The sequence below is a fragment of the Roseateles agri genome (assembly GCF_034043675.1).
In the GTDB taxonomy this organism is placed as follows: domain Bacteria; phylum Pseudomonadota; class Gammaproteobacteria; order Burkholderiales; family Burkholderiaceae_C; genus KK5.
In genome coordinates, this window is sequence record NZ_JAXCLA010000009.1 from 109,403 (window position 1) to 334,156 (window position 224,754).

The window sequence follows — 224,754 nt, forward strand, 5'->3', positions numbered from 1 at the left end:
AGCGCGGTGGCGAGCCAGCTCTTGCCGGCGTTGCTGGTGGTGCCGAGCACCATGACGGCTTTGCCGGTCATCACAGCGCCTCCTTCAACGCGTCTTGCGATTCCGGCGGCAAGGCGGCGATGCGGACCCAACCGGCGAGTCCAAACGAGGCGGCGTCGCGCAGCTTGATGCCCTGTTCCCGCAACGCGGCCATGTCCAGCGGCGCCGGCGGCTTGGCGAGCCAGAAGGGCGTGCAGCCCTTGTCGAGCTGGCGCCAGTTGAAGCCCGCCAGCAGCGCGCGCTGCGACGCGGCCCAGTCGCGCAGCTGTGCGCGGCTTTCGGCCAGCCAGGTCTGCGTGGCCTGATCGTGCCAGTGCGCCAGCATCGCCTCGCCTTCGGCGGCGAGCACCCAGCTCGGCGCCAGCGACAGCATCCGCGACCAGGCCTCGTCCTGCGCCGGCGCCAGCAGGTAGGCGGCGCGTATGCCCGTCAGGCCCAGGGCCTTGTTCGGGCAGTGGAGCTGCCAGCAGCCATCCGGCACGCGGGTGGGCTCGCCGCTCAGGCGCAGCGGCTCGTAGGCGCAGTCCACGACGATGATCGATCCGGCCGCGCGCCCCGCCAGCTCGGCCAATGCCTCGCTGCCCAGGCAGGTGCCGGTCGGGTTGCGCGGTTCGCAGACCCAGACCAGTGCGGGCTGCTGTGGCTGCAGCTCCTGTGCGTTGGCATAGCTGCGGACCTCGAGGCCCAGCGCGGCGGCGGCCAGTGCGTAGTCGCCGAAGCCCGGCTGCGGCACCCACACCTCACGCAGGCCCTTCAGTTGCGCGGCGAGGGTCAGCCGGCGGATCGCCTCGGCGCCGCCGGAGGCGGGCAGGATCTGTTCGGGATCGGCGCCGTGCGCGATGGCCAGTGTGCGGCGCAGTGCGCGGTACTGCGGATCGGGATAGCGGCGGCGGTCAGCCTCCTGCACGGCTTGCCACAGCGCCGGCGGCGGGCCCAGCGGGTTCGCGTTGGTGGAGAAGTCGTGCGCGATCGGCGGGCCGCCATCGGGGCCGCCGTGGATCGCGAGCAGCGTCGTCTTCATCGATGGACTCCCACGGCCAGCAGGGCGAGCGCGATCGTACTGACGATCAGCGCCTGCGTCGTGCAGGCGATCGCGTCGGCGATGTCGTCGGCGCGTGGCGCGCGGCCCGTCGCGTTCAAGTTGTAGATACCGGGCTTGCCGAGCTTCAGGCCCAGGCGCAAGGCCATCGCTGCCATCGGCCAGCCACTGTTGGGCGAGGGCGTGCGGGTCGCTTCGCGGGCCAGCCCGCGCCGCCAGCCGATCATCGCCACGGCGGTGATGCGGGCGGGGATCCAGGACAGGACGTCGTCGGCCCGTGCCGCCCACTTGCCGCTCCACTCGCGGTGGTCTCGGTAGCCCCACATCGCATCGGCCGTGTTGGCGAAGCGGTAGACCGCGGCGCCGGGCAGGCCCAGTAGCGCGAACCAGAACAGCGGGGCGACGACCGAGTCGTTGAGGTTCTCGGCCAGGGTCTCGATCGCGGCCTCGCGGACCTCGGTCGCATCGAGCGCCGTGGTGTCGCGGCTCACCAAACGGGACAGGCGCTGACGCCCAAGTTCGACGGATTGCTGCAAGGCCGCTTCCACGGCCTGCACCTCGTCGCGCAGCATGCGCCAGGCCAGCAGCGGCTTCAGCGCCAGGCCCAGCAGCAGCGCGGGCAGCACCCACTGCAGGGCCAGCGCCAGGCCGCCGACCAGCGCCGCGCCGAGCAGCCAGACCAGCGCGCCGCCGATGAAGGCCGCGGCAGGTGACAGCGCGTGCAGATGCCGGCCGACGGTGCCCAGGTAGCGGCCCATGCCGACAACGGGATGCAACCAGGCCGGCGGTTCGCCGAACAGGCGGTCGACCGCCAGCGCGAAGAGCATCGCCAGCGGCAGCATGGCAGCGTTCATGCCTGCGGCAGGGCCAGCCACTGGCCCTCGACCTTCAGCAGCCGAAGTCGCTGCTCGAAGACCTGCTGCAGCGCGTCGCGCGTTGACTCGTCTTCAGGGCTGCCCTGATGCACGACGCGGCCGGCAGCCATCACGACGAGTTCGTCGGCCTGCAGCGCCACGTTCAGCTCGTGCAGCACGCTGACGACGGTGCGGCCGGCGGCGACCAGCGTGCGGACGATCGCCAACCAGTCGGCCTGGTGCGGCGGGTCCAGGTGCGCCAGCGGTTCATCCATCATCAGGAGCGGCGCCTGCACGGCCAGTGCGCGCGCCAGCAGCACGCGCTGGCGCTCGCCGCCGGAGAGCGTGCCGAGCCGGCGCTCGCGCCAGTCCCAGCTCTGGGTCTGCTGCATCGCGGCCTGCACGGCGGCATGGTCGGCACTGCTCGGCGCGGCCAGCCAGGCCTGGTGTGGCAGGCGGCCGAGCATGACGACGTCGAAGGCGGTCAGGTCTTCGCCGCCGGATTCGTTCTGGCCCAGCCAGGCGAGCGCGCGGGCACGCTGCTTCGTCGGCCAGTCGTGCAGCGGGCGCGCGTCCAGCAAGACCTGACCCTCGAAAGGAATCAGGCCGCAAAGCGCCCGCAGCAGCGTCGACTTGCCGGCACCGTTCGGGCCGACGACGGCGGTCCAGCGACCGGCAGGCAACTCCAGCGCGATGTCGCGCAGGATCTCGTGGCCCTGCAGGCTCACTCGATGCAGCGAGCAGCTGAGAGCGCTCATGCAGCGCCCCTCCGTTGTCGGCGATTCATCAGCACCAGCAGGTAGGCGCCGCCGAGGATGGAGGTAACGATGCCCACCGGCAGCTCCTGCGGTGCGAACAGCCAGCGCGCGAGGATGTCGGCCGCCAGCAGCAGCACGCCGCCGGTGCAGGCGGAGAGGCCCAGCAGCCGGCCGTGCGTCGTCGGGCACAGGTTGCGCACCAGATGCGGCGCGACCAAGCCGACGAAGGCGATCATGCCGGCCTGGGCGACGGCGGTGCCGGTGGCCAGGGCGAAGGCCGCGATCAGCACGATGCGCATCAGGCCCAGGCGCACGCCCAGCGACTGCGCGGTGGATTCGCCGAGGGTCAGTGCGTCGAGCGCGCGGCTGCCCGCCATCGCGATGGCCAGGCTGGCGACCAGCGCCGCACCCATCAGCGTGACGCCGGGCCAGCCGAGCAGGCCGGTCGAGCCGAGCAGGAAGGCCTGCATCTCGCGCATGATGTCGGCCTTCATCAGCATCAGCAGGTTGGTGCCGGCGGTGAGCACCACGCCGACGACGACGCCGGCCAGCAGCAGCCGCAGCGTGTGCTCGGCGCCGCGCGCGAGCATCAAGGTCAGTAGCACACCCGCCAGGCAGCCGACGAAGGCCGCGCCGGACAAGCCCAGCTTGTGCATGCCGATCGAGATACCGATCGCACTGCCGAACACGGTCAGCGACAGCGCAACGCCCAGGCCCGCGCCGGCGGCGCCGCCGAGCAGGTAGGGATCGGCCAGCGGGTTGCGGAACAGGCCCTGCGCGATCGCGCCGGCCAGGCCCAGCAACGCGCCGGCCGCCCAGGCGCCCAGCGAGCGCGGCAGGCGGATGTCCCAGACGATCTGGCGACCGATCTCGTCCGCCGGCCAGCCGATGCCGGTGCTGCCGACCGTGATGCCCAGCAGCAGCAGCGCCGCCGACAGGGCCAGCAGGATGGCCAGCAGCGGGGCAGGGCGTGTCATCGGGCCTTGCTCGCGGTATCTCTCAAGCAACGAGCCATGATCTGCGCCGCTTCCGCCAGGCGCGGGCCGGGGCGCACGAGCACGTCGCCTTCTTCGCGGGTGAAGACGCAGATGCGCTTGTCGCGCACGGCGGAGATGCGGTTCCAGCCGGGCCGGTCGACGACGCCGCCGGCATCGCGCTGGCCCATCATGATGACCTGCGGGTCCGCTTGGACGACGAACTCCGGATTGATCTTCGGGAACGGGCCCATGCTGGCCGGGATGATGTTGCGCGCGCCCAGGCGGCTCAGCAACTCGCCCATGAAGGACGACTCGCCGGCGGCGTAGGGGCCGCTGGCCACCTCGTAGTAGACGCGCGCGCCCTTGGCTAAAGCCGGCAGGCTCTGCGCGGCGGCGCCGACACCGGCCTCGATGCGGTGCCAGACCCGCCCGGCATCGGGCACTGCCAGCAGGGTGCCCAGCTTGCCGAGCACGCGCTCGACGTCGCGGTAGGACTTGCTGTCCATCACGACGACGGCGAGCCCCAGCGACTGCAGCCGCTCGGCTACGCGCGAGGACGGCGCGACCAGCACGACGTCGGGCTTCAGCGCGACGATCATCTCGACGTTGGTGTCGTCCATGCCGCCGAGCTTGGGCAGCGCGTCCACCGAGGCCGGGAAGTTGGAATAGCGGTCGACGCCGACCAGCTTCGCGCAGGCACCCAGCTCGCAGACCGACTCGGTCAGCGAGGGCACCATGCTGACGATGCGCCGCGGCGGCGCGGACCACTGGCTGGTGCGGCCGAGGTCGTCCTTCAGCTCGTAGGCCTGGGCGCCGGCGGCGAGCGTCGTCAGCAGCAGGGAAAGAAGCAGTCTTTTCATGGTGTGGGGATGACGGTGCGGCTCCAGGGCTGGCCGGCCACCATCAGCGTGAGTGTCCTGCAACGGCTGGCCACGGCCTGGTTCAGCCGGCCCAGTTCGTCGACGAAGAAGCGCGCTTCGCGGCTCATCGGCGACACGCCCCAGCCGACCTCGTTGGAGATCATGATCAACGGCGAGGGCAGGTCCGGCATCAGGTCCAGCAGGGCCTGGCGCTCGCGCTGCCAGGCGTGCAGGTCGGACGGGCCTTCCAGCGGCATCAGCCAGTTGGTGAGCCACAAGGTCAGGCAATCGACCAGCAGCAGGCGGCCGGGCTGGGCCTCGGCGCGCAGCACCTCGGCCAGCGCCAGCGGCGCCTCGACGGTGCGGAAGGCGGCGGGGCGCATCGCGCGGTGATGCGCGATGCGCTCGGCCATCTCCTGGTCGCCGGCCTGCGCGGTGGCGATTACGCAGACCTCCTGGCCTGAGGCCAGGGCCAGCCGCTCGGCTTGCCCCGACTTGCCGCTGCGCTGGCCGCCGACGATCAGGTGATGGCCGATCCTCACAGCGTCGGCGTGTAGCGCAGGCCGATGAAGACCGTGCGCGGCGCCGAGGCGTAGCCGGTGGCGGTCGAGTAGGGCTTGTCGGCGGCGTTGTCGACGTTCAGCTGCAGGCTCAGGTCGCGACGGATCTTGTACGCGGCTTCCAGGTTCAGCAGCGCATAGCCGCCCAGGGCCTGCTTGTTGGCCGCATCGTTGTAGCGCTGGCCGGAGAACTGCACGTTGCCGCCGAAGGTCCAGTCGGCCAGGGTCGTGTCGGCGCGCAGGGTGCCGAAGGTCTTGGCGCGGCGCTGCAGGATCAGGCCGGTGGCCGTGTTCTTCGGCGCCTGCAGGTCCAGCGTGGCGCCGAGGTTCACGATGCCCAGCTTGGTGCCGGCGGCAAGGCTCAGGCCCTGCAGCCGCGCCTGCGCGACGTTCTGGTAGCAGCCGAAGGTGCTTTGGCAGGTGCCGGCCGCGCCGAAGACGATCAGGTCGTTGACGCGGTTGCGGTAGGCGGTGGCGGAGAACTCGTTGTCGCCGACGTTGTACTTCAGTCCGATCTCGACGTTATGGCCGCGTTCGGCATTCAGCGGCTGGACGCCGGGGAGGCTCAGGTCGGGGCCGTAGACGGTGCCGATCTGGTACAGCGTGGGCGCACGGAACGAGTTGCCGGCCGAGGCCACCACACGCAGGCCCGGCGCGAACTCGTAGCCGGCCATCAGGGTGCCGGTGTTGACGCCGCCGAACTGGCTGTCGTCGTCGCGGCGCGCAAAGGCCTGGACGTTCAGCGGGCCGGTGTGCAGCAGGTAGCCCAGCGCCAGCGCGTTCTCGTGCCGCTTGCCGACGCCGGCGGTGACGAGGCCGGTGTTGTCGAGCAGGTCTTCGCGCCGCTCCGCGAGGACGGTGACTTGCTGGCCGGCGGCGAGCATGTAGGAACCGTTCAGCGAGACGGTGCGCACGCGGGTGTCGGTGACGTAGGCGTCCGGCTTGGTCTCGTAGTGCTCCTTCGACTCGCCGACGCTCAGCTGCGTCTGCAGCGCGGGCAGCCATTGCGCCTTCCAGCTGAGGCCGGTGGCGCGGGTGTCCTGGATGCTGTGGTCGTCGGCATCGGGCGTGAAGGTGGAGTCGTCGTACTGGCCGTCGACATGGCTCTTCAGCGCGGTGAGTTCGACGCGGTGCTGTGCGTTCAGCTGTGCGCCCAGGCGCAGGCTGCCGCTGTGGCTGCGCCAACCGTCGCGGTCGGGCAGATAGGAGAAGGTGTTGGCCGGGGTCGTGGCGTTGAAGCCGTCGCTGCGTTCGCCGGCCAGCGAGACGGCGTAGTCGAACATGCCGTTGCCACCGCTGATGCTGGCGTCGGCGCGGCGCGTGCCGAGGTTGCCGGCGCCGATGCCGAGGTCCAGCTGTGTCTTACCGGCCACGCCCTTGCGGGTGAAGATCTGCACAACGCCGCCGACGGCGTCGGAGCCGTAGATGGCGCTGGCCGGGCCCTTGAGGATTTCGATGTGGTCGATCTGGCTCAGCGGGATGCCGTTCCAGCTGGCGCCGCCGGTCGATTGCGAGTCGACCCGCACGCCGTCGATCAGCACGACCGTGTGGCGCGTCTCGGCACCGCGGATGAACAGCGAGGTCGTCGATGCGGGCGTGCCGTTGCGCGTCATCTCGACGGCGCCGGTGTTGCGCAGCAGGTCGGCCACGCCGCCGAAGCCTTGGCTCTCGATCTGCTCGCGGGTGATGACGGTCAGGTCGGCGATCACCTCGCTGAGCTTCTGCGGCTCGCGGGTGGCGGTGACGACGACGGGATCGATCTGCTCGGCCGCGTGGACGGAGACGACGGACGAGGAAAGCGCGGCCAGGGCGGCCAGCGCAAGACGGGTGTTGCGATGAGTCATGGATAGGGTCGCGAGGGACCGATGGATACAAGCCCAGGCGTTCAGCTCACCCGCTGAGCGCCTGTCGTTCGATGCGTGCTGACAAGCGCGCCGCATCACCTTGTTGGCCGGTATCCGGGCTGGTGGAGGCGACCCTTGAGTCCTTCCCAGTGCAGCGAAGCACCAGTGGAGCGAGTACAAGAGTTGGAGCCGAAAGGAGGCTCCGTCCACTTACCGTTGCGGGGACAGCTCAGGTTGGGCGCGCCTCGGCGAGGTCCACCTTCCTGATTCCCGTTTAACTGCATCGGCCTTGGGGGCCGGCGCGAGCACCAACAGCGCGGGATTCTAGCCGGCGGTGACCTTCGGTTTGTGCGGGCGCTTGAGCTTGGGCCGCTTGGTGACCAGCGGCTGTGGTGCGCTGGCGGGCTGCACGGGCGCCGCGGCGGGGCTCATGCGGCCGGCAGCGGCGGTGCGGCGGCGTTGCTCGGCTTCCTGCTTCAGGCGGTCCTTCTGCAGCGCATCGGCCTGCTTCGCGTCACGGGCGGCGAGCTGGCGTGCGGCCTGCTCGTCGGCGGCGCTCGGCTGGTCGTAGGCGACCTGCTCGGCCGTGGCCTTCGGGTTGGCGGGACAGGGCGCGTCGCGCAGCTCGCGACCGTCCTTGCCGCAGCGGTACACAGTGGCGCTGCGGGATTCGGTCTGCGCGGCTGCGTCGAGGCTGAGCGTTAGGGCCGCTAGGGCAAGAGTCATCAGGACGAACGAGGGCGCAGACCGGTACTTCATGATTCGGCTTCCTTCGAGGCGGGGATGGCTTCGGGCTTGGGTTCCGGCTTCGGCGGCTTCGGGCGCGGCGGCTTGGCGTGGATCTTCGTCATCGCCTTGTCGAGCTGGCCGGACAGCATCTGCGGCACCGCGTCCATCGACTTCTGGATGCAGTCCTCGATCAGTTGCCGCTCGGCGATCGGCGGGCGGCGCAGCACGTAGCCGGAGACTTCGGCCTTGATGCCGGGGTGACCGATGCCCAGGCGCAGGCGCCAGAAGTTGGCGCTGCCGAGCTGGGCCTGCATGTCCTTCAGTCCGTTGTGGCCGCCGTTGCCGCCGCCCTGCTTGAACTTCATCTGGCCGGGCTCGATGTCGAGCTCGTCGTGGATCGCCAGGATCTCCTCCGGCGCGATCTTGAAGAAGCGCGCCAGCGCGGCGACCGACTTGCCGCTGAGGTTCATGTAGGTCATCGGCTGCAGCAGCCAGATCGGGCCGTCGGTGCCCGGCGCGTTGTTGACCCTCGCGACGAGGCCGAAGTAGCTGCTCTCGGGCCGGGGCTGCACGTTCAGGCCGCGGGCCAGCGCGTCGATCCACCAGAAGCCGGCGTTGTGGCGGGTCTGCTCGTATTCATGGCCCGGATTGCCGAGGCCGACAAAGAGTCGAATCATGGGGCGGGATTATCGGCGGGCGCCGGAAAGCAAAAGGCCCCGCAGAGCGGGGCCTTCGCAGCAGGAAGCTGGGGGGAAGAATTACTTCTTGCCCTTCTTCTTGCCCTTGCCGTCGTCGGCGGCCGGAGCGGCGGCGACGATGACTTCTTCAGCGACCGGCGGAACGGCCGTGGCGATGGCCGGGTTCGGCTTGCCGTGCACGATGGCCTTGACGCCGGCGGGCAGCTTCAGGTCATTGACGTGCAGCGAGTGACCCAGGGTCAGGCCGCTCAGGTCGACTTCGATGAACTCGGGCAGTTGCTGGGCCAAGCAGCTGATCAGCAGCTCGGTGATCACGTGGTTGACCGTGCACTTGTCGGTCTTGACGGCCGGCGATTCGGCTTCGCCGATGAAGTGCAGAGGGATCTTCTTGGTGATCTTCGTGGTGCTGTCCACGCGCTGGAAGTCGCAGTGCAGCACTTGCTGCTTGTACGGGTGCATCTGGAAGTCACGCAGCAGCACTTGCGACTTGGCGCCGTTCAGTTCCATCTCGAGGATGGTGCTGTGGAAGGCTTCCTTCTTCATGGCGTGGAACAGCGCGTTGTGATCCAGCTCGATCATGGTCGGCTCGCCGGCGCCGTAGACGATGCCCGGAACCTTGCCCGAGATACGCAGGCGGCGGCTCGCTCCGGTCCCCTGCAGCTTGCGCTCGAAAGCGGTGAATTGCATAGTTAACTCCAAAAGTTGCCGGCTCATCCCCATGACGGGCCGGTTTGCAGGGCCCGCGACCAGGCTCCTGCGTTTGTCGCGCTCAGGACAACGTCAGAAGTTGTTGTTCTGCTCGCTAAACAAAGAGGTGACCGATTCGCCGTCCGAGATGCGGCGGATCGTTTCGGCAAAGAGGAAGGCAACCGACAGCTGGCGGATCTTGCCGCAGGCCTTGGCCGCTTCGTTCAAGGGAATGGTGTTGCTGATGACGACTTCGTCGAGCGCCGACTTCGAGATGCGCTCGATCGCCGGGCCCGACAGGATCGGGTGGGTGCAATAGGCGAACACGCTTTTGGCGCCGCGGTCTTTCAGCACCTCGGCGGCCTTCACCAGCGTGCCGGCCGTGTCGATCATGTCGTCCATGATCACGCAGTTGCGGCCGTCGATCTCGCCGATCACGTGCATCACTTCGGAGACGTTGGCGGCCGGGCGGCGCTTGTCGATGATGGCCAGGTCGCAGCCGAGCTGCTTGGCCAGCGCGCGGGCACGCACAACGCCGCCGACGTCGGGGCTGACGACCACCAGGTTCGAGTAGTTGCGGGCCTTCAGGTCGGACAGCAGGACCGGGCTGGCGTAGATGTTGTCGACCGGAATGTCGAAGAAGCCCTGGATCTGATCGGCGTGCAGGTCCATCGTCAGCACGCGCTCGACGCCGACGGTTTCCAGCAGGTTGGCGACGACCTTGGCCGAGATCGGCACGCGCGTCGAACGCGGGCGGCGGTCCTGGCGGGCATAGCCGAAGTAGGGGATCACGGCGGTGATGCGGCGTGCGCTGGCGCGCTTCATCGCATCGACCATGATCAGCAGTTCCATCAGGTTTTCGTTCGTCGGCGCGCAAGTGGGCTGGACGATGAAGACGTCGCGGGCGCGCACGTTCTGCTGGATCTCGACGGTGACTTCACCATCGGAGAAACGACCGACGACGGCCTTGCCCAGCTCGAGACCGAGATGGGAAGCGATTTCCTGGGAGAGGACCGGGTTTGCGTTGCCGGTGAAGAGGACGGTATTGAGCAGCACGGGCCATCCTTTTGAGAGAGGACCCGAGGCCACTGCCCGCGTGTCCCGGTCTTACGAAACAGAGCCTGCGCGGCGGCAGGCTCTCAGAACGTTTGGCAGGGGAGGAAGGACTCGAACCCTCGCATGTCGGAATCAAAATCCGATGCCTTGACCAACTTGGCGACTCCCCTACACAGGACACAGCAGAGCTGCTGCACCCTATCAACTTGTCTCAGTCTCTTGCCCAGCCCTTCAAGGGGTGATGCTCCAGACTGCGGCACATCCTTCCAATCCATCCTGCAGGAAACTCGCCCTGCAACATTGTCGCCGTGGATTGATCGACTGTGCCTTTTTCAGTACTTTCTTCCTTGCTCGCAACGTTCGCAAACACCGCGCTACCTGATCCCGTCATCCGGCTGTTGCCGAACTTCGCTTCCAGTATCGCCAGCGCTTGAACCACTTCAGGGCTTGCTGCTTCTGCCGCTTTCTGCAGATCATTTCTGCCGAAGCCGCTTAGGAAGCGTTCTATTTCCCTCGTTTTGTTCTCGCTGCCGTTGTGTGCAGGAAAGCCCGCTACTATAGCCACGGAATCGGACCTTGCCAAGAGAGGCGAGGAAAAAATTTCCTTGGTGGCGATGCTGGCGGCCGGTTTGATCACGGCGAAACGCTGGGCCGGCAATTCGATCGGATGCAGGATTTCGCCGATGCCTTCGACAAACGCGTGCGTTCCGCCCAGGAAGAAAGGCACGTCAGCACCGAGACTCAAACCCAGTTCTTTTAATTTTTGTAAAGACAGGTTCAGACCCCACAGCCGGTTCAGCGCGAGCAGGGTGGAGGCCGCGTCGGACGAGCCGCCGCCCATGCCGGCGCCGGCGGGCAGGCGCTTCTCGATGTGGATGTCGGCACCCAAGGTGCAGCCGCTGGCGGCTTGCAGCGCGCGAGCGGCGCGCAGGCACAGGTCGTCCGGCGGCAGGCCGGCGCCTTCGCTGTCGTGGCGGGCCAGTTGACCGTCGGTGCGGCGCTCGAAGTGCAGCGTGTCCGCCCAGTCGATCAAGGCGAAGATCGATTGCAGCAGGTGATAGCCGTCGGGTCGCTTGCCGACGACGTGCAGGAACAGGTTGAGCTTGGCCGGGGCGGGGACGTCGTAGATCGCGTGCATGCAGTGCTTAGGTTTTATCGATGCGGGCCTTCAGCGTCACCGCCGGTTCCGCCTTCCGTGTGGCGACGATCAGGCCCTCGCCGAAGTGCGACAGGTCGATCTGCCAGCCGAGCTGCTCGAAGCCCGTGCCCTGCGCCGTGTGCGCCGCCTGCGACCAGGGCTTGCCCTGCAGCCAGTCGAACAGCGCGGCCACAGGAATCGCTTCGCCGAGCATCTCGCGCGTCAGCGCATCGAGATCGTCGAAGCGGCGCTCGTCCTCGGGCGTCTGCAGTCGCACGTCGCCATCGCGCCAGACGGCACGAGCGACCAGGCTGCCCAGCGGGGTCGATAGTTCGAGTTGCCCGGCCGTGGGCTGGCCGCTCAGCTCGAAGGCGCCGTTGCCGCCGCTGGCCTTGCCGCCGGCCACGCCGGCCACCTGGACGCTGAGCCGGCCGCTCAGGTGCAGGTCGCCTTCGCTCGCCTCACGCTGCTGATGCTTCAGGCTGGCGCAACCGGCCAGCATCGCGCAGGCCATCAACAGCGATGCATGCTGCCTCATCACAGCTTGGCCTTCAGGCGGTTCAGCGTTTCCAGCAGAGCTTCGTTCTTCGGCTCGCGCTTGGCGCCTTCCTGCCAGACACGGCGCGCCTCGTCCTGCTCGCCGGCGATCCACAGCACCTCGCCGAGGTGGGCGGCAATCTCGGTGTCAGGTCTTGCCTGGTAGGCCTCGCGCAGCAGGCGCAGCGCCTCGGTGCGGTTGCCGAGCTTGAACTCGACCCAGCCCATGCTGTCGATGAAGAAGGGCTCCTTCGGCGCGTAGCTGAGCGCCTTGGCGATCAGGCCGCGCGATTCCTCCAGCCGTACGCCGCGATCGGCGAGCGAGTAGCCCAGCGCGTTGTAGGCATTGGCGTAGTCGGGCTTCAGTGCGATCACGCGCTTCAGCAGCGTCTCCATCTCGTCGACGTTGTTGAGCTTCTCGGCCATCATCGACTGCTCGTAAAGCAGATCCACGTCCTCGGAGAAGCGCTCGTTCGCGCGCTTGAGCACGTCGTGCGCGGCCTGCCAGAGCCTGGCCTCGCGCAGCAGCTGTGCCTCGGCGAGCATCTTCGCGCGGGCATCGGCATCGCTGTCGCCGGCCTGCGGCTGCAGCAGCTTGCGGCCCTGGTCCAGCTTGTCCTGCCGCGCCAGCAGCGAGGCGCGCCGGTAGAGTGTCTCGATCTTGCGATCGGGGCGGTCGATCTTCTGCAGCCAAGCCTCGGCCGCCTTCACGTCGCCGCGCATCTCGGCCGCCTGCGACAGCATCAGCCAGGCCTGCTGGCGCGCTTCGGCAATCATCAGGCCGTTGTCGGTATCGGTCGCGGGAACGTCGGCAAGACGCTTCAGGTATTCGGTCAGCGCGGTTTCGGCGGCCGCGGCATGGCGCAGGTCGAGCTCCATGGCGCCGAGCGCGAACCAGGCGGACACCGTGTCGGGCGCCGCCTCGATGACGGCGCGGAACTCCCGCGCCGCATCTTCCGGCCGCTGTGCGCGGGCCAGTGCGCGGCCGTAGGCCAGGCGCAGCGCGTTGTTGGTGGGCTGGGCCTTCAGCCGGGCGGTAACCAGTGCCTCCGCCTCGGGCTGGCTGGGCATCAGGTCCAGCGCGAGTTGCATCGTGTCTTCGAGCTGCGGGGAGCTTTCGGCCAGCTCGCGGGCGAGCTTCAGTGCGGTGGCCGTATCACCGGCTGCCTGCGCGAGCCGGGCCTGCGCGACCAGCGCCATGTCGTGCGTCTGCGGATCCTTGGCGGAGGATTGCAGGACGGGCTCCAGCGCCTGGTAGACCTTCAGTGGCTCGGTGGCGCGCTGGAAGGTGCGCGGCAGCACGGCGAGCACCATCGGGCGCTGCTCGGCCGGCGTCAGCTGCAGCAGTTCGCGCAGCGGATCGGCGACCTCGCTCGGGCGGTTCAGCAGCGCCAGCAACTGCACGACCATCTGGTGTGCCGCGAGCGACGTGGGAATCGCGTTGGCCCAAGCCTTGGCCGCGCCCAGCGCCTGCTCGCCCGCGCGTGCCTGCAGCGCGATGTTGACGACGCGCTTGAAGAGTTCCTCGTCCTGCGTGCGCCGCGCGGCGTCCAGCAGCACCTGGTAAGCGACGCCGGCCTGGCCGGTGCTCAGCTCCATCTCGCCGACCAGCAACTGGTAGAACAGCGGCGCGTCCATCACGGAGTTCGTGGGTTCGTCCTCCTGCGGTGCACTGGCAGCCGGCGAGCTTGGCACAGCGGCCGAAGGCGCCGTGGCAGCCCAGGCAGGAAGGCCGCCGAACAGGCTGGCGACGAGCAGCGCCGCCGGTGCTAAGGCCGGTAATGAAGGCTTGCTGCGACGGTACGTTGCGGGCATGAATGCTCCTGGAAGACGGACAAACATTCTGCCCCGATATCATCTTGGGATGCCTGAACTCCCTGAAGTCGAAGTCACCCGCCGCAGCTTTGCCGATGCGATCGAAGGGGCCACGGTGCTGCAGGCGCGCCTGGGAAAACCACTGCGCTGGCCGCTGGGCCTCGCAACCGAAAGCCTGGCCGGCGCACGCGTCGGCGCGGCCACCCGAAGAGGTAAATATTTGTGGCTCCCCGTGTCACGGGCGAATGGATCTTCGGGCGGCTTGCTGATGCACCTGGGCATGTCAGGCTCGCTGGGTTTCACGGCGGATGCGCCCGAGCCGGGGCTGCACGACCACTTCGACCTGCTGACCGATCGCGGCCTGCTGCGCCTGCATGATCCGCGGCGCTTCGGCGCCGTCGTCTGGTCCGATTCGCTGGCGCACGATCCGGCGGCCAAGCTGCTGGCGGGCCTGGGCCTGGAGCCCTTCGATCCGCGCTTCGACGGCGCCCACCTGCATGCCGGGCTCAGCGGTCGGCGCGTTGCCGTCAAGCTGGCGCTGCTCGCGGGCGACATCGTCGTCGGTGCCGGCAACATCTACGCCTGCGAGGCCCTGTTCCTCGCCGGCATCGACCCGCGGCTGCAGGCCGCCAAGCTGAGCCGGCCACGGGCCGCGAAGCTCGCGCATGCGGTAAGCAGCGTGCTGGCACGCGCGTTGGAGGCCGGCGGCACCACCTTGCGCGATTTCCGCGATGCGCACGGCGTGGCCGGCAGCTTCCAGATGCAGGCGCAGGTCTATGGCCGCGAAGGCGAGCCCTGCTTCACCTGCGGCACGAAGATCCGCCGCATCACGCAGGGTCAGCGCTCGACCTTTTTCTGCCCCTCATGCCAAAAGAAGTAAAGCCTCAGGTCGAGGCATCGCTGCCGCTCGAATTCGGCCCGCTGCTGGTCGTCTGGCAGCGCAGCCATGGCCGCAATGCGCTGCCCTGGCAAAACACGCGGGACCCGTACCGCGTCTGGCTGTCGGAAATCATGCTGCAGCAGACGCAGGTGACGACGGTGCTGGGCTACTACTCGCGCTTCCTCGAACGCTTCCCGACCGTCGTCGACCTCGCCGCCGCGAGCCTCGACGAGGTGCTGGCGATGTGGCAAGGCCTGGGCTACTACAGCCGCGCGCGCAACCTGCATGCCTGCGCGCGGGCCGTGGCCGAGCGGTACCGGGGCGAATTCCCGCGCAGCGCGGCCGAACTGGAGACACTGCCCGGCATCGGCCGTTCCACCGCTGCCGCGATCGCGGCCTTCTGCTTCGGCGAACGCGTCGCGATCCTCGACGGCAACGTGAAGCGCGTGCTGACGCGGCTGCTGGCTTTCGGTGGCGACATGGCCAGCAGCGCCGAGGAGAAGAAGCTCTGGGCACTCGCCACCGCGCTGCTGCCCGACAAGGGCATCGAGGCCTACACGCAGGGCCTGATGGACCTGGGCGCCACGGTCTGCACCGCCCGCTCGCCGCAGTGCCTGCTGTGCCCCGTGTCCGACCTGTGCCGGGGCAGGGCGCAGGGCGATCCCACCGTGTTCCCGGTCAAGACGAAGAAGCTCAAGCGCAGTCGGCGCGAGAACTGGTGGCTGTGGCTGGAGCGCGAAGGCCGCGTGCTGCTGCAGCAGCGGCCGCAGACCGGCGTGTGGGCGGGGCTGTGGAGCCTGCCGATGTACGAGGACGAATCCGCGCTGATGAGTGCAGCCGGCACGCTCGGCGCCGAGCTGGAGACGATGCCGCGGATCGAGCATGCGCTGACCCATTTCGACTGGGTGCTGCACACGCGCCGCGCCGAACTCGCCGCTTTGCCGGCGGGCGCTCCCGATGGAGAATGGGTGGCTCGCGAGCGCCTGGCCGAATACGCCTTGCCGGCTCCGCTGAAGAAACTGATTACTTGAGCGTCATCACGATGAAACCAGCCGTCAAGAGTGCCGTCGAATCCGCCCTGGTCGCCCTGCTCGCGGCCGGTTGCTGCCTGTGGTTCCTGATCTCCGCGGCCAACCTGGAAGATCCGCCGGCGGCGCGCATGGCCTTCCTGGGCATCGGCCTGGGCTGCTCCATCGTGGCCCACTGGACCTTCATGGGCGTGGTGCTGAAGCGCAGCGGTCGCGGGCTGTTCCCGTGGATGCTGGCGATCGTGCTGATGGGGCCGGTGGGCACGGCCGCGCTGCTGGCGCTGCTGGCCTCCGAAGACAACCAGCAGACGGCGGCCTGAAGCTCGCCGATCAGTGGCCGCTCAGTGGCTGATGCGGGCGTCCAGCTCGCGGTGCCGGATCAGCACCTGGCCGTGGTGGCCGAACTGCGCGGCCAGCATCTCCACCAGATAGACCGAGCGGTGCTGACCGCCGGTGCAGCCGATGGCGACGGTCAGGTAACTGCGCTGGTCGGCCGCGAAGTTCGGCAGCCAGCGCTGCAGGAAGCCGGCGATCTGGCCCATCATCAGGCCCACCTCGGGCTGCGCGGCCAGGTAGGCGGCCACCGGTCCGTCGCGGCCGGTGAGTGGACGCAATTCGCGGTCGTAATAAGGGTTCGGCAGAACGCGCACGTCGAAGACGAAATCCGCATCGCTGGGCACGCCGTGCTTGTAGGCGAAGGATTCGAACACCAGCGTCAGCGAATCGCCGCGCACGACCACCAGGTCGCGCACCCAGGCGCGCAGCTGGGCCGGGCGCAGCTGGCTGGTGTCGAGCACGGTGGAGTCCTCGCGCACATTGGCCAGCATCTCGCGTTCCAGCGCGATCGCATCGTGCAGCGCGCGGTGCGCTTCCTCGCCATTGCCCAGCGAATCCTGGCGCAGCGGGTGAGGGCGTCGCGTTTCGGAGAAGCGGCGCATCAGCGCCTCGTCGTCGGCGTCGAGGAAGATCGAACGGACGTTGACGCCGTCGGCGCGCAGCTGCTTGATCAGCGGCGCCAGCAGCGGCAGCGAGCCGGCGCTGCGCACGTCCACCGCGATCGCCACGCGGCGGCTGCCCCGTTCGCGCTCCAGCCGCAGGAAGTCCATCAGCAGGTCGGCGGGCAGGTTGTCCACGCAGAAGAAGCCGGCATCCTCCAGCGCGTGCATGGCCAGTGACTTGCCGCCGCCGGCCATGCCGGTCACAAGAACGACCTCGCTCTGCGGCGGGCGCGGTGCTGCGTCCGTACTCGTCGTCATGATTTCGCCTTCTTCGCGGGTGGGTTGACGGCGGAGAGATCGAGCATCTCCTGCGCATGAGCCAGGCTGGTGGACGAGAGCCGCTCGCCGCCCAGCATGCGGGCGATCTCGGCGACGCGGGTCTCGCCGCTGACGGGGCGCACCTCGCTGCTGGTCTGCCCGGCGCGCAGGGCCTTGGCGACGACCAGATGTTGGTCGGCGCAGGCGGCAACCTGCGGCAGGTGGGTGACGGCGAGCACCTGACGCTCGCGCCCCAGTTGCTTCATCAGGCGGCCGACCGTCTCGGCCACCGCGCCGCCGACGCCGGCGTCGATCTCGTCGAAGATCAAGGTGCCGGCGCCGCCCTGCTGGTCGAGCTGGCAGGTCGTCACCGCGATCGCCAGCGCGATGCGCGAGAGCTCGCCGCCCGAGGCGACCTTGGCCAGTGGCCGCGGCGTGCTGCCCGCGTGTCCGGCCACGAGGAACTCCGCCGACTCCAGGCCGAAGCTCTGCGGCTGCTCCTGCGGCAAGAGGCTGACGGCGAAGGCGCCGCCGGCCATGCCCAACTGCTGCATCGCCTGCGTGACCGCCGCGGCCAGCTTCGGCGCGGCCTGCGTGCGAGCGGAGCTGACGCGCTTGGCCTCCTTCTGGAAGGCTTGCGCGGCGAGGGCCAGGTCTTGCTCCAGCGCGGCCACATCGGTCGCGGCATCGAGCGATTGAAGCTCGCCGCGCCACTGCGCCAGCAGCACCGGCAGCTCGGCCGGTTGGCGCCGGTAGCGGCGCGACAGCGTCATCCAGGCGGAGACGCGGTCGTCCAGCTCCTGCATGCGCTGGGGGTCCAGCTCGGTGCCGTTCAGGTAGGCGGTCAGCGCGTGCGTGGCGTCGTGCAGCTGCGCCTGGACGCTGCGCAGCGTCTCGGCCACCGGCTGCAGCTCGGCGTCGAAGTCCAGTACCTTCTCGAGCTGGTCGAGCGCGGCGGCGGCCTGCGATTCGGCGCTGGGCTCGGCCTCGGACAAGGCATCAAGCGCGATGCGCGCCGCCTCCAGCAGCGACTGGCCGTGCGAGAGGCGCTGGTGCTCGGCGTTCAGCTCGTCCCATTCGTCGTCGCCGGGCGCCAGGCGCTCCAGCTCGCCGATCTGCCAGGCCAGGCGCTCGCGTTCGCTCTGCAGTTCGCCCAGCCGTGTCTGCGCGGCGGCGAGCTTCTCGCTGGCCTGCTTCCAGCGGGCGTAGCTCTGCGACAGCGCGGCCGTGTCGAGGCCGGCGTAGGCATCGAGCAGCTCGCGCACCGAGGCCGGGCGCGTCAGGCCCTGCCAAGCGTGCTGGCCGTGGATGTCCAGCAGGCTGTCGGCGGTTTCGCGCAACTGCGCCACGGTGGCCGGCGCGCCATTGATCCAGGCGCGGCTCTTGCCTTGCGCGTCGATCGCGCGGCGCAGCAGCAGGGTGTCGGAGTCACCGCCATCGAAGCCGGCCTCATCGAGCCACGCCACCAGCGCGGGTGGCGTGTCGAACTCGGCCGTGATGTCGGCGCGCGCCGCGCCCTCGCGCACCACGCCGGCATCGCCACGGCTGCCCAGCGCGAGCTGCAGCGCATCGATCAGGATCGACTTGCCGGCGCCGGTCTCGCCGGTCAGCACGGCGAAGCCCGGGCCGAAGTCCAGCTCCAGCTCGGGGACGATGACGAAGTCTTTCAAATTCAATCGCCGCAGCATTCAGCTCACTCCCTCGTACCAGCGCAGCTTGCGGCGCAGCGTGGCGTAGTAACTCCATCCCTCCGGGTGCAAGAAGCACACTCGGTGCGCCGAGCGGCGCACGGTGATCAGGTCACCATGCAGCAGGCTGGCGAGGCTCTGCATGTCGAAATTGACGCTGGCATCGCGCCCGGCCACGATCTCCAGCCGCACCTCGCCGAGGTCGGGCAGCACGATCGGCCGGTTGGACAGCGTGTGCGAGGCGATCGGCACCAGCAGCCAGCCGGCGATGCTCGGGTGCAGGATTGGGCCGCCGGCCGAGAGCGCGTAGGCGGTCGAGCCGGTCGGCGAGGCGACGATCACGCCGTCCGCCCGCAGATTCGCCATGAACTCGCCGGCCACGTCCACGCGCAGTTCGACCATGCCGGCGGTGGCGCCGCGGCTGACGACGACGTCGTTCATCGCCAGTCCCTCGAAGATGTTCTCGCCGTCGCGCCAGACGGCGCCCTCCAGCATCGCGCGGTGCTCCACCTCGTAGTTGCCGGCCAGGATCGGCGCCAGCGCGTCGCGGAAATGCTCGATCGAGATGTCGGTGACGAAGCCCAGGCGGCCCTGGTTGATGCCCACCAGCGGCGTGCCGTAGCGCGCCATCTCGCGCGCGAAGCCCAGCATCGTGCCGTCGCCGCCGACCACGATGGCCACGTCGCACTGGCTGCCGAGTTCGTCGGTGGTCAGCGCCTCGAAGCCGGTCATGCCGGTGTTCAGCGCCGTCTCGCGCTCCAGCGAAACCTCCAGGCCCAGGCCCATCACGAAGTCGGCGATTTCATCCAGAATCGGGCGGATCCCCTGAGCCTGGTGCTTGCCGACGATTGCCACATGTTGAAAGCGCTTGGCCATGCGAAGAATTACACCACAGCGATATGGCGGCTCCGGGTGGGGCTGGGCCGCCAACTACAATGAAAACCATGCTGGACGAGCGCTCCAAATCACTGCTGAAGACCCTGGTCGAACGCTATATCGCGGACGGCCAGCCGGTGGGGTCGCGCACGCTCTCCAAAGCCTCGGGCCTTGAGCTGAGCCCGGCCACCATCCGCAACGTGATGGCCGACCTGGAAGAGCTGGGCCTGATCGCCAGCCCCCACACCAGCGCCGGCCGCATCCCCACCGCGCGCGGCTACCGCCTCTTCGTCGACACGATGCTGACGGCCAAGCCGGGCAGCATCGTCGGCGCCGATGCACGGCCGCTGGAAACGTCGACGCTTCAGCCCGACCAGCCACAGCGCGTGATCGCCAGCGCCGCGCACCTGCTGTCCAACCTGTCGAGCTTCGTCGGCGTCGTCACCGCGCCGCGCAAGCCCAGCGTCTTCCACCACATCGAGTTCCTGCGCCTGGGCGACCGGCGCGTGCTGGTCATCATGGTGGCGCCCGACGGCGACGTGCAGAACCGCGTGATCTTCACCGCCAAGGATTTCAGCCAGAGCGAACTTGCCGAGGCCAGCAACCGGCTCAATGCCAGCTACGCCGGCCTGACGCTGGAAGCGGTGCGCGAACGGCTGAAGAGCGAGGTCGACGTGCTGCGCAGCGAGATCGCCACGCTGATGAACGCGGCCGTGCAGGCCGGCACCGAGGCGATGGTCGACGAGCAGGACCGCGTCGTCATCTCCGGCGAACGCAACCTGCTGACCGTGCAGGACTTCAGCAACGACATGGGCAGCCTGCGCCGCCTCTTCGACATGTTCGAGCAGAAGACGCAGCTGATGCGCCTGCTCGACGTCTCCAGCCGCGCCGAGGGCGTGCGCATCTACATCGGCGGCGAGAGCCAGGTCGTGCCCTTCGAGGAACTGTCCGTCGTCTCCGCCCCCTACGAGGTCGACGGCCAGATCGTCGGCACCCTCGGCGTCATCGGCCCCACCCGCATGGCCTACGACCGCATGATCCAGATCGTTGACATCACGTCGAGGATGGTGAGCCAGGCGCTGTCGGGACAGAAGTAGCCGGGTCGCCCCGGCGATAGCGGCTATAGAATCGCCGCCTTCCTCCCCGGGGGCCGTTAGCTCAGTTGGTTAGAGCAGAGGACTCATAATCCTTTGGTCGCAGGTTCAAGCCCTGCACGGCCTACCATTTTTCTCCTATGAAGACCGTATCGCGGCGGCTTTGACTGCCTGAATGTTCGCAGTCATGGCCCCCAGGTGGCCCCCTCAAGATCCCGCTTAGTCCCGGGTGCTACGCTTGGGGTCATGGCCAACAAGAAATCCGAGGCGGCGCCTCTCGCGACCCTCGCGATGCCCGCCAATTCGATCGCGCAGGAGCTGGGCATCCGCACCGGCGAACTCTTGCTGACTCCGGCGCAGGTCGCGGAGATGCTTCAGACCAACACCGATCAGCTCTCGACGATGCGGGAGGTGGGCGATGGCCCTCCGTTCACCAAGCTCGGCGACGGGAAGAAGGCTCCGGTCCGCTATCACCTGGGCAAGCTGCGAGATTGGATCGAGGGGCATACGTTCCAGAACACGTCGATGCTCAACGTGTCGCGTTTCCATTCCCTCGCTGACTTTTTGGGCAAGGGGACGATCATGGACAGCTATGCCGCGGCGATCGACGCCGACGGCGACGCCTTCGAGTTCTGGGAGTCCGTGGACAGCCAGCGGGACATCGTCGAGGTCCGCTGGATGCGCATGCACGACATGCTAGAGGCCTTCCGCATGCAAGCCAATCGCCGGTTCGCGGAAGCCGAGGCCAAAGAGATTGGCGAGAAGGGGCCGCGCGGCTACACGGAGACGATCTGAGCCATGGACGCGCCCGAAGGCTCGCCTAAATAGGGCCGCCTGGCTTGTCCCACGTCGTCCGCTTGGCTGCGCCTCGCGTCTTGGCGGTTCTTACGGCTGCGCCAACCTCGATGCTTTCGCCGAGCGAGGTCGCGCGTGACGCTGCGTCAGCGAGGCGCGTGGAGAACTCCCGAAGATTGAGCTGCTCGATGTCGTCGTTGAGCCGGCCCGTCGCGATGGCTTCGGCCATGTCCAAGGGGCGGCCGTCGGCTTGAATGCAGAAGGGCCAAGTCTCGGCGACTGAAGCCTGAGACAGCCAGGAGCGAAAGCCGCGCAGCGCAGGATCCGCCGACAGCGGAGCTCCGCGTTTCAAAAAGCTCCTGTCCACCGTGGCATATCGCCGCCCCAGGTAGTCCACAACGTCGCTGGCGACGTAATGGACTTCGCGCTCATCGCTATGCGCGGGGATGTAGGGCAGGGACATCGGATGCGTCGGGTCGATCTGATCGGCTTGGCCTGCGGCTTTCAACGCGCGCTGCTTGCGCCGATCGGCCTCCATCGTCTTAGGCTCTCGATTGATGATGATGCCGGTCTGCTTGGTCGTGAGGATGAGCCTCTTCTGCGCTGAACGCGTTAGCGACGCCAACTCGCGAGCGAGAGCCGTCTGCTCATTGCTCGGCGGGTCGATCCGCTTGCCCCGAGCGGCTCTTGGGACAGCCTTTGATTTGGACTTGGTGGTCGACTCTGCCATCGCTCCCTCGGTCTCGCGCGTCATGTCCGAACGAATGCATTTGAACCGATTTTCTCAGTGGGGCTCGACGCCACGCGGCTCGGCGTGGCGAGGCGCCGACGCCCTGGCGCGCTCTCATGCGCTCTTATGCGCTCCGCCGATTCCAGGACGGTTTTGAAAGGGCTCTCGATCTCAGACTTCCGGTCATGGCGCGGCATTTCGCGGCGCCTTCATCCCTCAAGGAGCCTGCCATGAAAAGGAGTTCGAGCTACAAGTCCCAGTTGAAGTCGGACAAGAAGAACAAGCGATCGAAGCGGAGAATGCGACCGGAGGCGAACGAGCCAGGTCGTTGGGTCGAGTTCAGCCAAGAGCAATGGATCAACATGGTCATCCGAGCCGTGGGAATCGACGACCTCGATTCGCTGCTTCTTCTCTCGACGGAGGAGCGCTGGTCGGTTCTGGACATCGCTTTGAGCATTTCGGCGGACGAGGGGGCGACGATGGCCGAAAACCAGCCGCTGACGCTGTTTGCGATCTGCATGGGCGCGACCCGCTGCGCCGAGGCTTTGGCTGAGATGGCGGGCCGCGCCAACAACTTGATCACCGTGAGCAGGGCCATGAAGCAGGCCTGCCTTTTCCACGAAGCGCCTGAGAGCGACAAGGCGTTGTGTCGGGCCGCGATTTCAGCCCTCATGGTTGGAGCGACGCGCGGCCTGGAGGGCCCCGTCCCGGGCTTCTATCTCTGGCTCGATCCGACATGTCCGGAGGCCATGCGCCATGCCATGGCTGTCGTCGAGCATCGCCCCTGCGAGGCGGTCGGAGCCCCCGAATTCCGTCGCAAGCACGTCGAGAGCAAGCGAAGGATCATCGGAGCCATCGCGCGAGGCGACGCGGCTGCGGCAGAGTTACAAGTCGGCTTCATGGCTTCGAACCTGATCAATGTCAGGGGCGAGGTGAATTGGGCTGACGACGCGAGCATGTATCTGGAAGCGGCGTTGTATTGCGGGCGTTTTGAACTTGCGAGCAAGCTCTATCCGACTCTTCGCGAACTTTGTTCCAACGACGACGAGGCCGAAGCGATGTTCGGCAGTTTTCTGGGCTCGGCCGAATCGACCGCGCGCGCGGGCTGCGCAGGGGACAAGGCCGGCTTCGAACTGGCGGTGGAGGCGTGCGTGGCGTTGGAAGTCCTTTACTGCGGCAACTTGGATCGAGCTGCCGACTTCATGGGCGAGGTGGCTTCGAAGCTCGGCGCATCAAGGGCTGCGTTCGAGAAGGGTGTCGGTCGAGGGATCGCGGCGATCGAGCGGCATCTGATCGCGGCGGCTCTGGAGGCCGGCGAGGCGATCGACCGAGTGTCATCCGCGCTTCGCATTTGAAGCCGAGGTAGAGCTCCGGATGCGGTCTTGCGCAGCGAATAGCTTTGCCCTAAGCGCGGCGAGAAGCTCGCGCGCCATTTCAGCGCCGCATGCGTGGTGCTCCTCCAAATCGCGCGCGCAACTAAGCAGCAGGACGAGGGCCTCGGCGCGCGCGAGGACTTGCGATGCGTCATCGAGAAGCTCCCAAGCGGGGTGGATCTCGGCCGCGCTGGCTCGATGACGGATGGCTCTCATTGCTGATTCTCCTTCACGGACTTGCACGGCTCAGCCACCTCGAATGCTCAGCCGCAGGAGGGGCGGTGAATCCAACCGGGGGGGGCGGCAATCGTGCATCGCCCTCCGACGGGACCTACTCCTAAGACGATTCAGGCGGCCCAATCCTCAGCAGGGTTTTCCAGGAGGGCAAGCGCGCGGCATGCGCAAAGCGAGCGCTGCGATCCGAGCCATGTCGCGTCGTCGCCTTGTTTTGCTCAGTGTTTGCCGCGGCGCCTGCGCATGTGCTCGCTTAGCTGCTCGATCACCCTCACAAGCATTTCGCGGTCGGCGGGTTGGAGCCCCGCCAAGCGCTGGGCAATCGCCGCGCCGAGATCGGCCCCGCGGTTGCTGGAATCCAAGAGGAAAGCGTCCACGCGGCAATCGTAGAGATCCGCAAACTCGTAGAGCCGCTCGAGCGTCGGCAGCGCCACACCCCGCTCCATCCTAGAAACGGCTTCGTTGCCGATGCCCAGATTCTCGGCGACATACTCTTGCGTCAGCCCAGCATTCGCTCTGGCGCTCGCAATGCGGCTGCCGATGCGAGACGCCAGGCGCTTCTTGGCGTCCGTATCCATGCGTGGCTCCTTCAACCCAAATGGTCGGCGCTAGGCTTTTCAAGCGGAAGGGCGCGAAAGGTTGTATATCAACCTAAAAGGTTGAAAATACAGGTCTTGATGGAAATGGACTGGGACATTTGGCGTGGGGAGCTGAACTCGCGCGGTTCTTGTCCGGTTTCGGTTGGCTTTCTCGTCACCGTTACGGACAGGGAATATTCCCAAGTCTCGGGATATTCCCAATCGCTTTGGCGCGCCTATTCAACGGCGACGAAATCCGGTCTCGGAAGATGGGCGGTATTCGCGCATCAAGGACAACGAGGCAGGGCGGATGTCGGATCAGGGGCTGGCATATCACACGGTCGTCTCGGCCATGCGTGATCGCTCTCGGAGCGACCCGCGGGCCCGCTTCGCCATGGCCATCAAGTCGTCGGTAGCGGGGCACAGCCCGCACGCCGAATACCGGCGGGAATCCTCGAAGCGGAGGGCGCAGGGGTGGCGCGAGGAGACCGTCTCCCGCGCCGTGTTCGACTGGCTCCATACCGACCTCAATCCCGCCGTCCAGTCCATCCGCGCGGCGCGCTCGCAAGAGGCGGTCATCGAGCTCTACAACGTCTACAACCAGTCCGTGCCCCTGGGCGTTCGCACGTCGGTCGACGCCGGGGCGATTCGACGCTCGCTGGTGAGCGCTGCGAAGGACGACGAGCTGTGCGCGGCGGGCTCGCTGGCTGTTCTTGGATGGATCAAGAGCGATGCCGCCAGCAAGCTTGCGAGGCCGGCGGCCTCGTGGATGCTCTCGGGATGGAGCTCCGCCGTCTACCTGGGGGCGGAAAGGCAGGCCGGGGCGGAGGCGGCCCAAGCCCTCGAACAGGAGGGCGACATGGATCTTCGGTCGCTGGCGGCTCGGCTGGGCGCGAGCCCTCGGACGCTCCAACGACAGATCGCCGAGGAGGGGCTGACCGTGACGGAGCTGCGCCGCTCCTGTCGGCAGACAGTGGCCCTGCGGTTGATGCAGGCCGGCGGCAACAGCTTGGGCCAGATTGCGTCCCTCGCCGGCTTCGCCGACCAGGCCCACATGGCCCGGGGGTTCAAAGCGTCGTGCGGCCTGACGCCCGGACAGATCGCCAAACTGATCGCCGTCTGAGCTTAGGCAAGACCGGACCCCAAGTTTTCCCGCGCCGGGATGGCGCGCGGATTCAAGACATCGACACCACTTCGCGCGGACCATGCGCTTGAGGGGATCGCTCGCTCGTCGACTGAATGTATAAAGTTGACTGTCAACCTTTTGAGTTGTGTTGACGTTTTCGCCGGGCGCGCCGATTCGGCGCCTTGGGTCCAAAGAGCGCATACGCGTCGGCACGTCGGCGGCGGATGGGGCGGCGCGCGTCGAAGAAATGACAAGGAGAGGGCGAATGTCTGTTTTGGCGATAGTTGCAGCGGTGTTGTTCAACATCATTTGGTTCATGGCCTTCGCGGTGAGCGCGGGCAACGCTCTGGATCGAGGGAGCTTCATTGGGTGTTTGTTCTATCTCGCGCTGGCGTGCCTGCCCATGTATCTCGGCCGTCGATGGTCGAAGGGGAAGAAGGCCAAGCAGGCCGCGTTGGGAAAGGAGTTGCTCGCGCAGATCGGCGCGACCGAGCAGACGGGGCATTCATTCGTCGCCGGCAAAAGCGGCATCGCGATCTCTCCGGCGACGCAAAAGCTGGTTCTGCTGCAAGGCGCGCTGCGAAAGGTCTACCCGTTCGCCGATGTGCGCGAATGGGAGAGCTCCAATCAGCGATCGGGTCACGCGATCGGGGGCAATGTCCTGGCCACGACGGCCCTGAACATCGGAGCGGCGCAGGCGGCGATCAATGGAAGCGGCTTCTTCGTGAAGGTGCGCGACATCGACCATCCCACCTGGCGGGTGGAGATGTTTTTGTCCAAGGATCAGGCGCGCTGGATGGAGATCCTGCGGCAGGCGATCAACGGGGATTGAGCCATGGCTGACGCGACCGCTGCGCCTCCGGCCCCACCATTCGATGGGCTCTATGCGTTCGTGCGGACTCACCTGCTCGTCGTGAACAACGTCATTGCAGCGTCCTGCTTTGCCGTGGGAGCCTTGGACTTCTTAGCCCCGAAGTTGTGGCTGCTGCCTCGAATCATCTACTCAGCAACAGCGACCCTCGCGTTGGCGATGCTCATCGCGGCGCTGATGCCGGGACTCGCGTCAAGGATCCAAGCTCGCTTCTTCGGCCCTGCCCCGAGCCATGTCCCGCTCTGGCGCAGAGGCGTATGGCAGTTCGGATTCGCGCTGCTGTGCGTCGTGTCCATCGTTGGCTTCGCGTCCGTCGCCAAAGCCAGCGCCGGCGGGCTGGCCGCCAGCCAGTTCCCAGCCGTGCGCGACTTGCAAGCTGAGCTGCTGTCTATCCGCTCAGGCATTGCTGATGTCAGTTCCGGCGTGGGCCAAGCCAACGCGAAGCTCGATGTCTTGGTCGGCGCCGAGAGCGATCCGAGACGGGCGCTCGCGTCGCGCGGCTACTCGATCAGCCACAACGGGCTCAAGGAAGCTCTCGGCCAAGGCGACGAGCAGGCCGTGGCTTGGTTCGCCCAAATCAAAGTCCCGATCCGCGACGAGGGCGTGATGGGGCATCTGGTCGGCGACCAGCCGTGGAACCCTCGGATCGCAGCCCTGCTGGACCCCGCGATGTTCAGCGACCCGGCCGCTTGCGTTCCTCAGTGGATCTATTACGTCAGCGAGCCCGTTGACGAGCGACTGCGAGCCTACGCGCGGCTTTGCGGCAAGGACAAGCTCAGCGGCCTGCGGGCGGAACTGAACTACTACATCCCCCGATCGCAGCCGGACAAGCGAGAAAAGCTGCAACGCATGTTGGCCGTCCTGGCCTCCATGCGATGACGGCCTGGCTGATATCAGCCGCCACCCGAAGAAAAGGAGAGGACGATGAACATTCGAGGACGACTCATGAAGCGGACCGCGCTGGCGGCCCTTCTGCCCATTGCCCTGGCGGCGTGCTCCGGCGCGCTGTCGGAGGGGCAGATCAAGGAGGCCTTGCAGGCCGACCAGAAGCGAGCGCAAGAGCGGGCGGAGGAGACGGCCCGAGCCGTCGGCGGCGGCATGGCCGGCGACATGGTTCGGCAGGCCTCCGCCCAGTCGCAAGTCGAGATCGTCTCGGTCCACAAGGTCGGCTGCAAGGAGGACGGCGAGAAGGCCTATCGGTGCGATGTGGAGATCGAGGCGAGCCGGGGCGGCAAGACGGCGAAGGCTCCGCCGATGTCGATCCGATTCGTCAAGGGCAGCGACGGCTGGGTGGCCCAGCAATGAGCTCGCTGCTTGTCGTCGCCGGCTTGGCCGGAGCAGCTTGGGCCATCCGCCGAATCTGGCGGATGCCAGCGAAAAGCCTTCGGGCTGCTGATATCGAGGCGTTGGCCTGGGAGCAGGCCTGCGAGCCGTCTTCCAACGGCGGCGGCTCGGGGCTGCAAATCACTCTGCCGACCCTCGGCGAGTCGTCGCGCCGAGCTAGTCCGGTGCTGGCTGCCGTGAACTAGGAGCCTCGCATGCAAACCATCACCCACAAAGGCATCATCCGCGAGGCGCGACGATCCGATGCTGCTCTGCCGATGCCCTTTTCGCGAGCGACCTACTATGAAGGCGTGACGTTCGAAGGGGGCTGGCATCCCCTCGTTGGCCACTTCTTCGCCACGCCCGCCATCGGGCGGGCTTTAGAGAAGGCTATCGAGGCCCGCTCGCCGGTCGAGCTCGTGATCGCCGAGCACCACATCCCCAATGTGGGCCGTCCCATCGTCTCGTTGCGCGTGGATGGCAAGGCCTATGCGATGCGACCCGTGAAGTGGCCTGGCATCGTGCGCTGGCTGATCTTCAACGCGGTCGTCCTGATCCTATGGATCTTCGGCATCTTGTTTCTCCCTATCATCGGCGGCGTATGGCTGATCATCTTGGCCATAAACATTCAGGGGCATCTCCGAGCGCTCAGGAAGTCGCTCGCTACCCTGAACAAATACCTCAGGTCGCTCAAAGGCTCAGTCGAGTTCGTTTGACCTGCGAGAGCGAGCGCGACCGCCTGAGATCGGGCCTCCAGCTGCATAGGTTTTGGGACACACCCGACGCACTGGAAGTGTTCAACACCGTTGAACGACCGTTGCCGCGGGCTGTTCAACGTGGGTTCAACGCCTCGGTTGCTCAGATACTGATTGCCAACATCGAGTTCCCGCCGATCGAGCCCGATGGGCCGATCTCTCGGAAGTCGAGACTCCACTCGCCGTCGGCGCCGCGCTGGCAGCCGATGTAGAAGTCGGCGAGGATCGTCTTCGCGTGCGTCTCGGAAGAGCAGGCCAGGCGGTCGATCCGGACCAGGGCGGCTGGCATGCGGGCGAGGCCTTCTGCCGCGGCGGGTTGCGAGGCGACCCGCTCGACTAAGACATCCATGTCCACCCGGTCCGTCCCTCGGCGAGCCACCGCTTGCCAAGTGGCTCGCGCGAGCAGGTATCGGCATGCGGGCTCGTCGGCGGTCGATCGCCTAAGCCACTCCGATATCGGCATCGGCTCACCGTCATCCCCATCGCTGGAGGCGGCGCCGGCGATGAGCGCGAGCAGCTCGCGCGCGTCATGCAGCTCTATCTTGATATCGGCCAACGCCTCCCGCGCCATTCCAAAGCCGCGATCCATGTCGTCGGCGACCCCGGCGAGGCTCCCGGCGAGGTCGCGGCCTTGGGCCGATATCGCGTCGAGCTTCTGGTGGGTCGAGCTCGCTTCGTTGGATTCCGAGGCGACGATATCGATGCAATGGTCGAGGATTTGGGTGGGCGTGGCGTTCGACCCCAAAGCCTTGGCGATGGCGCCGAGCTTGCGCTTGCGCTCGCCCGATAGCCGCACCGCGGCGATCGGCTTGTCCCAACCTCCCGAGGCCTTCGCGCTCATTGGCGAGCCTCGCGTCGTCGCGATATCGCTCGAAGCGCGCGGCCGATGAGTCCGGCTTGGCGGTAGCCGATATCGATCTTGGCCGGCGCGGTCGCCTGCTCTTCCTGGGCGTAGTCAAGAGTCGTCCCCTTCGCCCGGCTGCGCTTCATGCGGACGGCCAACGCCTCGATGGCCCGAGCGCGGGTCTTGGGCGCAACGTCCTGCTCGCGGTGCGACTCGGGATCGATGAGGCCCAGCTTGGACGCATCGACGTAGATCGTGGTGGCAAATCGCGACCGGCTCGCCGCCACATACGTCCACTCACGGTCCGCCATCGCCGGATTGGCCAACGCATGGGCGGAGTCGACCGTCTTGCCTTGCAGCGAGTGATTGGTTCGCGCGTAGGAGTGGTCGAAGCGGCCGAAGCTGGCCGGGATCGCGACCTCGACCTGGCCGAGCTCGTTGGGATCGTCCAGCCGAACCATGAGCGCTGCATCTGGCGAGGTTGTCACGATGGACGATATCGTCGCCGTCACGCCGTTGGCGACGCCGAGCTGGCGGTCGTTCATGGTGAATACGATCCGGTCCCCCGGCGCGAAGCGTCGGGCCGAGGTGGTCGCGTCGCGATGGGTGATCTCGATATCGAGGCCCAGCGCATCCTTCACCGCGCCGATATCGATCAGGCGCTTCCGCGCCATGTCGTTGAGTTCTGCGACTTCCGCCCGCGTCGCCCCGATGATGGCCTTGCGCTCGATCGGCGTTTTGTCGGCCGCCCATCCCGCCATGAGCTCGTCGACCGCCTGCTGATGCCCTCGCAGGAGTTTGAGCCGCCCGCGGCTCTCCATCTTCTCCAAGGCCTCCTGCGCCTTGCCGGTGGCGAAGGCTTCAACAACCGAGCGCATCCATTCATGGTCGAAGCGCGCCTTCCAGCGCTCGAAGGCGACTGATAGCTTGGCATCCCCTGCGCAGAGGTCCGAGAGCGCTTGGGCGCGAGCCTCTTCGGGCAGAGCCTTCAAGAGCGCCTGTCGCTCCGTCGTGAGCTCCCGCTCGCTGCCGGCAAGCCTCGGCCGCAGCCATTCCAACAGCGGCTCGAAGTCGGTTCGCTGGCGCTGAATGTTCGAGATCTCCGCCTTGCCGTGCTCGCGCGAGAGCGAGGCGAAGATGCCGCCGGCCTCGATGGGTTGGAGTTGCTTAGGGTCGCCCACGCAGACGAGCTTCCCGCCCGCCTTGCCGATCGCTTCTTGAAGCAGACCGAACTCGCGCGACCCCACCATGCCGGCCTCGTCCAAGAAGAGGATCGTCCGCGTTCCAAGCTTCACTCGGCCCGACGCGACGGAGATGAGCAGGCTTGCGATCGTCCGCGACTTGATGCCAGTCTCGCGTGAAAGGTTCTGCGCCGCTGCGGCCGACTGGCAGCAGCCCAAGGTCTCGAAGCCCGAGCGCTTGTAGGCCTTGGCGACCGCGCGAAGCATCGTGGTTTTGCCGGTGCCAGCCCAGCCTTCGACGAAGGCGTGGTCGCCGGTGCCGCTGCCGATGTGAAGTGCCGCCTCGCGCTGCTGACCGAGCGCGACCGGCACGCCGAGCTTCGAGCGAAGGTCGGCCTCCAGCTCATCGAACTCCCGGTTGATGTTTCGGCGGCTCAGCGCGTGGCTCGCGTTCGCCTTTCCGCTCTCGATCCGCAAACTGACCTCTCGCTCCATCTCCAAGGTGGCTTTGGAGGTGAACACTTCGATGAGCTGCTCGGTGCGGCCGAGCGCGACGACATCGGGATGCTTCATGAATGCGGCGAGCTCGTCCAGGCAGCGGCTCGCGCTCCAGCGGCCCATGCCGGCCTCGCAGATGAGCGTCAACGCTTCGTTGGCGGTCGCGCAGGACTGGGAGGTCATCAGCTCATTGAGCAATGCTTTGTGGTCGAGTTGGATCTCCGGCGACGGCGACGGCTTTCCGGTCCGAAGCCTCGCCACCGTCTCGGGCGTGATGCCGACCGCTTCCGCCTTCGCCTCGAACAAGCTCAGCAGCTCGGGCAGCGGCGGCTCCTTCTTCGCGCCGCGGGTCTCCAATGCGGCGATGTCGCGGGCGGATGGGCCATCGGCCCCGTCGAGTCCGCTGGCTTTCAACCGATCGCCGATCTCGCGGCTGCGCGTGGACAGGGCCTCGCGTTGCTCCTCGGAGATGCCGGCGACCTCGAAATAGGGGCCGGCGGCGGCCACGTCGAATCCCATCCTCGAGAGCCGCCAAGCGAGCTCCGTTCGAAACAGGATGCCCGTCGGCATCTTGCGTTCGAACTGAGGCCGCTGTTCCAAGGCGCTCCATTCGTCGACGCCCATACGCTTGCCGACATTGAAGAGGAAGGCGTGGATGTGGAGTTGCGGATCCAAGGCGCGGCTGGCGAAGTGGGTGTAGCAACTGGCGATCGCCGCCTCGGCGATCTGCTTGATCTTGCCGCCCGCGCCGTGGCGGGTGACGGTCGCGGCTTCCGCGTAGTCGAGCGCGGCGGTGGCGGCCTCGCGCAGGCATTCGAGCAGTTCCGTTCGGGTTGCCGCGTCGGCTCCGGCGAAGAGCGCAGAGAAGTCTTTGGGCGCGGAGAATGTGAGGTCGAGCCCCATCGAGTGGCGCTCTCCGGCGCCTTTGACCAGCGCCTTCCCAGTGATGGGATGGAAGCCCTGGGCCAGCCGCTCGACTTGCTCGGCTTCCGCGATCGCATCAAGCCCAAGCAGGGCGGGGCCCTTGCAGGCCCAGAAGGGCTTTGGCGCGCCGTCCTGCTGCGGACCGCGGGCGTATTCATCGAACTCGGCTCGGCGCTCATCGCGAGGCTCCGCGGCCGGCCCCAAATAGGCGAGGTAGCCGCCTTGGCCCGGTTTCCCGGCGCGAGATGTCGACGGCCCGATCTTGGCGATGGACAGCATGGCTCACTCCCCGCGCAGGCTCGTGAAGAGCTCGTCGAATTCGCTGGCCAGGATGGCGGTTCCAGGCGCGTCGCCAGACTGCGGACCAGTCGCTCGCGCCGCGGCGATGCAGGCGTCGAGATGCCGGCGAAAAAACGCCGAGCGGCTGAGGCCCGCAGCTCCGCAGAACGCATCGAGCACTTCTGCCTGGCCCTTGTCCAGGCGGATGAGGATTCGGTCGCGCTTGCGCTTCTCGCGCTCGTAGGTGGCTTGGCTGGACTTTCTCTTGTGGGCCTTTCGATCTTCCATGGGCATCTTCGGGGTGGACATGCCTAGGTAGGCGGACCGCGGGGCGATATCGTTCGCCGGCCAGACGAATGGCGCGACGCATCCGCGCGCTCATCCGAGAGAAGTGGTCGTCAACCGTTGCTTGTCCTGAACGCCTAGCTGACAGGACGCCCGATGCGCGGCTTTGAAGTCGACTTAGGCGACTTGGATAATTGATCCATGGCCAACGACTTCCTCCCGCGCGTCCGTATTCCTGAAGGGTTGACCAGCGCTGATCTGGTTGCGGCGCAAGCGTTAAAGCCCGTTATGGAGGCGGCTGTCGCCGATTTGAAGGGCTGGTGGCCGCGCGAGCCCGGCCAAGAGAAGTCTGTCATCTTCCTCGCGCCAGGGTCTTCTATATTGAGCGGAACGTCTCCGCTTGATGCGTCCAAATCTCGTTTGAATATTTGGCAATTGGAGTTCGGCGTCGAAGCTCTCAAGAGCGGAGCAGGCTCATGGCTCACGAACAAGGCTGGCTGGAGCCCATGCGAGGCGATCTCGTTTATCCTGGCTCATGAGACCTACCACTTGGGCGAGCCGGCGCGAATGAAGGCATGCGGAGTCCGTAGCGCGCAATTGGGATCGCCCTTCGCGCGCGGGCTGAATCCCTTGATGGCAAAGGCATGGGTGGACGCGGTCCACACACTTTCCGTCGAATACCCGAACTCTTTGGGGTTGCAGCCCTTGGCAAAAAAGGCTGCTGACTTGGTGTTGGAACTCGGCGCCGACGTGAGGGCTCTGAATTTCGCAAAGGCCAAAGGCCTGCGCTGGCCGACGGTCAAGACAGATCTTTTCAACATCCGCTCTGCCGACCATCAAGCGGATCCCACCAATGCCTATGACATCGCGCAGGAGCTTCAAAGCCTGATGTCCATGCCGAGCTTTCCCACTGAGTTGGAGGCTCTGCCGATCATTTGGGAGAAGGCGCTCGCCGCGCTCTCCGGCATCAGCCATGGCAAGGAGGTCGCCGAAGCGATCAAAACGGCTTCATCGTCATTGCAGATCAAACCGAAGAGCGTTTTCTCATCGCTGTTCAAGAAGCATTGACGCGAACCTCCCGGGCCTCTTGCCAGTTGCCTGAAAAGCGGAGCCAAAGCTTCCCCTGCAAGGCCGATGCTTGGAGATGTTGACTCAGGGGAAGCGCGAATCGTCGGCCGCTGTTTCGTTCCACTCCAACGATCCAATCGGCGCTCTCGCCACGGAGATGGAGGTCGACATCTCGCCCGTCCGAGCATTCGCCGGCTTCTGCGACGATGATTTGGCCGTCGGCTCTTCTAACCGCATAGATCGCCGGCCACTCTTCATGGGCTTCTCGCGGACAATCTGACGTGGGCTCAAACTCGGCGTCGATGTCCGCGCAGCTTGCCGAGGACAGGTGATCCCAGTTCCATCCGCCGCTCCCGCGCTCTGGCGCATCGATGAACAATTGGCCGAAAGCCACGCCTGAATCTGCCCGCTGCCAAAGGACGATGGTTTTTGTTTGAGCGTCGTCAGGGATTCTGAGTTTCCAGATGCCCTCCGGGCGTCGCAAATAAATCCAGGCGCTATCGCTTCCCCACGCGAAACTCATGTGTCCCGGCAAGCCGTCGATACGCGCTCCCCATTGGCCGGGGTCGGTGTCGTTGCTCCATTCGGCCGAGATTTCCGCTGCATGAGCAATCTCGTCATGGAAGGCGAGCGCCTTGCCAAACAGCCTCGTCCAGTGTCCCGTTGCTCCGCTCTTCGCCATACCTCCTCCCCGTTCGAATGATTTCTCTCACGGGTTGAAGGCGATCTCAAGCCCGCAGGGGCCGCGAGTCGATATCGCTCGCGGCCCCGACGAAAGGCGGCCGAGGCCGCCTCTCTCACGCGATGGGCCGGTGCTCCGAGTTCGGCCTATAGGCGCTCGCCAACTCGCTGTCCCTGAGGTTGGCATAGAGGTCCAACATCTCAGGGGAGTTGTGCCCGACTATCTTCATGACCTTGTAGATGTCAGGCGTTTTGGCGACCATCCGCGAGATCGCTTCGTGCCTGAGATCATGAAAGCGGAAGTCGACCAGCCCGGCCTGTCTGCTGTATCTGCGGAACAGAGCCGATATAGTCTCGGGATCTCCCAGCGTATGGAACACGCGCGGGTCCTGGGGATCCCGCAGCGCGGTCAGTTGCGCCATGCGTGTCACCGCTCCCGGAGACAGCGGAACGCGCCGCTCCTTCGCCGTCTTCTCTCGCGTCTCGGGTATGACCCACACGCTGTCGCCGCCATTGGCCGAGATCTCGTCCCAGCGCATCCCGACCAATTCTTGCAGCCTGGCGCCGGTCTCCAGCGCCATGCCCAACAGCAGCTCCCAGTGCGGCCGGGACGGGCCCTCAATGCTCGCCAGCCGAGCCTCCAACACGGATTGCTCCTCGGGCGCGAGGCGACGCTTGCGTTTTCCTTCCCAATTGCGAGGGAACATCGCCTTGGTGGTGAATGGAATCTTCGGCGGCTCGGCTTCGAGCTCCTCGGCCTGCCACTCGATCGCTTGCCGCAAGACCGCGAACTGCCGGACGATCGTGGCGTAGGCGTAGGGGCTGCCACGGTAGGTCTTGCGCGCCCGCATGCCGTCCACATAGCCTTTGACCCAAGCCTTCTTGATGTCTCGGATGGTGGCCTGCTTCACTTGCAGCAGCATCGCGGGGACAGCGACCTTGTGGCGGTCGCGCGCCAAGGGGCATTCGACGAAGCCGAGCAAGACCTCGCGGATCGGCATCTCCAGCAGCTTTCGCTGCCGGTTCTCCGGCGACATGGCGGCCAGCGCGAGCATGTCCTGCCTCCGCTTGCGCTCGACCGACTCCCGATGAGCGTTCACGTCGTTGGCGATGGATTCGAGCCAAGCGCGCGCCTCGGGCTCGTTGTCGAATGATTTGACGAAGGCTTTCCCGCCTTGGATGCGCAGGATCGCTTGGTATGCGATCGCGCCGCCCTTGTTTTGTCGTTGGGCGATGCTGCCGTTGTTCTTTCTAGCTCCCATGGTTTTCTCCTTGTTGTTGGATGTTTTGGTTTTCTTGATTTCGCCGGTGAGGGCTGATCTCGCCTTTAGGCGGCTGGGTCGGGTTGTTTTCTCTCTCGTTCGTCGGGCGCGGCGCTGAATGAATCAGCGGGGAGTCTTGTTTTTCAGCGCGAAGGCGCGCTAGAATCGAACAAGAGATTCCCTAGCGTTCATGCGGGGTTGCGAGCGTCGCCTCTCTTGGCTCACCGAAGCGCGGTGAAGGCCCGAGGCACCAAATCGGTAATCGAACCGATATCGCGAAAATCTTCTCTCTAGCCGCTTTTGAACTTTTCAGTCTGCGAACGATTGAAACGAGTCAACTGTTGCGCAGAGGGGTTTGATTCAATAGCGTCCTCAATAAGAATTCGCGCGCTCATTTGATCTGGTCAATGGTTGTTATTCATCTGTCCAGATCGCCGCGGTTTCCCTTTCCCCTCCTTTTCTACTCATTCCGGACCTGCATGGTCCTGTTTCGTTTCGTCCATCCGCCGAGGTCGCGCGCGCCGTTTCGCTCAGCGCTGCGGGAGATTTGCGGCGGACAGACAATCGATATCAAAGGTCTTCAGGTCACGCCAGAGAGCAAAGCGCTCGGCCGACGAGCGGCGACGAAGTCGGCGGTCAGGCCCGCCTTTGTTTGAGGCGGGAGGCGACCATGAGCAACAGGCGAATCGTGGAATCAGGTGGCCGAAGCAGGGGGGATGCGCGAGCGCGCCTCAAGGAGCTGGGCGTGGAGGCTTTGGTGATTGGCGTCCCAGCCATCGCCAAGCTGATCGGATCGGCGCCCTCGACCCTGTATGGACACATCAAGCGCAAGACCTTCTTTCTGCCGGTGCGTGAGCTGCACGGATCTCCCGTGGTGATGGTCGAAGATCTCTTGGACTGGATGTGCTGTTCCCAGCGATCGACGCGCTCTGAGGATCGCGAGGTCGATCCGGCGGCCGATTTCGCTGACGAAATGTCCGCGCGCCGGCGCGGTGAGATCGTGGAGCGCGCCAAGCGGGCCGCCTCCGCGCGCAAAGACGATGGGCCGGCATGAGCCAGCCCATCTCATTCGGATTTCAATCGCTCATTCGGGAAGCGGCCCCGCCCGTCCTTTCACGATGCCGCGAATTTCAAGCTCTCCTGGGGAGGACGGCCGAAGGGGCGGATACGTTGGATCGCTGGATTCAAGTCGAGGTCCGCTCGCATCGACCCTCAGGCGTTTGACCACCTCCCCGTGATCGGGCAGGTAGGCGACGACGACGTCTCCATCTTTCGCCTCGATGCCTCGCACGAAGAGGATCGAGTCGCCATCGAGGATGCCGCTGGGCGCCATCGAATTCCCGCGCACTCGCGCAAATGTGGCTTCTCGCCAATTCTGGCGGCCGAACAGATCGGCGCTGTCCACCGGGCGCGAAGCGTCGCCGTCTTGCGCCCCGAGGCCGCGGCCAGCCGACACGCGCGTGTCGATGAAGGTCGCTCGATGAAAGTCGATCGCCACATGATCGATATCGGATGTAGAAGGTTCAGCGCTTCGATCTTGATCGACCTTTTCCAGAAAAACCTGGCATCGCAGTTCGGCGACCGACGCGGATATTTTGGCCAGTTGCTTGTCTGGGTCGTGCCCGCGGGCGCAGAGGTGCGCCCTCAGCTCTTCCTCGGTCATCGTCGCCAGTTCTTCATCGCCGATCTCCGGCAGATCCGAACCAAGCGCGCCGTGTTCAATGTTTGTCTTCATGATGTTTTCCTTTTCATTGTTGTCTTACCCGGTTCACCACTTCATGTCCCGCCCGGCTCGGCGGAATGCCCGTTGGGCTCGCTGGCTTGCGGCGCTCATGGTTTTGGCGTCGAGGCCGAGTTCGTCGCCAAGCTCCGAGAGGCTCTTCCCTTCTAGATAGCCATCCGCGGCCTTCTTCGCAACAGCGTCTTTTGCCAAAACGAGTGACGTCCTGATTTGCAGCTCGACGAGGATGCGCATCCGCTCGCGACGCAATGCTTCGTCCTCCGCGGACGGCGCCGACATTGCCCGGTCGATTTCCGCCGCGAGTGGGCTCGGCCCATCTTCGCCGCGCTCCTTCCAGTCCATGACGCTGTCGAGGGGCAGGTTCGAGTTGTTCCCCGAGCCCCATTCCGAGCTGACGACGCTCTGTCCTGCGTTGACAACGAACGTCGTGAATTCGACGCCCACTGGCCAACTGCGCTTGCCTTTGAGCATCCGGTGAAGGACTTCGTGGAACAGGTCGGCCGGCGAGTCGTAGTTCGAGCCTTTGGAATGTCTCTCTAGCCGGGCCAAGATCAGCAGGCGTTGTTGATTGGTCAGTTGCGCGTATGCGTCGAGGGCGTCCTGCGCTGTGTGATATTTCGTCCATTTCATTGATGTCGTCTCCCTAGGTTTTCGTCTTTCGTAGTAGGTGGTTGAGCGGTCTCGCATAACTAAGTGCTCGGGAAGCGACGAAACCGTCAGATCGCGTCATCTCCCGTTTGCTAAGGCGCTCGACTTCGTCAATTCCACGCACAAAGGGACGTGCCCTGACCAACGGCGATTGCAGCGCCGCTCGCTCCGCCGTCGCGCCGGTCGTCGGAGCAATGACGACATCCGCTTTCCCAACCGCCTTTTCCAGAACCACTGCGGGGAGGGTTGGATGGACGACAAGACGAACTACGAATGGGGAAGAGGACAGCCGCTGGCGCCGTCGGTCAAGCGGATCGATCCGATCGGATGGGTCGTCGGCAGCAGCGCAGCAGGTTTGGTGTTTGCGCTTGCTGGCCTAGCGCTGGTTTGGCGGCCGATCCTTGGCTTCGATGCTCCGCCCGGCGCGCTGAGCGATCACCTGGGCTTCTGGGTCAAGTGGTTGATCCATCTTCTTCCTGGCAAGTTCTTCGGCGGCGACGTTCGCCTCTACCTCAGAGCGCTGGATTCTTTCGACGACTCGCAGCGGATGGCTTTCGCCGTCCGGTGCGGCTTTGGCCTGTCCTGCTTCCTATTGCCTTGGGCGCTGTTCGCCGACAGCTACCTGAGGCCCCGCGATCAACTGATCCACATGCGGGGATCCAATCGGCTGACCGGCGATGAAGCAAGGCGCGCGCTAAACGTCAGCCTGCGCGGACGCGTGAAGCGGCGTCCCGATCATGAGGTCGCGCCGGACATTCCATATCCCGCGGATCTTTGGACGCGGCACATGCTCATCGTCGGCGGCACGGGGTCGGGCAAGTCGACCGTGATGAAGCCGCTGATCTCCAAGGTGATCGCCGCCCAGGAACCGATGCTTCTCTTCGACCCGAAGGGCGATTTCACCGAGTCCTTCAAGCAGCCCGCGATCCTCGCGCCATGGGATGCGAGATCTCTCGCGTGGGACATCGCGCGCGACATGAGAAATCCGGCGGACATGCGCCGCTTCGCCGCCGCCATCATTCGCGAGAGCCACGATCCGATGTGGTCCAACGCGTCGCGTCAAGTGCTGGTGGGGCTGATGATCTACCTGCGCAAGACCCGCGGCGAGGAGTGGGGATGGATGGAGCTGCGCGATCTGATCACTCAGCCGCAGCCTCGCCTGCACACGATCATGGAGAGGTGGCATCCCGAGGCCGCGCGCGCGGTCGAGAAGGCGTCCGTCACCTCCGCCGGCATCTTGATCAACCTGTCCTCGTTCTGCTCCGCGATCGTGGATTTGGCAGAGGCTTGGGGGCATCTCCCGCGATCCCGTCGAGTCAGCTTCGTCGACTGGGTATCCGGCCGCTCCAAGTTCAAGCAAATCATCCTTCAGGGCCATGCGGCATATGGCGAGCTGACCAAGAGCTACGTCGAGAGCATCGTCGGCGTGGTCTCGGCCCTGGTGAACAGCGTCGAGATGGGCGACGACCCTAATCGCAAGCTTTGGTTCATCGCCGACGAGCTGCCGCAGATGGGCAAGATTCCAATGCGTTCACTCTTCGAGGTCGGCCGCTCCCGTGGCGTGCGCTGCGTGATCGCCTGTCAAGACTTCGCCCAACTCGAAGAGATCCACGGCGCGCAGATGGTCAAGGCTATGGTGGGCATGTGCGGCACGCTGGTTGTCGGCCAGATGATGCAAGGCGAGACAGCTGATCAGCTCTGCAAAGCATTCGGCTCGCGCGAGGTTGAGCGGGCCAACCTGTCGTCGTCGTTTGGGCCCGGCGGCGTCGGGGCCAATCGCTCGACAACGCTCTCCTACAGCCGCGACGACGTGCCGCTCTACAAACCCTCAGAGCTCTCCTCGCGGCTGGGGCTGACCCATGATGGATCCGCCACGCGGCTGATCCTCTTCACAGGCGGCGACGCCTACGAGCTTGACTGGCCGATCCAGCGTTTGCCCAAGCGACGGGCGCGCTTTGCGCCGGCAGACTGGACGATTGTCGGCAAAGCTCTGCCGCGCGAGGCCGACCGACCAGCGTCGCCTGCTACTGCCGACCCGGACGCGGCGGAGTCCGTGCCGAAGGGCGAGGGCGCGAGGCCGCCCTCCGGCCCGCGCAACCCTGCGTTGGAGGTCGACCTGGCCGAGGTCTTCGGCCCTCCGCGCGCGTCGATCGTGGTGGAGGCGTTCATAGGGGATAGCGGTCGTTCCCAAGGCGCATCGACGGACCTTTCGGGTGAGCTGGCGGAGCCGATCGCCGAAGCCGCGGCAGGCCAAGCGATGGAATCGCTCGGCGCTGCGCCAGTCGCCGTGCTCGGCGAGGCTTCGGCGGCGTTGGATGCGATGCGAGATTCAAGCCCCGCTCCCATGCAACACGTCCGCGTGGAGCAGGCCCCGACACCGACCAAGCGCAACGCCCCGCCACCTGTCGGGCAGCCCGCGGCGCGCGAGCAATGATCGTCGCTGTCCCGCCTTGCTTCTCAACGGCCGGCATATCGCCGGCCCTCAGCGAGGAGATGGACGATGGGTGCGGATGCGAATGATCTGGATGGCAAGGGTGGCTCGGAACAGGCGCCCGGAAATAGCGAGCGACGCGATGTAGCTGGGGGCGACGCGAGCATGGGCGGCGCCCCGGCTCCTGCTGACGACGAAGAGTTGCCCATCCTCGACGACTGGCTCACGCCTGACGAGATCGATTCGACCGGCGATCTAGGCAACGACGAAGACGATCTTGATCACGATGCAGCGCGCTGGGACGCAGTTGCCGCCTCGCCAGGCATCGCCGTTTTGCTCGCGGGGATTCAATCGAGCCTTCGTGGGCTGGCTGCGTTCGCCCGCGAGAGCACGCGGCATAGCCTCGACGAGCCAACCTCCGATGCCGAATGGCGGCGCCTTGGGAATGCGGCGTTGGGCTTGATGCCGATCGACGAGCCGGGTCAAGCGTATCGGCTCGACAGCGCCTCAGCAGATTCGCTCAATGCTGCCGGCGAGAACTCCGGCCGAGGCGGCTTCGGATCCTCGCTTGATGCCGGCTTAGCGTGGGCTGAGCGGCTGTTGTGGTGGGCCGCCATGGATGAGCGTCGCCAGCGAGCGCGGCAGAACCACGCCAATTCGGCCGACGTGTCGGCCAACGATCCACACAACAACCAAAAGTGATTCGCGTCCGCGCGGACTGACCGAGCAGGGAAGCGCTGCGCTCGCGCGGCGGCGGCGCCGACGGCCAGTCGCCATAGAAGAAGAAAGAACAAAAAAAGGGAGGGGCCATGGATGCCACCAAAGGACACCGAGACATTCATCAGGTTCGCCAAGCGAAGCTCGATGTCAAAAACGAGGTCGCCAAGCAGTTGATCGAAGCGATGGAGTCAGGCAACACGCCATGGCAGCGGCCATGGAAGTCCCAGTCATTGATGCCCATCAATGGAGCGACCCAGAGCGGGTATCGCGGAGTGAACCGGATCCTGCTGGCCTTGCAAAACCGCAGCTCGAACATCTGGCTCACATTCAACCAAGCCAACGACGCCGGCTACAAAGTTCGCAAGGGCGAGAAGGGCACGCCCATTGTCAAGGTCGTGGAGCTCGATCGCGGCGAGCGCAATGGACGCGAGCGAGGCGAGGACGCATCGTCATCGGTGGACGGGCAGGGCGACGGCAAGGAAGCCCGCAAGGCATTCATCCTGCGGCGCTACTTCGTCTTTAATGCCGAGCAAATCGAAGGCTTCCCAATCCCCGTGGAGGAGCCGGGCCTGCTGGCCCACGAGTCGGTCGAGCAGGTCTCGAATGTCGTGGAGGCGATGAAGGAGCAGACGGGCCTCATGGTGATTCACGGCGGCAACAACGCGTGTTATGTCCCCTCACTGCATGAGGTGCGACTGCCACCAAAGAGGGCCTTCGATGGTCTATACGACTACTGGGTGACAGCCCTGCATGAGTGCGCGCACGCGTCGATGAATGAGCGTTGCATGAACAGGACAGAAGCCATCTCGAAACGTTGGGGCGACGAAGCTTATGCGATGGAAGAGCTGCGCGCCGAGATCGCGTCTTGCCTGCTCGCCCACACCACGGGCCTCGCCCGCGGCCAAGGCGCGTCTAGCGGCGGCCCAGCAGACCCATACGCGCACCACCGCGAGCAGCACGCGGCCTACCTGCGCTCGTGGGTGAAGGTCATCAAGAACGACCCGATGGCGATCTTATCGGCAGCCAAAGACGCTGACCGCATCTGCGAATACATACTCGGCCTTGCCATGAAGCGCGAGGCCATGGCTCCTCATCGGGAATGGGTCGCGGCATACGAGCGCTAAGTGTTGTCAATGCACGCCAGCGTCTTGGCGTTCCGCGACTCTCTTGGTTCGAACCTTTTTGCCAATTTCGACAACCATGAGGCCGTTGAAAAGCGATGCACGCATGTTTATGTGGGCGACCTATGGGCACGCAAATCAACATGAAAATTTTCGCGTGATTGCCAGAGCCTTTTCATTACGGGATGAGAAAACCAGTTTCGGACTTGTGCTGTGCCTGAATTTTAAGGACATATGTAACACCTTTGCCGCTTTGAGAAGGCGGAAACGGCTCGCCTTTTACACAAGTGACCTGGGTGTGAGGGAGTTGTGCGATTGATTGCAAACTGAATGTCCCTGGAAGAATGACATCGTAGATGCCGGAAGTCGGGACAGTATCATGTGGCTTGTAGGCGATAGCGGCCAGCCTGTTCGCGATTCCCTGAGTTGATTCGGTCATGAGTTTCTCCTTTTGGTTTTAATGCCGAGGTATTTTGTTAACGGTTCTCGCCGCCGCAGGATTTCAATTTAATAAGGTAGGCTTCCCTGGCTTCCTTCTCTTTTGCTGTGATCTCTTGTTCTAAGTCTCGGACGATGCCAGCTGTGCCTAAGGATAAATACCACTTGGCGAAGGCCTTTTCTTCATCCGTTTTTGCCCCATTTAATCCTGATTTAATTTCCAGAATGCGTTGAGCCCGCTGGGGGACCGAATCCCGTTCTGCGGCGAGCTTGGCTCGCTGCTGCTGATATTCGGTATCGACTGCGTGCATGCACGACAATTTTTGATCGCTGCACCCTGCAAGGATTGATAGTGCGAGGAAGGTGATAATCGGGAAAATAGTATTCATGGGGATTGACCTCCAACTAACCAACAAAGATATGTTCGCGAAATCGCTGCCTCAACACCGGCCATCGGATCCCTTGAGGTGCTTGTAAACCTCTTTTGATTATCAAAAAGATGACCGTGGTATGCTCTTTCCGAGATGGGCGCGGCACTTGCTACGCGCGCGGGCCGGTGGCCCGGGAAAGGGCCCTTGGCAGAACCTCTGGATGCTTCGCAGGCGCAGCGTGAACGGCTAGCGTTCCTGGAGCTGCGCGCGTTCTTCACAGGGGAGCTGAGGCGATCGGACATCGAGGCGCGCTTCGGCATCAAGCCTGCGGCCTCATCGCGCGACCTGGCGATGTATCGCTCGCTCGCGCCGGACAACCTTGAATACGACGCTGTGGGCCGGTGCTACCGACCCTCGCCGTCTTTCTCCCCGGTGTTCGAGTTCAACCCAGACCGCGTGCTCGCATGGCTGCTGCAAGGCTTTGGCGATGGGCTGGAGCTGGGCTTGAAGCAAGCGGCGCCATGCGAAGGTCCGGGACAGCTCACGCGGCCCGACATGCAGGTGCTCGGTTCGATCACTCGCAGCATGTGTGCCAAGCGCGCTGCGCGGATCAGCTACCTGTCGCTGTCGTCGGGCTCGAAGCGTCGCGAGATCGTGCCGGTGGCATTGGCTGACAACGGTCTGCGGTGGCATGTGCGGGCGTTCGACCGCGAGCGGGGGCGCTTCGGCGACTTCGTGCTGACGCGGATCTTGAAGGTGCAGGAGATCGAGGGAGAGCCCGAGGAGCGAGAGCTTTTGGGAGCTGATGAGCAGTGGGCCAGGATCGTCGATATGGAGCTCGCGCCGCATCCCGGCATCGAACATTCCAGGGCGATCGAGGCCGACTACGGAATGAACGGCGGGGTGTTGCGCATCAAAGCGCGCGCCGCGTTGGCCGGCTACGTGCTGCGGCGATGGAACGTGGATGCGAGCCCGGATCATCGGCTCGATCCCGCGACCCATCACCTATGGCTTCGCAACTCGCCGACGCTCTACGGCGTGGAGAGCGCGGCTTTGGCGCCCGGCGTCGCAAGTGGACAGATTGGCGGCGCGATTTAACGCGCGAAACTACACACAATAAGAAAGGTTAGAAATGCTTGGAAAGCGACTTCGGGAGGGGTTTCGGGGAGCGTATCTCCGAAGCAGAAGCGCATGAACATCACCGAGATTGAACACTCGCTTCGCGAGCTGGTCGAAGAGGCGTTCGACCCGGCGGAGTTCCCGTTTTCCTTCTTGACGGCCTATGACGCTCCCAAGGCCACGGTCACCAAACTCAGGCAAGCCAGCCCGGTGAACCTGTTGGGGCAGATCGAAGTCCACTTGAAGAAGAAGCTCTTCTTCCGGTCGGCTGAGCCGGGGCAAGCTGGGGTAACCATCGAGGCTATGGCCGCGCAGTTCGACGGCAAGAAGGATGCGCCTCGCTTCCTGATGGCCACCGATGGAAGCGAACTGCTCGCGCGGGATGCCAAGACCGGCGCGCTGCTCGACATCGAGCACGGCGCGCTCAATGACTCGTTCGACTTTTTCCTGCCGTTGGCCGGCATCGAGCGGTATGAAGGCATCGCGGAGAGCGAGGCCGACATCAAGGCCACGGGGCGACTGGCCAAGCTGTATGACGCGATCCTCGAATCCAATCCCGATTGGCGCGACCCGGCCCGAGCCCACAGCCTGAACCTGTTCATGACGCGGCTGCTCTTCTGCTTCTTTGCGGAAGGCACGTCGATCTTCGACCCGCGCCAGTTCACGCAGGCGGCGATGAATTTCTCGCGGGAGGACGGGTCGGACTTTGCCGCCACGCTGTCGCTGATCTTCCGCGCGTTGTCCTTGGACCGGGACCAGCGAGGCGATGATCTCCCTGACTTCGCCAAGCGGTTCCCCTACGTCAACGGCGGATTGTTTCGCGAGGATGCTCCGATCCCGGCCTTTTCGCGGCGCGCGCGTCGGCTGCTCAAGAGCTGCGGCGAGCTGAAATGGGCGGCGATCAACCCGGACATCTTCGGGTCGATGATCCAGGCCATCGTCGAGCCGGGGATGCGCGGCGACATGGGCATGCACTACACCTCGGTGCCCAACATCATGAAGGCGCTGCAGCCGCTTTTCCTGCTGTCGCTGGAAGAGGATTTCGACGCCTCGCGAGACAGCGAAGCCAAGCTCACCCGTCTGCTTGTTCGGCTCACTCGCATCCGCGTGTTCGACCCCGCCTGCGGCTCCGGCAATTTTTTGATCATTGCCTACCGAGAGCTTCGGAAGCTTGAGGCCCGCATCTTCACCCGGCTGCGCGAGCTCCGAAGCTCCGCCATCCCGATGACCGGGATTCATCTGAATCAGTTCTTTGGCATTGAGCTTGCGGACTTCGCGGCCGAAACCGCCAAGCTCTCGCTCTGGATCGCCGAATACCAGATGAACGAGCAGGTCAAGGAGCAGTTCGGCGTCGCGCCGCCAGCCCTGCCGCTGCGCGACAGCGGCAACATCGTCCATGACAACGCCCTGCGGACCAATTGGCTGGACGTTTGCCCGTTCCGCGAGGGCGTGGAAACCTACGTCGTTGGCAATCCTCCTTACCTGGGCAGCTCCAACCAGGACGAGGATCAGAAGGCGGACATGGACAGGGTCTTCGCGTCGCTGACGAAGACCTACAAGAACCTGGACTATGTCGCCGCCTGGTATGTCAAAGCGGCGGCCTACGCCCAGACCGTCCCTGCGCAGTGCGCGTTCGTCGCCACCAATTCGATTTGCCAGGGTGAGCAGGTTGCGATGCTTTGGCCTCTCGTTTATCGAGCGGGCATGGAGATCGGCTTCGCCCACCAGGCTTTCAAGTGGCGCAACAACGCCTCGCATGTGGCCGGGGTGACTTGCGTGATCGTGGGCATTCGCCTGCGCGGCGCAGCCAAGAAGGTGCTTTATTCGGCTGAGCTTGCGCGAGTGGTGCGCAACATCAGCCCGTATCTGATCGAGATGGACGACACCATCGTCGGAAAGGAAGCCAAACCCATCAACGGCTTGCCGAAGATGGATTGGGGAAACAAGCCTACGGACGACGGCAACCTGATCCTTTCTCCGGAAGAAAAGAGCCACCTGCTTGCGGATTATCCGCAAGCTGCCGTCTTCGTGCGGCGGTATTACGGCACCCAGGAGTTCATCAAGGGCGTCGAACGCTACTGCCTTTGGATCCTCGACGAGCAGCGTGAGGCGGCCGAGGCGATCCCGCCGATCAAAGCTCGCATCGACGCCGTCGCCACGTTTCGACTGGCAAGCGACGCCGAGAGCACGCGCGAGCATGCGGCCTGGCCTCACCGTTTTCGCCAGATCCAGGACTACGGGTCCGATGCCGTGCTGGTCCCGATCCACTTCTCGGAGGATCGGGACTACTTCACCATCGGCTTCGCCGACGGCGAGACGTCGGTGATCAGCAACGCGTGCTACGCCATCTATCGGGCGGACGCCTACGTCATGGCGCTGCTGTCGACGAGGCTGCACGCGGTGTGGGTCTCCACCGTGTGCGGCGGGTTGGAGACTCGGATCCGCTACTCCAACACCATGGGATACCACACGTTTCCCATCCCGACGCTGTCCGACGAGCAGAAGCAGGAGCTGGAGGATCACGCCTGGGCAATCATTGCCGCTCGTGAGAACTATCCGGACAAAACGATCGGTGAGCTCTACGACCCCGAGGACATGCCGGCGGATCTCCTGTTGGCGCATCGCGAGCTCGATGCCACGTTGGAGCGCATCTGCATAGGCCGCTCGTTCCGCAATGACACGGAGAGGCTGGAATACCTGTTCAAGCAATACGTCTCGATGAAGAGAAAAAGCCGGCCTGTCGCAAAGGCCCGACCAGCAAAGGGAACACGATGACCGATTTCGTCAAACTCACATACGCCCAATCTGGGGCGAGCCAGTCCGTCAACGGGGTGGGCATGCGCGCGATGCAGGCGCGCGCGTTCGATGAGCGCGGGTCGCAATATCTGCTGGTCAAGGCGCCGCCAGCGTCCGGCAAGTCGCGAGCCCTGATGTTTATCGCGCTCGATAAGCTCGCCAACCAGGGCATCCGCAAGGCGATCGTCGCGGTGCCGGAGCGCTCCATCGGTTCGTCCTTCCGTTCGACGCCGTTGTCCCAAGACGGCTTCTTCGCGGACTGGGTCGTCGAACCGCAATGGAATCTGACCTCCGCTGGCGGCGCGCAGAAGACCAAGGCCTTCGCCGAGTTCATGGACAGCCAGGCCAAGACCCTGGTCTGCACACACGCGACATTGCGTTTCGCGTTCGAGCATCTCGGAGCGCAGGCGTTCGACAACTGCCTGCTCGCAATCGACGAGTTCCATCATGCTTCGGCCGACGAGGACAGCCGCTTGGGCGAGCTGGTGCGATCTCTCGTCGAGCGCGACAAGGCGCACATCGTCGCCATGACCGGCAGCTACTTCCGTGGCGATGCCACGCCAGTTCTGCGCCCCGAGGACGAGGCCCGCTTCAATCGCGTGACCTACACCTACTACGAGCAGCTCAACGGCTACAAGGATTTGAAGACTCTGGGCATCGGCTACCACTTCTATCGCGGACGCTATATCGACGCGATCAACGAAGTGCTTGATCCGACGAAGAAGACGATCATCCACATCCCCAGCGTCCGCTCCGCCGAAGCCACCAGCGAGGGCAAGTATGGCGAGGTCGATCGCATCCTCGATCACCTCGGTCGCGTCCTCGGCCGCGATGCCGCGACGGGCTTCTATCGGATCGAGCGCGCCGACGGGACGCAGCTTGTCGTCGCCGATCTCGTCGACGACAGCGCGGATCGCGAACGCGTGATGGCCTCGCTGCGCGAGATCAAGGGTCGAGATGATGTGGACATCATCATCGCCTTGGGCATGGCCAAAGAGGGCTTCGATTGGATCTGGTGCGAGCACGCATTGACCGTGGGCTACCGCGGCTCGCTGACCGAGATCATCCAGATCATCGGGCGCGCCACGCGCGACGCTCCGGGCAAGTCTCACGCCCAGTTCACGAACTTGATCGCCGAGCCTGACGCCGCCGAGGAGCGCGTGGCCGACGCGGTCAACAACATGCTCAAAGCCATCGCCTGTTCGCTGCTGATGGAGCAGGTTTTGGCGCCGAACTTCAAGTTCAGGGCCAAGGACGACAGCGACGAGATCGACGGGTCGCGTCGCGAGACGAACATCATCTTCGACAAGGATGGCTCGGCCTCCGTCGCCATCCTCGGATTCAAAGAGCCTTCGACCGAGCGCAGCCGCCAGATCATCGAGACGGACCTCGCTGACCTGACCGCGGCGATCTTCCAGGATGATTCGGTGCTTCGCGCGTCGCTTAGCCCCGACGAATACGCCCCCGAGGTCATCAACCAGGTCTACATCCCGCGAGTCATCCAGACCAAGTATCCGGATCTCAGCGATGAGGAAGTCGAAGAGGTTCGCCAAGCCGTCGTGGCCAATGGGGTGTTCAAGAGCCCGGAGGTCGAGCTGAATCCGGGCGACCTGGATCCGGACGCCAAGGGCGGCTCGAAGTTCGTGAAGATGGCGGAGAAGCTGATCAACATCGACGAACTGAGCATCGATCTGATCGACAGCATCAACCCGTTTCAGCGGGCCTACGAGATCCTCTCCAAGGCCGTCACCGCCGATGTGCTGCGCACCATCCACGGGGCGATCGCCACCACGAAGATCGCAATGTCCGAGGAGGAGGCCGTGGCGCTTTTCCCGCGCATCAAGGCCTTCACTAGCGAGCGTGGGCACGAGCCAAGCCTCACCTCTGCCAATCCGCTGGAGCGCCGCATGGCCGAAGCCTTGGCATGGATCCGCGAGGCCAAGCGCAAGCGCATGGCCGCAGCTGGAGAGTGACGACCATGGCGACCAAGAAGACGCTCGACGAGTTGCTGGCCGAGGAGGCGGGGTCGGAGCTGCTCAACGTCAAGCCGAAACAGGTCAAATCCGCCGACGCCTTCGCCAGAGCTCGCGGCCAATTCGAGGAGATCAATGTCTTTGTCGATCGCAACGGCTTTGCGCCGGGACACGGGCCGGCCGGGCACAAGCTCGGCGTCATGGAGCGCTCGTATCAGGCCCGACTGCGCGCCTACGCTGAAAACCCTGAGTTGGTGGCGGAGCTCGCCAGCATGGATCGACATGGGCTCCTGACGACGGCGCCGAAGCCTGATCCAACCAGCCTCGATGAGATCTTCGCCGAGGGGGATCCGCTGCTGGACGATCCTAACGAAGGCATCTTCGACCTGCGCCATGCGCGCGGCGCGCTTGCGCGTCCGGACATGGTTGCTGAACGCGAACCGTGTCGCGACTTCGAGAAGTTCAAGCCGTTGTTCGACAAGGTGGCCGCTGAACTGGCCTCTGGCGTTCGCCGCACCATGCGATTCGCCAACGAGCAGGAGATCGAAGCCGGCGGCTTCTTCATCCTCAATGGCGTGATGGTCTACGTCGCGGAAGTGCGCGACCCGCACATTCGCAATGGCAAGCGGAACGCGAGGCTTCGGCTGATCTTCGACAACGGAACGGAGAGCCAGAACCTGCTTCGTTCGATGTCCGCGGTCCTCTACAAGGATCCGAATGGACGGCGCATTTCAGATCCCAATGCTGGGCCGCTTTTCGGTTTTCAGCCCACGGTGGAGATCCAGTCGCCGCAGGCGCAGGACCGCGTCACTGGCCTGATCTATGTGGTCAAGAGCCTTTCGAAGTCGCCGGACATCGCTCGCTTGGATGGCAACCTATTCAAGATCGGGTTCACCACCGGAGCGCTGGAGTCGCGGCTCAAAGGCGTCGAGGACGACCCAACCTTCCTGATGGCGCCGGTCAAGCCAGTGATGTCCTATCAGGCGATCAACTTGAACGCGAACGCCTTCGAGCGCCTGGTCCATCACTTCTTCGGTGAAGCTCGACTGGACATCGAGATCAAGGACCGATTCGGCAAGACCATCAAACCACGCGAATGGTTTTTGCTGCCGCTGCCGGTCATTGAACAGGCGATCCCGCTGATGGTGGACGGCTCGATCCTGCGTTACCGCTACGACCACCGCTCCTGCGCCATTGTCGAGGCAGCGAAAAAATCATAGGACGCCGCGATGCCGAACATCCGATCCCTTGATATGAAGCTCGTGGACGACCTGTTCGACATGGGTGGCGGCTATGTCCTCGACTTCTCGGACCGGACCATGGCGTCCTTCTTCGCCGAGGAGCTTAATGTCGACATCGACGATCCGACGTATCGGGAGCAGGGCACATCGAAGGCTAAACGCCTGCGCTGCTACCTGAACAAGGTGGACCTGGCCACCTCGGTCAAAACGCTCAAGGCCTTGTGGGACTACCGCGAGATGACCCGCAAGGATCGGGGCAGGGCGGAATGGGTCAACAACGCCGAAGGGCGCTTCCTCTCGCTGCTCAATCGCATGCAGGGCGAGCCCGACCAGCCGGCCCCGCAAGCTGAGCCGCCCAAGCCCGCGTTCGATCGACCGAAGATCCTCGCGTTGAAGCAGAAGCTCATCGAGCTGTCGGCCTTGGAGCCGCAGCCGCGTGGCTACGCTTTCGAGGCTTGGCTCACCAACGCCTTCAACACGTTTGGCCTCGCGGCGCGCGAGCCATTCCGCCTGCGCGGCGAGCAGATCGACGGAAGCTTCCAGCTGCAGGGTGAAACCTACCTCGTCGAGGCCAAATGGCACGCTGCCCAGACGCCTGCGGCCGATCTGCATGCATTCCACGGCAAAGTCGAGCAGAAGGCGGCGTGGGCCCGCGGGCTCTTCATCAGCAACAGTGGTTTCACGCCTGACGGCCTGGTCGCATTCGGCAAGGCCAAACGCGTCATCTGCATGGACGGACTCGACTTGTTCGAGACGCTCGATCGCGAGCTGCCGCTCGACCAGGTGATCGGCCGCAAGGCGCGCCGAGCCGCGGAGACGGGCCTGCCGTTCGAGCGGGTGCGCGACATCTTTGGACACTAAGCTTTAAGGAGGAAGCATGAGCAACTGGCGCGTTATCAAGGCACGAGACGATGAGGGCAACCACTGCATCTACTTGCAGCAAGGCTCCGACAAGAGCACCCGGGAGCTCTTCGAGTTCGTCGAGCCCGACGTGATGGTTTCTCTGCCCCAGCAATACGCTGCGTATTTGGAAGACGCCGAAGCAGAGGTTGAAAGTCGCAACGCGGACGAGGACGACGGTCAGTGACAGGCTGAGCGGTAAGACGCAAAGGGGAGACGATGGCCAAGCCAAAGACAAAGCCGAAGGCTGATGATTCGACTGGATCGCTGTTCGAGGAGAACTACCTCGTCCGCACGCTTGGGCGCATCGCCCAAGACCCCGAGGTCGCGCTCACGGAGCTCGTCGCCAACGCATGGGATGCCGGCGCATCGCTCGTGGACCTGACGATCCCGCCGACCAGCGAGCTGGTTCTCACGGTCGAGGATGACGGCCACGGCATGAGCGCCGCGCAGTTCAAGGGCCGGTGGATGAAGCTCGGTTACGACCGAATCAAGCATCAAAGCGCGATGGTGGAGTTCCCGCCGGAGCGCGCGGGATGGCGTCGCAAGGCATACGGCCGCAACGGGGTGGGCAGACACGGTCTGCTCTGCTTCGCCGACCAGTATTCGGTGGAGACCTGGCGCGACGGAAAGGGCGCGAGCTTCGACATCGGCACCAACAGCGAGGAGAACCCTTTCAAGATCGAGAAGGAGGGCTCCTTCATCAGGGCGGGCCATGGAACCAAGGTCTCCGTCATCGTGCAGCGGCACTTGCCTGATGCCGACGCCATCCGCGCAATCCTGGCGGGACGATTCGTCCACGATCCTCAGTTCGTCGTCCGGGTCAACGGGGAGTCGGTCGCCTTGGCCAACCTGACGGGCCTGATTGAGAAGCAAGACCTGCATATCGAAGGGTGCCCGCCGGCCGAGGCCTTCGTCGTCGACACGACGCGCACGGCCAAATACACGCTCTACCAGGGCATCGCCTTTTGGGTGAATGGGCGTTTGGTGGGGGTCCCGAGCTGGGTGGTCGGAGCCGAAGCAGTGATCGATGGCCGCGCGCGCTTCGCCAAGCGCTTTTCGATCGTCATCAAGGCCGCCGACGGCTGGCTGCCGGAGGTCGAGCAGGACTGGGTCCGCTTCAAGAGCAGCAAGAAGGTGGATGCGCTCTTCGAGGCCGCGCGCGACTACGCAAAGAAGGTCTTCGCGCAGCTCTCGGCGACCATGGTCGAGGAGAACTCGGAAGAGGCTCTCATCAAGAACCGCGAGGACTTCAAGGAGCTGGCCCCCTTGGGCCGAGCCGATGTCGCCAACTTCGCCCGCGAGCTCGTGAAAGCCACGCCGACCGTCTCGCAAGAAGTTCTCTCGGCCGCCGTGCAAGCGGTCATCAACTTGGAGAAGGCCCGAGGCGGCGCGGCGCTGCTTGAAAAGCTCACAAAGCTCGACGAGTCGGACATCGAGGGGCTCGACCGGCTGCTGAGCCAGTGGACCGTGCGCGACGCGCTGTCGGTGCTCGACGAGATCGACCAGCGCCTGGCGGTGATCATCGCCATCGAGAAGCTCAGCGGCGACGAATCGGCTGACGAGCTGCACACCCTGCACCCGCTGGTGACGCAGGCCCGTTGGCTTTTCGGCCCCGAGTTCGACAGCAGCGAATATGCCTCCAACGTGAGCTTGAAGACCGCCGCGGAGAAGGTCTTCCAGAAGCGCCTCTCCAACGAGGCCTTCGTCAACGCTAAACAGCGCCCCGACATCGTGACGCTGGCCAACGCAACATGCTCGATCGTCGGCACAGAGGGGTTCGATACGGTTGACCCCACGCTCACTCGCATCCAAAACGTCTTGATCATCGAGTTGAAGAAAGGCCGATCGGCCATCGGCCGCGACGAGATGAACCAGGCGGACGGCTACGTCCAAGACTTTCTCGAAAGCGGCGCGCTGGATGGCACGCCGATGTTCCGCGCGTTCGTTGTCGGCCATGAGATCGCGCCGAAGACCGTGCGCGAGAAGGATCTGATGGAGGACAAGGTTTTGCGGGGCAGGGTGCAGGCGGTCACCTATGGCCAGCTCACGCGCTCGGCCCATCAGAGGCTCTTCCGTCTGAAAGAGCGGATTCCGGCTCGATATGAAGATGTGTCGGGGGCGGACTTGTCCGCCAAGGTCATGCAAACAGCCTCTCAGACCAATCTTGGCCTAACGTCATCGGCCAAAGCTTAACGACGAATCGGCGCGTTCCTCGATGGCCGGTTTGGAGCGGCGTCGGTGGGGCGATATAGTCGCTTCCGAACGCAAGTTCCCCGCTTTTCCTCCCTGAGCGGGACCGTCGACGGCGATGGTTTCCCGTCCGCCCGCTGCGAAAGCCGGGCGGACGTTTCTTTTGCGACCGCGCGGCCAACGGGGCTGACGCTCCCCTGCTTAGGGCGTCGCTCCAATGCTGGCCATGAGGGCTTCGTATTGCGCTTGGTCGGCCGTCTGGATCTTGGCGATGACGTGGGCTGCGATCTTCTGGATTTCAGGGATGTCGATGGGCGCCATCCCCCGCTCGAAGCTCTCCTCCAAGTGGGAGAGTTCGTTGCCGAGGCGGCTGGCGATCTTTCCGGCCATCTCATCGCCGGCAAAGAATTTCGCCACGCGATCGCCCATGGCATCGCGCCCCGTGCCGTGGGGATATTTGAAATACAAGTAGGCCTCCAAGAACTTGCGCAGGTTGTTCCCGAAGCTGAAGAAGTGATCGTGATCGCCGCCTTGCGGCGCCGCCAGCGAGCACTTGTGGATCTGGTGGAAGAGGTAGTTGAACTCGGTGACGTATTTTTTCAGGTAGGCCGGCATCAGCGAGAGCCGGCTCGCCGTCTCTCCGTGACGCTCGATGATGAAGTGCTGTTTATCTGAGCCAGTGAGACGTTTGAGGTATTTCAAAAAGTCGAGGTTGTGCGTCGACACGAAGAGCTGCTTGTATTTGTAGCCGTCGGTCCCATCGCTTTTCTTGAACGGCGCGCACAGAAGTTGCTCGATCAGCCCGTAGACGAAGAAGACGTGGTTGCTGTCGAGGCTGGAGATCGGATCGTCGATGTAGACGATCAGCTCTTTGCCCCCGGTGCCCAGCGCGTCGAGCCGGGCCATGAAGTAGCAGAAGGCGATCAAGCTGCCTTCTCCTTCGCTCAGGTTGAAGGCAGGCCGTTCGCCCCGCATGATTTGAAATTTGACGCCGGAGGCGCCGGCATCGTCGACCGCTTCGAGCCTGACGCCGCCATGCCCGAAATAGTGGTTGAGGAGCGCGTTTACGCGTTCTGCGCCTTTTCGCTCGTCCTTCTGTTGGGCTTCGAGCTGCTTGATCTCCTGCTCGATCTTGCGCTCAGCCTCGCGCGAGGTTTCAGCGGCCGTTTTGGCGTCGCCGCTTTTCTCTCGTAGCGACTCGATGTTCGCTTGCTTGGCAGGCAGATCAAGCGTGGCTAGAAATTCTGCGACTTTGCTCTGTCGCAGGGAAACTCGCGCTGCTTCCTTGTCCTTGTTGAGCGTGCTCGAGCGACGGTTGCTCGCCGCCACTGCCTCATTCAAAGCCTGGACGGCGGCATCGGCGGATGCCGGATCGAAGTCGAACAGCGGGAGGCGGCCGATGCGGAACAATGAAGCGCGACGGTTCGCCAACGCGCTGGCTAGTTTGGCGACGTCCGACTGGTAGGTTTCCGCAGCCTTGGCGAGCAGCGCCTTGGCTTTGTCGAATGCGGCCCTCTCGGACGCGTAGAGCTGGCCGCTCTCAATGCTCGGCATGACGCTGATGCTCTTCTCCTCCTCGCGCACCTTCGCGAGACAGGAATCGATCTCATGCGCCAGGGTCTCAGAGGCTTGATTGAAGTGTTCCGAAAGCGTCTGCCAGAGGTCGCTGGGCAGTGTCTGCCGACAGAATGCGCAGCCGTCCCGCTTGCCCTGATGATGTCCGATGCCCTCGCGCACCCATACTTCCAGCGAGGCGTCCTCCAGCAAGTCTTTGAGCGGCTTGGTCGGCTCTATCGGGCGCGTGATGAGCGGACTGGCCTCCTCGAAAAGACTATGGAGCTTTGAGCGGAAGGCCGCGGTTTCCCGAACCTCGGGCAGCGCCTCCTCTTTGAGCAGCGTGACAAACGTCGTTCGGTCCGCTTCGGTCAGGACGCCAATCTTCTTTGCGACGACTTGGGCAATATCCGCTTTGATGCTCTCAATGTTGTAGCCGGCATGCCCAAAGGCGCGGTCTTTCTTGATCACATCATTGGCCTGCCGGCGCATCGCCTCGTCCAGGGCGTCCTTCGCATCGCTGGCGCGTTTGGTCGCCTTGGCGTGCTTGTCGGCCGCCTGGGAGGCCTCATATCTCGCGCCGCGCTTCTCGTCCACGCTGCCCAAACTCTGGCGAAGCGTCGCGATGCGTTCGGCGAGCGCGTTGTTCTCGCCGCCGACGATGGCGAAAGTTCGAACGTCTCCATCGCGCTGATCGGTTAGGAAGCTCAGATGCTCAGCGACAAAATCTTTGTTGTAGACCCGAATGTCGTAGGGCTGGCCAGCGATCTGCTGGTGGCTCAGCTCCCCATGCTCGCCGCGCACGGAGAAGTTCGCTCCTTCGTGCTTCCAAGGGATCTGGCCTGTCTCCAGGCTTCGGAACACGCGCGAGAGCGTCGTCTTGCCGGAGTAGTTCCGGCCATAGATGATGTTGAGTTTCTTGAAGTTTTGGACAGCGTTTCCTGGCCCGTCCTTCATGACGGCCTTCCACTGGAAGCCGCCGAAGCTTCCGAACTGGCCGATGTCTATTTGATGGATCACATCCGTTCCTCCCGACCATCTTTGCGGCCGCTTTTCCAAATATCTCCGCGATGCAACGTGGCGCGCATGGGGTTAACGCGAATGGGGCGATCGCGCGCTATGGACGGGAGCGCCGACCTCACCGATCTGTCGAGGCGTTCCGGTATCGCCGGTGATTGCCGTTTGTCTAACGTTGCGCAGGCCGGCGTCGCGGTTTGGCCTTATTGGCCTCGAAGTCCAAAAAGCGCTGATAGGCGTCGGCGTCGACCATGATCTTCTTGGCGACAGCCACGCCTACCTTCTCCAGAATCACGTTCTCCAAGGCCTCGTAGTGCGGCCGGAGCTGCTCGACCTTGTCCATGTAGTGCTTTGCCGTGACGTTGTCGTCGACGCTATGGTTCATCGCGAGCTTGACGAAGATCTGCTCGGCTCCCACGCCCGCCGATGACGACAGCAGATTGGAGAAGGTGCGCCGCAGATCGTGGGTCGAGAACGGAACGCCCGCCTCGTCGGCGACCTCTCGCATGGCGTTGACCGGCTCTTTGATGTGCGTCTTCTCCTTGGTCTTGGTGCCGGCCTTGGTCGCGGCGAACACCCAGTCGCTGCCTGGGCTCCACGCGTCGCGCAGCCTTTGCAGGCGCCGCAGGATCGACTCGGCCAACGGCGCGAGCGGGAAGTTGTGTTCTCGGCGCGCCTTGGTGATGTCCGCGGCGAATCGGACGGTCTTGGCCTCGAAATCGATGTCGTCCCAACGCAGTTGCAGCGTCTCGGTCCGTCGCCCGCCCCAAAGCAGAACCAGAGCCTGGTAATCCGCCAGGATCGCCGAGGCGCGGTTCTTCGCATTCGCATGACCCTTAGCGCGCTGGCTTTCGAGCGCGCTCCACCAGCGACGCAACGAGTCCTTGTCGGTGACGAGCGTGCGCTGGCGCGCGCGCGGCTTGTGCCAGTTGTTCTCCAACGCGGCGGAGAAGATGTTCGAGTCGGATGCGAGCCGCTTGTGGCGGATCGCATATTGCGTTGCGGAGCGCAGGTTTCGGAAGATCAGGTTGGCCGTCGTCTTCCCGCCGTTCTTCGCCCGCGGGCTCTTGGCCGCGGCGGCTCCGGCCCGCTTGAACGCGGCCAGGGCTTCGACCTCGCTGAGCGTTGCGATCGGCGTCGACCACAGCGGATCGGTCTTCATCCAGTTCTCGACCCGCTTGAAGTCGCGCATCGTGTTCGCGGAGAAAGGCTTCGCGTCGCGCGGCTGCTTCCGATACTCCGTCCACATCTCGCCGACGGTGAAGCGGGTGGCGAGCCATTCCTTGTTGGTCGCCGCCTTGCGGGCTTCCCGCTCCAAGGTCGGGTGCTTGCCCTGCTCGAAGGCGCCGATGGCGATCTTGGCCTCTTTGCGCGCGCGTTCGAGCGTCATTTCCGGGAACCGGCCGAGGACATGCCGGAAAGACTGACCTCGCAGCTTGCGGCGCACAATCCAAGTCTTGCTGCCGGGAGAGAGCCGCAGCGCGAGGCCCGGCTGCTCGGCGTCGTAGACCGTGAAGTCGCCGGACTCGGGGCAGGCCAAGGCCGCGACGAATGTCTTGGTCAGCTTTTCGGCGCGGGTTTCCGCGCGCTCGGTCTTCATGGTCGCCATGGGTTCTCCGTCCGATGCGGAGCAGCTTAGCGCGCCTGGGGGCCATGGCCCCCGCATGGCCCCGGCAGAGTCGGGAAAGATCCCCTTTTATCCCGTATCGACTGAATCGACGGCGGTGAATAACAGATCAAGAAACCCAGCATTCATGCGGGTTGCAGCCCGATTGAGCTCCCAAAGGAATTTTTGGGAGGCTCTCTCTGGAGGCCTCATAATCCTTTGGTCACAGGTTCAAGTCCTGTACGGCCGACCACCCCATACACGCAACGCACGACGCGCTGGCCGTCACAGCATCCTCTCGAAGGCCTTCGCCGCCTTGTCCAGCTTCTGGAACGCGCTCAGCACGCCGTCCAAGGGCAGGCCCTGGTTCGCGGCGTGGATGTCGAGTTCGTTCGAGGTCTTGAACAGCTTGTCCGCCACTTGATCGCGTATGCGTGAATCGCCCACGCTGGCGATCTGTTCGTTCAGATGTTCTCCCGGTTCACCTTCGGGCCGGTAGCTCTCGATCTCGAGTCGCAATGATTTCAGCAGGGCGCTGGCCGCCCCGAACTTGCTGGCCCTGATGTCCTTGATCGCCTGCTGCAGCTGTTCCAGCGGTGTCGTCCCGCCGCCGTCCTCGGTCGTCGCGTAGTCCTTCAGCGTCGGCGCGAGTTCCTCGATGCTGCGCAGCAACTCGTCGACATCGGTGCCCACCGTGTGCATGAGCAGGAAGGGCTGGACCGCGCTCGAGAACTCGCTGGCCAACTGTTGGATCGCCAGGGCCGCCTCTTCATGGTTGCGATTGGTGAAGCTGCCGTCGAGCGCGTACTGCCGTAGCCGCTCGGCCAACTGGATCATCGGAAACTGCTCGCCCGCGATTTCGTCGAACAGCGGGAGGACGGCGTGCGGGTCCCTGCCGTTCTGCCTCGACCGGGATACTGCTTCACCCACCAGCCTGTCGATGTTGCGCAGTGGCACCAGCGCACCTTGCTTCCACTCGTCGACGCTGACGGGCAAGGCGTAGCGCACCATGCCGTCGGACGTCAGACCGTAGCCTTCGCTGGCGGCCTGGCGGCGCAGGTCTTCCAAGAACTCCGGCTCCTGGCCACGGAAGAATTCGTCCACCCTTTCCTTGTAGGACGGGCTATCCATCGTCATCATCTGCCTGACTTCCGCTCGTGCAGCTTCGGGGCTGCCGTCGACGGCCTGCTGAATGCTGGCAAAGGTGCGCAGCGCAGCCGCGAAGTCCTGGCTCTTGTTCTCCTCGCGCAGCTTCTCGAACATCGTATGCAGCAGCCCGACCCTGGGCTTGCCGCTGCCGAATACCTGTTCCTCCATCGATTCCAGAGCCTTGCTGTCCGGAACAGTCTTGCGCCAGCGCTCTGCCAGTTCCTGTTTTCTGGCCAATTCCTTCTGCTCTTGTTCCTTGGGGCTCAGGGTTCGCGGCATCAATGTGCCGTCGAACGCCAGGTCCTTGTCGAGTTCGTCGAGCAGGGCGTTGGCCGCCTGCCAGTCGTGCTTGCGTGCGAACACTGCCGCTTCGCTGAGCTTGAGCTTGGCGCCCCCGGCGCCCGGCATTCCCGCGGCCAGGCCATCCTTGATGCGGGGCATCATCTCGTTGACCCGTTCGGTGAACTGCTTGCTCTCCTTGCTGGGCTCGCCGGTGCCGGATTCTGGTTTGACGGTCGTCGTCGATGGCAGCGGGGGCGCCGGGGGCACGGTGCCAGTACCCGCGAGCAGCTTGGCCACTGCGTCCAGCCCCTGCAGCGCCGCGGCGTAGTGACCTTCCTTGGCCTTGCCCTGCGCGAATCCGAAGAGAGCCTTGAGCTTGGCGACGTCGCCGGTCTCTCCGTGCAGCGCGCTGTTCAGCCTCGGCGCCAGTTCGCGCAGGTGCTCCAGGTACTGCGCCTTCTCGGGCGATTCCTGCGTCTCTTCTTCTTCGCCGCTTTCGTCGCCTTCGATCTGCGGGTCGTCGCCATCGTCGTCCACGTCGTGCGGATCGCTGCCGCGCACGCGCACCTTGAAGCGCACGTCGGTCTGCTTTTGCAGCGCTGCCTTGATGCCCTTGGCGAGGTTCGCCACCTTGGCTTCGAGCACGAAGGTGTGTGCGTTGGCCTCCCAGACGCATTCGCCGCTCATGTACTTGATGCCGCCGGCGTTGCCCAGCGCCTCGCCCAGCAGCTTCTTCTGCGCCGGGCCGATCGTGCGGCGCGCGACGAGCACGGCCACTTCCTTGCCGGCCGCGGCCACCATCACTGGCAGGGCGCCACCGTCCTGGCCCTTGGCGACCTGGCGCAGCAGCGGCAGCATCTTGGCGCCGAGCGCGGCGGGGCCGTCATCGTCTTCGCCATCCTTGGCCGTCTTCTTGGCCTCGAACTCCGACAGCTTGCGCTGCTTGTCGATCGCCTTGCCGGCCTCGCCGAGATAGTCGGCCAGCTCCTTGTCGCCCTTGTGGGCCTTGAGCAGCAGGTCCGATTGCTTCTCGATCTCCGCCAGCGCGCTCAGCTGTGCGTCCGGCGCCTTGGCCCGCTCCAGATCGGCCAGGCCCTTGACGAAGGCACCGTCCTTGAAACCGCGCCCCTTGGCGAAGCGCTTCCATTCCAGTTCGGTGAGGTGCTTGTCGCTCATGGCTGTCCCTGTTTTGTGGGTCGCCAGTTTTCCATGAGCGGGTAGGCCTAGCCTAGATAGAAACCCTCGATGGCCCGGATGCTGCCTGTTGGCATCGGCATCGACGATCCGGCTCGCTGGCTAGAAAGCCACACCCGCATACAGCAGCACGTTCATGTACGGCGTGCACTCGCCGGTCCGCACCATCGCGCGCGCGCCTTTGCACAGCCGCTTGAGTTCCTCATGCGGCACGACGCCCGGCGTCAGCGGCTGCAGCGACCCGCACCAGGCGGGCAGGGCGGCAGCATCGGGCACACAGGCCTCCGTCGCAATCAACGCACGCTCGACCTGCAGCTCGCTCAGCACCGCCTGAAGCACGTCGGCGAAGCCCGGCACGCCGCGCGACACGGCGAGGTCGATGCGCAGCGGCCCGTCGGGGATGGGCAGGCCGGCGTCGCCGATCACGAGCAGGTCGCCGTGGCCCATGCTGGCGATCACGCGGGAGAGTTCGGCGTGGAGCAGCGGTGTTCGTTTCATAGGTTCAGGGCCGCCGGGGCGGCCGGCAGCAGGGCTTCCACTTCTTCAGTCGTCGGGATCGATGCCTGGGCGCCCAGCCGTGTCACGCACAGTGCCGCGGCGCGTACGCCGCGTGCTGCGGCTTCGGGCGTGCCGAGGCCCCGAGCAAGCGCGACGACCAACGCGCCGGTGAAGGTGTCGCCGGCGGCCGTGGTGTCCACCACCGCCACCTTCAGTGCGGGCTGGAAAACGCAGGCCTCGCGTTCCACCGTCACCACGCCGCGTGCGCCCAAGGTGATGAGAACGCGGCCCGTGCCGCGCGCGAGCAGGGCGCGGCCGGCGGCCAGCGCTTCTTCGGGCGTTGTCACCGGCATGCCGGCGTAGTCGGCGGCCTCGATTTCGTTGAGCACCAGGGTGTCCAGCTGCGGCCACAGATCATCGGGCAGCGGCTGCATCGGCGAGGGGTTGAGCAAGACCTTGCAGCCCGCGCGGCGTGCGGCGGCCACCGCCTGCAGCACCAGCGGCAGCGGCGATTCGAGCTGGGTGACGAGGTAGTCGGCGCCTTGCAGCGGCGCGGCCAGCGCCTCATCGTCGAACGCCAGCTCCGCATTGGCGCCGGGCAACACGACGATGCGGTTCTGGCCGGAGTCCTCCAGCATCACCAGCGCCTTGCCAGTCGGCTGCTGCGGGTCTTGCTGCAGCGCCGCCAGGTCGATGCCGTCGCGCTGCAGCGCCTCGCGCAAGGCCTGACCCTCGGCATCGCGGCCGATGCGGGCCAGCAGGCGCACATGGCCGCCCTGGCGCGCGCAGGCCACGGCCTGGTTGCCGCCCTTGCCGCCTGGCGTCTGGCTCAGCGAATGGCCGAGCAGCGTCTCTCCGCCGGCCGGCGCGCGCGGCACGCGCAGCAGCAGGTCCATGTTCAGGCTGCCCAGCACGACGAGGGTCGGCGGCGTGTTCGTCGTCATTGCCGGTCTCCGCGGTACGGGGCGCTGGAGGCACGCACCCGCAGCTCCGGCTGCAGCACCACCTTGCGCGGCTCCTGCCGGCGGCCTTCGATGCGCTCCAGCAGCATGTCCACGGCGAGGTTGGCGATGCGCAGCTTGGGCTGGGCCACGGTGCTCAGCGGTGGGCAACTGAAGCGGGCCGGTTCGATGTCGTCGAAGCCGACCAGCGAGAGTTCGTCCGGCACGGCGACGCCGCACTCGTAGGCGGCGCACAGCGCGCCGATGGCCATCAGGTCATTCGCCGCGAAGACGGCGCTGGGCCGCGACGACTGGCGCAGAATCGCGTGCATCGCCGCGTAGCCGCCTTCGCTGGTGAAGTCGCCCGGGTGCAGCAGCTCGGGGCTGGCCGACAGGCCCAGGCCCGCCATGCCGATGCGCCAGCCTTCGGTCCGCTGCTGGGCCGTGGCCACGCCGGCCGGCCCGCCGATGCAGGCGATGCGGCGGTGGCCCAGCGCCGCCAGGTGCTGGACCGCGGCGACGGCGCCCTGCATGTGCGCCGTCTCGACCAGGTCGCAGGGCAGGGTGTCGATCTCGCGGTCCACCATCACCGTGGGTACGCGCAGGCCCTTCAGCAGATCGGGCAGCGCCGGATCCTCGCCAGAGGACACCACGATCAGCCCGTCGATGCGCCGCTCGGCCAGCACCTGCAGCACGGCACCCTGACGGCGCGGCTCGTCGTCGGTGTTGCACAGCAGCAGGTTGTAGCCGGCGCCGAAGCAGCGATCCTCGATACCGCGCACGATCTCGGCGAAGTAGGGGTTGGAGCTGTTGGGGATCAGCATGCCCAGCGTGTTCGTGGCGCTGCGCTGCAGGCTGCGGGCCACCGCGCTCGGCACGTAGCCCAGCTCGCGGATGGCCTGCTCCACGCGCTCGCGACCCTCGTCGCTGACGAAGCGGGTCTTGTTCACCACGTGCGAGACGGTGGTGACCGATACGCCCGCGTGGCGGGCGACGTCCTTGATCGTGGCGATGGCCTCAGCCCCTGTTCGCGCGCCGCTGGCGCAAGGTGTCGACGATGACGGCCACGACGATCACGCAGCCGGTGATGATGCGCTTGCTCGGCTCGCTGGCGCCGACCTGCGACAGGCCCGCTTCCAGCACCGCGATGATCAGCACGCCGATGAAGGTGTTGACGACCGAGCCACGCCCGCCCATCAGGCTGGTGCCGCCGATCACGACAGCGGCGATCACGCGCAGCTCGATGCCCTGGCCCGCGTTGGGGTCGGCCGCTTCCAGTCGCGCGGCCTGCATCAGCCCGCCGAGGCCGGCCAGCAGGCCCGTCATCGCGAACACGATGATGCGCACGGGCCGCGGGTCCACGCCGGCCAGGCGCATCGCCTCCTCGTTGGTGCCGATGCCCACGACGCTGCGGCCAAACACCGTGCGCGTCAGCACCAGCTGGCCGGCGATGACGAGCGCCAGCGCCAGCACGAAGGCCACCGAGACGCCGCCCAGTAGCGGCGTCGCCAGCGCGCCGATGCGGTCGCCGACGTACTGCGTGCGCGAGCCGGTGACCACATAGGCCGCGCCGCGCACGACCTCCAGCATGCCCAGCGAGACGATGAACGAGGGCAGCCGCCACGCGACCGACACCGTGCCGAGCACGGTGCCGCACAGGCCGCCGGCGGCCAGGCCCAGCAGCGCGCCGGCCAGCGGGCTCCAGCCCCACTGCAGCACGGCCAGCGCCGACAGCGCCGCGCTGAGCGCCAGCACCGAGCCGACCGACAGGTCGATGCCTGCGATGATCAGCACGAAGGTCATGCCGATCGCCATCACCGCCAGCGCCGGGATCTCGTTGACGACGGCGACGAAGGTGTCGGCCGAGAAGAAGTATTCGCTCAGCACGCTGAACAGCGCCACCATGCCGATCAGCACAGCCGCCAGGCCGATGTAGGTGCCGAACTGCGATTGCAGCCCGCCGCGGGGCGAAGCATTGGGAGTGGCGCTCATGCCGAAACTCTCTCTTGTTGTTGCTCGCCGGCGCCGCTGAACGCGGCCTCCAGCAGCGATTGTTCGGTCCAGTCGCCGCGCTCGAAGATGCGCACCAGCCGCCCGCCGCTCATCACGCCGATGCGGTCGCACAGGGCGGTCAGCTCGCGCAGGTCGCTGGAGACCACCAGCAGCGCGCGGCCTTCCGCGGCCATGCGGTCCAGTTCGGCATAGAGATCGGCGCGGGCGCCGACGTCGACGCCGCGCGTGGGCTCATCCAGCAGCAGCACCTCGCAGTTGCGATGCAGCCAGCGTGCGAACACGACCTTCTGCTGGTTGCCGCCGGACAGCGCCGCCACCGGCTGCTCTTCGCTGCTGCAGCGCACGCGCAGTTTTTGCACGAGGCCGCGCACCCGCTCGCGTTCGAGCGCCGGCTGCAGCCAGCCGCCGCGCGCCACGGCGCCGAGATCGCTGAGCGTCGTGTTGACGCGGATCGATTGGGGCAACAGCAGGCCCTCGGACTTGCGGTCCTCGCTGACCAGGCCGATGCCGCGGCGCACGGCCGTGATCGGGTCGGTCCAGCGCGGCTGGGCCTGGCCCTCTTTGTCCAGCAGCTCGACGCTGCCCTTGTCGGCGCGGTCGGCGCCGTAGATCAGACGCAGCAATTCGGTGCGGCCCGATCCGACCAGGCCGGCGATGCCAAGCACCTCGCCCGCGTGCAGGTCCAGGCTGACGTCCCGCACGACCTGGGCTCGGGAGAGATTGCGCACCCGCAGCTTCACCGGCCCGGCCGGGCGGCGCTCGCGCTCCTGGCCGTCGTCCAGCGCGCGGCCGATCATGCGCTGCACCAGCTCCGGTTCGGTGACGCCGGCCATCGGCCGATCGTCCACCAGGCGGCCGTCGCGCAGCACGGCGACGCGATCGCAGATCCGGCGCAGCTCTTCCAGCCGGTGCGACACATAGATCAGCGCCACGCCGGCCGCGGCAAGCTGCGCGACCTGCTCGAACAGGCGCTCGGACTCGCGCGCCGTCAGCATCGCGGTCGGCTCGTCGAGGATCAGCACCCGCGTGTCGTCCTGCAGATTGCGGGCGATCTCCACCATCTGCTGGTGGCCGATGCCCAGCCGCGACACCGGCAGGTCGGGGTCGATGTCGGTGAGGCCGATACGAGCGAGCTGCTGTTCGGCCAGCGCGCGCAGCCGGTCGCGCTGCACCCAGCCGGCGCGGTTCGGCAGTCGGCCCAGCAGCAGGTTCTCCGCCACCGTCAGCGTGGGCACGAGGCCCAGCTCCTGCATCACCATGCGCACGCCCTGGGCCTCGGCCTCGCGGCGCGAGCGGGGCGCGAAGGGCTGGCCGGCCAATTGCATCTGCCCGCGAGTCGGCGACACGAGGCCGCAGATGATCTTGGACAGCGTGCTCTTGCCGGCGCCGTTCTCGCCCGTCAGCGCCAGCACCTGGCCCGGCTGCAACTGCAGGTCCACGCCGTCGAGCACCGTCGCGGCGTAGTCCTTGCCGATGCCCTGCAGCGTCAGCACGGGTTGGCTCATTGGCTTACTTCGAGTCGCGGGTGACCAGCACCACGTCGGTCTTGACTTCCGCCGGCATGCCGCTCTGCGGGGTCTTGGCCGACAGCGCCTTCAGCGCGGTCTCGATGCCGAACACGGCCTGCTTGGCGGCGAACTGGTCGGCCGTCGCGAGCACGCGGCCGTCCTTCAGCATCGGCTTGATCGCGCTGATGTTGTCGTAGCCCACGACCTGCACCTTGCCGGTCTTGCCCGCCGCCTTGACGGCTGCCACGGCACCCAGGGCCATCGAGTCATTGCCGGCCAGCAGGGCCTTCAGGTCCGGGTGCTCGCGCAGCATGCTGGAAGCGACTTGGTTGCCCTTGTCGATCTCCCACTGGCCCGACTGCACGCCGACGACGGTGACACCCGCCGCCTTCATCGCGTCCTGGAAGCCCAGCGTGCGCTGCTGCGCGTTGACGGTCGTGGACACGCCTTCGATGATGCCGACCTTGTCGCCGGCCTTCAGCGTCTTGGCCAGCGCATCGCCCACCAGCTTGGCGCCGGCGCGGTTGTCGGGGCCGACGAAGGGCACCTGCAGGTTCTTTTCCTTCAGCGCTGCGTCATCGAGTTTGTTGTCGATGTTGACGATCAGCACGCCCTTGTCGGCGGCAGCCTTCAGCGCCGGCACCAGCGCCTTGGAATCCGCCGGCGCGATCACCAGCGCGTCGACCTTCTGCGCCACCATCTGCTCGACGATGCGGATCTGCGCGGCGGAGTCCGTCTCGTCCTTGATGCCGCTGGCGACCAGCGTGTATTCCTTGGCGTGCTGCTTCTGGTGGGCCTTGGCGCCTTCTTCCATCGTCAGGAAGAACTCGTTGGCCAGCGACTTCATCACCAGCGCGACTTTCGGCGGGTTTTGTGCCCAGACGGGCGACGCGATCAGGATGCCGGCCAGGCTCAGGGCGCCGGCCACGGTGCGACGGGTATGCATGCTTGTCTCCTGTTGTGGGTATGGAACGGAGCGGAGTGTAAGCACGTAAAAACGTTTGCGCAAACGTTTGCCTCATGGATTTACATCGGATTTACCCGAACAGCGCGGGCCGCATAGCATGTGGGTCGTCCGAAACCCGAAACCCGAAACCCGAAACCCGAAACCCGAAACCCGAAACCCGAAACCCAAAACCCGAAACCCGAAACGCCTTCGCCATGACCGACCTCGCCCAAGACATCGCCCGCATCGCCGTGCAGGAACAGCGCCTGCGCTTCGCCGCCTTCAACGAGGACACCGCCTGGCAGCTCGGCAGCGCGCTGCGCGAGCTGGCGCGCTCACGCGGCGTGGCCGTGTCGGTGGAGATCCGCCTGGCCCGCGAGACGGTGTTCTTCCAGGCCATGCCCGGCACCTCTGCGTCCAATGCCGACTGGGCGCGCCGCAAGCGCAACACGGTGGAGCTGCTGGGCCGCAGCTCCTACGGTGTCGGCCGCGAGCATGCGCGTGACGGCAATTCGCTGGAGGCCTCGATGGGCCTGCCGACGCGGGACTACGCCAACCACGGCGGGGCGTTCCCGATCACCCTGGCGGACGGCTCGCGCATCGGCGTCGTCACCGTGTCGGGCCTGCCGCAGCGGGACGATCACGCGATGGTCGTCGAGGTGCTGGCCGCGCTGTGCGGCGTGCCGCTGGACGAAGTTCGTTTCTGACGCGCAGGATCGTCAGGCCGGGTGGGTCGGGTCGACCCACTTGACCTCTTCGGGTGGCTCGGCCGGTTCGATGTCCAGGTTCACGGCCACCGCCTCGCCGTCGCTGCGCACCAGCACGCATTCCAGCGTCTCGGTGGGGCTGGCGTTGATCTCCTGGTGCGGCACGAAGGGCGGCACATAGATGAAGTCGCCCGGCCCGGCCTCGGCGGTGAACTCAAGGTGCTCGCCCCAGCGCATGCGCGCGCGGCCCTTGACGATGTAGATCACGCTTTCCAGCGGCCCGTGGTGATGGGCGCCGGTCTTCGCGTTGGCGTGGATGTGCACGGTGCCGGCCCACAGCTTCTGCGCGCCGACGCGGGCGAAGTTGATCGCGGCCTTGCGGTCCATGCCGGGCGTCTGCGCGGTGTTCGCATCCAGGTTGTCGCCGGGGACGACGCGCACGCCGTCATGTTTCCAGGCCGCGTCGCCGTGTTCTTTTGCATCGCTCATGCTCAGGGTTCTCCTGCTCGCTCGATACGGAGTTGTAGCGCAATCCGGCCGGACAATGTCGGCACCATGCATGCCAAGGTGCTCCGTTACTTCGCCGAGGTCGTCCGAACGGGCTCGATCCGCAAGGCCGCCGAGCAGCTGCATGTCGTGCCGACGGCGGTCAGCCGGCAGATCCTCAATCTCGAAGAGGAGCTGGGCGCGCCGCTGTTCGAGCGGGTGCGGGGAACCTTGCGGCTGACGCCCGTCGGCGAACTGGTGCTGGAGCACGCGCGCAGCACGCTGCGCGAGTTCGAGGCCGTGCGCGAGCGCATCGCGGCCGTGCAGGGGCTGAGCCAGGGCGAGGTGACCTTGGCGACGACCTCGGGCCTCGCCTCGTCCTTCCTGCCCGGCGTGGCCCAGAGCTTCCGCGCCGAGCATCCGGGCATCCGGCTGAAGCTGCTGGATTCGCCCATCGTCGACATGCTCAAGAACGTGGCCGACGGCGACTGCGACGTGGCGCTGGCCTACGACGTGCCGGACAGCGCCGGCTTCCAGGTGCTGTTCACCAGCGAATGGCCGATCGGCGTCATCGTGCCGCCGGGCCATCCGCTGACGGGCCAGGCCACGGCGCTGCTGTCCGACTGCATCGGCTACCCGCTGATCCTGCCGGCGCCGCAGCTTTCCTTGCGCCCCTTGCTGGATGGCGCCTTCGCCCGCAGCGATATCCGCGTCGTGCCGGTCGTCGAAGCCACCTCCACCTCGCTGATCCGCCAGCTGGTGCTGCGCGGCAGCGGCATCACGCTGCTGAACCGGCTCGACATGGACGAGGAGCGCCGCCGCGGGCAGCTGATCTTCGTGCCGCTGCGCGACGCGCATCCGAGGCCGCAGACGCTGCGCCTGATCTGCCGCCCCGGCCGGCCGGCGAACCTCGCCGCGGACCTGCTGGTGCGGCATCTCGTGCGTGGGCTTCAGCAGTTGCTGACTGCGGGCTAACCCGCGCAAGCGTCCACTTTTTCAGCACGCCCGGCGCGAAATTCGCTGCTCGCCTTGCCCCGGCCCTGCGTCCTAGACTGCGGCCGCCTGTCGTTGTTCCCAGCGATCCGGGCGCCGACAAGCCAGCCAGACAAAGGATTCACGCCGATGAGTTCCCCCAGCTCCACTTCCGTCGACGGCTACACCAACAGCCACCTGCTCGACCAGCCGCTCCCGCCGGTGCGCTGCGCCGCCCTGGGCCTGCAGCACGTGCTCGTCATGTACGCCGGCACGGTGGCCGTGCCGCTGATCGTGGGCGGTGCCCTGGGCCTGTCCAAGGCCGACATCGCCTTCCTGATCAATGCCGACCTGCTCGCCGCCGGCCTTGCGACGCTGATCCAGGCCCTGGGCCTGTTCGGTTTCGGCATCCGCATGCCGGTGATGATGGGCGTCACCTTCGCCTCGGTCGGACCGATGATCGCCATCGGTACCGACCCGTCGCTGGGCCTCACCGCCATCTACGGCGCCACCATCGTCTCCGGCCTGTTCGGCATGGCGATGGCGCCGCTGATGGGGCGCGTGCTGGGCGTTTTCCCGCCGCTGGTCACTGGCACGGTGATCACGCTGATCGGCGTCTCGCTGATGGGCGTGGCGATCAACTGGGCCGGTGGCGGACAACCGTCGCACACCGAGATGGTGAACGGCGTGCAGCATGCCGTCTCCAACCCCGGTTACGGCGATCCCGGCAAGCTGGCCATCGCCGGCCTGGTGCTGCTGGTGGTGATCGCGATCAGCCGCTACGGCCGCGGGCTGGTCGGCAATATCGCGGTGCTGCTGGGCATCGTCGTCGGCGTGATCGTGTCGCTGGCGCTGGGACTCATGCACTTCGACGGCCTGGCGGAAACACCGTGGATCGCCGTCACCACGCCCTTCCACTTCGGCATGCCGCGCTTCGAGCTTTCGGCCGTGATCTCGATGTGCATCGTGATGATGATCACTCTGGTCGAGTCCACCGGCATGTTCCTGGCGCTGGGTGCCATCACCGGCCGCCAGGTCACGCCGGAACTGCTGACGCGCGGCCTGCGCGCGGACGGCCTGGGCACCGTGATCGGCGGTGTGTTCAACACCTTCCCGTACACCAGCTTCTCGCAGAACGTGGGCCTGGTGACGGTGACCGGCGTGCGCTCGCGCTACGTGGCCGCCGCCGGCGGGCTCATCCTGATCCTGCTGGCCCTGTTCCCCAAGCTGGCCCACATCGTCGGCAGCGTGCCCAGCTTCGTGCTGGGCGGCGCCGGCATCGTCATGTTCGGCATGGTGGCGGCCACCGGCGTGCGCATCCTCGGCAGCATCGATTTCGCGCAGAACCGGCACGGGCTCTTCGTCATCGCGATCTCGATCGGGCTCGGCCTGATCCCGACGCTGTCCCCCTCGCTGTTCCAGCATCTGCCGGCGTGGCTGCACCCGATCACCCACAGCGGCATCGTGCTGGGCACCTTGTCCGCCGTGATCCTGAACCTGTTCTACAACGGTGTCGCTTCCGCCGAGCGCTCGATGCGCCTGGCTGCGTCCACCGCTCATTCGGCCGAGTGACTACCAGCCCATGAGCCAACTGCTGATCCTCCGCCACGCCGAAGTGCTCGTCACGATGGACGCGGCGCGCCGCGAGATCGCCGATGGTGCGGTCGTCATCGACGGGCCGGCGATCCGCTGGGCCGGCGCGTCAGCCGACCTGCCGCCGAAGTTGCTCGCTGCCGCCGGCGAGGTCATCGACCTGCACGGGCACGTGCTGATGCCGGGCCTCGTCAACACGCACCACCACATGTACCAGAGCCTCACCCGCGTGGTGCCGGCGGCGCAGGATGCGGAGCTGTTTGATTGGCTCACCAACCTCTACCTGCTGTGGGCGCGGCTGACGCCGGAGATGATCCGCGTCTCCACGCAGACGGCGATGGCCGAGCTGATGCTCTCGGGCTGCACGACCAGCAGCGACCACCTCTACCTGTTCCCCAACGGCAGCCGGCTCGACGATTCGATCGAGGCCGCGTCCACGATGGGCATGCGCTTCCACGCCGCGCGCGGCAGCATGAGCGTGGGCCGCAGCGCCGGCGGCCTGCCGCCCGACGAGGTGGTGGAAGACGATGCATCGATCCTGCGCGACAGCGAGCGCCTGATCGACCGCTGGCACAACCCCGGCCGCTTCGCGATGCAGCGCGTGGTGCTGGCACCGTGCTCGCCGTTCTCGGTCTCGCGCGAGCTGATGCGCGACTCGGCCGTGCTGGCGCGCGAGAAGGGCGTGTCGCTGCACACCCACCTGGCCGAGAACGACAAGGATATCGCTTACTCCCGCGAGAAGTTCGGCATGACGCCGGCCGAGTACGCCCAGGAGCTCGGCTGGGTCGGCCCCGATGTCTGGCATGCCCACTGCGTGAAGCTCGATGAAGCCGGCATCGCGCTGTTCGGCCGCACCGGCACCGGCGTGGCCCACTGCCCCTGCAGCAATATGCGCCTGGCCTCGGGCATCGCCCCGATCGGCGCGATGCGCCGCGCCGGCGTGCCCGTCGGCCTGGGCGTGGACGGCAGCGCCAGCAACGACGGCGCCCACATGCTGGGCGAGGCACGGCAGGCGATGCTGCTGGCCCGCGTCGGCCACGGCCCCGCCGCCATGACGGCGCGCGAGGCGCTGGAGATCGCCACGCTGGGCGGCGCCAAGGTGCTGGGCCGCGACGACATCGGGGCCATCGCGCCCAATATGGCCGCCGACCTCGTTGCCTTCGACCTGCGCGGCGTCGGCCACGCAGGCGCCTGGCACGACCCGGTCGCCGCGCTGGTGTTCTGCCAGCCGGCCTCGGTGAGCCTCTCCGTCATCAACGGCCGGGTGCGGGTGAAGGGCGGCGAGCTGGTGGACGTGGAACTGGCGCCGCTGCTGCAGGATCACCGCCGGCTGGCGCGCACGCTGTTCGAGGCGGCGCGGCATCCGCACACGGCGGGCGCTTAAACCTCCGCGAGCACGCCGAACAGCCGGGCCATCACGCCCTCGAAGCACAGCCGGCCGTCGACGGCGGTCAGGCAGATGCATTCGCTGCCTTCCTGCACCGCCGGCTGGTGGCGGATCTCGCCGTCGGCGAGGTCGAAGTCGCCGGGGCCGAACAGCGCGCGCCCGTCGTGGAAGCGGCCGTAGAGCACCTGCGTCATCTCCACGCCGCGATGGCCGTGCGGCGACAGATAGCGACCCGCCCCCATGCGCAGCAGGAAGACGTTGGCGCGCGGGCTCTCGGGCACCGTGACGCGGCTCCAGCGCATGCCCGGCGCGATCCAGCGCCAGCGCGTGGCGCTGCAATGGGCCAGCGCGGCCGGCCATTCCACGCCGGGCGGCAGCGGCGGCGGGGCGAAGCGGCGAGCCGGCGCGGGCGGCGTGCCGGCTTCGATGCGAGCCAGCGTACGGGCCAGCGCATCGTCGGACATCGCGGCGGGCTCCAGCGCGTCCAGCACCAGGCCGCCCAATGCGTCGAGTTCGCGCCGGCGCTCGCGGCAGTGCTCGCACAGCTCCAGGTGGCTGGCGAGCACCAGGCTCGTGCCGGCCTCCATGTGGCCGCTGGCATGGGCCAGCAGCATGGCGTCGTCGGGATGGTGGCGGATCGTATTCATCATCATTCCAGCAGGCGGCGCAATTGCGCGACCGCCACGCGAATGCGCGACTTCACGGTGCCGAGCGGGATGCCCAGCTCGGCCGCGATGCGCGTATGCGGTGCTTCGTCGTAGTAGGAGAGGTTCAGGAGTTGGCGATGCTGCGGCGACAGCAGCGCGAAGGCGCGGCGCAAGCGCTGGTGCTGCTGCTGGGCATGCAGCCGGTCATCGGCGGTGGGCTGCGTGAGGTCTGCCAGCTCGAAGCCCGGCGCGGCCGCGTCGAGCGACTCCGCCTCGCCCAGGCCCTGCCGGCGGCGCATCGCGTCCACGCGCAGGTGGCGGGCGATCGTGAAGATCCAGGTCGATGCCGCGGCCCGGGCCGGATCGAACAGTGCCGCCTTGCGCCAGACGGCGGCCAGCGCCTCCTGCGACAGCTCGTCCGCCTGGGCCTCGGGGCAGCCGGCCAGCATCAGGTAGCGCTTGACCCGCGGCGCGAAGTGGGCGAACAGCCGCGCGAAGGCCTGGAGGTCCTGCTGCTGTGCCAGCGCGCACAGGGTGGCGCTCCAGTCTTCGTCGACGTTGCCGACCGGCGGAACGATGGCCAATGCGGGCGTTCGCTTGCCCGGCAAGGGAGGTTCCGAAGCGGCCATGTGCGTGTCCATCGGCGTGTCTTACGCAATCAGGCGCCTGGCGGATCATCACGACGCCAAACATTCATGCACCGACACCCGGCAGCTGCACATCGAACAGCCGCTCCACCAGCCAGGCCAGCGCCAGCACCGCCACCGCCAGTGACCCGGCGCCCAGCACCCAGCATCGGTAGCCGCGCCAGCGCCGCGCCGCCCAGGCGGCCGGCACCAGCACCGCCACGATCGCCAACTGCCCGGCCTCGACGCCGAGGTTGAACAGCAGCAGCGGCATGGCCAGCTCGGCGCGGCTCAGGCCCAGGTCCCGCAGCGGCCCGGCGAAGCCGAAGCCGTGCACCAGGCCGAAGGCGAAGGTCAGGCGCCAGCGCGTCTCCACCATCACCGGCCAGATGTTGTTCAGCGCGGCCAGCAGCACGCTCAGCGCGATCAGGCTCTCGATCCAGCGCGAGGGCGGGTTGACGAGGTCGAAGGCCGCCAGGCCCAAGGTGATCGAGTGCGCGACGGTGAAGGCGGTGACCACGCCCAGCACATTCATCAGCGCCGGCCGCCAGGCTTGCGCCGGCAGCCAGACCTTGCCTTCGCGCCGGAGCACGGCGGGTAACAGCAGTGCGGTCAGGAACAGCACGTGGTCCAGCCCGACCCAGATGTGATGGACGCCGGCCTCGAAGATGCCCAGCCAGGCCCGCGATGCCTCGCCCGGCGCGGGGCTGAGGCTCAGCGCCACCGGCGGGCCGCCCGGCGCGATCACCTGCGGGTGCGCCGCCGCGCTCTGCTGCTGCAGCAGGATGCCGCGATGCGTCGGGTCGGTGGTGGCGAACAGGGTGTAGTCGAGTTCGGCCCTGGTGGGTGTGCCGGCGCATTGCCAGCGGCGCACGACGACGGCGTAGCGGCCGTCGCTGTGGTGCTCGATCTGTAGCGGCGCGGAGGCGATCGGCGTGCAGGCGGCGCCGTGCTCGTCGTGGACCATGAGCTGCATGCCGCGCTCGGCCATCGCCTCGATGTCGGCGCTGCGGCTGCGGATCTCGCCCCAGCGCAGCTGGCCGTCGTCGTCGGCATCGAGCACCAGCTCGCGGTCCAGGTCGCGCAGCGCGATGTCGGCGCGCAGGCTCAGTTCGTGGCCGTGGACCTGCAGCCGCAGGTAGGCGTCGCTGGCCTTGTGGGCAGATGCGCCGAGGCTGCTCAGCATCAGCAGCGCAGTGGCGAGATGGCGAAGATGCTGCATCACAGGCCGCTCATCCGTTGGTCCTGCATGCGCTGCGCGCGCACGAAGGCGTGCACCGGCGCGGCCGCATCGAGCTGGCCGGCCGCTTTGGCGGCGCGCAGCAGCAGCAACGCATCGGCGGGTTCCTTCTGCTGCTCCCAGTTCAGGCGGGCCTGGGCCAGGGCCTCGCGGGCATCGCCGCGCACGTCCAGCGCGAAGCGGGCGCGCTCGCGGCCGTGGCTGGTGTCGCCGCGCAGCGCGGCGGCGTCGAAGCGCTGCTGCATCTCGGTCGCGGCATCGCTGGCATCGCGCGTGCCGCTGCGCTTCAGCGCGATGGCCAGGCGCAGCAGCAGGTTGTCGGGCAGGGCCTCCAGGGAAGCGGGCTGGCCTTCGCGGACGACCGCGGCCGCCGCGTCGGGTCGGCCGGCGGCAAGCAGCCAGTCGGCGTAGGCGGCGCGGGCGTAGAGGTCGCCGTCGGACAGCTGCAGCGCCTGCGCGAAGAGCGTGCCTGCGTCCGGCGCGGCCTGGCGCTCAGCCAGCTCGGCGCGCAGCAGGGCGACCCAGGCGCGCGGCGCATTGGGTTGATGCTCGATGGCGTCGAGCCGCTGCGCGGCCTCGCCGGCCTTGCCCTGCAGGCTGTCCAGCTCGGCCAGGCAGGCGGCGCCGTGCGGCAGCGACAGCGGCGGTGCTGCCAGGCGCTGGCAGCCGGCACGCGCCTCGTCCCAGCGGCCGCGCACCTGCAGCACGCCGGCGCGCGTGAGCTCGGCCTGCGCGCGCAGGGCGGCCGGCAGGTCGGGCGTGGCCAGCAGCGCATCGAGTTCGGCGATGGCGGGGTCGAAATCATGCCGGGCCTGCAGCACCACGGCCTTTAGCAGCCGTGCCTGCGGCGGCGGTGCCGGCTCGTTCCACCAGGGCTGCAGCCAGGCCTGCGCGCTGCCGAGATCGCGCGGATCGCCGTAGCGCCGGTTGCGCTCGAGCGCCGCGCGCGCGGCCGGCAGGGCCAGCTCCAGGTTCTTCGGTTGCTGCGCCAGCATGCGCTGGACGGAGCGCTGGCGCGCGCGCTCGGCGGCCGAGCCCGCGCGCAGCGGCAACTGCTCGACGACTTCATCGTCGCGCTGAGGCGTGTAGGGCGCCGCGGCTGCGAGACCGGCGGCGCCCAGTATCAGCAGCAGCCCCGCCGCGAGCGCACGCGCGGCAGGGGCATGCTTCATCAAGGCACCGACACCGGCTCGTCGGTCTCGCTGCTCGGCGGCGTGCCCACCTTGTCCGCCGACAAAGGTTCCGCCGTCTCGCTGCTCGACTGGGAGGTCGTGAGCGTGAACTGCGTGTAGGCGGTGGAGGAGGCCAGTGCGCTGTCCGGCACCTCGGCCGCGGTGGACCCGCCGCCGGGCATGTCGGTGGAGTCGCTGCCGCCGCCGAAGCAGCCGGCCAGCAGGGCCGCCGCGGCGATCGGCGCGAGCGCGAAGGCCAGCTTCGGATCGAGGCCTGGGGTCGATAGCGTCTTCATGACTGGGCCTCCTTCACTGCTGCGTACCGCCGGTCGGCGTGTACAGGTACGGGAAGCCCGGCAGCAGCGGCACCACGGCCTGGTCCACGCCATCGTGCAGCTTCAGCGAGGTGGCGCCCAGCGGCACGGCCGAGGGCTTGCAGGCGGTGCCGAAGCCCAGCGCATCGGTGTCGCCGTTGGCCACGCACAGCCCGCCCATCATCGCCACCAGCGACACGTCGACCACGTCGTCCTTGGGCCGACGGCCATTCGGGAAGCCCGCGTTGTCGTTGCCTGCGGCCAGGATGTTGCCGACGATGCCCAGGCGGTTCTGCTGCGCGAAGGGCACGGCCGCGATCGCCGTGTTGAGTCGCAGCTCCTCGGACGCGACGACGTTGGCCGGCTGGTTCACGCCCTTGATGCCGGTCAGGAAGGTCACGACCAGATCGTTGCGCGGCAGGTTGGTCGGCGCGATGCCGGGCAGGTTGAGCACCGTGGAGATCAGCGCCGGCAAGGTCGGGTTGGACACGTAGGTGGCGAACTGCGCGTCGTCCTTGGGCTTGGACGAATTGAAGCGGTCCTTGTCGGGCAGGCCGATGACCACCTCGTTGACCAGCGGCATGCCCAGGCGCGAGACCTGCACCCAGGCGCCGCCAGCCTTGTCGGGCGTCTGGTGACCGGCCTTGGGCGCCGGATCGACGATGCGGGCCTGGCGCAGGCTGGCCGTGGTCCAGCCGCCGATGACGGTCTCGGTGCCCGCGGTGAGGCAGCTCTTGTGCACCTCCAGCGCCAGGGTGGTGACGTTCTTGTCGTCCAGCTGGTTGGGCACGGCATTGATCAGGCTCGGGTCGGTGATCACCGACACCGGCGCGTTCACCAGGTCGAAGATCACGCCCAGGTTCACCGCGAACGGATCCTTGCGCTGGCCCACGAACACCTTGCCCGGCTGGCTGCAGCCGGGAATGTTGACGGTGTAGATGTGCTTGGCCGCGTAGGCGGCGTAGTCGGCGATCGTCTTCTTGCCGATGTTGTCCACCGGCTTGTCGAAGGTGGCGGCGCCGCCGCTGGCGTTGGTGACCGAGCCGCGCGTGCCGCTGCGCCGGTCGCCGCGCACGACGTCCAGCGTGAAGCTCTCGTTGAGGTTCAGCGTGGCGGCCTTCGGGTCGGACACCGTGCCGGACTGGATCAACGGGATCGCGACCTGCTTGTCGCCGATCGTCAGCGCCGTACCCTTCAAGGTGTTCTTGAAGCGGAACTGGAAGGTGATGTCTTCCTTCGCGTCACCGTTGTTGTCCACATGGATCTCGTACAGCGCGTTCGGATCCATCGAGAAGTAGTTGGGGCCGCCGTACGGGTCCTGCAGCGGCTGGTAGTTGGCGATCAGCGTGACGTAGTCCGTGCGCCCGGACTCGTAGCTCATGAACATGTAGAAATCGGAGGCGTCCACCTTGGGCACCGTCGTGATGAAGGGCGCCTCGCGGTGACTGGATGCATGCGCGAAACCGGCCAAGAGCAGCGCGGCTGCCATCAGCCCGACGCGCGGACGCGTCGCGGGGAAGTTTGGGGTCATGGGGTTCTCCTGCGTTGGATTCTGGGAACCGGGCAGGCCGAAGGCCCGTCCGCCAGTTCATACGCGGGGGCCATGGCGGCGGATTGCAAATCCCTAGCGTGGATAGGGTCGAACCCCCGTAGCGCCCGCCGGGCGGCCCGTGTGAGGATCGCGCACCCCGTTTTCTCGTGATGAGGAGTCCTGCATCGTGATCCGTCCGCTCTCCAGAGTCTTTGCCGCCGCCCTGTTGTACCTGGGCCTGTCCGCGCCTGTCCTGTCCCAGGCCGCGCAGGTGAGCATCAGCGCCAGCCCCACGCCGACGCAGGTCGGGCAGAACTTCGGCGTGGACGTGCGGATCGACGATGTCCAGGATCTCTACGGCTTCCAGTTCAGCCTGGGCTTCGACCCGGCCGTGCTGCGCGTCGCCGGCAGCAGCGAGGGCGACTTCCTGTCGTCAGCCGGCTCGACCGTCAGCGATCCCGGCACCATCGACAACGACGCCGGCGTGCTGTCCTACGCGTACTCGGTGCTGGTCGGTCCCATCCCCGGCGCCAGCGGCAGCGGTGTGCTGCTGCACGTCGACTTCACCGCGCTGGCCGCAGGCACGACGGCGCTCACCTTCGGCGACGTCCTGTTCCTCGACTCGCAGCTGGCGGACATTGCCGTCACGGTCGTGCCGGGCAGCGTCGCGGTGACGGCCGTGCCGGAGCCGGCATCGGTCGGGCTGCTACTGGCCGGCCTCGGCCTGGTGGCCGCTTGTCGCCGCAGCCAGTCGCGCGGCGCCGCCTGACCACAGAGATGTAGGTTGGAGTGAACGCAGTGAACTCCAACGCTCCAACGGCGGCGTGTTGGAGTGCGCTTCGCTTACTCCAACCTACGAGGCGGCGGGGGCCGGCCAGTCGCGCGGTGCGGCCTGATCGCACTTGCGGCAGGGCAAGACCTGACCCTTTGTGGCCTCCCGGCCGGTCTCGGTGATGACCCAGGGCCGGTTCTGCCAGGGCGGGTCGTGTCGCACGTGCTGGTTGTGGCCGCAGGCCAGCTCGGCCACCCAGTGCCCGTCGTCGTCCGTGTGGAAGCCGACGATGGGCTGGTCCATCAGCTGGCGGACGAAAGACCCTGCCAGCCGCCGCCCAGCGCACGGATCAGCTGCACGCTGGCGCGGCGCTGGCGCGTGGCCAGGTCGGCCGCGCTGCGCTGGCTCTGCAGCGTGGCGGTCTGCGAGGTGACCACTTCCAGGTAGCTGGCGGCGCCTTCGCGGTAGCGGTTGGTCGCCAAGGTCAGTGCGCGCTGCGAGGCGGCCAGGGCGGCGGCCTCGGCTTCGGCGGCGGCGCCGTAGTGCTGAAGCAGCGCGAGCTGGTCTTCGACCTGCTGGAAGGCGCCGATCACCACGCCGCGGTAGCGCGCGCCGTTTTCGTCCAGCACGGCCTGCGTGCGGGCGATCTCGGCCTTCTTGCGGCCGCCGTCGAACAAGGTGCCAGCGAGAGTCGGGCCGACGGCCCAGAACACGTTGGGCGCGGAGATGAAGTGGCTGATGTCGCTGCTCTGGTAGCCGCCGAGCACGCTCAGCACCAGCGAGGGAAACACGGCCGCCTTCGCGACGCCGACGCTGGCGTTGGCTGCGGCCACGCGGCGCTCGGCGGCGGCGATGTCGGCGCGGCGTTCCAGCAAGGTGGAGGGCAGGCCGGCCGGCACGTCGGGCAGGGCGATGTCGATCACCTTCGGCGCCAGGCTGAAGTTGGATGCCGGCTCGCCGACCAGCGCGGCGACCGCGTGCTCCATCAGCGCCCGCTGCGCCTGCGACTGCCGCAGCTGCGAGCGTGCGGCCTCCACCTGCGCCTGCGCGCGGGCCTCGTCCAGGCCCGACGAGATGCCGGCCTGGAAGCGGTTCTGGATCAGGCTCAGCGCCTTGCTGTAGGCCTCGACGGCCTCGGCCAGCAGCGCGCCGTCGCGGTCCAGGCCGCGCAGCGCGATGTAGTTGTCGGCCAGCTGCGCCTGCAGGCTCAGCCGGGCCGAGGCCAGGTCGGCGCGGGCCGCGTCATCGGCGGCCACGCCGGCAGCCACCTGCTGGCGCACGCGGCCCCAGAGGTCGATCTCGTACTCGAGGTCCAGGCCCACGGTGTTGGACGAGTAGGTGTCCGGCGAGGTCGGGCCCAGCACGCGTAGCGGGCGCAGTTCGGCCTGGCGGTCGCGCTGGATGTTCAGCGAGCCGCTCACCGTGGGGAGCTGCGCGGCGCGGATCTGGTCGGTCAGCGCCTGCGACTGCTGGTAGCGCGCCAGTGCGGCGGCCAGGTCGGGGCTGTTGGCGATGAGCTTGCCCTGCAGTGCGTCGAGGTCGGCGTCGCCGTAGAGCGTCCACCAGTCGCCGCGCGGCGCGTGGTCGGCCGGCTGGGCAGCGGTCCAGGGCGCCACGCCTTCCTTGAAGGCGGTGACGGCCGGGATGTCGGGCAGCTTGGCGGGCGGCTGCATCTGCGCGCAGCCGGCCAGCACGAGCGCGGCGAAGAGAAGCGTGTATCTCGACGCCACCTCAGCCACCTTTCGCGTTCACGCGCACGGTGTCGCCGCTGCTCACGCCGTCCGGCGGGTTCTCGATCACCTTGTCGCCGGCGGCGAGGCCAGTCGCGACTTCGATCGACGAGCCCAGGTCGCGGGCCACGGTCACGGGCTTGAGCTGCACCTTGCTGTCGGCGCCGACGGTGGCGACGCTGAGGCCGGCCTTGTTGAAGATCAGCGCGCCGGGCGGGATCGCCAGCGTGCCGGACAGGCCGGGCTGGTCCAGGCTCACCTGGGCCGAACCGCCGGGCAGCAGTTCGCCGGCCGAGTTGTCCACGGCGAGCTGCACCAGCATGCCGCCGGAGCCGGCCGAGATCGCGCGGGACGTCGTCTGCACCGTCGCCGCGTAGCTCTTGCCCGGCTGTTCGGGCACCGAGAGGCGGGCCTTGCCGCCGGTCTTGATGGCCGCCGCATAGGTCTGCGGCACGGTCACGTAGACGCGCAGCTTGCGGGTGTCGGACACGACGAACAGCTCCGTGCCCGGCGCGCCGCTGCCGACGTTGATCAGCGCGCCGACGTCGGTGTTGCGCGTGGTGACGACGCCGTCGAACGGCGCGGTGATGCGCGTGTAGGTCTTCAGCGACTGGATGCGGTCCACATTGGCCTGCGAGGCCTTGACGGCGGCGTTCTTGGCCGTCAGGTCGTTGGTTCGTTCCTCGACCTCCTGGCGCGAGACCGAATCGCTGCCCAGCAGCGACTGCCAGCGCTTGGCCGTGGTCGCGGCCTGCGAGGCATTGGCCTTGGCGCTGGCGAGTTCGGCCTGGGCCTGCAGCAGCTGCTGGTCGAGGTCGGGCGTCTCGATCTCGGCAAGCAGCTGGCCGGCCTTCACCGGCGCGCCGATGTCGACCTTCCAGCTCTTCAGGTAGCCGCTGACGCGGGCGTAGATCGGCGCGCGGGCGAAGGCCTCGATGCGGCCGGGCAGTTCCAGCGCGGTGGCGCCGCTGGAGGGCTTGGGCGCGATGACGGAGACCGTCGGCACGGCCATGTCCTGCGCGCGCTGGTCAAGCATGGCGGCGTCGGAGCGGCGCGCGATGATGCCGAAGGCGGCGATGCCGACGGCGGCCAGCGCGATGACGATGGCGCTCAGCTGCAGCTTGCGGCGCGAGAAGGTGGCCGGCTCGGCCGGCATGCTGTGCGGATCAGACGACATAACTCTCTCCGAGAACGGGGGTGGCGCCGGGCTGCTTCTTGCTGCCCTCGCGCCGATGAACGAGGCCGAACACCGCCGGCACGAACACGAGCGTGGCGATGGTGGCGAAGACGAGGCCGCCGATCACCGCGCGGCCCAGCGGGGCGTTCTGCTCGCCGCCTTCGCCCAGGCCCAGCGCCATCGGCAGCATGCCGATGATCATGGCCAGCGCGGTCATCAGCACCGGGCGGAAGCGCACGAAGCCGGCCTCCATCGCCGCCTGCGTGGCGTCGCCCAGCTCGACCAGCCGCTCGCGGGCGAAGGTGATCACCAGCACGCTGTTGGCGGTGGCCACGCCCATGCACATGATGGCGCCGGTGAGCGCCGGCACGCTCAGCGTCGTGTGCGTGGCGAACAGCATCCAGACGATGCCGGCCAGCGCGGCGGGCAGCGCGCAGACGATCACGAAGGGATCGCTCCAGGACTGGAAGTTGATGACGATCAGGAAGTAGATCAGCACGATCGCGCCGAGCAGGCCGAACAGCAGGCCCGAGAACGAGCGCTCCATCGTCTGCACCTGGCCCAGCAGCGCCACGCCGGAGCCCTTGGGCAGGTCGGCCTTGGTCTCTTCGACCACCTTGCGGATGTCCGCGGCCACCGAGCCGAGGTCGCGGTCCTGCGTGGCGGCGTTGATCTGCACCATCGGCGCGATGTCGTACTGGCTCAGCACGGCGCTGGAGTTGCTGCGGTTGAAGGTGGAGACGCCGCCCAGCACCTGGCCGGCGCCACCGATCGGCAAGTTGGCCAGGTCGGCCAGCGAGTCGAGCTTGTGCTGCGGCGTCTGCATCACGATCGAGTAGGAGATGCCGTTCACCGGGTTCAGCCAGAAGGTCGGCGAGACCTGGCTGCTGCCGGCGAGGTTGACGACCAGGTTGTTCGTCACGTCGCGCGCGGTCACGCCCACTTCCTGCGCCCGCGTGCGGTCGATGTCGACGTTGAACACCGGCGACTTGTTCGACTGCTGGATGCGCGCGTCGGCCACGCCGGGGATGCGGCGGATCTTCTTCAGCAGCAGGTTGGCGTAGGTGAAGTTCGCGTCCAGGTTGTTGCCGCGCACCTGCAGGTCGATCGGCGCCGGCGCGCCGAAGTTCAGGATCTGGCTGACGATGTCGGCCGGCGGGAACGAGAACACCGTGTCCGGGAACTCGCGCGGCAGCTTCTCGCGCAGCTCGCGCACGTAGTCGGCCGTGGGCTTGTGCTCCTTGGTCAGCGCGATCTGCACGTCGCCGTCCTGCGTGCCGATTACGCCGGTGTTGTTGTAGGTCAGGTTGATCGAGCTGGGCGGCAGGCCGATGTTGTCGACCATCGTGGCGATCTCGTCCGGCGGAATGATCCGGCGGACCGCGTCCTCGATCTTCGCGAAGCGGGCCGCGGCCTCTTCGACGCGCGTGCCCACCGGCACGCGGGCGTGCATCAGGATCTGGCCGCCGTCCACCGAGGGGAAGAAGTTGCTGCCCAGGAAGGGGATCAGGCAGGCCGACACGGCGATCACCGCGACGAAGCCGGCGATCACCGTCTTCGGATGGCCCACCGCCAGCGCCAGCAGGCCGCGGTAGCCGCCGCGGATGCGCTCGAAGCGGGCCTCGAAGGCGCGCTGGAAGCGGATCAGCGGGTTGCGGGTGGCCTCGCGCTCATGGGCGTGGACGTGCGGCTTCAGCAGGTACTTCGCCATCGTCGGCACCAGGGTGCGCGACAGCAGGAAGGAGCACAGCATCGCCAGCATCACGGCCTCGGCCATCGGCACGAACAGGAAGCGTGCCACGCCGGTCAGGAAGAACATCGGCACGAACACGATGCAGATGCACAGCAGCGAGACCAGCGCCGGCGTCACGATCTGGCGTGCGCCGTCCATGATGGAGGTCTCGACGTCCTTGCCCTGTTCCAGGTGCCAGTTGATGTTCTCGATCGTCACCGTGGCGTCGTCCACCAGGATGCCCACTGCCAGCGCCAGGCCGCCCAGGGTCATGATGTTGAGCGTTTCGCCCAGCATCGCCAGGCCGATCAGCGCGCCCATGATCGACAGCGGGATCGACACCGCGATGATCACGGTGGAGCGCCAGCTGCCGAGGAACAGCAGGATCATCAGGCTGGTCAGCGCCGCGGCGATGCAGCCTTCCACCGCCACGCCGCTGATGGCGGCGCGCACGAAGATCGACTGGTCGTTGATGGGCACGACGTTCAGCGCATCGGGCCAGGAAGACTTCATCGCAGCGATCTTGGAGCGCACGCCGTCGACGATCGCCAGCGTGGACGTGGAGCCGTTCTTCAGCACCGACATCAGCACCGAGCGGCCGCCGTCCACGTGGACGATGTTGGTCTGCGGCGCGTTGCCGTCGTGCACGTGGGCGACGTCGCGGATGTAGATCGTCGCGCCGTTGACCACCTTGATCGGCAGATTGCCGAGGTCGGCGATCACCGAGGGCGCGTTGTTGAGCTGCAGCGTGTATTCCTGGTCGCCGATCTTCTGCGTGCCGACCGGGATGATCAGGTTCTGCGCTGCCAGCGCCAGCGACACTTCCTGCGCCGACAGCCCGCGCGCCTGCAGCGCGGCCGGGTCCAGGTCGATCTGCACCTGGCGCTGCTTGCCGCCGTAGGGGAAGGGGATGGCCGCGCCGGGCACGGTGACCAGCGGCGTGCGCACCGTGTTGACGCCCAGGTCGAACAGGTTCTGCTCCGACAGGCCCTTGCCCGACAGCGCCAGCTGCAGGATGGGCACCGTGGAGGCGTTGTAGTTCAGGATCAGCGGCGGCGTGATGCCCGGCGGCATCTGCCGCACGGCCACCTGCGCGATGGCCGTGACCTGCGCGTTGGCGACCGCGACGTTGACGCCCGGCTGGAAGAAGATCTTGACGATGCCCACGCCGGCATAACTCGTTGCCTCGATGTGTTCGATGTCGTTGACGGTGGTCGTCAGCGAGCGCTGGAACAGTGTCGAGATCCGGCCGGCCATTTCCTGCGGCGGCAGGCCGGTGTACTGCCAGGCGACGGCAATGACCGGGATCTTGATGTCCGGGAAGATGTCGGTGGGCGTGCGCATGGCGGCCAGCGGGCCGATGCCCAGCAGCAGCAGTGCGACGACGATAAAGGTGTACGGGCGTTGCAGCGCAACGCGAACGATTCCGACGAGCATGCTTGCTTATCCCCTCTTGGCGGCGGGCGTGCCGCGGTCGGCTTCGCCCGGCATCAGCGTATCGAGGTTCTCCTGCACGCGTCGCAGCAGGGTCATCAGCTGCGTGCGCTCGGCCGGCTCCAGGCCGACCAGCGCCTCGGCGCGGCACTTGTCCGCGCTGCGCCAGATCTCGTCGAGCAGCGGCAGCGCGCGGTCCGGCTTCAGATAGAGACGGTGTGCGCGCCGGTCGGTGGCGTCGATGCGTTGGTCCACCAGGCCGTCAGCGGTCATCCGGGCGAGCAGGCGGCCGAGCGTCATCGGGTCGGTGCCGGTCAGCTCCGCCAGGCGGGCCTTGGAAATGCCTTCGTTGCGCTGCAGGTAGGTCAGCACGCGGCATTGCGACAAGGTCAGCGTGCTGCCGGCGGCGGCCGCATGGCGCTCGAAGTTGAGTGTGTTCAGCCGCGCCAGGTCGCGCAGCAGGAAACCGAAGTCGCGCAGCGGATCGGGCGCGGTGGATTGGGCAGCCTTGAGGTCGGCGGCGGTGGCGGCGGTCACACGAATTCCCCTCGAAAGTTCGGGCCGCTTGGCCGGCCCGTTGGTATCGACTGTTAGTGTATGAACCAGCATGCCGGCAGCAGGCTGTTACAGGCAAATAATTGTGAAGGGCACGGCGCCCGCGTGCGCGCTGCAATCAAAAAAGCACGACCGTGCCATTCTGTCGCCCGAGAGACGCCGGGCCCCCCGCTGCCGTGTTGGAATGCGCGGCAGTTACATGAACGACAGCCAATCAGGAGACCCCCGATGAGCACCACCAATCGCCAGATCCACTTGGTCTCGCGCCCGCAGGGCGAACCGACGGCCGACAACTTTAAGCTCGTGGAGTCCGCCGTATCGGCGCTGGCCCCGGGCCAGGTGCTGGTGCGCAACCACTACCTGAGCCTGGACCCGTACATGCGCGGCCGCATGAACGAGAGCAAGAGCTACGCCCAGCCGCAGCCGCTGAACGAGGTGATGATCGGCGGCACCGTGGGCGAGGTCGTCGAGTCGCGCAACGAGCACTTCAAGGTGGGCGACAAGGTCGTCGGCTACGGCGGCTGGCAGGAGTACCAGCTGGTCGACGCGACGCAGCGCGGCGTGCTGCAGAAGGTGGACACCACCCACATCCCGCTGGCCGCCTATCTCGGCGCCGTGGGCATGCCCGGCGTGACCGCCTGGTACGGCCTGGTGAAGATCATCAACCCGAAGGCCGGCGAGACGGTGGTCGTCAGCGCCGCCAGCGGTGCGGTCGGCGGCGCGGTGGGCCAGCTCGCCAAGGTGCGCGGTGCGCGCGCGGTGGGCCTGGCCGGCGGACCGGACAAGTGCCGCCAGGTGGTCGAGGAACTGGGCTTCGACGAGTGCATCGACTACAAGCAGCACCCGGACGTGAAGAGCCTGTCGGCCGCGCTGAAGGCCGCCTGCCCGAACGGCATCGACGGCTACTTCGAGAACGTCGGCGGCAAGATCCTCGACGCGGTGATGCTGCGCGCCAACGCGTTCAGCCGCATCGCCATGTGCGGCATGATCTCCGGCTACAACGGCGAGCCGATCCCGATGCAGGCGCCGCAACTGATCCTCGTCAACCGGATGAAGATCGAGGGCTTCATCGTCAGCGAGCACATGGACGTCTGGCCCGAGGCGCTGAAGGAACTCGGCACCCTGGTCGCCACCGGCAAGCTCAAGTACCGCGAGACGGTGGCCGACGGCCTCGCCGCGGCGCCCGAGGCCTTCCTCGGATTGCTGAAGGGCAAGAACTTCGGCAAGCAGCTGGTCAAGCTGATCTGATGTCGTCTCCGGCATCCTTGCGCTGGACCTGCGCCACGCTGGACGAGCTGAGCCCGCGTGCGTTGTACGAGGCGCTGGTCCTGCGCTCGCAGGTCTTCGTCGTCGAGCAGAACTGCGTGTTCCTGGACCCCGACGGCGACGACCCGCGCGAGGGCGCCTGGCACCTGCTGGGCCACGGTCCGGCGGGCGAGCTGCAGGTCTATGCGCGCCTGCTGGCGCCGGGCTGCCGCGGCCCGCACCAGCCGAACCCGCGCATCACCCGCGTGGTGAGCAGCCCGGCGCATCGCGGCACGGGCCTCGGCCCGGTGCTGATGCAGCGCGCCATCGCCGAGTGCGAATCGCGCTGGCCGGGCTTCTGCATCGACATCAACGCCCAGGCCCATCTCTTGCGCTTTTACGAGGGGCAGGGCTTCGTCGTCACCTCCGAACCGTACGACGAGGACGGCATTTCCCATATCGACATGAGGAGGCAGCCCCGATGAGCGAACTGATCCTGCACCACTACGCCGGCTCGCCGTTCTCCGAAAAAGTGCGGCTGGTGCTCGGCTTCAAGCAACTGGCCTGGCGCAGTGTGGACGTGCCGGTGATCCTGCCCAAGCCCGACGTCGTCGCGCTGACCGGCGGCTACCGGCGCACGCCCTTCCTGCAGGTCGGTGCCGACATCTATTGCGATTCGGCGCTGATGTGCGAGGTGATCGATGCCACGCAGCCGTTCCCGCCGCTGTTCGACGGTGCGGCCACCCGCGTGCTCGCGCAGTGGGCCGACACCGACCTGTTCTGGGCCATGATCGCCCACACGATGCAGCCGGCGGGCTTCGCCGCCATCATGGGCGGGCTGCCGCCGGCAGTGCTGCAGGCTTTCGCGGCGGACCGGGCGGCGATGACGGCCGGGATGAAGCGGCCGACGGCGCGAGATGCTACTGCTCAGCTAACGAGTTACTTTGACTGGCTGGAGCAGAGTCTGGCCGACGGCCGTTCCTTCTTGTGTGGGGATGCGCCGAGCGTTGCGGACTTTTCGGTGGCGCAGAGCGTCTGGTTCATCCGGCGGGCGCCGCCGGTGGCCGGCGTGCTGGAGCCGTTTGTGCGACTGGCGGCCTGGTATGGGCGGGTGGCGGCGTTTGGGCATGGGATGCGGAGCGAGATGAGCGGTGTTGATGCTCTGGCTCTGGCTGCGTCGAGTACGCCGGTGGCGGTCGAAGTCGAGGCGGACTTGGGTTTCGCTGCCGGCGACGAGATCACTGTGACGCCGACGGACTATGCGCAGGATCCGGTGGCGGGCACGCTGGTGGGCTTGTCGACGAAACGGGTCACGCTGCGTCGTGTGGATGAGCGGGCCGGTACGGTGCATGTGCACTTCCCGCGGGTGGGATATGCGGTGAAGGCGGCGGGGTGATGAGGCACTTTGCTGGCGCCACGATGCCGGGACTCGCCCCGGCGGGCGACTCACTTTCTTGGGCGCCCAAGAAAGTAAGCAAAGAAACCGCCCCTACTGCGCCGCCCTCCGCTTCGCTGCGGGTGCCCTGCGATGCTCGAAGCCCGGGGCCGCGCCAAACTCGCTGCGCTACGCTCCGCTCAGACAAACGGCGCGAAGCATGTCTACGAAGCGCGCTTCGCGCGCACCCCGGACTTCTGCGCTTCTCGGCGGTGCAGAAGGGGAACTCGATACGGCTCGCTGCGCATCGCCTCCAGGGGCGCCTCACCGAGGCGATGCGCAGCGAGCCGACCAGTCTTCGGGCCCCTTGTGCAGCCGCCGAGAAGCGCAGTGGCTTGGGACCGTGAGCGCAGCGAACCTCGTGAACTGACTTCGCGCCGTCTGTTTGAACGAAGCGTAGCGAAGTGAGTTTGGCGCGGGGCCCAAGGCGCGAGCATCGCAGGGCACCCGACCGAAGGGAGGGCGGCGGAAGCAGGGTCGCCTTTCTTTGCTTACTTTCTTTGGCGAAGCAAAGAAAGTGAGTCGCCCGCCGGGGCGAGACCCGGCACCTCACACGAAAAGCGGACATCAGCAACACCGACCAACGGAGACAAAAGATGAAGAACTACCAAGGCAAAACCGCCGTCATCACCGGCGCCGGCTCCGGCTTCGGCCTGGAAGTCGCCCGCATCGCGGCGCAGCGCGGCATGAACCTCGTGCTGTGCGACGTGCAGGCCGACGCGCTGGAGAAGGCGGCTGCCGAATTCGAGGGCAAGGTGCCGGTGCTGGCGCGCCGGGTCGACGTGGCCAAGGCCGTCGAGATGGAGGCGCTGGCGGCCGACGTGAAGCTGCGCTTCGGCGCCCCGAACTTCGTGTTCAACAACGCTGGTGTCGGCGCGGGCGGGATGGTCTGGGAGAACTCGCTGGCCGACTGGGAGTGGGTGCTGGGCGTCAACCTGATGGGCGTGGTCCATGGCGTGCGGCTGTTCACGCCGATGATGCTGGAGGCGGCCAAGGCGGATCCGGCCTTCGAAGGGCACATCGTCAACACCGCCTCGATGGCCGGGGTGCTCAATGCACCCAATATGGGCATCTACAACGTGTCCAAGCACGCGGTCGTGTCGCTCAGCGAGACGCTGTATCAAGACCTGGCCCTGGTCAGTGACCAGATCCACTGCTCGGTGCTATGCCCCTTTTTCGTGCCGACCGGCATCAGCCAGAGCCACCGCAACCGCCCGGCCGACCTGGCGGCGCAGAAACCGACCAAGAGCCAGCTGATCGGCCAGGCGATGAGCGACAAGGCGGTGTCTTCCGGCAAGGTCACCGCGACCCAGGTGGCGGGCATGGTGTTCGACGCGATGGATGCGGACCGCTTCTATGTCTTCAGCCATCCGCAGTCGCTGGCCAGCGTGCAACTGCGCATGGAGGACGTGATGCAGCAACGCAACCCGAGTTCACCGTTCGCGGCGAAGTCCGAGATCGGCGAGCAGCTGAAGGCAGCGTTGCGCGGGCTCTGATTCCCCTCGTCGACACCGCTCACATAACTGGTTAGTTCCCCCACAATGGGGGCATGGCCGTTGCGCGATCCCTCGTTGCACTTTTCTTCCGCCGCTACCGGTCGGCGCGCTGGATGCCCGGGGTGGTGCTGGGCCTGGTGCTGCTGGGCGCCACGGCCCAGGATGTAGGCCTGACCCCCGAGGAGCGCGCCTGGGTGGCCGAGCACCCGGTGGTGCGCGTGGCGAGTTCGCGCAGCTACGGGCCCTTCACCTTCGTGGACGAGACGGGCGAGCTGCGCGGCCTGTCGATCGATTACGTCGAGCGCCTGCGGGCGCTGACCGGCCTCAAGCTCGAGATGGCGCCGCCGATGGCTTTCGCCGATTCGATCAAGGCGCTGCAGGACGGCCGGCTGGACATGATGATGTCGCTGCGCGAGACGGCCGAGCGGCGCGAGTTCATGTCCTTCACGCGGCCCTACATCTCGGTGCCGGCGGTGCTGCTGCGCCGGCGTACCGACGAGAGCCGGCCGGTGCGCGAACTGGGTGAGCTTCAGCCGGGCGAGAAGGTCTCGGTCAGCCAGAACTATGCGGTCGGCCCTTTCCTGGCCGAGCGTTTTCCCGAGAATCCGCAGACCATCGAGGCCGACGACCGCAGCCTGCTGCGCCGGCTGGCCGGCGGCGAGATCAGCGCCGGCGTGGTGGACATGGCCGGCGCCACCTACCTGATGCGCACCGAGGGCATCGGCAACGTTCGCGTCGTCGCCGACGTGGGCTTCGCCTACGACATGGGCATCGGCTACCGGCGCGACTGGCCGATCCTCGGCCGCATCCTGCAGAAGGGCCTGGACCGCATCGGCCCGGAGGAGCGCCAGACGATCGCCGACCGCTGGATCGCCGTCATGCGGCCGCCCGGCACCCTGTCGCGCCGGGCCTTGGTGATCGGCAGCGCCGTGCTGGCGCTGGCCGTGGCGACGCTGACGCTGATGTTCGTCTGGAACCGCACCCTGCGGCGCCAAGTGATCGCGCACACCGAGCAATTGCGGCACGAGCTTGCCGAGCGGCGCCGCCTGCAGGATGCGGACCACGCACGTGCGCTGGCCGAGCTGGCCAACAAGTCCAAGACCGAGTTCATGTCCCAGGCCAGCCATGAGCTGCGCACCCCGCTGAACGCGGTGCTGGGCTTCTCGCAGCTGCTCAGCAGCGACCCGGCGCGGCCGATGGACGAAACGCAGCGCGAGCGCGTCTCGCGCATCCAGGACGCGGCGCGGCACCTGCTGGTGCTGATCGAGGACATGATGAGCTTCTCTCGCCTGGAGTCGGGCAGCCTGGCGGTGGAGCCGCGGCCGACCGACGCGGTGCCGGTGGTGCGCCGCTGCGTCGAGCTGGCCGAGCCGGCCGCGGCCGAGGCCGGCCTCTCGCTGAGCTTCGAGCCCCCGCCGAACCTGCCGCTGGTGATGGCCGATCCGGTGCGGCTGGAGCAGGTGATGCACAACCTGCTGTCCAACGCGGTCAAGTACAACAGCCGCGGCGGCTGGGTTCGCGTGCGCGCCTGGACGCGTGGCCCCGAACGCTTCTGCATCGAGGTCGCCGACGGCGGCCTGGGCCTCAGCGCCGAGCAGCAGGCGCAGCTGTTCCAGCCCTTCAACCGCCTGGGCCGCAGCGCGATGGAAGGCACCGGTATCGGCCTCGTGATCTGCAAACAGTTGATGGAACGCATGGGCGGCACGATCTCGGTCAGCAGCGAGGCGGGGGAGGGCAGCCGCTTCACAGTGGAACTGCGGGTGGCGCCGGCAACAGGGGAAACCTGAACCTGTCTCCCGCGACTCCGGCCGGTCGGTGAGGCAGGCCGCTGCGCTTAGGCTCCTGGATTCCCTTCTGGAGACCTCTGATGTTCATGCGCCGCTCCTTCGTTCGCTCCCTTGCACTGGCCGGCCTGGCCGCCTGCGCCGGTTCGGCCGCTCTTGCCGGTACCTTGAGCTTCGAGGGCTCGACCGTGGGCGGCCCGCTGTGGGCGCGGCCGCTGGCGGGTTCGCCACCGACCGTGGTCTCGCCCTCGCTGGCCAACAAGGTCAGCTACCAGGTGACGGCCTTCCAGGTGGACCAGAACGACAGCTTCAGCCTGATCGCCACCTCGGGCGCGCCGACCGGCTGGGACAGCTTCACCTTCCTGTACAAGGATTCCTTCGACGCCAGCCAGCCACTCAGCAACGTGATGCTGGGCAATGACCGGCTGGCGGGCGGCACGGACGCGCAATCGGGCTTCACCAATGTGAGCCTGCAGGCCGGCGTGACCTACTACTTCGTCGTTTCCGGCTACTCCAACAACCAGGCCGGCGCCTACAGCGTCGCGATCACCGCGCCGACGGGCACGGCCTTCCTGGCCTCGCCGGTGCCCGAGCCCCACCCCGTGGCAATGCTGCTCTCCGGCGCAGGCCTGCTGGGCCTGGTGGCCTTGAGGCGCCGGCGCATCGTCCGCTAGGCAGGGCGGAGCACCGCTGGTCGCCTCTGGCTACTCCTTGACCGAACCGGTCAGCCCCGACACGTAGTAGTCGACGAAGAACGAGTAGATGAAGGCGACCGGCAGCGAGCCCATCAGCGCGCCAGCCATCAGCGGGCCCCATTGGTAGAGGTTGTCCTGGATCAACTCGGTGACGACGTCGGCCAGCACCGTCTTGACCTCCGAGCTGGAGATGAGGGTCAGCGCATAGATGACTCGTTCCGCGACAGCGAGAACGCGAAGATGCCGGCCGAGATCAGGCCCGGCACGGCCAGTGGCAGCACGATGCGCGCGTTCCACGGCGAGCCGAGGAAATCGATGTAGTGATCGATCAAACCCAGCTTCAGCAGCGCCCAACTGAGGATCGAGAACTGCGCGTCGTAGATCCATCAGAAGGCAAGCGCCGAAAGGGTCGTCGGCAGAATGTAGGGCAGCAGCATGACGGCGCGGAAGAAGGTCTTCGGCGGGATTTGCGGTTCAGCAGCAGCGCCAGCCACAGGCCCAGGCCGAACCTCAGCACACTGGCGACGCTGGTGCAGACCAGCGTGTTGAACAGTGTCAGCCGCGTTACCTCGTCGCCGCACAGGAACTGGTAGTTCTCCAGCTCCACCCATTCGCCGGGCCGGCCCACCTTGGCATCGGTGAAGCCGAGCCAAGTGCCCGGCGCCAGCGGGTAGCTCAGGAACAGGTCGCTCATGGTCTTGTCTCCTGTGCATCGTCGTAGGAACTCAGGCTGCCAGGCATTGCCCGGTGTTCGCATCGAACAGATGGGCGCGCTGCAATCGGGCTGCAGATGGATCGTCGTGCCAGGCGCGAACTCGTGCCGCTCGCGGAACACTGCAGACAACTCGATGCCCTGGTGCCGGCAGGCGATGAAGGTGTCCATACCGGTGGGCTCCAGGACCCCACGCGCGCGGCGATGCCGCCGTCGCTGACCAGAATCAGGTACTCTCCGCCCCCGCCCCCGCCCCCGCCCCCGCCCCCGCCCCCGCGCCGCAGCGTGCCGGGCAAGAAGCTCATGGCTGGCGAGCCGATGAAGCCGGCGACGAACTGGTGGGCCGGCCGATCGCGCAGCTCCAGCGGCTTGCCCGCCTGCTCGACGCGGCCGTCGCGCATCACCACGATGCGGTCGCTCATCGTCATCGCCTCGATCTGGTCGTGCGCCACGTAGACCGAGGTGATGCCGAGCCGCTGGTGCAGTTCCTTGATCTCGCTGCGCATCGCCACGCGCAGCTTGGCGTCGAGGTTGGACAGCGGCTCGTCGAACAGGAAGACCTGCGGGTCGCGCACGATCGCGCGGCCCATCGCCACGCGCTGGCGCTGGCCGCCGGAGAGCTGGCGCGGATAGCGGTCCAGCAGCGCATCGAGTGCCAGGATGCCGGTGGCGTGCGCCACCTTGGCCTCGACCTGTGCCTTGTCCAGGTGTGCCAGCACCAGCGCGAAGGCCATGTTCTCGCGCACTGTCATGTGCAGACCTTTCCTAGCCGTGATCAGGGTTGTGCTTGCATGTCGACGACGGTCTGCGGCTTCCTCAAACTTGCGTAGATGAGTGCTTGGGCCGCCCGTCGATCCATCCAACAATGGCTGCGCCCGGCACAGCCCGGCGGGGAGGCGAAGATGGATATCTACAACGTGCGAGACAGTCGCAAGCTGCTGGTCAGCGTCTACAACGCGCAAGAGGCCCGCGAGGCGATCGCCGGCGGCGGCCGCATCATCGACAGCGAGGACCCGAAGACGGCGCTCGGCAACATCAGTCCGCTGAACATCATGGCGGTCAGCGACGCCGTGCTGGACAGCAAGCGCAATCTCGACGTGCAGCTGAGCACGAACATCGGGGAGGATCAGCTGCTGTTCCGGCGCACGGACGATGGACGCGCCATCGAGAAATCGAAGAGCGAAATCGCCGGCAAAGCGGCTCAAGCGGCCATCGGCGTCGCGGTGGCGATGGGCCGGCAGGTGCACCCGACTACCATCGTGAAGGTCGGGCTGGACGGCATGGGGACAGACGAACTCGGTGCGGTGCTGAGCGAGATCGTGACGACGCTGGGGCGCACCCAGTCGCTGCAGAACACGCGAGTGATGGCTGTGCTGTTCGCGCAGGATGTAGCCACGTGGGACGAACGCAAGAATCAGGACTGGGTCCGCAAGGGACTGGTCGCCTCGCGCGAGTACGTGCCGTGCGCTGCCGGTACGCCCGGCGCCATCGACCTGCTGGACTTCGCGGTCAACAAGGAAGACCCGACGGCGCGGGCGACGATGCAGACGCTGGCGCGCGATGGATACCTTGTCGGCGACTCCACGTCGAGCACGGTCATGCTGAACGGCCTGTTCAAGCAGACCGACTTCTTCACCGGCATCGCTCAAGGCGGGAAGACGGGACGGGCGATGATCAAAGCGATGGTCGACGCGGCGGCGAAGGCGGGCGCGCACGGCCTGATGATCGATACCTCGATCCTGTCCAAGTGCTCGGGCATCTGCTGCGTCGACACATCCGGATCGGATGAAATGGTCGACGTCAACGCGCTGGTCACGTTTCCGGACGGCAAGCCATTGCAAGGCATCCTGTCCCTGGACGATATCCGCTTCTTTGTCGACTACTGCCACTTCAAAGGCATCGTGGCCAACTTGGCGGGTTCGATCAGCAGCCTGCAAGCGCAGCAGCTCTGGCTGCTGGTTCCCGGGCTGAACCAGCTGTCGACGCGCGGCTCGTCCTCGGCCAATGTCAGCGATCCCTCCCTGAAGGAACAGACCTCGGGCGGCGGTTCGCGAGCGACGAACACGATCGTGCAAGCGCTGGTGCGCGGGCTGGCGCCGCCGGAACAGGGCGGCGTGCTCAACGTTCCGGCAAGCCTCATGAACAACCCGGCGGCCCGGCCCGTCCTCGACAAGCTGAAATGCCGCTTGGACGAGCTTCGTGAGGCGCGGGCGCTGCCGAAGCTCGAAGCGTTCTGGGTCGACGATGCCGGCGTACCCCGGCCCTTTTGACGAGGTTCCCCACATGAGCCTGGACAACGCCGGCGAACTGGACGAGTCGCAATCCCCCACGGCCATGACGGACACGCCGCAGCCCGCCGTGGAAGGGTTCGAACTGGCCTACCACTTCCACACGGGGCCGTGGAAACGTGTCATCGACCTGCAGGTGGCCGAAATCCAGAAGGACATGCGGCGCGCGCGCGCCGAGGGGCGGCTTGTCGTCTACCTGAGCTGCCCGATCTCTAAGCGCGGCGGCGGCCATTCACTGACGAACACCTCGGTGGCCCGCCATGTAGAACGCTGCCTGATGCAGCGCTGGGGCGAGGCGTTCTGGATCCTGAATCCGACTGCATACCAGCTGGAGTCGAAGGCCGGCATGAACAGGATGACCGAGGTCGCGAGGGCAAACGGCATCGACCTCGGCGATCTGCTGGGCCGGTCCCAGCCGACCGGCGGCGACTACATGCGGATGTGGACGCGCGTGCTGGTCGAGAACGACCCGATCGACAGCGCCCCGGTCAATACCGGCCAGTGCATCGATGCGTTCTACTTCGTCGGCCCCAGCGACGTGCAATCGTTTTTCCTGTCTCAGGGCGAGACGCTGACGGCGGGCATCGAAGCCTATTTCGCGCGCAAGTTCGCGACGGACCTCCAATTCCGCAAGGACTATTCGGTCGAGCCGCAGAAAGTGACCGGCCTGGACACCGACCCGGACGCGAAGCTGGCAGCGCAAGCGAAAGCGCAGGCCGATGCGGATGCGGAGTGGTCGCGGCGGCGGCGGGCCTTCATGCGCTACTACGGCTTGCGCGCAAGCGCGGACTTCAGCGTCGGCTCGCACGACGAATGGAACATCGTGCGCCTGCTCAACCGCAGGCGGCTGGAAGTCAGCCAGGTGACCGCGCGGGACGGCTACCTGCCGGGCGGCGACGTGGGCGAACAGATCGCCGTGTACTTCGACGGCCGGCAGGTCGATCCGTCGTCGATGATCGCACCGGCCTCGCCGGGCAATGCGCCAGACGCGGGCTGAGGTTCAGCCCAGGAACTCTGCCGGCACCGGCTGCAACTCGGTGTGCATGTCCAGGAACCAGCGGATCACGCGCTTTACGCGGGCCGGCATGCGGCGGTCGCGCAGCCGGATGATCGAGATCTGCTGGCGGGCGACCAGCGAGCCTTGCCCCGGGTTGCCGACGATCCTGAGTCGGCCCGTCTCGATGCGGTCAATCACGACGTGGCGGGGCATGATCGTCACGCCCAACTGGCCCTCGACCATCGCCATGGCGCCGCGCATGTCGTTGAACTCGCCCTGGATCTGCAGCGCCACAGCGGGGATCGCCTCGGCGCCTTGGTAGTGCGCGCGGATCCAGCAGTTCAGGCACTCGATCATGCCGGGGTAGACGATCATCGGCAGGCCCAGCAGCTCGTCGAGCGTGGCGGGCGCCGGGCCGGCGGGCTCCCGCGTCGATTCCACGAGCACGTATTCCTCGAAGCAGAACGGGTAGTTCTGGATCGCCGGCATGTCGATGTCGTGGTTGACGAAGCCGAAGTCGATGTGTCCTTGCTGCAGTTCGCGTGCGACCTCGGCGCTGGAGCGCAGCTCGATGCGCAGCAGGATGTCCGGATGCTCGCGCCGGCGCTCCAGCAGCCAGCCGAAATGCGGCGCGTGGATGCAGCTCTCCGGCATCGCATAGCTGACCTCGCCGCGCAGCGATTCGAACTCCTCATTCAGCTTCTCGAGGAATCGGCTGGCGTGGTCCATGTATGCATGCGCGTACTGCGCGAGCAACTGGCCCGATGGCGTCAGCATCACGCGCGAACCGGCGCGCACGAACAGCTGCGTGTTCAACCGTTCTTCCAGTTTGGCGATTTGCTGGCTGACGGCGCCCTGCGTCAGCGCCGCAAGCTCGGCCGCTGCCGAGAAGCTCTGAGCGTTGACGACGGCCAGGAATGACCGGAATAACCGGGGATCCAGCCGTTCGAAGTCACTTGCTGTCCAGCCCATTGCATCAAGCTCCCGCTGTGGAGGATCCGGAACCTTGTCCGGATGATGCAGCAGCGGGCCATGCGCGACAACGGGCTGAATACCTATCGACAGTTGCGCCGCGCCGTCTGGCAGGTTTGGCGGTAGAGGACTCGTTAGCATGACGATGCGAAGACCTCAGTGCTCATTCGTACGCTCTTCGCGCTGCGCGGGCGCCTCTCATTGCTGCATGTACTCCGCGCTGCCGATCCAGCGGACGAGCTGCATCAGCGAGGGCGCGCGCGTCTTGCCCAGCAGGTTGCGTACATGGCTGCGCAGCGTGCTGATCTTCAGGCCCAGGTGTTCGGCCGCCTGCTCGACGGCCAGCCCGTCGGCCAGAAGCAGCAGCACGTAGCGCTCGGTCGTCGTCAGGCGGCACTGCTGGCACAGCGCATCGATGCGGGCGCGCTGGCTCAGGGCCGGCTCGTCCATGTGGACCAGCAGCAGGAGACAGCCGGTTGGCCATGCGGCGCCGTGCGAGAGACTCGGGCTGGCGATGCTGATGTCCAGCCACCCGGTGCGCTGGCCCGGCGCGAACCATAAACCGGTATGGGTCGAGTGGCCGCAGCTGGCCTGGTTCAGCAAGCCCTCGAGCTGGCCGGCCTTCAACTGGCCGAAGCTCATCAGACGGCTCGCCGTGCAGGAGGCGTGCCCCTCGTAGAACATGCGCTCGGCGCTGCTGTTCGCGAACACGATCCGGCGGTCGGGCAGCGCGGCCAGCAGCGGCTGCGGCAGTGTGGACAGCAGGTGATCGGACCTCGAATGTCCGCCTGCGGCTTCATTGAATGACAGCATGTCGGAACCTCCACGATTTCTTTTTGTTACTGGCATGCAGTTTGGTTTTTGGAACAGCGTCGCGCAACCGGTCCGATCTAATGACCACCATTGCGAACGCTGATGCCTTCGCGCGGCGCGGGTGCATGCGGACTACACTGCCGCTCCCCGCAGCCGCCGTGCTTCTCGCTCCATGCCCGCCTCGTCCCTATCACCAAATCCCCGAGCTGCTGTCGTCGGCGGTGGTCCCGCAGGATTGATGGCCGCCGAAGTGTTGAGGGCGCGGGGTGTCGAGGTCGATGTCTACGATGCGATGGCTTCGGTCGGCCGCAAGTTCCTGCTGGCCGGCAAGGGCGGCCTGAACCTGACCCATTCCGAGCCCTTCGAACCCTTCCTCGGCCGCTTCGCCGAGCGGGCGCCGCAGATCGAGCCGCTGCTGCGCGCCTTTGACGGCCCGGCCTTGCGCGAGTGGGCGGCGGGCCTGGGCATTGAGACCTTCGTCGGCACCTCGGGCCGCGTGTTCCCGGCGGACATGAAAGCCGCGCCGCTGCTGCGCGCCTGGCTGCACCGGCTGCGCGAGGCGGGCGTGCGCTTCCACATGCGGCGGCGCTGGCTGGGCTGGACGGAGGATGGCGCGCTGCGCTTCGCGGGCGCCGATGGCGAATCGACGGTCAAACCCGATGCCACCGTGCTCGCACTGGGCGGCGCGTCCTGGCCGCAGCTGGGGTCGGACGGCAGTTGGGTCGAGCTGCTGGCCGCGCGCGGCGTGGACATCGCGGCGCTGCGTCCGTCCAACTGCGGCTTCGATCTCGCAAGGCCCTGGACCGCGCATTTCGCCGAGCGCTTTGCCGGCCAGCCGATCAAGCCGGTGGCGCTTCATTTCGAAGGGCAGGGCGGCCGTCGCAAGTTCGATCGCCGCGGCGAGTTCGTCGTCACCGCGACCGGCATCGAAGGCTCGCTGATCTATGCGGCCAGCGCCCTGATCCGCGAGGAGATCGCCGAGTTCGGCAGTGCCACGATCCATCTCGACCTGCTGCCGGACCGCGATGCCGCCTTCGTCGCAGCCGAGTGCGCGCGCCCTCGCGGATCCCGCTCGCTGTCCACGCACCTGAAGAGCCGCCTCGGCATCGAGGGCCTGAAGGCCGGCCTGCTGCATGAGCTGCTGAGCAAGGAGCAGTACCACGACACGGCCGTGCTGGCCGCCACGCTGAAGCGCCTGCCGCTGACGCTCGCCGCCGCGCGACCGGTGGCCGAGGCGATCAGCACCGCGGGCGGCGTGCGCTTCGAGGCACTGGACGAGCGGCTGATGCTGCGCGCGCTGCCCGGCGTGTTCTGCGCCGGCGAGATGCTCGACTGGGAGGCGCCCACCGGCGGCTACCTGCTCACCGCCAGCATGGCCAGCGGCCGCGCCGCGGGGCACGGTGCGGGGGTTTTCCTCTAGAGCGGAAACACCGACTGGCTGGGCAAACACTAGCCGGTGATACGGCTAGCCATCGTTATATTTCCTCCAGACCCTGGTCGCCCTGCCAGGGAAAAAATCAATCTGGAGTGAGACGCTCTTATGGGAACGAAGACATTGGCGGCCTTGCCATGCTGGGCCGTTGCTGCCGCACTGGCCGCGGCATTGGTCGGCTGCTCCAAGCAGGACGCCGCGCCGGTAGGCGGACCCTCCGGCGCCCTGGCCGGTGACCTGAAGGTCGACACCGAGCTGCAGAAGAAGATCCAGGAACAGCTACTGGACGCCAAGCCGGGCACCGTCGTCGAGATCCCCGCCGGCAGCTATCACTTCGACCGCGGCCTCTCGCTGCGCGCCAATGGCGTGACGATCCGCGGCGCCGGCAAGGACAAGACCATCCTCTCGTTCAAGGACCAGACGAGCGGCCCCGAGGGCCTGATCGTCTACGCCAGCGACTTCACCTTGGAAGGCCTGACCATCGAGGACAGCAAGGGCGACGGCGTCAAGATCAACGACGGCGAGAACATCACCGTACGCGGCGTGCGTGTGCGCTGGACCGGCGGCCCCAAGACCAGCAACGGCCCCTACGGCATCTACCCGGTCAAGACGAAGAACGTGCTGATCGAGGACTCCGAGGCCTGGGGAGCGGCCGACGCCGGCATCTACGTCGGCCAGAGCCGCGACGTGATCGTGCGCCGCTGCCATGCCGAGCAGAACGTGGCCGGCATCGAGATCGAGAACACGATCAACGCGGACGTCTACGACAACGTCGCCACCGGCAATACCGGCGGCATCCTCGTGTTCAACATGCCCAACCTGACGCAGCACGGCTACGGCACGCGCGTCTACAAGAACAAGGCCGTCAAGAACAACCTCGGCAACTTCGGCGCCAAGGGCACGGCCGTGGCCAGCGTGCCCGCCGGCTCGGGCATCGTCGTCAACAGCAACTCGAAGGTCGAGATCTTCGACAACGACATCGCCGACAACGCCACCGCCAACGTGATCGTGTCGAGCTACTACTCCACCGGCTACTTCACCGCCGGCGGCACCGAGCCCGACTACGACCCGTATCCGCGCGCGATCTACGTGCTGGACAACCGCTTCAGCGGCGGCGGCGATTCGCCCGACGGCCTGGACCTGAAGACCTTGAAGACGGTGATGTTCGGCATCAACGGCCGCTTCCCCGACGTCGTGTGGGACGGCTACCGCGACGAGAAGCGCGCCAACGTCGCCGAGGAACGCATCTGCGTGAAGAACGGCAAGTCCGAGGTGCTCAACGCCGACGGCCCCAACAAGTACAAGGACCCGAAGGTCGACACCAAGTCGCACGACTGCGAACTGCCCCGATTGCCGGCAGTGGAACTCAAAGGCCGCAGCGCCTGAGCGCGGCCACTAGAAAAAATAGAAAGCTAGAGACAAGAAGTGCTGTTCAACGCCGTAAAGACCCTGGGCGCGCTGGCGCTCGCCGCCGGCCTGCTGTCGGCCTGCAATTCGACCGAACCCGTCAACTTCATCGCCGAGGGCACGCCCGCCAAGCTCAGTGCCTGGCACCTGCTGAAGACCGGTGGCATGAAGCTGGAGCTCAATGCCGGCGTCCAACCCTACGACCTCAACACGCCGCTGTTCACCGACAACGCGCACAAGCTGCGCACGATCTGGATGCCCGGCGGCGTGTCGGCCACCTATGCGGAGAAGGAGAGCTTTGACTTCCCCGTCGGCACGGTCATCACCAAGACCTTCTACTACCCGAAGGCCGACGGCTCGCTGCTGCAGACCAGCAGCGGCAACTACGACCTGCAGCAGGGCCGCGCGCTGGACCTGAGCCGCGTGCGCCTGGTGGAGACGCGGCTGCTGGTGCGCCGCAAGGACGGCTGGGTCGCGCTGCCCTATGTGTGGAACGCCGAGCAGACCGAAGCCGTGCTCTCTCGTACCGGCGACGACATCGCCATGACCTTGAAGGACGACGACGGTAGTTCGCACGCCTTCACCTACGTGGTGCCGAACCAGAACCAGTGCGCGAGCTGCCACGTCGCGAAGATCAAGGGCAAAGACCTGCAGCCGATCGGCTTGAAGGCCCGCCACCTGAACCGGTCGTTTACTTACGCCGATGGCACGACCGAGAACCAGCTGGAGCACCTGGTCAAGACCGGCTACCTGAGCGGCCTGCCCGCCACCGACGTGCCCCGCAACGCCGACTGGCGCGACACCAAGCAGCCGCTGGAGGCGCGCGCCCGGGCCTACCTGGACATCAACTGCGCGCATTGCCACAACCCGGTCGGCGCGGCCAACAACACCGGCCTGAACCTTGAGCCCTTCCTGACTATGGGCCGCCATCAGGGCGTCTGCAAGCCACCGGTGGCGGCGGGCAAGGGCACCGGCGACCGCGGCTTCGGCATCGTGCCGGGCCAGCCCGACCAATCGATCATGACCTTCCGCCTGGCCTCGACCGAGGGCGGAATCATGATGCCCGAGCTCGGCCGCAGCACCGTCCATGACGAAGGCCTGAAGCTGATCCGCGAGTGGATCAAGGCCATGCCCGGCGCCTGCGAGGCGGCCGTGCCGGAGAGCAACAAGTCCTGAGTCCATAACGAACTGCCAAGGAGACACCGACGATGAAAGCCCGCCCCACCCTCATCGCACTCGCGGCTGCTGCCGCTGTCACCGCGTCCGCGCCGGCCTTCGCTCAGGACGAGGGCGGTGTGCAGAACCTCGGCGTCGTCCAGGTCACCGGCCAGAGCCGCGTGCAGCAGTTGCAGGAAGTGCCGATCACGATGAGCGTGCTCGGCGCGGAGACGATCAAGGCGGTGGGCGCCACCAGCATGGCGGGGCTGGACGGGTTGATCCCGGGCCTGAAGATCGAGGCCTCGCAGCCGACACAACCCGAGTACTCGATGCGGGGCCTGGGCAGCGGCGACTTCGGCATCGGCACCGATGCGCCGGTGGGCATCTACCTGAACGGCGTCTATGCCGGCAAGACCGGCGGCGCGCTGCTGAACTTCAACGACGTCAAGCGCATCGAGGTGCTGAAGGGCCCGCAGGGCACGCTGTTCGGCCGCAACGCCGCCGGCGGCGCGCTGTCCATCATCAGCAACGAGCCGGGCCGGGAGCGCGAGGCCAGCGTGCTGCTGCGCCTGGGCGATCAGGGCCAGCGCCATGGCGAAGCGCTGTTCAACGCACCGATCAACGACAGCACCGCATTCCGCTTCTCGGTCGTGCGCGAGCACAAGGACGGTTGGCAGACCAACCTCTACGACGGCAGCAAGTGGGGCGGCGACGATGGCTGGGGCACGCGTGCCGCCGTCAAGTGGGTGGGCGAGAACACCACCGCGCTGCTGACCTGGGAACACGAGAGCATGAGCCAGAAGCCGCGCGCGATCATCGCGCTGCCGTCTGACGAGAAGCTCGCGACCAACCCCTTCCCCGAAGACCCGTCCACCTGGGTCAATCCGATCCGCAAGACCTTCACCAACAACTACCCCTTCGCGCTGGAGTCGCGCCGCTTCGACGGCGTGACCCTGCGGCTGACGCACGACCTCGACTTCGCCACCTTCACCAGCACCACGGCTTACCGCGGCTTCACCGCGCAGAACGTGCAGGACAACGACGGCAACGGCGTGTTCCAGACCTCGCTGTCCACCGGCAACTTCGAGAAGAACAAGAGCTGGCAGCAGGAGTTCCGCCTGAACGGCACGACCGACAAGCTCGACTGGGTGGCCGGCGTCAGCGCCTACTACGAGGACGCGAAGCAGCAGACCGCGCTGTACTCGAACACGCAGACGGTGGACTTGGTCGTTGGCAATGCCAGCGGCGGCCTGTTGACCCCGTTCGGCATCACCAACCAGCTGGCGTCGTTGTTCGGCGTGCCGGGCATCAACGTGTCGGGCCTGCCCTGGACCGAGTCAATGTTCAACACCGGCAAGTACAAGGCTGCAGCGGCCTACGGCGACGTGATCTGGAAGCTGACGAAGGACACGAACGTCACCGCCGGCATCCGCTTCACGCACGACAGCAAGAGCTTCAGCTGGTACAACCCGCCGCGCATTGCGCCGGAGCTGGATGCCACGCTCGCCGCGCTGAACGGTGGCGGTTTCTTTGACGGCGTGACGGCGAACCAGGCAGACATAGCCCAGAGCTTCGGCGTGCCGCTGGCTTATCTGCAGGCCGCCCTGGCGGCCAATAGTCTGAGTACCGACCTCGGTAAGGCGCTGCAGCAGTTGATGGGCAGCAACATCAACTTCAATAGCCCCGAGGCCACCAATGCCGTCGTGCGCAGCAGCGCCGCCTGGAACAACACCAGTCCGCGCCTGGTGATCGACCATCACCTGAACAAGGACACGATGGTGTTCGGCTCGGTCACCCGCGGCTACCAGGCCGGCGGCTTCAACGCGATCTACAAGGAAGGCATCAGCACCTTCAGCCCCGAGACGATCACGAACTACGAGCTGGGCATCAAGGGCAGCCTGAAGGAAGCGGGCCTGTTCTACACCGCTTCCTTGTTCCACTACGACTTCAACAACCTGCAGTCGATCGGCACCAGCAAGAGCTCCGAGGGCATCCTGACCTACATCGTCAACGTGTCCGACCAGAAGGCCACCGGCATCGATCTGGAAGGCGCCTGGCAGATCAACTCGAACTGGCGCCTGTCCGGCGCCACCGAGTTCATCAACCAGACCTACAAGCGCTACAGCTACGCCAAGGATGCCGACACCAGCATCGACATGGCCGGCCAGGCGGTGGGCACGCCGCGCGTCACCGCCACCCTGGGCCTGAACGCCCGCTACGGCATGCTGGGTGGCGAGGGCAGCGCCACCCTGAACTGGGCCTACAGCAGCGCCGAGCGCTGCAACTCCGAGACCAGCGACAAGTACATGTGCGGCAGCTTCCCGGCCTTCCGCGTCGGCGGCCCGACGAGCCGCTTCGACCTGCGCGTGGGCTGGGACGCGCCGCAGAAGAAGTGGGGCATCGCCGCCATCGTCCAGAACCTGACCGACAAGCAGTACGTGGCCTACGTCAGCTCGCTGGGCTCGGCCGTGGGCTCGCGCACCGCCAACGTCACTTCGCCGCGCGCGGTGGCGATCGAGGTCAATTTCAAGATGTGATGCCGCAGCGCCTCGTCGAGATCCGCACGTACAAGCTCAAGCCCGACAGCGCCGAGCGCTTCGTCGCTGCGTTCCGCGCGGCATTGCCGCTGGTGCGCGCCAGCGGCATGGATGTCGTCGCCTTCGGCCGCTCCGATCATGAGCACGAGAGCTTCTGGCTGATCCGCGCCTTCGACAGCCGCGAGCAATTGGTGGCCCAGCAGGACGCGTTCTACTCCTCTGCCGCCTGGCGCGAGGGGCCGCGCGAAGCGCTGGTGGATTGCCTGGACGACTACCTGAACACGCTGCTGTGGATGTCGCCCCGGGCCGTCGAGGAACTGCGTGCCGACAACAATGGGCTGCTCGCCGGGGGCGAGTAACCTGCGTGGACCTTCGCTGCGGCACCTTGACGGGATGGGCGCCGGCTTGTGGTCCGTGCATGCTGCAATGCCATCGGGTTTTGTCATTCGAGGTGGCACTGTTGCTTAAGTTCGTGGTCCGCATCGCCTTCGCAGCCGTCGGCGCCGCCTTGATCGTCGATGCCGCTCTTCCGCTCCGGGTCGAACCATTGCAGGTCGACCGGCACACCAGCGAGACGCGGACCGATCACGGCGCGGCAACTGGCGAGATCATCTATAAGGTCCACCTCGTCGGCGGGGTGCCGTCGTCTTGTTCGGTCGGTTACGCGGCCTATTCGGCGCTCAAGGATGGCGATGCCGTCGAGGTCCAGTCGACAAAGCTGTTCAGGAACTGCGTGCGCATTTCCCGGGGGGAGCAGGTTGTGGATTTTTTGAAGTACTGGCGGTGGCTGGCAGTCGCGAGCGGCATGCTCCTGCTGGCCGCGGCGCTTGGCTGGATGAGGGACGGTGACGATCTTGGCGATTGAACCGATGAAGGGCGCTCTGTGCTGCTAGCGTCGTCGCGTGACAGTCGCTGGCTTATGCTTTGCCGCCTTCAACGAGGAGACAGCATCCAATGATCGACCACACCGGATTGAGCGTCAGCGACTACGAGCGCAGCAAGGCCTTCTACATCGCGGCGCTGGCGCCGATCGGCTACCAGCTGCTGGCTGAATTCCCCGCCGCCGTCACCGGCAGCACCGACGTCGCCGGTTTCGGCGAGCCGCCGAAACCGGACTTCTGGATTCACCGCGGCGTGCCGAACCAGCCGCCGATCCACATCGCATTCCGCGTCGATTCACGCGCCAAGGTCGACGCTTTCCACCGCGCTGCGATGGCCGCCGGCGGCACCGACAACGGTCCACCAGGCCTGCGCCCGCACTACCACCCGAACTACTACGGCGCCTTCGTGCGTGACCCGGACGGGCACAACATTGAGGCGGTGTGCCACGAGGGGTGAGGGGGCACCCCGTTGCCCTGCGTTCGTTCCATCGGCCGAAGCACCTGAACCAATCGAAGACTTCTCCTCTCAGTAAACTGGACCTCACCCAACATCCACGGAGTCCTTTCTCATGCAGCGTCGAACGTTCTGGCAAGGCAGTGCAGCCGCGGGCATCGGCCTGTTGAGCGGGGTCTCCGCGCCGGCGCAGGCACAACAGCCGACGACTTTGATCGAGGGCCAGCACTACCAGCGCCTGCAGACGCCGGTCGCCACCGGCGGGCAGGGTCCAGAAGTGCTGGAGTTCTTCTGGTACGGCTGCCCGTTCTGCTACAAGTTCGATCCCACCTTGAGCGCCTGGGAGGCGCACAAGCCGGCCAAGGTGGCGTTCCGACGCATCCCGACGATCATCCACGGCGCCAGCCGCGAACATCAGAAGCTGTTCTTCGCGCTGGAGCTGATGGGGATGGAGCACACGGTGCATGCCCAGGTCTTCACGATCGTGCAATCGGAGCCGGAAGGCCTGAACGACTTGCCATCGATGCAGGCGCTGGTCCGCAAGCTCGGCGGCGATGCCGACAAATTCGCCGCGATGTACAAGTCCTTCGGCCTGCAGGCTCGGTGCCAGGGGGCGGCCACTCTGTTCGGCGCGGCCGGCCTGACCTCCGTCCCGTCGCTGCTGATCAATGGCCGCTACGTGACCTCGCCGTCGATGGCCGGCGGCGCGGACCAGGCGATCCACGTGGTCGATGCGCTGCTAGCCCGCGGCACGGCCTGACGCTGCAAACCTCCAAGGAACGCCCATGTCCTTCGAACTCTGGCTCGCCTTCGTCGCCGCTTCCGCGGTGCTTCTGATCATTCCCGGACCGACGATCCTGACGGTCATCAGCTACTCGATGGCGCATGGCCGTCGTGCCAACGTGCCGCTCGTGGCGGCCGTCGCCCTGGGCGATTCGACGGCCCTGGTCGTGTCTCTGCTCGGCCTTGGCGCCTTGCTGGCAACCTCGGCATTCTGGTTCACGGCGGTCAAGTGGGCGGGCGGCCTGTACCTGCTCTATCTGGGCCTGAAGATGCTGCGCTCCGGGGTGTCGGCGGCCGAGGTGTTCAAGCCCGCCGCGCCGAAGTCCCGCTGGCGGCTGTTCGCGAATACCTACCTCGTCACGGCGCTCAATCCGAAGGGCATCGTGTTCTTCGTCGCCTTCCTGCCGCAGTTCATCAAGCCGGGTGCCGACGTCACGCGCCAACTGTGGATGCTGGCCGTCACCTTCGTCGTCATGGCCATGCTCAATGCGGGGCTCTATGCCGTGTTCGCAGCGTCGGCGCGCAAGCTGCTGGCTTCTGCGCAGGCGCAGCGGCGCTTCAACTTCCTGGGCGGCTCGCTGCTGTCGGCTGCAGGCGTGTGGGCGCTGCTGGCCAAGCGTCCCGCATAGCTAGCCGAGCATCGCTGCGAACTCGGCGGCGAAGCGGTGGGCATCGCCGGGCCAGCGGGCCGAGAGGTAGTTGCCGTCGCGCACGACGAAGCCGAGTTCGGGATGGTCGGGCGTATCGCGCCGCAGGCTGATCGGTCCGGCGTCGAAGTCCTTAGCGCGAGCCAGGGCGCGCGTGACCTCGGATTGCACGGTCTCGGGATAGGTGCGGTAGTAGTCGCCCATCCAGGCTCGGGTCAGCCACCAGGCGCTCAATTCCATCTGCGCGGTCAGGGCCGTCGTGCGGCGACCGAACAGGACGGACCGCCCCTGCGCATCGCGCGAGCGAGCGGCCACGATCGTGCCGTGGCAGATCGCACCGACCGGGCGGTCGAGCGCGAACATCGCTGCCACCAGGGCCTGCAGCGAGGCCGATTCGAGATAAGGCCTGACACCTTGCGCATGGCCGCCGGGCAGGATGATCCCGGCATAGTCCGCGGCCTGCAGCGCGGCGTAGGGCAGCGGACGCTGAAACGAAGCATCGGCCTGCAGCGCACCGTAGGCTTCGCGGCCATTGGCATCGGCACGCAGCAGCCCGGCGAGCAGGCCGAGGCCCCGGCCGCTTACCATGATCGGGTCCGCATTCGCCGGGCCACCGTCGGGTGTCGCGAAGACGATTCGATGGCCGCGGGCCTGCAGGATGCGCCACGGGACGGCGACTTCGGTCGGATCGAAATCCGTGTTGGGCAGCGGGATCAGCAGGGTGGCCATCTTGTGCAGGGGATAGGTAGCTTCGAACGCTATGCTCGTTGTTTCCGTCAGGTGTGAATTCTCGATGCGCTACCTTCTCGCTGCTCTCGTTTTCGCCACATCCACCGCTCTTTTCGCCGCGCCCGCGGCTCCGCCGAACCTGATCGTTATCGACGCCAAGCTCACGACGGCGGGCCAGCCTTCCGCCGAGTGGCTCGCCACGCTGAAGGCGCAGGGCTACGAGGCGGTGATCTACCTGGCACCGCCGACGGTCGACGACGCAGTGCGGGACGAGCCGCTGATCGTCGGCCGGCAGGGACTGATCTGGGCCAACCTGCCGATCAAGTTCGGCAGCCCGGTCGATGCCGACTACGAGAGCTTCGCGGCTCTGCTCAAGGCGCTGCGCGGCAAGAAGGTGCTGGTGCATTGCGAGGTCAATATGCGCGCCTCGTCGCTGACCTTCCTCTACCGCACGCTGGTCGAAGGCACGGATCCCAACCTGGCCTGGGAGTCCGTCTCCAAGGTGTGGACACCTCAGGGGCCGTGGAAGGCGCTGCTGCTCAAGCGCCTGAGCGCGCAGGGCATCGCCTTCGATCCGTTCTGATTCGTTTTGACGACGGGGTGCCGACGTGCCCCATAGCTCCATGCCATGGTCCGGCATCGGATTGGCATGCAGCTCGGGCACGGTTCCTGCACAGTAGCAGGACGCAAAATTTGTCCGTCGGGCAACGTTCAGTTACTTCGAGTCACGATGAATCCGTCAGTTGAAACTCCAACCGTTCCGCAGTCGCTGCACATCCTCGGAATCACGCCGATCGAGGAGGCGGTCTACCGGCGCCTGCTGCGTGCGCCGGGCAGCACCGCCGAGATGCTGGCCGCGAGCCTGAACATTCCTGCGGCCGAACTTGCCGGCGCCGTTGCCGAGCTGGAGCGCAAGGGCTTCGCCACCTTCGCACCCGAGCGGGAGCCGCGGCTGTTTCCTTCGCCGCCGGACATCGCCATCGAGTCGCTGCTGCTGCTCCGCCAGAAGGAACTGCAGCTGGCGCGCCTGGCCATTGCGGAGCTGCAGCGCGAGCAGATCAGCACGCCCGACGGCAACCCGGTGGTCGAGATCATCGACGCCGATCCGGCCGCCCAGGCCCAGCCCTATGCGCAGAGCCACAGCCGCGCAGTGGAAGAGGTACTGTGCCTGATCCGGCCGCCCTTCCTCGTGTCGGCGCCCAACAAGGGGGAGGATTCCCGGGCCGAAGCGCGCAAGCGCGGCGTGCGCTATCGCAACATCGTCCATCCGGACACGCTGGCGCTGCCGGGCTGGACCGAGATCCTGCGGCAGGACTACGAGGCCGGCGAAGAGATCCGCCTGCTCTCGGAAGTGCCGTTCAAGATGATCGTGGCCGACCGGGAACTGGGCCTGCTGCCGCTGAAGGTCGGCGAGCCCCGCGGGCCGATGCTGCTGCTGCGCCGCTCGGCCGTGCTGGACGCGCTGTGCGAGCTGTTCGAGACTCTGTGGATGAAGGCCGTGCCGATCAGCTTCGCCAGCGACGGCAGCTTCACGATCGGCACGGCGGCCGCCTTCGGGCCACAGCTCGAAACGATGGTCCCGCTGCTGGCCGCCGGGGTCAACGACAAAGTCGCGGCCGAGCGCCTGGGCATCTCCGAGCGCACGCTGATGCGGCGCATCGACACGCTGTACCAGACCCTCAACGCGCGCTCACGTTTCCAGGCTGGCTGGCTGGCCGCGCTACACGTAATGAAAGGCGGCAGTGAGGGCTAACCCGGTCAGGTTCCGGCCAGCTTCTGCCATGGCAGAAGTCAGCCAACCGTGACAAGGTTCACGCTTCTATGCTGAGGGCACCCCGAACCTCACAGGAACTTAACAACATGTTCTCGCGCACCCTGAAACGCCTGATCGGCGCATCGCTCGCCGCCTCCGCCCTCGTCATCGCTGCCGCGCCTGTCTCCGCCGCCAATGTCGAGGTGTCCTACCTGCCGCCGATCATCGGCATCGAGATGCAGTACCGCGGCATGGGCTACTCCGATGCCGACGGCAACTTCATCAGCCTCGCCGGCGCCCACATCACCTCGGCCACGGTGCTGGTGGACTTCACCTTGCCCGACGGCTTCGACGCCAGCGGCTTCCACATGGACATGGCCGTGCCGGTGTCGGGTGCCGTGAGCCAGTACTTCGCGGTGGAAGGCAGCGACCTGATCCAGGTCTCGCCGAACCACTACACCTACTCGCTGACCACCACCGACTTCAACGGTGAGATCTTCGACAGCCGCTTCGCCGTGGAGACCTACGCCATCGACAACGACGGCAATGCGATCGGCATTCCCGCGCTGGTCGATCCGAAGACCGGCTTCTACTTCACGACCGACGTGATCGCAGCCGCGGTGCCGGAACCGTCCGAAGCGATGCTGCTGGCGGGCGGCTTGCTGTTCGTTGCGCCGCTGGTCGCGCGCCGCCGCAAGAAGAGCTGATCGTTGACGAAGCGCACGCGCGGCCTCAGCCCGCGTGCGGTCCGTCCAGCAAGGATTCCCGCCAGACGACCTCTGGCGGGAATTCCCGTTCCACCGGCAGACTCAGGCCGTAGCACTGGTTCAGCAGGAAGCGGCAGCCGCTGATCGCGGTGCGCTGGATCGGGATGCTCAGGGTGGTCAGGCGCGGGTGCGTGTAGCGGGCCAGCGCGCTGTCGTCGTAGCCGATGACGGAGACCTCTTCCGGCACGCGCACCCCGGCGTGGCCGAAGCAGGAGATCAGGGCCATCGCCATCATGTCGTTGGCGCAGAAGACGGCCGTGAAGTTCAGGCCTTTCTTCAGCAGCTTCGTCGCTGCGGCGTGGCCGCCGTCGAAGCTGAAGTCGCCGACCATCTGGCGGCTCTTCGGGATCTTCACGCCGTGCAGCGCCAGCTCGCTGTGGAAGCCCGCCATCCGCGAGGCGTTGTCGTGCGCGTACTGCAGGCCGGAGATGCAGGCGATGTCGCGGTGGCCCTTGGCGAGCAGCGCACGCGCCACCAGCCGGCCGGCGAGTTCATGGTCGCTGGAGAAGCAGTGCAGCAGGTTGGACGGGCTGACCTGGTTCAGCAGCACCAGCCGTGGCACCCGCTCCCAAAGCGCATCGCAGTCGGCATCGGTCAGGGCGTCGCCCATCACCAGCAGGCCGTCGACCTGTCGCTCGATCAGGAACTCGATGCCGTCCAGCGCCTGCTGGCGGTGCGCTTCCATGTCGTCGATGGAGATGTCGGCCGGGCCGCAGCCGTTGGCCGCCACCATGTGGCGGTTGGCCGCGCGCAGCTCGCGGTCCACGCAGTGCAGGATCGGGCCGTAGAAGTCGCCGGCGAAGTCGGGCACGTAGATGCCGATCATGCCGGCCGACCGCGTGGACAGCGCGCGCGCCGTCGTCGAGGGCCGGAAGTTCAGCGCGGCCACCGCCTCGTTGACGCGCGCCAGGGCGTCGGCCGAGACCGAGCCGTTGCCGGAGATCGCCCGCGACGCGGTGCCGACTCCGACGCCCGCCAGCCGGGCGACGTCCTTGATGGTGGCCATCGGTTTTTAGAGGCGCTCTTGGGATTGCTGGTCGAACAGCGAGACCTGCGCCGCCTGGATCGCGAAGCCGACCTTGCGGTCCAGCGCCGGCACGGCGTACTGCGCATCGGCGTCGACGGCCAGCGACACGCCCTGCGCGTCGAGCCACACGACCTGGCTCGCGCCCATCGGCTCGACCAGCGAGACCAGCGCGTTGCCGTTGGCCCGTTCGCTGCCCGGCTCCGTCAGCGTGATGTGCTCGGGGCGGATGCCCAGCACGACGCGCTCGCCGCCCTTCGGTGGCGCGATGAAGCCGTAGCCCGAGACGTCCGCGCGCAAGGTCGGGGACACGAACAACACGGTGCGTTCTCCGTCACTGGCGACCTGCAGTGTGCCTTCGATGAAGTTCATGCTCGGCGCGCCCAGGAAGCCGGCGACGAACATGTTCGCCGGCTTGCCGTAGACATTGGCGGGCGTGTCGATCTGCTGGATCTTGCCCTGCTTCATCACCGCGATGCGGCTGGCCAGGGTCATCGCTTCCACTTGGTCGTGCGTGACGTAGATCATCGTGGCGCCGAGATCCTTGTGCAGCTGCTTCAGCTCGCGGCGCAGCTCGCCGCGCAGCTTGGCGTCGAGGTTGGACAGCGGCTCGTCGAACAGGAAGACCGAGGCCTCGCGCACCAGCGCCCGGCCGATCGCCACGCGCTGGCGCTGGCCGCCGCTGAGCTGCGAGGGCTTGCGGTTCAGCAGCTCGGTGAGGTGCAGCATCTTGGCCGCGCGATCGACGCGCTTGGCGATCTCGCTCTTGGCGACGCCGGCGATACGCGGGCCGAAGCTGAGGTTCTTCTCGACCGACATCGTCGGATACAGCGCATAGCTCTGGAACACCATGCCGATGCCGCGGTCCTTCGGGTCGGCCCAGGTGACGTCCTGGCCGCCGATGGCCATGCTGCCCTCGTGCACGTCGATCAGGCCGGCAATGCTGTGCAGCAGCGTGCTCTTGCCGCAGCCCGAGGGGCCCAGCAGCACGAGGAACTCGCCGGCGGCGACCTCGAGGTTCAGGTCCTTCAGGATGTCGAGGCCGGTCAGGCGGATGCCGAGGTTTTCAATGGAGACGTTGGACATTTGTTTAACCCTTCACTGCGCCGGCACTGATGCCGCGCACGAACCAGCGGCCGGAGACCAGGTAGACGGTCAGCGGGACCAGCGAGGTCAGGATGGTTGCGGCCATGTTGACGTTGTAGAGCCGCTCGCCGGTGGTGGTGTTGATGACGTTGTTGAGCTGCACGGTCATCGGCAGGTTCTCGCGGCCAGCGAAGACCAAGCCCAGCAGGAAGTCGTTCCAGATGTTGGTGAGCTGCATGATCACGGCCACGGCGATGATGGGCAGCGACATCGGCAGCATCAGCTGGATGAAGATGCGCCAGAATCCGCCGCCGTCGATGCGCGCCGCCTTGAACAGCTCCACCGGCACGCCGGCGTAGTAGTTGCGGAACAGCAGGGTCATCACCGGCATGCCGAAGACCGTGTGGATCAGCACGATGCCCGGCAGCGAGCCGAAGATGCCCAACATTGCCGAGGTACGCACCAGCGGGTACAGCATCACCTGGTAGGGCACGAAGGCGCCGAACATCAGGATGCCGAACAGCCAGCCGGCCCAGCGCACGCGCCAGAAGGAGAGGGCGTAGCCGTTCAGCGCGCCGAAGAAGATCGAAATGATCGTGCTGGGCACGACGATCTTGACCGAGTTCCAGAAGCCCACCTGGATGCCCTGGCACTCCAGGCCCGTGCAGGCGCTGGACCAGGCTTCCACCCAGGCGTCGAAGCTGGGCTTGCTCGGCAGGGCGAACAGATTGCCCAGGCGGATCTCGTCCATCGGCTTCAGCGAGGTCGTGACCATCACGTACAGCGGGATCAGGAAGAAGATCGCCGAGGTGATCAGCAACGTATAGAGGCCGATGCGCGCGGGCGTGAAAGCGCTGCGCTTGCGTGCGGCCGGCCGGGCCGGTGCGCGTGAGGAAATGACGGCGCTCATCGCTTGGCCTCCTTCTTGGCCTGCAGCGCGCGGGCATACCACCAGGGCAGCAGCAGGGCCAGCACGGTCAGCAGCATCACGGTGGAAGCGGCCGAGGCCAGGCCGATGTTGGCGCGGTTGAACAGGTAGTCGTAGATGAACTTGGCGGGCACTTCGGATGCATCGCCGGGGCCACCCTGGGTCATCGCGACGACCACGTCGAACACCTTCACCACGCCCACCGACAGCAGCACGAAGGAGGTGCCGAAGGCCGGAGCCAGCTGCGGCATCACGATCGAGGCGTAGTAGCGCCAGCGCGGCACGCCGTCGATGCGGGCGGCATGCCACAGCGATTCGTCCACGCCGCGCAGACCCGCCAGCAGCACCGCCATCACCAGGCCCGAGGCCTGCCAGACGGCGGCGATGACGATGGTGTAGAGCACCATGTTCTGGTCGACGATCCAGTCGAACTTGAAATCGGGAAAGCCCATTGCGCGCACGGTGGCCTGGATGCCCAGTTGCGGATTCAGCATCCACTGCCAGACGAGGCCGGTGGCCACGAAGGACATTGCGTAGGGGTACAGGAAGATCGTGCGCAGCACGTCCTCGCCGCGCACGCGCTGGTCGAGGAAGACGGCCAGCAGGAAGCCGAGGATCAGGCAGGCGCCGATGAACAGCACGCCGAAGATCACGAGGTGGTTCAGCGAGATATTCCAGCGCTCGGTCTCGAACAGGCGCTGGTACTGGGTCAGGCCGATGAAGTCGTCGCGCGGGAAGACCTTGGAACTGCTGACCGAGATGCGCATCGACCACAGCAGCGTGCCGACATAGACGAACAGCACGGTGAGCGCCATCGGCAGCAGCGCGATCTGGGCGCCAAGGGAACGCCAGGGGCGCCGCACGCTTGCGGCGCGCGGCGAAGGCCCGGGCAGGGTGGTACTGGCCATTGCGGGCCTCCTTCAACTACGGGGAGTGTGTTGGGGTTCGCGGTGCTCACCGCCAACCTACGCAAATCGAATGACTCACGTAGGTTGGAGTGAGCCCGAGGGCGAACTCCAACGATGCAGATTACTTCTGCTTCAACGCGCCAGCCAGCGCCTTCGACGCGTCGTCGACGGACTGGTTGCTGTTCCAGAACTTGCTGACGATGTCGGTCACGGCGCCGACCATGTCCGGCGGCATCAGCGCGTCGGGGTTGGCGACCTGGCGCGAGGTCGTCTTCATCGCGGCCACGCCGGCCTGCGAGCAGATGTCCATCTTGCTGGTGTCGACGTCGGTACGGATCGGGATCGAGCCCTTCTTCGCGTTGAAGGCGACCTGCGTGTCCGGCGCGGTGAACACGGCGGCCAGCTTCTGCTGCGCGCCGATGGCGGTCTTGTCGCTGGTCTTCGGGAACACGAAGACGTCGCCGGCCACCATGTACGGTGCGTTGGCGCCGAAGCCGGCGAAGCAGCCGTATTCCTTGCCGGCCGTCTGCTTGGCGTTGTTGAACTCGCCCTTGGCCCAGTCGCCCATGATCTGGAAGCCAGCCTTGCCGGTGATGACCATGGCGGTGGCGTCGTTCCAGTTGCGGCCCGGCGAGCCGGCGTCCACGTAGTCGTGCAGGCGCTTCAGCGTCGTCATCGCCTTCTTGAAGTTGGGCGTGTTGACGACCGACGGGTCATGGTCCTTGAAGAACTTCATGTAGGTGTCGGTACCACCCACGTGCAGCAGCACGGCGTAGAAGGTGATCCATTCCTGCCAGGCCTGGCCGCCCAGGGCCAGCGGCACGAGGCCGGCGGCCTTCAGCTTGTCCAGCGCGGCGAAGAACTCGTCGATCGTCTTGGGCTCGCCCTTGACGCCGGCCTTCTCCAGCGCGGCCTTGGAGTACCAGAACCAGGTCGGGTTGTGGATGTTGACCGGCACCGCGTAGTAGTGGCCCTTGATCTTGATCGCGTCGATCACGGGCTTCGGCAGGATCTTGTCCCAGCCTTCCTTGGCGGCGACGGCGTCGACGTCGTTCAGCAGGCCTTCGTTGATCAGGTCGTGGTACTGCTGCGAGGTGTTGAACTGCGCGGCGGTCGGCGGGTTGCCGCCGGCCACGCGGCTGTTGATCGCGGCGCGGGCGTTGTCGGCGCCGGCCACGGCGTTGTCGACCCAGGTGCCGCCGGCCTTGGTGTAGGCGGCCGCCAGTTCCTTCACGGCAGCGGATTCGCCGCCGGACGTCCACCAGTGGATCACCTCGGCCTTCTGTGCGTGCACGCCGGCGCTCAGGGCCAGCGCGGCTGCGGCGGCGATCACTTTGAATTGGTTCATCGTTGTCTCCTCTTGGGGTTCTAGGGCTTGGTGGGGAAAAGCTCGGTTCAGCCTCGCGCGGCGAGGAACTCTTTCAGTTGCAGTGCGCTGTCCTTCGGGGTGCGCTTCTGCGTCTCGTAGTCGACATGGACGAGGCCGAAGCGGCGCTCGTAGCCGAAGGCCCACTCGAAGTTGTCCATCAGCGACCAGCAGAAGTAGCCGCGGATGTCGACACCCTTGGCCTTGGCGCCGGCCAGCGCCTCGAAGTGGCGGTTCAGGAAGCTGATGCGCTGCGTGTCGTGCACCTGGCCGTCGGCGCCGACGGCGTCGTCCGAGGCCATGCCGTTCTCGGTGATGTAGATCGGGGGCAGCTTGTCGCCGTACTGGGCCTTGAAGCCGACCAGCAGGTCCTGCAGGCCCTGCGGGTGGACCTCCCAGCCCATCTGCGTGCGTTCCACATCGGCCAGCGGCGTATCGACGAAGCCGTCCTTGCCGTCGCTGCGCACGTTGGTGCGGAAGTAGTAGTTGATGCCCAGGAAGTCCATCGGCTGGCTGATCGTGGCCATGTCGCCTTCCAGCACAAGCGGGCGGCTCTCGGGCCACAGGCGTTCCAGTGCCTTCGGATAGTGGCCCTTCAGCAGCGGGTCCAGCACCCAGTTGTTGTGCTGCACTTCGTAGAGCATCGCGGCGTCCTGGTCCTCGGGGGCGGCGCTGTCGGAGGTGCCACGGCCGACGTTGGCGACGATGCCGCGCTTGGCACCCGGGTCATTGGCCTTCAGTGCCGGCAGCGCCAGGCCGTGGCCCAGCAGCAGGTGGTGCATGGCCGGGCGCACGTAGGCGATGTTGGCCTTGCCGGGCGCGTGGTGGCCGTTGCCGTAGCCGAGGAAGGCGGAGCACCACGGCTCGTTGAGCGTCATCCAGCCGTCGACGCGGCCGGCCAATTCGCGGCTCATCAGGTCGGCGTACTCGGCGAAGCGGTAGGCGGTGTCGCGGTTGAGCCAGCCGCCGCGGTCTTCCAGGTATTGCGGCAGGTCCCAGTGGTACAGGGTCACCCAACGCTGGATGCCCTTTTCCTGCAGGCGGTCGAGCAGGCGCTTGTAGAAGTCCAGGCCCTTGTGGTTGGGCTTGCCCTGCTCATCCATCACGCGGCCCCAGGCAGTGGAGAGGCGGTAGGCGTCGACGCCCAGCTCGGCCATCAGGTCCACGTCCTGCGCGTAGCGGTGGTAGTGATCGCAGGCGAACTCGCCGGTGTCGCCGTTGAGGATCTTGCCGGGCGTGTTGCAGAAGGTGCCCCAGATGCAGGGCAGGCGGCCGTCGGTGGCCCAGGCGCCCTCGATCTGGAACGAGGCGGTGGCAACGCCCCAGAGGAAGTCGGGGCCGGCCAGCGCGGCGGGCGGGGAAAGGCGCGGGGATGACATCTTGTCTCGTTCCTTGTACTGCTGTTGTTGTCTGCTTTTGGAAAACCGGATTGGAACCGTTTCCAAAAGTGGCGCTATTGAAGCAGCCGGGTCGGCCCGAGTCATTGGTGATAACCCTCTGTTGGGGCGGCTTTGCAAAGTTACGAACGGGTACAGGAGACTCAGCCGGCCGAACTCTTCCAACGGTCCCGAAAGCCGGTGTGCCGGGGTGACGCCCAGGGCAATCAGGGATCGCCGGCGGGAGCGCCGTCCAGGCGCTCCGACCCGATTCCGCCCTGGGCGCTGCCCCGGCACGCCGGCTTCCCGCACAGAGCCGCATACTTGCCCTATCACCATCCGGAGACGACACGCGATGAACGCCTGGCAAACCCACGAGATCGCCAACCAGGTCGACGAACTCCGCGGCTACAAGCTGCTCGACACCGATCGGCCGCTGCTTGATGCACTGGAGCGCGCCGGTGCCGCCAGCTTCATTCCCAAGTTGTCCGCCTACGGCACCGAACTGGGCCGCGCCGACAGCTTCGAGGCCGGCGAACTGGCCAACCGGCATCACCCGGAGCTGAAGCTGTTCGACAAGCGCGGCCGGCGCATCGACCTGGTGGAGTTCCACCCGAGCTGGCATCAGATGGCCGCGCTGTACCGCCGCCAGGGCATGGTCTCGCTGGCCTTCGACAACGAGCGCCGCGGCCGCTTCGCCGCCTGGGCCGCCGGCTTCTACATGCACGGGCAGGTCGAGGCCGGCACCCTGTGCCCGACGACGATGACGCAGGCCTCGATCCCCGTGCTGCAGAAGGAGCCCGAGCTGTGGGCGCAGCTGAAGGATCAGTTGTTCTCCACCGAATACGACGCGCGCGACGTGCCGCTGGCGCAGAAGAAATCCATCCTGCTGGGCATGGGCATGACCGAGAAGCAGGGCGGCTCCGACGTGCGTGCCAACACGACCACCGCCACACCGGTCGGCGAGGAAGGCCGCGGCCGCGAATACTGCATCCGCGGCCACAAGTGGTTCTTCTCCGCGCCGATGTGCGACGCGCACCTGGTCGTCGCCAAGACCGAGGACGGCGGCCCCAGCTGCTTCTTCGTGCCGCGCTGGAAGCCCGACGGCACGAAGAACCCGGTGCGCATCCAGCGCCTGAAGAACAAGCTCGGCAACCAGAGCAACAGCAGCTCCGAGGTGGAGTTCGAGGATGCCTACGGCCTGCTGATCGGCGAGCCCGGCCGCGGCATCCCGACCATCATCGAGATGGCCACCTACACGCGGCTGAACTGCGTCGTCGGCAGCGCCGGCATCGTCAGGCAGGCTTTCGCGCAGGCGCTGCACTACGCACGTGGCCGCAAGGCCTTCGGCAAGCTGCTGGTGCAGCAGCCGCTGATGCGCGCGGTGCTGGCGGACCTGGCGCTGGAAAGCGAGGGCAACGTCGCGCTGATGATGCGGCTGTGCGAGGGCTACGAGAACCCGCAGGACGCCACGCAGCGCGCCTGGATGCGCATCATGACGCCGGCCGCCAAGTTCTGGGTCTGCAAGCGCGCGGTGGAGCTGACCGGCGAGGCGATGGAGGTGCTCGGCGGCAACGGCTACATCGACGACGGCATCATGGCCCGGCTGTTCCGCGAGGCGCCGGTCAACTCGATCTGGGAAGGCTCGGGCAATGTGATGTGCCTGGACGTGATGCGCGCCGTGGCCCGCGAGCCCGAGGGCTTCTTCGCGCTGCTCGATGAGCTGCGGCGCGACGCGGCCGGCGAGCCGCGCCTGCTGGCCGAGGTGGATGAGCTGCGCACGCTGGTGAGCACCACGCCGCCCGCCGAGCTGGAAGGCCTGGGCCGCCGCTTCGCCCAGCAGCTGGTGCTGACCGCAATGGCCGTTCTGCTGCACCGGCATGCGCCGCCCTACGTGTCGCAGGCCTTCATCGCCACGCGGCTGGACCCGCGCTGGGGTCGCGTGGCCGGCGGCATCGACACGCGCGGCATCGATGTCGATGCATTGCTGCAGCGTGCCTTCCCTGCGTGACTGGACCGATCAGAACTGCAGGAACGAGAAGCCCGCGCCGATGCTGGTCTGGCGGAAGTTGTAGTCGGTCAGCGTCTCGCCGTAGCCGCGGAACAGCTGCACGTACCAGCGCAGGCCGTTGGGCTGGTCCTTGAAGACAGCGTAGGTCCACTCGAACTGCAGGGCGCCGTACTTGGTGTCCTTGAAGGTCGTGCGGTAGAGCAGTTGCGCGGTGGACTTGCCGTTCACCCAGTTGAGCTGGAACTCGCCGTGGCCGCGGTAGCTGACGAGGTCCGGGTTGTTGTCCGTGGCCAGCGGCTCGTTGAGCCGGCTCAGGTAGCGGGTGATCAGCGACCAATCGCCGTGCTCGAAGCCGGCGCCCAGGGTCACCCGGTTCCAGCTGCGCGAGAGCGGGTCGGACTGGCCGTTGGACTGGTGCGTGAGGTTCAGCTGCGCGAAGCGCCATTGCCAGCCCAGCGGCAGGCTGCGCCAGCGCTCGGGCGTGGGCACCATGTAGATCAGCTCGGGCTCGTAGTCGCTGTTGCGAAAGGGCTTGGAGTCCTTGCCGTTCCAGATCTGCCAGAAAGCCTGCTGCGTGTAGGCGGCCCACAGGTCGGCCCCCGGCAGCAGCAGATCCTGCGCGAGCTTGGTGCGCAGCGAGAGCTGGAACTTGGCCTCCTCGTGCCGGTAGTTCGGCAGCTCAACGGCGGCCTGCGTGGGCGACTGCGGCGAGCGATTGATCCGGTTCGTCCAGTGCAGCGGCAGCACGTAGTTGGCCTTGTAGCCGACGAAGTTGAAGACGCCGCGCTTGTCCTGCGGGTCCAGCTCCCAGTATTTGGACAGCAGGCTGGGCGTCTCCTGTTTGTCCGCGGCCACGGGCACTGGGGCGTCCTTCGGGGCCAGCAGCGAGGTGGACGGCTGCGGCGCGCCGCCAGCGGGGTTCGCGGCCTCGCCCGGCGGCACGGCCGGCGCGGGCGCACGGCCCATGGCCTTGTCGTAGCAGATCAGGCGATCAGCCGGGGCGCCGATCTCGGCGCAGCGCGCCAGCGCGGGGCCGTCCGGCGGCGGCGCGGTCTGCGCGGTGGCCGGCAGCGTGGCGGCCAGCAATGCCAGCCGTGACAGTCTGTGGATCGGGTGTCGAGCAGTCGGCACGCGCATCGTTCGCTTCCCCCTTTTTAGTCCGGCTGAACCGGCGAACGGAGTGTAGGGAGCGGCATGCCGCTGCCCTGCCAGCGCCGGCGAGTTGCGCGTGTAGGAATCGAGGAGGGCGGCGTCAGATGCCCGCCGCGCCGATCTCCGCGACGGCGTTTGCCAGCCACAGCTTCAGCCGCTGGCGCTCCAGCAGGCCCAGCTTCGGCCCCTCGCCGCCGGGCGCATGGCGGGCGGCCCAGAAGCTGCTGTTGCTCGCATCGATCTTGCGGACCACCGTGTCGTCCAGGTGGCGGAGCTTGACGACGCGTGCGCCGAGTCCGAGCGCGCGGGCGAGCTGGCCGGAGGCCTCGAGCTGCGAGAAGTCGTCGCCGCGCAACTGGTTGAGCACCAGCACGTACTGCAGGCGCGGGCCGAAACGGTCCAGCAGCTTCTGCAGCAGGTCCACCGAATCCCGTCCGGCATCCATCACATGCCAGTAGCGGATGACCACGCCGGACTCCTCGGCGACGTCGAGCACGCCCGAGTCGTCCATCCAGCGGGTCAGCGGCTCGTGCGTCTGCGCGGCCAGGTCGACCAGCACGCGGTGGCCGGGCTGCTGCTCGACGGCGGTTTCCAGGATCGCATCCAGCGCTTCGTAGCGGTCGATCACCACGGGGCTGGCGTAATCCGCGTAGAAGCGCATCAGCGCGCCGTGCGAGCGGTCGGTGTCGAAGCCGGTGAAGGGGATGTTGCGGTCGATCAGCAGTTGCGCGATGAGCCGGGCGACGACGGACTTGCCGACCCCGCCCTTCTCGCCACCGATCAGGTGGATGGTCGAACTCTCGCGGACTTCATCATTGAGCGTGGGAATCATCGGGGCTGCCTTGGGTGAGTGCGGGGCGCAAGTGCGGGCGTAAATGCGGACGAGTCGCAGGGATCATGCCAGCCGGGCGGTGCCCAGGTGGGTCGACCCACCCCGCTACACTCCCGCGCTCTGAGTATTTCCTGAGTTCCAGCCGTCTTGGACAAGATCCTGCTTCAAATCGCCGCCGAGCTGAAGGTTCGCCCGGCACAGGTCAACGCAGCCGTGGAGCTGCTGGATGGCGGGGCCACGGTGCCCTTCATCGCCCGCTACCGCAAGGAGGCCACCGACGGCCTCGACGACACGCAGCTGCGTGATCTCGAAGCCCGCCTCTCCTACCTGCGCGAGCTGGAAGACCGCCGCGCCGCGGTGCTCAAGAGCATCGACGAGCAGGGCAAGCTGACGCCCGAGCTGCGCGCTGCCATCGAGGCCGCGCCCACCAAGCAGGAGCTGGAAGACCTCTACCTGCCGTACAAGCAGAAGCGCCGCACCAAGGGCATGATCGCCCGCGAGGCGGGCATCGAGCCGTTGGCCGACAAGCTGTTCGCCGACCCCACGCTCGACCCGATGAACGAGGCGCCTGCCTTCATCAACGCGGAGGCCGGTTTTGCCGACGCTTTTGCCGTGCTCGACGGCGTGCGCGACATCCTGTCCGAACGCTGGGCCGAAGACGCCGTGCTGATCGGCAAGCTGCGGGAATGGCTGTGGGCGGAAGGCCTGTTCAAGTCCAAGCTGATGGACGGCAAGGACGAGAACAACCCCGACATCGCCAAGTTCCGCGACTACTTCGACTACGACGAGCCGATCCGCACCGTGCCTTCGCACCGCGCGCTGGCCGTGTTCCGCGGCCGCACCTTGGAGTTCCTGGACGCCAAGCTGGCGCTCGATGAAGAGGTCGTCGCCGGCAAGCCCGGCCTGGCCGAAGGCCGCATCGCCCAGCACCTCGGCTGGAGCCTGCAGAACCGTGCCGGCGATGCGCTGATACGCAAGACCGTGGCCTGGACCTGGAAGGTCAAGCTCAGCATGAGCCTGGAGCGCGACCTGTTCGCCCGCCTGCGCGACGACGCGGAGGCCGTGGCCATCAAGGTCTTCGCCGAGAACCTGCGCGACCTGCTGCTGGCCGCACCCGCCGGCAAGCGCGTCGTGATGGGCCTGGACCCCGGCATCCGCACCGGCGTCAAGGTGGCCGTGGTCAGCGACACCGGCCGCGTGTTGGACACCCACACCGTCTACCCGCACGAGCCGCGCAAGGACTGGGAAGGCTCGCTGCATACCTTGGGCCGCCTCGTGGCCACGCACGGGGTGAACCTGATCGCGATCGGCAACGGCACCGCCAGCCGCGAGACCGACAAGCTGGCCGCCGACCTGATCAAGCGCATCCAGCAGATCGCGCCGGGCACGCATATCGAGAAGGTCGTCGTCAGCGAGGCGGGTGCATCGGTCTACTCCGCCTCCGAGTTCGCATCGAAGGAACTGCCGGAGCTGGACGTCAGCCTGCGCGGCGCCGTCTCGATCGCCCGCCGCCTGCAGGATCCGCTGGCCGAGCTGGTCAAGATCGATCCCAAGAGCATCGGCGTGGGCCAGTACCAGCACGACGTCAACCAGAGCGGCCTGGCGAAGACGCTGGACGCCGTGGTCGAGGACTGCGTGAACTCGGTCGGCGTGGACCTGAACACAGCGTCCGCGCCGCTGCTGGCGCGGGTCTCGGGCCTGTCGGGTACGGTGGCGGCGAGCATCGTGCGCTGGCGCGATGCCAACGGCGCGTTCCGCTCGCGCAAGCAGTTGCTCGAAGTGAGCGGCCTGGGCCCGAAGACCTTCGAGCAGGCGGCCGGCTTCCTGCGCATCCGCGACGGCGATAACCCGCTGGACCTGACCGGCGTGCACCCCGAGACCTATCCGGTGGTGCAGCGCATCCTCGACAAGGTGGCCCGCCCGGTGGCCGAGGTGATGGGCAAGAGTGACGTGATCCGCGCGCTGAAGCCGGAGGCCTTCGCCGACGAGAAGTTCGGCGCCATCACCGTCAAGGACATCCTGACCGAGCTGGAGAAGCCCGGCCGCGACCCGCGCCCGGACTTCAAGGTGGCCCGCTTCAACGATGGCGTGGACGACATCAAGGACCTGGTCGAAGGCATGGTGCTCGAAGGCACGGTCAGCAACGTCGCGCAGTTCGGCGCCTTCGTGGACCTGGGCGTGCACCAGGACGGCCTGGTCCACGTGAGCCAGCTGTCGAACAAGTTCGTCAACGACGCGCGCGAGATCGTCAAGACCGGCGACATCGTCAAGGTCCGCGTGCTGGAGGTGGACATCGCCCGCAAGCGCATCTCGCTGACGATGAAGCTCGACGCCGCGCCACAGCAGCGCGGCGCGGGCAAGGCGGCGGACAACAGCTACCGGCCGGCTGGCCGTGGCGAGCGCCCGCGCGGCGCGGCCTCGGCGCCCCAGGCGCCGGCGGGCGGCGCGATGGCGGCTGCCTTCGCCAAGCTGAAGCGCTGACGCAGCGTCGGGGCGTGCGCTTGTCACGCTACGATCAATCCATGCCGACACTGCGCCATCTCCTGCTCGCCGCGCTGGTCGCCGCGTGCGGAATGCCGGCGCAGGCGGTCTCGCGCTGGCATTTCGTCACCGAGCAGTTCGCGCCTTATAGCTACGAGAAGGACGGCCGTGCCGACGGGCCGATGGCGGACGTGCTGCGCGAGGTCTGCGCGCGGCTGGACGTCGAATGCCGCATCGAGGTGCTGCCCTGGCGCCGCGCCTTCGCCGAGGGTGAGCGCGGCGAGGTCGACGGCGTGTTCAGCATCGTCGACCGGACCGAGCACCATACCGAGTTCATCGTGTCCGCGCCGGTCGTCGAGGCGCGCTACAGCTTCTTCGCCAAGGCGCCCAGCAGCTTCGTCTACCGCGCGCCGGCCGACCTGAACGGCCGCACCATCGGCGTCTATGGGCCCTCGGCCAGCTCGCGCATCCTGGCCGACCTGGCGGCCGGTACCAATGCCGACATGGCCGTCGAGATCGACAACGCCGCCGCCTTGCGCAAGCTGCAGGCCGGCCGCTACGGCGCGAACGGCCTGGTGCTGGCCAACGAGCGGGTGGCCGAGGAGTTCATCGCCAGCCAGCGGCTCGACAGCCTGCGCACCGTCGGCATCGCTGCGCGCTTCAACTACAGCTTCGGCCTGGCGCGCCGCCGCGCTTCGGATGTGGAGCGTTTCAACCAGGCGCTGGGCGCGCTGTGCCGCAGCGGGCGGCTGCAGGCGCTGCTGGACCGCTACCGGATGGAAGCGGCGCCCTGCCGCCGCTGAAGGAAGAAATCGTGGACGGCCTGCTGCGCTTCGACGGTGCTCGTGCGCATGATCCGGCGATCGACGCCTGGTTCAACCGCCGGCCGGACGCGCTGGGTGCGCTGGCGCAGCAGTGGTTCCAGCAGATGCGCCGCTGCGGCGACGACGTGCTGGAGCTGTTCCATGACGGCTGCCCGGTCGTCTGCGTCGGCGACCTGCCTTTCGCCTACGTCAATGCCTTCACGGCGCACGTCAACGTCGGCTTCTTCCGCGGCGCCTCGCTGTCCGATCCTGCCGGCCTGCTGGAAGGCAGCGGCAAGGCGATGCGGCATGTGAAGCTGCGGCCCGGGCAGGCGAGCGATGCCGCGGCGCTGGAGGCGCTGATCGAAGCGGCTTACGTCGACGTCAGGCGGCTGCAGGGGCCAGCGGCAGCGTGATCGTGAAGCGCACGCCGCCCGCCCCGTTGGCGACGGCGATGCGCCCGTCCATCTTCGCCAGATAGGTCCGCGCGACGAACAGGCCCTGGCCGCGGCCCTGGCCCTCGGCCGGCTCGGCGGTGGAGACGCCGTAGTCGAAGATCCGCTCGATCAGCTCGGCCGGCACCGGCTCGCCGACGTTGTGGACCGACAGCAGTGCCTGGCCCGCTTCGCGGGCGAGCGTCAGCACGATCGCCGTGCCGGCGCTGCGGTGCCGCTGGGCATTGCGCAGCACGTGGGTCAGTACGTCTTCCAGCGCGTATTCGTCGGCGTGGACGATCAGCGGGCCCTCGTTCCACGGCGTGAGCTTCACGCCGTCGATGCCGGCATGGCCGGCGTTGTCGGCCAGCGCGGCGGCGAAGGCGGCCAGGTCCAGCGGTTCGGCATTCAGCGGTGCGGCCGCCAGCGCCTCGCCGGGGCTGGCCGTGCCGTAGAGCACGCGCACGGCCTGTTGCATCCGCTCCAGGTAGCGCCGGCTTTCATCGGATCCGCCACCATGCAGCGCCAAGAGCGATTGCAGCGGCGACATGATCTCGTGGCCCACCGCATGCCACATGTCGCGCTCGTGCTCGGCGCGCAGTTGCTCGCGGCGCAGCGCCAGCTTGGCGCGATCCAGCAACTCGGAGATCGTGCCGGCAAGGATGCCCAGCTCGTCGCTGCCGCGCAGGTCGGCGACGTCGAGCCGCGTCATCAGCTCGGCATCGGCCCGCTCGGCCTGGCTGAGGCCCTGCGAGACGGCGGCGGCACGGCGCGTGAGCCGCGCGACGCGGCGCATGAAGCCCAGCGCGATGACCAGCCAGGCGACGAAGATCGCGCCCAGCATCGAGCCGACCAGCCAGGACACGCGCGCCGCGCCGGCGCTCAGCGAGCGGTCCACGCTGCGCAGGTCGCCGGCCAGGGTCAGATCGAAACGGCCCAGCGGCGTCGCGATCTCGTCCTGCGCGCGCAGCACCGGCTCGGGATCGTTCAGCGGCAGCCGGCGGATCAGCCGCGCGAGCCACGGCGAGGGCAGGTCCGCTGGCTCCGCATGGCCGCGCACCTCGGCCACGAGCCGGCCCGCGCGCTCGATCCGCAGCACCTCGCCGGTCTGCAGCTCGGCGGCCAGGCCCTGCAGGATGAGCGTGGCCTGCGGCTGGCCGGTGGCGCTGTCGAAGCGGACCGCGCCGCCGGGGCCCAGCAGCTCCAGCCGCAGCCCCATCTGTGCGAGGTCCGGCGGCGGCCAGGGCAGGCCCGCCGTGCGCTGGGCCAACGCCTCGCGCAGCGCGTCCACCGGCAGGCGTACCGAAAACAAAGTGCGGCGCGGGCAGTCGTCGCCATCTCCGGCAAGGCAGGGCCCCTCGCGCCACAGCCAGCCGCGGAAGTCGCGCTCCGGCCGGGCGCGGGCGGGCAGGGTGTCGCCATCGACCTCGGCGAAGCCGGTGAGCCGGCCGCGCTGCGCGAAGCCCTGTTCGTCCAGCGCCTCGAAGGGCGCCAGCCAGGTCTGCGCGCGGCCGTGATAGCGCAGCCGCACGCGCAGGCGGTCGACGCCGGCCAGGTCCAGCTGGCCCCGCCCGCGCGCCGTCAGCGGCCCGGCGTCGAGCGCACCAACGGCGTAGACGAAGCCGCCGGCATAGGCATTGCTGCCCACGGCCAGGCACAGGCTGGCGCTGCTGCCCGCGTACTGGCGCGCGCAGCCGGACATCTCGACGGCGCTGCGCGCCTTCTGCGGGTCGTCGAAATCGATCGCCGAGAAGGGCAGCAGCAGTGGCGTGGCGCGCTCGCCCTGCTCGGGGTTCAGCAGCGCGAGCTGGCCGGTCGGGTGGCGCAGCCGCGCGGCCAGCGTGTCCAGCGCGCGCGGGAACGCCTGGGCGTAGCGCTGGTAGGCGCGGGCCTTCTCCTCGCGCAGCAAGGTCACCGCCAGCGCCAGCGTCGCCAGCGCCAGCAGCAGGAAGACGGCGTGGAAGACGATGCGGTTGCGCCAGCCGGCCAGGCCGAGCCGGACCGTCAGCTCCTCCAACGGAAGCCTCGCATCGGCACGTTCTCGATGGCGTCGAAGCTCGGGTCGGCATCGCGCAGCGCCTCGCGGATGGCGGCAACGTGTTTGCGCACGTTGTCCTTGCTGCGGCCGCTCTTGACGACGTCGAACAGCTCCTCGTAGGCGACGACCTCTCCGCGCTTCTGGTGCAGGGTGGCGAGGATGCGCTGCGCGGTCAGCGGCAGGTTGATGCGCTGGCCGCGCCAGACAGCGGAGCGCTGCCACAGCGGGTCGAGCTGCAGGTCGTCCACGGCCTTCGTGACGGACTGGCCGCGCGAGCGCTGAGCGGCGCGCAGCATGTCGAGGAAGGTGTCGATGAACTCGTCCTCGCTGAAGGCGGTCTTCTGCAGGTAGTCCCAGGCGTCCAGCGCCTTCATGATGCCGCGGTAGATCGCGGCCGGCATCGCAGACACGACCAGCACCGGCGTGCCCTGGTGCAGCTTGTTGATCGCGTTGATCAGCGCGACGCCGGCGTGGCGCTCGCGACCCAGTTCGATGTCCAGCAACACCAGGTCGTAGCGCTCGCGGGCGAGCGCGGCCTCGGCGGCGTCGCGGTCGAACCATTGGTCGATCCGCAGCTCGGGGCGGGCGGCGCGGATCCAGCCGGCGAGCTGCTCGCTGGTGGGGCGGTCGTCTTCGATCAGGGCGATGCGCAGCGTCATGGCGCGGATTATGGGCAGCGCCGCGCGGAAGATTTCTTCCGGGCTGCGGAAGGTTCCGGCCCGGGCGCGGCATTGAGCGCTCGCGGGCTGCGGCGGAATCATCGCTTCACCTCAACAGGAGCCCATGATGAATCTCCGCGAATCGTTCAAGAACCAGCTTCCCCGCCTCGGCCGCGCCGGGCGTGCCCTGCCGCGGATCGCGCTGCTCGCGCTGGCCGTGGCCGCGGTCTATGCCGTCGTCAGCCATCCGCCGCTTTACACGGTGCCGCGCGGCGAGGTGGCGGTGCGCACGAACCTGTTCAGCGGCCAGCCGACGCGCTTCGACGAGGGCCGCATCCTGGCGCTGCCGGGCGTGCACGAGGTGCGCAGCCTGCCGATGCGTGACCAGGTCTTCCACGCGACGCAACTGGCGCGTGCCGACGGCGCCGGCGCGTTGCAGTCGCTGGAAGGCCTGTCGCTGGGCATGGACCTGACGCTGGCCTGGCGCGTCGACGCGAAGCAGTTGCCCGGCATTGCCACGCGTCTGCCGGAGAACATCGAGCGGGACCTGATCGGCCCGGCGCTGCAGGCGAGCGTCTACCCGGTCGTCTCGCAGCACACGGTGCGCGAGATCTTCTCGAGCAAGCGCGGCGAGATCGAGCAGGCGATCGCCGGCTCGCTGAAGACGCGGCTGCCGGAGCAGGGCATCGAGTTGCGCGGCCTGCAGATCGGTCATGTCGACCTGCCGGCCGACTACCGCCGCGGCATGGATGGCCTGCTGGCCGAAGGCCTGGCGACCGAGAAGATGCAGTACACGCTGGAGCTCAAGGCCAAGCAGGTCAAGCAGACCGAGCTGGAGGCGCAGGCGCAGAAGTCGCGTCGCGAGATCGATGCCGAGGCTGCCGAGCGCGAGCAGGTGATCGCGGCGCGCGCGCAGGAGGAAGCGATGAAGCACATCCTGCCGCTGAAGCAGAAGCAGATCGAGCAGCGCTCGCTGGAAGCCGAGGCCGCCAACGCGCAGCGCATCAAGCTTGCCGAAGGCAATGCGAAGGCGCGCCAGATCGAGGCCACGGCCGAAGCGAAGGCGCGCGAGACCCTGGCCGATGCTGAGGCCTACCGCGTGGCCGAGATCAGCAAGGTGGACGCCCAGCGGATGGCCCGCGAGGGCGCGCTGCTGACCCAGCATCCGCTGCTGGTGCAGAAGGCGCTGGCCGACAAGTTGGCGGACAAGGTGCAGGTGATCATCGCGCCGCCCTCGGCCAGCGGTGCCTTCATCGGCTCGGGCCTGCTGGGTGGCGCGCAGGCGCAGCAGCAGGACACGCAAGCCGCACAGCAACAACAGCAGCAAGGCGCGGAGTGATTGCCATGAAGACCATCGCTATCGTCATCGGCGTGGCCCTGGCTGGCGCCGCCGTGCAGGCCTTCGCGGCCAACCCGACGGTGCTTGTCGTGCAGGACGGCGCCAGCCTGCGCGCCGCGGCGCGCGATTCGAGCCCACAGCAGGCGCAACTGGTGCGCGGCGAGGCGCTGGAAGTGCGCGCCGAGCGGCTGGATTGGCTGCAGGTCTGGGACTATCGGCGCGAGCGCGGCGGCTACCTGCGCAAGTCGCAGGGCTTGCTGGTGGCCGGCGACACGACGACCTTGCTGGCGCAACTGCGCCTGACCCTGCCGCAGGACGGCGGCGAGGGCCTGGGCCTGGCACTGGCGGCGGCCTACATCCAGGCCGCCACGCCGGCGGAGCTGGCCGGCCCGGCGGGCGGCGAGGTGCTGGACGCGCTGGGCCGGCTCGGCGAGCGGATCGCCGCCAACACCGGCCCGAAGCGCGCCGGGCTGCTCGACGTGGCTGCGCGTTATGGCCTGCACTTCGATAGTTATGAGCAGGGCGACGGCGGCGTGCGTGTCTGCTACGACGGCGATGCCTTCCGCCGTGTGCTGAGCCTGCCGGCGGCGCCCTCGGCCAAGGCGCGCGCAGCGCTGGCGATCACGCGGGCCGATTGCCGGCCGACGACCTTGACGCCCGCGCAACTGCAGGCCAGCGACGACTGGCGCGCCGGCGTGCTGGAGCATGCGCCGCTGGACGGCCTGGACGGCTACGAGCGCAACCGCCTGCTGCTGCGCCGGGCCGGCGTTGCCGCCAGCCGCGCCTTCGAGCACCGAGATAACGCCCTGGCCGCCCAGGCGTTGGCCGAGTTCGCCCGAGTCGAAGCGACCGAACTGCCGGAGGACGACCTGGCCGACTACAACGACGCAGCGATGCGCGTCAATGCGGTGCGCTGGCTGGCGCTGCCGCAGCCGGCCGGGCGGCGGTTCGGCAACGGCTTCCAGCTTGCGCTTGAATCAGGCGTTAGCACCGCCGAGCAATGCCTGACCCTGCGTGACGCCAAGGACCACGTGCTGCTGCGCAAGTGCAGCGTCGCCGTGATCCCGCTGGCCTCGGCCACGCTGAATCGTGAAGGCACGGCGCTGGCGATCGCTGCGCAGCCGCTGGATGGCTGGCGCGAGCTGTGGGTGCTGCGCGCCGCGCCGGAGGGCTGGACCGTCGACGTGTTGCCGCCGGCCGCTGCCTCACCGGGCCTGGGCTATGCGGAGTTCGCGGGCTGGGTGCCGGGCGGCCAGCAGATCCTGGTTGCCAGCGAATCGCGTGCCGAGGGCCGCTACGCGAGCCGGCGCTTCGTCCAGATGGACCTGGCGACATTGAGCGCGCAGCGCCAGTCGACGGAGCCCAAGGCGCTGGGCGCATTCCAGCGCTGGGCCGATCCGGGCTGGAGCGGCGCATCGCTGGCCTTGCGCTGATGGCGCCGCGGAGCCGCCAATCGCACCCCTAATATCGCAAGGCGTCGCATGACGTCCGGCAATGTCATCGGGAACGGGTATCGTGCCGCCCGTTCTGGAAATATTGTTGCTGGAGTGCCATTGAATCTGCATCCGATCGCCGCCGCCTGCGCGCTGGCCGCCGCCACTGTTCCCGCCTTCGCGCAAGACGGCCTGCCCGACACCCAGCAGCCGCGTGCCGGCCAGAAGCTGGAGCGGGTCGAGGTCACCTCGCGCCCGTCGACGGACACCGACCTGCGCCGCAAGTCGCCGGTGGCCAAGCAGATCTACGGCCGCGAGGAGCTGGAGAAGTACGGCGACACGAATGTGGCCGACGTGCTCAAGCGCCTGCCCGGCGTCGATCTGTCCGCCGGCGCGCCGCGCATGCGCGGCCTTGGCTCCGGCTACACGCTGATCTTGATCAACGGCGACCCGGCGCCGCCCGGCTTCGACCTGAGCCAGCTCGATCCGGCGCAGGTCGAGCGCATCGAGATCACCAAGGGCCCGACGGCCGACCAGAGCGCGCAGGCGGTGGCCGGCGCGATCAACATCATCTTGAAGGACGCGCCCAAGGTCACCCAGCGCGACTTGCGCTTGAACGCCAACTACAGTGCCGTGCGGCCAAGCGCGGGAGGCTCCTTCACCTATGGCGAACGCCAGGGCGGTGTCTCGTACTCGCTGCCGGTGTCGATCTTCAGCTGGCGCGGCCTCAACGAGTCGACGACCACCCGCAACATCGACACCGGCACGCCCTGGCAGGCCACGCAGGCGCAGGAGCAGAACTTCTGGGGCGCCGGCTGGAACGCCACGCCGCGGGTGAACTGGAAGATCGACGACGATCAGTCGCTGAACGCCTCGGCCTTCCTGCAGCAAGGGCGCTGGCACTTCAACACGAAGTTCGACACGCTCGCCTCCGAGGGCGCGCCCTACCTAGATTCGAACACGCGCAACCTGGGCGACTGGCACATGGCGCGCGGCAATCTGCAGTACCAGAACCAGCTCAACGACACGCAGCGCCTGGAGCTGAAGGCCGGCGCACAGGACGCCGGTGGCGGTTTCCACAACGACACTTTCTCGACGCCGGGGCGCCAGTCCGACGGCGACAACAAGGACCGCAACCTGACGCAGGGCGGCAAGTTCACCCAGATCCTGAACGATGCGCACAGCCTGACCGGCGGCTGGGACCTGGAATGGCGCCGCCGCGACGAGACGCGCACGGTGCTGGTCGACGGCCAGCTGCAACTGCCGGGCGTGGACGGCCAGCCCTTCTCGGCCCGCATCGATCGCCAGGCCTTCTTCGTGCAGGACGAGTGGGAGATTTCGCCGCAGTGGTCGGCCTACGTCGGCCTGCGCACCGAGCGCATCCGCACCGAGACGGCCACCGACGACGGCGACCAGCACGTGAACACCAGCAGCGTCACGACGCCGCTGCTGCACCTGAACTACAAGTTCGACCCCAAGGGCCGCGACCTGATCCGCGCCAGCCTCACGCGCAGCTACAAGGCGCCGAACCTGAACCAGCTGCTGGCGCGGCCGGCGCTGTCGGGCCTGTACCCGGATCCGACGGTGGGCAATATCGACCAGTCGCCGGACAACATCGGCAATCCGAACCTGAAGCCCGAGCTGGCGACCGGCCTGGACCTGGCCTACGAGAAATACATGCAGGGCGGCGGCATGATCAGCATCGGCGGCTTCTACCGTCGCGTCAGCAACCTGATCCGCAATGTGGTCACGCTGGAGCAACCGGGGCCGGACATGTTCTGGTCGCCGGTGGCGCGTTACGTGAACCGGCCGGTGAACTTCTCGCGTGCCCAGGCGGCGGGCCTGGAGCTGGAAATCAAGGGCCGCGCGGGCGAGCTGATGCCGGGATGGTTCGACCCCAAGCTGCCCCTGAACCTGCGCGCTTCGCTGAACGTGTACCACTCGCGCGTCGACGCGGTGCAGGGCCCCAACAACCGGCTGGATGCGCAGCAGCCCTGGTCCGCCAACGTCGGCTTCGACTACCGGACCAAGAGCCTGCCGATCAACCTGGGCGCCAGCTTCGCCTACACGCCGGGCTACCTGACGCAGCAGACGGACGTGCAGTCGACCGATGTCTCGCGCACGCGTTCGCTGGACATGTTCGCGCAGTACATCCTCAGCAAGACCAGCTCGATCCGCGTCTCGGCCAACAACTTCGCGCCGGTCGACACGCAGAGCGAGGTCTTCACCCGCGACGGCTCGACCTTCACCGATCGCAAGGCGCGCACGCAGTTCGGCGTCACCTGGGAGACCAAGCTCTGATTCAATAAACTTGTGCGCATGCAAGCACTGCACATCCATGCGGGCCCTCGGGCCCGTTCTCTTTTGGCCGAGCGCGGCCTGCGCGCGCAGGACGTGCGGGTGATTCCCGGCGCGGCCGGCGGCCCGAAGGGGCTGATCCTGAAGTCGCTGGACCAGCACATCTTCGGGCCCTGGCTCGGCGCCTCGACGCAGGAGGTGCACCTGGTCGGCGCCTCGATCGGCGCCTGGCGCATGGCGACCGCCTGCCTCGGCGACGCCGAGGGCGAGTTCGAGCGGCTGGCGCACGAGTACGTCTACCAGCGCTACGACAGCAAGCCGGGCAAGATGCCGACGGCCGAGGACGTGACGCGCGGCTTCCGCAGCAAGCTGTTGGAGGTGTTCGGCGGGCGCGAGCAGCAGGTCTTGTCGCATGCCCGCTACCGGCTGCACGTGTTCACCTCGCGCGGCCGGCACGTGCTGGCGCGGGAAGGGCGGCTGCGCACGCCGGCCGGCTACCTGGGCGCGTTCGCCGCCAACCTGATGGCGCGGCGGGCGATGGGCGCCTGGCTGGAGCGGGTGGTGTTCTCCGATCCGCGCGACCCGCTGCCGATGCCGCTGCACGACTACCGCAGCCGCCAGGTCGAACTCACTGCACATAACCTGTTACCTGCGGTGCTGGCGAGCTGCTCTATCCCGTTCTGGTTGCAGGCGGTGCACGACATTCCGGGCGGCCCCAGGGGCGCCTACTGGGACGGTGGCATCACCGACTATCACCTGCATCTGGACTACGCCTCGATGATCGGCGACGGCATCGCGCTGTATCCGCACTTCCAGCGCCAGGTGATTCCGGGCTGGTTGGACAAGGCGCTGAAGGGCCGCCACGGCGCCACGGCCTTCCTCGACAACGTGGTGCTGCTGGCGCCGAACCCGGAATGGGTGAAGACGCTGCCGCGCGGCAAGCTGCCGGACCGCGACGATTTCAAGCATTACGGCGACGACACCGACGCACGCGCCAAGGCCTGGCTGCGTGCGATCGCCGAGAGCGAGCGGCTGCGCGAAGAATTCGTCACGGCCTGCGAGCGCGGCCGCATCGACGCGCTGCCACTGTAGAATCGCGCGATCTGCAATCCACAAGAGCGAGAAAGGCACGATGGTTATGACACCGCGAACTACGACCACCACCCCCACTCGGGTTTAGTCGCCGCGGCCAGCTTTCGTCTTTCCAACTCCAAAAGCGCGGCACAGGCCGCGCTTTTTGTTTTGTCTTCAAGGATTTCCCATGATCTCGATTCAACTCCCCGACGGTTCCAAGCGTGAGTTTCCGCAGGCCGTCACGGTGGCCGACGTGGCCGCTTCCATCGGCACGGGCCTGGCCAAGGCTGCATTGGCCGGCAAGGTCGACGGCAAGGTCGTCGACACGAGCTACCTGATCGACAAGGACGCGCAACTGGCGATCGTGACCGACAAGGACGCCGACGGCCTGGAGGTGATCCGCCACTCGACGGCTCACTTGCTGGCCTATGCGGTCAAGGAACTGTTCCCCGAGGCGCAGGTGACGATCGGCCCGGTCATCGAGAACGGCTTCTACTACGACTTCTCGTACAAGCGCCCGTTCACGCCCGAGGACCTGGTGGCGATCGAGGCCAAGATGGGCGAGCTGGCGAAGAAGGACGAGAAGGTCACGCGCTCGGTGCTGCCGCGCGACGAGGCCGTGGCCTACTTCAAGAGCATCGGCGAGGATTACAAGGCCGAAATCATCTCCGGCATCCCGGCCGACCAGGATGTGTCGCTCTACGCCGAAGGCAAGTTCACCGACCTGTGCCGCGGCCCGCACGTGCCCAGCACGGGCAAGCTGAAGCATTTCAAGCTGATGAAGGTGGCCGGCGCCTACTGGCGCGGCGATCACCGCAACGAGCAGCTCCAGCGCATCTACGGTACGGCTTGGGCGACCAAGGACGAACTGCAGAAGTACCTCGTCATGCTGGAGGAGGCCGAGAAGCGCGACCACCGCAAGCTCGGCCGCGAGCTCGACCTGTTCCACATCGACGAGCACGCGCCGGGCGTCGTGTTCTGGCATCCGAAGGGCTGGACGGTCTGGCAGGAGGTGGAGCAGTACATGCGCCGCGTCTACCGCGACAACGGCTACCAGGAAGTGAAGGGCCCGCAGCTGCTGGACAAGAGCCTGTGGGAAGCCTCGGGCCACTGGGACAAGTACAAGGACAATATGTTCACGACGGAATCGGAGAAGCGCGACTACGCGCTGAAGCCGATGAACTGTCCCGGCCATATCCTGATCTTCAAGCACGGCGTCAAGAGCTACCGCGACCTGCCGTTACGCTTCGGCGAGTTCGGCCAGTGCCACCGCAACGAACCCACGGGCGGCCTGCACGGCATCATGCGCGTGCGCGGCTTCACGCAGGACGACGGCCACATCTTCTGCACCGAAGACCAGATCCTGCAGGAGTGCGTCAATTACACGGCCCTGCTGCAGAAGGTCTATAAGGACTTCGGCTTCACGGAGATCATCTACAAGGTCGCGACGCGGCCGGACGCGCGAATCGGCTCGGATGAGGTCTGGGACAAGGCCGAGTTCGCGCTGATGGAATCGCTGCGCGCCTCGGGCGTGGACTTCGTCATCGCCCCGGGCGACGGCGCCTTCTACGGCCCGAAGATCGAGTACACGCTGAAGGACGCGCTGGGCCGCCAGTGGCAGTGCGGCACGATGCAGGTCGACTTCTCGATGCCTGGCCGCCTGGGCGCGGAGTTCGTGGACGAGGACGGCCAGCACAAGACGCCGGTCATGCTGCACCGCGCGATCGTCGGCAGCCTGGAGCGCTTCATCGGCATCCTGATCGAGCAGCACTCCGGCGCCCTGCCTGCCTGGCTGGCCCCGGTGCAGGTAGTGATCGCCAACATCACCGATGCGCAGGCCGATTACGTTGCAGATATCGTGAAAGCGCTGCAAAAACAAGGGCTTAGAGTCCAGGCCGATTTGCGGAACGAGAAGATTACGTATAAAATCCGTCAGCATTCCTTGCAAAAGGTTCCGTACATCCTCGTCGTTGGCGACAAGGAGAAGGCGAACGGAGCCGTTGCGGTGCGCGCCCGTGGCAACCTGGATCTGGGTGTGATGGCTCTGGAAGACTTCGCTGCGAAGATCTCCGCCGACATCACCCAAAAACTCTGAAAAGGGTCTGACGAGACCCTTTCGGTGATCCTCCCGGCCCCAGGGCGCGTTTGTTTTTTATTGGAGCCTCCACGCCTTGGGGCTCGTTGAAAGGTACGCACCATCGCTACTTTTGCTGACCGTCGAGCGATTCCTGAGCGCAAGCACAGGCTGAACCGCGAAATCATGGCTCCCGAAGTCCGTCTGAATGGCCCTGAGAATGAGCCGATCGGCGTCGTGAGCATCCAGGAAGCCTTGCGCATGGCGGGCGATCTGGACGTGGATCTGGTCGAGATCTCCGCCACTGCCAACCCGCCGGTCTGCCGGCTGATGGACTACGGCAAGTTCAAGTACCAGGAGCAGAAGCGCGCGGCGGAAGCCAAGGCGAAGCAGAAGATCATCGAGATCAAGGAAGTCAAGTTCCGTCCGGGTACGGACGAAGGCGACTACCTGATCAAGATGCGCAATCTGCGCCGCTTCATCGCTGAAGACGGTGACAAGGGCAAGGTCACGCTGCGCTATCGCGGCCGCGAGATCACCCACCAGGACATCGGCATGCGACTGCTTGAGCGTATCCGCGACGAACTGGCCGATGTGGCCGTGGTCGAGAACATGCCCAAGCTCGAGGGCCGCCAGATGATCATGGTGCTGGCCCCGAAGAAGCGCTGAAGTCAGGCGCGTAGGTTTTTGAATTCAGCCCGTCGATCTGGTCGTCGGCGGGCTTATTAGTCTCCTGAGGCCGAGCAAGTGCACCGAGGAATCGGGGCCGCCCCAGGGACGTTCTTAAAAGGAGCATCACATGCCCAAAATGAAGACCAAGAGCAGCGCGAAGAAGCGTTTTCGCGTTCGTCCGGGTGGCACCGTCAAGCGCGGTCAAGCGTTCAAGCGCCACATCCTGACCAAGAAGACCACGAAGAACAAGCGCCACCTGCGTGGCACCTTGTCCGTGCACGAGACCAACATGGGCCACATCGCACAGATGCTGCCCACGGCTGGTCTGTAATCCCATCACTTAACAAAAGGAGTTAAAACATGCCTCGCGTTAAACGTGGTGTTACCGCTCGTGCCCGTCACAAGAAGGTCCTGGCCCTGGCCAAGGGCTTCCGGGGTCGCCGCAAGAACGTCTTCCGCATCGCCAAGCAGGCGGTGATGAAGGCGGGTCAGTATGCCTACCGTGACCGCCGCACCAAGAAGCGCGTGTTTCGTCAGCTGTGGATCGCGCGTATCAACGCAGCGAGCCGTGGCCTGGGCCTGACCTACAGCAAGTTCGTGGCTGGCCTGAAGAAGGCCCAGATCGACATCGACCGCAAGGTCCTGGCCGATCTCGCCGTGCACGATCCGGCTGGCTTCAAGGCCATCTTCGACAAGGTGCAAGCCGCGCTGTAACCCGCTCTACAAGCTGGCCGCTTCGCTGCGGCCCGCCCTGGCAGGTACCTGCAAGGCCGACACCTTGGTGTTCGGCCTTTTTTCATTTTCCGATTCCCGCGATGAACGATCTCGATCAACTGCTTCAGGCCGCCCAGGCCGACTTCGCCGCCGCGGCGACCCCCGCCGACCTGGAAAACGCCAAGGCGCGTTTCATCGGCAAGTCCGGTCGCGTGACCGAACTGATGAAAGGCCTGGCCGCGCTGTCGATCGAGGAGAAGAAGACCCGCGGTGCCGAGATCAACGTCCTGAAGGCCGGCATCGAGGCCGCCCTGAACGCCCACCGCCAAGCGCTGGCCGACGCCGAACTTGAACAGCAGCTGAAGGCCGAGGCGCTCGACGTGAGCTTGCCCGGCCGCCAGCGCGGCACCGGCAGCCTGCACCCGATCACCCGCGCGATGGAGCGCATCGAAGGCATCTTCGGCTCGATGGGTTTCGACGTGGCCGATGGCCCCGAGATCGAGAACGACTGGTTCAACTTCACCGCGCTGAACACGCCGGAAGACCATCCGGCCCGCTCGATGCACGACACCTTCTACGTCGAAGGGGGTCATGTCTTGCGCACGCACACGAGCCCGATGCAGATCCGCTACGCGGTCCAGCACGTCAAGAAGCACAAGCACCTGATCGACGCCGGCCAGCCGATGCCCGAGATCCGCGTGATCGCGCCGGGCCGCACCTACCGCGTCGACAGCGACGCGACCCACTCGCCGATGTTCCACCAGGTCGAAGGCCTGTGGGTCGGCGAGAACATCTCGTTCAAGGACCTCAAGTCTGTCTACGTGAACTTCATGCAGCAGTTCTTCGAGACGACGGACATGGAGATCCGTTTCCGGCCGAGCTACTTCCCCTTCACCGAGCCCAGCGCCGAGATCGACATGATGTTCGGCTCCGGCCCGCTGAAGGGCCGCTGGCTCGAGGTCTCCGGCTCCGGCCAGGTTCATCCGCAGGTGATCCGCAACATGGGCTTGGACCCAGAGCGCTACATCGGCTTTGCTTTCGGCTCCGGCATCGACCGGCTGGCCATGCTGCGCTATGGCGTCGGCGACCTGCGTCTGTTCTTTGATGGCGACCTGCGATTCCTGTCGCAATTCAAGTAAGCCGCAAGAACACAACGCCCCAAGAGAACAGACCCATGCAATTCCCCGAATCCTGGCTGCGGAGCTTCTGCAACCCCGCGCTGAACACAGAAGAACTGGCCGAACTGCTGACGATGAGCGGCCTCGAAGTCGAAGAGCTGCGCCCCGTGGCGCCGCCGTTCAGCGGCATCGTCGTCGCCGAGATCCTGACGGCCGAGCAGCACCCGAACGCCGACAAGCTGCGCGTCTGCACCGTCAATGCCGGCGGTCCGGAGCCGCTGCAGATCGTCTGCGGCGCACCCAACGCCCGCGCCGGCATCAAGGTGCCGCTCGCTACGATCGGTGCCGAGCTGCCCCCGGGCGAAGACGGCCAGCCCTTCAAGATCGGCAAGGGCAAGCTGCGCGGCGTCGAGAGCTTCGGCATGCTCTGCTCGGCCCGCGAGCTGAAGCTCAGCGAAGACCACGCCGGCCTGCTGGAGCTGGCTGCCGACGCGACCATCGGCCAGAACATCCGCGAGCACCTGAAGCTCGACGACAAGCTGTTCACGCTGAAGCTGACGCCCAACCTTGCTCACGCGCTGAGCGTGTACGGCATCGCCCGCGAAGTGTCCGCGCTGACCGGCGCGCCGCTGGTCACCCCGGAAATCAAGCCGGCCGCAGTCACGCTGGCCGACAAGCTGCCCGTGCGCATCGAGGCGCCGGATCTCTGCGGCCGTTTCTCCGGCCGCATCATCCGCGGTGTGGATACGAAGGCGAAGACGCCCGCGTGGATGGTCGATCGCCTGGCCCGCTGCGGCCAGCGTTCGGTGACCGCGCTGGTCGACATCTCGAACTACGTGATGTTCGAACTGGGCCGCCCGACGCACATCTTCGACCTCGACAAGATCGATGGTGAACTGGTCGTCCGCTGGGGCCGCAAGGGCGAGCAACTGAAGCTCTTGAACGGCAACACGATCGAGGTCGACGAGACCGTCGGCGTGATCGCAGATCGCTCCGCCGTCGAATCGCTCGCCGGCATCATGGGCGGCGACCACACCGCCGTCTCCGACGACACGAAGAGCATCTACGTCGAGGCCGCGTTCTGGTGGCCCAAGGCGGTCGCCGGCCGTTCGCGCCGCTACAACTTCTCCACCGATGCCGGCCACCGCTTCGAGCGCGGCGTCGACCCGGCGCAGACGGTCGAGCACATCGAGCGCATCACGCAGCTGATCCTGGAGATCTGCGGCGGCGAGGTCGCCGCGATGGACGACCAGATCACGCAGTTGCCCGAGCGCAAGCCGGTCACTTTGCGCGTTGCGCGCGCCGCCAAGATCATCGGCATGCCGGTCACGCAGGCCGAGTGCGCCGGCGTGTTCAAGCGCCTGGGCCTCGAGTTCACTGAAGGCGAGGGCACGCTGACCGTCGCCCCGCCCAGCTGGCGCTTCGACATCCAGATCGAGGAAGACCTGATCGAGGAAGTCATCCGCGTTATCGGCTACCCCAAGCTGCCGGCCACGCCGCCGCTGGCGCCGGTCGTCGCCAAGGTGCGCTCGGAGACGCGCCGCGCCACGCATGCGCTGCGCCACGCGCTGGCGGACCGCGACTACTTCGAGACGATCAACTTCAGCTTCGTCGAGGCGCGCTGGGAGAAGGAGCTGGCCGGCAACGACACGCCGATCCAGCTGCTCAACCCGATCGCAGCGCCGCTGGCCGTGATGCGCAGCACCCTGATCGGCAGCCTCGTCAACGTGCTGAAGTACAACCTCACGCGCAAGGCACCGCGCGTGCGCGTGTTCGAGATCGGTCGCGTGTTCCTGCGCGACGCCACGGTCGTGGAGAGCGATTCGTCGATCGCCGGCGTGGCTCAGCCGATGCGGGTGTCAGGTCTTGCCTATGGCCCGGCCGACCAGTCGCAATGGAGCCAGCGCGATCGCACCATCGACTTCTTCGACGTCAAGGGTGATCTCGAAGCGCTGTTCGCGCCGCTCAAGCCCGAGTTCGTGCCGGTCCAGCATCCGGCGCTGCATCCGGGCCGCAGCGCCAGCGTCGTGCTCGACGGCAAGGCCGTCGGCGTGATCGGCGAGCTGCATCCCAAGTGGCGCCAGGGCTATGAGCTGCCCAGCGCTCCGGTCGTGTTCGAACTGGAGCTCGACGCCGTGCTGGCGCGCTCGCTGCCGAAGCTGGAGGCAATCCCGCGCCAGCAGGCCGTGCTGCGCGACATCGCGGTGATGGTCGGCGACCAGGTCACGCACGAGGCGTTGATGAGCGCGATCCATGGATCGGCACACGGCGGCCTGATCCGCTCCGCCCGCCTGTTCGACGTCTTCAAGCCCGCGCAGGGTGAGGAACGTTCGATGGCTGTGCGCCTTGAACTGCTCGACGACGAGGCCACGCTGACCGACGAACGCATCGAGCAGGCGGTGACCGCCGTCGTCCAGGCGCTGTCCGAGCGACTCGGCGCGCGCCTGCGCGGGTGATGCAAGAAGAAGAGTGAGACCGGGGACGGACCAATGAGGATCGACATGAGCGACGACAACAACAACGATGACGTCACACCGCCGCGCCTGCTGCTGCCCAGCATCGAGACGCCGACGCTGACCAAGGCCGACCTGGCCGAGTTGCTGTTCGACAAGCTCGGCCTGAACAAGCGCGAGTCAAAGGACATGGTCGAGGCCTATTTCGACATCGTCCACAGCACGCTGGTGCGTGGTGACGACGTGAAGCTCTCCGGCTTCGGCAACTTCAACATCCGCCGCAAGGCGCCACGCCCGGGCCGCAATCCGCGCACCGGCGAATCGATCCCGATCAAGGCGCGCAATGTGGTCACTTTTCACGCCAGCCACAAACTGAAGGAACAGGTGCAAGGTGATACACCCGTCGAGGATGACTTCGAGTAGAGTCTGTCCTCCCCACCGGAAGCCCTTGTTTTTGAATGGATAAGTCCCTGCCCTCGATACCGGCGAAGCGCTACTTCACCATCGGTGAGGTGAGCGACCTGTGCGGCGTCAAGCCGTACGTGCTGCGCTATTGGGAGCAGGAGTTCACCCAGCTCAAACCGATGAAGCGGCGCGGCAACCGGCGCTACTACCAGCACCACGAAGTGCTGCTGATCCGCCGCATCCGCGACCTGCTGTACGACCAGGGTTTCACGATCAGTGGCGCTCGCAACCAGTTGACCGACGGCCCGCGCGCCGGCGCTGCGGACCTGTCCCCGTTCAGTCCGGACGAGAGCGACATGATCGCCATCGCCGGTCTCGACGGCGATCAAGGCCTCGAAGCCGCGAACAGAGAAGACCTGCTGCCGAGCGGCCGCCTGTCGATCGATCAGGTCCGCGCGGAACTGCTTTCGATTCGCGAGTCTCTTCTTGCCTGAGCGGTGAAATCCTGCATATAATGCAAGGCTCAGTCGGAGCGTAGCGCAGCCTGGTAGCGCACTTGCATGGGGTGCAAGGGGTCGCGAGTTCGAATCCCGCCGTTCCGACCAGAAATAGCAAGACAGATCAAGGACTTAGAAGCTTCGGCCTCTAAGTCCTTTTTCATTTGCTTCTCGATTTTTCGTTTTGGGGGCAACCGTAGGGGCAACCAAGATCACTCAAGTGGCGTCCTTCCCTCATAGCCGGCGGCCCCTTCGAAACCGCCAGAGCCGACCCCTGGCCGGTTGGTCGACTGGGACGAATACCGGCCGGTGCCCGACTGATGACATGTCGAGTGGTTTGAACCTCATCGCGGTTTTCATGCCACGGGATCACATTGGCGATCAGCCGGCGTTGCAGGCTGCGCTTCGTTGGAGGTGCTACTTTCAAGTAAAGTAGCGCCTTACATGGCAAGTAGCATCTTTCAAACCGAGTCTACGAACGGGCTGGCGGACGGATTCTTCCATTTCGAAGGTCGGGGCACGCGCGCGCCCGTGCTGGTGCAGATCAAGGCGACGACGAACGCGCGGGATCTTCGCGATGCCATGTTGGGACTCGTCTACCAGTTGGAGGAACCGAACCATCAGGGCGACATGGCCTTGTGTTTGCTGGTGAAGTCCCGGCTGACGTCCTCGCGCTTGATGGAAGAGCTGGATCGGTTCCGAAGAATTCTCGAGCCTGGCCTCAAGGACAGGATCTTTCTCGCTGCCATGAACGACCATGGCGGCATCCATGGGCGCTTACCGGATGGCGATGTCCGCTCCGGCGAGTACGGACTCCTCCCATTCCTGCACGAGGCGGTTCGTTCGACGCTGAGTCAGGGGGGTAAGAAGGTCAGTCGGCAGGCCGTCAAGTCCGCGCTGATCAACCGATGGGTGCGCGGGGAAGGGCGGCAAACGATGCCGGGCCTCCAGCACGATACAGGTGCGAGCCGTCCGACCATACAGGCGGCGTTGTCGGATCTGATGGCGATGGGCGTCCTGGACCACTTGCCGTCGCCCCATGGCGTCAGCCTGTATCAGATGCCTTGGCCGGCTTGGCGAGCGCTTGCCGGAGAGCATGCGGGGCTGCGCCGCAGCTATCGCTATGTCGATGCCACGGGCCTCGCTCGATCGCCGGTGCGGATGGCCGAAAGATTGGCACATCCACGGAACGAGGATCGGCGCGGACTTGTGGCCTTGGGTGGTGTACTGGGTGCGCGCCACTACTTTGCCGACCTCAACCTGTCCGCACCGACGCGACTTGATCTGAGCATCTACGACGGGGACCTGGGCTTCGTGCGTGAACTGGATGGTGGTTTGGTGTTGAGTGACGATCCGCAAGCCAGGCCAGTGCTGGTGGTCCATCGGACCATCGACCGCGAGGCCTCTGCGACGATTGCGCCCGAGGGCGCCGTCGCGTCCCCGATGGATTGCATGGCTGATCTTATCGAGAGCGGCCTGTTGGAACAGGCCGAGGAGTTCTCCTGGCGACTGAACAAGTTGGCGGAGGAGAACTTCGTCAAGAGGCTCAACCTATGACAATTTTGGATCTGCTGTCTCCCGAAAAAGTGCTGCGTCAAGTTGCGGATGCCATCCCTGACGAAGCGCGGCGATCGGTCATCGTCATAGGCAGCCTGGCTGCCGCGTTTCGCTTCTTCGAGGACGATGAACATGCGGCCGTGCGAACGAAGGATGTCGACGCCATGGCCGCGCCGGGACTCAAGGCCTTGATGACCGCCAAGGACATCGCGGAACAGTTACTGAGCAGCGGATGGACCCAGCGGGTGGATCAGAAATTTGGTCCGCCGGGTTCTCCAATGGATGACCTCGAAGCCCTGCCGATGGTCAGACTTCGGCCCCCAGGCCAGTCGGCCTGGTTCCTGGAACTGTTGGCCGCTCCGATTTCTGAAGATCTGACAGACAAGCCCAGCTCGGGCAAACGCTTACAACGACTTGTCACCGCCGTCGGAGACTTCGTAATCTGCAGTTTCGACTACCTGGCGCTTGCCGAATGGCGACCTTTCGAAACGAGGTTCGGTGTCAAGATCGCTCGTCCGGAAATGATGGCGCTGGCCAACCTGCTCCACCATCCTCGGATCGGTGAGGCGAGGATCGGCGGCACTGACGAAAAGCGCTCGAACAAGGATCTCGGGCGGGTGCTAGCGCTCGCCTATCTCGCGCTTGAGCGGGATCGACGCCTGGACCTTGACGAGTTCGCCGAATGGCCTGTGTCGATGTGGCAGGCGCTGCAGGACAAATTCGGGCAGGAAGCAGCGGCTCTGGCCCTGAGGGCTGGCCAAGGGATCGCAGCGCTGCTAGCTAGCCCGCCGGATCTCCAACAGGCGCTCGTCAACGCCAACAACGGCTTGCTCGCGTCCAAGAACGTGAACATCGAGGTCTTCGCCGCGGTCGGCCGCCAACTTACGGCCGAGGTCATCGAGCCCCTCGCGGCTGCCGTTAACTGAGGCAGCCGGACACTAACCCGTCGGTTTGCCGACCCGCCTTGCCCATCTGTCTGTTTGCCGTCGTTTGCCGTTGAGCCTAGGCGAGCCAGTGCGAGGGTGGCGTATGCCTTCTGCGCATTGATCTCGGCCAACACCATCGAAAATGCCGTTACTGCCTAGCGAGCGAACTAATTTGACTGCTAGCCAGTCTCCTGTTTTGCAGATCAGGGTCTTTACCGATGTCGGAGGCACTTACAGCATCCAACCCCAAGCATCGGCGATTGCAGGCAAGCCATTGTTTTTCCCAAAGTTTCTGCGACTGGCTCGATAGCTGCTTGATGGCGCGCTCGACGACAACAAGGACAGGGAGGAAACCAATGAACACTTTCGGTACAGTCGCTCGCTTCGTTCGCCGCGGCATGCTTGCTGTCGTCTTGCTTGGGGCCGGAGCATGCCAGGCATCGCTCGTCACGTTGACATTTGAAGGTTTGTCGGACCTCGCCAAAGTCGGCGATTTCTATGATGGCGGACTGGACGGAGCCGGCCAGGGCCCTGGCCCGGACGATGGCATAAAGTTCAGCTCCGACGCGATCGCCCTGATCGCTAGCTCCGCCGGTGGCTCCGGCGTCTTCTCCGGCGCTCCTTCCGGCGTCGGTGCGCTGTTTTTCCTCAGCGGTGCCGGCACCACGATCAATGTCGCCGCGGGCTTCAGCAACGAGTTCTCGCTGTTCTATTCGGCATTCGCCGGTGGCAGCTTCAGCATCTACGATGGCCTGGACGGTACGGGGACACTGCTGGGCTCCGAGACCTTGGCGGTCACGCCGAATACGTCGAACCAGTTGAACGCCTGGGTGGAAGGCATTGCGGATTTTTCCGGTACAGCCCACTCCGTTGTGCTCAGTGGCGTTGCCAACAGGATCCTGTTCGACAACCTGTCCTTCGATATCGGGGCCGCCGACAACTCTATCCCGGAGCCAGGCAGCTTGCCGCTTGTCGTCACGGCAGCGGCAGTCCTGGGTTTGGCTGGACAACGGCGCGCCCGCGCTCTTCGTAGTTGAGCGCGGCTGCCCGGCGCGGTCCTTCGGGGTGCCCTCGGGGATAGATCCGGACAGGCCTCAGCGGTGAGCTCGCTGCGCGTGCTGCGGCCGGGTGCCTCGTGTTTCGCCAAGGCCCGTTCGTCGCACCTTCAATCACGCGTTGACCAAGCTCCAGGAAGGTGGTCATCGCGATGGATCTCATTGGACCCGTCCATTCGCACAGTGTTTGGGACTGCTCCGGGGCGGGTGTGAGACTCACCAGATCGCGGCTGGTGTTGTCTGCGCGGAACTGTGTCGATGAGCACAAATACTTAGCCCGGTCGACAGCTTGTGCACCGTAAATTCAGGGTTTACCCGAATTTATCATCTTCAATGGGCAGGATGCACGCTGTCTTCATAAGAGGTGTACCGAAATGGAACTGATCATTGCCACTCTGGCCGTCTCTGTCATTGCGCTTTTTGGCCAATTGGGCGATTCACTGGGCCGAGGCTTCCGGATCCGCCGCGGTTGAGGTGTAGGGCTTCGCCTGCGCTGGCGAGGTCGCGACCCTGCGGCAACTCACGCGCAGGTCGAAGTTGCTCGGGAGCCATTCGCAACGCTTTTGGCGCCGAAGTCTTGTTCATTTGCGGATCCAGTCCTGATCGGGACAATCAAGCCAGCTTCACCTCCCGATGCAGGCCCAATGACTCCGCATGCCCCGGTCACGCAGTCACTCAAGATCGAGCTGGATCAGCTGATCGCCAGCCAGAATTTCGACATCCACTTCCAGCCTATCGTGGATGTGGCGAAAGGCCGGATCATGGGTTACGAGGCGCTCACCCGCGCGCCGGCGACTTCCGCTCTTCATTCGCCGCTCGTGCTGTTCGACTTGGCCGCCACGGTTGGCAGGCTAATCGAATTGGAGCGGTTGATCACGCGACGAATTGCACGACGCTTCATCGAGTTGCAGTTGCCGGGTCGCCTGTTCATGAACCTTACGGCGGACACGCTGGTCGCCGCGAAGGATCGACATGAGCTCATTGCGCAGGACCTAGGCGCCATCGGCGTGCGTCCCTCCAGCGTGGTCCTCGAGCTGACCGAGACGCGTCCGGTGATCGACATGGAATCCTTGGATCAAACGGCAGAGTCGCTGCGGCAGGTCGGATTTTCTCTGGCGCTGGACGACCTGGGCGAGGGCTTTGCCAGCCTCAAGCGTTGGGTCGACCTGAGGCCGGAGTTCGTCAAGATCGATCGGCATTTCATCGACGGCGTGGCGGGCGATCCACTGAAACAGCAGTTCGTGCGCTCGATCCTCGAGATGGCGTCGCAGAGCGAGGCTTGCGTCATCGCCGAGGGCGTCGAGCAGGAAGGCGATCTTCGGATCCTGCGCGGGATTGGCATCCACTTGTGCCAAGGCTATTTCTTCGCCCGGCCGTCGCCGACTCCGCGCACCAGCCTGCGTGCCGAGATCGTCCAGCAATTGAACCTGGATCCTGTCGAAGGCGCCACGTCCGAATCCGAAGCGAAAAAGGAAATCGTCGCGCGGGACCTGAGCCGAGCGGTCCCGACCGCGCACCCCGCAATGACATGCTCGGACGTCATCGCCCTTTTTGCCGCTGACGAGCACCTGTATTCCATGCCCGTGCTCGATGGCGACGGGCCGCCGCTGGGCATCCTCCGCTCGGCCAGCGTGCTCAAGCGCGGCGCTGAGCGCTTCTTCGTGGACTTGTTCGGCCGCAAGAGCTGCCTGGAACTGATGGATCGCTCGCCGCTGGTCTTCGATGCCGAGGCCAGTCTGCAGACCATGAGCGAGGCCGTGGCCAATACGGACGACCGCTATATGGTCGATGGTTTCCTCATCACACGACAGGGCCGGTATGTGGGTGCTGGACGAACCTCCGACCTGTTCAAGGCCATCGCCAGCCACCAACTGCTGCTCGCGCGTGACGCCAACCCGCTCACGCTGCTGCCGGGCAACGTGATGATCGAGAGGCAGATGGCGGCCCTGCTGAACTCCGGGGAGGAGTTCGTTGTGGCGTACTGGGACTTGACGTCGTTCAAGCCCTTCAACGACACACTGGGCTACCGTGCTGGCGACGAAGTGATCCGCTACGTCGGGCGCCTGCTGACGGAGTCCGTGGACGATTCGGGAGGTTTCGTGGGCCATGTGGGCGGCGATGACTTCATCACGCTGCTGACGACCCCGGACTGGGAGGCGCAATTGGGCCGCATCTGCAAGGACTTCGACCATGGGCTGCATCGCTTTGTCGATGTGGACACGGCCTTGAACGGCGGCTATCGCGCGCGCAGCCGGCAAGGGGAGGAGACTTTCTATCGGCTTCCGACGCTCTGCGCCGGCGTGCTGAAGATAGCTCCGGGGCAATTCAGCTCGGTGCGCCAGGTCTCGCTGGGCCTGGTGGAACCCAAGCGCCGTGCGAAGGCGATCTTGGACCGGAGCGGATTTTTCATTGAGCGGCGTCGGACGTGAGGTTCCGGCGCAGCGAGACACCCGGGCGACCCTGAGGGTGTGACAGCGCTGAATATGCCATCGAGCATTGCGGCTATCTGCGCCGAGTCCATGGCGATGCGCGTCTGTCGGCACGACGATGGCGATGCAATCATCCAGGCCGCGTGCCATCCCGGCAATCCAAGCCCCCAGTCAATGGACGAGCAGCCTGGTGGAGTGGATCGCTAAAACGCCATCGAACGATGCCGCCACCGGGAACCCGTCCGCCTGGACCTGATCGTTCAGCGAGCGGCCACTCCAGATCCAACGTACTCGACGCACCACGGCGGCTTGCCAAGCCGCTCCGGCTCCCGACCTTCAGCATGTGCCGAATTCTTGTCGACGCCGCTCCTGGATCTATTGCAATCGCCGGAAACGCAGTCGATCGATGAGGCCATTGCCGTCGGCAGCAGGCTGTCGGTGTTCATCGATGATTTCAAGGCGCCCTTGGGCCGCCAGCTTCTGCAACTCGCGTGCAGCGCTGTCAAACACCAGGGGATGTTCGAGCGCGCTCCCGGCTCGCGGCAATTCGGTGATCTCGCCAAAACCAGAATCCAGGTAGGCGTCCATCGCAAGTGATCCCATGATCCATCTCCTTGGGTGATTTCACGTGATGTAGCTGCGGCATGCGGTGAGCCTGGTGCGCTCAGGTGCAGGCGGCATTTGTTCAGATGCGGGCGTGCCGCAGCCGGGGGTATACCTAGACCTTCCGGTCCCGTCCAGTCATGAGAATCTGGGGTTAACCCTGACGTTGCATCGAGATGCAACGTCGCCCTAACTCCTCACTACCCGCCACCAGGGCCAGCTCGGCGAGATGGCCTCCGAGGCCACACTACCTTCACCGCCGCACGCGGATCGTCTGCGTGCCGATTCAGTGCGATGACCACTTCGGCACCGTCGTCGCGAACCAATTCCCAGCACGCATCGGGGAGTAGTGCGTCTTCAGCGACGAGTTCCGGATGGACATCGGCATAGCCCGAAGGGCGCCACAGGGCAACAAGCACGCGAGTAAGAGACACGCTCATGGGGACAAATGGCAGCTGGCTCGGTCATTCTGCCTGAGCATTGCGAAGCTCTCCGCAAGGCACGCGGCGCCGTCGAGCCTCACTTGAGGAGAGCGGCCTGGGCCTCGTCGGGCGGCAAATAGCGTTGAACGATCCGCAGCAGCGTCCCGTCACGCGCCATGGCTTCAAAGATGCCGCGCCAGAAGTGCGCATCCTGTTCGGTGAAGCTTGCCTTGCTGAGCATTAGGCCGGAGCGAGGCGGGACATCGCGAGGAGCCCAATCCACGACACGCAGGCCGGGAATCGGCCGACGTTCCAGCTCGTACCGGTAGACCAGGGGCACCGCCAATGCGGCCTGAACCCGGCCGGCTCGCAGCATGTCGAAGAGGCGAGGGCTGTTGGGGACAAGGTCCAGTCGTCCTTGCTTGGCCAAGTTGGCGATGAGATCGTCGTAGGGGGCTCCGTGCCTGTAGCCCCGCACGGCGGCGAATCGGAGCGTCGGTGATTGAAGGAACTCCTGCCCATTGCGAATGGTGGTGAGGACGCCCTCCCGCAGCAGCACATAGTTCTTCTGCTGCAGATACGGCACGTACCAGGCATAGCGTTCCCGCTCCTTCGACTGAATAGCCGTCAAGGCCATGTCGAGGTGCCCCGATTCCAGTTCCGACCAAATGCGAGCCCGTGGGTAGACCTCACCGCTGATCGCGCATCCGCTGCGCCTTTTCATTTCCTCGACGAGGTCAACTTCCATGCCGCTGCCGCCATGGTAGGCGTGGCCAAACTCGAAATGGGCCAGCTTGATCGGCCGAGGCGGACAGGCCGCATGCGCCAGGTTCGCGCAGAGCATGCCGATGGTGATCAGGCTGGAGCGGCGTGAAATCCGGTGACGCATCTCGGCGTTCCCTCGTTTATGAGGCGATCGTTCAGCAGATCATAGGGATAGGGGAGGGGAGTGTCGAAATATGGGCAGTGTGCTGGGCATCGCGCTTGCCGTGCTCAGCAAGAGTGCAGCCGGAGATGCCATGAAGCCACCTGTCGTTCACCAGCCCGTCACCCCGCCCGATCCGAGTTCGACAGCAGACTCACCCAACAGTGCCGCGACAGATGAGCGGCAGCCCGCGATCTCCAACCCGGAGAAGTCCCGCGACAAGCCTGCATCGGGTGCGTCCGGGCCTGACACAAGTCGGCAAGGACTCGTGGGCGACTTCGGCCCGCTCGTTGACAACCCGAGTTCGTCAGACAAGGACGGAGCCGGTGCCGACGAGCGGAAGTCGCCATAGCAGGTTGCAGGACGAGTTGACATTCATGTGGCCGTCGCAAGCGACCTCAAGAATGGCCGCATGGCGGAACCTGATTTATCACACGAGGACCCGTCGGCTCCTCTGGCACGAGCAATTGCCGAGTTGGACGGCTTCGTCCGCAAACTCAGCCTCGATCTGCCTCGCTCCATGCCGTGGCAGCGGCAATTACACGTGCAACTTGGCCGTGCCGAACATTTGGTGCAGATCTTGCGGATGACAATCTTGTTGAAGCACTCTCGCGAGGAAGCGATCGAAGCCGGCCGCGAACTAAACGCGGCTTGCCGAGCCGCGCTGGGTGCACTGCGCGCCAGTAGGGCAGACGTGAAGACCAAAGGCTCCGTGGCCTGTATGGTTGCCGCGAGTGGATTGATTGGCGAGGCGCTGACTAATGAAGATGGCTTGCAAGGATTGCCATCTGACGCAGACTCAAATAGCGAATCTGTGCCTCCTCTGCGGCGTTGAGCTCGCACAGGTGCCATTCGATTGTCGGCAAGGTCGCGGCCTGTCGGCGGGGTTGCCGCCGGAGACACCGGAGATGATGTCCACCTCGTCGAGCATCGTCTTGGTCTGACCTTCCCAGACGATGGGCGTCTCCTGCATGACCTCCATCACGGCGTAGGCAAGGGCTGCAGCGCGATAGCCACCGCCTGACAGGCTGACGACGATGTTCAGACTGTCGGTGTTGGAGCCGCGTTCGCTGTGCGCAGTGCATATCCGGCCGCCGGAGATGCCATGACCTTCGGTGCGTTGACTGGACAGTGGGCTGTGGAACAGCCGCCCAATACAACGGCCGCGAGCACTGCACGCGCGATTGCACAGATCATGGCGTGTCTCCGGCTGGACACTCTGTTTTTTGTACCTGAATGCCGAGTTCGACGCCAATTACATAATCAACCAAAAGACTATTTCTGCTCTAGTCCAGAAACTCCACACCTGAACGGCGCTGCGGACCTTATGTTGCGCGCCTTGAGCCAACTTTAGCGCGACCTCGGACGTTTTTGCCCGGCCATATGGACTTCGGCTTCCGACTCAGTGCCGACCCTCGCTCAAGGTTACTAGACGCCAAAAAGCGGAAACTTGCCACCGATTCCCCATGAGGTGTCGCGTCAATGGGTGCGCATTCTGAAAGAACTCGGTGATTCACCCTTCCACGCCTGGTAGGCGCGGATGAAGGAGTTGGGCTCCTGGAAGCCGAGCAGGAACGAGATCTCGCCGAGCGAAAGTTTGGACTGGTGCAGGTAGTGGTCCGCCAACTCCGTGCGGGTCGAGTTCAAGATGTCCTGAAAGTTCTCGGCCTCCGTGGTCAGCTTTCGCTGTAGCGTTCGCTTGCTCATGGCGAGCCGGCCCGCCACCGCGTCGATGCCCGACTCGCCGCTGGGCAGCGCCTCCAGCAGCACCGCCCGCACGCGCCGCGCAGTGGAAGCATCCGCATTCATGTCGGCCAGCCGCTGGTTCAGCTTGCTTTCGAAGAACGCCCACATCGCCGCATTCGAGGTCATGAAGGGCCGTGCAGCATCCGTGGCGGAGAAGCGCAGTTCGGTCCGCTCGGCCTTGCGTAGCGCGCAGCCGAAATACACCTCGTATGGCGTCACGTCCCGCGGCAGATCCGGAAGCGTTACCGCCAACGGCACGATGCGTTCGCGTGTGCCCATCCGGATCAGCTGGCACAGAAACACCAACTCCATCAGCCCAAGCGAACGGGGCAGCGGCTCGATGGCGCCATAGCAACTCAAGCTCAGCAGCGTGGAATTGCGGCCCTCGTTGACGTCCAGCAGCATCGGGCCAATCAGCGGCTTGTAGTGGCTCAGCCGTCGGGCCGCGATGTTGAAGTTCGCGCTGCAAAGGCTCGCGAAGATCGGCGCGTCGAAGGCTTCGGCGTTGAGGTGCCGAGTCAGCAGCAGCGGCACTTCGCGCTCGCCGGCCGCCTGTTCGATGCCGCGCCACAGCCTGAAGTACTCGGCCGGCGTCAGCGCCGAATCCGGCCGTTGGAACAGATCGGCCGGCAACGCTGCGTGAGCCAGCGCCACGGCGGGGTCGATCTGGAGGTCGAGCAACATCAACCTCCAGTTGCTGCCAATCACAAAGCGTTGGGCTCTCGTTGTCATGGTCAGGCGGCTGCCTTTTCCATGGCTTGGCGGGACATGCGCAGGGCCGTCTTGCGAGGCAGCATGGGCACGATCCAGTTCATCATGAACTTCAGCTTTCCCTCGTTGAAGGCGACGAGTTCGCCGCGCTCCATGGCGTCGTAGCCGCATTGGGCCACCGACTGCGCGGACTTGGCCTGCTTCCACAAGTCCACGCCTTCAAGGTTCCCCGCTTCCACGAACCCGGTGGCCACCGCTCCAGGGCACAGCGCCGTCACGGTGACGCCGTAGGGCGCCGCTTCTTCAGCGATCGCCTGGCTGAACGACGTCACGTAAGCCTTGGTCGCGTAGTACACCGCTTGAAGCGGCCCGGGCATGAACGAGGCCGTCGACGAAACGTTCAGGATGCGCCCCAGCCGGCGTTGCACCATTCCCTTGAGATAGAGACGGGTCAGATCGGTCAGCGTGCTCATGTTCACCTGCATCATCGCCTGGGCATCGGCCAGGCTTTGATCGTGAAAGAGTCCGTGGCCGCCGAAGCCCGCATTGTTGATCAGCACGTCCACGCGCAGGCCGCGCGCCTCGGTCTGGTCGAAGATGCGCTGTGCGGCACCCGACTCGGCCAGGTCTTGCACGATCACAGTGGCCTTGATGCGCCACTTGGCTTCTAACTCGAGCTTCAGCGCGTCGAGCTTCTCTCGCGAGCGCGCCACGGGCACGACGTCGCCACGTTTGCTCGCGTGCACCCGCGCCAGTTCCATGCCGATGCCGCTGGAGGCTCCGGTGATCAGGGCGGTGTCGAAAGGCTTGTTCATGATGTCCTCGCTCAGTTGGGTTGGAATGGAGTCATCGTAGAAAAGCCGATCGCGCCGCGCACTGGCGAAGTGCGACAGCTTGCTATCCGATCGCGACAGTGGTTCATTCCCCCTACAGACGGGTCTGCGGCGAGTTCGCTCCAGAGGATCCGGTTCAATTCGACGAAGCCGGTGCCGTCACCGTCTCGCGGCGCTGGCCAATGCCACCAACAAGCGTTTTCTACCGTTCTCGACCCGTTGCAGACATCAGCATCGCCAATAAGGCAGTCGACAAGCTGTCAGTCAATCTTGTCCGATTTCACAGCGCCCCTTCGCTGAGCAGAGTGGGGACGAGACTGGGCTGAGAACTCCGCAAGGCACCTTCAGTCTGGCAGCCATCACGTGCTCGGCAGCAGCATTGCCCCTTCGATGTGAACGCGGCGTCCGACCATTTCTTCACTTTCGAGCGCTCTCACAAAGGCAGGATCACTGGTCGTGGCCATGGCGCGCCGCCCGTCCGGCGTGTCCGCCAGCACCACGCCCTGGCTTTCCTTGTCGCGCGCGTGCAGAACAGTGCAGCCAGCTACCACCGCCATGCCGCGGAAATGTTCGACGATCTCGAGTGCAGGCGATTCCTTGGCGACCGTGGCACTGAGATCGAGGCTGGCGAAAGGCTGCTGGGGCGGGTCCATCGACCACAAGGCAAACGCCTGTTTCGTGACCACACCTGATACGCAGGACAGCAGCGCATTCCGCCCGCGTCCCATTCGCATCAGTTCAATGGCGCGGCAAGTGGACTGCAGCACGTAGTTGTTGTAAGGGCCGCCCGCGAAGGCCATGCCGCCGGTGAGTGTGAGCGGAGCCTCGATGTTCAATCCGACGGCCTTCGCGAAGTGCTGCACAGCTAGCGGGAAACAGCTGTAAAGGTCTACGAGGTCGACGTCCGTGATCTGCAGGCCGGCGTAAGCCAGCGCAGCCTGGCCGGTTATCCGGGCGCCCGGGCATTCGGCGAGGTGCTTGCGCGCCGACACTGCCACCATGTGGTTGGATTCTGTGCTGACGACGGGATAGACCCAGCGATCTTCCGGAATGCCGAGCGAACGCGCATGTGCGTTTGAGCACAGCAGCAGCGCGCCCGCTTGGTCCACGTTCCAATCAGAGCAGTGGTGACGGGTGTACGGAAAGGCCTGCATCGGATTGCGGGCCGAGGCATTGCGGATGTCGATCGCGGACAGAGCTTGTGTCAACGTTGCATGAGGATTGGCGGCGGCAGTGTCGGTGAACCTGGCATAGAGCGCCGCGATGCGGTCGCGGTGATCCGAGACGCTCAAACCCTCACGCGCCCGCAAGGCGCTCTCAAGAATTGCGTAGAGCCCCACCGGCATCTGCATGCCACTGCGCAGTTCTACCGTATGCCGCAACTCCTGCGCCGGACGTAGGTGCAGGTCGGGTGCATCGTTCTGCGTGCGCTCGTGGGGTGCTTCACCAGAGATTCGCGCGCGCAGCAGGCGATACCCGGTGTCCGCACCGACAACCATCGCGCAGCGGACCTCGCCCCGCGCTATGCGCGCGCAGGCATCGCCGATGAGCGTCTGCTGCAGCACGCCGACGCTGGACAAGACCTGGAATGCCTTCGGAGCGCCCACGGCGCGCGCGATCTCGCCAGCCGGGTTCGCATATTTCCAACGGCCTGCGGGCACGCTGATGTGCTCGAGGCTACCCAAAATTTCCGCCGAGCCGGAGTCGATGCCGGCGGCATGAGCCACCTGGACCATCAGGTCCAGCGGTTCAAGGGCCTGCCGGAAGTCGTCATCGCGGCGCATGGCAGTGGCCATGCCGACGAGAACCGGGGTGAAGTCGGAATCAATCATGTTGAACTGGCCTGTGATGGCGAACCCAGCAGTGCCGAGGCCGCGTCGAATGCTTGACGAACTGCGTCGCCGATTCGCCCGATGCGGACCGCGTCGCCGACAAAGACATAGGGAATGCCAGCTACCCGCAGCAAAGCCGCCATGTCGTGGAGTGGCTGGCGACCCTGTGCCATGGCGACCAGCCCGGCGGGCATGAAGCGCATCTCGCCTGCGGCATCGGCAAGCATGACGCCGTCGTCAGCAATTGATGTGAGGTGCGTGTGCTCGAGAATCGTCACATATGGATTTGCCACTAGACGCGCGCGCAGAGCCCTGCGATACATCAGCTCGGCGCCGCGTGCCAGGTCGGTGGCCGCGGAGCGAGTCACTAAGGTCACCCGGAAGCCTTCGGCGACCAACATTTCCGCGGTCTCGCACCCGGTTTCACCACCGCCGTACACGATGGCAGTCCGCTGCTTGTCGAACGCCATCGGCACGTCGCCCATCAACAGAGCATGAGCGCTGCGCACAATGTCCTTGTGGATGCCTTCGACCGGCATGGCGCGATCGCTAGCGCCGGTGGCGACGAGCGCGGCTTGCGGAGTCAGGCGCCGCAACTCGTCCACGTCCGGCACAGTCCCGAGCCGAACGTTGATGCCGCTTCGAGCGATCGCGGCAACCAAATAGTCGCGGTACCACAGTAGACGATCTTTCCCGGGCGGTGCGGCAGAGGCGATCAGCCCGCCGCCCAATGCCTCGCGGCGCTCGTACAAGGTCACTTCGTATCCCGCACGATCCAAGCGCAGTGCGGCCGACATGCCGGCTGGGCCGCCACCGATCACTAACACGCGGGATGCCTGGGATCCTTTGCGCGGCTTGAACAGTGGCACGGTCTGCAGCTCTCGGCCAGTGCGCGGATTCTCTGCACAGCCGATCGGCTCGTGTGCCCGCACGCGCTCCATACACCAGTTGCAGTTGGTGCATGGCCGAATTGTGTTGGCGCGACCTTGAGCCGCCTTGCGGGCCCATTCCGGGTCGGTTAACAGCGGTCGGCCGAGGGCAATCATGTCGACGATGCCTTCGGCGATCGCTTGCTCGGCGACGGCTGGCCATCGTGTGGGGCCAATGGCGATCACGGGCACGTTAGCAGCCGCACGCAGGCGTGCTGCATGCGGCAGTCGCCATCCTTCGGGTTCGTCCATCGAGTCGACCATTTTCTCGAAGGATCCGTGCATGGTGCCGGAGGTGACATGCAAGGCGTCGGCACCGGCTTGCACGAGTGCCGGCACGATTGACTCGCAATGCTCGATGGTCAAGCCCTGCGGCACGAACTCACTCGAAGACAAGCGATAGACCAATGCGCGGTCAGCACCGAGTTCTCGCTTGACGGCGCTCAGGATCGCCTTCGGGAATGCCAGGCGGCGCTCGAAGTCGCCGCCCCATTCGTCGTCGCGCGTATTGCTGCGCGGTGATAGAAACGCCATCGGCAGGTAGCCGTGAGCGCCGTGAATCTCGAGCACCTCGTATCCAGCCTTGACGGCCAGCCTGGCCGCCCGTGCATAGTGCGCCACGATGTCGTAGATCTCGCGGGTCGTCAAGGCGCGTGCAACCAGCTTGCCGGTGCGCGCTTCGCGATGCTCGCTCGGCGCCGCTGGCAGACGTTCGTCGAGCGTCAGGCGTTCGGCGAAGCGACCGGACATGTGCAACTGAAGGCATGGGACGCAGCCATGAGAACGCAAACGCTCCACCAAGCGACGATGCCCATCGAGGTGGCGCTCACTTTCGAGCGTCAGTTGCCTCACCTCCGCTCGGCCGAAGCGCGAATCCACGCAGGTGAACTCGACCGTGATCAGGCCGACACCGCCTGCGGCCCGCGTCTCCAAAAAGGCCGCCAACTCCGGTGTGATCGACCCGTCTTCGCCGCCCAGTGCGCTGGACATGGCCGCCATCACGACGCGGTTAGGTACGGTAATGCCCGCCAGTTGTATCGGCGAAAAGAGCTTGGGAAATTCCATGCAAACGCTTCGCCAGGGTGCGGTCAGTTGCCGCGAGACTGTGTCGACAGCCGGCCCATGTGTACCTCGCGATCCCACGCGTCAGGAATCTGCATCGCCTTGACCTTGTTGCGCTCCACTTCGCGCTTGGTGGCTGAGCGTGGAAAGTCGTCGACGAAAGCCACGTAGCGCGGCACCTTAAATGCGGCCATCTTCGACATGCACCAATCGATAATTTCGCTGTGGCTCAGCGTGGGATCGCGCGCGATCACGAAAATCTTCACGTCCTCCTCGCCGAGTTCGGCCGGCACACCGACGGCAATGCACTCTTCCACACCGGGGTGGCGGCTCACGATGTCCTCGATCTCATAAGCCGAAATGTTCTCGCCACGACGTCGCAACCAGTGCACCTGGCGGCCAACGAAGAAGAGGTTTCCTGCCTCGTCGACACGCCCCAGGTCGCCTGTGTGAAGCCAGAGGTTGCGCCATGCCTCGACGCTCTTGGCAGGATTGTTGTGGTACCCAAGCATGAACGAGAAGGGCACGGTCGGGCGCATGCCGATCTCACCCACCACACCCGGTGGGACAGGGTTGTCGTTCGCGTCGAGGATGGCGATCTGTGACCATCCGTTGGGGTGGCCTACTGCGCCTTCGACTTGCGAGCCGAGTTGATTGCTTACCAGCATGGCGCCGCCGCTTTCGGTACTCCCGTAGATGTCGACAACCTGAATACCGAAGCGTTCGATGAACCGCGCGGGTACCCACTCGGGTACCTGACCGTTGACGCCGGTCGAGATGCGCACTTTGTGATTGCGATCATTCGGTGATTCCGGCGCCTGCGTCAGCACAGTCATCATCGTGCCAATGGGGTCAACGATCGTGGCGCCGGCCTGGCGCACGCGCTCCCAGTAGCTAGACACGCTGAAGCGGCGGTCCATGACTGAGGTCATGTCGTTGAGCATTGGGCCGATGATGCCGAACTGCGTGCCGGATCCATGGAACATCGGTAGCGTCGTGTAGTGGCAGTCTTCCGGTGTGGTCTGTAGAACCTCACCGTAACGGTAGCCAGCACAGATGAACGCGAAATGCGGCATCACCACGCCCTTGGGCATGCCTGTGGTTCCACCGCTGTACAGGATCAAAGCGGGGCTGCCCGGCCTCAACTCCGGCCGCGGAGGCGGCGTGGTTGGTTTCAACAGGTCTTGGAAAGAACGTATCGGGGCCGCGGGCTGGGCCGGAGGGCCCACGAACACGGTTAGCCCGCTGAGCATTTCAGCGGGTAGCGACGCAACCTTGCCGGCGTTCTCGGCATCGACGATGAGAACCTTTGCGCCAGTGTCGCGCAGCGTGTAAATGAGGTCGTCGCCAGTCAGGCTCGCATTGAGCGGCGCCCACACCGCGCCCAGCTTGTTGGTGCCAAACCAGCCGAGCACCTGCTCCACACAGTTGAACATCAGGCTGGCGACGCAAGCACCCTCGCGGACGCCGAGCGCGTGAAGATGGCCTGCCACCAAGTCGGAAAGCCTGTCCAACTCGTTGTACGCGAGGGGCCGGCCATCGATGACGGTCAGAATCCTGGGCCCGTGCACGCGAGCCTTGTCGCGCAACAGCGCCGGCATGTCGTGCCATCGGGCAGAGCGGCCTTTGATTTGGATGCGAGCCGAAGCGTCCTGGATGTCGGAAGTTTCCATAGATTTGTGTAACAGTCAGTCGCGACCCAGATAGGCCGAGAAGAGTTTCGGATCGGCAGTCAATTGCGCCGGAGTGCCTGTCAGTACGAGTCGACCATTGGCTAGGACGTAGACACGGTCAGCGAACTTGAGGGCTTGTTGCGCGTTCTGCTCAACGATCAGCACGGTCGACCCTTCGTCGCGCAGCTTGGCAAGCACTCGCATCAATTCGAGTGCCGTCTTCGGAGCTAGGCCGAGCGACAGTTCGTCGATCATCAGCAGCTTGGGCAGGCCTAGCAGGCTGCGGCCAATGGCGAGCATCTGCTGCTCGCCGCCCGAAAGCATGCCGGCTTGCTGCATGCGACGACGCTCGAGCACCGGGAAGAGGCTGAAGACCCTACCTAGCGTGTCCTTCACCCGCTGCGCACCGCGCATGTAGGCGCCGAGCGACAAGTTTTCAGCCACGGTCATCTCTGAAATGATGCCGCGCCCTTCTGGGACCTGTTGCAGGCCGGCGCGTGCGATGCGGTGTGGCGCCAAGCCGCCGATGGGCTCGCCGCTGAAGCGGATCTGCCCCGACTTTGGTCGAAGCAGTCCCGATAGGGTGCGCAGCAGCGTGGTCTTGCCGGCGCCATTTGCACCGAGCACCGCCACCAGTTCGCCTGCGTTCACGTGCAGGGAGATATCGCGCAATGTATCCATCTCGCCGCGGGCGACGTTCACCGCATCAAGTTCGAGAAGCGCTGTCATTCTTCGGCTCCGATGTACGCCGCAATCACGCGTGGATCGTCGCGTACCTGCTCCGGCGGCGCGTGCATGATCGGGTGACCGAGATCGAGCACCGTCACTTGGTCCGCCATGCCTACGAGGAACTCGATGTGATGCGTGATCACCAAAATCGTGAGGCCGTGGCGTGCACGCAGTTCCAGCAAAGTGGCTTGCAGCTCGGCGATTTCCTTGGTGTTTAGGCCTGCCGTCGGTTCGTCGAGCAGCAGCAGGCGGGGAGTAGATATCCATGCACGTGCCAGCTCGACCATCTTGCGCTGGCCGTAACTCAGGCGGCCCACTTGCGTCTGCGAGTGCCGCTCAAGTCGGAAGCGCGCCAAGACCTCGTCTGCCATCTGAGCGGCCTCACGGGCGAGCCGGTTGCGGCGCGGCCAGTTCACCAATTCGTCGAACATGGTCATGCGCAGTTTCTGGTGCAGCCCGACGAGAACGTTGGTACGCACAGTTGCGGTGTCGACCAGCGCTAGGTTCTGAAAAGTGCGCCCGATGCCGGCCTGCGAGAGTCGCTCTGTATCGAGGCTCAACAGGTCGCGCCCGTCGAACTGCAAGCGCCCAGATTGCGGCGTCACGATGCGGCAGATGACGTTGAGCAAGGTCGTCTTGCCGGCGCCATTCGGCCCGATGAGACCGTGGATCGTCCCTTCCTTCACCTGCAGGTTGACCCGGTCGAGCGCGAGAAGTCCACCGAAGCGCAGGCACACGTCCGAGAGGGAGAGCAGCGCTTCACTCATGATTGCGATTCCTCCAGCTTCTTAAATGACGCCGAAGTTCCCGTGGGCCTTGCGACTTTGCGCCACGCTGCCGTCACCATGCCGAGTAGCCCGTCAGGAAAAAAGGACACGATCAGTAGGAACGCTATCGCGTAGATGAATTGGGAGAGGTTGCGAGCCTGTTGCGTCAGCTCAGGCAGTGCCACGATAAAAGCTGCACCGAGAAAGGGCCCCAGCAACTTGCCGCGACCACCAATCATTACCGCAGCAAAGATCGTGATCGAGAGGTCGGTGTTGAACGTGTCGGGTGCGACGTAACCTGTGACCATGCCGAGCAGCCCACCCGCGACGGCGCCCAGAACGGCAGCAAACGCAAAGGCGGCGAGCTTGTGATAGGTGACGTTGACACCAAAGCTGCGCGCCACGTGCTCATTGACGGCGATGATCAGCAGTGCGCGCCCGGATCGCGAGTTGATCAGGCTGTGCGACATGGCCAGAGCCAGCACAGTGAGCACGACTACGACGTACCAGAGCGTCAAGCTGCCCTGCGGCGGCAGAGCGGAAGCATCGATGTACAAGCCCTGAGGGCCGCCAAGGAAGTCGACGCTTTTGACTACCTGGAACAACATCGACGCAAATGCGAACGTGACGATGGCCAGTGACAGCAACTTCAATCGGATCGCGGGCAGGCCGATCAGGATCCCGACTGCCGCGGCGAGCACCGCCGAGACCGCTAGCGCGACAGCCGGATGCCAATGCCAATGGTTGATTCCTGCAGCTACCACGTAAGCACCTACCAGCATGAACCCGCCATGCCCGAGCGCGTAGAGCTTGCCAAAGCCCATGACGTAGTTCATGCCCAGCGTTGCCATGCTGTAGATCAACCACAGCGTCACCACGTAGCGCGGGTAGTCGCCTAGCAGCGGGCCGAGCAGGCATAGGAGAGCGATCGCGGCGAACATGAGCACGCCTGGGGCGCGTAGGGTGGCCTTCATACGCGCTCCAGATGCACTTTGCCGAATAGTCCGTTCGGGCGGAATACAAGGACTAGGAGCAGCACGGCAAACGTGAAGGGCTCACGTAGGGAGATGGAAATCCACGTGGCTGCATAGCTCTCCAGCACGCCGAGGATCAGTCCGCCCGCGATGACACCCGGAAAGCTCGTGAGGCCGCCGAGAATGGCCGCCGTGAAAGCTTTAAGGATGTACGGCTCCATCAGGTTGGTGCCGAGAAAAGAAACAGGAGCGATCAGCATGGCCACCAGAGCGCCAATGCCCCCTGAGATCATCCATACCAACGCGCCGACCTTGTCGACGTTTACGCCGAGCAGCGTCGCAACCTCGGAGTTCAGCGCCACTGAACGCATGGCCAGGCCAGTGCGGGTGTAGCGCATCAGCAGCAGGAACGTGATGGCCAGCACCGCGGCGATGGCCAGCGTTCCCATCTGCTCATATGAGATGAAAAAGCCGCCAACAGACACTGAGCCGTTCGAGAAGATGCCCGTCATCACATACGGCTCGTTCTCGCCCCAGGCGTAGAGCAGGACGGCATGCACGAGCATGAACAAACCCAAGGTCTTGATCGTCATCCCCATGTGGTCGGTGTCCGGCTTGGGCCGCAGCAGCGCTATGTAGATGGCGCCGCTGATGATCGAAGCCAGTAACACGGCCACGAGCACGCCGCCCCAGGCGCCGAAGTTCAACTTCGAGACATACATGAACAGCAGGAAGACGCCCAGCGTGCCCAGATGCCCTTGAGCGAAGTTGGCAACGGAAGTTGTCCTATAGATCAGGGCCAGTGAGATGCCAAGCAGAGCGTAGTAAGAGCCCGTGACGACGCCGGCCATCGTCGTGGAATAGATCAGATCGGAGTTCATCCCGGGACACTCATTCCTTCGCCTTGAGGGCAGGGCCAAGGACGACGAACTTGCCGTCCTTGACACCGATGGGAACCACCGTATGCGCTCCGGTGTGGTCGGTTGCGGTGAAGCTCACAGGACCGCTGATCTTGGGGTCGAACTCCTGCATGTTGTTGAGCGCGGAGACCAGTCCTGCACGCGTGAGGTTGCGACCCGCGCGATTCAGGCCTTCTACGAAGACCTGGGCGGCGAGACAGCCAAACATGGTGAAGTGGCTTGGCTTGAGCTCGGGGTAGGACTGCTTGACGGCAGCGCTGCACTCGGTGGCCGAGGGCGCGGTAGGCGGCGCCACGATGCCGACGGTGGTGAGCCAGTCGTCGGCGTAGGTGTTGACCGGATCCAGGAACTGTTCAGCCGACAGGGTTGCGACGCCCAATCCGACCCGTGGGTGCCAATTCTGTCGTTTCATCGTGAGGAACATCTTGGCCGCGCCAGCAGCTGAGTCCCCCAGGACAGCGAGATCCGGGTTCTGCGCTTTCATCTGCAGGATGTAAGGCGTGTGGTCCGGCACGTTGACCTCGAACAGTTCGTCATACACCACCTTGATGCCCTGGGCGGCAAAGATCGCGCGCGCAGCCTTTCTCATTGCCTCGGCGCCAGGCACGTTGATCATCAGGATGGCCGCCGTCTTCGGCTTCGGGTTGGCGTTCTGGATGGTGTACGGCAGCATGCCGTTGATCTGTGCGCTCCAACTCGGCATCAGCGCATAGACGCTCTTCTTCACCGGCTCAGTGAGCTCCGGCATGGCCGCCCACGGAAACAGGTAGGGCACATCCGGATAGCCTCCAAGGAAGGAGAGGATCGCCGACTGCGTGGCCGTGGCGCAGCCGCCAAAGATCGCGAAAACGTTGTCCTGCTGAACCATGCGACGCGCGTTGGCGATCGCACGTTGCGGCAGGTAGGCATCGTCGAGGATGTTGTATTCGATCTTGCGGCCATGGACGCCGCCGGCGGCGTTGACCTTGTTGAACCAGGCCATCGCACCATACGTGGCTGGCGCGCACACCGCGGCGACCGAGCCGCTCATCGCATTGGAACCGCTGATGACGATCCGGGCGTCCTCGACGCCGGGCTCGGCCATGGCGCTCGAAAAGATGAAGGCGGCGCCGGCGATGAGCGCAACGCGGGAAAAGCGACTGGGCATCTTGTCTCCTTCGTAGTCTAGCTATGGACTTATTTATTGGCAACTGTATCCAATCGGCAATCTTGCGGAACTGGGTTTTCCCTAGCCGAAGCTCATCTAACATATCGGACTTGTCGGTCACACAACCCATGCAAGCCGTATGAGCACCTCGAATTCCCCGCGCACTGGCAGCTTCGTCATCAGCACTTCGCTTGTCGAAACGCAGGAGACCGCCGAGGTTTCTTTCGATTCGATACAGATCGGCAAGCATGAGCGGACGCTAGGCGGCAACATCACCAATGCAATCCGCAACGCCATCATTAGCGGCAAGCTGGCGCCGGGCCAGAGCCTGGGACAGGAATTCCTGGCCAATCTCTTCAACGTGAGCCGTGTGCCGATTCGCGAGTGCCTGAAGCAGTTGGCGACGGAAGGCCTGGTCGAACTCGAACCGCACAAGGGGGCGGTGGTGGCCAAGCTGTCATTGAAGGAGCTTGACGAGCTCTACGACATCCTCTGGGCGCTGGAGATGATGGCGGTGAGGATTGGTGTCGGAAAGCTTACCGATGCTGACATCGCCCAGATGGCCGCAATGGACGCGAAGCTACAGGTGATCGACGATCCGCTGGAGTGGTACTACGAGAGCGTCCGATTCCATCGCGTGATCGTAGTGGCGGCCGATATGCCGCGCTGCCTGCACATGATCGATGAATGCCGCCAAAACATCGGTCGCTATCTCAGCGATGCGAGCTTCTTCCAGGCTCATGTGTCCGAGTGGAACAAGCGCAATCGCGTGCTGTTCCGTGCATGCCAGGCGCGCGACGCCGACAAGGCCGTAAATGCGCTCGACGTGATGCGCCGGCTGTCCACCAAGCAGATCAGGTCCCACCTGGTCGAATCGTTGCAGAAGGAAGGCGATCCGGCGAGCACACCACGCAAGACCCAACGCGTTTCCTGATCTCGCGGCTGGGAGCTCGCACCCTAAGCAGCGCCGAAGCAGCCCAAAAACAGGGGCAAACCCGAATGTCGATTGGATACAATCGACTTAGCATTGGCCACCATATACACGGTGGCCTGTGATGCATTCGTCGAATGCTCGGGCGAGCCCGGAGCTGAGACATGCAGGAATTCGCCGTGGGACTTCGCTTCCCCGAGGGACCTATCGCACTTGCTGACGGCAGTCTGCTGGTCGTGGAGATCGCAGCAGGGAACCTCACGCGCATCGACCCGTCTGGCGGCAAGACCGTCGTAGCCCACTTGGGTGGCGGACCAAACGGCGCCGCGATTGGTCCAGACGGGCGTTGCTACGTCTGCAACAACGGCGGCTTTGAATGGCGCGAACGGGACGGCGTGCTGCTTCCGGCTGGCACTGCCAAGGATTATTCGGGTGGCTCGATCCAGGCAGTCGACCTGGTCACCGGCGAAGTCGACGTGCTGTACACCCATTGTGGCGAGCAGCGCCTGAACGGCCCCAACGACATCGTGTTCGATCGCACGGGCGGCTTCTGGTTCACTGACCACGGACACACGCACGGACGCCACCGAGACCGCGGAGCCGTCTACTACGCGCAGACCGACGGATCATTGATCACCGAGGCGGTATTCCCGGTCGAGATGCCGAACGGCATCGCGCTCTCGCCTAACGAGCAGACGCTCTACGTCGCGGAAACTGTCACTGGCCGCCTTTGGAGCTGGAGCCTGGAAGCACCTGGGCGGGTGGCTCGTCGGCAGCGCAATATCCTGGGCGGCATGGGCCAGCTCGTGTACGGCCTGGGTGGGTTTCAGTTGTTCGACTCGATGGCGGTGGACGCCGAGGGCAACATCCACGTCGGCACCGTTCCGAGTGGCATCTCTGTTGTGAGCGCCGACGGCCAACTGATCGAACAGATTCCGATGCCAGAGCGCTTCGCCACCAACCTGTGCTTCGGGGGGGCCGAGCTCGACGAGATCTTCGTGACATTGTCGTCAACAGGGCGCGTGGTGCGCGCGAAGAGCCGCTTCCGCGGGGCGAAGCTGGCTTTTTGACCTCAAGGCCATGGTCTCCGACCCTGCCATGCGCCACACGGGCTTTGATAGCGTCCAGATCGACGCGGATGCGCGCACGCTCGGCGCGAGCGTCACTCATCGCCTACGCCTCGCTATCACGCGGGGCGAACTGATGCCCGGGCAGCCGCTGGGACAGGAAGATCTGGCCCAGCGCTTTGGGGTCAGTCGCGTTCCCATCCGCGACAGCTTGAAGCAGTTGGCCGCGGAGGGCTTGGTGGATCTCGCGCCATACCGCGGCGCGGTCGTGGCTCAGTTGTCGCTGGACGAGCTGGACGAGCTCTACGGAATCATCTGGTCACTCGAAGCCCTGTGTGTAGAGAAGGCCGTGCCACTTCTTGGCGTAGCCGAACTCGCTCGCATGGCAGCCCTAATCGACGAGATGGAGCGCGAGGCGCGTCCTTCGGAGTGGTATGCGCTAAGCGTGTCGTTTCACAGCCTGATCCTTGTCGCGGCAGGCCGGTCGCGCTGTGTTCGCATCGTCGATGAGTGCCGACACAACGTGGGACGCTACCTGATCGAGCGGGACTTCTTCGCTACACAGGTGCCCGCATGGCGTGCTCGCAATCGCAAGCTGTTTGAGGCCTGCAGGCGCCGCGACACAGCGGCCGCCATTAAGGCGCTCGACGTGATGCGGACGCTGTCCACGGGGCAGATCCGGGAACACCTCAAAGCCACCCAGCGCCGACGCCCGGCGCGCTGATTCAACCGAAAACGAAATGAATCCCATCACTACAGAGACGCATTGGCAGCGCCAACTGAAGGTCTACAGCCAACGCGAGCCCGACCTGGACCAGATGTTCCGTGCCAGTGTTGAGCGATCGCCTCAGGCTACCGCGTTGGTCGACGGCATGCTTCGCGTCAGCTATCAGGAACTCGATGAGCGAGTGTTGCGTTTGGCATGTGCCTTTCACGCCCATGGCGTGAGCTCGGGAGACCGCGTTGTAGTCCTGCTCGCCAACCGTCTCGAGTTCGTCGTCACCGTGCTTGCATGCGTACGCGTCGGTGCGCTGGTTGTGCCCGCAGGCACGCGTCTGCGCAGCCCGGAGATCCACCACATCTGCAGCGACGCGGGCGCCTGCGCAATCGTGCACGAAGCGTCGCTCGCGCCCGAGTTGCCGGACCGTGCGGAACTGTCGAACCTGAAGCTGCGGGTGAGCGTGGCGGGCGATGCGACGGGCTCGATCGCCTTCGAGAAGTTCATGAGCAAGGATCAGGCGCTGGACTTCGCCTTCGAAGCCCGAGCTGGCGAGGACGACCCGTTCGGCATTCTCTACACCTCGGGCACCACGGGCCGGCCGAAGGGGGCCGTGCTGACTCACCTTGGCGCGATTCATTCCGCGCTTCATTGGAAGCAACTGCACGGCTTGAAAGCCCAGGAGGTGTCGCTGCTGGCCATTCCGGCGTCGCACGTGGCGGGCCTGTGCGGGGTGGTGTTCCCGATGCTGATGGTCGGTGCGTGCATCGTGTTGATGCGGGAGTTCCGCGCCCGCGCTTTCCTTGAGATGGCCGAGCGAGAGCAGATCACGCACGCGCTGCTGGTGCCCGCGATGTACGCGCTTTGCCTGCTGGAGCCAGAGATGCCGCGCTTTGATCTGGCGCGCTGGCGGCTCGGCGTATATGGCAGTGCGCCGATGCCTGAATCGACCATCACGCGAGTGGCCGAGCTATTGCCGGGACTCGACTTGTGCAACGCCTACGGCGCCACCGAGACCACATCACCTGCCACCATCATGCCGCTTGGTGAAGGGATCTCGCACACCGACAGCATCGGTCGCGTCGTGCCGTGCGGAGACATCCGCGTGATGAACGAACAGGGGCATGAAGTGGCTCCCGGCGAGACCGGTGAGTTATGGATAGGCGGACCGATGGTGGTGCCGGGCTACTGGAACAACCCGCAGGCCACTGCGTCCAGTTTCATCGATGGCTATTGGAAGTCCGGCGATATCGGCGCCATCGACGCCGAAGGGTTCGTCCGCATCTTCGACCGCAAGAAGGACATGATCAATCGCGGCGGCTTCAAGGTCTATCCGGCAGAGGTGGAGAACGCTCTGTGCTCGGCGCCCGGCGTGGTGGAGGCGGCCGTTGTGGGCCGGCCCGATCCGGTGCTCACAGAACGCGTGGTGGCCTTCGTCCGGCGCTCCGACCCTGCGCTGGACGATGCGGCCTTGAAGCGCTTCTGCAAAGACAACATGGCCGACTACAAGGTGCCCGATCGGATCGTCGTTCAGGACGAGCCGCTCCCACGCAACGCCAACGGAAAGATCCAGAAGGATCAGCTGCGCCATTTGGCAAGCGAGGACGTATAGCGGCGGTTCATTCAGCGAACCTTGAATTGCGCCAACTGGGCCGCCGTCCGATGCGCATTCAACAACCGCTACATACCATCGATTCAAGTCGGAAATTACACGCTGGCCACGCAGAGGGCCCATCGAAAAAACCGATGCACGCGCGATTGCCGCGCGGAACGCACACAGGAGACAACATGCATATTTCCACGCGCATTGCGACCCTTTTGCTTTCTCTGTGCACGGCCGCGGCCGTGCCCGCACAGGAGGCCAAGCCTCCGATCCGCGTCGGCTGGATGGCTTCGCTTACCGGGCCGCTGTCGACGGCCGCTCTCGGCATCGACAGCGGCGTACGGCTCGCGGTCGACGAGATCAATGCCGCTGGCGGCATCAATGGTCGCAAGCTGGAGTTGCTGACGCGTGACACGGCCGGCGATCCAAACAAGGCGGCGACCTTCGCACAGCAACTTGTTCATGCCGACAAGGTCGACATCGTCATTGGTCCGGTGAACTCCGGCGAGTCGCTGGCCACAGTGCCGCTGGTAGCGCGCAAGGGCACGCCGAACATCGTCATCGGCGCAGTCGAGGAACTGACCGACGCCAGGAAGTACCCGCGCGCCTTCCGCGTCATCAATACCACCGGACAGTGGGTGACCGTCGCCGACGACTACGTGCTCAAGACGATGAAGCGCAGCAAGATCGCGCTGATCGGCGACACCACCGGCTACGGTACGGTGAGCGTGCGCACCGCTACCGAGGACTTGAAGAAGCGCGGTTTGACACCCGTCTTCACAACGATGGTCGACCCCAACAAGACCGACCTTTCCGACGAGATTGCCAAGGCGCGCGCGGCGAACGCGGACGTGATCATGGCGTGGTCGGCCGCCACCGGCGTGCTAGCTCGCCTGATCAACGCGCGCGGCGATGCGGCCTGGGACGCACCTATCGTCGGGCATCCTTCGCTGATGGCGCTGCCGCTGAAGCAGTTGCTCAACAAGCCGGCCTACTGGGAGAACGTCTACGGCGCCGGCTACCTGGCGACGTCCTACGACGCGGCCGGCAAGCTGCCGGAGCGCACCCAGGCTCTGGTCGACCGGATGCGACCGACGATGGGTGGCGGCAGCATCGACATCCTGTTCTGGTGGGTGAGCCTGGGCTACGACGCGGTGAAGGTCGCCGAGCACGGGATTCGCAAGGCGGGCAGCACCGATCCGGCCGCGATCCAGAAGGCGCTGGAGACCACGACGGGCTTCAAGGCTGTGCTGTCTACGCTGACCTACGGCCCCGACAAACGCGACGGTTTCCCCGACGAGAACATCGCGATCGACATCGCGAACACCTTCAAGGATGGCAGCTTCCGCTTGGCGCCGAAGTGAGGCGGCCGTCATGCTGAATACACTCCTGACCGGCCTGGCAACCGGCGCGCTCTATGCCGTCGTCGCCATGGTCTTCAACATCATGTATTCGACGTCGCGGGTGGTCTCACTGACCACCGGTCACCTGGCGATGCTGGGCGGCGTCTTCGGTGCTTGGCTCATCGGCGGATTCGGACTGCCGGCCTGGGTCGCGCTGCCGATCGTACTCGTCGGTGGCGCCGCCTTTGGCCTTTTCACCGAAGCGGTGGCGATCCGCCGCGTGCTGGCGTCCGGCAGCGAGCACCTGTGGGTGTTGTCTACGCTGGCGCTCGGTACCGTCGTGCAGCACCTGATGGCGCTGTGGTGGGGCACGGAGCCCAAGAAGTTTCCGCGCCTGTTCGAGCAAGACTACGGCGCGGGCTTGTGGGACCAGAAGTACTGGCTGCCCATTGCACTCGCCGGGCTCGCGGCATTCGGGCTGGCCGCCTTCTATCGCGGCACGGTGCTGGGCCGTGTCTTCACCGCGGTGTCCGAGGATCCGTTCGCAGCGAGGGCGCGCGGCATCCCGGTCGAGCGTGTGCGCGGGCTGTCGTATGCGCTGGCGGGGATGCTGGGCGCACTGGCCGGCTTCGTTGCGGGGCAGCTCACGTATGCCTTCTTCGCGCTCGGCATGTGGCTCACCTTGTCGGGCTTCATCGCGCTAGCCGCGGGTGGGCTCGGCAGCAATCTCGGGGCGCTCGTCGGCGGCCTGCTGCTCGGCCTGCTCGGAGCTTTAAGCACCTACTTCTTCGGCGCCCAGTATCAGCAGTCCGTCTCGGTCGGCTTGTTGCTGCTGGTGTTACTGGTCAAGCCTGCCGGCCTGTTCGGCACTTCGAGCGTGAGGCACGTATGACTTTTCAGGCTCTCTCGAAACCGCCACTCGCGCCGTCACCGGCGGCAATGCGCAAGGCCCGGCCTTCCCGCACGCTGCTCCGCGTCCTGCCGCTGCTGGCACTGGCACTGCCGTTCGTGGTCGGCAACGAATACCAGCTACACGTGCTGACGCTGATCGGTATCTACTGGGTTCTCATCGCCGGCCTGAATCTGGTCGTCGGCTACGCGGGGCAGCTCTCCGTCGGCCATGTTGGCCTCCTGGCGCTAGGCGCGTACACGCTATGCATCCTCACCGCTCGCGCTGGGCTAGATCCGCTTTGGGGCCTGGCGCTTGGCGGCGCGCTCGGCGGGCTTTGCGGCCTCGCACTCGGACTGCCGTCATTGCGTCTGCCCGGCTTTTACTTCGCAATGGCGACGTTGGCTTTCTCGATGATCGTTACCGAGCTGCTGGTGGCCCAGAACACGCTTACCGGCGGCGGTGCAGGCATGACCGCACCGATGTTCAATGCTCCGTTCGATACGCCCGGCGGCTTTTTCACCCTGGTGGCGCTGTGCGCCCTGCTCGTGACCTGGCTGAGCTGGAATGTGACCCGGCGCCTGTGGGGCAAAGGGTTGGTCGCGCTGCGCGACAGCGAGGTAGCGGCCGCCGCAGTCGGCATACCGGTGTTCCGGCTCAAGCTTGCGGCCTTCACGTTCAGCGGCGTCACCGCAGGCGTGGCCGGTGGGCTGTTTGCATCGCTGCAGGGCTACATCACGCCCGAGGCCTTCATGTTCGAGCTCGGCATGTTCTTCTTCATCTGCATCGTCATCGGCGGCAATGGAAGCATCGTCGGACCTTTCTTTGGCACTGTGATGCTGACGCTGCTGCCCGAGGTGGCCGCGCCGCTGGCCAAGATGGGCAATCTGCTCTATGGGCTGCTGCTGCTGGTGGCAGTGCTGCTGGTGCCGCGCGGCTTCGGTGCGTTGATGGCGCGCTGGACCGAGCGCCATCGTGGCCGGCGCCAGGCGCCGCCGGTGGCGCCGGACCGGGCACGCCTGTCGCGCGCACTGCTGGACATGCACAACGGCAATGATGGCGAGGCCCGTCCATGAGCGCGCTGCCCATCGCGACCCGCGTTCGTGCCCCTGCGGTCACGGAGTACCTGCACGCGGAGGGCGTAAGCAAGCAGTTCGGCGCGGTCAAGGCGCTGTCGGAGCTGTCGCTCGAACTGCGCCCGGGCGAGATCCACGGCCTGATCGGGCCCAACGGCAGCGGCAAGACCACCGTGCTCAACGTGCTGACTGGCTACTATCCGATCGACGCCGGACGCATCCGTGTCGGCGGCACTGACGTCTCCGCCTTGAGCGTGCAGCGACGTGTGCAGGCTGGCGTCGCGCGAACGTTTCAGAAGCCGCGCATCCTGCCGACGCTTTCAGTGCTCGACAACGTGCTGCTGGGGGCCTGGCGCGACGCCGCCGCCGCCATGCTCCCCACGATGTTCGCAACGCCAAGTGCGCGCCGCCGCGAAAGCTCGCTGTCCATTCGAGCGCGCGAGTTGCTAGCCGGCGTGGGCATGGCGCATGCCGCCGATGAGCGCGCTGATGCGCTGGAGCACGGCGAACAGCGTTTCGTCGAGATCGCCCGAGCTCTAGCTTCGCGACCCCGTTTCGTGCTGCTGGACGAGCCGGCGGGCGGGCTGAGCAATAACGAGATCGAAAGCCTGGGCGAGGTGCTCCAGGCCATGAAAGCTGCCGGTATCGGCGTAATGCTGGTGGAACACCACACCGATTTCGTGTTTCGGCTGTGCGACCGGGTGACCGCAATCGACTTCGGCCGTTTCATCACCTGCGGCACGCCTCAGGCAGTGCGTTGCCACCCGGAAGTGATCCGGGTCTACCTGGGAGCATAAGGAGATGAACGACATGAACATCACGGGTGGCACGCAGCGTCAGGGCGAGGTCATCCTGCAGGTTAGGGACCTGGTCGTGGCCTACGGCAAGGCCGAGGTGGTGCACGGCGTGAGCTTCAACGTGCGCGGAGGCGAGTTCGTCGTAATCCTGGGCCGCAATGGCGCAGGCAAGAGCAGCACCATGCAGGCGATGTCTGGGCTCATCCCAAAGCGGGGCGGCAGCGTGCGCTTCCGCGGCGAGGACCTCACGCAGGCAAGTGCGCAGGCCATCGTGCAGGCGGGTCTGGTCCACGTGCTGGAAGGTCACCGCGTGTTCCACGCGCTGACGGTGGAGGAGAACCTCATGATCGGCACGTGGGCCGGACCCAAGCGCGGCGACCGTCGGCTGCTGGAGCGTATCTACGCGCTGTTTCCCGAACTGGCAGAGCGTCGCAACCAGCCGGCTTCGAGGCTGTCCGGTGGCCAGCAGCAGATCCTGGCAGTTGGCGCCGGGGTGATCGCAGAGCCGCGCCTGCTGGTGCTGGACGAGCCGTCCGCCGGTCTCGCGCCGATGGTGATCGAACGCATCCTCAGCGCGGTCGCCGACCTCTGCCGCGACGGCATGGCGATCCTGCTGGTGGAACAGATGGTCGAGACCGCCCTGCGCTTTGCAGACTACGGCTACCTCATCGAGACCGGCCGCATCGCGGCCTCGGGCCAGGCGGCAGAGATCCGCGCCAGCGAGGCACTGCGCCATGTCTACCTGGGCCGGCAGGACGCTCCGGCCGAACACGCGTGAAGGAGACTGGAATGACCCAACACCGAGAAAACGCCGCCGCCAACCCCCGTTGGAAGCATCGCCCGGAGGGATCGAACTGGGGCGACTTTGGCCCCGACGACCAACGCGGCCGCCTCAACCTACTGACACCAGAGCGCGTGAAGCGCGCGGTTGCCGAAGTGCACGAGGGCCTGACGTTCTGCCTCAGCTTGCCGTTGGACTATCCGGGCGGCAACCTGCTCAATCCCCGTCGTCACCCGCCAGTGCTGCGCCCGACGCTACGCAATGGTCGTCCGAACCTGAATTACCGGATGGCCGACGACAACCCGTACCTCACGGACGTGATGAACGACGACGCTGTGATCCTGCATACGCAGTACTCCACGCAGTGGGACGCGCTCTGTCACGTGGGCCAGCTGTTCGATGCGGACGGTGACGGCGTGCCCGAGCCACGCTACTACAACGGTTACCGTCCCGGCATCGACGTGGTGGGTCCGAGCGACCCCTCGGATGCCGGCGCTGTGGGTCTGGTCCCGTACAAGGCTACCTCGGAAGCTCGCGCACTCGGCATCGAGAACATGGCCACTAGCTGCGTGCAGGGCCGTGGCGTCATGGTGGATCTGCACGCACATGTCGGCGACGCGCACACCTACATCGGCTACGACGCCTTCATGCGCATCCTCGATACGGACCGGGTCCAGGTGGAGCCCGGTGACATGCTGTGCCTGCACACCGGCTTTGCCGAGATGGTGCTGGGCATGAATCGCACGCCTGATCCCGAGCGCCTGGAGCACAGCTGCGCCGTCCTCGATGGGCGCGACGAGCGCCTGCTGCAATGGGTGAGCGACAGCCAGGTGGCAGTGATCGCCGCGGACAACTATGCGGTCGAAGGGTTGCCCGCGGCCGCGGGTTTCGGCTGCTGCGCGATGGCGCCACTGCACGAGCTCTGCCTGTTCAAGATCGGCGTGCACCTTGGCGAGCTTTGGCACTTCACGCCGCTGGCGCGTTGGCTGCGGCAGCACGGGCGCTCGCGCTTCCTGCTCACCGCGCCGCCGTTGCGGCTGCCGGGCGCGGTCGGCTCTCCGGCGACGCCCGTCGCCACTGTGTAAAGGGCCCGCGATGAAGCCCTCCACTTCGTCTGGCGAGACCCTCGGCGCCGTGCAGAAGGCCTGCCGTGTGCTGGCCGAACTGTCGGGTCCGGGCCCGCATCGCCTGTCCAACATTGTCGCCAACACAGGGCTGAACAAGGCCACGGCCCTGCGCCTGCTCGACGCGTTGGGCGAGGAGGGATTCGTGCAGCGCTATCCGGTGGACAAGACCTATGCGCTCGGCAACGGCGCGTTTGCGATGCACGCGTCCGTGTCGAGGCGGGTGAGCCTGCCGGCCAGTGCGCATACGAGCCTGATGCGTGTGGCCGAGGTGACCGGCGACACCACCTGCCTGTCGGTCCCTTGTGGTAGCCACAGCGTGTGCATCGATCGCGAGGAGGGCAGCAACCCCTGGCGCGTGAACTACTTGCAGGTCGGGCGTAGGCTGCCGCTCGGCGTCGGCAGCGCCGGCATGGCACTGATCGCGTGGCTTCCGGACGAAGAGGTTGAGCAAATGATCGCGCGCAATCGCGTCGTTTTGGCGGCCCGTTTTCCGCGCGTGGGCCCGGAGCGCATCCGTCGCGAGGTACAGCTGTCGCGAGAGCGGGGCTACTCGCTTTCCGCCAGTGTGGTGACGGAAGGCACGGGCGGTCTGTCCGTGCCCATCCTCGACATGCAGGGACGGCCCGTAGCGGCCATCGGTGCCTCGGCGCTCGTCGAGCGGTTGGTGAAGCGCGAGGTGATGCTGGCCGAGCTGCTGATTGACGAAGCGTCGCGCATCGAAAGCGCGCTGCATGGCAGAGATGGAACAGACCGCGCCGCGCATTGCTCTACCGCCGCGCAGACGACATCGATGAGGGAGATTTCCGATGTCCATGCGTGACCAAGCTGTCGTCGTCGGCGCCTCAGGCATCGTGGGGCAAGCGGTGCTGCGCGCGTTCGCAGAAACGCCCGGCTGGGACGCGGTCGGCGTCTCTCGCCGCCTCCCGGTGAACGTGCCGCTCCATGCGCGCCACGTGTCCGTGGACCTTACCGACCGCGATGCCTGTGCAAGTGTCTTCGGTGCGATGAAGGACGCGACCCATCTGGTGTATGCGGCAGTCAATGAAAAGCCTGGTCTGGTCGCCGGATGGGTCGACCGGGACCAGATGCAGCTCAACCTTGGGATGCTGCGCAACGTGCTGGAACCACTGCAGGCGAATGCGCGCGGGCTGCGGCACGTGACCTTGATGCAGGGTGGCAAAGCATACGGCATCCACCTGGATCCGAACCTCGCGGTGCCGGCGCGCGAGCGCTGGCCCCGGCATCCGCACGACAACTTCTACTGGCTGCAAGAAGACTACCTGCGCGAGCGCCAACCGCATTCCGGCTGGCACTGGACGGTGCTGCGGCCGCGCCTGGTGTTCGGCGACGGGCTGGGCAGCAACATGAACCCGCTGCCCGCGATCGGCGTCTATGCAGCGCTGCAGAAGGCGCGTGGCCTGCCACTGTGCTACCCGGGCGGTCCGCCGCGGGTGTACCAGGCGGTGGACGCCGACCTGATCGGCCGCGCCTGCGTCTGGGCTGCGCGATCAATCGAGGCGCGCAACGAGATCTTCAACCTCGCCAACGGCGACGAGTTCGTCTGGCAGAACGTCTGGCCGGTGATTGCCGATGCGTTTGGCATGGCGGTGGGCGAGCCGCAGCAGCAGCACCTGGCCGAGACGATGCCGCCGCTGGAAGCGCAGTGGGCCAAGATCGTGGGACAGCATGGCCTGCAGGCGCCGCCGAGGTTCCGCGAGTTCGTCGGCCAGGGCTTCGCCTACGCCGATTTTCAGCTCAACACCGGCAAGACCGGCCCGCAGCCGCCCTCGCTGGTGAGCACGATCAAGATCCGCAAGGCCGGCTTCACCGACTGCATGGACACCGAGGACATGTTGCGCCGCTGGATCCAGCGCTATCAGGAGCTGCGCTGGCTGCCGCCGCGCGACGGCTGAACGCGCCTCGCTTTCCGATCCCAATCTATTCATTGAACCCCACCACGCGGCGCTTGCGCGCCGAGCGAGGAGAGCCATGTCGTTCGTGACGGGTGTGGGCCTGACTTCGTTCGGGCGCCACGAAAACCGGTCCAGCCTGGACCTGATGACCGAGGCCGCGACCGCAGCGCTGGCCGATTCCGGCCTGCAGCGGCGCGATGTCGACGGGCTGGTGTGCGGCTACGCCACCACCATGCCGCACATTATGTTGTCGACGCTTTTTGCAGAGCACCTCGGCGTGCAACCACGGTATGCACATGCAGTGCAGGTGGGTGGTGCCACCGGGTTCGCGATGGTGATGCTCGCGCACCTCGTCGTACAGGGGGGCGCGGCCGACCACGTACTGGTGGTGGCCGGTGAAAACCGCCTGACCGGCCAGACGCGCGACGCCACCATGCAGACGCTGGCGCAGGCCGGCCATGCTCGCTACGAGGTGCCGCTGGGTCCGACGGTGCCGGCCTACTACGCGCTCGTTGCATCGCGCTACATGCATGAGTTCGGCCTGACGGAAGGCGACCTCGCGCAACTCGCGGTGCAGATGCGTCGCAACGCCATCGACAACCCGGGCGCCCATCTGCGCGACGCGATCACCGTCGACGACGTGCTTCGCTCGACGCCGATCGCGACGCCGCTGAAGCTGATGGACTGCTGCCCGATATCCGACGGCGCGGCGGCGTTCATCGTCAGCCGCGAAGCGGTATCGCCGCATTCGCTGCGCATCATCGGCGCCTCGCAGGCGCACACGCACCAGCATGTGACGGCGGCTCCGACGCTGACGCAGTTCGGCGCAGCGCCGGCAATGCAGCGTGCGATGGCGCAGGCCGGCGTGGCGCACGTCGACGTCGGCTACGCGGCCCTCTACGACAGCTTCACCATCACGCTGGCGATCCTGCTCGAGGAACTCGGTCTGGCTGAACGTGGCCAATCGGGCCGAGCCGCCGCGGCCGGTTATTTCGCGCCTAACGGCACGCTGCCATTGAACACCCACGGCGGCCTACTGAGCTACGGACATTGCGGGGTCGCGGGTGCGCTGGCTCACCTGGCCGAAACCCACCTTCAGATGACCCGCCGCGCCGGTCCTCGGCAGATCCCCAGCGAGCCCGCGATCGCCATGCTGCATGGCGACGGCGGAATCATGTCCTCGCACATCAGCATGATCATGGAGCGGCCGCAATGAATGACGAAATCTCGGCACAGCACGACTGGCATGACGGCGTGCCGGCTCTGTTGCTCGAATGCTGCCGCGCATGCGGTCACGTCGAATACTTCCGTCGAGGTTTCTGCCCGCGCTGCGGCAGCAAGCCGATGGACACAGTCTCTGCCAGCGGCTTGGGGCGCGTGCATGCGGTGACCCAAGTGTTGCGGGCGGCGACGCCCGAATGGAAGGCCCGAGCACCCTACGTGATCGTGCTGGTCGACCTCGACGAGGGCCCACGCGTGATGACTCACGGCTCGGTGGACCTGGCCGTCGGCGACGCCGTACGCATCAGCTACTTCCCGATCGGCGAGCGCCTGATTCCGCTCGTCCAACCCCTGGACTCTCCCACCAAGGTGACCCCATGACCCCTGCTCGCGACTCAACCGTCCCGGACGCGCTCGGCGACGATCTGCGCGCCGCCTTCGATCCGCGCTCCATCGCCATCGTCGGCGCCTCCGACAACGCCGACAAGCTCGGCGGCCGCGTGCTGCAGTTCTTGCAGCGTTTCGGCTTTCGCGGCGGCATCTACCCAATCAACCCGACGCGCGCCGAGGTGCAGGGCGTCAAGGCCTACCCAGCTTTCGATGCCTTGCCCGAGGTCGCCGAACTGGTGGTCATCGCCGTGCCGGGCGACCAGGCAGTTCAGGCCGTGGAGCAGTGTGGCCGCCATGGCAGCCGCGTTGCGGTGATCCTGAGCGCCGGCTTCGGCGAGACCGACGATGCGGGCCGCGCTCAGGAACGCCGGATGGTGGAGATCGCGCGTCGCAGCGGGCTACGGCTGATCGGCCCCAACTCGCAGGGCATCGCCAACTTCGCCAATGGCGCCATCGGCAACTTCTCGACGATGTTTGTCGAGACCGATCCCGTCGACGGGCCGGTGGCCATCGTCACGCAGAGCGGTGGCAGTTTCGCCGTACCGTTCGGGCTGCTGCGCGGACAGGGCGTGGGCGTACGCTACGCCAACGCCATCGGCAACCAGTGCGACGTCACGGTGAGCGAACTGGCCATCGCCGCCGCGCGCGACCCGCAGATCAAGCTGCTGTTGCTCTACATGGAGGGCATTCCCGACGCCAACCACCTCGCGGCCGTCGGCGCCATCGCGCGCGAGCGCCGTCTGCCGGTGCTGGTCGTGAAATCGGGACGCACGGCGGCGGGCCAACGCGCGTCGATGTCGCACACCGGTTCGCTGGCCACCGAGGACCGCGTCGTCGATGCCTTCCTCGAGTACCACGGCCTCAAGCGCGTGAATGACTTGGGCGACCTCGCTAAGGCCGCAGAGCTGTACCTGCAAGGCTGGCGCCCGGAAGGACGGCGCTTGGTGGTGATCAGCAACTCGGGCACTGCCTGTGTGCTGACGGCAGATGCGGCTACTGGCGTTGGCCTACCGATCAACGAGCTTACGCCGGAGACCCGCGCGGCGCTGGGCAAGGTCCTGCCGAGCTTCGCCAGCACGGTGAACCCTGTGGACATCACTGCCGCGCTGTTGAGCAACAGCCGGCTCTTCGGCGACATCCTGCCGATCATCGCGAAGGATCCGGGTGCCGACATCTTCCTGATCTCCGTGCCGGTGTCGGGCCGCGGCTACGACCTTGAGGCCTTTGCTCGCGACGCGGCAGCGTTCGTCAAATCGACCGGCAAGCCGGTAGTGATGGCCGTGCCGCAGCCCAAGGTCGCGGAGCGTTTCAAGCAGGCTGGCCTGCCGGTGTTCACGCTGGAAAGCCAGGCGGTGGCTGCTCTGGACCAGTTTGTCGGCCTGCACGAGGCGCTGGAGAACGCTTGCGAGGCCCGCGCGCTGTCACCGGCCGTCCTTGTGGAAAAGATGCCGGGCGGCGGCACGGAGCTGGTGCTGAACGAGGCCGATGCCCTGGCGCTGGCCGGCAAGCACGGTGTGCCGGTGGTGCCACACCGCCTGTGCGTCAGTGCGGACCAAGTGGCTGCCGCGGCCGTGGAATTCGGAGGGCGCGTCGCGGTCAAGGGCTGTACGAATGCAGTGACGCACAAGTCCGATGTGGGTCTGGTGTGTCTGAACGTGCAAGGCGACGCTGCCGCGCGGGCCGCCTGGGATGAGGTGACGGCGGCCGCCGAGAAGCAGAGTATCCGGCTCGATGGCGTGCTGGTTGCGCGCATGGTGAGCGGGCGCCGTGAATTCATTGTCGGCGCCCACCGCGACCCGACCTTCGGCCCTGTGCTGACAGTGGGCGACGGTGGCAAGTACGTGGAGCACCTCCCGGACGTGCAGGTGCTGATGGGCGGTTCGACGCAGGCCGAGATCCGTCGCGCCGTGCAGCGCCTGCGCGTAGCCCCGATCCTGGCCGGCGTGCGGGGCGAACCGCCGATGGACGTGGACGCACTGGTGACGCTGGTGGCATCAGTCGGACGCCTGATGGTCGACGAACCGGACGTCGTCAGCTTGGACCTCAACCCGGTGCTCGTGGGCGCACTTGGCGAAGGCTGCATGGCGCTGGACGGCGTGGTGGTGAAAAGGACCGCGACATGAGCGCCTTTGGCAACACCTATCGCTTTGAGTGAAGGGCTGACCGTGTCCTTGAACTCGCTCGACGTCGGCGTGCTGGGAGGCGGCGCCATCGGCGGCAGCCTCGCGGCTCGCCTGGCGTCGTCGGGTGAGCGGGTGACGCTAGTGGCCCGCGGCGCCAACGGGCGCGCCATCCGCGAACAAGGGCTGGTGCTGCACGAAGGCGGGCGCGAGTTGCGTGTGCCATTGCCGTGCTGCGAGCAAGCCGGCGACCTGGGACCTCAGGATGTGATCGTCGTCGCCGTTAAGGGCCGCGACCTGTCGCCCCTCGCCTCCGTGCTGCCGGGACTGCTCAAGCCGGGCGGCCGGCTCGTGCTGGCGATGAACGGGATTCCATTCTGGTTCGATCGGTTCGGCGGGTTCGCCTGGCCGGCGGCGGTGCGGGAGATGCTGGACCCAGGCGGCGAACTGGCTCGGCAGCTTCCCCTGCACGCGCTCGTCGGCGCGGTGGTGTTGTCGTCGGCCGAAGTGCTGGCGCCAGGCATTGTGCGCTCGCCAGCGGGCGATCGGCGCAGCGTCATCCTGGGCCGGCCCGACGGTGGCGTGGATGCCGTGACGCAGCGTTTCGCCGACGCCTTGTCCAAGGCCAGCTACGCAACGCGCATCAGCAGCGACATCCGCGCGGAGCTGTGGGCCAAGCTGATGCTGTTTTGCAGCGCGGGGCCCTTGAGCGCCTTGACGGGAGCCGACCTCGGCGTGCTCGCGGCGGAGCCTTCCAGCGAAGCCTTGTGGCTCGGGATGATGAACGAGTGCCTCGACCTCGGCAGCGCCGTCGGCCTGGCGGTTGATGCGGAGCCGCGAGCCGTGCTCGATGCCTTCCGCGGCACGGCGGTGCGGCCTTCGATGCTGCAGGACGTCGAGGCCGGACGGTCGCCGGAGATCGAGAGCGGTCTGCTGGCTGTCGATCTCATCGCAAGGGGCCGGGACATGGAACTGCCGCGGCTGTCCGCGGTGGCCGCATTGATGCGGATGAAGTGGCCGCTCGCGGTTTCGGCCGGCGACACGCGGGAAGAGAACTGATCAATGTCGAACGCATTTACACCCACCCACGACCTCGACCTCAATGCCCTGCAGCACTGGCTGACTGGAAAACTGGACGCCGACCTGGGCCCGCTTCAGGCGCTGCGTCTGTCGGGCGGGCAATCGAATCCCACCTACCGACTCACGGCCGGCGACAGGCGCTACGTGCTTCGGCGCAAGCCCAGCGGCACGCTGCTGCCTTCGGCGCATGCGATCGACCGCGAGTTCCGCATCATCAAGGCGCTCGAAGCAACCGAGGTTCCTGTGCCGGGCGCACGCGTTTATTGCGACGATCCGTCGATCATCGGCGCTGCTTTCTACGTAATGGACTGCGTGGAGGGCCGCATCTTCTGGGACCCGACGCTGCCCGAGCTGAGCTGCGACGACCGCCGCGCGGCCTGGCAGGATTTCGGCCGCGTGGTGGCGGCCCTCCATCGCGTGGATCCTGCGTCCGTCGGACTGGCCGATTTCGGCCGGCCGGAAGGCTACGTGTCGCGGCAGATCTCGCGGCTGGGTCGGCAATACACGGAGTCGGGATTCCAGCGCATCGAGGCGATGGACTGCCTCATCGGTTGGCTGAAGGCGCACTCGCCCATCGTGGACGAAACTGCAATCGTGCATGGCGATCTGCGCATGGACAACCTGATCTTCCATCCCGACGAGCCGCGCATTCTGGCTGTGCTCGACTGGGAACTCTCGACCCTCGGCCATCCGCTCGCCGACTTCGCGTATCACATGTTGACCTGGCGCCTCACACAGGCGCAGTTCCGCGGCATGGCGGGCCGCGACCTGGCGGCCCTGTGCATCCCCGGCGAACGCGAATACCTCGATGCGTATTGCTGCCAGGTCGGACGCGAACCCGTCGACCCGCTGCAATGGAAGTACTTCCTCGTGTTCGCGATGTTCCGCCTGGCCGCAATTCTGCACGGCATCGCCAGGCGGGCGATGGATGGGACGGCATCGAATGCCACAGCGCGCGAGACCGGCGCGCTGGCCAGGCCGATCGCCGAAGCCGCCGTTTCCCTGCTGGAGATTGACTGATGTTCACCTTTTCGCCGCGCAGCAATGATTTGCGCGAACGCCTGCTCGCCTTCATGGACGAGCACATCTATCCCAACGAGGCGCGCTATTTCCAGGAGGCCGAGGAACTGGGTCCCTGGAAGGTCTATCCGGTGGTCGAAGCGCTGAAGCCGAAGGCGCGGGAACTCGGCCTGTGGAACCTGTTCCTGCCGCCGTCGCCGCACGGCCCGGGACTGAGCAATCTGGACTACGCGCCGCTGTGCGAGGTGATGGGCCGCTCGCACCTCGCGCCCGAGGTGTTCAATTGCTCTGCGCCCGACACCGGCAACATGGAAGTGCTGGAGCGCTACGGCACCGCGCAACAGCAGAAGGCATGGCTGCAACCGTTGCTGGACGGCGAGATCCGCTCGTGCTTCGCGATGACTGAGCCACAGGTCGCCTCCAGTGACGCGACGAACATCGAATCGACCATCGTTCGTGATGGCGATGCCTACGTGGTAAACGGCCGCAAGTGGTACACGACCAATGCCACCGACCCGCGCTGCCGCATCGCGATCTTCATGGGCAAGAGCGATCCCGCCAATCCGGACCGGCATCGGCAGCAGTCGATGATCCTGGTGCCGATGGACGCGCCCGGGGTGCGCGTGATCCGGCCGCTGCCGGTGTTCGGCTTTTATGGCGTGCCGGACCGTGCGTCCGAGGTCGAGTTCGACAACGTGCGCGTGCCCGCGGACCACCTGCTGCTCGGCGAGGGGCGTGGCTTCGAGATCGCGCAGGGCCGCCTGGGCCCGGGCCGCATCCACCACTGCATGCGGCTCATCGGTCTGGCCGAGCGCATGCTGGAGATCATGTGCCGGCGAACGCTGTCGCGCAAAGCATTCGGCAAGCTTATCGCCGACCAGGGCGTCACTATCGAGCGCATCGCCGAGTCGCGCATTGCGATCGATCAGGCGCGCCTGCTGACTTTCAACGCGGCCCATCGTATGGACACCGTCGGCAACAAGGTGGCAAAGGCCGAGATCGCCATGATCAAGGTGGCCGCGCCGAACATGGCCTGCAAGGTAATCGACTGGGCCATCCAGGCCTACGGCGGCGGCGGTACCAACAACGACGTCGGCCTGGCTGCGGCCTACGCCACGGCGAGATTGCTGCGATTGGCGGATGGCCCGGACGAAGTGCACCGCCAGCAGATTGGCAAGCTCGAACTCGCAAAGTATCGGTAGGCCTCCATGGAAAAAATAGATCCTTTCCGTCTCGATGGGCGCGTCGCACTCGTCACCGGTTCGACGATGGGCATCGGCGAGGCCATTGCCCGGACGCTGGCCCAAGCGGGCGCGCACGTGCTCATCAGCAGCCGCAAGCCGGACGAATGCGAACGCGTGGCGGCGTCATTGCGCGATGACGGCCTGAGCGCCGAAGCGCAGGCCTGCCACATCGGTCGCATGGACGACATCGAAGCCATGGGGCGGCAGCTGACCGAGCGCCATGGCGGGCTCGACTTGCTGGTCAATAACGCGGTGCTGAGCCCGTTGCGATCGATCGAAGACACCGACCTCGGGATCTTTTCGAAGACGGTGGAAGTGAACCTGCGCGGGCATTGGTATCTGTCCGCACTCGCCGCGCGGCTAATGGCGCCACGCGGCGGCGGGAGCATCGTCAACATCGCATCGATCGCCGCGCTGAATCCCGACCGCGGGCTGGCGCTGTACTCGACGCTGAAGACGGCCATGCTCGGCATGACACGGGCGTTCGCGCTGGAGTGCGGCCCGTCTCAAGTGCGAGTGAATGCGGTGCTGCCCGGTCTCATCAAGACGCGGCTGGCTGGCAAATACAACGACGCCACGCAGCAGCACGTGGTCGGCAAGACGCCGCTCGGCCGTATCGGCGAGCCCGAGGACATCGCCCATGCCGTGCAGTTCCTCGCCTCTCCGGCCGCGGCATTCGTCACCGGCGCAGCGCTCGTGGCGGACGGTGGCGTGAGCCTCACGGTGTTGTGAGGGCCGGCAGTGCCGCGCATCGACGTGCGGACATGTTGACTGGCGCGACACCTTGGACAGCAGGGACGAGAAGAACAACGAACGGGTTCATGTTTGCAGTGGTTCGATACATCTACAACAGGAGATAGACGATGAAGCAAATCCTTGGAGCGCTTGCGCTTGCCCTTCCGATGGTCCCTGCACTGGCGCAGAGCTCGGTCACCATCTACGGCGTTCTCGACCTTTCGGTGGGCGCGACGAACAACGGCAACGGCAACGTGAAGCAGCTAATGTCCGGAGTGGGGCCGGGAAGCCGTCTGGGTTTTCGCGGAACCGAAGATCTCGGCGGCGGCCTGAAAGCGAACTTCGTGCTCGAGGAGGGCATCGCTGTCGACACGGGTACCTTGAACCAGGGTGGCTTGGCGTGGGGCCGCCAGATCTTCGTCGGGCTTTCGAGCACGTGGTGGAGCCTATCGGCGGGCCGGCAGTACTCGCCGCTGAACGTGAGCCTCGTCGAATCCGATGCATTCCGGCAGGTGTACTGGGGAGACACGACCGGGACCGGCAACGCGCTCTACCAGTCGCCCGGCGCCGCCCAGGGATCGGGCGGGCAAGCCTCGACGGCGCGCGTAAACAACTCGGTGCTTGCCACGGCCACGGGCGGCGGCTTCACCGGCCGGCTGATGGTCGCTGCAGGGGATGAGGGCAACAACGGTTCGGGACACCTGGCGATGCTCGGCGGCACCTACAGGGTTGGTGGCCTGCTGCTGACCGGCACGTACAACCGCTTCCGCCAGTACGCCACGACACTCGCTGCGGGCACTTCACCGCAATGGCAGACCGAGTTCAACGTGGGCGGTTCCTACGACTTCGGCCCGGTAATGCTGCTTGCCGGCTACTACTCCTACGACCCGTCAGAAAACCGCACGCCGGGCGCTCCCACTGCACTCGATCCGCGCTTTACGAAGACGGTATCGGACTGGATCGGCTTCCGCGCGCCACTGGGCGGAGGCACCTTGATCGGCCAGGTGATGAAGACCACTTTCGACTACGCCGCTGCGGATGGCCGCGGCACAACGATCGCCGCAGCGTATGAGTATCCGCTCTCGAAACGCACGACGCTCTACGGCTCCTACGCGCAGTTGAACAACAACGCCCAGGGCCTCGTCAGTATCCAGGGCGCCACCGTGTCCGTATTCCCGGCCTACCCGGGGGCGGACCTGCGAGGCTACGCCTTCGGTCTGCGTCACACGTTCTGATCAGAATGACGCGTCGGCGCGACTGCGTCGTCGCTGAAAGCGGTGAGGCCGCCGTCAGTGACGGCTTCGCCTGAAAGGCTATATGACGATTTACAAACTCGGCGCCACGGTACCGCAGATCGACAGCACAGCCTATGTTGCGGATAACGCAACCGTCGTTGGGCGGGTCGTCCTCCATCAAGGCAGCAGCGTGTGGTTCCCGGCGGTGCTGCGGGCCGACAATGAAGCGATCGAGATCGGCGAAGGAAGCAATGTGCAAGACGGCGCGATCCTGCATACCGACCCGGGCTTTCCGCTGCTTGTTGGTAAGGATGTCTCCATCGGTCACCAGGCGATGCTGCACGGCTGCACCGTTGGCGATGGCACGCTGATCGGCATCCAGTCGGTCATCCTCAACGGCGCAAAAATCGGCCGAAATTGCCTCGTGGGCGCAGGTGCCGTCGTCACTGAAGGCAAGGAGTTTCCGGACAACAGTTTGATCGTCGGCGCACCTGCGAAAGTAGTTCGGGAAATGACCGATGGGGCCATTGAGAAACTCAAGAGCAACGCCGCCGAATACACCGAGCGTGCCGAAAGGTATAGAACATCATTGAGCATTTCCGGCGCAGGCTCGGGCTGATTGACCACATTGGCCGGGCGCCGTTGCGCATGAAGATCGTTGACCTGGCCAACATGTTGAAGCGAGAGGCCGACAAACGGAACTGAACGGCGGTGAGCATCATGGAATTCAAAGGCAGCACTGGGCTGCGCATTGCGGCCGACGTGGGAGGTGACCCTGCCGGAGCGCCGGTCATCCTGATGCACGGCGGCGGGCAGACGCGCCATTCCTGGGGGACCGCATTCGAGGCGCTGACGGCAGATGGCTTCCGCGTCATCAACCTCGACGCCCGTGGCCATGGCGACAGCGAATGGGCGCCCGACGGCGACTATTCGCTGCCCACGCTGGCGGACGACCTGCGCGCCGTCATGTCTACGTTGGACCGACCACCGGCACTCGTCGGCGCCTCGATGGGCGGTGCCACCGGCCTGCTGCTCGTCGGCAACTCGCCGCCTGCCATCGCACGCGCGCTCGTGCTGGTAGACATCGTGCCGCGGCTCGAAATAACGGGGTCGGCGAAGGTGCTGGGATTTATGCGCGCCAACGTTGACGGCTTCGCGAGCCTGGACGAGGCCGCCGACGCCGTCACTGCCTACAATCCGCATCGTCCGCGTCCCAAGGACCCATCCGGACTGATGAAGAACCTGCGCCTGCACGCCGATGGCCGGCTGTACTGGCACTGGGATCCGAAATTCGTTGAGAGGCGCATTCCGTCAGAGCCGCCTGCCTTCATCGATTCGCTGGTCGCGGCTTGCACCGGCGTTCACATTCCGACTCTGCTCGTGCGCGGCATGAAGAGCGACATAGTTAGTGAGGCCGGCGTCGCGGACCTGCGTCGCCTGGTGCCGCAGACCGAAGTGTTCGATGTTCCCGGCGCTGGCCACATGGTCGCCGGCGACCGGAACGACGCGTTCAACGCATCGATCATCGAATTCCTGCGTCGGACGGCCTGAGCGCATTTTTCCCGGGAAGTACTGGCAGCAGCGTAGGCAGGGTTCGTGGCCCCGTTGCGATCAGACACGCTGCACATTTGACGAAGTATCGCGGTGGAAGGTAAGCGTCCTGGCAAGTCATGTTGACTTCGTGTGCCGACGCCCCAGGCGAGCTACGTGAGCTCCACGATCTGGCCCACTCCAAGCTTCGGTAAATCGCTAGCCGTCGAGAGAACGAACGAGAACTGCGATAGGTCCGGCTTTCCGTCGGGCGTGATGGCTCGAGGCTGGGACACGTAGCGTTTGATGGGAACGCCCCCGAGCATTGGTGAATCCGAGAGCGCGAACTCGCCAGTTCCAAGTTGCCGCGCGAACAGCGTCACCGGACGTTGCTTCTCGAAGATGTACGTGATCTCGAACTTCATCGGTGGTAAGTGATCTCGGCAAGTCATGTTGACCTGGCCACTATGGCGGCGAGGCCGCTCAGAATCCGTCCATCCAGCCCTGTGAGTCCATGTGGGCGATGAACTGGTCGAGCAAATCTCTATCGATCTCAAGGGATGCGCGGTAGCCTCCCTTGAGATGCGGCTCGATGAGCCCTGTGAACATAACTCCCGGGGCAGTTGCCAACGCCGCCAAGAGCGCTGCCTTCTCCACATCAGCACTCGCAAAGGTTGTTCGCTTTGGAACATAGCGGGGACCGATCCTCACCGAATGCATCGCCCTCTCTCCCGTCATCTTCTAATTATCCGTCGTCGCACGCTCCAGCGTGCGTGCGACGAACTCAGCGGGCCACAGACTGAAGTGCCCGCAGCCGCCAAGGTTCGGGGCAGGTCCTTGCAAAGTGCCTTCCACGAGTACCACCTTGCCGTGCAGCCGTTCGCAAATCCGTTCGTCAAAGCTGAGACTACCGCTGCCGACGGACAGCCATATTGAGGAGGCGTAGCCGGGTGCCTGGTCCGCAAGCGGAACATGGGATAAGGAGACGTTCTCGAACTGGAATGAAAGAAGCCCGCGGACAGTAATGTCCTTACCAGCAAGCCATTCCAGAGATTCAATCGCCTCGTTGACGGAGTAGGTTGGCATCCGGCAATGCTACTCAACAGCTGGCTGATAGACCGGATGCCAGCGATGCGGCAGCAGTTCGCCCAGCTCGCTGTTCTTGTGCGTCGGCAGCCGGGTCAGCACGTCGCGCAAATAGGCATACGGGTCATGCCCGTTGAGTTTGGCCGACTGGATGAGGCTCATGATGGCGGCAGCCCGCTGCCCTGCGAGCAACGTCCCGACGAAGAGCCAGTTCTTGCGCCCCGTGGCCCACGGCCTGATCTGCTGCTCGTCGAAATTGTTGTCGATGGGCAAGGCGGGGTCGTCGAGGTAGCGCTTGAGCGCGGCCCAACGGTTCAGGCTGTAGTCCATCGCTTTGGCGGTGGCCGAGCCATCCGGCACCTTCGGCCGGTACTCCAGCAACCACTCGTGCAGCGCCTTCGCGATGGGCACTGCGCGCGTTCGTCGTTCTCGCAAGCGACCCTCTGCTGCTACGTCCTTCACTTCCCGCTCGATGCCGTAGAGCTGTCCTATGAACTCGATGGCGGTGGCTGCCAGCGTGCTCTTGTTGGCCAGGTGCAGCTCCACGAACTTGCGGCGCGCGTGGGCCATGCAGCCCACCTCGGTGATGCCGCCGTCGAGGAATAGCGCCTTGTAGCCCGAATAGTCGTCGCACACGAGGCTGCCCTTCCAGGCGCTGTCGGTGCCATGACCCAAGAAGGTCCGTGGATGCTGGCCGGAGCGGCTCTCAGTGAAGTCGTAGACCACCGCGCGCATGTGCTCGAAGGCGCCGCTGGCGTAGGCCCAGAGATACGCGCGATGAGTCTTGCCAGTGCCTGGCGCCAGCATGGCCACCGGCGTCTCGTCGGCGTGCAGCACCGGCAGGCGAAGCAGGTCGGCCTTCATGGCGTCAACCAACGGCTGCAGGCGCACACCGCACACACCCACCCAGGCTGCCAAGGTCGAGCGCGGGATGGCCAGGCCGGCGCGCTCGAAGATAGCCTCCTGGCGGTACAGCGGCAGGTGGTCGGAGTGCTTGGCGACCAGCACATGGGCGAGCAGGCCCGAAGTAGGCAAGCCCTTGTCGATGATCTCCGCCGGCACGGGCGCCTGGGTCAACGTGCGGCACTTCGCGCAGGCCCACTTGCCGCGCACGTGGCGTTCCACCGTGAAGCTGCCGGGTGTGTAGTCCAGCTTCTCGCTGACGTCTTCGCCGATGCGTGTCATCTGGCAGCCGCAAGGGCATGTCGTGTCGCTGGGTTCATGATGCCGCTCTACGCGCGGCAGATGGGCGGGCAGCGCGGCGCGCTTCGACCGCTCCGGCGCGGGCTCGGTGTCCTTGCGCTTGGCGGCCATCAGCTCGGCCAGTTGTGCCTCTAAGGCGGCGAGGTCGGCATCCACGGCCTCGTCGAACAGGGCCTTCTGCTCGGCGTCGAACTGCTCGCTCTTCTTGCCGAACTTCACGCGGCGCAGCTGCGCCATCTCGAAGGTCAGCTTCTCGATCTTGGCGTCGCGCCACTCGATCTCGTGACGGTCGTGCGCCTGGCGGTCCAAAAGCGCTCGCACCTTGGCGCCGATATGCCCAAGCCCCGCAGCTTCCAGCGAGGCAAGGTCTTCGGCGCTGAAGGGCGTGGCGACTGCCATGACGGCAGTGTGGGGCGAGCGCGGGCCGCGCGCATCGGCGCGAGCACCGATTGCGTCACAGCAACCGGATCGCGCCGTCGTCTTCCACGCGCTGCCATGGCAGGCCCAGCACGAGGGCCTGCAACTGAGGCTGCGTCAGCGGCATGTGCTCCAGCGTGACGTCGCGAGGCCACACGAAGCGGCCCTGGTGCAGGCGCCTCGCCGCTAGCCACACGCCGATGCCGTCATGCATGAGCACCTTCATTCGCGTAGCGCGCCGGTTGGCGAAGAGGTAGGCATGGTGCGGCTTGGCGCCGCCGAAGACCTGAACGACGCGGGCCAGGGCGGTCTCGGTGCCGGCGCGCATGTCCAGTGGCGTCGTTGCGAGCCACACGGCGTCGATGCGGATCAACGCAGTAACTCGCGCATACAGGCCGCGCACGCATCGGCAGCGCCAACTGGCCACGTCAGCACGATGGTGGTCGCACCGCGACGGACCTCAATGCGAACGGACTCAGCACTCGGCGTAGGCGGTGCGGCTGGCGCCGGCATCGGCAGCGAGATGAAGCCGACGGGCTTCTCGCTGACGGTCACTGCGTCGACAAGAGGCTGAGCCCTCTCATGGACCCAGCGCCGCAACAGGTTGGCGTTTATGCCGTGAGCCATTGCCACAGAGGCCATCGAGACACCCGGCTGCTGCGAGGCTTGCACTGCCTGCGCCTTGAACTCGGCGCTGTGAATTCGGCGACGGCGGCCTGGCGCTGCTTGGTCCATAGTGCGTACGTATCCATCAAGTCGTCAATGGACACGAGCATCCTAGGCATGCCTCAGCGGATCAACATGCCTTGCCAGGACGCTTACTTCGCTGCTACACAGCATCCGATCATTGAGGGGTATGACCCGCCTGAGGGCTGGGGCTGGTGCTTCATCGACAAGGTCACCGTCGACTTCGGTGGAGACACGACGCCTCAGGACGGGCCGATACCACGGTTCGTTTAAGGAGCTGGGTGGTCGTTGATCTGGCTCTGACGCCCTGACAGTAGCTCGGATCGCTTGACTTCGACCCTAGCGCCACCCGTGTCGGCAGGATGGCGGACGCCGTGGTAGCGGATGAACGCACTACGTGCCCAACCGAGCGTGCAAGGATCTCGAGGAAGTGCCCGATGGAGGGTCTTTGAAGTACTCCGACTACTTGTCGTCGCGAGCCCGCTGTCGAAGGACGAGCCAACAGAACACAGCGTACACGAGCGTTGCCGGACCGAGCCAGAAGTGTTCGGCCATCCGACCTTCTTCGATGATGCGCAGCTTCAGCGGCACCTTCGCAGCCCAGAGCGCGTAGGTCAGATTGGCGTAGAAGGCCAATCCGCCGACGATGGCCAGAGACAAGCGGGCCAGCGTGTGTCCGGCGCCCTTTCCGGCTTCTTCCGCCGTCCACCACCAGAGCAATAGGGCGACGGCGACGCCGGCAGCAAAGCATGTCACGACGATCACCTCGCCGTCTTTCAGGTAAGCCCCGAGGACCGAGCCGCCGATGGCGGCACAGAGGCACAAGGCAAGCGCGGTCAGAAACAGCCAATGCGGCCGGCGAGAAACGGTCTTCATTGAATCTCTTCGGTGGCAGACGCCGGGAGGATAGTTCAGCTGCATTTGCGCTGTATAGCGACTGGGACTGCACGCTGGAAGGCGGCGGCGACAAGCCGGCCGTGCGGCTGGGCCTGCGGCGGATCGACGGGCTGAAGGAGGAGTCGGCGCGGCGCATCGTCGCCGTTCGCGCCACGGTCTACTTCGAGAGCGCAGAGGCGGTCGCCCTGGCGGCCGAGCTGGAACAGCAGGACATGCGGCTGCTCGCGGCGGCCGATGCGCTGCGAAGCCGAGCGGACATAGCCGCCAGCAGGTCTGGGATGCGGTGGCGCTGCGCCGGCCGCCGAAGCTGCTGCGCGAGGCGCCGGTCGACGAGATGGCGCTGGAGCTGGAGCCGGCGTCCGAAGGCGAAGAGGTGATCTGGGACTACCGGTCCTTGGGGCCGACGCTGCGCAGCCACCCGCTGAAGCTGCTGCGGCCCAGGCTCGACGAGCGCAAGTTCGCGACGGCCGAGGAGCTGATGCAGATGCCCAACGGCCGAGTGGTTCACTACCGCGACATCGTCACGCTCCGGCAGCAAACGGGGATGGCCAAGCGCGTGGTCTTCATGAGTCTTGAAAATGAGACGGGCAACGTGCAGGTGATCATCTGGCCCAGCGTGCGCGACGCGCAGCGCAAGGAACTTCTGCACTCGCGGCTGATCGCCGTGCATGGGATCTGGCAGCGGCAGGACGAGGCCTGCAGCATGATCGCTGGGCGGCTGGAGGACCTGACGCCGTTGCTGGGCGAGCTGGAGACGAGCAGCCGGGACTTTCAGTAGCCGTGGCGGAGCCAGGTGGACAGCGCGACGGTGTTCGCCGCCAGATGGGACTTCCAGACTCGAGGCGCAAGGACCGCAAACTTCGGTTGCAGCGGTCGAGTACTGGCGCGTTCGGGATCGGACTCTGGATAGCCAAGAACTAGCTGCTGCAGGTTGCTCCGAGAGCGGACGACGTTCACCGGAACCCCCGGGTAGGTAGCATTGAAACTCGGCGACTACCGCAGACCTCCTGAGCAAGTGATCTATGCGGGCGTTCCGAGTCCCAACTGTCCGATTCGTGCCTTGATCGCTGCGTTGTAGTCCAGTAGCCACTGGTACTTTGCCGCCACAGCCGCGTCTGTGCGGTGCGCGAAAAGTGCATTCTCCGCAACCTCCCGATGGCGCTTAAGCACCCAACTCTGCAAGCCTAAGTAGTTCAGCGAAGACACGCCGTCGGTCGCCGTGTAAACGAGCGTCTCATCTACGAACGGCTGCTTCGGAAGGGCTTGTAAGACCGATGCGTCAAGGACTACACGAGGATAGATCGCCTTCTCTTCTGCTCTAACGGCCTGCAGCACTGCCGGCCCAAAGACGAATTTGTCGTTGATCAGCATACTTCCAATCGTTATGGCTCCTCGCATTGGAAGCTCCGCGACGAGAAGGAAATGCTGCAGTTGGGCCGAGACCTCCTGCAGAAAGTGAGTGACCTGTTCGCCAACGGAAAATCGACTTGTTGTGCTTAGCGGAATGGCCGCGAAGATGTTGTCGGTGAACGTCTTCACAACAGGCGTGCCGTCGCGACGCAACCCATTGAGGCGCCGCTCGAATTCAAGCATCGATGACAGAAAGAAGTCTGCGGCTTGGCTGTCGCCATCGTCGAAGATTTTGGAGCCCCCGAGTACATCGAGATAGGCGCAAATATGCGGGGTCAAGGTGATTTCCATGGTTCTATGCTCTCGATTTCACGAAAGGGGTAAAGAGTTGCACAAAGCTGGCGACTGTCATACCGACAATCAGCTCAATTAGCGCCTCCTCGTCGGTGGGAAACGCCGAGCCCGCCTCTGTGCGACGCGCCCACAACTGCTTGTCGGTCACGGCAACCAGGTTAGCTACGAGGTCGTAGGCGAAGGGGCCATTAACTGCGAGTCACCGCCAGGATGGTTTTTGCTTCCTCCAGTGTGCTCGGGTACGGGAACCCGCATCACGTGGCCAAGCACCAAGTTAGCTGGCGGCACCAAGGCGGGCAGACCGAACGTCTGTGGAATCACTTCAATGACGCGACGTGCTCGTTCGAAGTCGGATGGCAAGACTCCGCACTGCGCGAATACCTCGTCGATGGAGTGTCCGATGGAGGCAGCTGAAGGCGCTGCCGTGCAAGGCCACGTGCTGATTCAAGCGCGCCTTTCGCGCTTGTCGGTGCGCAGGTCGCCATTCGGGCCACTCCAGTCACGTTGTCTTTGCGGACAAGCCCTGGACCGAGACGCCACCCCATAACGTCTACGCACTACCTGCGTTAGGTAGACGAGGGTATATACCTACAACGAACTCAAGACGGGTCACTACACTTGTTCCGTGCGTTTCATTAGGGAATCAATGTTTCACTAATAAAACAAACGAAGACCGAGATGTTCTTGGAGTGCTTGATGCCAGATATCGCCAGGATCGCAGATCCAGAAAGCCTGCAGCGCCTGCTGCCTGAGATACCGCCGTCGCTGCTGCAAGGCCGCCGGGTGCTGGTGACCGGTGCCGCGCGCGGGCTGGGCTTGGCCTTCGCCAGGTGCATCGCCCAGGCCGGCGCCACGGTGCTGATGGCCGACATCCTGGACGAGTTGCTGCAAGCTGAGGCCCGGGCCTTGTGCGCTTCGGGCTTCGAGGCCCACGCAATCCCGGTCGACCTGTGCGAACCGGCCTCGATCGCCACCTGCGCCGCCGCGGCCGGCAACCTGGACGGTCTGGTCAATAACGCCGCGATTACCAACTCCGGTGGCCGTGACGCCCATGCGCTCGATGTATCGACCTGGGATCGGGTCATGGACGTCAACGTCCGCGGCACGTGGCTCATGAGCCGGGCCTGCCAGCCCGCGCTGGCCGCCAGCGGTCGCGGAGCCATCGTCAATCTGGCTTCCGACACTGCGCTGTGGGGCGCGCCGAACCTGCTGGCCTATGCCGCCAGCAAGGGCGCGGTCATCTCGATGACGCGCTCGCTGGCCCGTGAATGGGGCGGCGAGGGCATCACCGTCAATGCCGTCGCGCCAGGCTTGACGCTCGTCGAAGCGACCGAGTACGTGCCGCTGGGGCGGCACCAGAAATACCTCGAAGGCCGCGCCATCCCGCGCGAGCAACAGGCGGCCGACGTCTGCGGGACGGTGCTCTTCGCGCTGTCCGGCCTGTCGCGTTTCGTGACCGGCCAGTTGTTGCCGGTCAACGGCGGCTACGTGATGAATTGATTGATCTGGACGAGGAGTGACCCGATGAGCGAACAGCAGAACACCGAAGCGCCGACCTGGCTCCAACCCGAAGGCAGCAGTTTCTCCGACTGGATGGGCAGCCGCGTGGCCCGCTATGCGACCCGCACCTACGACTGGAACGCGTTGAAGTTCCAGGCCGATTTCGATCCGAAGTACCGCCGTGCGCAGATGCGCTACGTGGGCACCGGCGGCACCGGCATCAGCGCCGATACGAACACCGTGCCTTCCGAGAACTTCACCTTCTCCACGATGGTGATCCCGGCCGGCCACGAAGGCCCGCCGCACCTGCACACCGACGTGGAAGAGATCTTCTTCGTGATCCGCGGCAAGCTGAAGGTCGTGCTGGAGAAGGATGGCGAGCGCTTCGAGACCGTCATCAGCGACCGTGACCTCATTTCCGTGCCCCCGGGCGTGTACCGGGAGGAGATCAACATCGGCGACGAAGACGCGCTGATGTGCGTGATGCTCGGTGCGAAGAAGCCGATCACGCCGACCTATCCGCCCGAGCATCCGCTCGCCAAGATCAAGCGCTGATCGCTCGAGCACGGATGCCCATCATGGCCCTCGCCGACACCGACCCCGGCATGCTGCCCCCCAGCGCCAATCTCGCTCGCCTCGATGCCGTTTTCGGCGCGCGCAGCGTGCGCGTGGGGCGGCAGGGTGCCGTGGTCTCGGTGCGGGAGCTCGGGGAGGGGCCGGCCGTCGTCTGCCTGCACGGTATCGGCTCCGGCGCAGCATCCTGGCTGGGGCTGGCCGAGCGCATGGCGCCTCGGGCCCGGCTGATCGCCTGGGACGCGCCGGGCTACGGGGCCTCCACGCCGCTCTCGTCGCTGACGCCGGACGCTACCGACTACGCCGTGCGCCTGCACCAGCTGCTGGACGCGCTGGAGATCGAGCGCTGCACGCTGCTGGGCCATTCGCTCGGCGCGCTGACGGCCGTCGCTGCGGCCAGCGCCGAAACAAGTGGCGAGCGCGCAGCGCGCTTCGACCGTGTGATCCTGGCCAGCCCGGCCCGCGGCTACGGCGCGCAGGGCCCGCTGGCCGCCACCGTGCGTGCCGAGCGCCTTGCGCTGCTGCGCACCGAAGGCATCGACGGCATGGCGGCTATGCGCTCCGCCCGGTTGCTGTCGCCGAAGGCGTCGGCCCAGGCGAGGCAGTGGGTGCGCTGGAACATGGCGCGGCTCCATGCGGGCGGCTACCGCCAGGCGGTCGAACTGCTGTGCGGCGAAGATCTGGTCCGGCACCTGCCTCTGGCGGTGCCCGTGCAGGTGTGGGTCGGCGCTCTTGATGAGATCAGGCCGCCGCGCGCCTGCGACGAAATCGCTCGCGCCGCGCAGACCACGCTGCAGCTGATCGCCGATGCGGGCCATGCCTGCTACGTCGAGCAGCCTGACGCCGTCGCGAGTCTCCTTTGCACCGTCCTGGAAGAAGACCGGGGAGCCTGAGCCATGATCGAAGACACCAACAACAACGAAGATTCCGCGGACCGCTACAACGTGCCCGCGCTGGAGCGCGGCCTGCGCATCCTCGCCGAGTTCAACCGGCACACGCAGGTCGTCTCGCCGCCCGAGCTGGCGCGCCGCCTAGAACTGCCGCGCTCCACCGTGTTCCGACTGCTGACCACGCTGGAGAACATGGGCTTCGTGCAGCGCAGCGAAGGCGGCAACGACTACCGCCTCGGGCTGGCCGTGCTGCGCCTGGGCTTCGAATACCTCGCCTCGCTGCCGCTGAACGAACTGGGCCAGCCGCTGCTGCGCCGCCTCAGCGAGGAGATCGCTTATCCCTGCAACATCGTCGTGCGCGACTGGCGCTCGATCGTCTACGTGACCCGCGTGTCCCCGCAGGCGCCGGCCTCGCCCTTCGTCGGCGCCGTCAATGTCGGCACACGGCTGCCGGCGCACGGCACGGTGCTGGGCCGCATGGTGCTGGCGGACCTGAGCCTCGCGCAATTGAGGGCGCTGTATCCGGAGGACAACCTGGAGAGCTTCTCGGTCGACACGCCGCGCACGGTCTCCGCGCTGTACGAGCTGCTGCAGCTCGACCTGAGACGCGGCTGCGCGATCGGCGAGGGCTTCTTCGAGCCGAACATCTCGACCATCGCCGCGCCGGTGCGCGACCACAGCGGCCACATCGTCGCCGCCCTGGGCGTCACGATCAACGCCGGTCGTTTTCAGGACGTGCAGCTGGACGAAAGCCGCGTCGACGCCATGGTTGCCAGCGTCAAGCGCACCGCGGCGGAGCTGTCACGGCTGCTGAACTACTCGCCGCGCCCCGCGGTTGCGGAGTGATTCCCTGATGAGCAACTTCGCCCCTGATCTGCTGGCTGGCCGCGTGGCCGTCGTCACCGGCGGTTCGTCCGGCATTGGCCTAGCCGCCGTGGCCGCGCTGCTGGACGCCGGCGCCGGCGTGGCGCTGTGCGGCCGCAGCGCCGCACGGCTGGACGAGGCGCTCGGCGCGCTGCGCGCCACGCATCCCGGGGCGAAGCTGTTCGCATCGAGTTGCGACGTGCTCGACGGCGCCGCCGTACGCGATTTCGCCGCCCGCAGCGAAGCGGCGCTCGGCCCCGCCTCCATCCTCGTCAACAACGCCGGCCAGGGTCGCGTTTCCACCTTCGCCGACACGACAGACGAAGCCTGGATGGAAGAGCTGCGGCTGAAGTTCTTCTCCGTCATCAACCCGACCCGTGCGTTCCTGCCGCAGCTGGCCGCGCAACGCCAGGCTTGCGGCGATGCCGCCGTCGTCTGCGCCAACTCGCTGCTGGCCCGCCAGCCCGAGCCCCACATGGTGGCCACCTCGGCGGCGCGCGCAGGCCTGTTGAACCTGGTGCGCTCGCTGGCAAGCGAGTTTGCGCCGCAGGGCGTGCGAGTCAACGGCATCCTGATCGGCTTGATCGAGTCCGGCCAGTGGCGCCGCCGCTTCGATGCGCGCGACGACCGGGGCCAGGACTGGGCGAGCTGGAGCCATGGGCTTGCCGCCCGCAAGGAAATTCCGCTGGGCCGGCTCGGCCTGCCCGAAGAAGCCGCCCGTGCCCTCGTGTTCCTCGCGTCGCCGCTGGCGTCCTACACGACCGGCTCGCATCTCGATATTTCTGGAGGTCTGTCCCGCCATGCCTAAGGCTCAAACCCAGCAGGTCACCGTCGGCGCCGTCGTCGCGACCTTTCTCGAACGCTGCGGCGTCCGCGCCGCCTTCGGCGTCATCTCGATCCACAACATGCCGATCCTCGATGCCTTCGCGCAGCGTGGCGTGATCCGCTTCGTGCCCGCGCGTGGCGAGGCCGGGGCCGGCAACATGGCCGATGCCTATGCCCGCTCGACGAGCCGGCTCGGTGTCTGCGTGACCAGCACCGGCCCGGCCGCCGGCAATATCGCGGGCAGCCTGGTCGAGGCCTACACCGCCGGCGCGCCGCTGCTGCACATCACCGGCCAGATCGAGACGCCCTACCTCGACAAGGGCATGTCCTATATCCATGAGGCGCCGGACCAGTTGACGATGCTGAAGGCTGTTTCCAAGACCGCCTTGCGCATCCGCAGCGCCGACAACGCGCTGGGTGTGCTGAAGCAGGCTGTGCGTGCCGCACTGACCGCGCCGACTGGTCCGGTCAGCCTGGAGATCCCGATCGACATCCAGTCTGCGCTGATCGACATGCCGAGCGAGGCCGAGCTGGCGCCGCTGTCGCTGCACTTGACCGAGCCCGACCCCGCCGCGCTGGACCAACTGGCCGCGCAGCTCGCCCAGACCCGCCGCCCGCTGCTGTGGGTGGGCGGTGGCGCCCGACATGCGGCAGGCGCCGTGAAGCGCCTGCGCGACCTCGGCTTCGGCATCGTTACCAGCGTGCAGGGCCGGGGCGTGCTGCCCGAGGACGACGCCGCGAACCTGGGCGCCTACAACATCCACAAGCCGGTCGAGGCCTTCTACCAGCGCTGCGACGCGATGCTGGTCGTTGGCTCGCGGCTGCGCAGCAACGAGACCCTCCGGTACGAACTGAAGCTGCCGCGCCCGCTGCTGCGCATCGACGCGGACCCGGCCGCCGAGGGCCGCTGCTACCGCAGCGACGGTTTCGTCTGCGCCGACGCGAAGCTGGCTCTTGAAGGCCTGGCCGACCGACTCGAAGCGCGCGGCTACCGCGCCGATGCCGAGCTGCAGGCCGACCTGAAGAAGACCCATGAGACCGCCGTGGCCTCCGTGCGCGAGGGCCTGGGGCCGTACAGCGCGCTGGTCCAGGCACTGCAACAGGCGGCCGGCCGCAACTTCAACTGGGTGCGCGACGTGACCGTGTCCAACAGCACCTGGGGCAACCGGGAGCTGCGCGTGTTCGAACCCAGCCAGGGTGTGCATGCCACCGGCGGCGGTATCGGCCAGGGCATGCCGATGGCGATCGGCGCGGCTGTCGGCGCGGCGGTCACGGCTTCGGGCCGCAAGACCTTCTGCCTGGCCGGCGACGGTGGCTTCATCCTGAACCTCGGCGAGCTCGCCACGATGGTCCAGGAGCAATGCGACATGGTCATCGTGCTGATGAACGACAAGGGCTACGGCGTCATCAAGAACATCCAGGACGCCCAGTACGGCGGCCGCCGCTGCTACGTCGAGCTGCACACGCCGGACTACGCCAAGCTCTGCGAGTCGATCGCGCTGCCGCATGCCCGCTGCTCGAGCCTGTCCGAGCTGCCCGCGCTGCTTGCCCGCGCGACGGACCGCCAAGGCCCGTTCATGCTGGAGATTGACATGCTGAGCATCGGGCCCTTCAAGTCCACCTTCGCGGGTCCGCCGGTCAACACGATCACGCAGATCCCCGCGCTGAATCTGGCAGCCAGCAACACCTGACCCCGAAGGCCCGCCATGTCGTCCTCCCCCATTCGTCTCGCCCTGGTCGGTTGCGGTGCCATCGGCAGCGCACTGCTGGAGCTGATCCACGGCGATGCCGGCCTGCAGGTCGTCGCGATCGTGCTTCCGCACGGCGCCCCGCGCTGCGAGGCGGCGCAGCGCCTGGTGCCCCACGCGCTGCAGGTCGAGTCGGTGCCGACGAGCGGCATTGACCTGGTTGTCGAGGCGGCCGGCCATGCGGCGATCGAGCAGCAGGTGCTGCCAGCGCTGCGCCGCGGCATTCCCTGCATCATTGCCTCGGTTGGCGCGCTGTCGGCGCCGGGCCTGGCCGAAGGCCTCGACGCAGCGGCCCGCTCGGGCCACACGCAGGTCCAGCTGATCGCCGGAGCCATCGGAGCCATCGACGCGCTGGCCGCCGCCCGCCTCGGCGGCCTGGACCTGGTGCGCTACACCGGCCGCAAGCCGGTCCATGCCTGGACGGGTACACCCGCTGAGCAAGCTTTCGAGCTCGGCGCGCTGAAGGGGCCGGTCGTCATCTTCGAGGGCAGCGCCCGCGAGGCCGCGGCGCGCTACCCGAAGAACGCCAACGTCGCGGCCACTGTCTCGCTGGCCGGCCTGGGCCTGGACGGCACGACGGTGCGCCTGATCGCCGACCCCGGTGTGCAGGAAAACATCCACACGGTCGAGGCCCAGGGGGCCTTCGGCAGCTTCGAGCTGGTGATGCGCAACAAGGCGCTGGCCGGCAATCCCAAGACCTCGGCGCTGACCGTCTATAGCGCGGTGCGCGCGGTGCGCAACCACGTCGCCGCCGTCTCCATCTGAACGCAGGACTGCAGAACATGATCTCCGACGTACTGCTCCCCATCAATGTCGCGGGCCACTGGCGCCTGGGCGGTGGCGACATCTACGAGAGCCTTTACCCGGCTACCGGCGAACCGATCGCCCGGCTGCGCGCGGCCAGCCTCGATGATGTCGAGGAAGCGATCCAGGGCGCCGCCCGCGCCTTCCGGACCAGCGGCTGGGCCCAGCGCCTGCCGCACGAGCGCGCCGCGGTGCTGCATCGCGTTGCCCAACTGATCCGCGACAACGCCGAGGCGCTGGCGCAGAAGCAGCGCCTGGACAATGGCAAGCCGATCAAGGAAACGCGCTCGCTAGTGGCCAGCGCCGCGGCCACCTTCCAGTTCTTCGCGGCGGCCTGCGAGACGCTGGAGGAGAGCATCACGCCCTCGCGTGGCGCCTTCGTGACGATGAGCGTGCACGAGCCGATGGGTGTCGTCGCGGCGATCACGCCGTGGAACTCGCCGATCGCCAGCGAAGCGCAAAAGATGGCGCCGGCCCTGGCGGCTGGCAATGCGCTGGTCGTCAAGCCGGCCGAGGTGACGCCGCTGATGGCGCTGGAGCTGGCCCGCATTTGCGAAGAGGCGGGCGTGCCACGGGGGTTGATCAGCGTGCTGCCGGGCAAGGGCTCGGTGATCGGCGATGCGATCACCAAGCACCCGCTGGTCAAGCGCGTCTCCTTCACCGGCGGCACGACGACCGGTCGCCACATCGCCCACATCGCGGCCGACAAGATGATGCCGGTCTCGCTGGAGCTGGGCGGCAAGTCGCCGACGATGGTGCTGGAGGATGCCGACCTCGACCACGCGGTGGCCGGAGTGCTCTACGGCATCTTCAGCAGCTCGGGCGAATCCTGCATCGCGGGTTCCCGGCTCTTCGTGGCGCGCAGCCTCTACGACGAATTCCTGACCCGCCTGGCCGAGGGCGCCCATGCGCTGCGCGTCGGTGACCCGGCCTCCGAATCCACGCAGATGGGCCCGCTGATCACAGCCAGGCACCGCGAGGGCATCGAGCGCTACGTGGCGCTGGGCGTCAGCGAAGGGGGCCGCATCCGCAGCGGCGGCATGCGCCCGCGCGGCACGGCGCTGGACAAGGGCTACTTCTACACGCCCACGATCATCGAGGGCCTGACGAACAGCGCCCGCACGACGCAGGAAGAGATCTTCGGCCCGGTGCTGGTGGCGATGCCCTTCGACTCCGAGGAGCAACTGATCGAACAGGCCAACGACAGCGTTTACGCGCTGGCCGCCGGTGTCTGGAGCCGCGATTTCAAGCGCGCCTGGCGCCTGGGCCGCGCGGTGCAGGCCGGCACCGTCTGGATCAATACGTACAAGCAGTTCTCGGTCTCCACGCCCTTCGGCGGCTGGCGCGACTCGGGCCTGGGCCGCGAGAAGGGCCGCGAGGGGATCCTGCAGTACATGGAGCAGAAGAGCATGTACTGGGGCACCAACGAGCAGCCTCTGCCCTGGAGTGCAGCATGAGCGTGCTGGGCATCGACGAAATCACCTACGCGGCCGACGACCTCGCCGCCTGCCGCAGATTCTTCGCCGACTGGGGCCTGACGTTGGTGGACGAGAGCGCGCAGATGTTGCGCTTCGAGTGCCTGAACGGCTGCCGCGTCAACGTCGCCGCGCTCGGCATGCCGGGCCTGGCCGAAGGCATCGAGGACGGCCCGACGTTGCGCGAGGTCGTCTGGGGCGTCGCGGACGACGCCCAGCTCGCCAGGTATGCCGACGCACTGGCCGGGCAGCCGGGCTTCGTGGACGGTGTCGTCGACGGCGTACGCCGCATCGGCTGCACGGACCCGAACGGCCTGGCCCTGCGCCTGCAGGTAACGCGCAAGACGGAGCTGCAGCTGCCGTCCGCGGTGATGAACACCTGGAGTTCGCGGGAGCGCGTCAATCAGCCTGCGCCGATCTACGAACGTGCGACTCCGATCGAGGTCGGCCACGTCGTGTTCTTCGTCGCCGACGTCGCCGCCTGCGAGAAGTTCTACACCGAGCGCCTGGGCTTCGCTGCTTCCGACCGCTACCCGGGCCGCGGCGCCTTCCTGCGCTGTGCGCCGGACGGCGGCCACCACGACCTGTTCCTGTTGCAGTTGCCCTCGGGCAAGCGCGGCATCAACCACGTGGCCTTCACCGTGCGCGACATCCACGAGGTGTTCGGCGGCGGCCTGCATTTCTCGCGCTGCGGCTGGGAAACCCAGCTCGGCCCGGGCCGGCACCCGGTGTCGTCCGCCTACTTCTGGTACTTCAAGAACCCGGCCGGCGGCCTGATCGAGTATTACGCCGACGAGGACCAACTGACCGGCGACTGGCAGCCGCGCGAGTTCGAGCCCGGCCCGACGGTGTTTGCCGAATGGGCCGTCGACGGCGGGCTGGACGGGCACACGCGCCGCCAGAAGAACGTCGCCGGCCCCGAGGGCAAGTTCCTGACCGAGAAGAAGTAAGTCGTCCGCACCCCATTTCCTAGGAGACCGCGTCATGTCACTGGACCGTTACCTGCAGCCCCACCAAGCCCGCCGGCGCGCGCCGACGACCTACGAAGACCTGCTGGGCGATGCGATCGAGCGCGCCTTCGCGGCCGGCATTCACGACCTGCCGGGCCTGGTCCGAGCGCTGAACGGCAGCGGCCTGGCCTCGCCCAGTGGCAAGGCCTGGACCGAAGAGATCTATCGCCAGGAAATCGCGGCGCTGGCCGCCTGACCCAGCCGCACCGGAGCGCCACGATGAACACCATCCCCATCCACCAAGATCCCGTCGACCAGTTGCTGGAGATCGGCCTGAAGGATCTCTGGTATCCGATCTGCCCCTCGAGCTTCATCAAAGAGAAGCCGGTGTCGCTTCGTCGCCTGGGCCGCAAGCTTGCGCTCTGGCGCGACCATGAGGGCGTGCTGCATGCGCTGGAAGACCGCTGCCCGCACCGCGGCGCGCCGCTGTCGCAGGGCGTGATCCTGGGCGACCGGCTGTCCTGCCCCTATCACGGCGTCGAAGTGCGCTGCGATGGCGTGACGGTGAGCGTGCCTGGCAGCCCTGGCTGCAAGCTCGAAGGCCAGCGGGCCACGCGCTCCTTCCACGTGCGCGAAGTCGCCGGCGCGGTCTTTCTCTACAACTCGGCCGAGGACGTCGACACGCCGCCACCGCTGGTCCTGCCTGAGCAACTGACCGACGACGCCGAGTATTCGAATTTCCTCTGCTATGCCGAGTGGAAGGGCGACTACCGCTATGCGCTGGACAACCTGATGGACCCGATGCATGGCACCTTCCTGCACAAGCAGTCGCACTCGATGGCCGAGGGTGATTCGACGGCGAAGTTCAGCGTCCGCCAGACCGACACCGGCTTCTTCTTCGAGAAGGAAGGCCAGCGCGACGTGAACTTCGACTGGTCCGAGTGGGGCGACACCGGCATGCACTGGGTGCGGCTGGCAATTCCGTACCCGAAGAGCGGCGGCCCGGGTGGCAACTTCATCATCATCAGCGGCTATGCCCCGATCGCGCGGGACAGGTGCGCGGTGTTCTTCTGGCGCTGCCGCAAGCAGCCGCCGGGCTGGCAGCGCGATACCTGGCACTTCCTCTATCGCAATCGCCTGGAGGCCCGCCACTGGGCCGTGCTCGAGCAGGACCGCGTGATGCTGGAGGACATGGAACTCGACGCCAACCAGCACGAGAACCTCTACCAGCACGACCTCGGCCTGGTGCGGCTGCGCCGCCTGCTGAAGAGCACCGCGCAGGAACAGATCGACAGCCGCGCGCAGGCCTAGCAAGACCTGGCGCCGGCGCTCAGGGGCTCGCCATGTCGAGCCTCGAGGGCGGAGCCATACCCGAAGGAGAGACCCACATGTCCTCATCCACGCTGAATGCCCTGGTCCACACGATGCGCTTCGAGGCCGAAGGCATCATCAGCATCGAGCTGCGGCCGGCGACGCCGGAGGTCGAGTTCCCGCCCTTCGAGGCCGGCTCGCATGTGGACCTGCACCTGGCCAACGGCCTGGTGCGCAGCTACTCGCTGTGCAACTCCGCCGCCGATCGCGGGCGCTACGTGATCGGCGTGCTGAACGACCGCAAGAGCCGTGGCGGTTCGCGCTATGTGCACCAGCAGCTGCGCGTGGGCATGACGCTGCCGATCTCGCCGCCGCGCAACAACTTCAGGCTCGAGGAGTCGGCCCCGCACTCGGTGCTGGTGGCTGGCGGCATCGGCGTGACGCCGATGCTGAGCATGCTCAAGCGCTTGAGCGGGCAGGGTCTGTCGGTCGAGATGATCTATTGCGCGCGCAACCGCCGCGAGGCGGCCTTCTGCGACGAGATCGCGGCGATCTGTGCGGAGCGGGGCGTGACATTGGCCTGGCATTTCGACGAGGAAGCCGGCGCGCCGCCGAAGCTGGCCGAGCTGCTGGTGGGCAAGGGCGCGGACAGCCACTTCTATTGCTGCGGCCCGACACCGATGCTCGACGCCTTCGAGAAGGCCTGCGAGCAGCTCGGTTGCAGCAACGTCCACATCGAGCGCTTTGCTGCGATCCACGTAGAGGCGCCGGCGGCGGTGCAGAGCTTCGTCGTGCAGTGCGCGAAGAGCGACCGGACGGTCGAAGTCCCGCCGGGCAAATCGATCCTCGACAGCCTGATCGACGCGGGCCTGAAGCCCGACCACAGCTGCAAGGAAGGCGTCTGCGGCGCCTGCGAGACCCGGGTGATCGACGGCCTGCCCGACCACCGCGACGGCGTCCTCTCGAAGAAGGAGAGGGAGGCGGGCAAGACCATGATGATCTGTGTGTCGAGCTGCAAGAGCGAGCGCCTGGTCCTGGATATCTGACATTCAACTCAACCGGTTCGACATTCGATGAAAAAGCGATTCGCCCTGATCCCGCTCGCCCTCGTTGCAGCCCAGGCCGCCACGGCCGCCGACTCCGGCGTCACCGTCTTCGGCGTGATGGACAACAACGTCACCTACGAGAAAGCCGGCGACAGGCACATGACCACAGTCGGCAGCAGCGGCAACGTGTTCAGCCGCCTCGGCTTTCGCGGCACGGAGGATCTGGGCGACGGCATGTCCGCTGGCTTCTGGCTTGAGATGGGCCTGTTCAGCGACAGCGGCACGCTGCTGACCACCAGCACCAACAACCAGGGCGCACCGGCGGCCGGTACCTTCTCGCGTCGCGCGACGGTGAGCCTGGAAGGCAGCTTCGGTGAGATCCGCCTGGGCCGCGATCACACGCCGACCTTCTGGAGCACCGCACTGTTCGATCCCTTCGGCACCGGCGGTGGCATCGGTGCCAACCACTTGTACTTCGACTCGCTGGTCAACGGCTTCAAGCCGACCGGCACGCGTGCGTCGAACAGCGTCGGCTACTTCCTGCCGAGGAACCTGGGCGGCGTCTACGGCCAGCTGATGTTCGCGGTGGGCGAGCTGGGCGCGGGCACGGCGAACGCTCATGACGGCGACTACAGCGGCGCTCGAATCGGCTGGACGGATGGGAAATTCAACGGAGCCTTGGCCTACGGCGTCACCAAGTACGCCAGTGGCGACTACATGCAGGCCAACCTGGGCCTGTCCTATGTCTTCGATGCCTCGCTGAACTCACTCAAGCTGATGAGCGAGATCTACAGCGACTCGATCGGCGCGCCCGCGGCCGGCGGCACGACGCAGCGCGGTCACGGTGCGCTGATCGGCTTCCAACTGCCGGTCGGCTTCGGCACCGTCAAGGGAGCGTACGCGCTCTACAAGACCAATGCCGTCAACGATCCGAGCAGCTCGCGCGTGTCGCTGGGCTATGTGTACAACCTGTCCAAGCGGTCTTCCGTCTATGCGACGGCCGCGCATGTCAGCAACCGGCACGGCTCTACCGCCAGCCTGGGCGGTATCACCGATCCGTTGGCCGGCGCCACCTCCGGCGTGCAGACCGGCATCACCCACGTGTTCTGACCACCGCCGGGCCCCGGCCTGACGAGGAGACTTCAAATGCAAGACGGAAAATCCATGCGCTGGCTCGGCGTGATCACGCTGTTCGTGCTGGTCGCCGTGTCCTACATCGACCGGATCAACATTGCGGTGCTGATCACGGATGCGTCGTTCCTCGAGCACATCGGCCTGGACAAGGCGGACCGCGTCAGCCAGGGACTGCTCGCCACCGCCTTCATGGTCGGCTACGGCATCTCGTCGATCGTGCTGACGCCCTTCGCCGCGACCGTGCTGGGCGTTCGGCGCAGCCTGATCATCGGCCTGCTGTTGTGGGGCGGGGCTACGTTTGCCTCGCCGTACTTCCACAGCTACGGACTGCTGCTGGCCTCGCGCTTCGTGCTGGGCGTCGCCGAAGGACCGGTGTTCGCGCTGGCCAGCGCCTACATCAAGGCCTACTTCTCCAGCGAGGAGAACGGCAAGCCGAACTCCTTCGTCAACATGGGCACGGGCCTGGGCCTGGCGCTGGGCTATCCGCTGGTCGGCTACCTGCTGGCCACGCAGGGCTGGGACAGTTCGTTCTACGCGCTGGGCATCCTCAACATCGTGCTGGGCGTGCCGCTGGTGCTCGCCTTCGTGAAGATGCCGACCCATGTCAACAACGCCTCGCAAGCCTGGTCCAACGGTGTGTCGGTCGGTCGCATCGTGCGTGGCGCGCTGCAGACCCGCCACCTGCTGCTGATCACGATCATGACTGCGGCCTTCCTGTCCTACCTCTGGGGCAGCAGCAACTGGCTGCCCAGCTACCTGAAGGTGGCGCGCGGTTTCTCGCTGCGCGACATGGGCTGGCTGGCCTCGCTGCCGCAGTACGCGACCGTGGTCGCGGTACTGATCGGCGGCTTCGTCATCGACAAGATGCCGCGCGCCAAGGTGCCGTTGATGTTCGTGTTCTGCAGCATCGGCGTGGGCCTGTCGGTGCTGACAGCAATCCAGGTCGAGGACCGCTACGCCGCCACCTTCGCGTTGATCGCGGCCAACTTCTTCTGGGGCCTGATGAGCCCGGCCTATCCGAGCATGGCCCAGCACTTCGCCAAGACCGAGCACATCGCCAGCGCCTACGGGGTGATCAACGGCGTGGGCAGCCTGGTCGCCGGCTTCATGCCGACGATCATGGGCGGCCTGATCGCCGGTGCCGCCACCCCGCGGATGGGCTTCCTGGTCGGCTTCGGCGCCTTGATCGGCACGCAGGTGGTCGTGCTGGCCTGCGGGCTGAAACTCTACGTCGGCGAGCGACGTGTGATGGCACAGCCACTGCCGGCGCACTGATCGGAACGCGACCCTGTCGCTTCATCCCGACCCGAGGGACGAAACCATGGAAACGCTGGAAATCCGAAGCTGGGCGCATTTCGTCGAGTGCGTGGATGCGCTCGATGGATGCGCTTTCCGCGGACAGCGCGTTGCCGATTGGCCGCTGGCGAGCTCGCTGTATCGGCGCCTGCTGGCCTATTGCCCCGACAAGGCCACGTGGCCCGAGCGGGAGGCACGCGCCCTGCGAATCTTCCGGCGCAAGGCCCACATCTACCTCGCGGATCCGCAGGTGCTTGACGATGACCTTCGCTGCCTGGCCATGATGCAGCACCATGGCGCGCCGACTCGCCTGTTGGACTTCACGAAGTCTCCATTCGTTGCGGCCTTCTTCGCGCTGGAGCGCTCGGATGGGAATGCCGCCGTCTTCTCGCTCGATACGCCGGCGCTGTGGAAAGCTGCACCGGCCCTCTCACCGGACCTCCGTCGCGATGTCATCGATCCGCGGCGGCCCGGCAACTTCGCCCGATACTTCGCGATGAATGACCGACCCGTCCTGTGGTGCGGCGAGCCGGCGAGGATGGACAGCCGCTTGGTCGCGCAGTCGGGGCTGTTCGTCGTTCCCGGCCAGATCCAACAGCCACTGGATCAGATCCTGGCCCACTACGACGCGCCCGTGCCCTTGCTCAAGCGCTTGGTCATCCGCGCAAGCCTGCGGAACGCATTCATGCGTGAGCTGTATCGGATGAACATCACGGATGCCACTCTGTTCCCCGACCTGGACGGACTGGCGCGTTCGATTGCATTCGAACTGGAGGTGGTGTGGTCGGGTGGTGTGAGCGACTGAGACGCGATTCAGGTCAGCTTTGACCTGACTTACCGCAGAAGGCGCGGAACAACCTTGCAGTACGAGGAAATTTTTGCAGTCGCGGAACGTCGGGCCGTTTTTCTGCGAGGCCCGGAGCACCGTAGACCACGGCCGCGGGAAAGGCCGCGGCGCATGGGGTCAGGAACAAGTGATGCATCTTGTTGGGTGTGACGATCGCGCGCACGACGCCCAAGATGTCGAGCTCGGCGCGCAAACCGTTGTCCAGCGGAATCGGCGAGTGCAACCACAAGCTATCCCCGTCGAGTCGAACGACAGTCATGCGTGTCGACACCGACAGCGGACCGACCCTGAAGTTGTGTGTGGCATGCAAAATTCCGGGAGAGAGTGCAATCAGACAGTGCGTGAAGCTTCGCTTCGAGTTCAGGGTAAGGCGATGGTCGTGGCTTCTAGCGCACCGGTCTTGAACGATTGCGACACTTGGACGTCCGCAATTCGAAGCCGCCACCCGACGTTGGAGACAGGATTGTCCGCGCCGTCCGAATGGGAGAATGGACGCATTGCACACGAGATGCGGAGGCACCAATGGAACTGATTGGCCACTTTCTTCCGAGCTACCAGTTCGCGGAGGAACACAGCCTTTATGTTCCAGCATCTCCAGCGGCTGTTCTTGACGCGGCCAGCAGGCCGGACGTGGTCGACGATCCGATAGCGCGCCGGTTGATCGCGCTCCGAGAACTGCCGACTCGCTTGATGGGACGGCTGGGATTTGAGTCCACCCTGGCAGGACGCTCCGCGTTCGGTGCTGGCGACTTCACGCTTCTGGGTCGCGACGGTGACCGCGAGCTGGCATACGGACTGGCCGGCCGCTTTTGGCGCTCCGACTATGGCCTGGTCCCATTGATCGACGCCCAAGATTTTGTAGCACTCAATGCTTCGGGATTGGCAAAGCTCGTACTCAATTTCTACGCCCAAGTTGAAGGCAGCGGCACCCGTGTGACAACGCATACCCGCGTTTGCTGTGGTGACGCTTCAGCCTATCGGCGTTTCCGTGCGTATTGGTTCCTTATCCGGCCAGCCAGTGGACTGATTCGGCGACGTTTGCTGATGCGCGTTCGCGAGGCTGCGCTTTTGGCACCATGAGCTAGCTGACACGGAGTGCTACCGAGTAGACCGTGCCTGCGGCTGCCGCCCAGCGTGGGTCTCGTCGAGGCTGCCAGGGTCGACTCCAGCGTCATCGGTCAGGGCCCAGCTGCAGCTCAAGCTGAGCATGCGGGTGCCGCAGAGCATGAGCATCGTGTTGAGATTAGTCGCAGCGGCTTCCGCGCGGACCTCCAGTGGGGCAATGCCGCAGCGGGCCACCAGCACGTACAGTTCGCTGCGCAGGCGTGTGTCCGGCGGGGGGGCAGCAGCCACTGTTGCGTGGCCAGATCCTCGAACTTCATTGCCCGGCGGCGCTGCAGCGGATGGGCCGCATCGGCAAGGACGCGGAGTTCGTCCTCGTACAGCGGCACGGTGGCGACGTCGGCAGGAAGCGGGCTGGGCTGTGGCGCGGATTACGGCGTCCAGCTTGCCATTCTTCAGGTCCGCCGTCAGGTAGCGCATCAATCGCTCGGTCAGATGCAGCCGGGCGGCCGGCCGGCCGCTCCTGGAGCATCTGGCCCGCCAGTCGCAGCATGTGCTCGGTATCGGTCGACGGGCTTTAGCCGATTCGCAGGATCCCCAGTTGACCCGTCTTCATCCGGTGCAGTTCGTTGACGGTGTCGTCGAACTTCATTTGGATGCGCCTAGCGCGGCGCATGAAGGCCTCGCCCGCGGCCATCGGCAGCACGCCCTTTGGATGTCGCTCGAAGAGTGGAATGCCGGCCAGCACATCTAGCCGCGAGATCGCGTGGTCAGCGCGGATTGGGTCAACCCCGGGGCCCCCGCCGACCGCCCGACATGCCGATGCTCCGCGATGGCAATCAGGTAGTCGATGTCATTGAGGTTCATGGCGTTGCGGGGAGTCGAATCGCTGAGGAAGCGATCGCGTTTCAAGAACGCACTGGGATCGTGGCCTCGAAGTTACTCAAGGACGGTCCGCATATCCGTTCTGACGAACTTAAACCGAGGCGATTGACGGCGAACGCCGGGTCTCGGTGCGTTCGGCTCGATGTGCAGACCTTCTTTTGCGGCCCGACAGGCTGTGCTGTCAGATCGCTCGTCGCAAAAACTCTCGTGTCAGTTCAGCGATCTCGCCACTCTTGTCCGCCAGTGCGCAATGGCCGCTATCCATCAGATGGATCTTCGCATCCGGCAGTACTTCTCGATAACGCAACTGGTTCTCACCGGAGAAGAGGATGTCGTTCTTGCCACTGACGATCAGCGCCGGCGGGTTCTGAGCGGCGAAGTACTCTTGAGCCGCCTTCAAGGTCGCACCGTTGGTGCGAATGTCATAGAGAAGGTCGAGCGAGGTTTCGGCAGCCTCCGGGCGCTGCAGAAGGGCATGATCCGACTGCCACTGTTCAGGGTCTACCAACGATATGTCGCGCACGCCGACTACGTAAAGGTCGCGGACCACCTCGGCGCTCAAGTAGTGGGCGCGTGCCTTGTCTCGGCTCTGGGAAGTCCCATCCTTCCAGTATGGAACGAGGGGGCCGAACCACGGGCTTTCGCTCAGGAAGAGGGGATTGTTCTGCGCTATCAGGGCCTTGACGCGCTGAGGCGACTTCAGCATCAGTCGATATCCAACCAGGCCGCCAAAATCTGTCGCATACAGGGAAAACTGTCGGATACCGACCTTGTCCACAAACTTGTTCATGACGTCGCCGAGCGTGTCGAACGTGACGCCAGCACCGGATCGACTGGGCATGCCGCTGTTGCCGAAACCAGGATAGTCGGGGGCGAAGACGTGGTAATCCGTCGAAAGCTCGCGAATCAGATCGCGAAACATCGCCGACGACGAGGGCCAGCCGTGCAGCATCAGCACAACGGGCGCACCGGGCGCGCCGGCCTCGCGGTAGAAGATGGGAGACCCATCAATATCGATGCTGTGATACCGGGTCGGATGCTCCGGACTGCCACTACGCGAGGTCTTGGTATTGGATGCAGCGCCTTTGTCTTGAGGTTCGGCGACAGCAATGCTGGTTGCCAGCGCTGCTGCGGAGCCGGTGATGAGCCGGGCAGAGAAGGAACGACGGGTATGCATGTTCAGAGCTTTTCCTGAAGGAGTTGAGGGCGATGACCTGAGCACATTGGCAGCGAATGTCCAGCCGACGCAATCCGTGGGCGATCGGTGGACTTCCTGGCGATCAACGTGGGTCCGCTTGGTCATCGCCGCGACGTGTCGACCCACTGGTAAACGATATCGTTTACTACAATCAAAGGTAAACGATATCGTCTACACTGTCAACACTCAGGCATCGCTCGGATTGCCGGACTGGGTGGAAAGTACAGGTGGATGTGCCAATGGATTGACCTGGTGCATCTGTTTGATCGCAAGGACGTCGAATGGACAATGAGCTGGAGATCGAAGGCAAGAAGTTGGAGATCGTGAAGTACGCCTTTGATCGATTCCTTGAAGGCGGCTTCCATGCGACGAGCATGGAGGCTGCGGTGGCGGGCAGTGGCATCTCCAAGCGCACGCTCTACAAGTACTTCTCATCGAAGGAAGACTTGATAGAGGCAGTGCTGTGCCTGTATGGCGCGAATGTCGTGCACGAGCTTTTCGGCCCGGTTGAGCACATCCTCGACGCGCGAGAGCAGATCATTGAGTTCTTCAACGCTCGCAAGTTCTCCGATCGAATGCTGACGCGAGGTTGCCTGGGCATGAATGCCGCGCAGGAGTACGTCGGCAAGAATGAGGACATCGTCAGGCTTGGGATCAAAGCCAGTTCCCGTGGCGAGGAGAAGTTCCTAGAGTTGTGCAAGCGAGCGGGCTACCCCGAGCCGAGACGCCTGGCGAAGCAACTGAACCTCATTCTCCAGGGGGCATTGGCACTCGCTCACGCGGCAGACGATGTCGCCCCTTTTCTGCTCGCAAGGGATGCGGCAACGGCGATCCTGGAAAGTGCGGAACGCGCCCAGGCTGCAAGCGCAAAAACTGGGCACGTGTGATTCAAGGGCTGGACGCGATCCGCGACGGACGCCTCGCAGCCCAGTTCCTCGTCAGTCTGCAGAGCCTGCTTTGACTCGCTGCGCCACGCCGGTGACGGTGCCTGTCGCAGCCAACTGGCCGGCCTGGTTGTAGATCTCCTGCTTCAGGTCCACGGTCCAGCTCTGGCCGTCTTCGCTCAACACAATGGTGCCCGGGAGGATGACCTTGGAGAATTGACCAGACTTTGGATCGAAGAGCATTTTATGGATGGTCAACGTGTAGTGGCGGCAATCCTTGGCCGCCCATGCTGCATAGCCCGGACTCGTATTGCCCACCGTAGTGTTCAGATCCACCGAGTCCGTTTCGGTAAAGGTGCCACCCTGATTGATGGAGACGATCACCGTGGCTTTCCCGAGCAATTGGAAGTCCAGGTGCCCGTCCCAGATGCCGACAATGGGATTGTAGGTACCGGCACGGCACTCCTCATCACGGCCATGCATGCTGGACGGATCGTGCCTAGTGTCGGCCTGCGCGTTCGGTCCAACGGCCAAGGCACCGGCAAGCAGGACGGGCAGCACCAGAAGTCGCTTTGAGAGATTCATTTGACTTTCTTTCATTTCTTCGTTTGGTAAGGTACAGGGGAACGTGGGAATTGCGGGAGCGGATGATTCGTTTGAGGTGATCTTCACGAGCCGAGATGCAGCGTGCGGTGCTCCAACTTTCGGTTGTCGGTGGACCACAGTTGCTCTGCCTGCTGCGCCATCGGATCAGGAAAGATGTAGGTTTGGCCTTCAACGATGCCTTTCACGATGTTGATCGCGGCATGCTCCGGTGTTGCCTTGTCCGGATACGGGACAGGAGTCGAGAGCTCGGTCTCGATCGGGCCGGGGTAGATGCCCAAGACGGTGATGTTGTGCTTCTCCATGCTCCCGCGCAGGGACTGCGTGAGGGAGTGCAATGCGGCCTTCGATGCTGAGTAGCCCGCCATGACAGGGATGGCAGAGAGGCCTACAACACTGCTGATGTTTGCGATGGTTCCAGACTTGCGCGAGATGAACTGCGGCGTGAACGCTCTTAGCACACGCAGCGTGCCGAAGAAGTTGGTCTGCATGTCGTCTTCAAAGGTTCTCCATTCGCTAGAGATGTAGTCCCCGAAGGCAAGGGAGCCGGCGTTGTTGATGAGCACGTCGACGTCCTTCGCCACGGCGGCAGCGGCCCTGACCGATGCGTCGTCGTTGATATCAAGCTGGAGTGGTACGACCCGCGAGTCTGTGAACGAGGGCAATGTTGCCAGTGTGCGGGCGGCGGCGTAGATCTTCGCTACTCCGGTTTTCAGAATCTCTCGGACGATCGCGGCGCCAATTCCTCGGTTCGCACCGGTCACGAGAATTACCTTGTCAGAGAGTGTCATAGTCTGTCCTTTATTCGTAGATTGCCGCTGGCGAAAAGTAGTCCACCGGCCAGTCGTCGCCAGCGATGGCATTCAATGGCAGGCGTTTGGAACGCGGGCGTTCCGTCCAAGTTCATGAAATAACGATGGATTCGAGGTCGAGTCGAAAAATCGACGGGGCAGCGAGATGCGGCCGGTCGCTCGGATCGCGGAACACCACACGACGGTGCGTCGGGACCAAAAATCCATCGAAGATGCCGTGATCGAATGAGTAGTGAGCAGCCGATCCACCCGAGACATCCGGGGAGTAGTCATTGCGGACGAGGTAGCCTGCGTCATTGAAGTAGAACTTCTGTTCACGGCAGTGAACGTGCATTCCGGAAGGAAAGCTTGCCTTCAGAACCCGCCAGGTCTCACCATTCTCTTGATGCTGCGCCAGTTCCTCGCACTGCACGCCGTCCTTGGCGAGCAGGAACGGCATGGTCATGTAGTTGTGAAGCGCATATCCAATGAAGTAGAGAAACTGACTCTCGCTCCATGGCGTCTGGGGCTGATAGCCAGCGAATGACTCCCGTGGTCCTTTGAGCATCGACAGCTGCACTCCCGCAGCAGTCTCAATCCTCACGTGGTCGGTCTCGAAGACCCCCCGATGTCCCGACACCGGAAAGGGGGTGATGAGCGTCCTGGTCTGTTGCGTATCGACCTTGACCAAGACATCCCGCAGTCCATTGGGTTGCTGCTTGACTTCGAGTGCGCGACCACGGAGCGTCAGTCGAAAGTCGATCGTGCGCACGCGGCGCCAGTTCTCCAGGCCGCCGTGGGCATCCAGTACCTTTTCCAGTAGATCTGACATGGGGTCCTCAGACTTCATCGATTGCAGGATTGACGCGATATTTCTATCCGCATCTGTCTAAAGTAAACGTGGTCGTTTACCTGTGGGTTGAACGGTAAACGATGTCGTATACCCACTCATTTCGCAAGGATATGGACTGTCCTCCGTCGCCATTGAGCCGGCCATGTCTTCGACTGCCGGATCGATGACCGACGAGAGAGTCGGTTGCGATGTGGGCGCCGTTGCCGAAACGGATCCTTGACCCAGCGGAGGGACAGATCGCCTAGGCGGAAGGCCGAGAGTCCGACATTCGGCGGGAGCCGGGCCGCGAGTTCTACAGCGAAGCCTCTGTCGTCATCGCCGAGGCGACATCGGGGAATCAGAAGCGCGCGTGAGCCGTTCTGCTCGCATTCGAAACCTCGGCTGCGCCTTACTTCACCTGCGGTGGAGGCTGCGTCGAAGCTTTTCGCAGCGATCTCGCTGAGATCGACTGGGCGGCCGGGATGACCATGGCCGCGGCGCTGAACTTCACGTGGACTGGCCTGACATCAGCACCGTTGCCGTGAACACGGACGGTCATGACGCCAAGCACTCTTCCTCAAGGGCAGGTCTGGCGCAAGGCTGGCTAGCGTGCAAGCCGGGCGGTAATCGCAGCGACGTTGCCCTAGGCGAGCAGTTCCACAATGAAGTCGAGAAACGCCCGCGTCTTGGCTGGAAGGTGATGTCGTGTCGGATAGTAGGCGTACAAGGGGTAGCGCTCATCCATCCAGTCCGGAAACAGGTTGATCAACAGGCCCGCGGTAATCAGATGCTCTGCACCCAGCAGCAGCATCTGGGCGATGCCTGATCCCGCCAGACATGCATTGAGCAATGCACTGGGGTCATTGACCGTGAGCCGGCCTTCGGTTTCGACCTTGAGGCGCCTTCCCTTGCGATGGAACTCCCATGGGAATGCCACACCAGTCTCGGGATTCCGGAATTCCAGGCAACTGTGGGCGGGGCCGTTGATGTCCTCCGGTTTCGAAGGGTGACCGAAGCGGTTGACATATGACGGAGCAGCGACCGTCACGATGGCGGAATCGAGCAGCTTTCGTGCGACGAGTGTCGACGTCCTGAGTTCGCCAAACCTCAGGGCAAGGTCAAAGCCGTCGACCACGAGGCTGCCGAGGCTGTCGCGCGCAATGAGCTCGACTTCGACATCGGGGTGGGCCCTCATGAAATCATCCAGAGGTTGCCCGAGCAACGTTCGGTAGAGGACCGGATCCAGATTGATCTTCAGCCGTCCGCTCACGGCGGATGCACTGCCTGCTGCAGCCGCGGCGGCCTCCTCCAGTCCGGCGAGGTGGGGCATCACCTGCTCATAGAACCGCCTTCCTCCTTCCGTGAGGGATACGGATCGTGTCGTCCGATTGAACAGCCGGATCTTCAGACGCTTCTCCAGCCTCGCAATCGCCCGGCTGACGCCTGGCGGAGACATTCCGAGAGCTTCCGAGGCACCGACGAACGTGCCGGCTTCGACGACCGCGGCGAACACGCCGATCCCGCTGGAAAGGTTGTCGGTGCTGATCTTCATGTTTCTTCGCCTTCTCGTTGCTGGTGCAACTGCAATCGATCCGCTGGGGTCAGCCTGGGGGCCGGGAGCCCCAAAGGTACGACCCCCGTGCCCGGTTCGGTCGTGGCCGATTAGTGATTAGCTGTCACTTATAAATTGTCATTCATGTCATTTTGTTCTCTTTGGGTGTTTCACAGAATCCGCCCATCGAGACATCCGCCTCGCCCCAATGAGAGGAACAGAAAGTGATCACTGAACTCAATCGCCGTCGTCTTCTGAGCGGTGCGTCAAGCCTGCTGGCTACCGCAGCCACGCTCAGCGCGTTCGCCAGCCGCGACACCCAAGCCGCATCTCGCACGTCGGGTCCGAACCCGGCTCACAGCCGCGCATATCCATCCATCGACCAGACGCTGCAGCGAGCAGTCGATGACGGAACGGTCGCCGCCGTCGTAGCCATGGGCGCCACGGATCAAGGCTTGGTCTACCAAGGTGCGCGCGGCCAGGCAAACGCGACGATTCACGAGCCGATCGGCCCGGACACCATCTTCTGGCTGCTGTCGATGACCAAATCGATCACCGCGACCGCCTGCATGCAGCTTGTCGAGCAGGGCCGGCTGAGCCTGGACCAGGCGGCCGGCGACATCCTTCCGCAATTGAAGTCCCCGCAGATCCTCGAGGGCTTCGACGCATCGGGCCAACCGAAGCTGCGTCCTGCGCGCAGGGCCATCACGGTCCGGCACCTGCTGACGCATACCTCCGGCTATACCTACAGCATCTGGAGCGAAGGCATCAGCCAGTACGAGAAGGTGACGGGCATGCCCGACATCGGCTACTCGATGAATGGCGCGTTCGAGGCCCCTCTGGAGTTCGAGCCGGGTGATCGCTGGGCCTACGGCATCAGCATGGACTGGGTCGGCAAGCTGATCGAGGCCGTGACGGACCAGTCGCTGGAGGTCTACTTCCGCGAGCACATCTTCGAGCCGCTGGGCATGCGCAACACGGGCTTCCTGATCGGCAGTGCGCAGAAGCGGCGCGTCGCCACCCTGCACAGGCGGCAAGCCGACGGATCGTTGACGCCGGAGCCCTTCGAATTGAACCAGCGTCCTGAGTTCTTCATGGGCGGGGGCGGCCTCTTCAGCACGCCGCGCGATTTCATGGCCTTTCTTCAGATGCTGCTCAATGGTGGCCGGCACGGCAGCGAGCGCATCCTGAAGGCGGACACCGTCGCGGCGATGTTCCGCAACCACATCGGGAACCTGCAGGTCGGCGAGATGAAGACGGCGCAGCCCTCGTGGTCGAACAGCTTCGACCAGTTTCCGGGCCAGCCGCACAAGTGGGGACTGTCGTTCGACATCAACACGCAGCCGGGCCCCCATGGACGCAGTGCCGGCAGCGCGAGCTGGGCCGGCCTGTTGAACACCTACTTCTGGATCGACCCCGTCAAGCGAGTTGCGGGCTCGCTCTTCACGCAGATGCTGCCCTTCTTCGACGAGCGCGTCGTGAAGCTCTACGGGGACTTCGAGCAATTGCTCTACGGCGGGCTGCATCGCGTGTGAACTTCAAGCTGCCGCTGCATCCCTGCGGCAAGCAATGCAACTAACCAAATCAGACAACGAGGTTGAACATGTACGCAATTACGGGAATCACAGGAAAGGTCGGCGGTGCGCTCGCCCGGACCCTATTGGCAGCAGGCCTGCCGGTGCGAGCGGTCGTGCGCGACGCCGAGCGCGCAGCCCCGTGGGCGGCACTCGGATGCGAGATCGCCAGCGCTCGGATGGAAGACGCCGAGGCACTTGCCGCGGCATTCGCGGGAACCCAGGGCGTCTTCATCCTGCCGCCTTCCGAGTTCGATCCGGCGCCCGGCTTTCCCGAAGCTGCCGCTGTCATCGATGCGGTGTCGGCCGCCCTGGTGAAGGCCAGCCCCGCCAAGGTCGTGTGCCTGTCCACGATCGGCGCACAGGCAACGCAGGTGAACCTGCTCACCCAGCGCACGATGATCGAGGTGGCGCTGCGGAAGCTGCCGATGCCGGTGACCTTCCTTCGGCCCGGCTGGTTCATGGAAAACGCGGCATGGGACATCGCATCCGCCCGCGACCGCGGCATCGTCGCCAGCTACCTCCAACCGCTGGACAAGCCTGTGCCGATGGTTGCCACCGCTGATGTGGGCCGAGTGGCGGCGGAATTGTTGCAGCAGGCTTGGACGGGCACGCGAGTCGTCGAGCTCGAAGGCCCACGCCGCGTGAGCCCCGACGACATCGCCGCGGCCTTCGCCCGGATCTTCGATCGCCCCGTGCATGCCGAAACCGTCGCCCGCACGACCTGGGAGCTTCTGTTCCGTTCCCAGGGCATGAAGCAGCCGCTGCAGCGCATCCGGATGCTCGACGGGTTCAACGAAGGCTGGATCGACTTCGAAGGGCGCCACGACGACGTGCTTCGGGGTCAGGTCGAACTGGAGACGGTGCTGCGCGACATGGTGTCGCACCAGGCCTGATCCTGCCCAGTCATCCCTCGCACACAGGAAGCACCACCATGGAATACAGCACTCTGGGAAGAACGGGCCTGCGCATCTCGCGACTGAGTCTTGGAGCCATGACCTTTGGCGCCGGCTCGGGCATCTGGGGCGCCATTGCCGGACTCGATATCGAACAGGCGGGCCGCCTCGTCGCCATGGCGGTGGAGCGCGGCGTCAATCTGATCGACACTGCGGACGTTTATTCGCAAGGGCGCTCCGAGGAGGTTCTTGGGCAGGTGCTCGCCGCACAGCGCCTGGACGAGAGCAAGGTATTGGTGGCAACAAAGGTCCGGTTGCGCACGGGGCCCAGCCTGAACGATGTGGGGCTGGGCCGGTCGCACATCATGCGAACTGTCGAGACCAGCCTGAAGAGAATCGGCCGCGACCACATCGACCTGCTTCAGCTGCACAACCGCGATGCGCTAGTCCCGTTGGATGAAACCTTGCGCGTCCTGGGCGACCTGGTGACCCAGGGCAAGGTCCGTCACATAGGCGTCTGCAATTTCAGCGCGGCTGACGTTGAACGGGCGAACGCCATTACTTCCCGCACCGACCGTGCCCGTATCGTGAGCAACCAGGTTCACTACGCCTTGACCAGCCGCGACATCGAACATGAGATTGTTCCCGTTGCCGCGGCGAGCAATCAGTCGCTGCTGGTCTGGAGCCCGCTCGCCGGCGGCTTCCTGAGCGGCAAATACGCCCGGACGGGCGAGGTGGCCGGGCGCCGCGCGACGCTGAATTTCCCGCCCGTCGATGCGGCCAGAGCGGCACCCATCTTGGCCGCCCTGGACGAGACTGCAGCGGAGCTTCACGCCTCGCCCGCACAGGTGGCCCTGGCCTGGCTGCTGGCGCGCCGGCACGTCGCTTCGGTGATCGTCGGTGCCCGGACTCCCGAACAATTGGAGTCCAACCTCGACGCGGCGACCCTGTCTCTGAGCCTGGAGCAGGTCACCAGACTCGACACGGTCTCCGAAGTGCCGCTCTCCTACCCGTACTGGATGCAGCGCTTTCACGATCAGGACCGAATAGCTCGTTGACTGACCCGGCTTGCGCGCCGAACATTCCAGCTAGGCCGCGGGGTTGAATTGAGCCATGCCAGGAGGGGGCCGATCTCCACGGGCCCTTTCGGCGATCACCCATCAGATTGTCTTCTGCCCGCGCGTTCACAGGCATCGACGCAAGTGACATGACCGGTGCCAGCCCACCTACACCAACGGGGTGGCCGACGGGGCGAGACCCGATTGCGTTGAGGGCAAAGCAGGGCTTTGCCCTCAAACCCTTTCTCAGGCGTTTGCTCCGCCATCGACCGTCAAAGTCGATCCGGTTATGTAGGACGCCTTTGGCCCCGCGAGGAAGGTCACCATGTTGGCAATGTCTTCCACCTTGCCATAGCGCCCAAGGGCGGTGATCGAGCGCAGGATCTCGCCGAAAGGGCCTTTGGCTGGATTCATATCGGTGTCGATCGATCCGGGCTGCACGACGTTGACGGTGATGTCACGCGGACCCAGTTCGCGAGCCAGACCTTGCGAGAACGCTGTCAGCGCCGACTTCGAGAGCGCGTACACGGACAGGCCGGCGCCGCCCGGGACCTTATCAGCGAAGAAGCTCCCGATGTTGATGATTCGGCCGCCACGGCCGAGATGCGGAATTGCGGTCTTTGACGCGATGATGGGCGCACGCACATTGACGTCGAGCGTTGCATCGATGTCCGCCAAGGTCATGTCGGCGACAGCGGAGAGCCGAAGGATGCCCGCGTTGTTGACGAGGATGTCGATACCTCCGAGCGCGTCCACCGTCTGATCGACCGAGTTTCGAACCGCGTCCGCGTCCGCGCTGTCGGCCTGGATAGCGACTGCATTGCGACCCAGCGCCGCAATTGATCTCACGACCTGGGTGGCGGCGTCACTGGACCGCTCGTATGTGATGGCCACGTCCGCACCTTCTGCCGCGAGCGCCTTGGCAATGGCTGCTCCGATGCCCCTGCTGGCGCCCGTCACAAGGGCGCGCTTTCCGATCAGCGTCATGTCCAGATCCTTTCTGTGTTGATTGACACAGAAAGTCTGAGCGTCTTGAATTGCCCTGTCAATGGTTTATTGTGTCGATCACCACAGAAAAGGAAATCGCAATGTCGGTGATTGGCCGTCCAAGAGAGTTCGACCGCACGGAGGCGCTTGAGCTCGCCATGCATGCGTTTTGGCGCAAGGGGTACCTTGCCACCTCGTTGAGCGACCTTTGCGAGGCGATGGGCATCCGATCGCCCAGTCTTTATGCGGCGTTCGGAAGCAAGGAAGCCCTATACCTCGAAGCCGTGGAGCACTACGCCCGTACGGTGGGGACAGCGATTTGGGACCGCCTCTCGTGCGGCCCTAGCGCGCGAGCCGCTGTGGAAGATGTGCTGCGGGCGGCGGTTCGCAGCCTCCCAGCGTCCGCAAAGGCACCGGCCGGATGCATGGTGGCCCTGGGTGCGCTTAGCGAGGAATGCCCGGGCGACATCGGTGCAACCTTCAAACGGATCAGGCTCGACTGCCTAGAGAGGCTGCGCGCAAGGCTGCGTACGGCGGTGTCAGTTGGCGAACTGCCGGAAACGGTCCACGTTGAATCCTTGAGCCGCTTTTACCTGGGAGTTTATGCAGCGCTGGCGGTGCAGGCGCGCGACGGTGCTACCAAGGCAGAGCTAAAAGGGGTCGTTGATGTGGCGATGCGAGCTTGGCCGATTCACCCGTCGTCTGGTTGAGTCCTGTGCCTCAACGGTGCAGGCGTCCCTCCAGAGCCCGTATTTATGGGGCTTCTGAGGCATCCTGCCGAAGCTACCCCCAAAGCCACCCCCCAAGGAAATTTTAAGAGCTTGAAGGACGACTTGGGGCGTGGGACCGCGTGCCGGGGACGGATGGTGGCCTACTCGGCCGGGTTTGGCGGTGGCCGCGAGTGCATGGAAATCGCCGGCAGGAATCGACCCTGAGGTGACGTCCGCAGCCCTGATTTCGCCGCCCTGAAGCTGCCGGTCGGACCTCATACCCAGGCACCTGCTAGAGGCCCCGCGGCGGAGGGCACACATCGGCGGGCAGCCCTCGGAGCGAATCAGTCGAGGAGCACGGCTTGAGACCGTGCGGGCTCACCAAGGATGAGTTAGATGCCTTTCCTCGAGTGCGGCGATCACCTTGCCCATCGTCTACTTGCTCATCGGGGCAGCGCCTCGGCCCTCACGGCGCGAAGGTCGGGGCACGCCGCGGCCGCGTCGTCATTCCAAATGGGCACGCGCGTGGGCCGCCTGGCTGGGTAAAAAGGCGGCGCCCGGCACCATGCCGCTGGCCAAGCAACACGCAGGAGCAGGGATGAAGCACGCGCGCGTCGGACCCATCGAAGCATCGCCCCCGGGGTCGGGCAGGCCAGTGGCCCCCGCTGCTGGATCACCACCGGCCTACAGCGCAGGTCGCAGCCGTACAGCCGTACAGCCGTACAGCCGTACAGCCGTACAGCCGTACAGCCGTACAGCCGTGCCGCGCATCTGCTCGACGCAATAGCGGACGTAGTCGATGTCCTTGGGCACGTGCAGCACCCAGGGGGCGAACTGGAAATGCACCAGGCCCAGCTTGCCGGCCGCCCGCATCGGTTCGATGGCCGCCTTGAAGCGCTCGAACAGCTCGTCGAGGATCGCCCGCGGCACATCCTTCGCATGGACGTTCCGCTTGTCGCTCAGCTCAGGGGGCAGCGCGTCTTTCAAGTCGGCCGGCAAGGCGGTGGGCGGCGTCTGATGCCCTGTCATCAGCCGAAACGCCTTGATGTTCATGACGAAGCCGCGCGGCGTGCGCTCGACCCAGCGCTGCGCGTTGGCGGCCGACGGCATGGCGTAGTAGCTCGAGTCGACCTCGACGATCGGAAATTGCGTCGAGTAGAAGCGCAGACGACTCTCCGGCGTGTTCGCGAAGGCCGGATAGAAGCGCTTGCTGTCGATCAGCGTCTTGTCGGTCCAGGAGGCCGTGCCCACGCGCACCTTCATGTCAACCTTGCCCCGAAGTTCATCAGCGTGGGGATCGTCGTCCGCTGTTTGGTCAGGCGCTGGGTTCCTTTGCGCCTGGGCCTTCGGTGACGGCTGGCCTCGCGGCGCCGTCTGCCTCTGCAGGTGGGTCCGCTGCTGCGATCGCTGCCTCGAGTTCCACCCTCAGCTGCGTGAGTGACTCGTGCCGGCCGACCGGGTGAGGGCGGCGGGGCCACTCGTTGCACGCCTGGACCTGGACGAAGAGCTGGTCGGCGCACCAGACGGGATGAAACATACCCTCCTGTCCATAGGCGCTCTGACCGTGCTTGGGTGTCAGCAGCTCCGATGCCTCGAGATGCAGTTCGTGGAGCCGCGTGAGATAGGCGTCGATCCATGTGTCCTTGCGCTCGTATTGCACCGGCGCGTAGGGGGTGACCGTCAAGAAGGCCCGCTCCAGGTACTCGTTGCGGAAGGCCCGGTCGCTTGGCAGGTGGGTGCTGGCTGCCAGCAGCACGGCTTCGTGGGCCTTGATCGCCGATTTGCCCCACCGACGTTCGGCATTCGATCGGTAGTCCCCCTCAAAGACATCGACGTGGTCGCAGCCCTCCGTCAACAGGTCCAGGGCCAGCAGCAGGACGCGGTCCGGCCCGCCCAGTGCTTGTTCAAAGGCCCGCTGTCCGATCGAAGCCAGTGCGCTGCGGCCAACGCCACCAGCAGACGGCAAGCTCATCTCGAACTCGTTTCGCATAGCACCTCCTTGCTGCAGGTCGACGAATACCCGGGAACCGTCTGGCCAAGGCCGGGCGTTCGATCCGAATCATGTGTCAGTCAAGCCCGACGCGAGGCTGGCAATACCTATTGCCAGGGTTGCCTGATCCGTCATTCATCCAATCAGAAGTCCTTCCCGTAGACATGCGTTCGGAGATGCATCACACAGGTCAGACCGGCAGAAGGCAAGCTCGACGAACCCTGTACTGCGCCAAGCATGGCGACGGCGGCGAATGAATGGAGCCCCGCTGAGCGGTTGGTGGGCCCGCACCGATCCGAGTGCAATAAGGCCGCCTGTAGATGTGCGGTCTGTTCTCTGTGCCGCTGCATCGAATCCGACTTCGCGTCTTGAGGGAAAACAGAAAGGCACGTATCGAATCGGCCACCACCGAACTGTCTGGTTTATTGGGAAGTCCCTGTAGAAAGGGTTAGGTGGCTGGTGATGCTCCGTAAGCGCCGAAGTTCCTCTTGCGGATTTATATAGAGCAGAAAGTCCAGCGGGCCGTGAAATGCATCTACAGCGACCTTCAATGCGTCTTGCGGAATAAAGAGATCCTGAGGAATCGCTGAATTGGCTCACCGTGAATGGTGGCTACGGCGCCTTCGGATTCGCCCTCCAACTCGCCGGCGCGCACGGCCGCATCTAAAGAGGTCCTGTCACTCTCAGCGCACATCCTGGCTGTTGGGATGTTGTCCACGTTCAAGGGCATATACCTAAAGCCTACTTCCTTACCGACATAGGACGTTCGATTGATCTCCAGCACCTACGGACAGGCGCTAGAACTAAGCACTTCAGCCCTTTGAGCCTGATATTGATTGTTTCTTTTTCTTTATGTCGTGCCTAGTCTCCTGCTCAGCATTTCTTCGGATTCGCTCCTTATTGTTAAGAACCTTTCGTCTTTGCTTCAATCCCACCTCCGCCTGGGTATCCTCATCCGACGAAGAACTGCTCGCACTTGGTTCTTCATGCGGACTATGCTTTTCACTGCGGAGCTTGCGTTGGGCCGGGGATGTGGATCTTTTCCTTTCCGCTACCTTCTTGCCAACTGGAGCCTTCTTGTCAACTGAAGCCTTCTTGGGCGCTGCCGCCTTCACCAATAATTTTGGCTGCTCCAGACGGCCGGCTCGCCTCCTGTCTTTCACACTTTTGATGGCAGCCCTCTTCTCATCAAGCGCCTTCTGATGTTCATCGATTTCAGCCTCAAGCAGTTCAAGCTCATTATCGGCAAGATAATCAAGTTTTTTCTCTTCGTCCTCCCGTTTCGCCTCTGGCAAAGCAAAAGCAGCAAATCCCTTCTGACTGTACTTAGCCGTCGCTGCACTGACAGAGATCTGCTTGATTCGACCACCTTCTCTTACGAAGCGAGAGTTTGACACTCTAACTTTGGACTCGAAAGGGACCTTCGCAGCACTCTGAACCCGCTCGTTGCTTCTCCTGACCTTGAAGATCCTCTTATCCATCGCCGACACGCTGGCAAGCTTTCTCAGCATCGGCTGATTGCTCGATACTGCGGAGGTCGAGAAATGTCCCTTCTTGAAAAGCTCACCGACGGCGTTGTATGGAGCAATGCGCTCCTTATCCTCTTCTAGGCCGTTGTGCGTGTTCTGGCTAGCAAGTGCACCGTATGAGCCTTCTCGTGGCTTTCCTCCCGTCACCAGGATCTGGAAATTCTCATCATCCGTCACGCCACATAGAAAATCCTGAGTTATCGCGCTGTTGCCCGGAAAGTCTAGTAGATCGGATATCAGGAAAATGTGTCTGACTAGGTCTCCATCTGCGTATGCATCGTTCTCTGCCTTCAAGTGAGTCTTCCCCATACTTGCAGGTTGCTTCGTCCCAGCCAGTCCCGCAAAAAATGATTTGCTGTATGCCATGTGCTTCTTTGAGAGTGCTGCAATTTCTTCCGTTGTCAGGTCCTTCTCATCCTTCTTTTCCTTCTCGTTTCTTCTAAAGACGCGTGGGTAAAGCTTGATGTCGTCTTTCTTGCCGACACCTGGTCGATCAAGACGAACCTTGATGTTCGATGATCCAGGGACAGGGATCACAAGACCTTTTCCCTTGCCGATTGGGAGCTTGTCTGATGGTGTGGTCTTTGCCGTCTTGTAGATCTTGTGGAGCATTCGCTCCGGCTCTTCATCAGGCTCATCAGCTCCTGTGACTGCATGGAATCTTGTGTTGACCGCTTCAACATATTCCCGCTTCATTGTGAAGTGGAAGGTCAGATTCTCTCGGTCTATATCGCCTAAAATGTCCTCATCTTCGGACACATAGCTATCCGAATCGTCTGACGTAAAATGCCATGACTCCTCTTCAGGCTTTTCTTCAGCTGGCTTCTTCGCTGCCGCTGATTTGTGACTTGTAGACTTTTTGATAGCAACTCCATGCTTCCCCAGTTCCTCTACTACCTGGCCGTTGAAGCCGTCATAAACATTTCCAGTAGGACCCATGGCTCTGAACTCTCCGAGTCAGCTGGACTGCAGCTCTTGCCGGTTGCTACACACATCGACAATCAGCCCTAACGCTCGTGTGAGATCGCTGCGCACGCTGAATGCCACTTTGTACGGATTCGTCTCTAGAAGCATCAGCAACGAGTCATCCTTCAACTCTTCTCTTGCAGCGGTGACCATGGACTGGATTGATTGCAAGCCAGTCTTGTCGTCGTTCAGCGCCGATGTGAGTTGATCCAGAGATGTTTCAAGCGGCATCAATAACTTCATGAGAATCGCAGGAAGCCCTTGCTCTGCGATCTCGACTCCATTTAGGCCGCCGCCACTTCGAAAGGCGCTTTGCAACTCGGTGAACTGAAGTCGCGCAGTCTCTAAAGCCTGTTGGCCACTGGTGAACGCAGCATCACGGGCCTGCGCCCACTTTGCAACCCGCAATTGCATATCGTCCTGGGGTATGGATCGCGCTGTTTGGGCCTGATTCAACTTAAGCAGCTTGCGAGCTTCAAAGCACCAAGCAGCGATAACGGGCGAAGGCGATGGGATTGGGGAAGCGTCGCTGCTATCCATATCGTGTCACTCCCTGGCTGTTGCGCCGGCACGGGCTTCCAGCCCGCTGCGGGTTGAGCCGTATGTTCTTTGACTGACCAGAATAGGCTGCATTTCCAGGCCTTTGCGAGGTATTTACCCTCAATTTCTGTGAGTCCACGTGTACCGAGATGCGCCACTGGAGTTTCCTGGCCTCACAGCGCAAATGTGGCAGTCATCGAGTCCTCCCCGCCTGATCCAGGTCAGACGACGCCTGACATGGGCCCCGGATCTGTCTCCCATGCAAACAGCAAGGGATCGCTCACGATCCTCAGAAAGGAACGGTCTATAGAAGCGCAATAGCGTTCGTTCAAGACTCATTGAGAGACCATGGCCATTGCCGACGGGAATGCTAAATGCGCCTGCGATGTCGGACGAGGCTGCGGTCGCGCCATGCGCTCAAGGCTTGTCTGCCGGGGAGTGTGTGGCCCACCAACACAGAATCGACCCGCCGCACACCAACACTGCACCTTCGAGGAAGGCAACGCTCAACGGAGCTTTGAGCAAGGCGACGGCGAGGGCTGCCGAAAACACCGGGATGAAATACGAGGCACTGGAAAGTACCGTCAGATGGTGGCTTCTGTCACGGGGGGCTTCGCGGAAAGGGTCTGTCGATGGAGAGACTTTCGGGCCTGGCAGCCCTCGAGCTCGAGCAGATAGTGCTTCACAACGCTTTCCGCTGACGGGTTTGAGGAGGACTTGCTGAGCGGGGCGGGCCGACCCTTCCCCTGAGCTTGGCTCGCCTCTAGCCTATCCGGAAGCCGAAAACCTCGACTCCGACCTCGCTGCAATCGGTATACACATCGGGCTTGGCCGTGGAAACTCGCGCTGCTTGCACGCGAGGATGGGCCAGCATTGTCGCCAGCAAATCGTCGCAGAGCGTTTCCTGAAGATGGACATGGCCGCGTTCGAGCCGCGAGAGCACGCTATTCCGGATGAAGTCGTAGTCCAGCACGTCGCGCAGTTCGTCGTTGCTGGACGAGGAATCTGCCAAGCGGACGTACAAGTCCACATTGATACGCAGGCGCTGTGGGGCTCGCTTCTCGAACTCATGGGCGCCAATCCGGACAGGCAATTCGAAGTTGCGTAGATAAAGGCGCCGGCAGCCGAAGAGGCGAGGATCCAAGAGGGCCGACATTCAGGGTGCCCTCCGAGGCATAGCGATTGAACAGACGAAAATCATGTCACTTCTGCTGGCGAACGAGAAAAAGTACGTCGCGCGGCTGAGGGCTCAGGTGCTGACCACCGTCGACCAGCAAGGTGCTGCCCGTCACTGCGGGGGACTCGAGCAGGAAACGCACCGTGCGGGCCACGTCCTGCGGTGTCGACGAACGCTGCAGCGGCGTCATCCTATGGGCCTCGGCGAACTCCGCCTCGCTCATCGGGCCCGAGAGCAGGGTGACGCCGGGCGCCACGCCGCAGACGCGAAGTGCGGGTGCCAGCGCCTGCGCGAGCAGCTTGCCGGCCGCTTCCAACGCCGCTTTGGACAGCGTGTACGACAGGTGAT

214 protein-coding genes, 3 tRNA genes, 4 pseudogenes and 1 riboswitch (2 of these 222 only partly in view) are annotated in these 224,754 nt (G+C 65.6%); of the genes and pseudogenes, 117 read left to right on the forward strand and 104 right to left on the reverse strand.

Annotated elements, in window-relative coordinates; translation table 11 throughout:
* The 16 genes from SNE35_RS25580 to SNE35_RS25655 all read right to left on the reverse strand — a co-directional run.
* On the reverse strand, positions 1-71 hold the start of the coding sequence (locus tag SNE35_RS25580; RefSeq protein WP_320425870.1) for a cobyric acid synthase. The gene continues 1,384 nt to the left of window position 1, outside the view; 71 of the gene's 1,455 nt are visible here — the first part of the coding sequence; the start codon lies at positions 69-71; the stop codon falls past the left edge of the window.
* Positions 71-1,060 (reverse strand): pyridoxal phosphate-dependent aminotransferase, encoded by a 990-nt coding sequence (locus SNE35_RS25585; protein ID WP_320425871.1) that lies wholly within the window; start codon positions 1,058-1,060, stop codon positions 71-73. The genes SNE35_RS25580 and SNE35_RS25585 overlap by 1 nt, the downstream gene beginning before the upstream one ends.
* Positions 1,057-1,932, reverse strand: coding sequence for an adenosylcobinamide-phosphate synthase CbiB (gene cbiB / locus SNE35_RS25590; protein ID WP_320425872.1), 876 nt, complete (start codon positions 1,930-1,932; stop codon positions 1,057-1,059). The genes SNE35_RS25585 and cbiB overlap by 4 nt, the downstream gene beginning before the upstream one ends.
* Positions 1,929-2,690, reverse strand: a complete 762-nt coding sequence (locus SNE35_RS25595; protein WP_320425873.1) for an ABC transporter ATP-binding protein — start codon at positions 2,688-2,690, stop codon at positions 1,929-1,931. The genes cbiB and SNE35_RS25595 overlap by 4 nt, the downstream gene beginning before the upstream one ends.
* Positions 2,687-3,667: a FecCD family ABC transporter permease gene (locus tag SNE35_RS25600; protein WP_320425874.1), complete on the reverse strand. Its 981-nt coding sequence runs from the start codon at positions 3,665-3,667 to the stop codon at positions 2,687-2,689. Before SNE35_RS25600 ends, SNE35_RS25595 begins: the two co-directional genes overlap by 4 nt.
* Positions 3,664-4,527, reverse strand: a complete 864-nt coding sequence (locus SNE35_RS25605) for an ABC transporter substrate-binding protein (RefSeq protein ID WP_320425875.1) — start codon at positions 4,525-4,527, stop codon at positions 3,664-3,666. Before SNE35_RS25605 ends, SNE35_RS25600 begins: the two co-directional genes overlap by 4 nt.
* Positions 4,524-5,069, reverse strand: a complete 546-nt coding sequence (cobU, locus tag SNE35_RS25610) for a bifunctional adenosylcobinamide kinase/adenosylcobinamide-phosphate guanylyltransferase (protein ID WP_320425876.1) — start codon at positions 5,067-5,069, stop codon at positions 4,524-4,526. Before cobU ends, SNE35_RS25605 begins: the two co-directional genes overlap by 4 nt.
* Positions 5,066-6,931: a TonB-dependent receptor plug domain-containing protein gene (locus SNE35_RS25615; RefSeq protein ID WP_320425877.1), complete on the reverse strand. Its 1,866-nt coding sequence runs from the start codon at positions 6,929-6,931 to the stop codon at positions 5,066-5,068. Before SNE35_RS25615 ends, cobU begins: the two co-directional genes overlap by 4 nt.
* A gap of 88 nt (positions 6,932-7,019) precedes the next feature.
* A riboswitch (cobalamin riboswitch) is annotated at positions 7,020-7,259 on the reverse strand.
* Complete coding sequence (locus SNE35_RS25620; protein ID WP_320425878.1) at positions 7,256-7,690, reverse strand: hypothetical protein; 435 nt, start codon at positions 7,688-7,690, stop codon at positions 7,256-7,258. (Overlaps the previous riboswitch by 4 nt.)
* Positions 7,687-8,337 carry an aminoacyl-tRNA hydrolase gene (gene pth, locus SNE35_RS25625; RefSeq protein WP_320425879.1) on the reverse strand — a complete coding sequence of 217 codons (651 nt, stop codon included), beginning with the start codon at positions 8,335-8,337 and terminating at the stop codon, positions 7,687-7,689. Before pth ends, SNE35_RS25620 begins: the two co-directional genes overlap by 4 nt.
* Before the next feature lie 81 nt (positions 8,338-8,418).
* Positions 8,419-9,045: a 50S ribosomal protein L25/general stress protein Ctc gene (locus SNE35_RS25630; protein ID WP_320425880.1), complete on the reverse strand. Its 627-nt coding sequence runs from the start codon at positions 9,043-9,045 to the stop codon at positions 8,419-8,421.
* Positions 9,046-9,138: 93 nt separating this feature from the next.
* On the reverse strand, positions 9,139-10,101 hold the full coding sequence (locus SNE35_RS25635; protein WP_320425881.1) for a ribose-phosphate pyrophosphokinase: 963 nt from the start codon (positions 10,099-10,101) through the stop codon (positions 9,139-9,141).
* Positions 10,102-10,194: 93 nt separating this feature from the next.
* Positions 10,195-10,271: transfer RNA gene (locus SNE35_RS25640), tRNA-Gln, on the reverse strand.
* A 41-nt stretch (positions 10,272-10,312) separates the two neighbouring features.
* Complete coding sequence (gene ispE / locus SNE35_RS25645; protein WP_320425882.1) at positions 10,313-11,239, reverse strand: 4-(cytidine 5'-diphospho)-2-C-methyl-D-erythritol kinase; 927 nt, start codon at positions 11,237-11,239, stop codon at positions 10,313-10,315.
* A gap of 7 nt (positions 11,240-11,246) precedes the next feature.
* On the reverse strand, positions 11,247-11,777 hold the full coding sequence (locus tag SNE35_RS25650; RefSeq protein WP_320425883.1) for an outer membrane lipoprotein LolB: 531 nt from the start codon (positions 11,775-11,777) through the stop codon (positions 11,247-11,249).
* Positions 11,777-13,591, reverse strand: a complete 1,815-nt coding sequence (locus SNE35_RS25655) for a tetratricopeptide repeat protein (RefSeq protein ID WP_320425884.1) — start codon at positions 13,589-13,591, stop codon at positions 11,777-11,779. The genes SNE35_RS25650 and SNE35_RS25655 overlap by 1 nt, the downstream gene beginning before the upstream one ends.
* Before the next feature lie 49 nt (positions 13,592-13,640).
* Between SNE35_RS25655 and mutM the strand changes: the two genes are divergently transcribed.
* From mutM to SNE35_RS25670, 3 genes are read left to right on the forward strand one after another with little or no spacing between them, the layout of a single operon-like run.
* Entirely contained in the window at positions 13,641-14,471 is an 831-nt protein-coding gene (gene mutM, locus SNE35_RS25660; protein WP_320425885.1) for a bifunctional DNA-formamidopyrimidine glycosylase/DNA-(apurinic or apyrimidinic site) lyase, read from the forward strand.
* The gene (gene mutY / locus SNE35_RS25665) at positions 14,456-15,502 is read left to right on the forward strand and encodes an A/G-specific adenine glycosylase (protein ID WP_320425886.1); all 1,047 of its coding nucleotides are present in this window, start codon (positions 14,456-14,458) and stop codon (positions 15,500-15,502) included. The genes mutM and mutY overlap by 16 nt, the downstream gene beginning before the upstream one ends.
* Complete coding sequence (locus SNE35_RS25670; RefSeq protein ID WP_320425887.1) at positions 15,499-15,819, forward strand: hypothetical protein; 321 nt, start codon at positions 15,499-15,501, stop codon at positions 15,817-15,819. Before mutY ends, SNE35_RS25670 begins: the two co-directional genes overlap by 4 nt.
* Positions 15,820-15,840: 21 nt before the next feature.
* Here the strand turns inward: SNE35_RS25670 and rapZ are convergent, their stop codons facing one another.
* The 3 genes from rapZ to SNE35_RS25685 are packed head-to-tail and all read right to left on the reverse strand — an operon-like array spanning position 15,841 to position 19,319.
* Complete coding sequence (gene rapZ / locus SNE35_RS25675; protein ID WP_320425888.1) at positions 15,841-16,755, reverse strand: RNase adapter RapZ; 915 nt, start codon at positions 16,753-16,755, stop codon at positions 15,841-15,843.
* A complete protein-coding gene (gene recN, locus SNE35_RS25680) occupies positions 16,752-18,443 on the reverse strand; it encodes a DNA repair protein RecN (protein ID WP_320425889.1) in 1,692 nt (563 codons plus the stop codon). The genes rapZ and recN overlap by 4 nt, the downstream gene beginning before the upstream one ends.
* Entirely contained in the window at positions 18,444-19,319 is an 876-nt protein-coding gene (locus SNE35_RS25685; RefSeq protein ID WP_320425890.1) for an NAD kinase, read from the reverse strand.
* Positions 19,320-19,387: 68 nt separating this feature from the next.
* On the opposite strand from SNE35_RS25685, the gene hrcA reads away from it, so the two are divergent.
* The 3 genes from hrcA (at position 19,388) to SNE35_RS25700 (ending at position 21,208) form a co-directional block, all read left to right on the forward strand.
* Positions 19,388-20,416: a heat-inducible transcriptional repressor HrcA gene (hrcA, locus tag SNE35_RS25690; protein ID WP_320425891.1), complete on the forward strand. Its 1,029-nt coding sequence runs from the start codon at positions 19,388-19,390 to the stop codon at positions 20,414-20,416.
* A 50-nt stretch (positions 20,417-20,466) separates the two neighbouring features.
* Positions 20,467-20,543, forward strand: a tRNA-Ile gene (locus SNE35_RS25695).
* 116 nt (positions 20,544-20,659) lie between these two features.
* The gene (locus SNE35_RS25700; RefSeq protein WP_320425892.1) at positions 20,660-21,208 is read left to right on the forward strand and encodes a hypothetical protein; all 549 of its coding nucleotides are present in this window, start codon (positions 20,660-20,662) and stop codon (positions 21,206-21,208) included.
* A 25-nt stretch (positions 21,209-21,233) separates the two neighbouring features.
* On the opposite strand, the gene SNE35_RS25705 is transcribed toward SNE35_RS25700, so the two are convergent.
* Positions 21,234-21,962, reverse strand: a complete 729-nt coding sequence (locus SNE35_RS25705; RefSeq protein ID WP_320425893.1) for a hypothetical protein — start codon at positions 21,960-21,962, stop codon at positions 21,234-21,236.
* A gap of 206 nt (positions 21,963-22,168) precedes the next feature.
* On the opposite strand from SNE35_RS25705, the gene SNE35_RS25710 reads away from it, so the two are divergent.
* On the forward strand, positions 22,169-23,293 hold the full coding sequence (locus SNE35_RS25710) for a hypothetical protein (protein ID WP_320425894.1): 1,125 nt from the start codon (positions 22,169-22,171) through the stop codon (positions 23,291-23,293).
* Here the strand turns inward: SNE35_RS25710 and SNE35_RS25715 are convergent.
* A complete protein-coding gene (locus tag SNE35_RS25715; protein ID WP_320425895.1) occupies positions 23,273-23,527 on the reverse strand; it encodes a hypothetical protein in 255 nt (84 codons plus the stop codon). The two genes, SNE35_RS25710 and SNE35_RS25715, sit on opposite strands and share 21 nt — an antisense overlap.
* 236 nt (positions 23,528-23,763) lie before the next feature.
* Positions 23,764-24,123, reverse strand: coding sequence for a helix-turn-helix domain-containing protein (locus SNE35_RS25720; protein WP_320425896.1), 360 nt, complete (start codon positions 24,121-24,123; stop codon positions 23,764-23,766).
* A 394-nt stretch (positions 24,124-24,517) separates the two neighbouring features.
* Here SNE35_RS25720 and SNE35_RS25725 point away from each other — a divergent pair, with 394 nt between their 5' ends.
* From SNE35_RS25725 to SNE35_RS25750, 6 genes are all read left to right on the forward strand, one after another.
* Entirely contained in the window at positions 24,518-25,246 is a 729-nt protein-coding gene (locus SNE35_RS25725) for a helix-turn-helix domain-containing protein (RefSeq protein ID WP_320425897.1), read from the forward strand.
* Positions 25,247-25,514: 268 nt separating this feature from the next.
* Positions 25,515-26,081, forward strand: a complete 567-nt coding sequence (locus SNE35_RS25730; protein ID WP_320425898.1) for a DUF4755 domain-containing protein — start codon at positions 25,515-25,517, stop codon at positions 26,079-26,081.
* A 3-nt stretch (positions 26,082-26,084) separates the two neighbouring features.
* The gene (locus tag SNE35_RS25735; protein WP_320425899.1) at positions 26,085-26,999 is read left to right on the forward strand and encodes a hypothetical protein; all 915 of its coding nucleotides are present in this window, start codon (positions 26,085-26,087) and stop codon (positions 26,997-26,999) included.
* A gap of 66 nt (positions 27,000-27,065) precedes the next feature.
* Positions 27,066-27,425 carry a hypothetical protein gene (locus SNE35_RS25740; RefSeq protein ID WP_320425900.1) on the forward strand — a complete coding sequence of 120 codons (360 nt, stop codon included), beginning with the start codon at positions 27,066-27,068 and terminating at the stop codon, positions 27,423-27,425.
* Positions 27,422-27,649 carry a hypothetical protein gene (locus SNE35_RS25745; RefSeq protein WP_320425901.1) on the forward strand — a complete coding sequence of 76 codons (228 nt, stop codon included), beginning with the start codon at positions 27,422-27,424 and terminating at the stop codon, positions 27,647-27,649. Before SNE35_RS25740 ends, SNE35_RS25745 begins: the two co-directional genes overlap by 4 nt.
* A gap of 9 nt (positions 27,650-27,658) precedes the next feature.
* Complete coding sequence (locus SNE35_RS25750) at positions 27,659-28,159, forward strand: hypothetical protein (protein ID WP_320425902.1); 501 nt, start codon at positions 27,659-27,661, stop codon at positions 28,157-28,159.
* Between the two features lie 142 nt (positions 28,160-28,301).
* Here the strand turns inward: SNE35_RS25750 and SNE35_RS25755 are convergent, their stop codons facing one another.
* The 3 genes from SNE35_RS25755 to SNE35_RS25765 are packed head-to-tail and all read right to left on the reverse strand — an operon-like array spanning position 28,302 to position 32,212.
* Positions 28,302-29,039: a hypothetical protein gene (locus SNE35_RS25755; RefSeq protein ID WP_320425903.1), complete on the reverse strand. Its 738-nt coding sequence runs from the start codon at positions 29,037-29,039 to the stop codon at positions 28,302-28,304.
* Entirely contained in the window at positions 29,036-31,924 is a 2,889-nt protein-coding gene (gene mobF / locus SNE35_RS25760; protein ID WP_320425904.1) for a MobF family relaxase, read from the reverse strand. The genes SNE35_RS25755 and mobF overlap by 4 nt, the downstream gene beginning before the upstream one ends.
* A 3-nt stretch (positions 31,925-31,927) precedes the next feature.
* Positions 31,928-32,212 carry a hypothetical protein gene (locus SNE35_RS25765; protein ID WP_320425905.1) on the reverse strand — a complete coding sequence of 95 codons (285 nt, stop codon included), beginning with the start codon at positions 32,210-32,212 and terminating at the stop codon, positions 31,928-31,930.
* A 198-nt stretch (positions 32,213-32,410) separates the two neighbouring features.
* Between SNE35_RS25765 and SNE35_RS25770 the strand changes: the two genes are divergently transcribed.
* Complete coding sequence (locus SNE35_RS25770; protein WP_320425906.1) at positions 32,411-33,277, forward strand: hypothetical protein; 867 nt, start codon at positions 32,411-32,413, stop codon at positions 33,275-33,277.
* Here the strand turns inward: SNE35_RS25770 and SNE35_RS25775 are convergent.
* The gene (locus SNE35_RS25775) at positions 33,264-33,959 is read right to left on the reverse strand and encodes a hypothetical protein (RefSeq protein ID WP_320425907.1); all 696 of its coding nucleotides are present in this window, start codon (positions 33,957-33,959) and stop codon (positions 33,264-33,266) included. The two genes, SNE35_RS25770 and SNE35_RS25775, sit on opposite strands and share 14 nt — an antisense overlap.
* Positions 33,960-34,074: 115 nt before the next feature.
* The gene (locus SNE35_RS25780) at positions 34,075-35,220 is read right to left on the reverse strand and encodes a tyrosine-type recombinase/integrase (protein WP_320425908.1); all 1,146 of its coding nucleotides are present in this window, start codon (positions 35,218-35,220) and stop codon (positions 34,075-34,077) included.
* A gap of 670 nt (positions 35,221-35,890) precedes the next feature.
* On the opposite strand from SNE35_RS25780, the gene SNE35_RS25785 reads away from it, so the two are divergent.
* On the forward strand, positions 35,891-36,274 hold the full coding sequence (locus SNE35_RS25785) for a hypothetical protein (RefSeq protein WP_320425909.1): 384 nt from the start codon (positions 35,891-35,893) through the stop codon (positions 36,272-36,274).
* Positions 36,275-36,304: 30 nt separating this feature from the next.
* Here the strand turns inward: SNE35_RS25785 and SNE35_RS25790 are convergent, their stop codons facing one another.
* Positions 36,305-36,955, reverse strand: coding sequence for a LexA family protein (locus tag SNE35_RS25790; protein WP_320425910.1), 651 nt, complete (start codon positions 36,953-36,955; stop codon positions 36,305-36,307).
* 33 nt (positions 36,956-36,988) lie between these two features.
* Positions 36,989-37,591: a hypothetical protein gene (locus SNE35_RS25795; protein WP_320425911.1), complete on the reverse strand. Its 603-nt coding sequence runs from the start codon at positions 37,589-37,591 to the stop codon at positions 36,989-36,991.
* A gap of 268 nt (positions 37,592-37,859) precedes the next feature.
* On the opposite strand from SNE35_RS25795, the gene SNE35_RS25800 reads away from it, so the two are divergent.
* The 3 genes from SNE35_RS25800 to SNE35_RS25810 all read left to right on the forward strand — a co-directional run bounded on the left by SNE35_RS25800 (position 37,860) and on the right by SNE35_RS25810 (position 41,884).
* Positions 37,860-40,043 carry a type IV secretion system DNA-binding domain-containing protein gene (locus SNE35_RS25800; protein WP_320425912.1) on the forward strand — a complete coding sequence of 728 codons (2,184 nt, stop codon included), beginning with the start codon at positions 37,860-37,862 and terminating at the stop codon, positions 40,041-40,043.
* Between the two features lie 66 nt (positions 40,044-40,109).
* A complete protein-coding gene (locus SNE35_RS25805) occupies positions 40,110-40,742 on the forward strand; it encodes a hypothetical protein (protein ID WP_320425913.1) in 633 nt (210 codons plus the stop codon).
* A gap of 107 nt (positions 40,743-40,849) precedes the next feature.
* The gene (locus SNE35_RS25810; protein ID WP_320425914.1) at positions 40,850-41,884 is read left to right on the forward strand and encodes an ArdC family protein; all 1,035 of its coding nucleotides are present in this window, start codon (positions 40,850-40,852) and stop codon (positions 41,882-41,884) included.
* A 175-nt stretch (positions 41,885-42,059) separates the two neighbouring features.
* On the opposite strand, the gene SNE35_RS25815 is transcribed toward SNE35_RS25810, so the two are convergent.
* Entirely contained in the window at positions 42,060-42,320 is a 261-nt protein-coding gene (locus SNE35_RS25815; protein ID WP_320425915.1) for a hypothetical protein, read from the reverse strand.
* 37 nt (positions 42,321-42,357) lie between these two features.
* Positions 42,358-42,708, reverse strand: coding sequence for a hypothetical protein (locus SNE35_RS25820; RefSeq protein ID WP_320425916.1), 351 nt, complete (start codon positions 42,706-42,708; stop codon positions 42,358-42,360).
* A 186-nt stretch (positions 42,709-42,894) separates the two neighbouring features.
* Between SNE35_RS25820 and SNE35_RS25825 the strand changes: the two genes are divergently transcribed.
* The 7 genes from SNE35_RS25825 (at position 42,895) to SNE35_RS25855 (ending at position 52,915) form a co-directional block, all read left to right on the forward strand.
* Positions 42,895-43,788: a BrxR family transcriptional regulator gene (locus SNE35_RS25825; protein WP_320425917.1), complete on the forward strand. Its 894-nt coding sequence runs from the start codon at positions 42,895-42,897 to the stop codon at positions 43,786-43,788.
* A gap of 93 nt (positions 43,789-43,881) precedes the next feature.
* Positions 43,882-46,584 carry a class I SAM-dependent DNA methyltransferase gene (locus SNE35_RS25830; protein WP_320425918.1) on the forward strand — a complete coding sequence of 901 codons (2,703 nt, stop codon included), beginning with the start codon at positions 43,882-43,884 and terminating at the stop codon, positions 46,582-46,584.
* Positions 46,581-48,578, forward strand: coding sequence for a DEAD/DEAH box helicase (locus tag SNE35_RS25835; RefSeq protein ID WP_320425919.1), 1,998 nt, complete (start codon positions 46,581-46,583; stop codon positions 48,576-48,578). Before SNE35_RS25830 ends, SNE35_RS25835 begins: the two co-directional genes overlap by 4 nt.
* A gap of 5 nt (positions 48,579-48,583) precedes the next feature.
* Entirely contained in the window at positions 48,584-49,798 is a 1,215-nt protein-coding gene (locus SNE35_RS25840) for a GIY-YIG nuclease family protein (protein ID WP_320425920.1), read from the forward strand.
* Positions 49,799-49,807: 9 nt separating this feature from the next.
* Positions 49,808-50,680, forward strand: a complete 873-nt coding sequence (locus SNE35_RS25845) for a restriction endonuclease (protein WP_320425921.1) — start codon at positions 49,808-49,810, stop codon at positions 50,678-50,680.
* Positions 50,681-50,696: 16 nt separating this feature from the next.
* Positions 50,697-50,906 (forward strand): hypothetical protein, encoded by a 210-nt coding sequence (locus tag SNE35_RS25850; protein WP_320425922.1) that lies wholly within the window; start codon positions 50,697-50,699, stop codon positions 50,904-50,906.
* 32 nt (positions 50,907-50,938) lie between these two features.
* Entirely contained in the window at positions 50,939-52,915 is a 1,977-nt protein-coding gene (locus tag SNE35_RS25855) for an ATP-binding protein (protein ID WP_320425923.1), read from the forward strand.
* 198 nt (positions 52,916-53,113) lie between these two features.
* On the opposite strand, the gene SNE35_RS25860 is transcribed toward SNE35_RS25855, so the two are convergent.
* The 9 genes from SNE35_RS25860 to SNE35_RS25900 form a co-directional block, all read right to left on the reverse strand.
* Positions 53,114-55,486, reverse strand: coding sequence for an AAA family ATPase (locus SNE35_RS25860; RefSeq protein WP_320425924.1), 2,373 nt, complete (start codon positions 55,484-55,486; stop codon positions 53,114-53,116).
* 166 nt (positions 55,487-55,652) lie between these two features.
* The gene (locus SNE35_RS25865; protein WP_320425925.1) at positions 55,653-57,092 is read right to left on the reverse strand and encodes a tyrosine-type recombinase/integrase; all 1,440 of its coding nucleotides are present in this window, start codon (positions 57,090-57,092) and stop codon (positions 55,653-55,655) included.
* A 282-nt stretch (positions 57,093-57,374) separates the two neighbouring features.
* Positions 57,375-59,696: a hypothetical protein gene (locus tag SNE35_RS25870; protein ID WP_320425926.1), complete on the reverse strand. Its 2,322-nt coding sequence runs from the start codon at positions 59,694-59,696 to the stop codon at positions 57,375-57,377.
* A gap of 120 nt (positions 59,697-59,816) precedes the next feature.
* Positions 59,817-60,212 (reverse strand): D-ribose pyranase, encoded by a 396-nt coding sequence (gene rbsD, locus SNE35_RS25875; protein WP_320425927.1) that lies wholly within the window; start codon positions 60,210-60,212, stop codon positions 59,817-59,819.
* Positions 60,209-61,156: a ribokinase gene (rbsK, locus tag SNE35_RS25880; protein ID WP_320425928.1), complete on the reverse strand. Its 948-nt coding sequence runs from the start codon at positions 61,154-61,156 to the stop codon at positions 60,209-60,211. Before rbsK ends, rbsD begins: the two co-directional genes overlap by 4 nt.
* On the reverse strand, positions 61,153-62,166 hold the full coding sequence (locus SNE35_RS25885; RefSeq protein WP_320426168.1) for a LacI family DNA-binding transcriptional regulator: 1,014 nt from the start codon (positions 62,164-62,166) through the stop codon (positions 61,153-61,155). Before SNE35_RS25885 ends, rbsK begins: the two co-directional genes overlap by 4 nt.
* A 4-nt stretch (positions 62,167-62,170) precedes the next feature.
* A complete protein-coding gene (locus SNE35_RS25890) occupies positions 62,171-63,145 on the reverse strand; it encodes an ABC transporter permease (protein ID WP_320425929.1) in 975 nt (324 codons plus the stop codon).
* A complete protein-coding gene (locus tag SNE35_RS25895; protein ID WP_320425930.1) occupies positions 63,142-64,671 on the reverse strand; it encodes a sugar ABC transporter ATP-binding protein in 1,530 nt (509 codons plus the stop codon). Before SNE35_RS25895 ends, SNE35_RS25890 begins: the two co-directional genes overlap by 4 nt.
* A gap of 4 nt (positions 64,672-64,675) precedes the next feature.
* Positions 64,676-65,620: a sugar ABC transporter substrate-binding protein gene (locus SNE35_RS25900; protein WP_320425931.1), complete on the reverse strand. Its 945-nt coding sequence runs from the start codon at positions 65,618-65,620 to the stop codon at positions 64,676-64,678.
* 215 nt (positions 65,621-65,835) lie between these two features.
* Here SNE35_RS25900 and SNE35_RS25905 point away from each other — a divergent pair, with 215 nt between their 5' ends.
* The gene (locus SNE35_RS25905) at positions 65,836-66,327 is read left to right on the forward strand and encodes a heme-degrading domain-containing protein (RefSeq protein WP_320425932.1); all 492 of its coding nucleotides are present in this window, start codon (positions 65,836-65,838) and stop codon (positions 66,325-66,327) included.
* Positions 66,328-66,339: 12 nt separating this feature from the next.
* Here SNE35_RS25905 and SNE35_RS25910 read toward each other — a convergent pair whose 3' ends face one another.
* Positions 66,340-66,816, reverse strand: a complete 477-nt coding sequence (locus SNE35_RS25910; protein ID WP_320425933.1) for a cupin domain-containing protein — start codon at positions 66,814-66,816, stop codon at positions 66,340-66,342.
* 66 nt (positions 66,817-66,882) lie between these two features.
* Here SNE35_RS25910 and SNE35_RS25915 point away from each other — a divergent pair, with 66 nt between their 5' ends.
* From SNE35_RS25915 to SNE35_RS25925, 3 genes are all read left to right on the forward strand, one after another.
* Positions 66,883-67,788 (forward strand): LysR family transcriptional regulator, encoded by a 906-nt coding sequence (locus tag SNE35_RS25915; protein WP_320425934.1) that lies wholly within the window; start codon positions 66,883-66,885, stop codon positions 67,786-67,788.
* A gap of 147 nt (positions 67,789-67,935) precedes the next feature.
* A complete protein-coding gene (locus SNE35_RS25920) occupies positions 67,936-69,357 on the forward strand; it encodes a nucleobase:cation symporter-2 family protein (RefSeq protein ID WP_320425935.1) in 1,422 nt (473 codons plus the stop codon).
* 10 nt (positions 69,358-69,367) lie between these two features.
* A complete protein-coding gene (locus SNE35_RS25925; protein ID WP_320425936.1) occupies positions 69,368-70,762 on the forward strand; it encodes an 8-oxoguanine deaminase in 1,395 nt (464 codons plus the stop codon).
* On the opposite strand, the gene SNE35_RS25930 is transcribed toward SNE35_RS25925, so the two are convergent.
* From SNE35_RS25930 to SNE35_RS25955, 6 genes are read right to left on the reverse strand one after another with little or no spacing between them, the layout of a single operon-like run.
* Positions 70,759-71,412 (reverse strand): ChrR family anti-sigma-E factor, encoded by a 654-nt coding sequence (locus SNE35_RS25930; RefSeq protein WP_320425937.1) that lies wholly within the window; start codon positions 71,410-71,412, stop codon positions 70,759-70,761. The genes SNE35_RS25925 and SNE35_RS25930 overlap by 4 nt on opposite strands.
* A 2-nt stretch (positions 71,413-71,414) precedes the next feature.
* On the reverse strand, positions 71,415-72,053 hold the full coding sequence (locus tag SNE35_RS25935; RefSeq protein WP_320425938.1) for a sigma-70 family RNA polymerase sigma factor: 639 nt from the start codon (positions 72,051-72,053) through the stop codon (positions 71,415-71,417).
* A 52-nt stretch (positions 72,054-72,105) separates the two neighbouring features.
* Positions 72,106-73,260 carry a HupE/UreJ family protein gene (locus tag SNE35_RS25940; RefSeq protein WP_320425939.1) on the reverse strand — a complete coding sequence of 385 codons (1,155 nt, stop codon included), beginning with the start codon at positions 73,258-73,260 and terminating at the stop codon, positions 72,106-72,108.
* Positions 73,260-74,450 carry a hypothetical protein gene (locus SNE35_RS25945; protein WP_320425940.1) on the reverse strand — a complete coding sequence of 397 codons (1,191 nt, stop codon included), beginning with the start codon at positions 74,448-74,450 and terminating at the stop codon, positions 73,260-73,262. The genes SNE35_RS25940 and SNE35_RS25945 overlap by 1 nt, the downstream gene beginning before the upstream one ends.
* Positions 74,450-74,746 carry a hypothetical protein gene (locus SNE35_RS25950; RefSeq protein WP_320425941.1) on the reverse strand — a complete coding sequence of 99 codons (297 nt, stop codon included), beginning with the start codon at positions 74,744-74,746 and terminating at the stop codon, positions 74,450-74,452. Before SNE35_RS25950 ends, SNE35_RS25945 begins: the two co-directional genes overlap by 1 nt.
* A 13-nt stretch (positions 74,747-74,759) precedes the next feature.
* Entirely contained in the window at positions 74,760-76,295 is a 1,536-nt protein-coding gene (locus SNE35_RS25955; RefSeq protein WP_320425942.1) for a DUF4331 domain-containing protein, read from the reverse strand.
* Positions 76,296-76,482: 187 nt separating this feature from the next.
* On the opposite strand from SNE35_RS25955, the gene SNE35_RS25960 reads away from it, so the two are divergent.
* Positions 76,483-77,064: a cohesin domain-containing protein gene (locus SNE35_RS25960; RefSeq protein ID WP_320425943.1), complete on the forward strand. Its 582-nt coding sequence runs from the start codon at positions 76,483-76,485 to the stop codon at positions 77,062-77,064.
* Positions 77,065-77,148: 84 nt separating this feature from the next.
* Here SNE35_RS25960 and SNE35_RS25965 read toward each other — a convergent pair whose 3' ends face one another.
* The 5 genes from SNE35_RS25965 to SNE35_RS25985 are packed head-to-tail and all read right to left on the reverse strand — an operon-like array spanning position 77,149 to position 83,677.
* A complete protein-coding gene (locus SNE35_RS25965; RefSeq protein WP_320425944.1) occupies positions 77,149-77,370 on the reverse strand; it encodes a DUF3565 domain-containing protein in 222 nt (73 codons plus the stop codon).
* Entirely contained in the window at positions 77,370-78,797 is a 1,428-nt protein-coding gene (locus SNE35_RS25970) for an efflux transporter outer membrane subunit (protein WP_320425945.1), read from the reverse strand. Before SNE35_RS25970 ends, SNE35_RS25965 begins: the two co-directional genes overlap by 1 nt.
* 1 nt (position 78,798) lies before the next feature.
* Positions 78,799-79,974, reverse strand: coding sequence for an efflux RND transporter periplasmic adaptor subunit (locus SNE35_RS25975; protein WP_320425946.1), 1,176 nt, complete (start codon positions 79,972-79,974; stop codon positions 78,799-78,801).
* Positions 79,964-83,143 (reverse strand): efflux RND transporter permease subunit, encoded by a 3,180-nt coding sequence (locus SNE35_RS25980; RefSeq protein ID WP_320425947.1) that lies wholly within the window; start codon positions 83,141-83,143, stop codon positions 79,964-79,966. Before SNE35_RS25980 ends, SNE35_RS25975 begins: the two co-directional genes overlap by 11 nt.
* A gap of 6 nt (positions 83,144-83,149) precedes the next feature.
* Positions 83,150-83,677, reverse strand: a complete 528-nt coding sequence (locus SNE35_RS25985; RefSeq protein ID WP_320425948.1) for a MarR family winged helix-turn-helix transcriptional regulator — start codon at positions 83,675-83,677, stop codon at positions 83,150-83,152.
* A gap of 246 nt (positions 83,678-83,923) precedes the next feature.
* On the opposite strand from SNE35_RS25985, the gene SNE35_RS25990 reads away from it, so the two are divergent.
* From SNE35_RS25990 to SNE35_RS26015, 6 genes are all read left to right on the forward strand, one after another.
* Positions 83,924-84,943 (forward strand): NADP-dependent oxidoreductase, encoded by a 1,020-nt coding sequence (locus tag SNE35_RS25990; RefSeq protein ID WP_320425949.1) that lies wholly within the window; start codon positions 83,924-83,926, stop codon positions 84,941-84,943.
* The gene (locus tag SNE35_RS25995; RefSeq protein ID WP_320425950.1) at positions 84,943-85,425 is read left to right on the forward strand and encodes a GNAT family N-acetyltransferase; all 483 of its coding nucleotides are present in this window, start codon (positions 84,943-84,945) and stop codon (positions 85,423-85,425) included. Before SNE35_RS25990 ends, SNE35_RS25995 begins: the two co-directional genes overlap by 1 nt.
* Positions 85,422-86,336, forward strand: a complete 915-nt coding sequence (locus tag SNE35_RS26000; RefSeq protein WP_320425951.1) for a glutathione S-transferase family protein — start codon at positions 85,422-85,424, stop codon at positions 86,334-86,336. The genes SNE35_RS25995 and SNE35_RS26000 overlap by 4 nt, the downstream gene beginning before the upstream one ends.
* Positions 86,337-86,971: 635 nt before the next feature.
* Positions 86,972-87,871, forward strand: coding sequence for an SDR family oxidoreductase (locus tag SNE35_RS26005; RefSeq protein WP_320425952.1), 900 nt, complete (start codon positions 86,972-86,974; stop codon positions 87,869-87,871).
* A gap of 53 nt (positions 87,872-87,924) precedes the next feature.
* Positions 87,925-89,658 (forward strand): ATP-binding protein, encoded by a 1,734-nt coding sequence (locus SNE35_RS26010; RefSeq protein WP_320425953.1) that lies wholly within the window; start codon positions 87,925-87,927, stop codon positions 89,656-89,658.
* Positions 89,659-89,738: 80 nt separating this feature from the next.
* Positions 89,739-90,329: a PEP-CTERM sorting domain-containing protein gene (locus tag SNE35_RS26015; protein ID WP_320425954.1), complete on the forward strand. Its 591-nt coding sequence runs from the start codon at positions 89,739-89,741 to the stop codon at positions 90,327-90,329.
* Positions 90,330-90,359: 30 nt separating this feature from the next.
* On the opposite strand, the pseudogene SNE35_RS26020 reads toward SNE35_RS26015, so the two are convergent.
* The 3 genes and pseudogenes from SNE35_RS26020 to SNE35_RS26030 form a co-directional block, all read right to left on the reverse strand.
* Positions 90,360-90,634, reverse strand: a pseudogene (locus tag SNE35_RS26020) (carbohydrate ABC transporter permease); the annotation flags it as partial.
* A gap of 56 nt (positions 90,635-90,690) precedes the next feature.
* Positions 90,691-91,044: a hypothetical protein gene (locus tag SNE35_RS26025; protein WP_320425955.1), complete on the reverse strand. Its 354-nt coding sequence runs from the start codon at positions 91,042-91,044 to the stop codon at positions 90,691-90,693.
* A 31-nt stretch (positions 91,045-91,075) separates the two neighbouring features.
* Positions 91,076-91,817 (reverse strand): annotated as a pseudogene (locus tag SNE35_RS26030) (ABC transporter ATP-binding protein); the annotation flags it as partial.
* 147 nt (positions 91,818-91,964) lie between these two features.
* Between SNE35_RS26030 and SNE35_RS26035 the strand changes: the two are divergent.
* Together SNE35_RS26035 and SNE35_RS26040 are read left to right on the forward strand one after the other, a co-directional pair.
* A complete protein-coding gene (locus SNE35_RS26035) occupies positions 91,965-93,332 on the forward strand; it encodes a (5-formylfuran-3-yl)methyl phosphate synthase (RefSeq protein WP_320425956.1) in 1,368 nt (455 codons plus the stop codon).
* A 13-nt stretch (positions 93,333-93,345) separates the two neighbouring features.
* Entirely contained in the window at positions 93,346-94,347 is a 1,002-nt protein-coding gene (locus SNE35_RS26040) for a hypothetical protein (protein ID WP_320425957.1), read from the forward strand.
* A 3-nt stretch (positions 94,348-94,350) separates the two neighbouring features.
* Here SNE35_RS26040 and SNE35_RS26045 read toward each other — a convergent pair whose 3' ends face one another.
* Both SNE35_RS26045 and SNE35_RS26050 read right to left on the reverse strand, forming a co-directional pair.
* Positions 94,351-95,319 carry a LysR family transcriptional regulator gene (locus SNE35_RS26045; RefSeq protein ID WP_320425958.1) on the reverse strand — a complete coding sequence of 323 codons (969 nt, stop codon included), beginning with the start codon at positions 95,317-95,319 and terminating at the stop codon, positions 94,351-94,353.
* 198 nt (positions 95,320-95,517) lie between these two features.
* Positions 95,518-96,132, reverse strand: coding sequence for a helix-turn-helix transcriptional regulator (locus SNE35_RS26050; protein WP_320425959.1), 615 nt, complete (start codon positions 96,130-96,132; stop codon positions 95,518-95,520).
* A gap of 172 nt (positions 96,133-96,304) precedes the next feature.
* On the opposite strand from SNE35_RS26050, the gene SNE35_RS26055 reads away from it, so the two are divergent.
* From SNE35_RS26055 to SNE35_RS26095, 9 genes are all read left to right on the forward strand, one after another.
* Positions 96,305-97,552 (forward strand): TIGR03862 family flavoprotein, encoded by a 1,248-nt coding sequence (locus SNE35_RS26055; protein WP_320425960.1) that lies wholly within the window; start codon positions 96,305-96,307, stop codon positions 97,550-97,552.
* Between the two features lie 120 nt (positions 97,553-97,672).
* Positions 97,673-98,950: a parallel beta-helix domain-containing protein gene (locus SNE35_RS26060; protein WP_320425961.1), complete on the forward strand. Its 1,278-nt coding sequence runs from the start codon at positions 97,673-97,675 to the stop codon at positions 98,948-98,950.
* 39 nt (positions 98,951-98,989) lie between these two features.
* A complete protein-coding gene (locus SNE35_RS26065) occupies positions 98,990-100,147 on the forward strand; it encodes an SO2930 family diheme c-type cytochrome (RefSeq protein ID WP_320425962.1) in 1,158 nt (385 codons plus the stop codon).
* A 32-nt stretch (positions 100,148-100,179) separates the two neighbouring features.
* Positions 100,180-102,666 (forward strand): TonB-dependent receptor, encoded by a 2,487-nt coding sequence (locus SNE35_RS26070; RefSeq protein WP_320425963.1) that lies wholly within the window; start codon positions 100,180-100,182, stop codon positions 102,664-102,666.
* Positions 102,666-103,025, forward strand: a complete 360-nt coding sequence (locus SNE35_RS26075; RefSeq protein WP_320425964.1) for an NIPSNAP family protein — start codon at positions 102,666-102,668, stop codon at positions 103,023-103,025. Before SNE35_RS26070 ends, SNE35_RS26075 begins: the two co-directional genes overlap by 1 nt.
* 59 nt (positions 103,026-103,084) lie before the next feature.
* Complete coding sequence (locus SNE35_RS26080) at positions 103,085-103,531, forward strand: hypothetical protein (RefSeq protein ID WP_320425965.1); 447 nt, start codon at positions 103,085-103,087, stop codon at positions 103,529-103,531.
* 89 nt (positions 103,532-103,620) lie between these two features.
* On the forward strand, positions 103,621-104,004 hold the full coding sequence (locus SNE35_RS26085; protein ID WP_320425966.1) for a VOC family protein: 384 nt from the start codon (positions 103,621-103,623) through the stop codon (positions 104,002-104,004).
* A 112-nt stretch (positions 104,005-104,116) separates the two neighbouring features.
* Positions 104,117-104,761: a thiol:disulfide interchange protein DsbA/DsbL gene (locus SNE35_RS26090; protein WP_320425967.1), complete on the forward strand. Its 645-nt coding sequence runs from the start codon at positions 104,117-104,119 to the stop codon at positions 104,759-104,761.
* 25 nt (positions 104,762-104,786) lie between these two features.
* Positions 104,787-105,413 carry a LysE family translocator gene (locus SNE35_RS26095; protein ID WP_320425968.1) on the forward strand — a complete coding sequence of 209 codons (627 nt, stop codon included), beginning with the start codon at positions 104,787-104,789 and terminating at the stop codon, positions 105,411-105,413.
* Here the strand turns inward: SNE35_RS26095 and SNE35_RS26100 are convergent, their stop codons facing one another.
* Complete coding sequence (locus SNE35_RS26100) at positions 105,414-106,160, reverse strand: type 1 glutamine amidotransferase domain-containing protein (protein ID WP_320425969.1); 747 nt, start codon at positions 106,158-106,160, stop codon at positions 105,414-105,416.
* A gap of 64 nt (positions 106,161-106,224) precedes the next feature.
* On the opposite strand from SNE35_RS26100, the gene SNE35_RS26105 reads away from it, so the two are divergent.
* The 3 genes from SNE35_RS26105 (at position 106,225) to SNE35_RS26115 (ending at position 108,620) form a co-directional block, all read left to right on the forward strand.
* Complete coding sequence (locus tag SNE35_RS26105) at positions 106,225-106,743, forward strand: protein tyrosine phosphatase family protein (protein WP_320425970.1); 519 nt, start codon at positions 106,225-106,227, stop codon at positions 106,741-106,743.
* A gap of 147 nt (positions 106,744-106,890) precedes the next feature.
* Entirely contained in the window at positions 106,891-107,913 is a 1,023-nt protein-coding gene (locus tag SNE35_RS26110) for a helix-turn-helix domain-containing protein (protein WP_320425971.1), read from the forward strand.
* Positions 107,914-108,020: 107 nt separating this feature from the next.
* Positions 108,021-108,620 carry a hypothetical protein gene (locus SNE35_RS26115; protein ID WP_320425972.1) on the forward strand — a complete coding sequence of 200 codons (600 nt, stop codon included), beginning with the start codon at positions 108,021-108,023 and terminating at the stop codon, positions 108,618-108,620.
* A gap of 25 nt (positions 108,621-108,645) precedes the next feature.
* Here SNE35_RS26115 and SNE35_RS26120 read toward each other — a convergent pair whose 3' ends face one another.
* From SNE35_RS26120 to SNE35_RS26145, 6 genes are all read right to left on the reverse strand, one after another.
* Positions 108,646-109,686 carry a LacI family DNA-binding transcriptional regulator gene (locus SNE35_RS26120; RefSeq protein WP_320425973.1) on the reverse strand — a complete coding sequence of 347 codons (1,041 nt, stop codon included), beginning with the start codon at positions 109,684-109,686 and terminating at the stop codon, positions 108,646-108,648.
* A 6-nt stretch (positions 109,687-109,692) separates the two neighbouring features.
* Positions 109,693-110,790 carry an ABC transporter ATP-binding protein gene (locus SNE35_RS26125; RefSeq protein ID WP_320425974.1) on the reverse strand — a complete coding sequence of 366 codons (1,098 nt, stop codon included), beginning with the start codon at positions 110,788-110,790 and terminating at the stop codon, positions 109,693-109,695.
* A 4-nt stretch (positions 110,791-110,794) separates the two neighbouring features.
* On the reverse strand, positions 110,795-111,700 hold the full coding sequence (locus SNE35_RS26130; protein WP_320425975.1) for a carbohydrate ABC transporter permease: 906 nt from the start codon (positions 111,698-111,700) through the stop codon (positions 110,795-110,797).
* A complete protein-coding gene (locus SNE35_RS26135; RefSeq protein WP_431312793.1) occupies positions 111,697-112,626 on the reverse strand; it encodes a carbohydrate ABC transporter permease in 930 nt (309 codons plus the stop codon). The genes SNE35_RS26130 and SNE35_RS26135 overlap by 4 nt, the downstream gene beginning before the upstream one ends.
* Before the next feature lie 121 nt (positions 112,627-112,747).
* A complete protein-coding gene (locus SNE35_RS26140; protein WP_320425976.1) occupies positions 112,748-113,974 on the reverse strand; it encodes an ABC transporter substrate-binding protein in 1,227 nt (408 codons plus the stop codon).
* Positions 113,975-114,021: 47 nt separating this feature from the next.
* On the reverse strand, positions 114,022-115,371 hold the full coding sequence (locus SNE35_RS26145; RefSeq protein ID WP_320425977.1) for a GH1 family beta-glucosidase: 1,350 nt from the start codon (positions 115,369-115,371) through the stop codon (positions 114,022-114,024).
* Positions 115,372-115,723: 352 nt separating this feature from the next.
* Here SNE35_RS26145 and SNE35_RS26150 point away from each other — a divergent pair, with 352 nt between their 5' ends.
* Positions 115,724-117,379 carry an acyl-CoA dehydrogenase family protein gene (locus tag SNE35_RS26150; protein WP_320425978.1) on the forward strand — a complete coding sequence of 552 codons (1,656 nt, stop codon included), beginning with the start codon at positions 115,724-115,726 and terminating at the stop codon, positions 117,377-117,379.
* 9 nt (positions 117,380-117,388) lie between these two features.
* Here SNE35_RS26150 and SNE35_RS26155 read toward each other — a convergent pair whose 3' ends face one another.
* On the reverse strand, positions 117,389-118,516 hold the full coding sequence (locus tag SNE35_RS26155) for a phospholipase A (protein WP_320425979.1): 1,128 nt from the start codon (positions 118,514-118,516) through the stop codon (positions 117,389-117,391).
* Positions 118,517-118,631: 115 nt separating this feature from the next.
* Positions 118,632-119,363 carry a P-loop NTPase family protein gene (locus SNE35_RS26160; RefSeq protein ID WP_320425980.1) on the reverse strand — a complete coding sequence of 244 codons (732 nt, stop codon included), beginning with the start codon at positions 119,361-119,363 and terminating at the stop codon, positions 118,632-118,634.
* Between the two features lie 147 nt (positions 119,364-119,510).
* On the opposite strand from SNE35_RS26160, the gene SNE35_RS26165 reads away from it, so the two are divergent.
* Genes SNE35_RS26165 through SNE35_RS26175 form a run of 3 tightly spaced genes read left to right on the forward strand, consistent with a single transcriptional unit; the run spans position 119,511 to position 123,063 of the window.
* On the forward strand, positions 119,511-121,844 hold the full coding sequence (locus SNE35_RS26165; protein WP_320425981.1) for a Tex family protein: 2,334 nt from the start codon (positions 119,511-119,513) through the stop codon (positions 121,842-121,844).
* Positions 121,845-121,885: 41 nt separating this feature from the next.
* Positions 121,886-122,647: a substrate-binding periplasmic protein gene (locus SNE35_RS26170; protein ID WP_320425982.1), complete on the forward strand. Its 762-nt coding sequence runs from the start codon at positions 121,886-121,888 to the stop codon at positions 122,645-122,647.
* 11 nt (positions 122,648-122,658) lie between these two features.
* Positions 122,659-123,063: a DUF1801 domain-containing protein gene (locus tag SNE35_RS26175; protein ID WP_320425983.1), complete on the forward strand. Its 405-nt coding sequence runs from the start codon at positions 122,659-122,661 to the stop codon at positions 123,061-123,063.
* On the opposite strand, the gene SNE35_RS26180 is transcribed toward SNE35_RS26175, so the two are convergent.
* On the reverse strand, positions 123,032-125,098 hold the full coding sequence (locus SNE35_RS26180) for a sensor histidine kinase (protein WP_320425984.1): 2,067 nt from the start codon (positions 125,096-125,098) through the stop codon (positions 123,032-123,034). The genes SNE35_RS26175 and SNE35_RS26180 overlap by 32 nt on opposite strands.
* The gene (locus SNE35_RS26185) at positions 125,086-125,778 is read right to left on the reverse strand and encodes a response regulator (RefSeq protein ID WP_320425985.1); all 693 of its coding nucleotides are present in this window, start codon (positions 125,776-125,778) and stop codon (positions 125,086-125,088) included. The genes SNE35_RS26180 and SNE35_RS26185 overlap by 13 nt, the downstream gene beginning before the upstream one ends.
* A gap of 127 nt (positions 125,779-125,905) precedes the next feature.
* On the opposite strand from SNE35_RS26185, the gene SNE35_RS26190 reads away from it, so the two are divergent.
* The 17 genes from SNE35_RS26190 to SNE35_RS26270 all read left to right on the forward strand — a co-directional run bounded on the left by SNE35_RS26190 (position 125,906) and on the right by SNE35_RS26270 (position 145,822).
* Positions 125,906-127,117, forward strand: a complete 1,212-nt coding sequence (locus SNE35_RS26190) for an SPFH domain-containing protein (RefSeq protein WP_320425986.1) — start codon at positions 125,906-125,908, stop codon at positions 127,115-127,117.
* Positions 127,118-127,122: 5 nt separating this feature from the next.
* Positions 127,123-128,550, forward strand: a complete 1,428-nt coding sequence (locus tag SNE35_RS26195; protein WP_320425987.1) for an SH3 domain-containing protein — start codon at positions 127,123-127,125, stop codon at positions 128,548-128,550.
* A gap of 120 nt (positions 128,551-128,670) precedes the next feature.
* Positions 128,671-130,851, forward strand: coding sequence for a TonB-dependent receptor plug domain-containing protein (locus SNE35_RS26200; protein ID WP_320425988.1), 2,181 nt, complete (start codon positions 128,671-128,673; stop codon positions 130,849-130,851).
* Between the two features lie 18 nt (positions 130,852-130,869).
* Positions 130,870-131,940 carry a patatin-like phospholipase family protein gene (locus SNE35_RS26205; RefSeq protein ID WP_320425989.1) on the forward strand — a complete coding sequence of 357 codons (1,071 nt, stop codon included), beginning with the start codon at positions 130,870-130,872 and terminating at the stop codon, positions 131,938-131,940.
* A gap of 169 nt (positions 131,941-132,109) precedes the next feature.
* Positions 132,110-134,017, forward strand: a complete 1,908-nt coding sequence (thrS, locus tag SNE35_RS26210; protein ID WP_320425990.1) for a threonine--tRNA ligase — start codon at positions 132,110-132,112, stop codon at positions 134,015-134,017.
* A 102-nt stretch (positions 134,018-134,119) separates the two neighbouring features.
* Positions 134,120-134,665, forward strand: coding sequence for a translation initiation factor IF-3 (gene infC / locus SNE35_RS26215; protein ID WP_320426170.1), 546 nt, complete (start codon positions 134,120-134,122; stop codon positions 134,663-134,665).
* A 130-nt stretch (positions 134,666-134,795) separates the two neighbouring features.
* Positions 134,796-134,999: a 50S ribosomal protein L35 gene (rpmI, locus tag SNE35_RS26220; protein ID WP_320425991.1), complete on the forward strand. Its 204-nt coding sequence runs from the start codon at positions 134,796-134,798 to the stop codon at positions 134,997-134,999.
* 29 nt (positions 135,000-135,028) lie between these two features.
* The gene (gene rplT / locus SNE35_RS26225; protein ID WP_320425992.1) at positions 135,029-135,382 is read left to right on the forward strand and encodes a 50S ribosomal protein L20; all 354 of its coding nucleotides are present in this window, start codon (positions 135,029-135,031) and stop codon (positions 135,380-135,382) included.
* A gap of 101 nt (positions 135,383-135,483) precedes the next feature.
* Positions 135,484-136,521, forward strand: a complete 1,038-nt coding sequence (pheS, locus tag SNE35_RS26230) for a phenylalanine--tRNA ligase subunit alpha (protein ID WP_320425993.1) — start codon at positions 135,484-135,486, stop codon at positions 136,519-136,521.
* A gap of 35 nt (positions 136,522-136,556) precedes the next feature.
* Complete coding sequence (pheT, locus tag SNE35_RS26235) at positions 136,557-138,956, forward strand: phenylalanine--tRNA ligase subunit beta (RefSeq protein ID WP_320425994.1); 2,400 nt, start codon at positions 136,557-136,559, stop codon at positions 138,954-138,956.
* Between the two features lie 45 nt (positions 138,957-139,001).
* Complete coding sequence (locus tag SNE35_RS26240) at positions 139,002-139,376, forward strand: integration host factor subunit alpha (RefSeq protein ID WP_320425995.1); 375 nt, start codon at positions 139,002-139,004, stop codon at positions 139,374-139,376.
* 35 nt (positions 139,377-139,411) lie between these two features.
* Positions 139,412-139,852: a MerR family transcriptional regulator gene (locus SNE35_RS26245; RefSeq protein WP_320425996.1), complete on the forward strand. Its 441-nt coding sequence runs from the start codon at positions 139,412-139,414 to the stop codon at positions 139,850-139,852.
* A 34-nt stretch (positions 139,853-139,886) separates the two neighbouring features.
* Positions 139,887-139,963, forward strand: a tRNA-Pro gene (locus tag SNE35_RS26250).
* Positions 139,964-140,299: 336 nt separating this feature from the next.
* On the forward strand, positions 140,300-141,412 hold the full coding sequence (locus SNE35_RS26255; protein ID WP_320425997.1) for a hypothetical protein: 1,113 nt from the start codon (positions 140,300-140,302) through the stop codon (positions 141,410-141,412).
* On the forward strand, positions 141,409-142,338 hold the full coding sequence (locus tag SNE35_RS26260; protein WP_320425998.1) for a hypothetical protein: 930 nt from the start codon (positions 141,409-141,411) through the stop codon (positions 142,336-142,338). Before SNE35_RS26255 ends, SNE35_RS26260 begins: the two co-directional genes overlap by 4 nt.
* 356 nt (positions 142,339-142,694) lie before the next feature.
* Entirely contained in the window at positions 142,695-143,375 is a 681-nt protein-coding gene (locus tag SNE35_RS26265) for a hypothetical protein (protein ID WP_320425999.1), read from the forward strand.
* A gap of 662 nt (positions 143,376-144,037) precedes the next feature.
* Positions 144,038-145,822: a GGDEF domain-containing protein gene (locus SNE35_RS26270; RefSeq protein ID WP_320426000.1), complete on the forward strand. Its 1,785-nt coding sequence runs from the start codon at positions 144,038-144,040 to the stop codon at positions 145,820-145,822.
* 375 nt (positions 145,823-146,197) lie between these two features.
* On the opposite strand, the gene SNE35_RS26275 is transcribed toward SNE35_RS26270, so the two are convergent.
* Positions 146,198-146,410, reverse strand: coding sequence for a hypothetical protein (locus SNE35_RS26275; RefSeq protein ID WP_320426001.1), 213 nt, complete (start codon positions 146,408-146,410; stop codon positions 146,198-146,200).
* 534 nt (positions 146,411-146,944) lie between these two features.
* Complete coding sequence (locus SNE35_RS26280; RefSeq protein ID WP_320426002.1) at positions 146,945-147,736, reverse strand: substrate-binding periplasmic protein; 792 nt, start codon at positions 147,734-147,736, stop codon at positions 146,945-146,947.
* Positions 147,737-148,184: 448 nt separating this feature from the next.
* Between SNE35_RS26280 and SNE35_RS26285 the strand changes: the two genes are divergently transcribed.
* On the forward strand, positions 148,185-148,607 hold the full coding sequence (locus tag SNE35_RS26285; RefSeq protein WP_320426003.1) for a hypothetical protein: 423 nt from the start codon (positions 148,185-148,187) through the stop codon (positions 148,605-148,607).
* Positions 148,608-149,251: 644 nt separating this feature from the next.
* Here the strand turns inward: SNE35_RS26285 and SNE35_RS26290 are convergent.
* The 10 genes from SNE35_RS26290 to SNE35_RS26335 all read right to left on the reverse strand — a co-directional run bounded on the left by SNE35_RS26290 (position 149,252) and on the right by SNE35_RS26335 (position 161,095).
* Positions 149,252-150,202: an AraC family transcriptional regulator gene (locus SNE35_RS26290; protein ID WP_320426004.1), complete on the reverse strand. Its 951-nt coding sequence runs from the start codon at positions 150,200-150,202 to the stop codon at positions 149,252-149,254.
* A gap of 50 nt (positions 150,203-150,252) precedes the next feature.
* On the reverse strand, positions 150,253-151,044 hold the full coding sequence (locus SNE35_RS26295; protein ID WP_320426005.1) for an SDR family NAD(P)-dependent oxidoreductase: 792 nt from the start codon (positions 151,042-151,044) through the stop codon (positions 150,253-150,255).
* A 377-nt stretch (positions 151,045-151,421) separates the two neighbouring features.
* Positions 151,422-152,894 carry a hypothetical protein gene (locus tag SNE35_RS26300; RefSeq protein WP_320426006.1) on the reverse strand — a complete coding sequence of 491 codons (1,473 nt, stop codon included), beginning with the start codon at positions 152,892-152,894 and terminating at the stop codon, positions 151,422-151,424.
* The gene (locus tag SNE35_RS26305; protein ID WP_320426007.1) at positions 152,891-154,888 is read right to left on the reverse strand and encodes an FAD-dependent oxidoreductase; all 1,998 of its coding nucleotides are present in this window, start codon (positions 154,886-154,888) and stop codon (positions 152,891-152,893) included. Before SNE35_RS26305 ends, SNE35_RS26300 begins: the two co-directional genes overlap by 4 nt.
* Before the next feature lie 23 nt (positions 154,889-154,911).
* Positions 154,912-156,558, reverse strand: coding sequence for an AMP-binding protein (locus SNE35_RS26310; RefSeq protein WP_320426008.1), 1,647 nt, complete (start codon positions 156,556-156,558; stop codon positions 154,912-154,914).
* Positions 156,559-156,573: 15 nt separating this feature from the next.
* Positions 156,574-157,287: an ABC transporter ATP-binding protein gene (locus tag SNE35_RS26315; RefSeq protein ID WP_320426009.1), complete on the reverse strand. Its 714-nt coding sequence runs from the start codon at positions 157,285-157,287 to the stop codon at positions 156,574-156,576.
* On the reverse strand, positions 157,284-158,054 hold the full coding sequence (locus SNE35_RS26320) for an ABC transporter ATP-binding protein (RefSeq protein ID WP_320426010.1): 771 nt from the start codon (positions 158,052-158,054) through the stop codon (positions 157,284-157,286). The genes SNE35_RS26315 and SNE35_RS26320 overlap by 4 nt, the downstream gene beginning before the upstream one ends.
* Entirely contained in the window at positions 158,051-158,995 is a 945-nt protein-coding gene (locus SNE35_RS26325; RefSeq protein ID WP_320426011.1) for a branched-chain amino acid ABC transporter permease, read from the reverse strand. The genes SNE35_RS26320 and SNE35_RS26325 overlap by 4 nt, the downstream gene beginning before the upstream one ends.
* 29 nt (positions 158,996-159,024) lie before the next feature.
* Positions 159,025-159,909 carry a branched-chain amino acid ABC transporter permease gene (locus SNE35_RS26330; protein WP_320426012.1) on the reverse strand — a complete coding sequence of 295 codons (885 nt, stop codon included), beginning with the start codon at positions 159,907-159,909 and terminating at the stop codon, positions 159,025-159,027.
* 10 nt (positions 159,910-159,919) lie between these two features.
* Complete coding sequence (locus SNE35_RS26335) at positions 159,920-161,095, reverse strand: ABC transporter substrate-binding protein (RefSeq protein WP_320426013.1); 1,176 nt, start codon at positions 161,093-161,095, stop codon at positions 159,920-159,922.
* A 139-nt stretch (positions 161,096-161,234) separates the two neighbouring features.
* On the opposite strand from SNE35_RS26335, the gene SNE35_RS26340 reads away from it, so the two are divergent.
* The 22 genes from SNE35_RS26340 (at position 161,235) to SNE35_RS26445 (ending at position 183,936) form a co-directional block, all read left to right on the forward strand.
* Positions 161,235-162,029, forward strand: coding sequence for a GntR family transcriptional regulator (locus SNE35_RS26340; protein ID WP_320426014.1), 795 nt, complete (start codon positions 161,235-161,237; stop codon positions 162,027-162,029).
* A 161-nt stretch (positions 162,030-162,190) separates the two neighbouring features.
* Positions 162,191-163,096 carry an SMP-30/gluconolactonase/LRE family protein gene (locus SNE35_RS26345; RefSeq protein ID WP_320426015.1) on the forward strand — a complete coding sequence of 302 codons (906 nt, stop codon included), beginning with the start codon at positions 162,191-162,193 and terminating at the stop codon, positions 163,094-163,096.
* Positions 163,097-163,106: 10 nt separating this feature from the next.
* The gene (locus tag SNE35_RS26350; RefSeq protein WP_320426016.1) at positions 163,107-163,817 is read left to right on the forward strand and encodes a GntR family transcriptional regulator; all 711 of its coding nucleotides are present in this window, start codon (positions 163,107-163,109) and stop codon (positions 163,815-163,817) included.
* Positions 163,818-163,833: 16 nt separating this feature from the next.
* Positions 163,834-165,423 (forward strand): class I adenylate-forming enzyme family protein, encoded by a 1,590-nt coding sequence (locus SNE35_RS26355; RefSeq protein ID WP_320426017.1) that lies wholly within the window; start codon positions 163,834-163,836, stop codon positions 165,421-165,423.
* Between the two features lie 50 nt (positions 165,424-165,473).
* The gene (locus tag SNE35_RS26360; protein WP_320426018.1) at positions 165,474-166,778 is read left to right on the forward strand and encodes an ABC transporter substrate-binding protein; all 1,305 of its coding nucleotides are present in this window, start codon (positions 165,474-165,476) and stop codon (positions 166,776-166,778) included.
* 10 nt (positions 166,779-166,788) lie between these two features.
* The gene (locus SNE35_RS26365) at positions 166,789-167,649 is read left to right on the forward strand and encodes a branched-chain amino acid ABC transporter permease (protein WP_320426019.1); all 861 of its coding nucleotides are present in this window, start codon (positions 166,789-166,791) and stop codon (positions 167,647-167,649) included.
* 47 nt (positions 167,650-167,696) lie between these two features.
* On the forward strand, positions 167,697-168,722 hold the full coding sequence (locus SNE35_RS26370; protein WP_320426020.1) for a branched-chain amino acid ABC transporter permease: 1,026 nt from the start codon (positions 167,697-167,699) through the stop codon (positions 168,720-168,722).
* The gene (locus SNE35_RS26375) at positions 168,719-169,519 is read left to right on the forward strand and encodes an ABC transporter ATP-binding protein (protein ID WP_320426021.1); all 801 of its coding nucleotides are present in this window, start codon (positions 168,719-168,721) and stop codon (positions 169,517-169,519) included. Before SNE35_RS26370 ends, SNE35_RS26375 begins: the two co-directional genes overlap by 4 nt.
* Positions 169,520-169,523: 4 nt before the next feature.
* A complete protein-coding gene (locus tag SNE35_RS26380) occupies positions 169,524-170,297 on the forward strand; it encodes an ABC transporter ATP-binding protein (RefSeq protein WP_320426022.1) in 774 nt (257 codons plus the stop codon).
* Between the two features lie 11 nt (positions 170,298-170,308).
* A complete protein-coding gene (locus SNE35_RS26385) occupies positions 170,309-171,385 on the forward strand; it encodes a cyclase family protein (protein ID WP_320426023.1) in 1,077 nt (358 codons plus the stop codon).
* 10 nt (positions 171,386-171,395) lie between these two features.
* Positions 171,396-172,247: an IclR family transcriptional regulator gene (locus SNE35_RS26390; protein ID WP_320426024.1), complete on the forward strand. Its 852-nt coding sequence runs from the start codon at positions 171,396-171,398 to the stop codon at positions 172,245-172,247.
* Positions 172,234-173,340 carry an SDR family oxidoreductase gene (locus SNE35_RS26395; RefSeq protein WP_320426025.1) on the forward strand — a complete coding sequence of 369 codons (1,107 nt, stop codon included), beginning with the start codon at positions 172,234-172,236 and terminating at the stop codon, positions 173,338-173,340. The genes SNE35_RS26390 and SNE35_RS26395 overlap by 14 nt, the downstream gene beginning before the upstream one ends.
* Positions 173,341-173,416: 76 nt before the next feature.
* Positions 173,417-174,556 (forward strand): thiolase family protein, encoded by a 1,140-nt coding sequence (locus SNE35_RS26400; RefSeq protein WP_320426026.1) that lies wholly within the window; start codon positions 173,417-173,419, stop codon positions 174,554-174,556.
* Positions 174,553-174,942, forward strand: a complete 390-nt coding sequence (locus SNE35_RS26405; RefSeq protein ID WP_320426027.1) for a Zn-ribbon domain-containing OB-fold protein — start codon at positions 174,553-174,555, stop codon at positions 174,940-174,942. The genes SNE35_RS26400 and SNE35_RS26405 overlap by 4 nt, the downstream gene beginning before the upstream one ends.
* Positions 174,939-177,074, forward strand: coding sequence for an acetate--CoA ligase family protein (locus SNE35_RS26410; RefSeq protein ID WP_320426028.1), 2,136 nt, complete (start codon positions 174,939-174,941; stop codon positions 177,072-177,074). Before SNE35_RS26405 ends, SNE35_RS26410 begins: the two co-directional genes overlap by 4 nt.
* 48 nt (positions 177,075-177,122) lie before the next feature.
* The gene (locus tag SNE35_RS26415) at positions 177,123-178,130 is read left to right on the forward strand and encodes a ketopantoate reductase family protein (protein ID WP_320426029.1); all 1,008 of its coding nucleotides are present in this window, start codon (positions 177,123-177,125) and stop codon (positions 178,128-178,130) included.
* A 3-nt stretch (positions 178,131-178,133) separates the two neighbouring features.
* The gene (locus tag SNE35_RS26420) at positions 178,134-179,171 is read left to right on the forward strand and encodes a phosphotransferase family protein (RefSeq protein WP_320426030.1); all 1,038 of its coding nucleotides are present in this window, start codon (positions 178,134-178,136) and stop codon (positions 179,169-179,171) included.
* Positions 179,171-180,373 carry an acyl-CoA dehydrogenase family protein gene (locus SNE35_RS26425; protein WP_431312794.1) on the forward strand — a complete coding sequence of 401 codons (1,203 nt, stop codon included), beginning with the start codon at positions 179,171-179,173 and terminating at the stop codon, positions 180,371-180,373. Before SNE35_RS26420 ends, SNE35_RS26425 begins: the two co-directional genes overlap by 1 nt.
* 6 nt (positions 180,374-180,379) lie before the next feature.
* Positions 180,380-181,147 carry a glucose 1-dehydrogenase gene (locus SNE35_RS26430; protein WP_320426031.1) on the forward strand — a complete coding sequence of 256 codons (768 nt, stop codon included), beginning with the start codon at positions 180,380-180,382 and terminating at the stop codon, positions 181,145-181,147.
* Positions 181,148-181,278: 131 nt separating this feature from the next.
* Positions 181,279-182,385, forward strand: coding sequence for a porin (locus SNE35_RS26435; RefSeq protein ID WP_320426032.1), 1,107 nt, complete (start codon positions 181,279-181,281; stop codon positions 182,383-182,385).
* An 82-nt stretch (positions 182,386-182,467) separates the two neighbouring features.
* Complete coding sequence (locus SNE35_RS26440) at positions 182,468-183,004, forward strand: gamma carbonic anhydrase family protein (RefSeq protein ID WP_320426033.1); 537 nt, start codon at positions 182,468-182,470, stop codon at positions 183,002-183,004.
* A 101-nt stretch (positions 183,005-183,105) separates the two neighbouring features.
* Positions 183,106-183,936 (forward strand): alpha/beta fold hydrolase, encoded by an 831-nt coding sequence (locus SNE35_RS26445; RefSeq protein ID WP_320426172.1) that lies wholly within the window; start codon positions 183,106-183,108, stop codon positions 183,934-183,936.
* 152 nt (positions 183,937-184,088) lie between these two features.
* Here the strand turns inward: SNE35_RS26445 and SNE35_RS26450 are convergent, their stop codons facing one another.
* The 7 genes from SNE35_RS26450 to SNE35_RS26480 all read right to left on the reverse strand — a co-directional run bounded on the left by SNE35_RS26450 (position 184,089) and on the right by SNE35_RS26480 (position 188,184).
* On the reverse strand, positions 184,089-184,340 hold the full coding sequence (locus SNE35_RS26450) for a hypothetical protein (protein WP_320426034.1): 252 nt from the start codon (positions 184,338-184,340) through the stop codon (positions 184,089-184,091).
* Between the two features lie 58 nt (positions 184,341-184,398).
* Positions 184,399-184,653, reverse strand: coding sequence for a hypothetical protein (locus tag SNE35_RS26455; RefSeq protein ID WP_320426035.1), 255 nt, complete (start codon positions 184,651-184,653; stop codon positions 184,399-184,401).
* 3 nt (positions 184,654-184,656) lie between these two features.
* Complete coding sequence (locus tag SNE35_RS26460; RefSeq protein WP_320426036.1) at positions 184,657-185,001, reverse strand: hypothetical protein; 345 nt, start codon at positions 184,999-185,001, stop codon at positions 184,657-184,659.
* A 9-nt stretch (positions 185,002-185,010) separates the two neighbouring features.
* Positions 185,011-186,603: an IS66 family transposase gene (gene tnpC, locus SNE35_RS26465; RefSeq protein WP_320426037.1), complete on the reverse strand. Its 1,593-nt coding sequence runs from the start codon at positions 186,601-186,603 to the stop codon at positions 185,011-185,013.
* A 55-nt stretch (positions 186,604-186,658) separates the two neighbouring features.
* A complete protein-coding gene (gene tnpB, locus SNE35_RS26470) occupies positions 186,659-186,994 on the reverse strand; it encodes an IS66 family insertion sequence element accessory protein TnpB (protein ID WP_320426038.1) in 336 nt (111 codons plus the stop codon).
* The gene (gene tnpA / locus SNE35_RS26475; protein WP_320426039.1) at positions 186,991-187,356 is read right to left on the reverse strand and encodes an IS66-like element accessory protein TnpA; all 366 of its coding nucleotides are present in this window, start codon (positions 187,354-187,356) and stop codon (positions 186,991-186,993) included. The genes tnpB and tnpA overlap by 4 nt, the downstream gene beginning before the upstream one ends.
* Positions 187,357-187,770: 414 nt before the next feature.
* The gene (locus SNE35_RS26480) at positions 187,771-188,184 is read right to left on the reverse strand and encodes a hypothetical protein (protein ID WP_320426040.1); all 414 of its coding nucleotides are present in this window, start codon (positions 188,182-188,184) and stop codon (positions 187,771-187,773) included.
* A gap of 101 nt (positions 188,185-188,285) precedes the next feature.
* On the opposite strand from SNE35_RS26480, the gene SNE35_RS26485 reads away from it, so the two are divergent.
* Both SNE35_RS26485 and SNE35_RS26490 read left to right on the forward strand, forming a co-directional pair.
* Positions 188,286-188,582 carry a helix-hairpin-helix domain-containing protein gene (locus tag SNE35_RS26485; protein ID WP_320426173.1) on the forward strand — a complete coding sequence of 99 codons (297 nt, stop codon included), beginning with the start codon at positions 188,286-188,288 and terminating at the stop codon, positions 188,580-188,582.
* Entirely contained in the window at positions 188,489-188,983 is a 495-nt protein-coding gene (locus SNE35_RS26490) for an OB-fold nucleic acid binding domain-containing protein (RefSeq protein WP_320426041.1), read from the forward strand. Before SNE35_RS26485 ends, SNE35_RS26490 begins: the two co-directional genes overlap by 94 nt.
* Positions 188,984-189,225: 242 nt before the next feature.
* On the opposite strand, the gene SNE35_RS26495 is transcribed toward SNE35_RS26490, so the two are convergent.
* The gene (locus SNE35_RS26495) at positions 189,226-189,906 is read right to left on the reverse strand and encodes a hypothetical protein (protein WP_320426042.1); all 681 of its coding nucleotides are present in this window, start codon (positions 189,904-189,906) and stop codon (positions 189,226-189,228) included.
* Positions 189,907-190,605: 699 nt separating this feature from the next.
* Here SNE35_RS26495 and SNE35_RS26500 point away from each other — a divergent pair.
* The 15 genes from SNE35_RS26500 (at position 190,606) to SNE35_RS26570 (ending at position 205,130) form a co-directional block, all read left to right on the forward strand.
* Positions 190,606-191,409 (forward strand): SDR family oxidoreductase, encoded by an 804-nt coding sequence (locus SNE35_RS26500; RefSeq protein ID WP_320426043.1) that lies wholly within the window; start codon positions 190,606-190,608, stop codon positions 191,407-191,409.
* Between the two features lie 24 nt (positions 191,410-191,433).
* Positions 191,434-191,964 carry a cupin domain-containing protein gene (locus tag SNE35_RS26505; protein WP_320426044.1) on the forward strand — a complete coding sequence of 177 codons (531 nt, stop codon included), beginning with the start codon at positions 191,434-191,436 and terminating at the stop codon, positions 191,962-191,964.
* A 14-nt stretch (positions 191,965-191,978) separates the two neighbouring features.
* Positions 191,979-192,875 carry an alpha/beta fold hydrolase gene (locus SNE35_RS26510; protein WP_320426045.1) on the forward strand — a complete coding sequence of 299 codons (897 nt, stop codon included), beginning with the start codon at positions 191,979-191,981 and terminating at the stop codon, positions 192,873-192,875.
* 3 nt (positions 192,876-192,878) lie between these two features.
* Positions 192,879-193,718, forward strand: a complete 840-nt coding sequence (locus tag SNE35_RS26515; RefSeq protein WP_320426046.1) for an IclR family transcriptional regulator — start codon at positions 192,879-192,881, stop codon at positions 193,716-193,718.
* A gap of 7 nt (positions 193,719-193,725) precedes the next feature.
* Positions 193,726-194,544, forward strand: a complete 819-nt coding sequence (locus tag SNE35_RS26520; protein ID WP_320426047.1) for an SDR family oxidoreductase — start codon at positions 193,726-193,728, stop codon at positions 194,542-194,544.
* Positions 194,537-196,252, forward strand: a complete 1,716-nt coding sequence (locus SNE35_RS26525; protein WP_320426048.1) for a thiamine pyrophosphate-binding protein — start codon at positions 194,537-194,539, stop codon at positions 196,250-196,252. Before SNE35_RS26520 ends, SNE35_RS26525 begins: the two co-directional genes overlap by 8 nt.
* A 15-nt stretch (positions 196,253-196,267) precedes the next feature.
* Entirely contained in the window at positions 196,268-197,074 is an 807-nt protein-coding gene (locus SNE35_RS26530; RefSeq protein ID WP_320426049.1) for an aspartate dehydrogenase, read from the forward strand.
* Between the two features lie 17 nt (positions 197,075-197,091).
* Positions 197,092-198,570 (forward strand): aldehyde dehydrogenase, encoded by a 1,479-nt coding sequence (locus SNE35_RS26535; RefSeq protein WP_320426050.1) that lies wholly within the window; start codon positions 197,092-197,094, stop codon positions 198,568-198,570.
* Positions 198,567-199,538: a VOC family protein gene (locus SNE35_RS26540; protein WP_320426051.1), complete on the forward strand. Its 972-nt coding sequence runs from the start codon at positions 198,567-198,569 to the stop codon at positions 199,536-199,538. The genes SNE35_RS26535 and SNE35_RS26540 overlap by 4 nt, the downstream gene beginning before the upstream one ends.
* Before the next feature lie 34 nt (positions 199,539-199,572).
* Complete coding sequence (locus tag SNE35_RS26545; protein ID WP_320426052.1) at positions 199,573-199,794, forward strand: recombinase-like helix-turn-helix domain-containing protein; 222 nt, start codon at positions 199,573-199,575, stop codon at positions 199,792-199,794.
* 23 nt (positions 199,795-199,817) lie between these two features.
* Complete coding sequence (locus tag SNE35_RS26550) at positions 199,818-200,849, forward strand: aromatic ring-hydroxylating dioxygenase subunit alpha (RefSeq protein ID WP_320426053.1); 1,032 nt, start codon at positions 199,818-199,820, stop codon at positions 200,847-200,849.
* A gap of 77 nt (positions 200,850-200,926) precedes the next feature.
* Complete coding sequence (locus SNE35_RS26555) at positions 200,927-201,895, forward strand: PDR/VanB family oxidoreductase (RefSeq protein WP_320426054.1); 969 nt, start codon at positions 200,927-200,929, stop codon at positions 201,893-201,895.
* Positions 201,896-201,922: 27 nt separating this feature from the next.
* On the forward strand, positions 201,923-203,005 hold the full coding sequence (locus SNE35_RS26560; protein ID WP_320426055.1) for a porin: 1,083 nt from the start codon (positions 201,923-201,925) through the stop codon (positions 203,003-203,005).
* Positions 203,006-203,041: 36 nt separating this feature from the next.
* Positions 203,042-204,304, forward strand: a complete 1,263-nt coding sequence (locus SNE35_RS26565) for an MFS transporter (RefSeq protein WP_320426056.1) — start codon at positions 203,042-203,044, stop codon at positions 204,302-204,304.
* Between the two features lie 46 nt (positions 204,305-204,350).
* Positions 204,351-205,130 carry an FRG domain-containing protein gene (locus SNE35_RS26570; RefSeq protein WP_320426057.1) on the forward strand — a complete coding sequence of 260 codons (780 nt, stop codon included), beginning with the start codon at positions 204,351-204,353 and terminating at the stop codon, positions 205,128-205,130.
* Positions 205,131-205,143: 13 nt separating this feature from the next.
* Here the strand turns inward: SNE35_RS26570 and SNE35_RS26575 are convergent, their stop codons facing one another.
* Positions 205,144-205,764, reverse strand: coding sequence for a DUF4336 domain-containing protein (locus tag SNE35_RS26575; protein WP_320426058.1), 621 nt, complete (start codon positions 205,762-205,764; stop codon positions 205,144-205,146).
* Between SNE35_RS26575 and SNE35_RS26580 the strand changes: the two genes are divergently transcribed.
* Positions 205,695-206,252, forward strand: a complete 558-nt coding sequence (locus SNE35_RS26580; RefSeq protein WP_320426059.1) for a hypothetical protein — start codon at positions 205,695-205,697, stop codon at positions 206,250-206,252. The genes SNE35_RS26575 and SNE35_RS26580 overlap by 70 nt on opposite strands.
* A 116-nt stretch (positions 206,253-206,368) precedes the next feature.
* Here the strand turns inward: SNE35_RS26580 and SNE35_RS32145 are convergent.
* The 3 genes and pseudogenes from SNE35_RS32145 to SNE35_RS26590 form a co-directional block, all read right to left on the reverse strand.
* Positions 206,369-206,635: pseudogene (locus SNE35_RS32145) on the reverse strand (LysR substrate-binding domain-containing protein); the annotation flags it as partial.
* A 176-nt stretch (positions 206,636-206,811) separates the two neighbouring features.
* Positions 206,812-206,982, reverse strand: coding sequence for a hypothetical protein (locus tag SNE35_RS26585; protein WP_320426060.1), 171 nt, complete (start codon positions 206,980-206,982; stop codon positions 206,812-206,814).
* Between the two features lie 318 nt (positions 206,983-207,300).
* Positions 207,301-208,296 (reverse strand): alpha/beta fold hydrolase, encoded by a 996-nt coding sequence (locus tag SNE35_RS26590; protein WP_320426061.1) that lies wholly within the window; start codon positions 208,294-208,296, stop codon positions 207,301-207,303.
* A gap of 302 nt (positions 208,297-208,598) precedes the next feature.
* On the opposite strand from SNE35_RS26590, the gene SNE35_RS26595 reads away from it, so the two are divergent.
* Positions 208,599-209,204 (forward strand): TetR/AcrR family transcriptional regulator, encoded by a 606-nt coding sequence (locus tag SNE35_RS26595; protein ID WP_320426062.1) that lies wholly within the window; start codon positions 208,599-208,601, stop codon positions 209,202-209,204.
* Between the two features lie 51 nt (positions 209,205-209,255).
* On the opposite strand, the gene SNE35_RS26600 is transcribed toward SNE35_RS26595, so the two are convergent.
* The 4 genes from SNE35_RS26600 to SNE35_RS26615 form a co-directional block, all read right to left on the reverse strand.
* A complete protein-coding gene (locus SNE35_RS26600) occupies positions 209,256-209,786 on the reverse strand; it encodes a hypothetical protein (RefSeq protein WP_320426063.1) in 531 nt (176 codons plus the stop codon).
* An 83-nt stretch (positions 209,787-209,869) separates the two neighbouring features.
* Positions 209,870-210,595, reverse strand: coding sequence for an SDR family NAD(P)-dependent oxidoreductase (locus SNE35_RS26605; RefSeq protein WP_320426064.1), 726 nt, complete (start codon positions 210,593-210,595; stop codon positions 209,870-209,872).
* A 112-nt stretch (positions 210,596-210,707) separates the two neighbouring features.
* Positions 210,708-211,445 carry a hypothetical protein gene (locus SNE35_RS26610; protein WP_320426065.1) on the reverse strand — a complete coding sequence of 246 codons (738 nt, stop codon included), beginning with the start codon at positions 211,443-211,445 and terminating at the stop codon, positions 210,708-210,710.
* 625 nt (positions 211,446-212,070) lie between these two features.
* A complete protein-coding gene (locus SNE35_RS26615; RefSeq protein ID WP_320426066.1) occupies positions 212,071-212,979 on the reverse strand; it encodes a LysR family transcriptional regulator in 909 nt (302 codons plus the stop codon).
* A 224-nt stretch (positions 212,980-213,203) separates the two neighbouring features.
* Between SNE35_RS26615 and SNE35_RS26620 the strand changes: the two genes are divergently transcribed.
* From SNE35_RS26620 to SNE35_RS26630, 3 genes are all read left to right on the forward strand, one after another.
* Positions 213,204-214,514, forward strand: coding sequence for a serine hydrolase domain-containing protein (locus tag SNE35_RS26620; protein WP_320426067.1), 1,311 nt, complete (start codon positions 213,204-213,206; stop codon positions 214,512-214,514).
* A 68-nt stretch (positions 214,515-214,582) separates the two neighbouring features.
* On the forward strand, positions 214,583-215,449 hold the full coding sequence (locus SNE35_RS26625) for an NmrA family NAD(P)-binding protein (protein ID WP_320426068.1): 867 nt from the start codon (positions 214,583-214,585) through the stop codon (positions 215,447-215,449).
* A gap of 38 nt (positions 215,450-215,487) precedes the next feature.
* The gene (locus SNE35_RS26630) at positions 215,488-216,507 is read left to right on the forward strand and encodes an aldo/keto reductase (protein WP_320426069.1); all 1,020 of its coding nucleotides are present in this window, start codon (positions 215,488-215,490) and stop codon (positions 216,505-216,507) included.
* A gap of 246 nt (positions 216,508-216,753) precedes the next feature.
* Here the strand turns inward: SNE35_RS26630 and SNE35_RS26635 are convergent, their stop codons facing one another.
* Positions 216,754-217,494 carry a 3-oxoacyl-ACP reductase family protein gene (locus SNE35_RS26635; RefSeq protein WP_320426070.1) on the reverse strand — a complete coding sequence of 247 codons (741 nt, stop codon included), beginning with the start codon at positions 217,492-217,494 and terminating at the stop codon, positions 216,754-216,756.
* Between the two features lie 71 nt (positions 217,495-217,565).
* Here SNE35_RS26635 and SNE35_RS26640 point away from each other — a divergent pair, with 71 nt between their 5' ends.
* Positions 217,566-218,204 carry a TetR/AcrR family transcriptional regulator gene (locus SNE35_RS26640; protein WP_320426071.1) on the forward strand — a complete coding sequence of 213 codons (639 nt, stop codon included), beginning with the start codon at positions 217,566-217,568 and terminating at the stop codon, positions 218,202-218,204.
* A gap of 684 nt (positions 218,205-218,888) precedes the next feature.
* Here the strand turns inward: SNE35_RS26640 and SNE35_RS26645 are convergent.
* The 7 genes and pseudogenes from SNE35_RS26645 to SNE35_RS26675 all read right to left on the reverse strand — a co-directional run.
* Positions 218,889-219,467 (reverse strand): DUF72 domain-containing protein, encoded by a 579-nt coding sequence (locus SNE35_RS26645; RefSeq protein ID WP_320426072.1) that lies wholly within the window; start codon positions 219,465-219,467, stop codon positions 218,889-218,891.
* 52 nt (positions 219,468-219,519) lie between these two features.
* On the reverse strand, positions 219,520-220,194 hold the full coding sequence (locus SNE35_RS26650; RefSeq protein ID WP_320426073.1) for a hypothetical protein: 675 nt from the start codon (positions 220,192-220,194) through the stop codon (positions 219,520-219,522).
* Positions 220,195-221,006: 812 nt separating this feature from the next.
* Positions 221,007-222,662, reverse strand: coding sequence for a hypothetical protein (locus SNE35_RS26655; protein ID WP_320426074.1), 1,656 nt, complete (start codon positions 222,660-222,662; stop codon positions 221,007-221,009).
* Between the two features lie 18 nt (positions 222,663-222,680).
* Positions 222,681-223,229, reverse strand: a complete 549-nt coding sequence (locus SNE35_RS26660; protein ID WP_320426075.1) for a hypothetical protein — start codon at positions 223,227-223,229, stop codon at positions 222,681-222,683.
* A gap of 417 nt (positions 223,230-223,646) precedes the next feature.
* Positions 223,647-223,820, reverse strand: a pseudogene (locus SNE35_RS26665) (aromatic amino acid DMT transporter YddG); the annotation flags it as partial.
* Between the two features lie 172 nt (positions 223,821-223,992).
* Positions 223,993-224,385, reverse strand: a complete 393-nt coding sequence (locus SNE35_RS26670; RefSeq protein WP_320426076.1) for a dihydroneopterin aldolase — start codon at positions 224,383-224,385, stop codon at positions 223,993-223,995.
* 46 nt (positions 224,386-224,431) lie between these two features.
* On the reverse strand, positions 224,432-224,754 hold the final stretch of the coding sequence (locus SNE35_RS26675; protein ID WP_320426077.1) for an SDR family oxidoreductase. It continues 454 nt past the right edge of the window; 323 of the gene's 777 nt are visible here — the last part of the coding sequence; its start codon lies beyond the right edge, outside the window — the gene reads right to left on this strand; it ends in the stop codon at positions 224,432-224,434.

Coding starts and splice junctions, on each gene's coding strand:
- SNE35_RS25585 (WP_320425871.1), bottom strand. CDS start 1,060: ATGAAGACGACGCTGCTCGCGATCCACGGCGGCCCCGATGGCGGCCCG.
- cbiB (WP_320425872.1), bottom strand. CDS start 1,932: ATGAACGCTGCCATGCTGCCGCTGGCGATGCTCTTCGCGCTGGCGGTC.
- SNE35_RS25595 (WP_320425873.1), bottom strand. CDS start 2,690: ATGAGCGCTCTCAGCTGCTCGCTGCATCGAGTGAGCCTGCAGGGCCAC.
- SNE35_RS25600 (WP_320425874.1), bottom strand. CDS start 3,667: ATGACACGCCCTGCCCCGCTGCTGGCCATCCTGCTGGCCCTGTCGGCG.
- SNE35_RS25605 (WP_320425875.1), bottom strand. CDS start 4,527: ATGAAAAGACTGCTTCTTTCCCTGCTGCTGACGACGCTCGCCGCCGGC.
- SNE35_RS25615 (WP_320425877.1), bottom strand. CDS start 6,931: ATGACTCATCGCAACACCCGTCTTGCGCTGGCCGCCCTGGCCGCGCTT.
- SNE35_RS25620 (WP_320425878.1), bottom strand. CDS start 7,690: ATGAAGTACCGGTCTGCGCCCTCGTTCGTCCTGATGACTCTTGCCCTA.
- pth (WP_320425879.1), bottom strand. CDS start 8,337: ATGATTCGACTCTTTGTCGGCCTCGGCAATCCGGGCCATGAATACGAG.
- SNE35_RS25630 (WP_320425880.1), bottom strand. CDS start 9,045: ATGCAATTCACCGCTTTCGAGCGCAAGCTGCAGGGGACCGGAGCGAGC.
- ispE (WP_320425882.1), bottom strand. CDS start 11,239: ATGCACGCGATCTACGACGTCCCCGCCCCGGCCAAGCTCAACCTGTTC.
- SNE35_RS25650 (WP_320425883.1), bottom strand. CDS start 11,777: ATGAGGCAGCATGCATCGCTGTTGATGGCCTGCGCGATGCTGGCCGGT.
- SNE35_RS25655 (WP_320425884.1), bottom strand. CDS start 13,591: ATGCCCGCAACGTACCGTCGCAGCAAGCCTTCATTACCGGCCTTAGCA.
- mutM (WP_320425885.1), top strand. CDS start 13,641: ATGCCTGAACTCCCTGAAGTCGAAGTCACCCGCCGCAGCTTTGCCGAT.
- mutY (WP_320425886.1), top strand. CDS start 14,456: ATGCCAAAAGAAGTAAAGCCTCAGGTCGAGGCATCGCTGCCGCTCGAA.
- rapZ (WP_320425888.1), bottom strand. CDS start 16,755: ATGACGACGAGTACGGACGCAGCACCGCGCCCGCCGCAGAGCGAGGTC.
- recN (WP_320425889.1), bottom strand. CDS start 18,443: ATGCTGCGGCGATTGAATTTGAAAGACTTCGTCATCGTCCCCGAGCTG.
- SNE35_RS25685 (WP_320425890.1), bottom strand. CDS start 19,319: ATGGCCAAGCGCTTTCAACATGTGGCAATCGTCGGCAAGCACCAGGCT.
- hrcA (WP_320425891.1), top strand. CDS start 19,388: ATGCTGGACGAGCGCTCCAAATCACTGCTGAAGACCCTGGTCGAACGC.
- SNE35_RS25700 (WP_320425892.1), top strand. CDS start 20,660: ATGGCCAACAAGAAATCCGAGGCGGCGCCTCTCGCGACCCTCGCGATG.
- SNE35_RS25705 (WP_320425893.1), bottom strand. CDS start 21,962: ATGACGCGCGAGACCGAGGGAGCGATGGCAGAGTCGACCACCAAGTCC.
- SNE35_RS25710 (WP_320425894.1), top strand. CDS start 22,169: ATGAAAAGGAGTTCGAGCTACAAGTCCCAGTTGAAGTCGGACAAGAAG.
- SNE35_RS25715 (WP_320425895.1), bottom strand. CDS start 23,527: ATGAGAGCCATCCGTCATCGAGCCAGCGCGGCCGAGATCCACCCCGCT.
- SNE35_RS25720 (WP_320425896.1), bottom strand. CDS start 24,123: ATGGATACGGACGCCAAGAAGCGCCTGGCGTCTCGCATCGGCAGCCGC.
- SNE35_RS25725 (WP_320425897.1), top strand. CDS start 24,518: ATGGCCATCAAGTCGTCGGTAGCGGGGCACAGCCCGCACGCCGAATAC.
- SNE35_RS25730 (WP_320425898.1), top strand. CDS start 25,515: ATGTCTGTTTTGGCGATAGTTGCAGCGGTGTTGTTCAACATCATTTGG.
- SNE35_RS25735 (WP_320425899.1), top strand. CDS start 26,085: ATGGCTGACGCGACCGCTGCGCCTCCGGCCCCACCATTCGATGGGCTC.
- SNE35_RS25740 (WP_320425900.1), top strand. CDS start 27,066: ATGAAGCGGACCGCGCTGGCGGCCCTTCTGCCCATTGCCCTGGCGGCG.
- SNE35_RS25745 (WP_320425901.1), top strand. CDS start 27,422: ATGAGCTCGCTGCTTGTCGTCGCCGGCTTGGCCGGAGCAGCTTGGGCC.
- SNE35_RS25750 (WP_320425902.1), top strand. CDS start 27,659: ATGCAAACCATCACCCACAAAGGCATCATCCGCGAGGCGCGACGATCC.
- SNE35_RS25755 (WP_320425903.1), bottom strand. CDS start 29,039: ATGAGCGCGAAGGCCTCGGGAGGTTGGGACAAGCCGATCGCCGCGGTG.
- mobF (WP_320425904.1), bottom strand. CDS start 31,924: ATGCTGTCCATCGCCAAGATCGGGCCGTCGACATCTCGCGCCGGGAAA.
- SNE35_RS25765 (WP_320425905.1), bottom strand. CDS start 32,212: ATGGAAGATCGAAAGGCCCACAAGAGAAAGTCCAGCCAAGCCACCTAC.
- SNE35_RS25770 (WP_320425906.1), top strand. CDS start 32,411: ATGGCCAACGACTTCCTCCCGCGCGTCCGTATTCCTGAAGGGTTGACC.
- SNE35_RS25775 (WP_320425907.1), bottom strand. CDS start 33,959: ATGGCGAAGAGCGGAGCAACGGGACACTGGACGAGGCTGTTTGGCAAG.
- SNE35_RS25780 (WP_320425908.1), bottom strand. CDS start 35,220: ATGGGAGCTAGAAAGAACAACGGCAGCATCGCCCAACGACAAAACAAG.
- SNE35_RS25785 (WP_320425909.1), top strand. CDS start 35,891: ATGAGCAACAGGCGAATCGTGGAATCAGGTGGCCGAAGCAGGGGGGAT.
- SNE35_RS25790 (WP_320425910.1), bottom strand. CDS start 36,955: ATGAAGACAAACATTGAACACGGCGCGCTTGGTTCGGATCTGCCGGAG.
- SNE35_RS25795 (WP_320425911.1), bottom strand. CDS start 37,591: ATGAAATGGACGAAATATCACACAGCGCAGGACGCCCTCGACGCATAC.
- SNE35_RS25800 (WP_320425912.1), top strand. CDS start 37,860: ATGGACGACAAGACGAACTACGAATGGGGAAGAGGACAGCCGCTGGCG.
- SNE35_RS25805 (WP_320425913.1), top strand. CDS start 40,110: ATGGGTGCGGATGCGAATGATCTGGATGGCAAGGGTGGCTCGGAACAG.
- SNE35_RS25810 (WP_320425914.1), top strand. CDS start 40,850: ATGGATGCCACCAAAGGACACCGAGACATTCATCAGGTTCGCCAAGCG.
- SNE35_RS25815 (WP_320425915.1), bottom strand. CDS start 42,320: ATGACCGAATCAACTCAGGGAATCGCGAACAGGCTGGCCGCTATCGCC.
- SNE35_RS25820 (WP_320425916.1), bottom strand. CDS start 42,708: ATGAATACTATTTTCCCGATTATCACCTTCCTCGCACTATCAATCCTT.
- SNE35_RS25830 (WP_320425918.1), top strand. CDS start 43,882: ATGAACATCACCGAGATTGAACACTCGCTTCGCGAGCTGGTCGAAGAG.
- SNE35_RS25835 (WP_320425919.1), top strand. CDS start 46,581: ATGACCGATTTCGTCAAACTCACATACGCCCAATCTGGGGCGAGCCAG.
- SNE35_RS25840 (WP_320425920.1), top strand. CDS start 48,584: ATGGCGACCAAGAAGACGCTCGACGAGTTGCTGGCCGAGGAGGCGGGG.
- SNE35_RS25845 (WP_320425921.1), top strand. CDS start 49,808: ATGCCGAACATCCGATCCCTTGATATGAAGCTCGTGGACGACCTGTTC.
- SNE35_RS25850 (WP_320425922.1), top strand. CDS start 50,697: ATGAGCAACTGGCGCGTTATCAAGGCACGAGACGATGAGGGCAACCAC.
- SNE35_RS25855 (WP_320425923.1), top strand. CDS start 50,939: ATGGCCAAGCCAAAGACAAAGCCGAAGGCTGATGATTCGACTGGATCG.
- SNE35_RS25865 (WP_320425925.1), bottom strand. CDS start 57,092: ATGGCGACCATGAAGACCGAGCGCGCGGAAACCCGCGCCGAAAAGCTG.
- SNE35_RS25870 (WP_320425926.1), bottom strand. CDS start 59,696: ATGAGCGACAAGCACCTCACCGAACTGGAATGGAAGCGCTTCGCCAAG.
- rbsD (WP_320425927.1), bottom strand. CDS start 60,212: ATGAAACGAACACCGCTGCTCCACGCCGAACTCTCCCGCGTGATCGCC.
- rbsK (WP_320425928.1), bottom strand. CDS start 61,156: ATGACGACGAACACGCCGCCGACCCTCGTCGTGCTGGGCAGCCTGAAC.
- SNE35_RS25890 (WP_320425929.1), bottom strand. CDS start 63,145: ATGAGCGCCACTCCCAATGCTTCGCCCCGCGGCGGGCTGCAATCGCAG.
- SNE35_RS25895 (WP_320425930.1), bottom strand. CDS start 64,671: ATGAGCCAACCCGTGCTGACGCTGCAGGGCATCGGCAAGGACTACGCC.
- SNE35_RS25900 (WP_320425931.1), bottom strand. CDS start 65,620: ATGCATACCCGTCGCACCGTGGCCGGCGCCCTGAGCCTGGCCGGCATC.
- SNE35_RS25905 (WP_320425932.1), top strand. CDS start 65,836: ATGACCGACCTCGCCCAAGACATCGCCCGCATCGCCGTGCAGGAACAG.
- SNE35_RS25910 (WP_320425933.1), bottom strand. CDS start 66,816: ATGAGCGATGCAAAAGAACACGGCGACGCGGCCTGGAAACATGACGGC.
- SNE35_RS25915 (WP_320425934.1), top strand. CDS start 66,883: ATGCATGCCAAGGTGCTCCGTTACTTCGCCGAGGTCGTCCGAACGGGC.
- SNE35_RS25920 (WP_320425935.1), top strand. CDS start 67,936: ATGAGTTCCCCCAGCTCCACTTCCGTCGACGGCTACACCAACAGCCAC.
- SNE35_RS25925 (WP_320425936.1), top strand. CDS start 69,368: ATGAGCCAACTGCTGATCCTCCGCCACGCCGAAGTGCTCGTCACGATG.
- SNE35_RS25930 (WP_320425937.1), bottom strand. CDS start 71,412: ATGAATACGATCCGCCACCATCCCGACGACGCCATGCTGCTGGCCCAT.
- SNE35_RS25935 (WP_320425938.1), bottom strand. CDS start 72,053: ATGGACACGCACATGGCCGCTTCGGAACCTCCCTTGCCGGGCAAGCGA.
- SNE35_RS25940 (WP_320425939.1), bottom strand. CDS start 73,260: ATGCAGCATCTTCGCCATCTCGCCACTGCGCTGCTGATGCTGAGCAGC.
- SNE35_RS25945 (WP_320425940.1), bottom strand. CDS start 74,450: ATGAAGCATGCCCCTGCCGCGCGTGCGCTCGCGGCGGGGCTGCTGCTG.
- SNE35_RS25950 (WP_320425941.1), bottom strand. CDS start 74,746: ATGAAGACGCTATCGACCCCAGGCCTCGATCCGAAGCTGGCCTTCGCG.
- SNE35_RS25955 (WP_320425942.1), bottom strand. CDS start 76,295: ATGACCCCAAACTTCCCCGCGACGCGTCCGCGCGTCGGGCTGATGGCA.
- SNE35_RS25965 (WP_320425944.1), bottom strand. CDS start 77,370: ATGGACCAGCCCATCGTCGGCTTCCACACGGACGACGACGGGCACTGG.
- SNE35_RS25975 (WP_320425946.1), bottom strand. CDS start 79,974: ATGTCGTCTGATCCGCACAGCATGCCGGCCGAGCCGGCCACCTTCTCG.
- SNE35_RS25980 (WP_320425947.1), bottom strand. CDS start 83,143: ATGCTCGTCGGAATCGTTCGCGTTGCGCTGCAACGCCCGTACACCTTT.
- SNE35_RS25990 (WP_320425949.1), top strand. CDS start 83,924: ATGAGCACCACCAATCGCCAGATCCACTTGGTCTCGCGCCCGCAGGGC.
- SNE35_RS25995 (WP_320425950.1), top strand. CDS start 84,943: ATGTCGTCTCCGGCATCCTTGCGCTGGACCTGCGCCACGCTGGACGAG.
- SNE35_RS26000 (WP_320425951.1), top strand. CDS start 85,422: ATGAGCGAACTGATCCTGCACCACTACGCCGGCTCGCCGTTCTCCGAA.
- SNE35_RS26005 (WP_320425952.1), top strand. CDS start 86,972: ATGAAGAACTACCAAGGCAAAACCGCCGTCATCACCGGCGCCGGCTCC.
- SNE35_RS26010 (WP_320425953.1), top strand. CDS start 87,925: ATGGCCGTTGCGCGATCCCTCGTTGCACTTTTCTTCCGCCGCTACCGG.
- SNE35_RS26015 (WP_320425954.1), top strand. CDS start 89,739: ATGTTCATGCGCCGCTCCTTCGTTCGCTCCCTTGCACTGGCCGGCCTG.
- SNE35_RS26025 (WP_320425955.1), bottom strand. CDS start 91,044: ATGAGCGACCTGTTCCTGAGCTACCCGCTGGCGCCGGGCACTTGGCTC.
- SNE35_RS26035 (WP_320425956.1), top strand. CDS start 91,965: ATGGATATCTACAACGTGCGAGACAGTCGCAAGCTGCTGGTCAGCGTC.
- SNE35_RS26040 (WP_320425957.1), top strand. CDS start 93,346: ATGAGCCTGGACAACGCCGGCGAACTGGACGAGTCGCAATCCCCCACG.
- SNE35_RS26045 (WP_320425958.1), bottom strand. CDS start 95,319: ATGGGCTGGACAGCAAGTGACTTCGAACGGCTGGATCCCCGGTTATTC.
- SNE35_RS26050 (WP_320425959.1), bottom strand. CDS start 96,132: ATGCTGTCATTCAATGAAGCCGCAGGCGGACATTCGAGGTCCGATCAC.
- SNE35_RS26055 (WP_320425960.1), top strand. CDS start 96,305: ATGCCCGCCTCGTCCCTATCACCAAATCCCCGAGCTGCTGTCGTCGGC.
- SNE35_RS26060 (WP_320425961.1), top strand. CDS start 97,673: ATGGGAACGAAGACATTGGCGGCCTTGCCATGCTGGGCCGTTGCTGCC.
- SNE35_RS26070 (WP_320425963.1), top strand. CDS start 100,180: ATGAAAGCCCGCCCCACCCTCATCGCACTCGCGGCTGCTGCCGCTGTC.
- SNE35_RS26075 (WP_320425964.1), top strand. CDS start 102,666: ATGCCGCAGCGCCTCGTCGAGATCCGCACGTACAAGCTCAAGCCCGAC.
- SNE35_RS26080 (WP_320425965.1), top strand. CDS start 103,085: ATGCTGCAATGCCATCGGGTTTTGTCATTCGAGGTGGCACTGTTGCTT.
- SNE35_RS26085 (WP_320425966.1), top strand. CDS start 103,621: ATGATCGACCACACCGGATTGAGCGTCAGCGACTACGAGCGCAGCAAG.
- SNE35_RS26090 (WP_320425967.1), top strand. CDS start 104,117: ATGCAGCGTCGAACGTTCTGGCAAGGCAGTGCAGCCGCGGGCATCGGC.
- SNE35_RS26095 (WP_320425968.1), top strand. CDS start 104,787: ATGTCCTTCGAACTCTGGCTCGCCTTCGTCGCCGCTTCCGCGGTGCTT.
- SNE35_RS26100 (WP_320425969.1), bottom strand. CDS start 106,160: ATGGCCACCCTGCTGATCCCGCTGCCCAACACGGATTTCGATCCGACC.
- SNE35_RS26105 (WP_320425970.1), top strand. CDS start 106,225: ATGCGCTACCTTCTCGCTGCTCTCGTTTTCGCCACATCCACCGCTCTT.
- SNE35_RS26110 (WP_320425971.1), top strand. CDS start 106,891: ATGAATCCGTCAGTTGAAACTCCAACCGTTCCGCAGTCGCTGCACATC.
- SNE35_RS26115 (WP_320425972.1), top strand. CDS start 108,021: ATGTTCTCGCGCACCCTGAAACGCCTGATCGGCGCATCGCTCGCCGCC.
- SNE35_RS26120 (WP_320425973.1), bottom strand. CDS start 109,686: ATGGCCACCATCAAGGACGTCGCCCGGCTGGCGGGCGTCGGAGTCGGC.
- SNE35_RS26125 (WP_320425974.1), bottom strand. CDS start 110,790: ATGTCCAACGTCTCCATTGAAAACCTCGGCATCCGCCTGACCGGCCTC.
- SNE35_RS26130 (WP_320425975.1), bottom strand. CDS start 111,700: ATGAGCGCCGTCATTTCCTCACGCGCACCGGCCCGGCCGGCCGCACGC.
- SNE35_RS26135 (WP_431312793.1), bottom strand. CDS start 112,626: ATGGCCAGTACCACCCTGCCCGGGCCTTCGCCGCGCGCCGCAAGCGTG.
- SNE35_RS26140 (WP_320425976.1), bottom strand. CDS start 113,974: ATGAACCAATTCAAAGTGATCGCCGCCGCAGCCGCGCTGGCCCTGAGC.
- SNE35_RS26145 (WP_320425977.1), bottom strand. CDS start 115,371: ATGTCATCCCCGCGCCTTTCCCCGCCCGCCGCGCTGGCCGGCCCCGAC.
- SNE35_RS26150 (WP_320425978.1), top strand. CDS start 115,724: ATGAACGCCTGGCAAACCCACGAGATCGCCAACCAGGTCGACGAACTC.
- SNE35_RS26155 (WP_320425979.1), bottom strand. CDS start 118,516: ATGCGCGTGCCGACTGCTCGACACCCGATCCACAGACTGTCACGGCTG.
- SNE35_RS26160 (WP_320425980.1), bottom strand. CDS start 119,363: ATGATTCCCACGCTCAATGATGAAGTCCGCGAGAGTTCGACCATCCAC.
- SNE35_RS26170 (WP_320425982.1), top strand. CDS start 121,886: ATGCCGACACTGCGCCATCTCCTGCTCGCCGCGCTGGTCGCCGCGTGC.
- SNE35_RS26185 (WP_320425985.1), bottom strand. CDS start 125,778: ATGACGCTGCGCATCGCCCTGATCGAAGACGACCGCCCCACCAGCGAG.
- SNE35_RS26190 (WP_320425986.1), top strand. CDS start 125,906: ATGAATCTCCGCGAATCGTTCAAGAACCAGCTTCCCCGCCTCGGCCGC.
- SNE35_RS26195 (WP_320425987.1), top strand. CDS start 127,123: ATGAAGACCATCGCTATCGTCATCGGCGTGGCCCTGGCTGGCGCCGCC.
- SNE35_RS26205 (WP_320425989.1), top strand. CDS start 130,870: ATGCAAGCACTGCACATCCATGCGGGCCCTCGGGCCCGTTCTCTTTTG.
- thrS (WP_320425990.1), top strand. CDS start 132,110: ATGATCTCGATTCAACTCCCCGACGGTTCCAAGCGTGAGTTTCCGCAG.
- rpmI (WP_320425991.1), top strand. CDS start 134,796: ATGCCCAAAATGAAGACCAAGAGCAGCGCGAAGAAGCGTTTTCGCGTT.
- rplT (WP_320425992.1), top strand. CDS start 135,029: ATGCCTCGCGTTAAACGTGGTGTTACCGCTCGTGCCCGTCACAAGAAG.
- pheS (WP_320425993.1), top strand. CDS start 135,484: ATGAACGATCTCGATCAACTGCTTCAGGCCGCCCAGGCCGACTTCGCC.
- pheT (WP_320425994.1), top strand. CDS start 136,557: ATGCAATTCCCCGAATCCTGGCTGCGGAGCTTCTGCAACCCCGCGCTG.
- SNE35_RS26240 (WP_320425995.1), top strand. CDS start 139,002: ATGAGCGACGACAACAACAACGATGACGTCACACCGCCGCGCCTGCTG.
- SNE35_RS26245 (WP_320425996.1), top strand. CDS start 139,412: ATGGATAAGTCCCTGCCCTCGATACCGGCGAAGCGCTACTTCACCATC.
- SNE35_RS26255 (WP_320425997.1), top strand. CDS start 140,300: ATGGCAAGTAGCATCTTTCAAACCGAGTCTACGAACGGGCTGGCGGAC.
- SNE35_RS26260 (WP_320425998.1), top strand. CDS start 141,409: ATGACAATTTTGGATCTGCTGTCTCCCGAAAAAGTGCTGCGTCAAGTT.
- SNE35_RS26265 (WP_320425999.1), top strand. CDS start 142,695: ATGAACACTTTCGGTACAGTCGCTCGCTTCGTTCGCCGCGGCATGCTT.
- SNE35_RS26270 (WP_320426000.1), top strand. CDS start 144,038: ATGACTCCGCATGCCCCGGTCACGCAGTCACTCAAGATCGAGCTGGAT.
- SNE35_RS26275 (WP_320426001.1), bottom strand. CDS start 146,410: ATGGACGCCTACCTGGATTCTGGTTTTGGCGAGATCACCGAATTGCCG.
- SNE35_RS26280 (WP_320426002.1), bottom strand. CDS start 147,736: ATGCGTCACCGGATTTCACGCCGCTCCAGCCTGATCACCATCGGCATG.
- SNE35_RS26285 (WP_320426003.1), top strand. CDS start 148,185: ATGGCGGAACCTGATTTATCACACGAGGACCCGTCGGCTCCTCTGGCA.
- SNE35_RS26290 (WP_320426004.1), bottom strand. CDS start 150,202: ATGTTGCTCGACCTCCAGATCGACCCCGCCGTGGCGCTGGCTCACGCA.
- SNE35_RS26295 (WP_320426005.1), bottom strand. CDS start 151,044: ATGAACAAGCCTTTCGACACCGCCCTGATCACCGGAGCCTCCAGCGGC.
- SNE35_RS26300 (WP_320426006.1), bottom strand. CDS start 152,894: ATGATTGATTCCGACTTCACCCCGGTTCTCGTCGGCATGGCCACTGCC.
- SNE35_RS26305 (WP_320426007.1), bottom strand. CDS start 154,888: ATGGAATTTCCCAAGCTCTTTTCGCCGATACAACTGGCGGGCATTACC.
- SNE35_RS26310 (WP_320426008.1), bottom strand. CDS start 156,558: ATGGAAACTTCCGACATCCAGGACGCTTCGGCTCGCATCCAAATCAAA.
- SNE35_RS26315 (WP_320426009.1), bottom strand. CDS start 157,287: ATGACAGCGCTTCTCGAACTTGATGCGGTGAACGTCGCCCGCGGCGAG.
- SNE35_RS26320 (WP_320426010.1), bottom strand. CDS start 158,054: ATGAGTGAAGCGCTGCTCTCCCTCTCGGACGTGTGCCTGCGCTTCGGT.
- SNE35_RS26325 (WP_320426011.1), bottom strand. CDS start 158,995: ATGTTCGCCGCGATCGCTCTCCTATGCCTGCTCGGCCCGCTGCTAGGC.
- SNE35_RS26330 (WP_320426012.1), bottom strand. CDS start 159,909: ATGAACTCCGATCTGATCTATTCCACGACGATGGCCGGCGTCGTCACG.
- SNE35_RS26335 (WP_320426013.1), bottom strand. CDS start 161,095: ATGCCCAGTCGCTTTTCCCGCGTTGCGCTCATCGCCGGCGCCGCCTTC.
- SNE35_RS26340 (WP_320426014.1), top strand. CDS start 161,235: ATGAGCACCTCGAATTCCCCGCGCACTGGCAGCTTCGTCATCAGCACT.
- SNE35_RS26345 (WP_320426015.1), top strand. CDS start 162,191: ATGCAGGAATTCGCCGTGGGACTTCGCTTCCCCGAGGGACCTATCGCA.
- SNE35_RS26350 (WP_320426016.1), top strand. CDS start 163,107: ATGGTCTCCGACCCTGCCATGCGCCACACGGGCTTTGATAGCGTCCAG.
- SNE35_RS26355 (WP_320426017.1), top strand. CDS start 163,834: ATGAATCCCATCACTACAGAGACGCATTGGCAGCGCCAACTGAAGGTC.
- SNE35_RS26360 (WP_320426018.1), top strand. CDS start 165,474: ATGCGCATTCAACAACCGCTACATACCATCGATTCAAGTCGGAAATTA.
- SNE35_RS26365 (WP_320426019.1), top strand. CDS start 166,789: ATGCTGAATACACTCCTGACCGGCCTGGCAACCGGCGCGCTCTATGCC.
- SNE35_RS26370 (WP_320426020.1), top strand. CDS start 167,697: ATGCGCAAGGCCCGGCCTTCCCGCACGCTGCTCCGCGTCCTGCCGCTG.
- SNE35_RS26375 (WP_320426021.1), top strand. CDS start 168,719: ATGAGCGCGCTGCCCATCGCGACCCGCGTTCGTGCCCCTGCGGTCACG.
- SNE35_RS26380 (WP_320426022.1), top strand. CDS start 169,524: ATGAACGACATGAACATCACGGGTGGCACGCAGCGTCAGGGCGAGGTC.
- SNE35_RS26385 (WP_320426023.1), top strand. CDS start 170,309: ATGACCCAACACCGAGAAAACGCCGCCGCCAACCCCCGTTGGAAGCAT.
- SNE35_RS26390 (WP_320426024.1), top strand. CDS start 171,396: ATGAAGCCCTCCACTTCGTCTGGCGAGACCCTCGGCGCCGTGCAGAAG.
- SNE35_RS26395 (WP_320426025.1), top strand. CDS start 172,234: ATGTCCATGCGTGACCAAGCTGTCGTCGTCGGCGCCTCAGGCATCGTG.
- SNE35_RS26400 (WP_320426026.1), top strand. CDS start 173,417: ATGTCGTTCGTGACGGGTGTGGGCCTGACTTCGTTCGGGCGCCACGAA.
- SNE35_RS26405 (WP_320426027.1), top strand. CDS start 174,553: ATGAATGACGAAATCTCGGCACAGCACGACTGGCATGACGGCGTGCCG.
- SNE35_RS26410 (WP_320426028.1), top strand. CDS start 174,939: ATGACCCCTGCTCGCGACTCAACCGTCCCGGACGCGCTCGGCGACGAT.
- SNE35_RS26420 (WP_320426030.1), top strand. CDS start 178,134: ATGTCGAACGCATTTACACCCACCCACGACCTCGACCTCAATGCCCTG.
- SNE35_RS26425 (WP_431312794.1), top strand. CDS start 179,171: ATGTTCACCTTTTCGCCGCGCAGCAATGATTTGCGCGAACGCCTGCTC.
- SNE35_RS26430 (WP_320426031.1), top strand. CDS start 180,380: ATGGAAAAAATAGATCCTTTCCGTCTCGATGGGCGCGTCGCACTCGTC.
- SNE35_RS26435 (WP_320426032.1), top strand. CDS start 181,279: ATGAAGCAAATCCTTGGAGCGCTTGCGCTTGCCCTTCCGATGGTCCCT.
- SNE35_RS26440 (WP_320426033.1), top strand. CDS start 182,468: ATGACGATTTACAAACTCGGCGCCACGGTACCGCAGATCGACAGCACA.
- SNE35_RS26445 (WP_320426172.1), top strand. CDS start 183,106: ATGGAATTCAAAGGCAGCACTGGGCTGCGCATTGCGGCCGACGTGGGA.
- SNE35_RS26450 (WP_320426034.1), bottom strand. CDS start 184,340: ATGAAGTTCGAGATCACGTACATCTTCGAGAAGCAACGTCCGGTGACG.
- SNE35_RS26455 (WP_320426035.1), bottom strand. CDS start 184,653: ATGACGGGAGAGAGGGCGATGCATTCGGTGAGGATCGGTCCCCGCTAT.
- SNE35_RS26460 (WP_320426036.1), bottom strand. CDS start 185,001: ATGCCAACCTACTCCGTCAACGAGGCGATTGAATCTCTGGAATGGCTT.
- tnpC (WP_320426037.1), bottom strand. CDS start 186,603: ATGGCAGTCGCCACGCCCTTCAGCGCCGAAGACCTTGCCTCGCTGGAA.
- tnpA (WP_320426039.1), bottom strand. CDS start 187,356: ATGGACCAAGCAGCGCCAGGCCGCCGTCGCCGAATTCACAGCGCCGAG.
- SNE35_RS26480 (WP_320426040.1), bottom strand. CDS start 188,184: ATGAAGACCGTTTCTCGCCGGCCGCATTGGCTGTTTCTGACCGCGCTT.
- SNE35_RS26495 (WP_320426042.1), bottom strand. CDS start 189,906: ATGGAAATCACCTTGACCCCGCATATTTGCGCCTATCTCGATGTACTC.
- SNE35_RS26500 (WP_320426043.1), top strand. CDS start 190,606: ATGCCAGATATCGCCAGGATCGCAGATCCAGAAAGCCTGCAGCGCCTG.
- SNE35_RS26505 (WP_320426044.1), top strand. CDS start 191,434: ATGAGCGAACAGCAGAACACCGAAGCGCCGACCTGGCTCCAACCCGAA.
- SNE35_RS26510 (WP_320426045.1), top strand. CDS start 191,979: ATGCCCATCATGGCCCTCGCCGACACCGACCCCGGCATGCTGCCCCCC.
- SNE35_RS26515 (WP_320426046.1), top strand. CDS start 192,879: ATGATCGAAGACACCAACAACAACGAAGATTCCGCGGACCGCTACAAC.
- SNE35_RS26520 (WP_320426047.1), top strand. CDS start 193,726: ATGAGCAACTTCGCCCCTGATCTGCTGGCTGGCCGCGTGGCCGTCGTC.
- SNE35_RS26525 (WP_320426048.1), top strand. CDS start 194,537: ATGCCTAAGGCTCAAACCCAGCAGGTCACCGTCGGCGCCGTCGTCGCG.
- SNE35_RS26530 (WP_320426049.1), top strand. CDS start 196,268: ATGTCGTCCTCCCCCATTCGTCTCGCCCTGGTCGGTTGCGGTGCCATC.
- SNE35_RS26535 (WP_320426050.1), top strand. CDS start 197,092: ATGATCTCCGACGTACTGCTCCCCATCAATGTCGCGGGCCACTGGCGC.
- SNE35_RS26540 (WP_320426051.1), top strand. CDS start 198,567: ATGAGCGTGCTGGGCATCGACGAAATCACCTACGCGGCCGACGACCTC.
- SNE35_RS26545 (WP_320426052.1), top strand. CDS start 199,573: ATGTCACTGGACCGTTACCTGCAGCCCCACCAAGCCCGCCGGCGCGCG.
- SNE35_RS26550 (WP_320426053.1), top strand. CDS start 199,818: ATGAACACCATCCCCATCCACCAAGATCCCGTCGACCAGTTGCTGGAG.
- SNE35_RS26555 (WP_320426054.1), top strand. CDS start 200,927: ATGTCCTCATCCACGCTGAATGCCCTGGTCCACACGATGCGCTTCGAG.
- SNE35_RS26560 (WP_320426055.1), top strand. CDS start 201,923: ATGAAAAAGCGATTCGCCCTGATCCCGCTCGCCCTCGTTGCAGCCCAG.
- SNE35_RS26565 (WP_320426056.1), top strand. CDS start 203,042: ATGCAAGACGGAAAATCCATGCGCTGGCTCGGCGTGATCACGCTGTTC.
- SNE35_RS26570 (WP_320426057.1), top strand. CDS start 204,351: ATGGAAACGCTGGAAATCCGAAGCTGGGCGCATTTCGTCGAGTGCGTG.
- SNE35_RS26580 (WP_320426059.1), top strand. CDS start 205,695: ATGGAACTGATTGGCCACTTTCTTCCGAGCTACCAGTTCGCGGAGGAA.
- SNE35_RS26575 (WP_320426058.1), bottom strand. CDS start 205,764: ATGCTGGAACATAAAGGCTGTGTTCCTCCGCGAACTGGTAGCTCGGAA.
- SNE35_RS26590 (WP_320426061.1), bottom strand. CDS start 208,296: ATGCATACCCGTCGTTCCTTCTCTGCCCGGCTCATCACCGGCTCCGCA.
- SNE35_RS26595 (WP_320426062.1), top strand. CDS start 208,599: ATGGACAATGAGCTGGAGATCGAAGGCAAGAAGTTGGAGATCGTGAAG.
- SNE35_RS26600 (WP_320426063.1), bottom strand. CDS start 209,786: ATGAATCTCTCAAAGCGACTTCTGGTGCTGCCCGTCCTGCTTGCCGGT.
- SNE35_RS26605 (WP_320426064.1), bottom strand. CDS start 210,595: ATGACACTCTCTGACAAGGTAATTCTCGTGACCGGTGCGAACCGAGGA.
- SNE35_RS26610 (WP_320426065.1), bottom strand. CDS start 211,445: ATGAAGTCTGAGGACCCCATGTCAGATCTACTGGAAAAGGTACTGGAT.
- SNE35_RS26615 (WP_320426066.1), bottom strand. CDS start 212,979: ATGAAGATCAGCACCGACAACCTTTCCAGCGGGATCGGCGTGTTCGCC.
- SNE35_RS26625 (WP_320426068.1), top strand. CDS start 214,583: ATGTACGCAATTACGGGAATCACAGGAAAGGTCGGCGGTGCGCTCGCC.
- SNE35_RS26630 (WP_320426069.1), top strand. CDS start 215,488: ATGGAATACAGCACTCTGGGAAGAACGGGCCTGCGCATCTCGCGACTG.
- SNE35_RS26635 (WP_320426070.1), bottom strand. CDS start 217,494: ATGACGCTGATCGGAAAGCGCGCCCTTGTGACGGGCGCCAGCAGGGGC.
- SNE35_RS26645 (WP_320426072.1), bottom strand. CDS start 219,467: ATGAAGGTGCGCGTGGGCACGGCCTCCTGGACCGACAAGACGCTGATC.
- SNE35_RS26650 (WP_320426073.1), bottom strand. CDS start 220,194: ATGCGAAACGAGTTCGAGATGAGCTTGCCGTCTGCTGGTGGCGTTGGC.
- SNE35_RS26655 (WP_320426074.1), bottom strand. CDS start 222,662: ATGGGTCCTACTGGAAATGTTTATGACGGCTTCAACGGCCAGGTAGTA.
- SNE35_RS26660 (WP_320426075.1), bottom strand. CDS start 223,229: ATGGATAGCAGCGACGCTTCCCCAATCCCATCGCCTTCGCCCGTTATC.
- SNE35_RS26670 (WP_320426076.1), bottom strand. CDS start 224,385: ATGTCGGCCCTCTTGGATCCTCGCCTCTTCGGCTGCCGGCGCCTTTAT.